This is a genomic window from Arthrobacter sp. NicSoilB11 (assembly GCF_019977375.1).
Classification (GTDB): Bacteria; Actinomycetota; Actinomycetes; order Actinomycetales; family Micrococcaceae; genus Arthrobacter.
The window spans coordinates 2,060,840-2,291,525 of sequence record NZ_AP024657.1; the positions used below are offsets into that span (position 1 = coordinate 2,060,840).

205 protein-coding genes and 1 tRNA gene (2 of these 206 cut by a window edge) are annotated in these 230,686 nt (G+C 65.9%); 117 read left to right on the forward strand and 89 right to left on the reverse strand.

Annotated elements, in window-relative coordinates; all coding sequences use genetic code 11:
• Nucleotides 1–182: the 5' portion of an alpha/beta family hydrolase gene (locus LDO14_RS09505; protein WP_018770986.1), read on the reverse strand. The gene continues 496 nt to the left of window position 1, outside the view; 182 of the gene's 678 nt are visible here — the first part of the coding sequence; the start codon lies at nt 180–182; the stop codon falls past the left edge of the window.
• A 67-nt stretch (nt 183–249) separates the two neighbouring features.
• Here LDO14_RS09505 and ligD point away from each other — a divergent pair, with 67 nt between their 5' ends.
• Nucleotides 250–1,287: a non-homologous end-joining DNA ligase gene (gene ligD, locus LDO14_RS09510; protein ID WP_223995044.1), complete on the forward strand. Its 1,038-nt coding sequence runs from the start codon at nt 250–252 to the stop codon at nt 1,285–1,287.
• A gap of 123 nt (nt 1,288–1,410) precedes the next feature.
• Here the strand turns inward: ligD and LDO14_RS09515 are convergent, their stop codons facing one another.
• A complete protein-coding gene (locus LDO14_RS09515; RefSeq protein ID WP_134165378.1) occupies nt 1,411–2,031 on the reverse strand; it encodes an L-threonylcarbamoyladenylate synthase in 621 nt (206 codons plus the stop codon).
• Between the two features lie 212 nt (nt 2,032–2,243).
• Between LDO14_RS09515 and LDO14_RS09520 the strand changes: the two genes are divergently transcribed.
• The 6 genes from LDO14_RS09520 (at nt 2,244) to LDO14_RS09545 (ending at nt 6,269) form a co-directional block, all read left to right on the forward strand.
• Complete coding sequence (locus LDO14_RS09520; RefSeq protein ID WP_134165377.1) at nt 2,244–2,675, forward strand: VOC family protein; 432 nt, start codon at nt 2,244–2,246, stop codon at nt 2,673–2,675.
• Nucleotides 2,676–2,770: 95 nt separating this feature from the next.
• On the forward strand, nt 2,771–3,475 hold the full coding sequence (locus LDO14_RS09525; RefSeq protein ID WP_223995046.1) for a hypothetical protein: 705 nt from the start codon (nt 2,771–2,773) through the stop codon (nt 3,473–3,475).
• A gap of 18 nt (nt 3,476–3,493) precedes the next feature.
• Nucleotides 3,494–4,000, forward strand: coding sequence for an HAD domain-containing protein (locus tag LDO14_RS09530; protein WP_056390203.1), 507 nt, complete (start codon nt 3,494–3,496; stop codon nt 3,998–4,000).
• A gap of 153 nt (nt 4,001–4,153) precedes the next feature.
• Nucleotides 4,154–5,401, forward strand: a complete 1,248-nt coding sequence (locus LDO14_RS09535) for an inorganic phosphate transporter (RefSeq protein ID WP_018770980.1) — start codon at nt 4,154–4,156, stop codon at nt 5,399–5,401.
• Nucleotides 5,398–5,619, forward strand: coding sequence for a hypothetical protein (locus LDO14_RS09540; RefSeq protein ID WP_018770979.1), 222 nt, complete (start codon nt 5,398–5,400; stop codon nt 5,617–5,619). The genes LDO14_RS09535 and LDO14_RS09540 overlap by 4 nt, the downstream gene beginning before the upstream one ends.
• Nucleotides 5,620–5,708: 89 nt before the next feature.
• Nucleotides 5,709–6,269, forward strand: coding sequence for a dihydrofolate reductase family protein (locus LDO14_RS09545; RefSeq protein WP_134165375.1), 561 nt, complete (start codon nt 5,709–5,711; stop codon nt 6,267–6,269).
• 10 nt (nt 6,270–6,279) lie between these two features.
• Here the strand turns inward: LDO14_RS09545 and LDO14_RS09550 are convergent, their stop codons facing one another.
• Complete coding sequence (locus LDO14_RS09550; protein WP_026266023.1) at nt 6,280–6,744, reverse strand: hotdog fold thioesterase; 465 nt, start codon at nt 6,742–6,744, stop codon at nt 6,280–6,282.
• A gap of 217 nt (nt 6,745–6,961) precedes the next feature.
• On the opposite strand from LDO14_RS09550, the gene polA reads away from it, so the two are divergent.
• The 3 genes from polA (at nt 6,962) to rpsA (ending at nt 12,706) form a co-directional block, all read left to right on the forward strand.
• Complete coding sequence (gene polA, locus LDO14_RS09555; protein ID WP_263422504.1) at nt 6,962–9,604, forward strand: DNA polymerase I; 2,643 nt, start codon at nt 6,962–6,964, stop codon at nt 9,602–9,604.
• A gap of 50 nt (nt 9,605–9,654) precedes the next feature.
• Nucleotides 9,655–10,953 carry a GNAT family N-acetyltransferase gene (locus LDO14_RS09560; RefSeq protein ID WP_223995050.1) on the forward strand — a complete coding sequence of 433 codons (1,299 nt, stop codon included), beginning with the start codon at nt 9,655–9,657 and terminating at the stop codon, nt 10,951–10,953.
• Nucleotides 10,954–11,230: 277 nt separating this feature from the next.
• Nucleotides 11,231–12,706, forward strand: coding sequence for a 30S ribosomal protein S1 (rpsA, locus tag LDO14_RS09565; RefSeq protein ID WP_018770974.1), 1,476 nt, complete (start codon nt 11,231–11,233; stop codon nt 12,704–12,706).
• A gap of 126 nt (nt 12,707–12,832) precedes the next feature.
• On the opposite strand, the gene LDO14_RS09570 is transcribed toward rpsA, so the two are convergent.
• On the reverse strand, nt 12,833–13,333 hold the full coding sequence (locus tag LDO14_RS09570) for a GNAT family N-acetyltransferase (protein WP_223995052.1): 501 nt from the start codon (nt 13,331–13,333) through the stop codon (nt 12,833–12,835).
• On the reverse strand, nt 13,317–14,006 hold the full coding sequence (locus LDO14_RS09575) for a YigZ family protein (protein WP_134165373.1): 690 nt from the start codon (nt 14,004–14,006) through the stop codon (nt 13,317–13,319). Before LDO14_RS09575 ends, LDO14_RS09570 begins: the two co-directional genes overlap by 17 nt.
• An 88-nt stretch (nt 14,007–14,094) precedes the next feature.
• Here LDO14_RS09575 and coaE point away from each other — a divergent pair, with 88 nt between their 5' ends.
• Both coaE and uvrB read left to right on the forward strand, forming a co-directional pair.
• Nucleotides 14,095–15,309 (forward strand): dephospho-CoA kinase, encoded by a 1,215-nt coding sequence (coaE, locus tag LDO14_RS09580; RefSeq protein ID WP_223995054.1) that lies wholly within the window; start codon nt 14,095–14,097, stop codon nt 15,307–15,309.
• An 80-nt stretch (nt 15,310–15,389) separates the two neighbouring features.
• The gene (uvrB, locus tag LDO14_RS09585) at nt 15,390–17,489 is read left to right on the forward strand and encodes an excinuclease ABC subunit UvrB (protein ID WP_018771997.1); all 2,100 of its coding nucleotides are present in this window, start codon (nt 15,390–15,392) and stop codon (nt 17,487–17,489) included.
• Nucleotides 17,490–17,586: 97 nt separating this feature from the next.
• On the opposite strand, the gene LDO14_RS09590 is transcribed toward uvrB, so the two are convergent.
• A complete protein-coding gene (locus tag LDO14_RS09590; RefSeq protein ID WP_223995056.1) occupies nt 17,587–18,912 on the reverse strand; it encodes an extracellular solute-binding protein in 1,326 nt (441 codons plus the stop codon).
• Between the two features lie 337 nt (nt 18,913–19,249).
• Between LDO14_RS09590 and LDO14_RS09595 the strand changes: the two genes are divergently transcribed.
• Entirely contained in the window at nt 19,250–20,278 is a 1,029-nt protein-coding gene (locus tag LDO14_RS09595) for a TerC family protein (RefSeq protein ID WP_223995059.1), read from the forward strand.
• 128 nt (nt 20,279–20,406) lie between these two features.
• Nucleotides 20,407–21,813: an MFS transporter gene (locus tag LDO14_RS09600; RefSeq protein ID WP_144599697.1), complete on the forward strand. Its 1,407-nt coding sequence runs from the start codon at nt 20,407–20,409 to the stop codon at nt 21,811–21,813.
• Here LDO14_RS09600 and LDO14_RS09605 read toward each other — a convergent pair.
• The 3 genes from LDO14_RS09605 to LDO14_RS09615 form a co-directional block, all read right to left on the reverse strand.
• The gene (locus tag LDO14_RS09605) at nt 21,799–23,094 is read right to left on the reverse strand and encodes an alpha/beta fold hydrolase (protein ID WP_223995184.1); all 1,296 of its coding nucleotides are present in this window, start codon (nt 23,092–23,094) and stop codon (nt 21,799–21,801) included. The two genes, LDO14_RS09600 and LDO14_RS09605, sit on opposite strands and share 15 nt — an antisense overlap.
• Before the next feature lie 64 nt (nt 23,095–23,158).
• Nucleotides 23,159–23,674, reverse strand: coding sequence for a GNAT family N-acetyltransferase (locus tag LDO14_RS09610; RefSeq protein WP_018771992.1), 516 nt, complete (start codon nt 23,672–23,674; stop codon nt 23,159–23,161).
• A gap of 50 nt (nt 23,675–23,724) precedes the next feature.
• On the reverse strand, nt 23,725–26,268 hold the full coding sequence (locus LDO14_RS09615) for a DEAD/DEAH box helicase (protein WP_223995061.1): 2,544 nt from the start codon (nt 26,266–26,268) through the stop codon (nt 23,725–23,727).
• A 97-nt stretch (nt 26,269–26,365) separates the two neighbouring features.
• On the opposite strand from LDO14_RS09615, the gene LDO14_RS09620 reads away from it, so the two are divergent.
• The 17 genes from LDO14_RS09620 to LDO14_RS09700 all read left to right on the forward strand — a co-directional run bounded on the left by LDO14_RS09620 (nt 26,366) and on the right by LDO14_RS09700 (nt 45,835).
• Nucleotides 26,366–27,145: a trans-aconitate 2-methyltransferase gene (locus tag LDO14_RS09620; protein WP_144599700.1), complete on the forward strand. Its 780-nt coding sequence runs from the start codon at nt 26,366–26,368 to the stop codon at nt 27,143–27,145.
• Between the two features lie 140 nt (nt 27,146–27,285).
• Complete coding sequence (locus LDO14_RS09625; RefSeq protein ID WP_223995063.1) at nt 27,286–29,106, forward strand: ABC transporter ATP-binding protein; 1,821 nt, start codon at nt 27,286–27,288, stop codon at nt 29,104–29,106.
• A complete protein-coding gene (locus tag LDO14_RS09630) occupies nt 29,103–30,914 on the forward strand; it encodes an ABC transporter ATP-binding protein (RefSeq protein ID WP_223995065.1) in 1,812 nt (603 codons plus the stop codon). The genes LDO14_RS09625 and LDO14_RS09630 overlap by 4 nt, the downstream gene beginning before the upstream one ends.
• Nucleotides 30,911–31,291 carry a GntR family transcriptional regulator gene (locus LDO14_RS09635; RefSeq protein ID WP_018771987.1) on the forward strand — a complete coding sequence of 127 codons (381 nt, stop codon included), beginning with the start codon at nt 30,911–30,913 and terminating at the stop codon, nt 31,289–31,291. The genes LDO14_RS09630 and LDO14_RS09635 overlap by 4 nt, the downstream gene beginning before the upstream one ends.
• A gap of 47 nt (nt 31,292–31,338) precedes the next feature.
• Complete coding sequence (uvrA, locus tag LDO14_RS09640; protein WP_223995067.1) at nt 31,339–34,263, forward strand: excinuclease ABC subunit UvrA; 2,925 nt, start codon at nt 31,339–31,341, stop codon at nt 34,261–34,263.
• A gap of 79 nt (nt 34,264–34,342) precedes the next feature.
• Nucleotides 34,343–35,059, forward strand: a complete 717-nt coding sequence (locus tag LDO14_RS09645) for an HAD hydrolase-like protein (protein WP_026266193.1) — start codon at nt 34,343–34,345, stop codon at nt 35,057–35,059.
• On the forward strand, nt 35,046–35,714 hold the full coding sequence (locus LDO14_RS09650; protein WP_026266192.1) for a lysophospholipid acyltransferase family protein: 669 nt from the start codon (nt 35,046–35,048) through the stop codon (nt 35,712–35,714). Before LDO14_RS09645 ends, LDO14_RS09650 begins: the two co-directional genes overlap by 14 nt.
• Nucleotides 35,715–35,800: 86 nt before the next feature.
• The gene (gene uvrC / locus LDO14_RS09655) at nt 35,801–37,801 is read left to right on the forward strand and encodes an excinuclease ABC subunit UvrC (RefSeq protein ID WP_223995069.1); all 2,001 of its coding nucleotides are present in this window, start codon (nt 35,801–35,803) and stop codon (nt 37,799–37,801) included.
• Nucleotides 37,802–37,887: 86 nt separating this feature from the next.
• Nucleotides 37,888–38,811: an RNase adapter RapZ gene (rapZ, locus tag LDO14_RS09660; RefSeq protein WP_018771982.1), complete on the forward strand. Its 924-nt coding sequence runs from the start codon at nt 37,888–37,890 to the stop codon at nt 38,809–38,811.
• Nucleotides 38,811–39,830, forward strand: coding sequence for a uridine diphosphate-N-acetylglucosamine-binding protein YvcK (gene yvcK, locus LDO14_RS09665; protein ID WP_018771981.1), 1,020 nt, complete (start codon nt 38,811–38,813; stop codon nt 39,828–39,830). Before rapZ ends, yvcK begins: the two co-directional genes overlap by 1 nt.
• A 9-nt stretch (nt 39,831–39,839) precedes the next feature.
• On the forward strand, nt 39,840–40,820 hold the full coding sequence (gene whiA, locus LDO14_RS09670) for a DNA-binding protein WhiA (protein WP_015937022.1): 981 nt from the start codon (nt 39,840–39,842) through the stop codon (nt 40,818–40,820).
• A 102-nt stretch (nt 40,821–40,922) separates the two neighbouring features.
• A complete protein-coding gene (locus LDO14_RS09675) occupies nt 40,923–41,549 on the forward strand; it encodes a superoxide dismutase (RefSeq protein ID WP_018771980.1) in 627 nt (208 codons plus the stop codon).
• A gap of 261 nt (nt 41,550–41,810) precedes the next feature.
• A complete protein-coding gene (gap, locus tag LDO14_RS09680; RefSeq protein ID WP_018771979.1) occupies nt 41,811–42,821 on the forward strand; it encodes a type I glyceraldehyde-3-phosphate dehydrogenase in 1,011 nt (336 codons plus the stop codon).
• A gap of 10 nt (nt 42,822–42,831) precedes the next feature.
• Nucleotides 42,832–44,058 carry a phosphoglycerate kinase gene (locus tag LDO14_RS09685; RefSeq protein WP_056390232.1) on the forward strand — a complete coding sequence of 409 codons (1,227 nt, stop codon included), beginning with the start codon at nt 42,832–42,834 and terminating at the stop codon, nt 44,056–44,058.
• A 123-nt stretch (nt 44,059–44,181) separates the two neighbouring features.
• Nucleotides 44,182–44,997, forward strand: a complete 816-nt coding sequence (gene tpiA / locus LDO14_RS09690; RefSeq protein ID WP_223995071.1) for a triose-phosphate isomerase — start codon at nt 44,182–44,184, stop codon at nt 44,995–44,997.
• Between the two features lie 48 nt (nt 44,998–45,045).
• Nucleotides 45,046–45,303: a preprotein translocase subunit SecG gene (secG, locus tag LDO14_RS09695; protein WP_018771976.1), complete on the forward strand. Its 258-nt coding sequence runs from the start codon at nt 45,046–45,048 to the stop codon at nt 45,301–45,303.
• A gap of 136 nt (nt 45,304–45,439) precedes the next feature.
• Entirely contained in the window at nt 45,440–45,835 is a 396-nt protein-coding gene (locus tag LDO14_RS09700) for an RNA polymerase-binding protein RbpA (protein ID WP_026266190.1), read from the forward strand.
• Here LDO14_RS09700 and pgl read toward each other — a convergent pair.
• Genes pgl through tkt form a run of 6 tightly spaced genes read right to left on the reverse strand, consistent with a single transcriptional unit; the run spans nt 45,788 to nt 54,007 of the window.
• Nucleotides 45,788–46,558, reverse strand: a complete 771-nt coding sequence (pgl, locus tag LDO14_RS09705) for a 6-phosphogluconolactonase (RefSeq protein WP_263422505.1) — start codon at nt 46,556–46,558, stop codon at nt 45,788–45,790. The genes LDO14_RS09700 and pgl overlap by 48 nt on opposite strands.
• A 37-nt stretch (nt 46,559–46,595) precedes the next feature.
• Nucleotides 46,596–47,537 carry a glucose-6-phosphate dehydrogenase assembly protein OpcA gene (locus LDO14_RS09710; RefSeq protein WP_134165361.1) on the reverse strand — a complete coding sequence of 314 codons (942 nt, stop codon included), beginning with the start codon at nt 47,535–47,537 and terminating at the stop codon, nt 46,596–46,598.
• A complete protein-coding gene (gene zwf / locus LDO14_RS09715; RefSeq protein ID WP_026266207.1) occupies nt 47,534–49,093 on the reverse strand; it encodes a glucose-6-phosphate dehydrogenase in 1,560 nt (519 codons plus the stop codon). Before zwf ends, LDO14_RS09710 begins: the two co-directional genes overlap by 4 nt.
• A 15-nt stretch (nt 49,094–49,108) precedes the next feature.
• A complete protein-coding gene (locus LDO14_RS09720) occupies nt 49,109–50,740 on the reverse strand; it encodes a glucose-6-phosphate isomerase (RefSeq protein ID WP_018772120.1) in 1,632 nt (543 codons plus the stop codon).
• Nucleotides 50,741–50,745: 5 nt separating this feature from the next.
• Nucleotides 50,746–51,861: a transaldolase gene (gene tal / locus LDO14_RS09725; RefSeq protein ID WP_018772119.1), complete on the reverse strand. Its 1,116-nt coding sequence runs from the start codon at nt 51,859–51,861 to the stop codon at nt 50,746–50,748.
• 28 nt (nt 51,862–51,889) lie between these two features.
• Entirely contained in the window at nt 51,890–54,007 is a 2,118-nt protein-coding gene (gene tkt, locus LDO14_RS09730; protein WP_026266206.1) for a transketolase, read from the reverse strand.
• Nucleotides 54,008–54,526: 519 nt separating this feature from the next.
• On the opposite strand from tkt, the gene LDO14_RS09735 reads away from it, so the two are divergent.
• Together LDO14_RS09735 and LDO14_RS09740 are read left to right on the forward strand one after the other, a co-directional pair.
• Nucleotides 54,527–55,486, forward strand: coding sequence for a heme o synthase (locus LDO14_RS09735; protein WP_018772117.1), 960 nt, complete (start codon nt 54,527–54,529; stop codon nt 55,484–55,486).
• A 222-nt stretch (nt 55,487–55,708) separates the two neighbouring features.
• Nucleotides 55,709–57,976: a bifunctional SulP family inorganic anion transporter/carbonic anhydrase gene (locus LDO14_RS09740; protein ID WP_223995073.1), complete on the forward strand. Its 2,268-nt coding sequence runs from the start codon at nt 55,709–55,711 to the stop codon at nt 57,974–57,976.
• Between the two features lie 109 nt (nt 57,977–58,085).
• Here LDO14_RS09740 and LDO14_RS09745 read toward each other — a convergent pair whose 3' ends face one another.
• The 3 genes from LDO14_RS09745 to LDO14_RS09755 are packed head-to-tail and all read right to left on the reverse strand — an operon-like array spanning nt 58,086 to nt 60,788.
• A complete protein-coding gene (locus tag LDO14_RS09745; protein ID WP_018772115.1) occupies nt 58,086–59,048 on the reverse strand; it encodes a COX15/CtaA family protein in 963 nt (320 codons plus the stop codon).
• A gap of 7 nt (nt 59,049–59,055) precedes the next feature.
• The gene (locus tag LDO14_RS09750; protein WP_223995075.1) at nt 59,056–59,823 is read right to left on the reverse strand and encodes an ABC transporter permease; all 768 of its coding nucleotides are present in this window, start codon (nt 59,821–59,823) and stop codon (nt 59,056–59,058) included.
• A complete protein-coding gene (locus LDO14_RS09755) occupies nt 59,820–60,788 on the reverse strand; it encodes an ABC transporter ATP-binding protein (RefSeq protein WP_056390246.1) in 969 nt (322 codons plus the stop codon). The genes LDO14_RS09750 and LDO14_RS09755 overlap by 4 nt, the downstream gene beginning before the upstream one ends.
• 125 nt (nt 60,789–60,913) lie before the next feature.
• On the opposite strand from LDO14_RS09755, the gene LDO14_RS09760 reads away from it, so the two are divergent.
• From LDO14_RS09760 to LDO14_RS09785, 6 genes are read left to right on the forward strand one after another with little or no spacing between them, the layout of a single operon-like run.
• The gene (locus tag LDO14_RS09760; protein WP_134165355.1) at nt 60,914–61,699 is read left to right on the forward strand and encodes a helix-turn-helix domain-containing protein; all 786 of its coding nucleotides are present in this window, start codon (nt 60,914–60,916) and stop codon (nt 61,697–61,699) included.
• Nucleotides 61,699–63,162, forward strand: a complete 1,464-nt coding sequence (gene sufB, locus LDO14_RS09765) for a Fe-S cluster assembly protein SufB (protein WP_018772111.1) — start codon at nt 61,699–61,701, stop codon at nt 63,160–63,162. The genes LDO14_RS09760 and sufB overlap by 1 nt, the downstream gene beginning before the upstream one ends.
• Entirely contained in the window at nt 63,162–64,403 is a 1,242-nt protein-coding gene (gene sufD / locus LDO14_RS09770; protein ID WP_018772110.1) for a Fe-S cluster assembly protein SufD, read from the forward strand. Before sufB ends, sufD begins: the two co-directional genes overlap by 1 nt.
• 20 nt (nt 64,404–64,423) lie before the next feature.
• Nucleotides 64,424–64,780, forward strand: coding sequence for a non-heme iron oxygenase ferredoxin subunit (locus LDO14_RS09775; RefSeq protein WP_018772109.1), 357 nt, complete (start codon nt 64,424–64,426; stop codon nt 64,778–64,780).
• Between the two features lie 42 nt (nt 64,781–64,822).
• Nucleotides 64,823–65,617 (forward strand): Fe-S cluster assembly ATPase SufC, encoded by a 795-nt coding sequence (sufC, locus tag LDO14_RS09780; protein ID WP_018772108.1) that lies wholly within the window; start codon nt 64,823–64,825, stop codon nt 65,615–65,617.
• A gap of 12 nt (nt 65,618–65,629) precedes the next feature.
• A complete protein-coding gene (locus tag LDO14_RS09785) occupies nt 65,630–65,962 on the forward strand; it encodes a metal-sulfur cluster assembly factor (protein ID WP_018761278.1) in 333 nt (110 codons plus the stop codon).
• A gap of 75 nt (nt 65,963–66,037) precedes the next feature.
• Here the strand turns inward: LDO14_RS09785 and LDO14_RS09790 are convergent, their stop codons facing one another.
• Nucleotides 66,038–66,919 (reverse strand): neutral zinc metallopeptidase, encoded by an 882-nt coding sequence (locus LDO14_RS09790; protein ID WP_056390249.1) that lies wholly within the window; start codon nt 66,917–66,919, stop codon nt 66,038–66,040.
• Nucleotides 66,920–66,977: 58 nt separating this feature from the next.
• On the opposite strand from LDO14_RS09790, the gene LDO14_RS09795 reads away from it, so the two are divergent.
• Nucleotides 66,978–68,384: an AMP-binding protein gene (locus tag LDO14_RS09795; RefSeq protein WP_223995077.1), complete on the forward strand. Its 1,407-nt coding sequence runs from the start codon at nt 66,978–66,980 to the stop codon at nt 68,382–68,384.
• Nucleotides 68,377–69,576, forward strand: a complete 1,200-nt coding sequence (locus LDO14_RS09800) for a thiolase family protein (RefSeq protein ID WP_223995079.1) — start codon at nt 68,377–68,379, stop codon at nt 69,574–69,576. Before LDO14_RS09795 ends, LDO14_RS09800 begins: the two co-directional genes overlap by 8 nt.
• Nucleotides 69,577–69,592: 16 nt before the next feature.
• On the opposite strand, the gene LDO14_RS09805 is transcribed toward LDO14_RS09800, so the two are convergent.
• The 3 genes from LDO14_RS09805 to LDO14_RS09815 are packed head-to-tail and all read right to left on the reverse strand — an operon-like array spanning nt 69,593 to nt 71,600.
• On the reverse strand, nt 69,593–70,216 hold the full coding sequence (locus LDO14_RS09805) for an energy-coupling factor transporter transmembrane protein EcfT (RefSeq protein ID WP_056390257.1): 624 nt from the start codon (nt 70,214–70,216) through the stop codon (nt 69,593–69,595).
• Nucleotides 70,213–70,944: an ABC transporter ATP-binding protein gene (locus LDO14_RS09810; protein WP_134165350.1), complete on the reverse strand. Its 732-nt coding sequence runs from the start codon at nt 70,942–70,944 to the stop codon at nt 70,213–70,215. The genes LDO14_RS09805 and LDO14_RS09810 overlap by 4 nt, the downstream gene beginning before the upstream one ends.
• Before the next feature lie 11 nt (nt 70,945–70,955).
• Nucleotides 70,956–71,600, reverse strand: coding sequence for a biotin transporter BioY (locus LDO14_RS09815; RefSeq protein ID WP_018772102.1), 645 nt, complete (start codon nt 71,598–71,600; stop codon nt 70,956–70,958).
• A 658-nt stretch (nt 71,601–72,258) separates the two neighbouring features.
• Here LDO14_RS09815 and istA point away from each other — a divergent pair.
• From istA to LDO14_RS09830, 3 genes are all read left to right on the forward strand, one after another.
• Nucleotides 72,259–73,791, forward strand: coding sequence for an IS21 family transposase (istA, locus tag LDO14_RS09820; protein ID WP_223993174.1), 1,533 nt, complete (start codon nt 72,259–72,261; stop codon nt 73,789–73,791).
• Nucleotides 73,788–74,576, forward strand: a complete 789-nt coding sequence (istB, locus tag LDO14_RS09825) for an IS21-like element helper ATPase IstB (protein WP_223917527.1) — start codon at nt 73,788–73,790, stop codon at nt 74,574–74,576. Before istA ends, istB begins: the two co-directional genes overlap by 4 nt.
• Nucleotides 74,577–74,823: 247 nt before the next feature.
• Nucleotides 74,824–76,548 (forward strand): IS30 family transposase, encoded by a 1,725-nt coding sequence (locus tag LDO14_RS09830; RefSeq protein ID WP_134166168.1) that lies wholly within the window; start codon nt 74,824–74,826, stop codon nt 76,546–76,548.
• A gap of 55 nt (nt 76,549–76,603) precedes the next feature.
• Here the strand turns inward: LDO14_RS09830 and LDO14_RS09835 are convergent, their stop codons facing one another.
• The gene (locus LDO14_RS09835; protein ID WP_134166166.1) at nt 76,604–77,020 is read right to left on the reverse strand and encodes a hypothetical protein; all 417 of its coding nucleotides are present in this window, start codon (nt 77,018–77,020) and stop codon (nt 76,604–76,606) included.
• Nucleotides 77,021–77,414: 394 nt separating this feature from the next.
• On the opposite strand from LDO14_RS09835, the gene LDO14_RS09840 reads away from it, so the two are divergent.
• Both LDO14_RS09840 and LDO14_RS09845 read left to right on the forward strand, forming a co-directional pair.
• Nucleotides 77,415–77,894: a GNAT family N-acetyltransferase gene (locus LDO14_RS09840; protein WP_018771177.1), complete on the forward strand. Its 480-nt coding sequence runs from the start codon at nt 77,415–77,417 to the stop codon at nt 77,892–77,894.
• A gap of 37 nt (nt 77,895–77,931) precedes the next feature.
• Nucleotides 77,932–78,222 (forward strand): antibiotic biosynthesis monooxygenase, encoded by a 291-nt coding sequence (locus tag LDO14_RS09845; RefSeq protein WP_134164759.1) that lies wholly within the window; start codon nt 77,932–77,934, stop codon nt 78,220–78,222.
• Between the two features lie 273 nt (nt 78,223–78,495).
• Here LDO14_RS09845 and LDO14_RS09850 read toward each other — a convergent pair whose 3' ends face one another.
• On the reverse strand, nt 78,496–79,059 hold the full coding sequence (locus LDO14_RS09850) for a dihydrofolate reductase family protein (protein ID WP_134164758.1): 564 nt from the start codon (nt 79,057–79,059) through the stop codon (nt 78,496–78,498).
• A 486-nt stretch (nt 79,060–79,545) separates the two neighbouring features.
• Between LDO14_RS09850 and LDO14_RS09855 the strand changes: the two genes are divergently transcribed.
• From LDO14_RS09855 to LDO14_RS09865, 3 genes are all read left to right on the forward strand, one after another.
• Nucleotides 79,546–81,783 carry an Ig-like domain-containing protein gene (locus LDO14_RS09855; protein WP_134164757.1) on the forward strand — a complete coding sequence of 746 codons (2,238 nt, stop codon included), beginning with the start codon at nt 79,546–79,548 and terminating at the stop codon, nt 81,781–81,783.
• Between the two features lie 65 nt (nt 81,784–81,848).
• On the forward strand, nt 81,849–82,286 hold the full coding sequence (locus LDO14_RS09860; protein ID WP_134164756.1) for a VOC family protein: 438 nt from the start codon (nt 81,849–81,851) through the stop codon (nt 82,284–82,286).
• A gap of 90 nt (nt 82,287–82,376) precedes the next feature.
• Nucleotides 82,377–83,390, forward strand: coding sequence for a DUF808 domain-containing protein (locus LDO14_RS09865; RefSeq protein WP_134164755.1), 1,014 nt, complete (start codon nt 82,377–82,379; stop codon nt 83,388–83,390).
• 28 nt (nt 83,391–83,418) lie between these two features.
• Here LDO14_RS09865 and LDO14_RS09870 read toward each other — a convergent pair whose 3' ends face one another.
• Nucleotides 83,419–84,483 (reverse strand): spore photoproduct lyase family protein, encoded by a 1,065-nt coding sequence (locus LDO14_RS09870; protein ID WP_018771171.1) that lies wholly within the window; start codon nt 84,481–84,483, stop codon nt 83,419–83,421.
• A gap of 212 nt (nt 84,484–84,695) precedes the next feature.
• Here LDO14_RS09870 and LDO14_RS09875 point away from each other — a divergent pair, with 212 nt between their 5' ends.
• A complete protein-coding gene (locus tag LDO14_RS09875) occupies nt 84,696–86,294 on the forward strand; it encodes an ABC-F family ATP-binding cassette domain-containing protein (RefSeq protein WP_056390270.1) in 1,599 nt (532 codons plus the stop codon).
• On the opposite strand, the gene LDO14_RS09880 is transcribed toward LDO14_RS09875, so the two are convergent.
• The 4 genes from LDO14_RS09880 to LDO14_RS09895 are packed head-to-tail and all read right to left on the reverse strand — an operon-like array spanning nt 86,291 to nt 88,341.
• Nucleotides 86,291–86,767: a YbaK/EbsC family protein gene (locus LDO14_RS09880; RefSeq protein WP_018771169.1), complete on the reverse strand. Its 477-nt coding sequence runs from the start codon at nt 86,765–86,767 to the stop codon at nt 86,291–86,293. The two genes, LDO14_RS09875 and LDO14_RS09880, sit on opposite strands and share 4 nt — an antisense overlap.
• 3 nt (nt 86,768–86,770) lie before the next feature.
• Nucleotides 86,771–87,649 carry an SURF1 family protein gene (locus LDO14_RS09885; RefSeq protein WP_018771168.1) on the reverse strand — a complete coding sequence of 293 codons (879 nt, stop codon included), beginning with the start codon at nt 87,647–87,649 and terminating at the stop codon, nt 86,771–86,773.
• Nucleotides 87,650–87,913, reverse strand: coding sequence for a hypothetical protein (locus LDO14_RS09890; protein WP_134164754.1), 264 nt, complete (start codon nt 87,911–87,913; stop codon nt 87,650–87,652).
• Nucleotides 87,910–88,341: a DUF3099 domain-containing protein gene (locus LDO14_RS09895; protein ID WP_018771166.1), complete on the reverse strand. Its 432-nt coding sequence runs from the start codon at nt 88,339–88,341 to the stop codon at nt 87,910–87,912. Before LDO14_RS09895 ends, LDO14_RS09890 begins: the two co-directional genes overlap by 4 nt.
• Nucleotides 88,342–88,492: 151 nt before the next feature.
• On the opposite strand from LDO14_RS09895, the gene LDO14_RS09900 reads away from it, so the two are divergent.
• Entirely contained in the window at nt 88,493–89,218 is a 726-nt protein-coding gene (locus LDO14_RS09900) for a beta-ketoacyl-ACP reductase (protein ID WP_018771165.1), read from the forward strand.
• A gap of 141 nt (nt 89,219–89,359) precedes the next feature.
• On the forward strand, nt 89,360–90,124 hold the full coding sequence (locus LDO14_RS09905; RefSeq protein ID WP_018771164.1) for an SDR family oxidoreductase: 765 nt from the start codon (nt 89,360–89,362) through the stop codon (nt 90,122–90,124).
• Between the two features lie 73 nt (nt 90,125–90,197).
• On the opposite strand, the gene serB is transcribed toward LDO14_RS09905, so the two are convergent.
• Nucleotides 90,198–91,091 (reverse strand): phosphoserine phosphatase SerB, encoded by an 894-nt coding sequence (gene serB, locus LDO14_RS09910; protein WP_134164753.1) that lies wholly within the window; start codon nt 91,089–91,091, stop codon nt 90,198–90,200.
• 136 nt (nt 91,092–91,227) lie between these two features.
• On the opposite strand from serB, the gene LDO14_RS09915 reads away from it, so the two are divergent.
• From LDO14_RS09915 to LDO14_RS09940, 6 genes are all read left to right on the forward strand, one after another.
• Complete coding sequence (locus tag LDO14_RS09915; protein ID WP_134164752.1) at nt 91,228–91,890, forward strand: hypothetical protein; 663 nt, start codon at nt 91,228–91,230, stop codon at nt 91,888–91,890.
• Nucleotides 91,891–91,981: 91 nt separating this feature from the next.
• Nucleotides 91,982–92,767, forward strand: coding sequence for an ABC transporter ATP-binding protein (locus tag LDO14_RS09920; RefSeq protein WP_018771161.1), 786 nt, complete (start codon nt 91,982–91,984; stop codon nt 92,765–92,767).
• A gap of 21 nt (nt 92,768–92,788) precedes the next feature.
• Nucleotides 92,789–93,574: a sulfite exporter TauE/SafE family protein gene (locus LDO14_RS09925; protein ID WP_056390288.1), complete on the forward strand. Its 786-nt coding sequence runs from the start codon at nt 92,789–92,791 to the stop codon at nt 93,572–93,574.
• Between the two features lie 7 nt (nt 93,575–93,581).
• A complete protein-coding gene (locus tag LDO14_RS09930; RefSeq protein ID WP_223995081.1) occupies nt 93,582–94,388 on the forward strand; it encodes an RNA methyltransferase in 807 nt (268 codons plus the stop codon).
• Between the two features lie 167 nt (nt 94,389–94,555).
• Nucleotides 94,556–94,813, forward strand: coding sequence for a type B 50S ribosomal protein L31 (locus LDO14_RS09935; RefSeq protein ID WP_018771158.1), 258 nt, complete (start codon nt 94,556–94,558; stop codon nt 94,811–94,813).
• Between the two features lie 97 nt (nt 94,814–94,910).
• A complete protein-coding gene (locus tag LDO14_RS09940; protein ID WP_018771157.1) occupies nt 94,911–96,008 on the forward strand; it encodes a biotin/lipoate A/B protein ligase family protein in 1,098 nt (365 codons plus the stop codon).
• Nucleotides 96,009–96,118: 110 nt separating this feature from the next.
• Here LDO14_RS09940 and pepN read toward each other — a convergent pair whose 3' ends face one another.
• Both pepN and LDO14_RS09950 read right to left on the reverse strand, forming a co-directional pair.
• Nucleotides 96,119–98,737: an aminopeptidase N gene (gene pepN, locus LDO14_RS09945; protein WP_223995083.1), complete on the reverse strand. Its 2,619-nt coding sequence runs from the start codon at nt 98,735–98,737 to the stop codon at nt 96,119–96,121.
• Between the two features lie 33 nt (nt 98,738–98,770).
• Complete coding sequence (locus LDO14_RS09950) at nt 98,771–99,826, reverse strand: putative sulfate exporter family transporter (protein ID WP_223995085.1); 1,056 nt, start codon at nt 99,824–99,826, stop codon at nt 98,771–98,773.
• Between the two features lie 113 nt (nt 99,827–99,939).
• Between LDO14_RS09950 and LDO14_RS09955 the strand changes: the two genes are divergently transcribed.
• From LDO14_RS09955 to LDO14_RS09965, 3 genes are read left to right on the forward strand one after another with little or no spacing between them, the layout of a single operon-like run.
• Complete coding sequence (locus LDO14_RS09955) at nt 99,940–101,496, forward strand: circularly permuted type 2 ATP-grasp protein (RefSeq protein WP_056390300.1); 1,557 nt, start codon at nt 99,940–99,942, stop codon at nt 101,494–101,496.
• A 60-nt stretch (nt 101,497–101,556) separates the two neighbouring features.
• Nucleotides 101,557–102,483 (forward strand): alpha-E domain-containing protein, encoded by a 927-nt coding sequence (locus tag LDO14_RS09960; protein WP_013600945.1) that lies wholly within the window; start codon nt 101,557–101,559, stop codon nt 102,481–102,483.
• Nucleotides 102,480–103,331 (forward strand): transglutaminase family protein, encoded by an 852-nt coding sequence (locus LDO14_RS09965; RefSeq protein ID WP_018771153.1) that lies wholly within the window; start codon nt 102,480–102,482, stop codon nt 103,329–103,331. Before LDO14_RS09960 ends, LDO14_RS09965 begins: the two co-directional genes overlap by 4 nt.
• Nucleotides 103,332–103,382: 51 nt before the next feature.
• On the opposite strand, the gene LDO14_RS09970 is transcribed toward LDO14_RS09965, so the two are convergent.
• The 3 genes from LDO14_RS09970 to glgC form a co-directional block, all read right to left on the reverse strand.
• Nucleotides 103,383–103,853, reverse strand: a complete 471-nt coding sequence (locus LDO14_RS09970) for a pyridoxamine 5'-phosphate oxidase family protein (protein ID WP_026266057.1) — start codon at nt 103,851–103,853, stop codon at nt 103,383–103,385.
• An 18-nt stretch (nt 103,854–103,871) separates the two neighbouring features.
• A complete protein-coding gene (locus tag LDO14_RS09975) occupies nt 103,872–105,323 on the reverse strand; it encodes an SDR family NAD(P)-dependent oxidoreductase (RefSeq protein ID WP_223995087.1) in 1,452 nt (483 codons plus the stop codon).
• An 86-nt stretch (nt 105,324–105,409) separates the two neighbouring features.
• Nucleotides 105,410–106,819, reverse strand: coding sequence for a glucose-1-phosphate adenylyltransferase (gene glgC / locus LDO14_RS09980; protein ID WP_018771150.1), 1,410 nt, complete (start codon nt 106,817–106,819; stop codon nt 105,410–105,412).
• A gap of 102 nt (nt 106,820–106,921) precedes the next feature.
• On the opposite strand from glgC, the gene glgA reads away from it, so the two are divergent.
• Nucleotides 106,922–108,127 carry a glycogen synthase gene (gene glgA, locus LDO14_RS09985; RefSeq protein WP_043425351.1) on the forward strand — a complete coding sequence of 402 codons (1,206 nt, stop codon included), beginning with the start codon at nt 106,922–106,924 and terminating at the stop codon, nt 108,125–108,127.
• A gap of 104 nt (nt 108,128–108,231) precedes the next feature.
• On the opposite strand, the gene LDO14_RS09990 is transcribed toward glgA, so the two are convergent.
• Nucleotides 108,232–110,346 carry an acyl-CoA dehydrogenase gene (locus LDO14_RS09990; protein WP_018771148.1) on the reverse strand — a complete coding sequence of 705 codons (2,115 nt, stop codon included), beginning with the start codon at nt 110,344–110,346 and terminating at the stop codon, nt 108,232–108,234.
• A 1-nt stretch (nt 110,347) separates the two neighbouring features.
• Nucleotides 110,348–111,076: a TetR/AcrR family transcriptional regulator gene (locus LDO14_RS09995; RefSeq protein WP_018771147.1), complete on the reverse strand. Its 729-nt coding sequence runs from the start codon at nt 111,074–111,076 to the stop codon at nt 110,348–110,350.
• Nucleotides 111,077–111,137: 61 nt separating this feature from the next.
• On the opposite strand from LDO14_RS09995, the gene LDO14_RS10000 reads away from it, so the two are divergent.
• The 3 genes from LDO14_RS10000 to LDO14_RS10010 are packed head-to-tail and all read left to right on the forward strand — an operon-like array spanning nt 111,138 to nt 114,750.
• Nucleotides 111,138–112,493: an acetyl-CoA C-acetyltransferase gene (locus LDO14_RS10000; protein ID WP_134164745.1), complete on the forward strand. Its 1,356-nt coding sequence runs from the start codon at nt 111,138–111,140 to the stop codon at nt 112,491–112,493.
• Nucleotides 112,494–112,501: 8 nt separating this feature from the next.
• Nucleotides 112,502–113,842 carry a 3-oxoacyl-ACP reductase gene (locus tag LDO14_RS10005; protein ID WP_134164744.1) on the forward strand — a complete coding sequence of 447 codons (1,341 nt, stop codon included), beginning with the start codon at nt 112,502–112,504 and terminating at the stop codon, nt 113,840–113,842.
• Nucleotides 113,839–114,750, forward strand: a complete 912-nt coding sequence (locus tag LDO14_RS10010; protein WP_018771144.1) for a MaoC/PaaZ C-terminal domain-containing protein — start codon at nt 113,839–113,841, stop codon at nt 114,748–114,750. The genes LDO14_RS10005 and LDO14_RS10010 overlap by 4 nt, the downstream gene beginning before the upstream one ends.
• 24 nt (nt 114,751–114,774) lie before the next feature.
• Here the strand turns inward: LDO14_RS10010 and LDO14_RS10015 are convergent, their stop codons facing one another.
• From LDO14_RS10015 to LDO14_RS10035, 5 genes are all read right to left on the reverse strand, one after another.
• On the reverse strand, nt 114,775–115,827 hold the full coding sequence (locus LDO14_RS10015) for an FUSC family protein (protein ID WP_018771143.1): 1,053 nt from the start codon (nt 115,825–115,827) through the stop codon (nt 114,775–114,777).
• A gap of 93 nt (nt 115,828–115,920) precedes the next feature.
• Nucleotides 115,921–117,030, reverse strand: a complete 1,110-nt coding sequence (locus LDO14_RS10020) for a serine hydrolase domain-containing protein (protein ID WP_134164743.1) — start codon at nt 117,028–117,030, stop codon at nt 115,921–115,923.
• Nucleotides 117,031–117,074: 44 nt separating this feature from the next.
• Nucleotides 117,075–118,127: a glutathione S-transferase C-terminal domain-containing protein gene (locus LDO14_RS10025; RefSeq protein WP_056390326.1), complete on the reverse strand. Its 1,053-nt coding sequence runs from the start codon at nt 118,125–118,127 to the stop codon at nt 117,075–117,077.
• A gap of 20 nt (nt 118,128–118,147) precedes the next feature.
• A complete protein-coding gene (locus LDO14_RS10030; protein ID WP_018771140.1) occupies nt 118,148–118,900 on the reverse strand; it encodes a M50 family metallopeptidase in 753 nt (250 codons plus the stop codon).
• Between the two features lie 149 nt (nt 118,901–119,049).
• Nucleotides 119,050–119,352, reverse strand: coding sequence for a DUF4193 domain-containing protein (locus LDO14_RS10035; RefSeq protein WP_018761323.1), 303 nt, complete (start codon nt 119,350–119,352; stop codon nt 119,050–119,052).
• A 204-nt stretch (nt 119,353–119,556) separates the two neighbouring features.
• Here LDO14_RS10035 and LDO14_RS10040 point away from each other — a divergent pair, with 204 nt between their 5' ends.
• The 4 genes from LDO14_RS10040 (at nt 119,557) to LDO14_RS10055 (ending at nt 122,310) form a co-directional block, all read left to right on the forward strand.
• On the forward strand, nt 119,557–120,699 hold the full coding sequence (locus LDO14_RS10040) for a glycosyltransferase family 9 protein (protein WP_134164742.1): 1,143 nt from the start codon (nt 119,557–119,559) through the stop codon (nt 120,697–120,699).
• Complete coding sequence (locus LDO14_RS10045) at nt 120,696–121,667, forward strand: glycosyltransferase family 9 protein (protein WP_134164741.1); 972 nt, start codon at nt 120,696–120,698, stop codon at nt 121,665–121,667. Before LDO14_RS10040 ends, LDO14_RS10045 begins: the two co-directional genes overlap by 4 nt.
• 74 nt (nt 121,668–121,741) lie before the next feature.
• Entirely contained in the window at nt 121,742–121,966 is a 225-nt protein-coding gene (locus LDO14_RS10050) for a hypothetical protein (protein ID WP_018771137.1), read from the forward strand.
• Between the two features lie 152 nt (nt 121,967–122,118).
• Nucleotides 122,119–122,310 (forward strand): hypothetical protein, encoded by a 192-nt coding sequence (locus LDO14_RS10055; RefSeq protein WP_018771136.1) that lies wholly within the window; start codon nt 122,119–122,121, stop codon nt 122,308–122,310.
• Between the two features lie 14 nt (nt 122,311–122,324).
• On the opposite strand, the gene LDO14_RS10060 is transcribed toward LDO14_RS10055, so the two are convergent.
• The gene (locus LDO14_RS10060) at nt 122,325–123,350 is read right to left on the reverse strand and encodes an NADPH:quinone reductase (protein ID WP_134164775.1); all 1,026 of its coding nucleotides are present in this window, start codon (nt 123,348–123,350) and stop codon (nt 122,325–122,327) included.
• A 49-nt stretch (nt 123,351–123,399) separates the two neighbouring features.
• Complete coding sequence (locus LDO14_RS10065) at nt 123,400–124,998, reverse strand: phospholipase D-like domain-containing protein (RefSeq protein WP_166673088.1); 1,599 nt, start codon at nt 124,996–124,998, stop codon at nt 123,400–123,402.
• A gap of 299 nt (nt 124,999–125,297) precedes the next feature.
• On the opposite strand from LDO14_RS10065, the gene LDO14_RS10070 reads away from it, so the two are divergent.
• Nucleotides 125,298–125,759 (forward strand): GatB/YqeY domain-containing protein, encoded by a 462-nt coding sequence (locus tag LDO14_RS10070; protein ID WP_056390337.1) that lies wholly within the window; start codon nt 125,298–125,300, stop codon nt 125,757–125,759.
• A 427-nt stretch (nt 125,760–126,186) separates the two neighbouring features.
• Here the strand turns inward: LDO14_RS10070 and LDO14_RS10075 are convergent.
• Nucleotides 126,187–126,269 (reverse strand) — tRNA-Leu (locus LDO14_RS10075).
• A gap of 169 nt (nt 126,270–126,438) precedes the next feature.
• Here LDO14_RS10075 and LDO14_RS10080 point away from each other — a divergent pair.
• Together LDO14_RS10080 and LDO14_RS10085 are read left to right on the forward strand one after the other, a co-directional pair.
• Nucleotides 126,439–127,743, forward strand: coding sequence for a M20/M25/M40 family metallo-hydrolase (locus tag LDO14_RS10080; protein WP_134164739.1), 1,305 nt, complete (start codon nt 126,439–126,441; stop codon nt 127,741–127,743).
• Between the two features lie 11 nt (nt 127,744–127,754).
• Nucleotides 127,755–128,915, forward strand: coding sequence for an acyl-CoA dehydrogenase family protein (locus tag LDO14_RS10085; RefSeq protein ID WP_134164738.1), 1,161 nt, complete (start codon nt 127,755–127,757; stop codon nt 128,913–128,915).
• Between the two features lie 52 nt (nt 128,916–128,967).
• Here LDO14_RS10085 and LDO14_RS10090 read toward each other — a convergent pair whose 3' ends face one another.
• The gene (locus LDO14_RS10090) at nt 128,968–129,201 is read right to left on the reverse strand and encodes a DUF5703 family protein (RefSeq protein WP_018771130.1); all 234 of its coding nucleotides are present in this window, start codon (nt 129,199–129,201) and stop codon (nt 128,968–128,970) included.
• 40 nt (nt 129,202–129,241) lie between these two features.
• On the opposite strand from LDO14_RS10090, the gene LDO14_RS10095 reads away from it, so the two are divergent.
• Complete coding sequence (locus LDO14_RS10095) at nt 129,242–129,508, forward strand: hypothetical protein (protein WP_018771129.1); 267 nt, start codon at nt 129,242–129,244, stop codon at nt 129,506–129,508.
• A gap of 18 nt (nt 129,509–129,526) precedes the next feature.
• Here LDO14_RS10095 and LDO14_RS10100 read toward each other — a convergent pair whose 3' ends face one another.
• A complete protein-coding gene (locus LDO14_RS10100) occupies nt 129,527–130,462 on the reverse strand; it encodes an aldo/keto reductase (protein WP_018771128.1) in 936 nt (311 codons plus the stop codon).
• Between the two features lie 51 nt (nt 130,463–130,513).
• Here LDO14_RS10100 and LDO14_RS10105 point away from each other — a divergent pair, with 51 nt between their 5' ends.
• Both LDO14_RS10105 and mshC read left to right on the forward strand, forming a co-directional pair.
• Complete coding sequence (locus tag LDO14_RS10105) at nt 130,514–131,347, forward strand: undecaprenyl-diphosphate phosphatase (protein ID WP_134164737.1); 834 nt, start codon at nt 130,514–130,516, stop codon at nt 131,345–131,347.
• Nucleotides 131,348–131,362: 15 nt separating this feature from the next.
• The gene (gene mshC, locus LDO14_RS10110; RefSeq protein ID WP_134164736.1) at nt 131,363–132,640 is read left to right on the forward strand and encodes a cysteine--1-D-myo-inosityl 2-amino-2-deoxy-alpha-D-glucopyranoside ligase; all 1,278 of its coding nucleotides are present in this window, start codon (nt 131,363–131,365) and stop codon (nt 132,638–132,640) included.
• 76 nt (nt 132,641–132,716) lie between these two features.
• Here mshC and LDO14_RS10115 read toward each other — a convergent pair whose 3' ends face one another.
• Complete coding sequence (locus tag LDO14_RS10115) at nt 132,717–133,622, reverse strand: PAC2 family protein (protein WP_018771125.1); 906 nt, start codon at nt 133,620–133,622, stop codon at nt 132,717–132,719.
• A 151-nt stretch (nt 133,623–133,773) separates the two neighbouring features.
• Here LDO14_RS10115 and LDO14_RS10120 point away from each other — a divergent pair, with 151 nt between their 5' ends.
• From LDO14_RS10120 to LDO14_RS10205, 18 genes are all read left to right on the forward strand, one after another.
• Complete coding sequence (locus LDO14_RS10120; protein WP_026266054.1) at nt 133,774–134,505, forward strand: HAD family phosphatase; 732 nt, start codon at nt 133,774–133,776, stop codon at nt 134,503–134,505.
• The gene (locus LDO14_RS10125) at nt 134,498–135,703 is read left to right on the forward strand and encodes a site-2 protease family protein (RefSeq protein WP_223995089.1); all 1,206 of its coding nucleotides are present in this window, start codon (nt 134,498–134,500) and stop codon (nt 135,701–135,703) included. Before LDO14_RS10120 ends, LDO14_RS10125 begins: the two co-directional genes overlap by 8 nt.
• Before the next feature lie 96 nt (nt 135,704–135,799).
• Entirely contained in the window at nt 135,800–136,864 is a 1,065-nt protein-coding gene (locus LDO14_RS10130; RefSeq protein WP_018771122.1) for a tRNA (adenine-N1)-methyltransferase, read from the forward strand.
• Nucleotides 136,865–136,946: 82 nt separating this feature from the next.
• Nucleotides 136,947–138,698, forward strand: coding sequence for a proteasome ATPase (gene arc / locus LDO14_RS10135; RefSeq protein WP_018771121.1), 1,752 nt, complete (start codon nt 136,947–136,949; stop codon nt 138,696–138,698).
• On the forward strand, nt 138,695–140,368 hold the full coding sequence (gene dop, locus LDO14_RS10140; protein ID WP_134164734.1) for a depupylase/deamidase Dop: 1,674 nt from the start codon (nt 138,695–138,697) through the stop codon (nt 140,366–140,368). Before arc ends, dop begins: the two co-directional genes overlap by 4 nt.
• Nucleotides 140,369–140,452: 84 nt before the next feature.
• A complete protein-coding gene (locus tag LDO14_RS10145) occupies nt 140,453–140,656 on the forward strand; it encodes a ubiquitin-like protein Pup (protein WP_018761343.1) in 204 nt (67 codons plus the stop codon).
• An 80-nt stretch (nt 140,657–140,736) separates the two neighbouring features.
• Nucleotides 140,737–141,558 carry a proteasome subunit beta gene (gene prcB, locus LDO14_RS10150; protein ID WP_018771119.1) on the forward strand — a complete coding sequence of 274 codons (822 nt, stop codon included), beginning with the start codon at nt 140,737–140,739 and terminating at the stop codon, nt 141,556–141,558.
• 1 nt (nt 141,559) lies between these two features.
• On the forward strand, nt 141,560–142,270 hold the full coding sequence (gene prcA / locus LDO14_RS10155; protein WP_018771118.1) for a proteasome subunit alpha: 711 nt from the start codon (nt 141,560–141,562) through the stop codon (nt 142,268–142,270).
• A gap of 9 nt (nt 142,271–142,279) precedes the next feature.
• Complete coding sequence (pafA, locus tag LDO14_RS10160) at nt 142,280–143,644, forward strand: Pup--protein ligase (protein WP_134164733.1); 1,365 nt, start codon at nt 142,280–142,282, stop codon at nt 143,642–143,644.
• 115 nt (nt 143,645–143,759) lie between these two features.
• Nucleotides 143,760–144,728 (forward strand): FKBP-type peptidyl-prolyl cis-trans isomerase, encoded by a 969-nt coding sequence (locus tag LDO14_RS10165; protein ID WP_223991553.1) that lies wholly within the window; start codon nt 143,760–143,762, stop codon nt 144,726–144,728.
• A 64-nt stretch (nt 144,729–144,792) separates the two neighbouring features.
• The gene (locus LDO14_RS10170) at nt 144,793–145,188 is read left to right on the forward strand and encodes an FKBP-type peptidyl-prolyl cis-trans isomerase (RefSeq protein ID WP_018771115.1); all 396 of its coding nucleotides are present in this window, start codon (nt 144,793–144,795) and stop codon (nt 145,186–145,188) included.
• A gap of 103 nt (nt 145,189–145,291) precedes the next feature.
• Nucleotides 145,292–147,277: a WYL domain-containing protein gene (locus LDO14_RS10175; RefSeq protein ID WP_134164731.1), complete on the forward strand. Its 1,986-nt coding sequence runs from the start codon at nt 145,292–145,294 to the stop codon at nt 147,275–147,277.
• A gap of 10 nt (nt 147,278–147,287) precedes the next feature.
• A complete protein-coding gene (locus LDO14_RS10180) occupies nt 147,288–147,635 on the forward strand; it encodes a hypothetical protein (protein ID WP_026266053.1) in 348 nt (115 codons plus the stop codon).
• A gap of 32 nt (nt 147,636–147,667) precedes the next feature.
• Nucleotides 147,668–147,940: a Sec-independent protein translocase subunit TatA gene (gene tatA, locus LDO14_RS10185; RefSeq protein WP_018771112.1), complete on the forward strand. Its 273-nt coding sequence runs from the start codon at nt 147,668–147,670 to the stop codon at nt 147,938–147,940.
• A 48-nt stretch (nt 147,941–147,988) separates the two neighbouring features.
• The gene (gene tatC / locus LDO14_RS10190; protein WP_018771111.1) at nt 147,989–148,783 is read left to right on the forward strand and encodes a twin-arginine translocase subunit TatC; all 795 of its coding nucleotides are present in this window, start codon (nt 147,989–147,991) and stop codon (nt 148,781–148,783) included.
• Between the two features lie 20 nt (nt 148,784–148,803).
• Nucleotides 148,804–151,728 carry a DEAD/DEAH box helicase gene (locus tag LDO14_RS10195; protein WP_134164730.1) on the forward strand — a complete coding sequence of 975 codons (2,925 nt, stop codon included), beginning with the start codon at nt 148,804–148,806 and terminating at the stop codon, nt 151,726–151,728.
• A gap of 58 nt (nt 151,729–151,786) precedes the next feature.
• Complete coding sequence (locus tag LDO14_RS10200; protein WP_223991556.1) at nt 151,787–153,454, forward strand: amidohydrolase family protein; 1,668 nt, start codon at nt 151,787–151,789, stop codon at nt 153,452–153,454.
• Between the two features lie 94 nt (nt 153,455–153,548).
• On the forward strand, nt 153,549–154,292 hold the full coding sequence (locus LDO14_RS10205; RefSeq protein ID WP_018771108.1) for a polyprenol monophosphomannose synthase: 744 nt from the start codon (nt 153,549–153,551) through the stop codon (nt 154,290–154,292).
• A 102-nt stretch (nt 154,293–154,394) separates the two neighbouring features.
• Here LDO14_RS10205 and LDO14_RS10210 read toward each other — a convergent pair whose 3' ends face one another.
• The 5 genes from LDO14_RS10210 to LDO14_RS10230 form a co-directional block, all read right to left on the reverse strand.
• Nucleotides 154,395–154,742: an RNA polymerase-binding protein RbpA gene (locus LDO14_RS10210; protein ID WP_026266052.1), complete on the reverse strand. Its 348-nt coding sequence runs from the start codon at nt 154,740–154,742 to the stop codon at nt 154,395–154,397.
• Between the two features lie 243 nt (nt 154,743–154,985).
• Nucleotides 154,986–155,927 (reverse strand): SPFH domain-containing protein, encoded by a 942-nt coding sequence (locus LDO14_RS10215; protein WP_018771106.1) that lies wholly within the window; start codon nt 155,925–155,927, stop codon nt 154,986–154,988.
• A 22-nt stretch (nt 155,928–155,949) separates the two neighbouring features.
• A complete protein-coding gene (locus tag LDO14_RS10220; RefSeq protein WP_018771105.1) occupies nt 155,950–156,423 on the reverse strand; it encodes an NfeD family protein in 474 nt (157 codons plus the stop codon).
• Between the two features lie 129 nt (nt 156,424–156,552).
• Nucleotides 156,553–157,434 carry a putative RNA methyltransferase gene (locus tag LDO14_RS10225; RefSeq protein WP_223991558.1) on the reverse strand — a complete coding sequence of 294 codons (882 nt, stop codon included), beginning with the start codon at nt 157,432–157,434 and terminating at the stop codon, nt 156,553–156,555.
• A 68-nt stretch (nt 157,435–157,502) separates the two neighbouring features.
• The gene (locus LDO14_RS10230; RefSeq protein ID WP_223991560.1) at nt 157,503–158,183 is read right to left on the reverse strand and encodes a peptide deformylase; all 681 of its coding nucleotides are present in this window, start codon (nt 158,181–158,183) and stop codon (nt 157,503–157,505) included.
• A 53-nt stretch (nt 158,184–158,236) separates the two neighbouring features.
• Here LDO14_RS10230 and LDO14_RS10235 point away from each other — a divergent pair, with 53 nt between their 5' ends.
• Nucleotides 158,237–158,650 (forward strand): nuclear transport factor 2 family protein, encoded by a 414-nt coding sequence (locus tag LDO14_RS10235; protein WP_223991562.1) that lies wholly within the window; start codon nt 158,237–158,239, stop codon nt 158,648–158,650.
• A 34-nt stretch (nt 158,651–158,684) separates the two neighbouring features.
• Here the strand turns inward: LDO14_RS10235 and LDO14_RS10240 are convergent, their stop codons facing one another.
• The 4 genes from LDO14_RS10240 to LDO14_RS10255 form a co-directional block, all read right to left on the reverse strand.
• On the reverse strand, nt 158,685–159,848 hold the full coding sequence (locus LDO14_RS10240; protein ID WP_223991564.1) for an NAD(P)/FAD-dependent oxidoreductase: 1,164 nt from the start codon (nt 159,846–159,848) through the stop codon (nt 158,685–158,687).
• 3 nt (nt 159,849–159,851) lie between these two features.
• Nucleotides 159,852–160,547, reverse strand: coding sequence for a class I SAM-dependent methyltransferase (locus LDO14_RS10245; protein WP_223991566.1), 696 nt, complete (start codon nt 160,545–160,547; stop codon nt 159,852–159,854).
• 14 nt (nt 160,548–160,561) lie between these two features.
• Nucleotides 160,562–161,794 carry a type III polyketide synthase gene (locus tag LDO14_RS10250; protein WP_223991568.1) on the reverse strand — a complete coding sequence of 411 codons (1,233 nt, stop codon included), beginning with the start codon at nt 161,792–161,794 and terminating at the stop codon, nt 160,562–160,564.
• Nucleotides 161,795–162,033: 239 nt separating this feature from the next.
• A complete protein-coding gene (locus tag LDO14_RS10255) occupies nt 162,034–164,208 on the reverse strand; it encodes a S8 family serine peptidase (protein ID WP_196804785.1) in 2,175 nt (724 codons plus the stop codon).
• A gap of 517 nt (nt 164,209–164,725) precedes the next feature.
• On the opposite strand from LDO14_RS10255, the gene LDO14_RS10260 reads away from it, so the two are divergent.
• Complete coding sequence (locus LDO14_RS10260) at nt 164,726–165,127, forward strand: DUF3054 domain-containing protein (RefSeq protein ID WP_043425344.1); 402 nt, start codon at nt 164,726–164,728, stop codon at nt 165,125–165,127.
• A 115-nt stretch (nt 165,128–165,242) separates the two neighbouring features.
• The gene (locus LDO14_RS10265) at nt 165,243–165,524 is read left to right on the forward strand and encodes an Lrp/AsnC ligand binding domain-containing protein (protein WP_043456257.1); all 282 of its coding nucleotides are present in this window, start codon (nt 165,243–165,245) and stop codon (nt 165,522–165,524) included.
• Nucleotides 165,525–165,539: 15 nt separating this feature from the next.
• On the opposite strand, the gene trpD is transcribed toward LDO14_RS10265, so the two are convergent.
• Nucleotides 165,540–166,595 (reverse strand): anthranilate phosphoribosyltransferase, encoded by a 1,056-nt coding sequence (gene trpD / locus LDO14_RS10270; protein ID WP_018771095.1) that lies wholly within the window; start codon nt 166,593–166,595, stop codon nt 165,540–165,542.
• 229 nt (nt 166,596–166,824) lie between these two features.
• Between trpD and LDO14_RS10275 the strand changes: the two genes are divergently transcribed.
• From LDO14_RS10275 to LDO14_RS10290, 4 genes are all read left to right on the forward strand, one after another.
• On the forward strand, nt 166,825–167,382 hold the full coding sequence (locus LDO14_RS10275; protein ID WP_026266048.1) for a heme-copper oxidase subunit III: 558 nt from the start codon (nt 166,825–166,827) through the stop codon (nt 167,380–167,382).
• 86 nt (nt 167,383–167,468) lie between these two features.
• A complete protein-coding gene (locus LDO14_RS10280; protein ID WP_056390383.1) occupies nt 167,469–168,257 on the forward strand; it encodes a c-type cytochrome in 789 nt (262 codons plus the stop codon).
• Between the two features lie 101 nt (nt 168,258–168,358).
• A complete protein-coding gene (locus LDO14_RS10285; RefSeq protein WP_026266047.1) occupies nt 168,359–169,429 on the forward strand; it encodes a Rieske 2Fe-2S domain-containing protein in 1,071 nt (356 codons plus the stop codon).
• Complete coding sequence (locus tag LDO14_RS10290; protein ID WP_223991573.1) at nt 169,407–171,077, forward strand: ubiquinol-cytochrome c reductase cytochrome b subunit; 1,671 nt, start codon at nt 169,407–169,409, stop codon at nt 171,075–171,077. The genes LDO14_RS10285 and LDO14_RS10290 overlap by 23 nt, the downstream gene beginning before the upstream one ends.
• A gap of 106 nt (nt 171,078–171,183) precedes the next feature.
• Here LDO14_RS10290 and LDO14_RS10295 read toward each other — a convergent pair whose 3' ends face one another.
• Nucleotides 171,184–171,954, reverse strand: coding sequence for a GntR family transcriptional regulator (locus tag LDO14_RS10295; protein ID WP_018771087.1), 771 nt, complete (start codon nt 171,952–171,954; stop codon nt 171,184–171,186).
• 161 nt (nt 171,955–172,115) lie between these two features.
• Here LDO14_RS10295 and LDO14_RS10300 point away from each other — a divergent pair, with 161 nt between their 5' ends.
• Entirely contained in the window at nt 172,116–172,409 is a 294-nt protein-coding gene (locus LDO14_RS10300; protein ID WP_082581715.1) for an HPr family phosphocarrier protein, read from the forward strand.
• A 75-nt stretch (nt 172,410–172,484) separates the two neighbouring features.
• On the opposite strand, the gene LDO14_RS10305 is transcribed toward LDO14_RS10300, so the two are convergent.
• From LDO14_RS10305 to LDO14_RS10325, 5 genes are all read right to left on the reverse strand, one after another.
• Entirely contained in the window at nt 172,485–172,886 is a 402-nt protein-coding gene (locus LDO14_RS10305) for a cytochrome c oxidase subunit 4 (RefSeq protein ID WP_056390391.1), read from the reverse strand.
• Entirely contained in the window at nt 172,883–174,610 is a 1,728-nt protein-coding gene (ctaD, locus tag LDO14_RS10310; RefSeq protein ID WP_018771084.1) for a cytochrome c oxidase subunit I, read from the reverse strand. Before ctaD ends, LDO14_RS10305 begins: the two co-directional genes overlap by 4 nt.
• Before the next feature lie 10 nt (nt 174,611–174,620).
• Nucleotides 174,621–175,493: a cytochrome c oxidase subunit II gene (coxB, locus tag LDO14_RS10315; protein WP_056390398.1), complete on the reverse strand. Its 873-nt coding sequence runs from the start codon at nt 175,491–175,493 to the stop codon at nt 174,621–174,623.
• A gap of 185 nt (nt 175,494–175,678) precedes the next feature.
• On the reverse strand, nt 175,679–176,068 hold the full coding sequence (locus LDO14_RS10320) for an iron-sulfur cluster assembly accessory protein (protein WP_018771082.1): 390 nt from the start codon (nt 176,066–176,068) through the stop codon (nt 175,679–175,681).
• A gap of 185 nt (nt 176,069–176,253) precedes the next feature.
• Nucleotides 176,254–177,708, reverse strand: coding sequence for a dipeptidase (locus LDO14_RS10325; protein ID WP_223991575.1), 1,455 nt, complete (start codon nt 177,706–177,708; stop codon nt 176,254–176,256).
• Between the two features lie 92 nt (nt 177,709–177,800).
• On the opposite strand from LDO14_RS10325, the gene LDO14_RS10330 reads away from it, so the two are divergent.
• Entirely contained in the window at nt 177,801–178,403 is a 603-nt protein-coding gene (locus tag LDO14_RS10330) for a DUF3043 domain-containing protein (protein ID WP_018771080.1), read from the forward strand.
• 97 nt (nt 178,404–178,500) lie between these two features.
• On the opposite strand, the gene LDO14_RS10335 is transcribed toward LDO14_RS10330, so the two are convergent.
• The gene (locus LDO14_RS10335) at nt 178,501–179,571 is read right to left on the reverse strand and encodes a quinone-dependent dihydroorotate dehydrogenase (RefSeq protein ID WP_018769262.1); all 1,071 of its coding nucleotides are present in this window, start codon (nt 179,569–179,571) and stop codon (nt 178,501–178,503) included.
• 149 nt (nt 179,572–179,720) lie between these two features.
• Here LDO14_RS10335 and LDO14_RS10340 point away from each other — a divergent pair, with 149 nt between their 5' ends.
• Nucleotides 179,721–180,680, forward strand: coding sequence for an alpha/beta hydrolase (locus LDO14_RS10340; RefSeq protein WP_018769263.1), 960 nt, complete (start codon nt 179,721–179,723; stop codon nt 180,678–180,680).
• A gap of 2 nt (nt 180,681–180,682) precedes the next feature.
• Here the strand turns inward: LDO14_RS10340 and LDO14_RS10345 are convergent, their stop codons facing one another.
• The 3 genes from LDO14_RS10345 to leuA form a co-directional block, all read right to left on the reverse strand.
• Nucleotides 180,683–181,528 carry an isoprenyl transferase gene (locus LDO14_RS10345; protein WP_223991577.1) on the reverse strand — a complete coding sequence of 282 codons (846 nt, stop codon included), beginning with the start codon at nt 181,526–181,528 and terminating at the stop codon, nt 180,683–180,685.
• Nucleotides 181,529–181,530: 2 nt separating this feature from the next.
• Nucleotides 181,531–182,283, reverse strand: coding sequence for a DNA repair protein RecO (gene recO, locus LDO14_RS10350; protein WP_018769265.1), 753 nt, complete (start codon nt 182,281–182,283; stop codon nt 181,531–181,533).
• Nucleotides 182,284–182,368: 85 nt separating this feature from the next.
• Entirely contained in the window at nt 182,369–184,108 is a 1,740-nt protein-coding gene (gene leuA / locus LDO14_RS10355; protein WP_018769266.1) for a 2-isopropylmalate synthase, read from the reverse strand.
• A gap of 252 nt (nt 184,109–184,360) precedes the next feature.
• On the opposite strand from leuA, the gene LDO14_RS10360 reads away from it, so the two are divergent.
• On the forward strand, nt 184,361–186,313 hold the full coding sequence (locus LDO14_RS10360; protein ID WP_056390411.1) for a M13-type metalloendopeptidase: 1,953 nt from the start codon (nt 184,361–184,363) through the stop codon (nt 186,311–186,313).
• Between the two features lie 99 nt (nt 186,314–186,412).
• On the opposite strand, the gene LDO14_RS10365 is transcribed toward LDO14_RS10360, so the two are convergent.
• From LDO14_RS10365 to LDO14_RS10385, 5 genes are all read right to left on the reverse strand, one after another.
• Complete coding sequence (locus tag LDO14_RS10365; RefSeq protein ID WP_081620200.1) at nt 186,413–187,876, reverse strand: LCP family protein; 1,464 nt, start codon at nt 187,874–187,876, stop codon at nt 186,413–186,415.
• A 220-nt stretch (nt 187,877–188,096) separates the two neighbouring features.
• A complete protein-coding gene (gene era / locus LDO14_RS10370; protein ID WP_018769269.1) occupies nt 188,097–189,056 on the reverse strand; it encodes a GTPase Era in 960 nt (319 codons plus the stop codon).
• Nucleotides 189,040–190,371: a hemolysin family protein gene (locus LDO14_RS10375; RefSeq protein ID WP_018769270.1), complete on the reverse strand. Its 1,332-nt coding sequence runs from the start codon at nt 190,369–190,371 to the stop codon at nt 189,040–189,042. The genes era and LDO14_RS10375 overlap by 17 nt, the downstream gene beginning before the upstream one ends.
• Nucleotides 190,368–190,841, reverse strand: coding sequence for an rRNA maturation RNase YbeY (gene ybeY, locus LDO14_RS10380; protein ID WP_018769271.1), 474 nt, complete (start codon nt 190,839–190,841; stop codon nt 190,368–190,370). The genes LDO14_RS10375 and ybeY overlap by 4 nt, the downstream gene beginning before the upstream one ends.
• Entirely contained in the window at nt 190,838–191,926 is a 1,089-nt protein-coding gene (locus LDO14_RS10385; protein WP_026265765.1) for a PhoH family protein, read from the reverse strand. The genes ybeY and LDO14_RS10385 overlap by 4 nt, the downstream gene beginning before the upstream one ends.
• Before the next feature lie 405 nt (nt 191,927–192,331).
• Here LDO14_RS10385 and LDO14_RS10390 point away from each other — a divergent pair, with 405 nt between their 5' ends.
• The gene (locus LDO14_RS10390; RefSeq protein WP_018769273.1) at nt 192,332–193,249 is read left to right on the forward strand and encodes a GerMN domain-containing protein; all 918 of its coding nucleotides are present in this window, start codon (nt 192,332–192,334) and stop codon (nt 193,247–193,249) included.
• Here the strand turns inward: LDO14_RS10390 and LDO14_RS10395 are convergent.
• From LDO14_RS10395 to hrcA, 3 genes are all read right to left on the reverse strand, one after another.
• Nucleotides 193,236–194,015: a 16S rRNA (uracil(1498)-N(3))-methyltransferase gene (locus tag LDO14_RS10395; protein ID WP_018769274.1), complete on the reverse strand. Its 780-nt coding sequence runs from the start codon at nt 194,013–194,015 to the stop codon at nt 193,236–193,238. The genes LDO14_RS10390 and LDO14_RS10395 overlap by 14 nt on opposite strands.
• Before the next feature lie 2 nt (nt 194,016–194,017).
• Nucleotides 194,018–195,145, reverse strand: coding sequence for a molecular chaperone DnaJ (dnaJ, locus tag LDO14_RS10400; protein ID WP_056390413.1), 1,128 nt, complete (start codon nt 195,143–195,145; stop codon nt 194,018–194,020).
• 87 nt (nt 195,146–195,232) lie between these two features.
• Nucleotides 195,233–196,246, reverse strand: coding sequence for a heat-inducible transcriptional repressor HrcA (gene hrcA / locus LDO14_RS10405; RefSeq protein ID WP_018769276.1), 1,014 nt, complete (start codon nt 196,244–196,246; stop codon nt 195,233–195,235).
• Nucleotides 196,247–196,417: 171 nt separating this feature from the next.
• On the opposite strand from hrcA, the gene LDO14_RS10410 reads away from it, so the two are divergent.
• Nucleotides 196,418–197,269, forward strand: coding sequence for a DUF3097 domain-containing protein (locus tag LDO14_RS10410; protein ID WP_056390420.1), 852 nt, complete (start codon nt 196,418–196,420; stop codon nt 197,267–197,269).
• 119 nt (nt 197,270–197,388) lie between these two features.
• Entirely contained in the window at nt 197,389–197,799 is a 411-nt protein-coding gene (locus tag LDO14_RS10415; RefSeq protein ID WP_018769278.1) for a DUF4870 domain-containing protein, read from the forward strand.
• A gap of 23 nt (nt 197,800–197,822) precedes the next feature.
• On the opposite strand, the gene hemW is transcribed toward LDO14_RS10415, so the two are convergent.
• Together hemW and lepA are read right to left on the reverse strand one after the other, a co-directional pair.
• On the reverse strand, nt 197,823–199,052 hold the full coding sequence (gene hemW, locus LDO14_RS10420) for a radical SAM family heme chaperone HemW (RefSeq protein WP_018769279.1): 1,230 nt from the start codon (nt 199,050–199,052) through the stop codon (nt 197,823–197,825).
• Nucleotides 199,053–199,077: 25 nt separating this feature from the next.
• Nucleotides 199,078–200,934 carry a translation elongation factor 4 gene (lepA, locus tag LDO14_RS10425; RefSeq protein WP_026265766.1) on the reverse strand — a complete coding sequence of 619 codons (1,857 nt, stop codon included), beginning with the start codon at nt 200,932–200,934 and terminating at the stop codon, nt 199,078–199,080.
• 176 nt (nt 200,935–201,110) lie between these two features.
• Here lepA and LDO14_RS10430 point away from each other — a divergent pair, with 176 nt between their 5' ends.
• Together LDO14_RS10430 and rpsT are read left to right on the forward strand one after the other, a co-directional pair.
• Complete coding sequence (locus tag LDO14_RS10430; protein WP_056390423.1) at nt 201,111–201,662, forward strand: type II toxin-antitoxin system PemK/MazF family toxin; 552 nt, start codon at nt 201,111–201,113, stop codon at nt 201,660–201,662.
• Between the two features lie 169 nt (nt 201,663–201,831).
• Nucleotides 201,832–202,092 (forward strand): 30S ribosomal protein S20, encoded by a 261-nt coding sequence (rpsT, locus tag LDO14_RS10435; RefSeq protein ID WP_018769282.1) that lies wholly within the window; start codon nt 201,832–201,834, stop codon nt 202,090–202,092.
• A 75-nt stretch (nt 202,093–202,167) separates the two neighbouring features.
• Here the strand turns inward: rpsT and holA are convergent, their stop codons facing one another.
• The 5 genes from holA to leuS form a co-directional block, all read right to left on the reverse strand.
• On the reverse strand, nt 202,168–203,184 hold the full coding sequence (holA, locus tag LDO14_RS10440) for a DNA polymerase III subunit delta (protein ID WP_018769283.1): 1,017 nt from the start codon (nt 203,182–203,184) through the stop codon (nt 202,168–202,170).
• Nucleotides 203,118–205,001, reverse strand: a complete 1,884-nt coding sequence (locus LDO14_RS10445; protein WP_223991579.1) for a ComEC/Rec2 family competence protein — start codon at nt 204,999–205,001, stop codon at nt 203,118–203,120. Before LDO14_RS10445 ends, holA begins: the two co-directional genes overlap by 67 nt.
• A gap of 230 nt (nt 205,002–205,231) precedes the next feature.
• On the reverse strand, nt 205,232–206,131 hold the full coding sequence (locus tag LDO14_RS10450) for a ComEA family DNA-binding protein (RefSeq protein ID WP_223991581.1): 900 nt from the start codon (nt 206,129–206,131) through the stop codon (nt 205,232–205,234).
• Between the two features lie 48 nt (nt 206,132–206,179).
• Entirely contained in the window at nt 206,180–207,199 is a 1,020-nt protein-coding gene (locus tag LDO14_RS10455) for a DegV family protein (RefSeq protein WP_026265768.1), read from the reverse strand.
• An 87-nt stretch (nt 207,200–207,286) separates the two neighbouring features.
• Nucleotides 207,287–209,812: a leucine--tRNA ligase gene (gene leuS, locus LDO14_RS10460; RefSeq protein WP_056390433.1), complete on the reverse strand. Its 2,526-nt coding sequence runs from the start codon at nt 209,810–209,812 to the stop codon at nt 207,287–207,289.
• Nucleotides 209,813–210,345: 533 nt separating this feature from the next.
• Here leuS and LDO14_RS10465 point away from each other — a divergent pair.
• The 4 genes from LDO14_RS10465 to LDO14_RS10480 are packed head-to-tail and all read left to right on the forward strand — an operon-like array spanning nt 210,346 to nt 218,042.
• Entirely contained in the window at nt 210,346–213,504 is a 3,159-nt protein-coding gene (locus LDO14_RS10465) for an efflux RND transporter permease subunit (RefSeq protein WP_056390830.1), read from the forward strand.
• Complete coding sequence (locus tag LDO14_RS10470) at nt 213,504–213,956, forward strand: hypothetical protein (protein ID WP_018769288.1); 453 nt, start codon at nt 213,504–213,506, stop codon at nt 213,954–213,956. The genes LDO14_RS10465 and LDO14_RS10470 overlap by 1 nt, the downstream gene beginning before the upstream one ends.
• Nucleotide 213,957: 1 nt before the next feature.
• Complete coding sequence (locus LDO14_RS10475; RefSeq protein ID WP_026265769.1) at nt 213,958–217,101, forward strand: efflux RND transporter permease subunit; 3,144 nt, start codon at nt 213,958–213,960, stop codon at nt 217,099–217,101.
• 41 nt (nt 217,102–217,142) lie between these two features.
• Complete coding sequence (locus tag LDO14_RS10480; protein WP_134164719.1) at nt 217,143–218,042, forward strand: hypothetical protein; 900 nt, start codon at nt 217,143–217,145, stop codon at nt 218,040–218,042.
• Nucleotides 218,043–218,163: 121 nt separating this feature from the next.
• On the opposite strand, the gene glpK is transcribed toward LDO14_RS10480, so the two are convergent.
• The 3 genes from glpK to LDO14_RS10495 all read right to left on the reverse strand — a co-directional run bounded on the left by glpK (nt 218,164) and on the right by LDO14_RS10495 (nt 222,347).
• Nucleotides 218,164–219,678, reverse strand: coding sequence for a glycerol kinase GlpK (gene glpK, locus LDO14_RS10485; RefSeq protein WP_018769291.1), 1,515 nt, complete (start codon nt 219,676–219,678; stop codon nt 218,164–218,166).
• A 41-nt stretch (nt 219,679–219,719) separates the two neighbouring features.
• On the reverse strand, nt 219,720–220,469 hold the full coding sequence (locus LDO14_RS10490) for an MIP/aquaporin family protein (protein ID WP_026265770.1): 750 nt from the start codon (nt 220,467–220,469) through the stop codon (nt 219,720–219,722).
• Between the two features lie 93 nt (nt 220,470–220,562).
• Entirely contained in the window at nt 220,563–222,347 is a 1,785-nt protein-coding gene (locus tag LDO14_RS10495) for a glycerol-3-phosphate dehydrogenase/oxidase (RefSeq protein ID WP_223991583.1), read from the reverse strand.
• 166 nt (nt 222,348–222,513) lie between these two features.
• On the opposite strand from LDO14_RS10495, the gene LDO14_RS10500 reads away from it, so the two are divergent.
• The 4 genes from LDO14_RS10500 to LDO14_RS10515 are packed head-to-tail and all read left to right on the forward strand — an operon-like array spanning nt 222,514 to nt 226,379.
• Nucleotides 222,514–223,479 carry a sugar-binding domain-containing protein gene (locus tag LDO14_RS10500; protein WP_018769294.1) on the forward strand — a complete coding sequence of 322 codons (966 nt, stop codon included), beginning with the start codon at nt 222,514–222,516 and terminating at the stop codon, nt 223,477–223,479.
• A gap of 19 nt (nt 223,480–223,498) precedes the next feature.
• The gene (locus LDO14_RS10505) at nt 223,499–224,368 is read left to right on the forward strand and encodes an aldo/keto reductase (RefSeq protein ID WP_223991586.1); all 870 of its coding nucleotides are present in this window, start codon (nt 223,499–223,501) and stop codon (nt 224,366–224,368) included.
• Nucleotides 224,369–224,376: 8 nt separating this feature from the next.
• A complete protein-coding gene (locus LDO14_RS10510; protein ID WP_018769296.1) occupies nt 224,377–225,306 on the forward strand; it encodes an alpha/beta hydrolase in 930 nt (309 codons plus the stop codon).
• Nucleotides 225,303–226,379 carry a glycosyltransferase family 1 protein gene (locus LDO14_RS10515; RefSeq protein WP_223991588.1) on the forward strand — a complete coding sequence of 359 codons (1,077 nt, stop codon included), beginning with the start codon at nt 225,303–225,305 and terminating at the stop codon, nt 226,377–226,379. The genes LDO14_RS10510 and LDO14_RS10515 overlap by 4 nt, the downstream gene beginning before the upstream one ends.
• 49 nt (nt 226,380–226,428) lie before the next feature.
• On the opposite strand, the gene LDO14_RS10520 is transcribed toward LDO14_RS10515, so the two are convergent.
• The 3 genes from LDO14_RS10520 to coaBC all read right to left on the reverse strand — a co-directional run.
• Nucleotides 226,429–228,513, reverse strand: a complete 2,085-nt coding sequence (locus LDO14_RS10520; protein ID WP_223991596.1) for a primosomal protein N' — start codon at nt 228,511–228,513, stop codon at nt 226,429–226,431.
• A gap of 90 nt (nt 228,514–228,603) precedes the next feature.
• Entirely contained in the window at nt 228,604–229,839 is a 1,236-nt protein-coding gene (gene metK, locus LDO14_RS10525; protein ID WP_223991598.1) for a methionine adenosyltransferase, read from the reverse strand.
• Nucleotides 229,840–229,949: 110 nt separating this feature from the next.
• A protein-coding gene (coaBC, locus tag LDO14_RS10530; protein WP_144599765.1) for a bifunctional phosphopantothenoylcysteine decarboxylase/phosphopantothenate--cysteine ligase CoaBC crosses the window boundary here: on the reverse strand, nt 229,950–230,686 show its 3' portion. The gene runs 499 nt beyond the window's last position; 737 of the gene's 1,236 nt are visible here — the last part of the coding sequence; its start codon lies beyond the right edge, outside the window; it ends in the stop codon at nt 229,950–229,952.

The window sequence follows — 230,686 nt, forward strand, 5'->3', positions numbered from 1 at the left end:
AGGGTGGCCAGGCCCAGCCCGTTCAGGGCGTCGCTGAAGCCGCGGAGGAACGGATGGTCCTTGCCGGCACCGGCACCATGCGCCACCACCACGGTGGCGGTGGGCTTCCCGGGACGGGCGTAGACGGCGGAAAACGAGGCGTCACCGACGGCGACCATGAGCTGCTGATCGGATGAGGGCATGGCTCCATCATGCCGGAGGCCGGCGGATATGCCGGTGTCTGCCGGCGGCCGGGTGTACGTTGTCCCCATGGCGAGCGAACAGACCACCATCACTGTCCCGGGTCCCAACGGCGAGCGCGAAATGCGCATCTCCAGCCCCAGCCGCGTCCTCTGGCCGGACCTGGGCCTGACCAAGCTGGACCTCGCCAGGTATATCTGCGACGTGGGGGAGGCATTCATCGCCGCCAACGGGGACCGGCCCGTGTCCCTCCAGCGGTACTCGGACAACATCGAAGGCGAGATGTTCTTCTCAAAGAACCCGCCAAAAGGCACGCCGGACTTCATCAGGTCCGTCAAGGTGGTGTATCCGAGCGCCAGGTCCCACCCCCAGCTGGTCCTTGACGAACCGGCAGCTGCCGTCTGGGCCGTACAGATGAACACCGTGGTCTTCCACCCCTGGCCCTCCCGGGCGGAGAACACGGACAACCCGGACCAGCTGCGGATCGACCTTGACCCGCAGCCGGGCACGGACTTCGACGACGCCGTTCCCGCCGCCTTGGTGCTGAAGGACGTCCTCGCCGAGGCAGGCCTCACCTGCTTCATCAAAACGTCCGGCAACCGCGGCCTGCACGTTTACGCACCCGTCGAACCAACACGCGAATTCCTGGACGTCCGGCACGCGGTCATCGCCGCTGCCCGGGAAGTGGAGCGCCGGATCCCGGACAAAGTAACCACGGCGTGGTGGAAGGAAGAACGCGGCCAACGGGTGTTCCTGGACTTCAACCAGGCCAACCGCGACCGCACCATCGCCGGCGCCTACAGCCCGCGGGCCCTGCCGCACGCCCCCGTGTCCTGCCCCATCACCTGGGAGGAACTGGAACACGCGGATCCAAAGAACTTCACCATCCTCACGGTTCCGGAACGGTTGAAGACGGTGGGAGACCCCTGGGCTGGCTTCAACGCCAAGCCCGGGAACATCGACACGCTGCTGGAATGGTGGGACCGCGACTGCAAAGCCGGCCTGGGGGAGATGCCCTTCCCGCCGGACTACCCCAAGATGCCGGGCGAACCGCCCCGGGTCCAGCCCAGCCGGGCGAAAAAGCAGACTGACGCCAACAACGACTGACCCGCGCCCTCCAAAACGGGGCACTTTGGCACGGACACGGCGGCCGCCGTCGGAAATTACGACGGCGGCGCCGCCAAAGTGCCCCGGGACCGCAGGTGCGGCCCGGGTTACTTCGAAGCAGGTTTATTCGAAGCGGGACGGGTCGCCCATGCCACGCCGGACCACCTCGGCCACCCCGCTGGAGAAATCAATCACGGTGGTGGGCTCTGCGCCGCAGTCCCCGGCGTCGATCACGGCATCCACCTGGTGGTCCAGCCGCTCCTTGATTTCCCACCCCACGGTCAGCGGCTCTTCCTCGTCCGGCAGCAGCAGCGTGCTGGACAGCAGCGGCTCGCCCAGTTCGGCGAGCAGCGCCTGGACCACGCGGTTGTCCGGAATCCGCACGCCCACCGTCTTCTTCTTGGGGTGGAGCAGGCGCTTGGGAACCTCCTTGGTGGCGGGCAGGATGAAGGTGTAGCTGCCCGGGGTAACGGACTTGATGCTGCGGAACACGTCGTTGCCGATGTTCACAAACTGGCCCAGCTGCGCGAAATCGCGGCAGACCAGCGTGAAGTGGTGCTTGTCGTCCAGGTGCCGGATGCTCCTGATCCGGTCCAGCGCCTCCCGGTTGCCCATCTGCGCCCCCAGCGCGTAGCAGGAATCCGTGGGGTAGGCGATCAGGCCGCCGTCGCGGATTATGTTCACTGCCTGCGCGATGGCGCGCGGCTGGGGGTCCTGGGGATGCACATCAAAGAATCGGGCCATGCCCCGAGCCTACGTTCCCGCGGCCCGCGCCGCACCCTTTCCTGCGGGATATGCCTCGACACGGAAACAGTTTCGTCCCCTGACATTCAAACCCCGGAACACGGGATGAACAGGGGAGACTTCCCCTACCGGGTGGCGGCCGGATAGGGCAGGATGTTGTCTGCCCGCGTTCCGGCCGAAGCAGTTCCGGCCCCTGTGAAGGAGAACCTGCCATGCCAACAATCCTCAATCCCTACATAAGTTTCCGGGACAATGCCCGTGAGGCACTGAACTTCTACCAGCAGGTGTTCGGCGGCGAGCTGACACTCAGCACTTTTGGTGACTTCCAGGCCAGCGAGGATCCTGCGGAAGCGGAAAAGATCATGCACGGCATGCTGACCACCACCCAGGGCCTGGTCCTCATGGGCGCTGATACCCCCAACAGCATGGAGTACCACCCGGGTTCCGCCATCTCCATCTCGCTCAGCGGCGATGATGAAGTGGAGCTTCGCGGCTACTACGAGCAGCTCAGCGGCGATGGCGGCGCGGTGACAGTCCCCATGGAAAAGTCGCCGTGGGGTGACATCTTCGGCATGTGCACCGACCGGTACGGAGTCGCCTGGCTGGTCAACGTCAACGCATCGCAGGCCACGCCGGCACCCTGAGGACCCTGAGGACGTGGAGGGGGGAGGGCCGGCCAGCCTGCATGGATCTGCCCCTGCGCCTTGAGGCCGGGCCCCCGGGCTGGGAGGATTGATGCGTGAGGCCCCTCATGGAGTTCCTGTACGACAAGTGGTGGATGGTGTTTCCACAGATGGCGGTGGCCGGCCGCTGGGCAGGCGGCTGGCGGCGTGCCGGCGACCGCCGGTACCGGCGCCGGGTCGAACTGTACAAACTCCAGAACCAGGACAAACTCCAGAACCAGGCACGCGAAGCTGACAGGGCGTCGGTGGCCGACGTGAAGTCGCTCATGGCCACCCACGATGCCACCAACCGGCGATGGCTTGACTATGAGCTCGACGTGGGAAAGCTCATTGACTTTCCCCTCATGACGGACGTCCGGGAACCCCTCACGGTCGCCTTCCTGCGCGCCAAACGGGAAGCCGACGGCCTGCGGCCACCCTCTGCCGAAGACCTGACATCAGTGGCCGGCCTTGACGCCTACCGGCAGGCCGTGAACAACTTCGTGGTGGCCTTGGATGTGGCCGAGCGCGAAGCCATACGGATCAGGGACAGCAAGTTCAGCGGCCCCGAACGCGAACGGCTTGCCGTGGCACGGAAACTGCTCATGATTGCCGAGAACCATGCGGCTACCCCGGCCGAACGGCAGTCTGCCTACAAGCGGGCCCGGCGTGAGCTGGACGGGCTCATCGTCCTGCCGGACGTCACAGTGGCGGCCCTTGAGGGCAGAATCGCACCGCCGCTGGATGCAGGTCCCAGGCCGCCGCAGTTCCACCAGGGCTGAAGCCCCTGCAGGTGCAGCGTGCGGCGGACGCTTTATTTGGATGTCGACGGCGTGGTCTGCCCGTTCGGCCCGGAGGGAACCACCGGCTGGGGGTCCGCCTGGCAGCGCGCCGACGCTGGGCTGTTGCCCGTCACCTTCGCCGCAGAACTCGTATCGGGGCTCAACTCCCTGGCCATGACGCCCGGGCTGCGTTGTGTCTGGCTTACCAGCTGGGAGGAGCTGGCGCCCCAATACCTGTGTCCCGCCGTCGGACTTGCGGGCAGCGGCTGGCCATACCTTGCCGCGGACGGGGCAGCAGGCGGGGCCGTCTGGTGGAAGCTCCGGGCCATCCAGGGCGACGTCGAGAAGACCGGACCCGACTCGGTGGCGTGGGTGGATGACCAGCTGGCGTTCGAGGCTGAAGCACAATCATGGGCACGCTTCCTGGGCAGGCGCATCCTCACGGTGTCGCCCCATCCGCGGCAGGGAATCACGCCCGCGGAACTGGACGTGCTCCGCTCTTTCCTGGCCGGGCCCGTGTTTTGACCTCCTGCCCGGTACGCGTACGATCGATAAGGTTTCCCGCCGGTTGTGCCATCGCCGCAAGTCATTCCAAAGCAAACAACTGGTGAACTATGCTGTCCAAGGCAGCCGGGTAAGAGAAACTGCTGAACGTCGACTCTGCAGATTGGGCAACAGGTGGATATCACCTTCATGGTGGCGCTGGTCATCGCACTGGCACTATTTTTCGACTTCACGAACGGCTTCCACGACACCGCGAACGCCATGGCAACGCCCATCGCAACCGGTGCCATCAAGCCCAGGACAGCCGTGGCCCTGGCAGCCGTCCTGAACCTGGTGGGCGCCTTCCTTTCCACAGAGGTGGCCAAGACAGTGTCCGGCGGCATCATCCGCGAAGGGTCCGGCGGCGTCCAGATCACGCCGGAGATCATCTTCGCCGGATTGATGGGGGCCGTCCTGTGGAACATGGTCACATGGCTGAAGGGTTTGCCCTCCAGCTCATCCCACGCACTGTTCGGCGGACTGATCGGCGCGGCCATCGTCGGCGCAGGGTTCAACTCCGTCAACCTTGAGACGCTCCTTCAGAAGGTCATTCTTCCGGCGGTCTTCGCACCGCTGATCGCAGGCCTTGCCGCCTACGTCTGCACGCGCCTTGCCTACGCCCTCACGTCACGCCACGATCCCGAGACGGGCACCAAGCTCACCCAGAAGCGCGGCGGCTTCCGCACGGGGCAGGTCTTCACGTCCAGCCTGGTGGCCCTGGCACACGGAACCAATGACGCCCAGAAGACCATGGGCATCATCACGCTGGTCCTGATCGCCGCCGGAAGCCAGGCGCCCGGGTCCGGTCCCCAGCTTTGGGTGATCGCCGCCTGCGCCCTCGCCATCGCCATCGGTACTTATGCCGGCGGCTGGCGGATCATCCGCACCATGGGTTCCGGCCTGACCGAAGTCAAGCCCGCCCAGGGCTTCGCGGCCGAGACCAGCACTGCGTCCGCCATCCTCGCCTCGTCCCACCTTGGCTTCGCCCTTTCCACCACGCAGGTAGCCTCGGGTTCCGTCATCGGCTCCGGAATGGGACGCCGCGGGACCACCGTCCGCTGGAACATGGTGGGCAAGATCGCGCTGGGATGGCTCTTCACCCTGCCTGCCGCCGGCATCGTCGGTGCCCTGACCGCCCTGCTGGTGAAGACCGGCGTCGTGGGCGTGCTCATTGCCGCGATTGCCGGCAGCGCCGCGGTGCTCTTCATGTTCTTCTACTCACGCAAGTCCTCCGTGAGCCACCAGAACGCCGTCGAGGTGGAGGAAGCCGGCCAGGCTGTCCGGTTCGCCAAGAAGAAGGCCATGGCCCGCGCCCGGGCCGAAGCCAAAGCTAAAGCCAAGGCGGACGCCAAAGCCAACAACCCCAAGGAGAATCGGCGATGAAGTGGTTGGAACTCCTGACCGTTGCCGGCGCCACGCTGGTTGCTGCCGCAACAGTGGTGACCCTTTACTCGCTCGGCGTCCGGCTGACGGCGATCGCCGCTGACGCCGAACAGACGTCCCCGGCCATGAAGCGCTCGTTCGCTTATGCTTGCTTCGGCCTGTGCGGCCTGGCTGTCCTGGTGGGGCTGTACCTGATCATTCCGTACTTCTCCAAGTAGCCATTCCCGGAAGCTGCTGCCCGGAGAGCCGCAGCCCGGGCATGGCCCGGGCCATTGGCTGGACTGGGCCGCTTGGCTAGGCTGGGGCCATGCCCCGCATCCAATACTTTGTGGCCGCGTCCCTTGATGGCTTCATCGCCACGTCCACCGACGATCTGGACTGGCTCCTGCAGTTCGACGGCTTCGAAGGCGGGGCCGACAGTTACGGCGAGTTCATGTCCGGGGTGGGCTGCATCGTCATGGGCGGGGAAACCTACGCCTGGCTGATGGAGCACGAGCCCGGCAGGTGGCCGTACACGGACACACCCAGCTACGTCTTCACGCACCACGAATACCGTGCCCCGGAGGGCGCAGACATCACGTTCGTCCGCGGGGATGTCCTGGAGTTCATGGCCGACTTCGAGCGCGCGGCCGGGGACAGGAACATCTGGGTAGTGGGCGGCGGCAACCTGGCGGCCCAGTTCGCGGATGCCGGACTGCTGGACGACATCATCCTTTCCGTCATCCCGGTGGTCCTGGGCAGCGGGAAGCGGCTGCTCCCGGTAAAAGGACCGACGCCGCCGCTTGAGCTGGCTGCGTCCCGCACCATGGGCAGGGGGATCGTGGAGCTGCGCTATCTGCTGCCCGGGCGAACGGGCCCGCGGTCCTGACGCACGTACCTCAGCCGGCGTCGTCCCGGAGCATGTTGGTGATCCGTGCCGTTGAAAGGCGCCGTCCCTGGGCATCGGTCATGACGATTTCATGGGTGGCAAGCGTGCGCCCCAAATGGATCGCCGTACAGGTGCCCGTCACCATGCCCTTCGCAATGGACCGGTGATGCGTGGCACTGACCTCGATGCCGACGGCATGCCGGCCGGGACCGGCGTGCATCCCTGCGGAGAACGAACCCAGGGTCTCGGCCAGCACCACGTGCGCGCCGCCATGGAGTATGCCTGCCACCTGGGTGTTGCCCTCCACCGGCATGGTGGCAACGGTCCGTTCCGGACTCATCTCCAGGAAATGGATTCCCATTTTGACCACCAGGGCGCCAACGCCAAACCGGCCCAGCCAGCCGTGCATGTGGTCGGGAATGCCGGCGGCCGCCAGCTCCTCCGCGAAAGCGCCCGGCGTGAAATTGTCTGTCATGGCAACTAGGCTGGCACCTGTGAGTGAAACAACCAAACCGGCCCCTTTCCCGTCTTCGGCCATCGCTGAGGAGGCTGCCGCGCAGCTTTCGTCCTCCACGCCCAGGCCTGCTGCAAAGGCCGCCACCCCCGCTGCCGGTGGGTCTGTTTCAGCCACGGAAGCGCCCGTGATTCCCATCACCGACCAGCCCCGGCTGCTGGTCCTTGACGGCCACTCCATGGCGTTCCGCGCCTTCTTCGCCCTGCCCGCGGACAAGTTCTCCACGTCCAACGGCCAGCACACCAACGCCATCCACGGCTTCACCTCCATGCTGATCAACCTCATCAAGGAGCAGCAGCCCACCCACATCGCGGTGGCGTTCGATGTCTCGGACGAATCCACCCACCGGAAGACCGAGTACAGCGACTACAAGGGCGGCCGGAACGAAACCCCCCGCGAGATGAGCGGCCAGATCGACCTCATCGCGCAGGTCATGGAAGCGTGGGGCATCAAGACCATCAAAATGCCCGGCTACGAGGCCGACGACATCCTGGCCACGCTCGCCACCATGGGTGAAAAGGCCGGATTCGAAGTCCTGCTGGTCTCCGGTGACCGGGATGCCTTCCAGCTCATCACGGACAACGTCTTCGTGCTCTACCCGCGGAAGGGCGTCAGCGACATCCCGCGGATGGACGCTGCGGCCATTGAAGCGAAATACTTCGTCAGCCCGTCCCGCTACTCGGACCTTGCAGCCCTGGTGGGGGAGACGGCCGACAACCTGCCGGGCGTGCCCGGCGTCGGGCCCAAGACCGCGGCGAAATGGATCAACCTGTACGGCGGCCTGGAAGGCGTCCTGGAGCACCTTGACTCCATCGGGGGCAAGGTGGGCGACGCCCTGCGGGAGAACGTCGACGCCGTGAAGCGCAACCGCCGGCTGAACCAGCTCCACACCGATCTTGAGCTCCCCGTCACCCTGGACGACCTCTACCAGCCGCGCCCCGACCAGGCCGCGATTGAGGACCTCTTCGACCAGCTGGAGTTCAAGGCCATCCGCGGCCGGCTGTTTGCCCTCTACGGCGACGCTGACACTCCCGCCGCCGAACGCGACAGCATCGAAACACCGCACTACACCACGCCTGCCGGTGCCGGCGAACTGGCCGCCTTCCTGGCCGCAGGCGCCGGCCAGCGGACCGCCCTCGCTGTGGACCTCGTGCCCGGCCGCATTGGCGAGGACGCCGCCGCGCTGGCCATCGTGCGCGGCGACGCCGCCGTCTACGTCGACCTCGCCGGCCAGGACGCCGAAACCGAAAATGTACTGGCCGGATGGCTGCGCGACCCCGAAGCACCCAAGGTGATGCACGGCTTCAAGGCCGCGCTCAAGGCACTCACTGCCCGCGGCCTGGAGCTGGAGGGCGTGGTGGACGACACCTCCATCTCGGGCTACCTCATCCAGCCGGACCGCCGCACCTATGAACTCGCCGAACTCGCCCAGCACCACCTCAACGTGGGAATCCCCGCCGCCACGGCCAAGGCCGGGCAGCTGGAACTGTCGTTCGACGGCGACGACACCGCAGCCGCCGACGCTCTGGTCCAGGCCGGCGCCGTCGTGCTGGCCCTGAGCCGCTACTTCGAGGACGAGCTCAAGGAGCGCAAGGCGGAGGAACTGCTGTCCACCCTGGAACTGCCGGTCAGCCGGGTCCTCGCCGACATGGAACTCGCCGGCATCGCCATCGACATGGACAAGATGGATGAACAGCTTGCCGACCTCGCGCGGGTGATCGACCAGGCGCAGGAACAGGCCTTCGCTGCCATCGGCCACGAGGTCAACCTGGGCTCGCCCAAGCAGCTGCAGACCGTCCTGTTCGACGAACTGCAGCTCCCCAAGACCAAGAAGATCAAGTCCGGCTACACCACGGACGCCGCTTCCCTGAAGAACCTCCTGGAAAAGACAGGGCACGAGTTCCTGGTGCAGCTCATGGCGCACCGCGAGGCGGCCAAGCTGCGCCAGATGCTCGAATCGTTGAAGAAGTCCGTGGCGGAGGACGGCCGGATCCACACCACCTACGCCCAGAACGTGGCCGCCACCGGCCGGATCTCGTCCAACAACCCCAACCTGCAGAACATCCCCATCCGCAGCGAGGAAGGCCGGCGCGTCCGTGGCATCTTCGTGGTCAGCGATGGCTACGAATGCCTGTTGTCCGCCGACTACTCCCAGATCGAGATGCGCATCATGGCGCATCTTTCGGGAGATGCGGGCCTGATCCAGGCTTACAGGGACGGCGAGGACCTGCACCGCTTCGTCGGCTCCAACATCTTCCACGTCCCCACGGACCAGGTCACCAGCGCCATGCGCTCCAAGGTGAAGGCCATGTCCTACGGGCTTGCCTATGGTTTGACGTCCTTCGGCCTGTCCAAGCAGCTGGAGATTTCCGTTGATGAGGCACGGACCCTGATGAAGGATTACTTCGACCGCTTCGGCGCCGTCCGCGACTACCTCCGGGGAGTGGTGGACCAGGCCCGGGTTGACGGCTACACCGCCACCATTGAGGGGCGCCGCCGCTACCTGCCGGACCTGACCAGCACCGATCGCCAGCTGCGCGAGAACGCCGAGCGCATCGCGCTCAACAGCCCCATCCAGGGTTCGGCGGCGGACATCATCAAGCGCGCCATGCTGGGTGTCCATGCCGAACTGCAGGCGCAGGGCCTGAAATCGCGGATGCTGCTCCAGGTCCATGACGAACTGGTCCTGGAAGTCGCTGCCGGGGAGCGGGCCGCCGTGGAGAAACTGGTGACCGAGCAGATGGCGGCAGCCGCGGACCTGAGCGTGCCCCTGGAAGTCCAGATCGGTGTCGGACCCAGCTGGTACGACGCCGGGCACTAACGTGTGTTGATGCTGGCCAGGCGCCGGAGGTCTTGGCTAGGCTCAGGTGCGTGGCTGATCTGAGTGGAAACTACGAAATCCGGCGCTTTGGTGCTGTATCCAGGGGCAAAGACGGTTACGCCCAGGCGGAAACCTGGAGCCGCGCCGTATCCTTCGGCTTCCACGAATCCACCCGCACCCCGGAACACGTCGCGAAGACGCTCGAAACGTATGAGGCAGACCGGCGCGTCCTCACCGGCGCCTACCAAACGGGCCCGGTAGCGCCCTCGTCGCTGCCCGCGGACGTGCCGGTGGCCACCTTCGGCACCATGCGCAATACCCTCAACGTAGGCTTCGGGCGCCTGGTGGAAGCCCACCTGGTCACCGCCGTTACCGTCCGCACCTCGCACCGGCGGCGGGGGCTGCTGCGGCGGATGATGAGCGAGGACCTGCAGCTCGCGAAGGACGACGGGGTGGCGGTGGCGGCGCTGACCGCATCAGAGGGAACCATCTATGGCCGGTTCGGCTACGGCGTGGCCAGCTTTGAACGCACTGCCAAGGTGGACACCACTGCGCGGTTCAGCCTGCGGCACCAGGCCACCGGCACCGTGGAGGTCGCCGACCCCAAGGCCCTGCTGCAGCTGGCTCCTGAAGTCTTCGACCAGGTGCACCGGCTGACTCCGGGGTCCGTAGGCCGGCAGGACTGGTATCGGCTGCTTGCGTCGGGCGCGCTCGGCCGCGACGGCAAGGAGGACCCCGCCATCAAGGTGGCGCTCCACTACGGCCCGGGCGGCGACATTGACGGCTACGTTTCCTACAAGTTCCTCGGCTGGGACACCGAGCCCTACACCGTGGAAGTAGTGGACCTGCTGGCCGGCAGCAACGATGCCTACCTGGAACTCTGGCAGTTCCTTGGTGCCATCGATCTGGTGGACCGCGTGTCCTGGACGGAAGCCCCGTTGGACGACCCCCTGGCCTGGGCCCTGGACGATCCCCGCTGCATCGACTCCTCGGACAGCCGGGACATGCTCTGGCTGCGCATCCTCGATGTCCCCAAGGCACTCTCCGGGCGGCAGTACCCAACAGCAGGCCGCCTGGCGCTGAAAGTCCTGGACCCGCTCGGCCTCACGGCTGGAACCTACGCCCTTTCGTCCGACGGCGGCCAGGCCGCCGTCGAGCGCCTGCCGGAAACCGCGGAGGCGGACCTGACCCTCGATGTGTCCGCCCTGTCGTCCATCTACGTCGGCGGGGTCAGTCCGGTTACGCTGGCGGCAGCCGGCAAAATCCGGGAGCACACGGCAGGTTCGGCGTTGACGGCCATGCAGATGTTCGCCGTCGAACGGGCGACGCACTGCCTCACCCACTTCTGAGGTCGGTTGACTGCATGGGGTCCGGTCCTGGGTGAACGCGCCACCGGCGTACTGCGCCTGCCCGCTTTGACCCGAATTGCGGGCAGCGACTAGAATAAACGGGCGTGTACCACGTGCACGCACTTGCGTCCCCTCGCGGGGCGCATTGAAAGCAATCCACAAAATCAGGATGACCCGGAGGATCCGTCGGATTCACCGCGAATCGCGCCTGCGTTCCATAACGCGGGCGCGCCGGTTTGCCTGACCGACTAACTATCCACAACGGAGCCCCTACTACATGACCATCACCTCCACCGAGAAGCCCGGTACCCCCGTAGTCGCCATTAACGACATCGGTACCGCTGAGGACTTCCTCGCAGCAGTCGACGCGACCATCAAGTACTTCAACGACGGAGACCTCGTCGAAGGTACCGTCGTCAAGGTCGACCGCGACGAAGTTCTGCTCGACATCGGTTACAAGACCGAAGGTGTCATCCCCTCCCGCGAGCTTTCCATCAAGCACGACGTTGACCCCGGAGACGTCGTCTCCGTTGGCGATCAGGTCGAAGCCCTGGTGCTCACCAAGGAAGACAAAGAAGGCCGCCTGATCCTCTCCAAGAAGCGCGCTCAGTACGAGCGTGCCTGGGGCGACATCGAGAAGGTCAAGGAAGAAGACGGTGTCGTCACCGGTACCGTCATCGAGGTTGTCAAGGGTGGTCTTATCCTCGACATCGGCCTGCGCGGCTTCCTGCCCGCATCCCTCGTCGAGATGCGCCGCGTGCGCGACCTGGCTCCGTACATCGGCCAGCAGATCGAAGCCAAGATCATCGAGCTGGACAAGAACCGCAACAACGTGGTCCTGTCCCGCCGTGCATGGCTGGAGCAGACCCAGTCCGAGGTCCGCTCCACCTTCCTCAACAAGCTGGAAAAGGGCCAGGTCCGTCCCGGCGTTGTTTCCTCCATCGTCAACTTCGGTGCCTTCGTGGACCTGGGCGGCGTAGACGGCCTGGTCCACGTTTCCGAGCTGTCCTGGAAGCACATCGACCACCCGTCCGAGGTTGTCGAGGTTGGCCAGGAAGTCACCGTCGAGGTCCTCGAGGTCGACCTGGACCGCGAGCGCGTCTCCCTGTCGCTCAAGGCTACGCAGGAAGACCCGTGGCAGACCTTCGCCCGCACCCACGCCCTGGGCCAGGTTGTCCCGGGTAAGGTCACCAAGCTGGTTCCGTTCGGTGCGTTCGTCCGCGTCGAAGACGGCATCGAAGGCCTGGTCCACATCTCCGAGCTGGCCGTGCGCCACGTGGAGCTGGCCGAGCAGGTTGTCTCCGTTGGCGACGAACTGTTCGTCAAGGTCATCGACATCGACCTGGAACGCCGCCGCATCTCGCTCTCCCTCAAGCAGGCCAACGAGGGCGTCGACGCCGACAGCACCGAATTCGATCCGGCTCTGTACGGCATGGCCGCAGAGTACGACGAAGAGGGCAACTACAAGTACCCCGAGGGCTTCGACCCCGAGTCCAACGAATGGCTCGAAGGCTACGAGACCCAGCGCGCCGCTTGGGAGCAGCAGTACGCTGACGCCCAGGCCCGTTGGGAAGCCCACAAGAAGCAGGTTGCCCAGCACGCTGCCGACGACGCTGCTGCCGCAACGTCCGGTGACGGCGATTCCGGCGCCACCAGCTACTCCTCCGAGCCTGCTGCCACCGACACCGGTGCCGGCACCCTGGCTTCGGACGAGGCACTTGCTGCCCTGCGCGAGAAGCTGACCGGCAACTAATTGCCGCCGGCCCGGATTCCGGGCTGACACAACGGGCCCCCGCGAAAGCGGGGGCCCGTTGTGCTTTAACGCGACAGCTGGCTGGCAGCTGCCAGACAACGCATGGGGCGTTGCGGTCAGCCGGGCCTACAGGTCGACGACGGCGAGGACCGTCCCTTCGCCGTCAGAGGTCAGTGCCGCCCCGGCTGCCGCGAGCAGCCGCTGGGCGCGGTGGTTCCCAGCCAGGGTACGCGCGGTGACGCGCCTCAGGCCGGCCCGGCGGGCCTCCGCCAGGACCAGGTCCAGGGCGGCGGTGCCGATCCCGCGCGAACGGAAGCTCCGGCCAAGCCAGATCCCGGTTTCCGCGGAAGGCACGTCGGCACCAGCGTTCCGTTTGAGGCGCACGGAGCCGGCAATCCGGCTGCCGCTGAAGACGGCCCAGGACTTTTCCGCTACGGGGCCTCCCAACCCGGCGGCCGCAGCGTGATGGTAGCTGTAGAACCAGGCGGTGCGCTCCAGGTTCCAGCCGGGGCCGCCCAGTGGGGGAGCCACTTCATCCGGGGAGGCGTCGCGCTTGGCCAGCTGGAGCAGCTGGTCTGCTACGGCTTCATCGACGTCCACCAGGGTCACTTCAGGTGATGGCTTCATCCACCCATTCCGTTCCACCGGGCGTGAGCGTGGCAGACCCTGCCGTCAGCTGCAGGACGCGGTCAGTTGCGGCAGCTATGGCGGCTGCGTGGTCCGGCACGGCAATCCGCAGCACCGTGTGCCGGTCCTGGTAGCTGGTCTCCGCCATGACGGCGCCGGTGGCACGCAGGTCGTTCTCCAGCCGCCCTGCGGCGGCGTGCGGTACCGCCGTGGAACAGATCCGCAGCCTGCTGCGGCGGACCAGGGGCGCCAGGTCCAGGGCTGCCGAAACCGACTCGGAGTAGGCCCGGACCAGCCCACCGGCGCCGAGCAGGACGCCGCCGAAATAACGCACGACGACGGCACTGGTGTCACTGAGGTCGGTCACCCCGGGTGCGGTCTCCCTCTTCAGCAGGGCTTCGAGCATGGGGATGCCTGCAGTCCCGGCAGGTTCGCCGTCGTCGCTGGAGCGCTGGATGGTGCGGTCCGGCCCAAGGACAAACGCCGAGCAATGGTGGCGCGCGTCGTGGAATTCCCGGCGGAGGTCCGCCACCAGGTCACGGGCCGCAGCCTCCGTGCCGGCCCTCCGCAGGACCGTGATGAACCGGGAGCGCTTGATCTCGAGTTCGTGCCGGAAGTCCCGGCCGGCCGCCAGCGTGGTGTAGGTGCCTGACCGGCTGTCTTGCTCTTGCATCCGCCCCAGTCTAGGCCCACCCGCCGGCGGCCTCACCTCCCTGCTTCCAGGCGGCGGACCTGCGGCCGGGGACTAGTAGGCTGGCGGGGTGCTGAAAATCGGGCTGACGGGCGGGATCGCTTCAGGGAAATCGGTGGTGGCCGCGCGGCTGAAGGAACGTGGCGCCGTGCTGGTGGACGCAGATGCGCTGGCACGGGAGGTGGTTGAGCCCGGCACCGAGGGCCTCGAGCGGATTGTGGGGGAGTTCGGCGCGGACATGCTCGACGGCGCCGGGCGGCTGGACCGCGCACGGCTCGGCGGGGCGGTGTTCGGCAACCAGGAGCGCCTGGCTGCGCTGAACGCCATCGTCCACCCCCTGGTACGCGCCCGCGCCGCCGCCATCACGGCAGCGGCGCCGGAAGACGCCATTGTGGTCCAGGACATCCCCCTTCTGGTGGAGACGGGGCAGGGGGCCGCCTTCCACCTGGTGCTGGTGGTGGACGCCCCGGACGAGGTGCGGATGCAACGCATGCAGGAGCAGCGCGGCATGACCGCCGAAGCGGCGCGCGCGCGGATGGCCGCCCAGGCCACCCGGGAGGCACGGCTGGCCGCTGCCGACGTCGTCCTGGACAACTCCGGCACCATCCAGCACCTGCTTGAGCAGGTAGACAGGCTCTGGGACCGGCGGCTGGTGCCGTTTGCACGCAACCTGGCGGCCGGGACCCGCGCACCGCGGAAGGGGGGACCGGTGCTGGAACCGCACCGGAAGGAATGGGCACGGCAGGCGGCCCGGATCGCGGCCCGGCTGGAAGCGGCTGCGTCCGGCCTCATCCTGGCCGTGGACCACATCGGCTCCACCTCCATTCCCGGCCTGGCCGCCAAGGACGTCATCGACCTGCAAGTGGCGGTGCCCGACCTGGAAACCGCGGACAGGATCGCACCGCTCCTGGCGGCTGCCGGCTTCCCGGCAGTACGGGGAGCCGAATCGGACACCCCGAAGCCCAACGCCCCTGATCATGCCGAATGGCAGAAGCGGTTCCACGCCAACGCGGACCCGTGCCGTGCCGTGAACGTCCATGTCCGGGCCGCCGGCTCGGCCGGGTGGCGTTACGCGCTGATGTTCCGCGACTGGCTGCGGACTGACCCCTCCGCGGTCCGGCTTTACGAAGCGCACAAGGCGGACCTGGCAGGACGCTTCGCGGACTCCGCCACCACCAGGGCCTACGCGGACGCCAAGGAGCCCTGGTTCACCGACGTTGCCTGGCCGCGCATGTCCGCCTGGGCCGAGGCAACAGGGTGGGTGCCGCCGTCGTACGCGTCCTGAGGCAGGTCCTTGGACGGGCGGCTGTTCGCCTGTAACGGACGGGACCGCCCAGTGTCGGTGCCCGGTTGTAGATTAGATCCATGAGCCTTGCGCAGGAGATCAACCGTGTTGTAGCGCCCTTTGAGGTCATCAGCGAATTCAAGCCCGCGGGCGACCAGCCGGCGGCCATCGCGGAGCTGACGGAGCGGATCAACAACGGCGAGAAGGACGTGGTGCTGCTCGGTGCCACGGGTACCGGTAAGAGCGCCACCACTGCCTGGCTCATCGAACAGGTGCAGCGCCCCACCCTGGTAATGGTGCAGAACAAGACCCTCGCCGCCCAGCTGGCCAACGAGTTCCGCGAACTCCTGCCCAATAACGCGGTGGAATACTTCGTTTCCTATTACGACTACTACCAGCCCGAAGCCTACGTCCCGCAGACGGACACGTTCATCGAAAAGGACTCCTCCATCAATGAGGAAGTCGAACGGCTGCGCCACTCCGCCACCAATGCCCTCCTGACCCGCCGTGACGTCATCGTGGTGGCCACCGTGTCCTGCATCTATGGCCTGGGAACGCCGGAGGAATACATCGCAGGGATGGTCACGCTGCGCAGGGGCCAGGAGATGAACCGGGATGCCCTGCTGCGCAAGTTCGTGTCCATGCAGTATGCCCGGAACGACATGGACTTCCACCGCGGCACGTTCCGGGTACGGGGCGACACCGTCGAGATCATCCCCATGTACGAGGAACTGGCGCTGCGGATCGAGTTCTTCGGGGATGAAGTGGAAAACATCTACACCCTCCATCCGGTGACGGGCGATGTCATCCGGGAGGAGACGGAGATGTACGTCTTCCCCGCGTCGCACTACGTGGCCGGGCCGGAGCGGATGAGCCGCGCCATCAAGACCATCGAGGCCGAGCTCGCGGAGCGGCTGGCGGTCCTGGAGGGCCAGAACAAGCTGGTGGAGGCGCAGCGCCTCCGCATGCGGACCACCTACGACCTCGAAATGATGCAGCAGATGGGCTTCTGCAACGGCATCGAGAACTACTCGCGGCACATCGACGGCCGCCCCGGCGGATCTGCGCCGCACTGCCTGCTGGACTACTTCCCGGACGACTTCCTGCTGGTGGTGGATGAATCCCACGTGACCATCCCGCAGATCGGTGCCATGTACGAAGGCGACATGTCCCGGAAGCGGACCCTGGTGGACCACGGCTTCCGGCTGCCCTCCGCCATGGACAACCGGCCCCTCAAGTGGGATGAGTTCCTGGAACGGATCGGCCAGACCGTCTACCTTTCCGCCACCCCCGGCAAGTACGAACTTGGCAAGGCCGACGGCTTCGTCCAGCAGATCATCCGCCCCACCGGGCTGATCGACCCCGAAGTGATCGTCAAACCAACCAAGGGCCAGATCGATGACCTGCTGGGCGAGATCCGCACCCGGGTGGAGAAGGATGAGCGGGTCCTGGTCACTACGCTTACCAAGCGCATGGCCGAAGACCTGACGGACTACCTCCTGGGGCACGGCATCAGGGTGGAGTACCTCCACTCCGACGTTGACACGCTGCGGCGCGTTGAACTCCTGCGGGAGCTGCGCCTCGGCAGCTTCGACGTCCTGGTGGGCATCAACCTGCTCCGTGAAGGACTGGACCTGCCGGAGGTCTCCCTGGTAAGTATCCTGGACGCAGACAAGGAAGGCTTCCTGCGCTCCTCAACGTCGCTCATCCAGACCATAGGCCGTGCCGCCCGCAACGTGTCGGGCCAGGTGCACATGTACGCGGACCGGATCACTGACTCCATGGCCAACGCCATCGACGAAACCAACCGGCGGCGCGCCATCCAGGTGGCCTACAACAAGGAACACGGCGTTGACCCGCAGCCGCTGCGCAAGAAGATCGCGGACATCACGGACCAGCTGGCCCGCGAGGACGCCGACACCCAGGAACTGCTCAACAACAACCGGCTGGCCAAGGGTGCCAAGCGCAGCAAGTCGGGCGCCAAGGGCGCAGCGCAGGTGCGTGCGGACGGGCTGGCCGCTGCACCGGCCGAGGACCTGGTGGGCCTGATCGAGCAGCTGACGGAACAGATGCACGGCGCTGCGGCTGAACTGCAGTTCGAGGTGGCGGCCCGCATCCGCGACGAAGTCAGCGACCTGAAGAAGGAGCTGCGGCAGATGCAGGCGGCCGGCCACGCCTAGGCGCTGCTTTTCCAGGCAGCCGCAGCCATGACCGGAAACGGCGGGCACCCACCCCGGGTGCCCGCCGTCGCGCTTTCTCTGCTGTGGTGCTGTTGCCTTACTTCCTGGCGGAGTCGATCATTCCCTTTGCTTCCTGCATCAGACCCTTCGCTGCATCTGAAGGGGATTTCCGGTCGAACAGGACATCAGTGCTGTACCGCTGGATAAGCGCCTGCACGCCGGAGGAACCGGTGGGAGGTACCGGCGGACCGCTCTTCAGGTCCGGCTTGATGTCCTTCAGGAACGCGGCAGCGGCCTTGTCCGCAGGGGTCAGCAGCGGGTCGATCGCCGTCTGGACCTCGGAGTTGGTGGGGAAGCCGCGTTCAGTCAGGATGGTCTTGGCCGCATCCAGGTTGTTGAGCATGTAGTTGACCACTTCTGCGGCTTCCTTGGGGTGCTTGCTGCGCGAGGAAACTGACCAGAACATGGACGGCTTGTAGGACATGCCGTTGTCCTTGGCGCTGCCGGTGGAGCTGGGTGCCCGCAGGATCTTCACCTCGGTCTTCAGTGCGGACTGGAGCGCATTCACCTGGTTGGTCCACCACCACGACATGGCCGTCTTGCCGGTGGCGAACAGGGTTTGTTCCACGGGGGCGCTGATGTCCTCGGTGGCAATGTTGGCCGGTGGGGCGGCTCCCTTGTTACGCAGGTTCAACACGTTCTGGAAGAAGGACGCTGCCGTGCCCTCGTCAAAGCCGAGGCCGCCATCCGCCGAGTACAGCGACTCGCCGTGCTGCATGGCCCAGGTGTTCAGGTCGGAGTCGGTCAGGGAGTAGGAGCTGCCGTAGTTGGTCTGGCCGGCCTTGCCCGCAGCCGCCGCGATCTGGGCGGCGGTCCGGGCGTAGTCGTCCCAGGTCCAGGTTTTGTCATCCGGGATGGGAACCCCGTAGTCCTGGAACATCTTGGTGTTGATCATCACGGCCTTGGCGTTCTGCCCGGTGCTCAGGCCGTACTGCTTGCCGCTCACCTGGCCGGACTTCAGGGCGTCCTGGTCAATCTTGGACGTGTCGACGTTGCCCTGCTTGGACAGGTCCAGCAGCGCGCCCCGGCCGCCGTACTCGGCGATGTACGCCTGGTCCATCTGGATCACGTCCGGTGAATCGTTGGCGGCCGTGGTGGTGGCCAGCTTGTCCCAGTAACTGCTCCACACCCCGGGCTCAGCCTTGACGGTGATGTTGGGATGCGAAGCCTGGAATGCATCGATCACCTGCTGCGTCTGCTTGTTCCGCAGGTCGTTGCCCCACCAGGTGAAGCGGATGGTGACGTTTCCGCCGTCGCCCGACGATGAAGCGGGGGAGGACGAACAGCCGCTGGCCAGCATGGCCAGCGCGGCGGCGGTGGCAAGGGCCTTGGCCACCACGCCAGTGCGATGAGGAGTCTTCATTGACCAACCTTGATTTTCTGGGAATGACGCCGGGACGCCGGGTCGAAGCGAGAAACCGCTTTCTCGCCTGGACGTGATTATTGCAAGCGCGCCGGCGGCCGTCAACGGTTTGGGGGAAAACGTTATCCAGCGACGTGCGCCCGCGTCCCGGGGCGCGCCGGTCAGCCCCCTGGGGTACAGTTAATGGCACGTAGGGGAGTATCCCAAGCGCTACGATCGTCAACACGCAGGGCACAGTTGCCCTGCCGGGCGTAGCGGGCCGCCGCATCAGCACCAAGTGCACAGGCAGGCCGGAGAGACTTACACCATTTTTGTGTACCCTGCGAAAGGCTTCCCTGTGCTTGATTTGCCTGTTTGGTTCGAGGTCGGCTCATTTGTCGTCCTTGGCCTGATTCTCCTGATCGATCTCCTCCTGGTGGTCCGGCGGCCGCACGAGCCGTCCATGAAGGAAGCCGGTCTGTGGGTAGCCTTCTATGTCAGCCTCGCCCTGACCTTTGCCGGTGCCATGTTCGCTTTCACGGGTGCCGAGTTCGGCAGCCAGTTCGTGGCCGGCTGGGTCACCGAATACAGCCTCAGCATCGACAACCTGTTCGTGTTCATCATCATCATGGCCAGGTTCTCCGTGCCCCGGAAGTACCAGCAGGAAGTGCTGATGGTGGGCATCATCATCGCGCTGGTCCTGCGAGGCATCTTCATCATGCTCGGCGCCATCGTCATCGAACAGTTCAGCTGGGTGTTCTACATCTTTGGCGCATTCCTGCTGTGGACGGCCTGGAAGCAGGCCCAGGACGAGGGCGAAGAGGAAGAAGACCGGGAAAACCCGCTGATTGCCAGGATCCGCAAGGTCATCCCCATGTCCGAGAAGTTCGACGGGGGCAAGCTGCGGACCACGGTGAACGGCAAGAAGGTGTTCACCCCCATGGTGATCGTCTTCATCACCATCGGCCTCACGGACCTGCTGTTCGCGGTTGACTCCATTCCCGCCATCTTCGGCCTGACCCAGAGCCCTTTCATTGTCTTCACGGCCAACCTTTTCGCCCTCATGGGACTGCGGCAGCTGTACTTCCTGCTCGGTGGCCTGATGAACCGGCTCATCTACCTGAAGCACGCACTGTCCTTCATCCTCGCGTTCATCGGCGTCAAGCTGGTCCTGCACGCCATGCACGTGAACGAGCTGCCCTTCATCAACGGTGGACACCACATCGAATGGGCGCCGGAGATTCCCACGTTCGTCTCCCTTGCCGTCATTGTGGGCACCATCATCATCGCCGTGGTCGCCAGCCTGGTCAGCTCCAAGGCGCAGGCTGCCAAGATGGATCCCCGGCTCGAGGAAGACGTCCGCAGGAGCCACAGCGACGTCGACTAGGCGCCCCCGCCCGCTCCAATCCGCCGGATCCCGGCCGCACGCGCGGCCGGGATCCGGCATTTAACCCTTCCTGAGGCAGCGGGCAAAAACCCCTGTGGCGTGCGCCGCGCCGGGACTATGCTCTGAACATGGCCCGCACACTTGTGATGGAGCAGGACGTGCGCCACGTGCAGCGGCGCACTGTTGTGCTCTTGAGCGTGGCCCAGGTATTCAGTGGACTTGGGACGGGATCAACCGTCTCCATAGGCTCAATCCTGGCCGTGGAACTCTCCGGTTCCAGCGCCTGGGCGGGTGCCGTTGCCACGGTGATGACCCTCGGGGCCGCGGCCGCGGCACTGCCGCTGGCATCGCTGGCGGAACGGCGCGGACGCCGGGCCGGGCAGGTGGCCGGTCTCTCGGCCGCTTTGGCAGGCGCCGTGCTGATGGTGCTGGCCGTTGTCTCCGGCCTCTTCGTCCTGCTGCTGCTTGGATCGGCAGGCATAGGGGTGGGCACGGCCGCGAGCCTGCAGGCAAGGTTTGCCGCCGTCGATCTCGCTCCTGCCGAACACCGCGGGCGGGCGCTGTCCACCGTGGTCTGGGCCGTGACTGTCGGCGCCGTTGCCGGACCCAACCTGATCCAGCCGGGCACAGCCGTGGGGGCAGCATTGGGCCTGCCTCCGGTTGCTGGTCCTTTTGTGATTTCCGGGGCCGGGCTCCTCATTGCCACTGTAATCCTGTTCGCAGGCCTTCGCCCCGACCCCTTGCTGCTGGCACGCCAACGTGCGGCCGCCGGCCCTGGTGGAGCCGTTCCGCCGTCGGCGGCAGCGCGAACCGGGGTCGCTGCCGCCGCCCCCTCGCAAGCCCCTCCCATGGACGCCCCACCCACTGTCTCCGCGGCCGCCGCAGCTGCCTCCCCGGGTTCGCTCAGCCGGGGGCTTCGTGCCATCCGTGGATCGCGGACAGCACTGCTGGCGGTGACGGGCGTCGTGGCAGCCCACGCGGTGATGGTCGGCGTGATGTCGATGACGCCGCTGCACCTCCAGCACCTCGTGGAGGGACCCGGTCCGCACGCCGGGCACGTTGCCGAGGGGGACGTGCTGGTCATCATAGGCTTCACCATCTCACTTCACATCGCCGGGATGTTTGCGCTCTCCCCGGTCATGGGCTGGTTGACCGACAGGGCGGGCAGGATGGAGACCATCATGATCGGCTTCACGCTGCTGATCGCGGCGGTGGCCGTTGCCGGGTTCGGCCAGTCCTCAACCGCCGCGGTGGCCACCGGGCTGGTCCTGCTGGGCATGGGCTGGTCTGCGGCCACGATTTCCGGCTCCACGCTCCTGGCGGAAAGCGTGGGGCAGGGAGCCCGGGTGGCGGTCCAGGGTGTCTCCGACATGCTGATGGGGGCCGCGGGGGCTCTGGGCGGCGCGGTGTCGGGACTTGTCCTGGGTGTTGCCGGCTACCTGGGCCTGAACCTTCTGGGCGGGACCATCGGGGCGGCCGTCCTGGCCGCAGCGGTGGCCACGCGCCTGTCACACCGCCGGTCAGCGGCCGCCTGACCGCACCATGCCCAGCAAGCGGGCAAAAATCCGCTCACCGTCGTCGGCGATTCCGTCGTGATGGAAGTCCGCCGTCTCCCAGACCTGCAGCCCGCGCACCGCAGCGGCGGTCCGCAGCGAAAGCTCCCGGTCCACGTAGATGTCGTCCGAGTAGACTGCCGCAGCCACGGGAACAGTATTGCGGGCCAGTACCCGCGCGTCGTACAGCGGCTTCCAGTCCTGTTTGCCGGCCAGCAGTTCCGCCACTTCCCGCAGGGGCCGGAGGGCAGGGTCCTGCTCGAAGTACCACGGATACACCATCTCCCCGGTGAGCAGCAGCGGGTCGGCATCCGGCCGGAACCAGGGGTTTTCGCCGAGCATCCGCCACGCTGACCAATCGGTGGCCTGGCCCTGGCCATAGATGGATTCGTGCATCAGCGCGTACAGCGGGTTGGACCGGCGGGAGATGACGCCTTGGAGCTGCTCCAGGAACGCGTCGGACAGGCGCGGTCCGGCCGCCGTGTCCACAAAGGCGTCCTCGAGCAGGTAGTGGAGGCTGTCCACGCGCGTGTTGCCGCCCAGGAACGCCCCCGCCATCTGGAACCGCTCCACGGTGAGGGGCCCGCCGTCGGGCAGGAATTCCGGCGTGGAGCGCAGGTGGCGGGCAATCCGCTCCACAACGTTCCTGTCCTCGGGATACCAGCGGAAGTACTCGTCGTTGCGGGCCGCCACCCGCTGGTACGTGGCCCGGTACACGTCGTCCGCGGAACCGGTGAGCGGGGCAAGGCCGCCGGTTACCAGCACCTCGCGCAGGCCCGCAGGTGCGAAGGACAGGTAGGTAAGCGCGCAGAAGCCCCCGTAGCTCTGGCCGTAAATCGTCCAGGGCGGTGATTCCAGGGCGTGGCGGATCAACTCCGCGTCCGCCACGATCGAGTCCGCCCTGAAGTGCTCCAGGTAGGCCGCCTGCTCCGCCGCGCTTCCGCGGCCGGGCAGGGTGTTCCGGTCAATGGGCGAGGAGAGGCCCGTGCCGCGCTGGTCAAGCATCAGGATGCGGAAGTCCTGCGCCGCGGCTTTGCTCCAGCCACCCAGGGAACCCCACCTGTTGCCGCGGCCGCCCGGGCCGCCCTGCAGGAAGAGGAGCCAGGGCAGCCGCGCGGCGGCTTCTTCGCTGTGCGCAGCAGACACGTACTCCCGGGCGAAAACCGTGATGGTTTCGCCGCGAGGCTGGCCGCCGGCCACGGCATGATCCTCCGAAGCAAAATGGTCCAGCGGGACTGTGAAGTAGTGCTCCACCGTGCGCATGCCACGGAATTCATGCCGGGCCTTGACGTCATGCCCGACGGCGGTCGCCTGGACCCGGCGCGCGTCAGCCACGGGCAGAAGCGGGAAGGGAGTCGCGGGACGTGGCCCGGCCGAACCGGTCCAGTGATTCGCCGGTCAGCCTGAAGGTGGACCAGCCGTCCATGGGGCGCGCACCCAGGCGGCGGTAAAAGTTGATGGAGGGCTCGTTCCAGTCCAACACGCTCCATTCCACCCGTGCGTAGCCATTCTCGACCGCGATCGCCGCAAGGTGCTGCAGCAGCGCCTTGCCGTGGCCTTCGCCCCGGGCTTCAGGGCTGACGTAAAGGTCCTCCAGGTAGATCCCGTGAACGCCCTCCCAGGTGGAGTAGTTCAGGAACCACAGCGCGAAGCCCTGCACCTCGCCCGCCGCGTTTTCGGCCATGGCCGCGAATACGCGGGGGTTGTCGCCGAAGAGCACCTGTTCCAGGCGCTCGGGCGTGTTCCGGACGGCGTCGGGTTCCTTCTCGTAATGGGCCAGTTCATGGATCATTCGGAGGATGGCGGGCACGTCGTGGCGGGTTGCGGGGCGGATTGCACTCATTCTCCGAGCTTACCGCCGGCGCCGGGACGGCTGCCCCGGCCAGGTCGGTGTCAGAGCCGGTTAACCTCCGTCACCTTGACCACCGCTGTCCCGGTGGCATTCGAGCCCGCAAGATCCACCTCGGCGGAGATCCCCCAGTCGTGGTTGCCCGCCGGGTCATCGAAGATCTGGCGCACCTTCCACGTTCCGGGTTCCTCGGTGATCATGAGCAGGCCCGGACCGCGGGCGTCGGGCCCGGTCCCGATGTCATCGTGTTCGTCGAAGTAGTCGTCCAGCGCGTCTTCCCAGCGTTCGGCACCCCACCCGGAACCGCCGTCGAGCTCGCCCAACGCCGTGGCGTCCTCGTCAGCGAACAGTTCCACCCGCCGGAACATCTCGTTGCGCACCATCACCCGGAAAGCGCGGATGTTGGAGGTGAGCGACGGCGGCGGGGGAGGCGGCGCGTCATGCGGCGTCGGCGCCGCCCCGGAGGCCAGCTCCTCCCATTCGTCCAGGAGGCTGGAGTCCACCTGCCGCACCAGCTCACCCAGCCAGGCGGTCAGGTCTTCCAGGTCCTCGCGAAGCATGTCCTGCGGAACAGTCTGGCGCAACGCCTTGAAGGCATCGGCAAGGTACCGCAGCACGATTCCTTCGGACCGGGCCAGGCCGTAGAACTGGACGAATTCGCCAAAGTTCATCGCCCGCTGGTACATGTCGCGCACTACCGACTTGGGTGCAAGCTCAAAGTCGCCCACCCACGGCGCGGCCTTCCGGTAGACCTCGAACGCCTCGCCCAGGATCTCCGCGAGCGGTTGGGGGTAGGTGACCTCGTCCAGCATGGCCATCCGCTGGTCGTAGTCGATGCCCTCAGCCTTCATGGCGGCCACCGCTTCGCCGCGCGCCTTCTTCTGCTGCGCCGACAGTATCTGCCGCGGTTTCTCCAGGGTCGCCTCGATCACGGACACCACGTCCAGGGCGTACGACGGCGACTCCGGGTCAAGGAGCTCCAGTGCGGCAAGCGCAAAGGGGGAGAGCGGCTGGTTCAGCGCGAAGTTCGGCTGCAGATGGACGGTCAGCCGGACGGAACGGCCATCGGGGCCTTGCTCCTCCGGCGGGATGCGTTCGATCACTTCGGCGGCCAGCAGTTCCCGGTAAATGCCCAGGGCCTTCTTCATCAGCCGCAGCTGGGAAGCGCGCGGCTCGTGGTTTTCGGTGAGCAGCCGCCGGGCCGCCGCGAACGGGTCGCCGGGCCGCTCCATCAGGTTCATCAACATGGCGTGCGTTACCGTGAAGCTGGACGTCAGCGGGTCCGGTACCGATTCCACCAACCGCTTGAACGTGGGCTCACCCCAGGAGACGAAGCCCTCGGGCGGCTTTTTCTTCACCACCTGGCGGAGCTTCTTCTGGTCATCGCCGAACTTGGCGGTGGCCTTGGCCATCGCCTTGACGTTCTCAGTCACGTGCTCGGGTGCCTGCACCACCACTGTCCCGGCGGTGTCGTAGCCCGCACGGCCCGCCCTGCCCGCAATCTGGTGGAACTCACGCGGGTTGAGCAGCCGGGTGCGGACGCCGTCGTACTTGCTCAAAGCCGTGAGCAGCACCGTCCGGATGGGGACGTTGATGCCCACGCCCAGGGTGTCCGTGCCGCAAATGACCTTCAGCAGCCCCGCCTGCGCCAGTTGCTCCACCAGCCGCCGGTACTTGGGCAGCATTCCGGCGTGGTGCACACCGATCCCATGGCGGACCAGGCGGTTAAGCGTCTTCCCAAAGCCCGCGGCAAACCGGAAGTTGGCGATCAGCTCCGCGATTTTGTCCTTTTCCTCCCGGGTGCACACGTTGATGCTCATCAGGTTCTGGGCACGGTCGATCGCTTCGAGCTGGCTGAAGTGCACCACATAGACGGGCACCTGCCGGGTGGACAACAACTCCTCCAGCGTCTCGTGGACGGGTGTCTGGTGGTAGTAGTAGTGCAGCGGAATGGGCCGTTCGGCGGAACTGACGGTGGTGGTGGCACGTCCGGTCAGCGCCGTGAGCCCCTCCTCGAACCGGGTGACATCGCCCAGGGTGGCGGACATCAGCAGGAACTGGGCCTGCGGAAGCTCCAGGAGGGGGACCTGCCAGGCCCAGCCGCGCTGCGGGTCGGAGTAGAAGTGGAACTCGTCCATGATCACCGCACCGAGTTCGGCTGCGGCGCCTTCCCGGAGCGCGATGTTGGCCAGGATCTCGGCGGTGCAGCAGATGATGGGAGCATCCTGGTTCACCCCGGAGTCGCCGGTGATCATGCCCACGTTCTCTGCTCCGAAGATGTCGCAGAGCGCGAAGAATTTCTCGGACACCAGGGCTTTGATCGGTGCCGTGTAATAGCTTCGGCGGCCCTGGGACATGGCCTGGAAGTGCGCCGCAATGGCCACCAGGGACTTCCCTGAGCCGGTGGGCGTGGCCAGGATGACGTTCGCCCCGGTTGCCAGCTCCATGATGGCCTCGTCCTGTGCCGGGTACAGCGACAGGCCCCGGCTTTCCGTCCACTCCACGAACCGGGTGTAAAGGGCGTCGGGGTCGACGGCGGCGGATGGGGCGGGGGCGGGCAGATCGATCAGCTGGTCAACGAGTTTCATTGACTTCAACCTTAGTGCCACGTTGCGGCCGGATCCGGAGTCCCTGGCGGGTTAGGCTACGCCTTGCCCGTGTGCGCGTCAGAAGCTGGAGAGATTCATGAAGTGGGACCCCGCCAAGTATGTCCAGTTCGGCGACTACCGGAACCGGCCGTTCTTCGATCTCACGGCCCGGATCCATGCCGACCGGCCCAAGCGCGTGGTTGACCTGGGCTGCGGGCCAGGGAACCTGACGGCAACCCTGGCTGACCGCTGGCCGGGCGCCCGGGTCCTGGGCCTGGATTCCTCCGCGGACATGCTGGCAAAGGCGTCGGCACTGGCGGAGGAGAAGCCCTCCCTTCGCTTTGAGCAGGCCGGCATCGAGGGCTGGATGCCCAGTCCGGAGACGGACGTTGTGGTCAGCAACGCCGCCCTGCAGTGGGTTCCGGGCCACCAGGACATGTTGCGCAAGTGGCTGGAAGTGCTCCGGCCGGGGGCCTGGTTCGCCCTGCAGGTACCCGGAAATTTCAACGCCCCCTCGCACTCCCTGATGCGGGACCTCGCGGGATCGGACCGCTGGGCTGCAAAGCTGGACGGTGTGCTGCGGGGCGGGGAGGCCGTGGGGGAGCCGGAGGAATACCTGCGGATCCTGCTCGACGCCGGCTGCGCGGCGGATGCGTGGGAAACCACCTACCTGCAGGTCCTGCCGGGGCCGGACCCCGTGCTGGAATGGGTCCGGGGCACGGCACTGCGGCCCGTGATGGCCGCCCTGGGCGAGGAGGACGCCAGGAGTTTCGAGACCGAGTACGCGGCCTCTTTGCGGGACGCCTACCCCCGCGGGGTCCACGGCACCGTTTTGCCTTTCCGCCGCATCTTCGCAGTGGGCCGCAAAGCCGGCTAACCGGTACCCGGCCAACGGGTTTTCCACGCCCGTCACAGGCTGTGACAGCAGTGAAAAGTGATCTGGCTTACAATGGCGACTGTGGTTTAGGGGTCAAGCCGCTGGCCCCCTCTTCGGCCCATGCATTTACAGGGGGTATTTTGCTGGTCGGACTCGTGAAGCGGCAGCTTGCCGGTCAATACGCGTATGTATGGGCGATCGTTTTCCTTCAGCTGATCCAGGCGGCGGCAAACCTGCTGCTGCCCACCGTGAACGCCGCCATTATCGATGACGGGATTGTCGCAGGGGAGCCGGGGGTGGTCTCGCGCCTTGGCGTGCTCATGGCCGTCATTGCCGTGGTGCAGGCAGCGTCCGCCATTGCTGCCGGCTACCTTGGGGCGGTGGTGGCCATGAGGATCGGGCACCGCCTGCGGGCCGAGGTTTTCACCCGGATCCAGTCCCTGTCCTCCCAGGACGTGGCCCTGTTCGGAACACAGAGCCTGACCATCCGCGCCACCAACGATGTCCAGCAGATCCAGGCCTTCGCGGTGCTTGTCTTCACCATGCTCTTTGCCGGGCCCGCCATGGGCGTAGGCGGCATCGTCCTGGCCGTGCAGCAGGATGTTGCGCTGTCCCTGGTGGTGATCGTCATCGTGCCCCTGCTCCTGCTGATCATGTACCTGATTGTCAGGCGGCTGATTCCGCTCTACCGTGAGGGCCAGGACCTGCTGGACCGGTCCGGCGGGATTCTTCGCGAGCAGATCATCGGGGTGGATGTCATCCGCGCCTTTGTCCGCCAGGGCCATGAGGTCCGGCGGTTTGCGGAAACCAACGCCGGCCTCACCGCCAACAACCTGCAGTCCGCGCTCCTGGTGGCGGGGATGCTGCCCATCATCATGCTGGTGGTCAATACCAGCTCGGTTGCGGTGGTGTGGTTCGGCGGGCACCGGATCCAGGCAGGCCAGATGAACCTTGGGGCGCTCACGGCGTTCATCGCCTACATCATGCAGATACTGCTGGCGATCATGATGTCCATGTACGTGCTCATGACGGCGCCGCGGGCGGCAGTCTGCGCGGAACGCATCCAGGCGGTCCTTGACACCGAGCCGTCCGTCGGCGATCCGGGCAATCACACTGCGGCCAGTGACCGAGCGGCCAGCGACAGGGCAGCCAGTGACAAGGCAGCCAGTGACAAGGCAGCCGCGCTTCCACCGCCCGGCGCCGTGCTGCCGGGGCGGCAGGCAACGCTGGCGTTCCAGGATGTCGCCTTCTCTTATCCGGGAGCAGAAGCGCCCGTGCTCGCGGACATCAGTTTCACGGCAGCTCCCGGTACCACCACAGCAATCGTGGGCTCCACCGGAAGCGGCAAGACCACGCTGCTGAACCTGATCCCGCGTTTCCTGGACCCCACCCACGGCCGCATCACCCTTGCCGGCCACGACATCCGCCACCTGCCCCTGGACCAACTCCGCGCTGCCATGGCTATCGTGCCCCAGCACTCCCACCTTTTTACGGGAACCATCGCAGACAACCTGCGGATGGCGGACCCCGACGCCACGGACCAGGAACTGTGGGCTGTCCTGGAGGCTGCCCAGACCATGCGTTTCATGCGCGACCTCCCGCTTGGACTTGCCACCCCCGTCGGCCAGGGCGGCGCCAGCCTGTCGGGCGGCCAGCGGCAAAGGCTCTGCATCGCCAGGGCCCTCCTGCGCAAAGCGCCCCTCTACCTCTTTGACGACAGCTTCTCCGCGCTGGACTATGACACCGACACCAGGCTGCGGCGCGCACTTGACCAGGCGCTCGCCGCCGCAACGGTCATCATCGTGGCCGAGCGCATTTCCGCGGTCGAAGACGCGGATCTCATCCTGGTGCTCGACGACGGCCGGCTGGTTGCGCAGGGAACGCACAGGGAGCTGCTGGAAACGTCCGCCACCTACCGGGAAATCGCAGAATCCCAGCTCGCGCTGGACGGCACGCTGTGACGGCGGTGGAGGAATCCGCGGAAACGGCGCACAGGTTCTGGCCGACCGCCCGCAGGCTCCTTGGCCTGCTGCGCCCGTTCCGGTTGCAGATGCTGGGGGCCGTGGCGGCAACGTGCGCCTTCGCAGGGGTCAACGTTGCCGCCCCCAAGTATCTGGGCGACGCCACGGACATGGTGGTGCAGGGCATCTTCCAGGGAAGCCTGGACCAGCGCCTCGGAGTCCTGCTGGCAGCCGTGGCCTTGATGTATGTTTTCGCTTCCCTCTTCAACTGGATCCAGGGCGCTCTGACGGCACGTGCGGTGCAGGGACTTATGTATGGCCTGCGAGCAGCGCTTGAGGACAAGCTGCACCGGCTCCCCTCCACGTATTTCCGGGAACGCTCCCGCGGGGATGTCCTGAGCCGGGCCACCAACGACATCGACAACATTGCCCAGGCCCTGAACCAGGTTCTGACCCAGCTCATCGTGTCCGTCCTGATGCTGTGCGGGTCGCTGGCCATGATGCTGTGGATCTCGCCGCTGCTCGCGGCCATTGCCATTGCCAGCGTCCCCGTTTCCACCTGGATCACCGTCCTGGTGGCCCGGCGGTCCCAGGAGCATTTCGCCAGGCAATGGAAGGAGACCGGCGAACTCAACGCGCACGTGGAGGAATTCATCAGCGGGCATGAAGTCATCAAGGCCTTTGGCCGGCAGGCGCAGGCCACGGAGGTCTTCAGCCGCAGCAACGGCCGCCTGGCCCGGGCGGCAGCCAAAGCCCAGTACTCAGCCGGTGTGGTCCAGCCGCTGATGGTGCTGATGTCCAACCTCAATTACATTGCTGTCGCAGTGGTGGGTGCGCTGCAGGTCATCGCAGGCGCCATGACCATCGGCGGCGTCCAGGCCTTCATCCAATTCAGCCGGCTGTTCACCCAGCCGGTGGGGCAAATCGGCGGCCTGCTCAACGTTATTCAGTCCTGCGCAGCCTCGGCGGCAAGGGTTTTCGTGCTCCTCGATGCCGGGGAAGACCTCCAGGAACCGGCCGGCGCAGCGGCCGGCGCTCCCGCCGCCGGCCGCATCGTCTTCCATGACGTCACCTTCAGCTATCCCGGTTCCGTTCCGGCGGTCAGCAACCTCACCTTCACGGTGGCACCGGGCCAGGCGGTGGCCATCGTGGGGCACACGGGCGCGGGCAAGAGCACCGTGGTGAACCTGCTGATGCGGTTCCTGGAACCTTCGTCCGGCAGGATCACCATGGGCGGAAGGGACATCGCGGAAATTCCCCGCGACCAGCTGCGGGGCAGGTTCGGCGTGGTGCTCCAGGATTCCTGGCTTTTTGCCGGGACCATCCGGGAAAACATCGCCTACGGGCTGCCAGGCGCTGCGGATGCGGCCATAGTTGCCGCCGCGGAGGCAACGCACGCGGACCGTTTCATCAGGTCCCTGCCGCGCGGCTACGACACAGTCCTGGAGAACGGCGGCGAGCAGCTCAGCCAGGGGCAGCGGCAGCTCATCACCATCGCCAGGGCGCAGCTCGCCGGGCGCAGTGTGCTGGTCCTGGATGAGGCCACAAGTTCGGTCGATTCCAGGACGGAGGTGCTCATCCGCCAGGCGATGCAGCGGCTGCGCCAGGGGCGGACCAGTTTCGTGATTGCCCACCGTTTGTCCACCATCCGGAACGCTGATCTAATTCTCGTCATGGACCATGGACAGATCGTCGAGCAGGGCACGCATGACAGCCTCCTTGCCGCCAACAGCTACTACGCCCGGCTGTACAACGCACAGTTCGCCGAACGCGACGGCCGTGCGGGCATCCTGGAGGGCGGCCTGTGAGCGCCGCAGGCGACTTCCCGGGGTCCTGGCGCCCCAACCCGGCCAGCAGCGTGGCGCTGTTCGAGCAACTCCGGCTTCAGGTCATCCATCTGGCGGACAGCGGCGCGTTGGCGCCGGGCACCAGGCTGCCTGCCGTGCGGGCCCTGGCGGAGAAGCTCGACGTCGCCCCGCACACCGTGGCCAGGGCGTACAAGGAACTGGAGGCCGCCGGGATCGTCACCACCCGTGGCCGGAACGGTACGGTGGTTGCCGCGCGTGACGAGCGCCTGGGCGGCCTGTCCGCCGCAGCCGCCGCATACGCCGCCGTCGCCAAATCCCAAGGGGCCAGCTTTGCCGAGGCCGTGAAAATCCTGGCGGCCGCCTACGATGTTCCCTGACGGCGGAACCGCGAGTGTTCGAAAAAGTTTTCGATTAGCATAATGGGGTGCCTAAAGCCGTAGCTGAAGAAACCCCTGCCCCCTCCACGTCCTTCGCGGTCCCTGCCGCCGCCGCCCCGCAGCGCCCGGACCTCTCCCGCCTCGTGGTGAAGGGCGCGCGGGAGCACAACCTGCGCAACGTGGACCTCGACCTGCCGCGCGACGCCATGATCGTCTTCACCGGCCTCTCCGGATCCGGCAAGTCCTCGCTGGCGTTCGACACAATCTTTGCCGAAGGCCAGCGCCGTTACGTCGAATCGCTGTCCGCCTACGCACGCCAGTTCCTGGGCCAGGTGGACAAGCCCGACGTCGATTTCATCGAAGGGCTCTCCCCGGCTGTATCCATCGACCAGAAATCCACCAGCAAGAACCCGCGGTCCACTGTAGGTACCATCACCGAGATCTACGACTACATGCGCCTGCTGTGGGCGCGCGTCGGCAGGCCGCACTGCCCCGTCTGTGGTGAACCCGTGTCAAAGCAGACGCCGCAGCAGATTGTGGACCAGCTCCTCGAACTCGACGAGGGAACCCGCTTCCAGGTCCTGGCGCCGGTGGTGCGTGGCCGCAAGGGCGAGTTCGTGGACCTCTTCAAGGAACTCACCGCAAAGGGCTACTCCCGGGCGCGGGTGGACGGCAACCTCGTCCAGCTCAACGATCCCCCCAAGCTGGGCAAGCAGTTCAAGCACACCATCGAAGTGGTGGTTGACCGCCTGGTGGTCAAGGAAGGCATCAGCCAGCGGCTCACCGACTCCATCGAGACCGCGCTGGGACTGGCCGAGGGCCGGGTCCTGGCGGAGTTCGTCGACGTGGACGCGGACGCCCCCGAAAGGATCCGGGCGTTCTCCGAGAACCTCGCCTGCCCCAACGAGCACCCCCTGGCCATCGACGAAATCGAGCCGCGCTCCTTCTCGTTCAACAACCCCTTCGGCGCCTGCGCCGCCTGCAGCGGCATCGGCACCCGCCTCGAGGTTGACGAGGAACTCATTGTTCCCAACCCGGAACTCTCCCTGTCGGAGGGAGCCATCGCGCCCTGGTCACTGGGTACTGCCACCACGGAGTACTGGAACCGGCTCCTCGAGGGCCTGGCCAAGGAGGTTGGCTTCTCCATGACCACGCCGTGGGAGAAGCTGGGCAAGGACGTGCGCCAGACCATCCTGCACGGCAAGGACCACAAGGTGGTGGTGCAGTACCGCAACCGCTTTGGCCGCGAACGCAAGTACAGCACCGGGTTTGAAGGCGCCATCCAGTACGTCCACCGCAAGCACGGCGAGACCGATTCCGACTGGGCCCGCGACCGCTACGAGGAGTACATGCGGCAGGTTCCCTGCCCCGCCTGCAACGGCGCGCGGCTCAACCCGGCATCCCTGTCGGTGCTGATCAACGGCAAGTCCATCGCCGAGGTTGCCGCCCTGCCCATGCGGGACTGCGCGGATTTCCTCAACAACCTGGTGCTGACCGGGCGCGAGGCGCAGATCGCCCACCAGGTCCTCAAGGAGATCCAGGCCCGCCTGACCTTCCTGCTGGACGTGGGGCTGGAATACCTCAACCTGGAGCGCCCCTCGGCCACCCTGTCCGGCGGCGAAGCGCAGCGCATCCGGCTCGCCACCCAGATCGGCTCCGGCCTGGTGGGCGTCCTCTACGTCCTGGATGAACCCTCCATTGGGCTGCACCAGCGGGACAACCGCAGGCTCATCGAAACCCTCACCCGGCTCCGCGACATGGGAAACACCCTGATCGTCGTGGAGCACGACGAGGACACCATCCACGTGGCCGACTGGATCGTGGACGTCGGACCCGGCGCGGGCGAGCATGGCGGCCAGGTGGTCCACTCGGGGACCTACAAGGAGTTGCTGGAGAACAAGGAGTCCCTGACCGGCGACTACCTGTCCGGCCGCAAGGCCATCGAGGTGCCCCGGAAGCGGCGCAAGTACGACAAGAAGCGCGAGATCAAGGTATTGGGCGCACGGGAGAACAACCTCCTGAACGTCGACGCAGCCTTCCCGCTGGGTCTTTTCACCGCGGTGACGGGCGTGAGTGGTTCGGGCAAGTCCACCCTGGTCAATGAAATCCTCTACAAGGTGCTGGCCAACAAGCTCAACGGCGCCAAGCAGGTGGCCGGACGGCACAAGACGGTCCAGGGCCTGGAGCACCTCGACAAGGTGGTCCATGTAGACCAAAGCCCCATCGGCCGCACGCCGCGGTCCAACCCGGCCACGTACACCGGTGTCTTCGACAACATCCGCAAGCTCTTCGCCGAAACCACCGAGGCCAAGGTCCGCGGCTACCTGCCCGGCCGTTTCTCGTTCAACGTCAAAGGCGGCCGCTGCGAGGCCTGCTCCGGCGACGGCACGCTGAAGATCGAGATGAACTTCCTGCCTGACGTGTACGTCCCCTGCGAGGTGTGCCACGGTGCGCGCTACAACCGGGAGACCCTGGAGGTGCACTACAAGGGCAAGACCATCGCCGACGTCCTCAACATGCCCATCGAAGAGGGCGCCGAGTTCTTCGCGGCCTTCTCGCCCATCGCACGGCACCTGAACACCCTGGTGGACGTGGGACTCGGGTATGTCCGCCTCGGACAGCCCGCCACCACCCTCTCCGGCGGTGAAGCGCAACGCGTCAAGCTCGCGGCGGAGCTGCAGAAGCGCTCCAACGGCCGCAGCATCTACGTCCTGGACGAGCCCACCACTGGCCTGCACTTCGAGGACATCCGCAAGCTGCTGATGGTCCTTCAGGGGCTGGTGGACAAGGGGAACACGGTGATCACCATCGAGCACAACCTGGACGTCATCAAGAGTGCCGACTGGCTGGTTGACCTCGGGCCCGACGGCGGTTCGGGCGGCGGCCAGATTGTCGCGGCCGGAACGCCGGAGCAGGTGGCCAAGTCCGGCACCAGCCACACCGGGAAGTTCCTGGCCGAGATACTCGGCTGACCGGAGGAAATTCCACGGAAATATTCCTCACGGGGAATGCGAGTTTCAGGCACTCCTGCTGTCATGAGAAACTAACCCGGTGACTTCAACAACAGTGCCCGTGATCTTTGACCTGGACGGCACTCTTGTCGACCCGGCAGGTGGCATAACCGAGGGGATTGCCGCGGCCCTCCGCGGACTGGGGCTCCCGGTTCCCGGCCAGGACCTGCTCAACGCGATGATCGGCCCCAAGCTGAGCGATTCCCTGCTCAACGTGGCAAAGGTACCGGCGGACCGCCTGGAAGAGGTGGTCCGCCGGTACCGCGAACACTACGTGGCCACCGGAATCGCCCAAAGCCGGCTGTACCCGGGCATCCGCGGGATCCTTGAATCCTTCGCCGCAGCGGGCCGGCCTGTGGCAGTAGCCACCCAAAAGCCACAGCGTCTGGCGCATACGGTGCTGGCGCATCATGGCATCGACGGCCTCTTCCACGGAATCCACGGCTCCGGCGATGACGAAGCGGCAGTGGACGGTGTTCCCCTGGGCAAGACCCAGATCATCGCCGCCGCCCTGCGGGATCTGGACACGCAGCACGCCATTATGGTGGGGGACCGCGCCCAGGACGTGTCCGGGGCCATCGCCAACGGACTGGACTGCATCGGCGTCGCATGGGGGTTCGCTCCGGACGGGGAACTGGAGGAAGCCGGCTCCGTGGCTGTCGTCAGCACCGATGAGGAGCTGGTCGCGGTCATCGAGCGTCTGCAGGCCGTCCACGTCGCGGCAATGAGCGGGGTGAGCAACGATGGAAATGTTTGATGCCGTCCGCTGGACCACCCGCAACCTGATCTCCGGCACCTGCCGGCCCACCGTCGTCGGGCTGGACAATGTCCCCTCCGACGGCCCGTTTATCGTGGCTCCCAACCACCTGTCCTTCTTCGACAGCGTGATCGTCCAGGCATTGATGCCGCGGCCGGTCGCCTTCTTCGCCAAAGCCGAATACTTCACCACCGGCGGCGTCAAGGGCAAGGTCATGAAGGCGTTCTTCGAATCCGTGGGCTCCATTCCGGTGGAGCGCGGCGAACAGGCCGCAAGTGTCCAGGCGCTCAAGACACTGCTGGACATCCTGGAGTCAGGCCGCGGCATCGGCATCTACCCTGAGGGAACCCGTTCCCGGGACGGCATCCTCTACCGGGGACGCACCGGGGTCGGCTGGCTGGCGCTCACTACCGGGGCGCCGGTGATTCCCGTGGGCCTGATCGGCACCGAGAAGCTGCAGCGCGCCGGCGAGAAGGGGGTCAGGCCGCAGCACTTCACCATGAAGGTGGGGGAGCCGCTGTACTTCGACAAGACCGGCCCGGACCACTCCCTGCCTGCCCGCCGCGAGGTCACGGACCGCATCATGGACGCCATCGCCGAACTCAGCGGCCAGGAACGTTCGGCCAGTTACAACCAGAGCAAGACCCCGGAATAGCCGGCAAGCCGGCCAGGGACAGCCGGAACGGACCCCGTCCTGGCCGGCTGGCAGGGAGACCCGGCGCGACTCAGTAGACTTGATAGGTGGCAAATCCAGCAAGTTACCGGCCCAAAACCGGTGAAATCCCCACCAACCCGGGCGTATACCGGTTCCGTGATCCGCACGGCCGGGTCATCTATGTGGGCAAGGCGAAAAGCCTGCGGTCCAGGCTGAACTCGTATTTCGCCAACCCGGCCGGACTGCTGCCCAAGACCTATGCCATGGTGCACGCGGCCAGCAGCGTCGAGTGGACGGTCGTTGGCAGCGAACTCGAGTCGCTGCAGCTGGAATACACCTGGATCAAGGAATTCAAGCCCCGGTTCAATGTGGTGTTCCGGGACGACAAGACCTATCCCTACCTCGCCGTGACCATGAACGAAAAGTACCCCCGGGTACAAGTCATGCGGGGGGACAAGCGGAAGGGGACCCGCTACTTCGGCCCGTACACCGCCGGGGCCATCCGCGAGACCATGGACACCCTGCTCCGCGTCTTCCAGGTCCGGAGCTGCAGCGCCGGCGTCTTCAAGCGGGCGGAGGCCAGCGGGCGGCCGTGCCTGCTGGGATACATCGACAAGTGCTCCGCGCCCTGCGTGGGCCGGATCTCGCCGGAGGACCACAAGGCACTTGCCGAGGATTTCTGCGCCTTCATGGGAGGCGAGGCCAAGCGGTTCATCAACAAGCTGGAAAAGCAGATGGCCGACGCCGTGGCGAAGCTGGACTATGAGCACGCCGCCCGGCTCCGCGACGACATCACGGCCCTGCGCAAGGTCTTCGAACGGAACGCCGTGGTGCTGTCCGAGGACACGGATGCAGACGTCTTCGCCCTGCATGAGGATGAGCTGGAAGCCGCCGTCCAGGTGTTCCACGTCCGCGGCGGCAGGATCCGCGGCCAGCGCGGCTGGGTGGTGGAAAAGGTGGAGGATTTCACCACTCCGGACCTGGTGGAGCACCTGCTCCAGCAGGTCTACGGCGAGGACGGCGACACCCATGGCCGGCTGCCGCGCGAAGTCCTGGTGCCCGTGGCGCCCAGCAACGCGGAGGACCTTGCCAAATGGCTGGGCGGCATCCGTGGCGCCAAGGTGGACATCCGGATGCCGCAGCGCGGAGACAAGGCGGCGCTAATGTCCACCGTCCGCGAGAATGCCGAGCACGCGCTGAAGCTGCACAAGACGCGGCGCGCCGGGGACCTCACCGTCAGGTCCCAGGCCCTCCAGGAACTCCAGGAGGCACTGGACCTGCCCGTGCCCCTGCTCCGGATCGAATGCTTCGACGTCTCCCATGTCCAGGGCACCAACGTGGTGGCATCCATGGTGGTGGTGGAGGACGGGCTGCCCAAGAAGTCGGACTACCGCAAGTTCTCCATTACCGGCCCCGCGGCCGCCGATGACACGGCGGCCATGCATGATGTCCTGACCCGGCGGTTCCGGCACTACCTGCAGGACAAGTCCGCGCAGGTGGACGAATCCGTCCTGGCATCCGACGGCCTGGAACCGGACGCGGACAGCGCCGTGCTGGACACCACCACTCCTGCCCCCAAGGCCAGGTTCGCCTACCCGCCCAACCTGGTGGTGGTGGACGGCGGGCAGCCACAGGTGAACGCAGCGGCCCGCGCCCTGAAGGACCTGGGCATCGACGACGTCTACGTGGTGGGCCTGGCCAAGCGGCTGGAGGAGGTGTGGCTTCCGGACAGCGACTTTCCCGTCATCCTGCCCCGGACCTCCCAGGGCCTGTACCTGCTCCAGCGGATCCGTGACGAGGCGCACCGCTTCGCCATCACCTTCCACCGGCAAAAGCGCGGCAAGGCCATGACCGTGTCCGCGCTGGACGCTGTTCCGGGCCTGGGCGCCTCCAAGCGCAAGGCCCTGCTGGCCCACTTTGGATCGGTCAAGGGCGTGAAGGCCGCAACCGTGGAAGAGCTTTCGCAGGCAAAGGGGATTGGTCCGGCACTCGCCAGCGCCATCGTGAACCACTTCGCCGCTGACGGGCCCGAGGCCGTTGCCGTGCCCGCGATCAACATGACCACCGGCGAAATCATCGAGACTTAGCGGAGTTCCCGGAAATTTAGCTAGGGTAAAGGACGGGCAGTGCCATCACGGCTGCCGGTGGACAACGAGGAAACGGGGCAGGCTTCATGGCAGACACGACGGCGGGATCCGGAGCGGATCAGGACGGGCTGGAGCCCGTCAAACCGCTCGAAGCGGAACTGCTGGTGGTCACCGGAATGTCCGGCGCCGGGCGGAGCACCGCCGCGGACGCCCTGGAGGACCATGGCTGGTATGTCGTGGAGAACCTCCCGCCCCAGATGCTGGGCACGCTGGCGGAGCTTGTTTCGCACGCCCCGCAGTCCATCCCCCGGCTGGCAGTGGTGATCGACGTCCGCAGCAAGGGCCTTTTCGCGGACATCCGCGCAGCCCTGGGCGCACTCGCCGCGAGCGGTGTCACCTTCCGCGTCCTGTTCCTCGACGCCAGCGACAACGTCCTGGTCCGGCGGTTCGAACAGGGGCGGCGGCCCCATCCGCTGCAGGGCGGCGGACGGATCCTGGACGGCATCGCTGCCGAACGTGAGCTGCTGCAGGAACTGCGCGACAGCTCCGACGTCGTCCTCGACACCTCCAACTACAACGTCCACGGGCTGGCCACCGCCATCACCGAACTGTTCAGCGAAACCGGTCCGGTGGCGCTTCGGCTGAATGTCATGAGCTTTGGCTTCAAGTACGGCCTGCCGGTGGACGCCAACTATGTGGCCGATGTCAGGTTCATCCCCAACCCGCACTGGGTACCGCAGCTGCGCCCGCTGACGGGCCTGGACAAGGACGTCAGCGACTACGTGCTCGAGGCCGAAGGCGTCAAGAACTTCGTGGACCGGTATGTCCTGGCACTCGAACCCGTCCTGGAGGGCTACCGCAGGGAGAACAAGCACTACGCCACCATCGCCGTCGGCTGTACGGGCGGCAAGCACCGCTCCGTTGCGGTCGCCGTGGAACTTTCCAAGAAACTTGCGCAGTACCCCCGGGTCACGGTGACCACCGCGCACCGGGATCTGGGCCGCGAATAATGGCACTTTTCACCGGAGCACTGCCCCTGGTGCCGCCTGCCGCCGGCAAGGGCTCGGGCCAGCAGGACAAGGGCCCCAACGTGGTGGCCCTGGGCGGCGGCCACGGCCTTGCGGCCTCGCTGTCCGCGCTCCGCCTGCTCACCTCCGAACTCACCGCTGTGGTCACAGTGGCGGACGACGGCGGGTCGTCGGGGCGTCTGCGCGAGGAGTACGGTGTCCTTCCGCCGGGAGACCTCCGCATGGCGCTGTCTGCGCTCTGCGACGACACCGACTGGGGCCGTACCTGGCGCGATGTCATGCAGCACCGGTTCCGCGCCGCAAAGGGACCCGGCGGATCGCTGGACGAGCACGCCATGGGGAACCTGCTGATCGTCACGCTCTGGGAACTGCTGGGGGACACCGTCGCAGGGCTCAAATGGGCGGGTGCCCTGCTGGGCGCCCGCGGCCAGGTCCTGCCCATGTCCACCGTGCCACTCACCATTGAAGGTGATGTGCGCGTGACCGCACCTGACGGCTCAACCGCGCTGCAAACCATCCACGGCCAGGCCCGCTGTGCCGTGGCAGGCTCACTCGAGGAGGTCCGCCTCCTGCCGAAAGCGGCGCCGGCCTGCACGGACGCCCTGACGGCCATCGAACTGGCGGACTGGGTGGTCCTGGGTCCGGGCTCCTGGTACACGTCCGTCCTGCCGCACCTGCTCCTGCCGGAGATGCGCCAGGCCCTCTGCAGCACCCCCGCCAAACGCTGCCTGACCATGAACCTTGCCACGGACACCAAGGAAACCACGGGCATGACGGCGGCGGACCATCTCCACGTCCTGCGGCGCTACGCGCCGGAGTTCAGCGTGGACGTGGTCCTGGCCGATCCCACCTCCATACCGGACCGCCGGGAGTTCGAGAAGGCCGCCGGCATGATCGGCGCAGAGGTGGTCTTGGGTAAAGTAGGGGCGTCGGGACGCCGCCCTGTCCACGAGCCGCTGCGGCTGGCGACGGCGTACCAGGACATTTTTGGGAACAGTTAGGAAGGTGCCATGGCACTGACAGCATCAGTCAAGGAAGAACTGTCCCGTCTGGACATTAAGAAGTCATCAGTGCGCAAGGCTGAGGTTTCCGCCATGCTCCGGTTTGCCGGGGGACTGCACATCATCTCCGGCCGGATCGTCATCGAGGCGGAAGTGGACCTGGCCTCTACGGCGCGCAGGCTCCGTGCCGCCATCGCAGAGGTCTACGGACACCAAAGCGAAATCATCGTCGTTTCCGCCGGCGGACTCCGGCGCGCCAGCCGCTACGTGGTCCGCGTAGTCCGTGACGGCGAGGCGCTGGCACGCCAGACCGGCCTCCTGGACGGACGCGGACGCCCCGTGCGCGGCCTGCCGTCCGCCGTCGTGAACGGTTCCGCGGCGGACGCCGAGGCCGTCTGGCGCGGGGCCTTCCTGGCCCACGGCTCCCTCACGGAACCCGGCCGGTCATCATCGCTGGAGGTCACCTGCCCGGGGCCGGAATCCGCCCTGGCCCTGGTGGGCGCGGCCCGCCGCCTGGACATCCAGGCCAAGGCCAGGGAAGTCAGGGGAGTGGACCGGGTGGTGATCCGCGACGGTGACACCATCGCCGCACTCCTGACCCGCATGGGAGCCCACGACGCCCTGATGGTCTGGGAGGAGCGCCGCATGCGCAAGGAGGTCAGGGCAACCGCCAACCGCCTCGCCAACTTCGACGACGCCAACCTGCGCCGTTCCGCACAGGCAGCGGTGGCGGCAGGGGCAAGGGTGGACCGGGCACTGGAAATCCTCGGCGACGACGTTCCGGACCACCTGAAGTACGCAGGCGAACTGCGGGTGGCGCACAAGCAGGCCAGCCTGGACGAGCTGGGCCGCCTGGCCGACCCCGTCATGACCAAGGATGCTATTGCCGGCAGGATCCGCCGGCTGCTGGCCATGGCGGACAAGCGCGCCCTTGACCTGGGCATTCCCGGAACGGACGCCAATGTGACGCCCGAAATGCTGGACGAGTAACCGCCCCATAGAATCAAAAATAATTCCGGGCACCAGCTGCCCGGATGCACAATCCGAGAGTTACCAACCGGGCCTGACGGGTCCACGATATTGGAGGATTTTGTGACCGAGTACGTATTGCCGGAACTCAGCTACGACTACGCCGCCCTCGAACCGCACATTTCCGCGCGGATCATGGAACTGCACCACAGCAAGCACCACGCCGCCTACGTGGCAGGCGCCAACAACGCCCTCGCCCAGTTGGCCGAGGCGCGCGAAAAGGGCGACTTCGCCAACATCAACCGGCTTTCCAAGGACCTCGCGTTCCACACCGGCGGCCACATCAACCACTCCGTGTTCTGGAAGAACCTCTCCCCGGACGGCGGCGACAAGCCCGAGGGCGAGCTGGCTGCCGCGATCGATGACGCCTTCGGCTCCTTCGATGCCTTCCGTGCACAGTTCTCCGCCGCTGCCCTGGGCCTCCAGGGATCGGGCTGGGGCTTCCTCGCCTACGAGCCCATCGGCGGAAACCTCGTCATCGAGCAGCTGTACGACCAGCAGGGCAACACGGCACTGGGAACCACCCCGCTGCTGATGCTGGACATGTGGGAGCACGCCTTCTACCTGGACTACGTCAACGTGAAGGCCGACTACGTCAAGGCCTTCTGGAACATCGTCAACTGGGCGGACGTTGCCAAGCGATTCGAGGCAGCACGCACCAACGCCACGGGACTCATCACCCTCCCGTAGTGGGCGGCACCATACCCTGCTGTAACAAACTTCACATTCGGACTTAAACCACCCGCAATGTGGACCGTCCGCCCCCGCACTTGCGGGGGCGGACCCAGTTAAACGTAAGATAGGTCACGGAAGGCGGTTAGCCTTCAGCAATGAGGCTGGTCGCCCTCCGTTTGTAAATCATCTCTGCCCAATGGCGTGCGGGATCTGTTAGTTGGCTTGATAGCCCGCTCAACTAGTTGTGCTTCTGAAAGCACCAAGGAGACTGAAAAAGTGACGACCCGTATTGGTATCAACGGCTTTGGCCGTATTGGCCGCAACTACTTCCGCGCAGCCCTGGCACAGGGCGCCGACCTGGAGATCGTTGCAGTCAACGACCTCACCAGCCCCGAAGCCCTGGCCCACCTGTTCAAGTACGACTCCGTGGGCGGCCGCCTGAAGGAAACCATTGAGGTCAAGGACGGCAACATCGTCGTCAACGGCAACGTCGTCAAGGTACTGGCTGAGCGCGACCCCGCCAACCTCCCCTGGGGCGAACTGGGAGTGGACATCGTCATCGAGTCCACCGGCTTCTTCACCAAGGCCGCCGATGCCCGGAAGCACATCGATGCCGGCGCCAAGAAGGTCCTGATCTCCGCTCCCGCCTCGGACGAGGACATCACCATCGTGATGGGCGTGAACCACAACCTGTACGACAACGCCACGCACCACATCATCTCCAACGCCTCCTGCACCACCAACTGCCTCGGCCCGCTGGCCAAGGTGGTCAACGACGAATTCGGCATCGAACGCGGCCTGATGACCACCGTCCACGCCTACACCGCAGACCAGAACCTGCAGGACGGCCCGCACAAGGACCTGCGCCGCGCCCGCGCTGCCGCCATCAACATGGTCCCCACTTCCACCGGCGCCGCCAAGGCCATCGGCCTGGTCCTGCCTGAGCTGAAGGGCAAGCTGGACGGCTACGCCATCCGCGTTCCCGTGCCCACCGGCTCGGCCACCGACCTCACCGTCACCGTCTCCCGCGAGACCACCGTGGAGGAAGTCAACGCAGCCCTCAAGCGCGCCGCCGAATCCGAGGAACTGCAGGGCTTCCTGACCTACACGGACGAGCCCATCGTGTCCTCCGACATCGTCGGCGACCCCGCATCCTCCATCTTCGACTCCGGCCTGACCAAGGTCATCGGCAACCAGGTCAAGGTTGTTTCCTGGTATGACAACGAATGGGGCTACTCCAACCGCCTCGTAGACCTTACGGAGCTTGTCGCATCCAAGCTGGGCTAGGGTTAGACACATGACATCTCACACCCTCAACGAACTGATCGCTGAAGGTGTCCGCGGGCGGTACATTCTGGTTCGAAGCGACCTGAATGTGCCGCTCGACGGCTCTACAGTCACTGATGATGGCCGTATCAAGGCCTCCCTGCCAGTGCTGCAAAAGCTCACGGACGCCGGTGCCCGCGTGCTGGTAACAGCCCACCTCGGACGCCCCAAGGGCGCGCCGGAAGACAAGTACTCCCTCCGCCCCGCAGTGGACCGCCTCGCCGAACTGGCAGGCTTCAAGGTCACCCTTGCAGCCGACACCGTCGGCGATGCCGCCAAGGCAGCCGCCGCGTCACTGCAGGACGGTGAAGCGCTGGTCCTCGAGAACGTCCGCTTCGACGCCCGCGAAACCAGCAAGGACGACGCTGAACGCGGAGCCTTCGCGGATGAGCTCGTGGCGCTCACCGGCGGCAACGGCGCCTACGTGGATGACGCCTTCGGCGCCGTCCACCGCAAGCATGCCAGTGTCTATGACGTCGCCACCCGGCTTCCGTCATACCAGGGCGACCTGGTGCACACCGAAGTGGAAGTCCTCCGAAAGCTGACCACCGACACCCAGCGCCCCTATGTGGTGGTGCTCGGCGGCTCCAAGGTCTCGGACAAGCTCGCGGTCATCGACAACCTGATCGGCAAGGCTGACACCATCCTGGTGGGCGGCGGCATGCTCTTCACGTTCCTGGCGGCAGCAGGCCACAAGGTTGGCTCCAGCCTCCTTGAGGAGGACCAGATCACCGTCGTCAAGGACTACCTGAAGCGCGCGGCCGATGCCGGCACGGAATTCGTTGTCCCCACGGACGTTGTGGTGGCAGAGAAGTTCGCCGCCGACGCCAGGCACGAGACCGTGGCAGCCGACGCCATTGAAGGCAGCAGCTTCGGCGCCCAGGGCATCGGCCTGGACATTGGGCCGGATACAGCGGCTGCCTTCTCCGAACGGATCAAGGGCGCGCGGACAGTCTTTTGGAACGGCCCCATGGGTGTCTTCGAATTCGAGGCATTCTCGGCCGGCACCCGTGCAATCGCCCAGGCCCTCACCGAAACCGGCGGGTTCACCGTGGTGGGCGGAGGGGACTCCGCTGCCGCTGTGCGCACGCTGGGTTTCAGTGATGACCAGTTCGGACACATTTCCACTGGCGGCGGCGCCAGCCTGGAATACCTTGAAGGCAAGGAACTCCCCGGCCTCAGCGTCCTGGACCGGTAGGGCCAGGCCGGTAGAACCACCGCTGCTTTCCCAGCAGTAAACGGACTTCGCAGTCCTCCGGCCGGCAGGTTGCCCGCGGCAGCCTGCCGGCCGCACACATATCAAGAACTTTTTGGAGATTACGTGACTACGTCAACGAACGGCGCTTTCGACCGCAAGCCCTTCATCGCGGGCAACTGGAAAATGAACATGGACCACGTCCAGGGCATCACGCTCCTGCAGAAGCTGGCCTGGACCCTCTCCGACGCCAAGCACGACTACAGCCGCGTCGAGGTGGCCGTCTTCCCGCCGTTCACGGACCTCCGCGGTGTCCAGACCCTGGTCCAGGGCGACGACCTGCAGGTCGCCTACGGCGGCCAGGACCTGTCCCAGTTCGATTCAGGAGCCTACACCGGCGACATTTCCGGGCAGTTCCTGAACAAGCTCGGCTGCAAGTACGTCCTGGTGGGCCATAGCGAACGCCGCACCATCCACAACGAAACCGATGACGTCCTCAACGCCAAGGTCAAGGCCGCCTTCAGGCACGGGGTCACCCCGGTCCTCTGCGTCGGCGAAGGCCTTGAGATCCGCCAGGCCGGAACCCACGTCGACCACACGCTGCAGCAGCTCCGTGCCGGAGTGTCCGGCCTGACGGCCGAACAGGCCGCCGAACTGGTGGTGGCCTACGAGCCCGTCTGGGCCATCGGCACCGGTGAAGTGGCAGGACCGGAGGACGCACAGGAAATGTGCGCCGCCATCCGCGCCGAGCTGGAATCGCTGTTCGGTGCCGGGACAGCCGGCAAGACCCGCCTTCTCTACGGCGGTTCGGTAAAGGCCAACAACGCGGCAGCGATCCTGCAGGAACGCGACGTGGACGGCCTGCTGGTGGGAGGCGCAAGCCTCGACCCCGCCGAGTTTGCTAATATTGTCAGGTTCGAGAGCCACCTGGTCGCGGACTAGTCCCCAGCCAGCGAAAACTCCCGCAATCCCAACTTCTGAAAGGCCGTCGTGGACGTTCTTCATGTCATTCTGCAGATCCTCCTGGGCATCACCAGCCTCCTGCTGACTCTGCTGATCCTCCTGCACAAGGGACGCGGCGGCGGGTTGTCCGACATGTTCGGCGGCGGCATGAGCTCGGGCCTCAGCTCTTCAGGCGTGGCAGAACGGAACCTCAACCGCTTCACCATCATCCTGGGCGTGACGTGGGGCGTGGTGATCATCGCCCTTGGCCTGATCATGCGGTTCAGCGGGACCGGGGATTCCTGACCCCTGCTGTACAAGGTCCTTTAGGCCCTGCCGCCCGGTAGGCCTGCCAATTAGACTGTGGCTGTCGGTTCACCCGGCGGCCACAGTCTTGTTTAAGCTGCAGGTCCCCGGCGTCCGCTTCGAGGCAGGAGTCGTAATGGTCCATCCGTCATCAGGCTTCCGGGGCACCCGCGCCGGGGTTACTGCAGGGTCCGGGTCGAGCCTGCAGTCCAACGACTCGTCCCCGCGCCCTCTTCCCCGTATCCGGGTGTCCTATTGGTGTGCCAGGGGGCATGAGACGCAGCCCGTGTTCCTGAAGATGCCCGAGGACCAGATTCCCGCGACGTGGGACTGCAGGCGTTGTGGCGGACCCGCCACCAGGGACGGACGGGCCGCGGCTGCTGACGACCCTTTCGACGACGGCTACAAGAGCCACCTGGAATACGTTAAAGAACGGCGCTCCGCCCAGGACGCCGAAGACGTCCTGGCCGGAGCGCTGGAAAAGCTACGCGCCCGCGGCGTCCTTCCGGACCAACTGCTGCGGGACACGTGAGGCTGCATTCTCGTCAATCAACCACAGGGTACGGGACGTTCCACGGGGGCCGGACGCCGGTACCTGCACAGGGTTGGCCCCGGCCAGGGCCAGCCCCACAGCTCCTGCCTTGTCCTCACCGGCCACAACCATCCAAACCTCCGCCGCCGTATTGATGGCGGGAAGGGTCAGCGAGATCCGCAGCGGCGGCGGCTTGGGGGAGTTCCTGACACCCACCACCGTGCGCTCCTTTTCGCGGATGCCGGCCTGTTCCGGAAACAGCGATGCGATGTGTGCGTCGGGCCCCACCCCGAGCAGCACCACGTCCAGCCGGGGGAGCGAGGACGGCTCCTCCGGCCGGTCGTCGGACATGTCGGCCGCGTGTTCGTCTGCTGCGGCTTCCCGCAGCTGGCGGGCGTAGTCCTCGGCGGCTTCCTCCGGAGTGCCGAACTCATCCGAAGAACCAGGGGAGTGCACCCGGTCCGGATCGACGGGGATGTGGGACAGCAGTGCGTCGAACGCCTGCCTGGTATTCCGCTCAGGATCGGCAGACCCGACGAATCGTTCGTCGCCCCACCAGAAGTTGACCTTGGACCAGTCGACGGCGGGCGCTGCCGGTGAGTCCGCAACCGCCTTCAGCGTGCCGATCCCCACGGTTCCCCCGGTGAGCACCACGGTGGCTTCGCCGTACTTGTCCTGCACATCAACGAGCTTGGTGATCAGGCGGGCCGCGATGGCGGCCATGAGGACGGACGAATCTGGATGGATGCTTACTCGTGGGTCAACGCTCACTGGGTCGGACGCTCCTTAGATTGGTACGTGGCAGTCCCATAGTAATCACTTCCCCGAAGACTTCGTCCGGGTCGAGGCGGCGGAGTTCTTCGGCGAGGCAGTCGCGGAGGCTGCGGCGTGGGAGGGAGATCCGTTGGGCGGGTTGGCCGGGTTGGGTGAGTTCGGCGACGGAAAGTCCGGGGCGGAAGAGCTGGACGTCGCCGCCGGGGCGGCTGAGGCGGACGCGGCGGATGCCGGTCCCTGCCGGGTCCGCCACGATGGTCACGGGTGCGTCCAAGGTCAGGGTGAGCCAGGCTGCCAGCAGGATGGTGGAGGGTGAGTCCGAGGCACCTTCGACCGCGACGGCCGTGACCGGTGAGGAGTCCACTTCGTCCAGGGCTGCCGCGAGCTGGATCCGCCAGTTGGTCAGCCGGGTCCAGGCGAGGTCGGTGTCGCCGGCCTTGTAGGTGCGGTGGATCCGTTCCAGTGCGGCCTGGGGGTCGGGTTCGTTCGCGGAGTCGGTGATCCTGCGGTGCGCGATCGCGCCGATGGAGGTCTCGCACGCGTTCGCGGGGGCGCCGTGCGGCCACCAGGCCACGATTGGGGCGTCCGGAAGCAGCAGCGCGGCCACCAGGGACTCGGACTCGTGGGCCAGTTGGCCGTAGCCGCGCAGCACGATCACTTCCGAGGCGCCGGCGTCCCCGCCGACCCGGATCTGCGCGTCGAGCCGGTCTTCGGCGTCCTTCCCGGCGTCGGCGAGGACGATGATCCGGCAGGGGTGTTCCCGGCTGGCGTCGTTCGCGGCCTCGATCGCTTCTTCCTCGAGTCCGGACTTGGTCACGACCACCAGGGTCAGGACCCGGCCCAGCGCGATCACGCCGCCCTGCTCGCGCAGGGCCATGAGTTTCTTGGACACCTTCGAGGTGGTGGTGTCGGGCAGGTTAACGATCATGGCCTTCTCCAGGTTCGTCCGTCACGGGCCAGCAGCTCATCGGCCGAGGCGGGGCCCCAGGAACCGGGGGCGTAGGGTTCGGGCTGCTCACTCAGGGACGCCCAGTATTCCTCGAACGGGTCAAGGATCTTCCAGGACAGCTCCACTTCCTCATGCCGCGGGAACAGCGGCGGCTCACCCAGAAGCACGTCCAGGATCAGCCGCTCGTACGCCTCCGGCGAGGACTCCGTGAACGAGTGCCCGTAGCCGAAGTCCATGGTCACGTCGCGGACTTCCATCTGCGTGCCCGGGACCTTGGAACCGAACCGGATGGTCACGCCCTCATCGGGCTGGACCCGGATCACCACGGCGTTCTGCCCGAAGTCATCCTCCCCGTGGTCACGGAACAACAGGTTCGGGGCGCGCTTGAAGACCACCGCGATTTCGGTCACGCGCCGGCCCAGGCGCTTGCCGGCCCGCAGGTAGAACGGCACTCCGGACCAGCGGCGGGTGTGGATGTCCACCCGGACAGCGGCGTAGGTTTCGGTGGTGGAATCGGCGGGGATGCCTTCTTCCTCCAGGTAGCCCTGGACCTGCTCGCCGCCCTGCCAGCCGCCGGTGAACTGCCCGCGGGCCGAGTGCGTGGACAGGTCGTCCGGGAGCTTGACCGCGGCGAGGACTTTTTCCTTCTCTGCCCGCAGGTCATCGGCGTTGAAGGAGATCGGCTCCTCCATCGCCGTCAAAGCGAGCAGCTGCAGCAGGTGGTTCTGGATCACGTCGCGGGCCGCGCCCACGCCGTCGTAATATCCTGCCCGGCCGCCGGTGCCGATGTCCTCGGCCATGGTGATCTGGACATGGTCCACGTAGTTGGCGTTCCACAACGGCTCGAACAACTGGTTCGCGAAACGCAGCGCCAGGATGTTCTGCACCGTTTCCTTGCCCAGGTAATGGTCAATCCGGAACACCGCGTCCGGCGGGAACACCGATTCGACGATGTCGTTCAACTGCCTGGCCGACTGCAGGTCGTGACCGAACGGCTTTTCGATCACCACGCGCCGCCATTTGTCCCCCTCGGCCTGCGCCAGGCCGTGCTTGGAGAGCTGCCGGCAGACCTGCTCGAATGCCTTGGGCGGGATCGACAAGTAGAACGCGTGGTTCCCCCGGGTGCCCCGGACGTCGTCGAGTTCCTTGATGGTCTCACCAAGGCGCTCAAAGGCCGCGTCGTCGTCGAACTCGCCCTGGACAAACCGGATGCCCTCGGACAACTGGTTCCACACGGCCTCATCGAACGGCGTCCGCGCATGGGCCTGCACCGAGGCCTTCACCTCGGCGGCGAAATCTTCCTTGTCCCACTCCCGGCGGGCAAAACCCACCAGCGCGAAACTCGGCGGCAACAGCCCACGGTTGGCAAGGTCATACACCGCAGGCATGAGCTTCTTCCGGGCCAAATCACCCGTGACCCCAAAGAGTACCAACGACGACGGACCGGCAATCCGGTTCAAACGGCGGTCACGCGGATCGCGCAACGGATTACGCCCGCGGCCCGCGCCCTTCCTGCCGTATTCAGTTTCTGGCATGGTTGCTTCTGCGCCTTAGCTTTCGGTAGCGGATGCGCGGGTGGACAGGGCAGCGACGATGTCCTGCAGCTGCGCCACGCCGGCGGCACGGTCGGTGAGGTGGAGGCGGAGCACGGGACGTCCGTGCCCACCCAGGACCTGGGCGTCGCCTGCTGCCTGTGCGGCGATGAGTTCGCCAAAGCTGAAGGGCCGGTCCGGGATCCCCAGATCCTCGGCGGGGGTGGCGGTGACCTGGAGGAACACGCCAATGGCGGGACCGCCCTTGTGGAACTGGCCGGTGGAGTGCAGGAAGCGCGGACCCCAGCCGAACGTCACCGGACGGCCGGTCGCGGCGGCAAGTTCGTCCCGGATACCCTCCAGCCCGGCGAACGCCAGCCGGTCGAAGTACGCCTGGACGCTCAGGTAGCTGTCCGCGGCCAGGGTGCCCAGCAGGGCCTTGACGGCGCCCTCCGCCGTGGCGGCGTTTCCGAGCCAGTCCCCGCCGCGCACCTCAATGGCGCCGTCGACGAATGCCGCAGGCGTGGGCTCCGGCTGGGCGTCCAGCAGCCCACGCGCTGCCACCTTGGCGGCCTCAACGTCGGGCTGGTCGAAGGGGTTGATCCCCAGCAGGCGCCCCGCAACGGCGGTGGCGAACTCCCACACCATCATCTGGGTGGCAAGGCCGCCGGCAATGGCCACCTGGTTGTCACCGGGTTCGACGTCGGCATCCGCGGCGACGAGCCGCACCACCAGGACGTCGGGGGCACCGGAGGTTACCTCCGGGGCCTGCGGCCCCGCGACGACCGGCAGGATCCCGGTTCCCAGCTTGCCCGTGGACTCGGCGATGAGCTGCTCAGCCCAGTCCGCGAAGCCAACGATGCCGGAGCCGTCCTCGGCGATGACGACCTTGTTCCGCAGCGGGCTGGTTCCGCCCAGCGCGGCGCCCAGTGCCAACCCGATGTTTTCAGGGGCGTCGTCGTTGAGGATCTCGGCAGCTTCCTCGGCTTCGTCCAGGAATGCCTGGATGTCCACGCCGGCCAGGCCGGAAGGAACCAGGCCGAACGCTGTCAGCGCGGAGTAGCGGCCGCCCACGTTGGGGTCGGCGTTGAAGACGGCGCGGTAGCCGGCTTCGCGGGAGGCCTTGTCCAGCGGCGAACCCGGGTCCGTCACGATGATGATCCGGCTCTTGGCGTCCACGCCGGCCTCGGTGAAGGCCTGCTCGAAAATCCGGCGCTGCGAGTCGGTCTCCAGGGTGGAGCCGGACTTGGACGAGACCACGATTGCGGTCTGGCCCAGCCGGTCCGCCAGGGCAGCCCGGACCTGGTCCGGGTCCGTGCTGTCCAGCACTGTCAGCTCGACGCCGGCGGTGCCAGCAATGACCTCAGGGGCCAGCGAGGATCCGCCCATGCCGCAGAGCACGATCCTGCTCACTCCCTCCGCGCGCAGGGCGTCGCGGAGTTCCAGGATGTCCTTGACCAAAGGCTGTGAGACTGTTGCCGCCTCCACCCACCCAAGGCGGATTGCCGACTCCGATTCGGCGTCCGGACCCCACAGGGTGTGGTCCTTGGCGAAGATCCGCGTGGCGACCCGGTCCTCCACCAGGGCGGGAAGGTGCTGTTCAAGCGCGTGCTGGGCAGCGCCGGTGGCGTCGAAGCTGAGAGTGCTCATAGGTGTTAGGAAGCCTTCCGTGCAGAGGCCAGGGCACCTTCGACGTCGGCCAGCAGTTCCTTCCAGCTGGCCACGAACTTGTCCAGGCCTTCGGTTTCAAGGAGTGCCACGACGTCGTTGTAGGAGACCCCGAGCTTTTCAAGGGCGTCGAGGGTTGCGTTTGCTTCGGCGTAGGTGCCGGTGATGGTGTCACCGGTAACCACGCCGTGGTCGAAGGTGGCATCCAGCGTCTTTTCCGGCATGGTGTTCACCACGCCGCGGGCCACGAGTTCGGTGACGTAAAGGGTGTCCGGGTAAGCAGGATCCTTCACACCGGTGGAAGCCCACAGGGGGCGCTGGGGGAGAGCCCCGGCGTCGGCCAGCAGCGCCCACCGTTCGGTGGCGAAGAGCTCTTCGTAGACCTGGTAGGCCAGGCGGGCGTTGGCCACGCCGGCCTTGCCCTTGAGGGCTTTTGCCTCGTCGGTGCCGATCTTGTCGAGGCGCTTGTCGATTTCCGTGTCCACGCGGGAGACGAAGAACGAGGCAACGGAGTGGATCTTCGAAAGGTCGTGGCCGTTCTCTTTGGCCTGTTCCAGGCCGGACTGGAATGCATTGATGACCGCGCGGTACCGCTCCAGCGAGAAGATAAGGGTCACGTTGACGCTGATGCCCTCGGCCAGTGTTGCCGTGATGGCTTCAAGGCCCTCGATGGTTGCCGGGATCTTGATCAGGACGTTGTCCTTGTTGACTCGCTGCGAGAGGTGCTTGGCCTCGGCGATGGTCCCTGCGGTGTCCCAGGCAAGGCGCGGGTCGACTTCGATGGAGACGCGGCCGTCAACGCCCTTGGTGGCAGCAGCCACGGGTGCAAACAGGTCGCAGGCATCGGCAACGTCGGTGGTGGTGATCTCGAAGATCGTGTCCTCCACGCTGGCGCCTTCTGCAGCCTTGCCGGCAATGATGTGGTCGTAGTCGGTGCCGGACGTGATGGCTGCGTGGAAGATGGACGGGTTGGTGGTCACGCCGACCACATTCTTCTCTTCAATGAGCTTGCGGAGGGTGCCGGTCTGCAGGCGTCCGCGGGAAAGGTCGTCGAGCCAGATGGAGACTCCGGCGTCGGAGAGCTGCTGGGTGGGAGTAGTCATTTCTTGTATCTCCTAAAAGATGAGGGTTTCAGGCCTGGAGGCTGGAGATGGAGTCCTTGGCTGCGGCAGCCACTGCTTCTGCCGTGATGCCGAACTCCTGGAAGAGGCGCTTGTAGTCCGCGGAAGCGCCGTAGTGCTCAAGGCTCACGGAACGGCCGGCGTCGCCGACGAATTCCCGCCAGCCCAGGGCCAGTCCTGCTTCCACCGAAACGCGTGCCTTGACGGCGGCGGGCAGGACGGATTCGCGGTAGGCGGCGTCCTGCTTCTTGAACCACTCGACGCACGGCATGGAGACAACCCGGGCTGCGATGCCTTCGGCCTGGAGGGCTTCGCGCGCCTGGACGGCCAACTGGACCTCGGAGCCGGTGCCGATCAGGATCACGTCGGCCGGAACCGTGGCGCCGTCCTTCGAGGCCTCGGCCAGGACGTAGCCGCCCTTTGCAACACCTGCGGTGGAAGCGAACGTGTCGCCGTCGGCGTCGCCCGCGCCACGTTCCCAAGTGGGGATGTTCTGGCGGGTCAGGACGATGCCGGCAGGGTTGCTGTGGTTTTCGAGCATGGTCTTCCACGCAGCTGCCACTTCGTTGGCGTCGCCGGGGCGGACCACGTCCAGGCCAACGATGGCACGCAGCGAGGCGAGCTGTTCCACCGGCTGGTGGGTGGGGCCGTCTTCGCCCAGGCCGATGGAGTCGTGGGTCCAGACGTACAGCGACGGAACACCCATGAGCGCGCCGAGCCGGATGGCGGGGCGCTGGTAGTCGCTGAAGATCAGGAAGGTGCCGGAGAAGGCGCGGGTGTTGCCCGCCAGGCTGATGCCGTTCACGATCGAGGCAGCAGCGTGCTCGCGGATGCCGAAGTGCAGCACGCGGCCGTAGGGGTTGCCGGACCAGGCACCGGTCTGCTTGGAGGCCGGCACGAAGGACGGCGAGCCCTCGATGGTGGTGTTGTTGGACTCGGCGAGGTCGGCGGAGCCGCCCCAGAGTTCGGGCAGTACCGGGCCCAGCGCGTTCAGTACCTTGCCCGATGCTGCGCGGGTGGAAACGTCCTTGCCTGCCGGGAAGACCGGAAGGGCAGCGTCCACGCCTTCGGGAAGTTCCCTGGCCTCGATGCGCTGCAGCAGAGCCGCGCCTTCAGGGTTGGCTGCCTGCCAGGCATTGAAGGACTCTTCCCATTCCTTGCGGGCGGCGGCGCCACGGTCCACTACGGAGCGGGCGTGGGCCAGGACTTCCTGGTCCACATCGAAGGACTTGGACGGGTCGAAGCCCAGGACTTCCTTCAGCGCTGCGACTTCCTCGGCGCCGAGGGCGGAGCCGTGGATCTTGCCGGTGTTCTGCTTCTTGGGCGCCGGGTAGCCGATGATGGTGCGCAGGGAGATGATGGAGGGCTTGGAGGTCTCAGCCTTCGCTGCGAGCAGGGCCGAGTACAGCTCCTGCACATCTTCCTTGTATTCGCCCGTCTTGGTCCAGTCCACCCGCTGGGTGTGCCAGCCGTAGGCTTCATAGCGCTTCAGGACATCTTCGGTGAAGGCGATGTCGGTATCGTCCTCGATGGAGATGTGGTTCTCGTCGTAGATGACCACGAGATTGCCGAGTTCCTGGTGGCCGGCGAGCGAGGAAGCCTCGGCCGTGACGCCTTCCTGGAGGTCGCCGTCGGACGCAATGACCCAGATGGTGTGGTCGAACGGCGATTCGCCGGCGGGGGCATCAGCATCGAACAGGCCGCGCTGGCGGCGCTGGGAGTAGGCGAAGCCAACCGAGGAGGCCAGGCCCTGGCCCAGCGGTCCGGTAGTGATCTCCACGCCGGCGGTGTGCTTGTACTCCGGGTGTCCCGGGGTCAGCGAACCCCACGTGCGAAGCGCCTCCAGGTCCTTCAGTTCCAGGCCGTAGCCGGAGAGGAACAGCTGGATGTAAAGGGTCAGCGAGGTGTGGCCGGGGGACAGGACGAACCGGTCGCGGCCCAGCCACTGCGGATCGCGCGGGTCATGGCGCATCAGCTTCTGGAAAAGAAGGTAAGCGGCGGGGGCCAGGCTCATGGCGGTTCCGGGGTGGCCGTTGCCCACCTTCTCTACGGCATCGGCGGCCAGGACGCGGATGGTGTCCACGGCGCGCTGGTCCAAGCTGGTCCATGACAGTTCTTGCTCTTCCAAATGTGGCACGAAAACCGGGCCCCTCTCTGTGCTGATGGCGGCTGTACACCGGTTCCGTTTAAGGGCGCACTGCGTGGCGCCTGCTGCGGTGTGTACCAGCCGTTCACCATCGAAACGTTGATCCTTGCATTCAGTCACGGACAGCAGCGGGAATGCGTTTTCCACCGCTTTCTTGCTGCGTGCTGATCTGTTGACAGCTTAGCTCTTATCCATTCTGCGGGCGGCCCAAATCTCACGTTTTGGACGCAATTTCCCCTTTTGTGAATCACCGTCACGAAGGGTTGAGTTAATCTGCTCGAATGGGCCCGTGAGCAATCATCTGCGCATATGGCGGGGCCGGGACAGCGCCCGCGGCGCGGTATGATATTCGGAGGCCAACGCCGGGCGTGCATCCCTATCGCCGTCCGGGGTTTCCCGACTGTTGCACGCACCTGAAGCATTTCCTCCCTTCTTGCCGTGCCCGGGTCCGGGCCGCACGACCGGAGCTGCACTGCCAGCCTCAACTGCCACACAGAACGGGTGACTGCCACCGTGAGCACAACAGATACGCCGCTGAACGCATCCCGGGCCTCCGGCGCCGGGTTTGCCCGTAAGGCCAAGGCGTATCTCGCCCTCACCAAGCCGCGCGTGATCGAACTGCTGCTGGTCAGCACCCTGCCCACCATGATTTACGCCCAGCGGGGCTTCCCATCCATCGGACTGATCCTCGCCACGCTGGTGGGCGGTGCCTTCGCTGCGGGCAGCGCCGGGGCCTTCAACTGTTACATCGACCGCGACATCGACAAGCTGATGCACCGCACGGAGAACAGGCCGCTGGTCACCGGTGAAGTCACCCCGCGCGAGGCGCTGGTCTTTTCCTGGCTGCTGGGTGCCGCCTCGATCGTGATCCTCTGGTTCGGAGCCAATCCGCTTTCCGCCTGGCTGGGGCTGGGTGCCATCTTCTTCTACGTGGTCATCTACACCATGATCCTCAAGCGGCGCACGGCGCAGAACATTGTCTGGGGCGGTGCAGCAGGCTGCTTCCCGGTGCTGATCGCGTGGGCTGCCGTCACCAACTCTGTTGAGTGGCCGGCGGTCGTCCTGTTCATGGTGATCTTCCTGTGGACCCCGCCACACTACTGGCCCCTGTCCATGCGTTACGGCGAGGACTACCGGAACGCCAACGTCCCCATGCTCGGTGCCATCGCCGGCGCCAAGGTGGTGTCCGTCCAGGTGGTCCTGTACGCCTGGGCCATGGTGGCCTGCTCCCTGCTAATGATTCCTGCGGGTGGGGCCGGTTGGGTCTACACCGTAACCGCAGTCCTGGCCGGCGCGTGGTTCCTCTATGAATCCCATGCCCTGTATTCGCGCGCCCACAGCGAGGACATCCCGGACAAGCGCGCCATGAAGGTCTTCCATGGCTCCATCAGCTACCTGACGCTGTTGTTCATCGCGCTGGCGGTGGACCCGTTCGTCGGGCATGCAATCATGGCCGGCTAGGCCCCGGGGCGCAGATCGCCGACGCACATCCCCGGCCCAAGCCCATCGGCGGCCCCCACCTGAGTGGTGGGGGCCGCCGTTTGCGCTAACCCGCGCAGGCTGCGCGTGCACGGAATCGAAACCGATATGACATTTTTGTCATATCGGTCACTTTAAGTGTCATCCATCATGACCAGCTGCTTACGGTGGGGTGGACCCTTCCCTCGATCAAAGGAAAAATCCATGGAAGTCCGTCCCTCCACAATTCCCGCCCCCAGCCACAGCCCGCCGGGAGGCCGGGGAAGCCGTGGCCGCTTCACCTTCCGCCGCCCGCCGTTTGCTGCCCATTTGGGCGCCGACGTACCCGCATCCCTGGTGGTGTTCCTCGTGGCCCTCCCGCTCTCGCTCGGCATCGCAGCCGCGTCGGGAGCCCCCGTCATGGCAGGCCTCATCGCTGCAGCCGTGGGCGGGATCGTGGCCGGAAGCCTGGGCGGCTCACCGCTGCAGGTGAGCGGACCCGCGGCCGGGCTGACCGTCGTCGTGGCCGGGCTGGTCCAGGAGTTCGGATGGCAGGTGACCTGCGCCATCACCGCGGCCGCGGGCGCCGTGCAGCTCCTGCTGGGCATCAGTCGCGTGGGCCGGGCCGCCCTGGCCGTCTCACCGGTGGTGGTCAAAGCCATGCTCGCCGGCATCGGTGTCACCATCATCCTGCAGCAGGTCCACGTGCTTCTCGGATCCCGGCCGGCAGGCTCGGCCCTCGAGAACCTTGCGGCACTGCCGGCAGCCATCACCAACCTGGAACTGCACGCGGCCCTGCTGGGACTGGCCGTCGTGGCAATCCTGCTGTGCTGGAAGTTCCTGCCCGCCACGGTCCGGCGTGTTCCGGGCCCCTTGGCCGCCGTCGCGGCAGGAACCGCACTGGCCGTGGCCTTTGCCCCCGGTGTTGAGCGCATCTCCCTTGATGGCTCCATTTTCGATGCCATCGCCCTGCCGCAGCTTCCGGACAGCAACTGGCGCGCGTTCGCTTTTGCCATCTTGACCATGGCCCTCATCGCCAGCATCGAGTCCCTCCTGTCGGCCGTGGCCGTGGACAAGATGCAGACCGGTCCGCGGACCAACCTGAACAGGGAGCTCATCGGGCAGGGCACCGCAAACATCGTTTCCGGGTCCCTGGGCGGCCTGCCCGTGACGGGCGTCATTGTCCGCAGCGCCACGAATGTGGAAGCGGGAGCGGCTTCCCGGACATCCGCAGTGCTGCACGGTGTCTGGGTTCTGGCTTTCTCTGCCCTCTTTGCCGGGTTGATCCAGCTGATCCCGCTGGCCGTCCTGGCCGGCCTGCTGGTGGTTATCGGCGCGCGGCTGATCAAGGTGGCGGACATCCGGACCAGCCTGCGCACGGGAGACCTCACCATTTACGCGGTTACCCTCATCTGCGTGGTGTTCCTGAACTTGTTGGAAGGAGTCATGATCGGCCTGGCCCTCGCCGCTGCCAGTGTGCTCTGGCGTGTTCTGCGGGCCCCCATCCAGGCGCACCGTCCCGCCGCACCGCCGTCGCCCTGGCGGGTGACCATCGCGGGATCATGCAGCTTCTTCGCGCTGCCAAAGCTCAACGGCGTCCTGCAGTCGGTGCCCGCCGGCGCGGACGTGGTGGTGGAGCTCAACGCCGACTATGTTGACCGTTCCTTCCGGGAAGCCCTGTTGGCCTGGCAGCTCCAGCACCAGGCCGCCGGCGGCACGGTGAACCTTGAGGAGCACGGCAACACGGTGTTCCGGGACGCCGCCCACCAGGCTCCCCGGCGCGAGGAAGCCACCGAGTTGCCCCTTCCGCCAAGGAAGGAGCCGTTGTTGCAGGGCGTCAACAAATACCACCGCCGGTTTGCGCACCAGGTCCGTCCGCTGGTGCATGACCTGACGGAAGGACAGAACCCGGACAGCCTGTTCGTGGGCTGCATCGATTCGCGCGTCAATCCGAACCTGATCACCAGCAGCGGCCCGGGGGACCTGCTCACGCTGCGGAACATCGGCAACGTGGTGTGCGGCAATGGCCAGGACGCCTCAACGGATTCTGCCCTGTCCTTTGCCGTCAACGGCCTGGGAGTGCAGTCGGTCGCCATCTGCGGGCACTCCAACTGCGGCGCCATGAAGGCGCTGCTCGCAGAGGCCGGCGGCGAAGACAACAGTTCGCTTGGTCCGGCATTCGGACAGTGGCTGGACCACGCCCGGCCCAGCTACACGGAGCTGCTGGCAGGGCATCCGGTGGGCCGGCAGGCGGCGGCGGCGGGTTACGCCCGGGTGGACCAACTGGCGATGGTCAACGTGGCCGTGCAACTGGCCAAGCTGCAGGACCACCCGGTGACGGGCCCGGCGCTGGTGGAGGGAAAGGTGCAGGCAACGGGCCTCTTCTACGACATTGCCACCGCGCAGGTCCTGCAGATCACCGCCACGGGGATCCGGAACCTTGACCCGGCCGGCGGGTCCGGGCTTCGGATCAACGCCCTCGCTGAACGGTAATTTCCCGGGACGCCTGCAAGGCGGCGAAACATACAAAGGCGGTAAAACGCAGGCGCCCCGGCCCCATCCCGGGCCGGGGCGCCTGCGCGCTGTACGGGTGGGCGGGCGCCTACTTCGCTGCCCTGGATGAGTCCACGGCACTGGAACGGGCGATGTCCCAGGCGTTGGTCGATGCCGCCATCAGCAGGGCCGCGCCGAGCATGTGGGCCGCTACCAGCAGCGCCGGAATACCGTTGTAGTACTGCGTAAACCCGATCACCGCCTGGAGCACGGTGACGCCCAGGAGGGCCAGGACGGCCGTCCGGAAGGGGCCCGTAATGCGGCGCCTGATGACCAGGACCAGGGCCACTACAGTCCCGGCAGTCACCAGGTACGCGGGCACGGCATGGATGTGGGAGAACAAATCCCAGTCCAGGTCGTTGCGGGGAGCATCGGCGTCACCGGCATGCGGGCCGGCCCCCGTGACCACCACACCGAGCATCACGGCGACGGCGGAGAAAAGCGCGACGGCGGCCGTCACCGGGCGCAGGGGTGCGGGCAGGGCGGCGGGCCGGGTGGCAAGGAAGCGGCCGGTCCGCCCGAAGGCACGGTTGACCAGCAGGGTGGCGAAGACCACCAGCGCCATGGAGACCAGGAAGTGCAGGCCCACCACCCACGGGTTGAGGTTGGTCAGCACGGTGACGCCGCCGATCACGGCCTGGGCGGGGATGCTGGCCAGCAGGCCCAGTGCCAGGAGGAAGAGGTCCTTGCGCTCCTTCCGGAGGTTCCACAGGTACACCAGCATCAGGGCGGCGACGGCGGCCAGCGCGAACGTCAGGAGCCGGTTGCCGAACTCGATGAAGCCATGGATGCCCATCTCCGGAGTGTTTACCAGGGAGTCGGAGGTGCAGCGGGGCCAGGTGGGGCAGCCAAGGCCCGATGCGGTGAGGCGGACGGCGCCGCCGGTGACCACCAGAAGCGTCTGGCCGATCAGGGAGGCGACGGCGAGGCGGCGGATGCGGACGTCCACGGTGCGTGGGAGCCGCGAGGCCAGGCGGCCGGCGAGCTGGGGGAGGCGTGAAGCCGTGGACACGGTTATCTCAATTCCACTTGAACCAACGGATGGCTGCGGCGCCGGCGATGACCGTCCAGAGCAGCAGGATGAGGGCGGCGCCGCCGTTCACGGCCCCGTCCAGGAAGGCGGCCCGCATCGATTCGCCCAGGGCGCCGGAGGGCAGGAAGTGCACGACTGCCTGCGCGGCGGCAGGCAGTCGCCCCGCGGGGATGACGATGCCGCCCATGGCGCCGAGGAGGATCCACAGCAGGTTGGTGATGGCCAGCGTGGCTTCCGGCCGGACTGTCCCGGCCACCAGCAGCCCCAGCGCGGTGAAAGCCGCCGCGCCCAGCGCGAGCAGCGCCAGCCCCGGGAGCCAGCCCGCCGCCGTCGGCTGCCATCCCAGGTCCAGGGCAACCACGCCAACCACCACCACCTGGAGGCACAGAACGGCCAGGACCGACAGGACTTTGCCGGCAATCAGGCCGCCGCGGCCCAAGGGGGTGGTGGACAGGAACCGGAGTACGCCGTAGCGGCGGTCGAAGCCGGTGGCGATGCCCTGGCCGGTGAAGGCCGTGGACATCGCACACAGGGCCAGGATTCCGGGAACGGCCACGTTGATGCGGCTGGATCCCATTCCGTCCAGGAACGGGGTGACCGTCAGGCCCACAAGTGCCAGCAGGGGCAGCACCACTGCCAGGATCAGCTGCTCGCCGTTCCGCAGCATTGTCAGTGCCTCGTACTTGCCCTGCAGCAGGACCCGGCGCAGCAGGGGCGCCGGCTGCTGGGCCTCCTGCATTGCTGCGGTGCTCATCGGATGTCCTTTCCTGAGATATCCAAAAAGACGTCTTCAAGGCTACGCGCCTGAAGGCTCATTGAGGCGGGCATGATTCCCTTCGCCTCCCACCACCGGGCCAGGGCGGAGAGGTGCCGGGGCGTCAGGGCGCCGGTGATGGTGTAGCTGCCGGCACGGGGTTCGGAAACGTCCACGTCATCCGGCAAAGCGGCTGCCAGGTCCAGCCCGGGCGGGGCTTCGAACACCAGCGTCCGGATGTGCCCGCCGTCCTGGTCCGCAACGGGGCTGCGCTGCAGCAGTTCCTGCACGGTCCCTTCGGCAACGTTGCGGCCGCCGTCGATGATGTACACGTAGTCCGCCAGGCGCTGGGCGTCGTCCATCAGGTGGGTGGTGAGGATGATCCCCATCCCACTGTCACGCAACTCGGCGATCAGGTCGAACACCAGCTGCCGGGACTGCGGGTCCAGTCCGGCGCTGGGCTCGTCCAGGAACAATACTTCGGGCCTGCCCACCAGGGCGGCGGCGAGTGCCAGGCGCTGTTTCTGGCCGCCGGACAGCCTGCGCACGCTGGTCCGGCTGAAGGAGTCGATGCCCAGCCTGCCCACCAGGTCTTCCAGCGGCCACGGGCGGGCGTACAGCCCGGCGATGTGCCGCAGCAGCGGCAGGGGCCGGGCCGACGGCGGGAGGCCGCCGTCCTGCAGCATCACGCCGACGCGGGACCGGAGGTCAGCGCCTGCCGCCGCCGGGTCCTGGCCCAGCAGCGAGATGGTGCCGCCACTGCGCTTTTGCAGGCCCTGGGCGCATTCGAGGGTGGTGGTTTTTCCGGCACCGTTGGCGCCGAGGAGGGCGGTTACCTGTCCGCGCTCGGCAACGAGTGAAACGCCGCTGACAACCCTGAGCATCTTTCCGTCCAGGCTGGAAAGGGGGCCGACGTCCTTGATGAGCCCATGGATGGACAGAACGGGGGACTGGGGGGATCGCACCACAGTATTCTACGGGATGTAGTATTTAGCACCGTCCCCCGGGCCTGTGCAGCTGCTTGGCATAGGTCAGCCTGCCCTTACTGGAGTGCGGGACTAAATTACGACATGATTGTGTTGTGTATTCCATGACCAACGCTACTGCCGTGCCTGCGCCCGGGCCTGTGGCTGATGCCGACGAGCGCACCCGGGACCGGGTCCTCGCTGCCGTCCTGGAGCACGGGCCCGTCAGCGCGGCCGAACTGGGCGACATGCTGGGATTCACCCCGGCCGCCGTCCGGCGCCACCTGGACCACCTGTCGCGTGCGGGCGTCATCGAGGTCAAGCGGGTGGCCAAGCCCGGCGCGGGTGCCGGCCGTCCGGCCCGCCGCTACGTCCTCAGTTCACAGGGCCAGTCCAGCCTGGGCAACGACTACCTGGACATCGCCGCCCTTGCGCTCCAGCAGCTGCAAAAGATGGCAGGCCCGGACGCGGTGCGCGCCTTCGCCGAGGAGCGCTTTGCGGACATGGAGCGGCGCTACGCACCCGAAATCGAGCAGGCCGGCCCGGACATCCGGGACCGCGCCACCGCACTCGCAGCGGCGCTGACCCGCGACAACTTCGTGGCCTCCGCTGCGTCCATCGAGGCAAAGGCACCGCTGCCCGCGGCGCTTTCCAGCGTGCAGCTCTGCCAGGGCCACTGCCCCATCCAGCAGCTCGCCGCCCGCTTCCCGGTGTTCTGCGACGTCGAGACCGAAGTCTTTTCAAGGCTGGTGGGCGTTGACGTCCGCCGCCTCTCCACGCTGGCCCGCGGCGGCCACGTCTGCACCACACATATTCCTACAGGCAGGCTGCCTGCCAAACCGGCCACGGTGCCGGCGGCAGCCCCCGCCAGCCTGGACGAAGTAATCAACCATCAGCAAGAAAGGCCGTGATGACGGACCAACTATCAGAGAAAGCAGTCGCCGAAAACACTGTGATCTCGGAGATTCTGGAAAAGAATCCCGAGCTCCACGGCATCGGCAACTACGAGTACGGCTGGGCTGACAAGAACGATGTCGGCGCCAATGCCCGCCGTGGGCTCAACGAAGAGGTAGTCCGGGACATTTCGGCGAAGAAGAGCGAGCCGGAATGGATGCTCGACCTGCGCCTGAAGGGCCTGAAGTATTTCGACCGCAAGCCCATGCCCACCTGGGGCGCGGACCTCTCCGGCATCGACTTCGACAACATCAAGTACTTCGTGCGCTCCACCGAGAAGCAGGCTGCCACCTGGGAAGACCTGCCCGAGGACATCAAGAACACGTACGACAAGCTGGGCATACCCGAGGCCGAAAAGCAGCGCCTTGTTTCGGGTGTTGCCGCCCAGTACGAGTCTGAGGTTGTTTACCACCAGCTGCGGGAGGACCTTGAGCGGCAGGGTGTCATCTTCCTGGACACCGACACCGCGCTCAAGGAACACCCGGAGATCTTCCAGGAGTACTTCGGCACCGTCATCCCGGTAGGCGACAACAAGTTCGCCTCGCTGAACACCTCCGTCTGGTCCGGCGGCTCGTTCGTGTACGTCCCCAAGGGCGTCCACGTGGAGATCCCCCTGCAGGCCTACTTCCGCATCAACACGGAAAACATGGGCCAGTTCGAACGCACGCTGATCATCGCCGACGAGGACTCCTACGTCCACTACATCGAAGGCTGCACAGCGCCGATCTACACCTCGGACTCGCTGCACTCCGCCGTCGTGGAGATCATCGTCAAGAAGGGCGCCCGCGTCCGGTACACCACCATCCAGAACTGGTCGAACAACGTCTACAACCTGGTGACCAAACGTGCCATCTGCGAAGCAGGCGCCACCATGGAATGGATCGATGGAAACATCGGCTCCAAGGTCACCATGAAGTACCCGGCCGTGTACCTCGTAGGCGAAGGGGCCAAGGGCGAGACCCTGTCCATCGCCTTCGCCGGCGAAGGCCAGCACCAGGACACCGGCTCCAAGATGGTGCACATTGCGCCGAACACCAAGAGCTCGATCATCTCCAAGTCCGTTGCCCGTGGTGGCGGCCGCGCCGCCTACCGCGGCCTGGTCCAGATCCGGGAAGGAGCCAAGCACTCGGCCAACACCGTGCGCTGCGACGCCCTCCTGGTGGACACCATTTCCCGGTCTGACACCTACCCGTACATCGACATCCGCGAGGACGATGTCCAGCTGGGACACGAGGCCACCGTTTCCCGCGTCAGCGAGGAACAGCTGTTCTACCTCATGTCCCGCGGCATGCCCGAGGACGAGGCCATGGCCATGATCGTGCGCGGCTTCATTGAGCCGATCGCCCGCGAACTGCCCATGGAATACGCCCTCGAGCTGAACCGCCTCATCGAACTCCAGATGGAAGGATCCGTCGGTTAATGACTGCCGAAGCAACTACCGAAAAGGCGCGCGTCGGCGCACCGTCGATCGCCGGTTTCACCGAGGAGGGCGAGCACCTCGTCGCCTCCAAGGTGGACCGCCACCACAGCCACGGCACACAGGTCATGGCCTCCCGCGCCGAGCGGCTCACCAGCCATGACGTGGCCGATTTCGCCCTGCCCAACGGCCGGGAAGAGGAATGGCGCTTCACCCCGGTGCGTGAACTGGCCAACCTGCTGTCCGATACCCCGTCGGAGGCCGGCGCCCTTGGCGTTACGGTCGAGGCACCTGCAGCCGTGGTCCAGCGGACCCTCCGCGCAGGTGAGGCCCCCCGTGGCGCCACCCTCGTCCCCGCCGACCGTGCCGCCGTCGTGGCTTCCGCGAACGCCGGCGACGCCCAGCTCATCTCCATCCCGGCGAACGCCGAGTTGGACGAGCCGGTGCGCCTGGTCCTGACCGGCAACGGCGCAGGCCGCCGGACCAACTCCCACGTGGTGATCGAAGCCGGAGTCAACAGCCGCTCCGTCGTGATCATCGAGCACGACGGCACCTCAGACCACAACGGCAACGTTGAGGTCCTGGTTCGCGAAGGCGCCCACCTCACGGTGGTTTCCCTGCAGCTCTGGGGGGACGACGCCAAGCACCTGGCACAGCATGACGCCGAGGTTGCCAAGGACGCCGTGTACAAGCACATTGCCGTAACTCTTGGCGGCAAGATCGTGCGCCTGAACTCCAACGTCCGCTTCGCCGGGGAAGGCGCCGAGACACAGCTCCTGGGCCTTTACTACGCCGATGCAGGCCAGCACCTGGAGCACCGTTCCTTCGTGGACCACAACGTGGCCAACTGCAAGTCCAACGTCCTCTACAAGGGCGCGCTGCAGGGCAAGGGTGCGCACACGGTCTGGGTTGGCGACGTGCTGATCCAGAAGCAGGCCGAGGGCACCGACTCCTACGAGAAGAACCAGAACCTGGTCCTGACTGACGGCTGCCGCGCGGACTCCGTGCCCAACCTCGAGATCGAGACCGGCCTGATCGAGGGTGCCGGCCACGCCAGCGCCACCGGCCGGTTCGACGACGAGCACCTGTTCTACCTGATGGCCCGCGGCATCCCCGAGGATGTTGCCCGCCGCCTGGTGGTCCGCGGCTTCCTGAACGAGATCATCCAGCAGATCAAGGTCCCGGCCCTCGAAGAGCGCCTGACCGATGCCGTGGAACGCGAACTCGCGGCAATCGACTACTAGAGACAGGCAGGCAGGAACGTATGAGCGGCAAACCCAAGGGTGAGCTGGTGTGCAGCGCCAATGACATCCAGGTCAAGCAGGCGCTGCGCATCCTGGTGGACGGCTACCCCGTAGCCGTGGTCCGGGACTCGATGGGGGACATCCACGCCATCGGTGACACCTGCTCGCACGCGGACATTTCCCTGTCCGAAGGCGACGTGGAAGGCTGCGCCATCGAGTGCTGGGGGCATGGTTCCCAGTTCGACCTGCGCAGCGGCCAGCCGCTCCAGCTCCCCGCCTACGATCCCGTGCCGGTCTTCGCCGTCGAACTCGACGGGGACGACGTCTACGTGGACGTCACCAACGTTTTGAACGGCGCAGCAGTAGACAACTACTGAGCGCCCGCAGCACCAGACTTACGAGCGAAAAGAAAGAAGAGCATGTCAACTCTTGAGATCAAGGACCTGCACGTCAGCATTGAGACGGAACAGGGCACCAAGGAGATCCTGAAGGGCGTCAGCCTGACCATCAGGACCGGCGAGACGCACGCCATCATGGGCCCCAACGGCTCGGGCAAGTCCACCCTCGCGTCCACCATTGCAGGGCACCCCCGTTACACCGTCACCCGTGGCACCATCACGCTGGACGGCGAAGACGTGCTGGCCATGAGTGTTGACGAGCGCGCCCGCGCCGGCGTCTTCCTGGCCATGCAGTACCCGGTGGAGGTTCCGGGCGTCACCATGACCAACTTCCTGCGCACCGCCAAGACCGCCATCGACGGCCAGGCGCCTGCTCTGCGCACCTGGACCAAGGACGTCAAGGCCGCCATGGAGAAGCTGCGCATCGACGCCGACTTCGCCCAGCGCAACGTCAACGAAGGCTTCTCCGGCGGCGAAAAGAAGCGCGTGGAAATCCTGCAGCTGGAGCTCTTCAAGCCCAAGTTCGCCGTCCTGGACGAGACCGACTCCGGCCTGGACGTGGACGCGCTCAAGATTGTGTCCGAGGGCGTCAACCGTGCGCACTCCGAGGGAAACATGGGCACGCTGCTCATCACGCACTACACCCGCATCCTGCGCTACATCAAGCCTGACTTCGTGCACGTGTTCGTGGACGGACAGGTTGTCGAGGAGGGCGGCCCCGAGCTGGCCGACCGCCTCGAGGAAGAAGGCTACGACCGTTACGCCAAGGGCGCCGGCGCAGCCACCATCGCGGCTGCCGCCGCAGCACAGGCCTAGTAAGGACTTGTCATGACCGAAATCAAGCCGGGCCGCACGGCCCTGGAGGACGTCGAAGAGGCGCTCAAGGACGTCATCGACCCTGAGCTTGGCGTCAACGTGGTGGACCTGGGCCTCCTGTACGGCCTGAAGTACTCCGATGACGACGGTGCGCTCCTGATCGACATGACGCTCACCACCGCAGCCTGCCCGCTCACCGACGTGCTCGAGGAGCAGGTGGGCCAGGCCCTGGACGGCGTCGTTGACGACTGGCGCCTCAACTGGGTCTGGATGCCGCCTTGGGGTCCCGAGCGGATCACCGATGACGGCAAGGACCAGATGAGGGCCCTCGGCTTCAACATCTAGAAAAAAGTACGACGACGGCCGGTCACCTTTCCCGCGAAAGGTGACCGGCCGTCGTCGTACCCCGTTCCATTGAGGTTAGAGGGTGGCGGCGCTGAAGGTGTCGCACTGCTTGATGTCGCCGGTCTGGTAGCCCCGGCTGAACCACCGCTGGCGTTCCTCACTGGAGCCGTGTGTCCAGCCTTCGGGGGAGACACGTCCGGTGGCTGCCTTCTGGATCCGGTCATCGCCCACTGATGCGGCCGCCGACAACGCGTCGTTGACGTCCTGCTGGGTGAGCGGTTCCAGGTAGGGCTGGCCGGTGGACGGGTCCGGCGTGGTGGATGCGTACTTGGCCCACAGGCCTGCATAGCAATCCGCCTGCAGTTCCGTACGGACGGAACCGGACTCCGGTCCCTGCGGGTCCTGCTGCGCCCGCTGCAGATCGCCCAGCAGGTTCTGGATGTGGTGGCCGAACTCGTGCGCCACTACGTATTCCTGGGCCAGAGGTCCGCCTGAGGAACCGAACCGGTCCACGAGTTCCTGGAAGAAACCGGGATCAAAGTAGGCGGTAGTGTCCGTGGGGCAGTAGAAGGGCCCTACTTCGGAGGTTGCGGCCCCGCACCCGGTGTTGGTGCCGCCGCTGAAGATCACGGCCTCCGGGCGGGGGTACTGCACGTTGTACTGCTTCAGGTAGCCGGGCCAGAACGCATTGAGGCTGTTCACCGTGCCGGTGATCCGGCAGTCCAGGCGGGCATCGGCGTCCGCTCCGGTGGTGCAGGCCGGTGCCGTGCCCTGGGACTGTCCGCCGGCACCGTTGTCAACCAGCCCGCCGAGCATGTTCGGGTTGATTCCCAGCAGGAGCGCAACGAGCAGCACCAGGCCGCCGCCGATTCCGCCGCCGATTTTCACGCCGGTGCCCATGCCCCTACGGTCCTGGACCTGGGAAGGATCAAGCTGCACGTTGTCATTGAAACTCATATCGTCACAATACCCGCGGGCCGGGAGCTCAACCCGTGGCGGCCGGTAAAGTTGGTCCGTGCCTTTCCTCGACAAGATCCAGCTCTGGGCTGGGCAACGGCCGCACGACACTGCCGTGGTGATCGCGGGCCGGAGACTGGACTGGGCGGAGCTGCTGGATGCCGCCGCGGGTCTGGTGCCGGAGATGAAGTCCGTCAGTACCCTGTGCGAGTCCAATTCGGTGGACTTTGCCGTGAAGTTCGCAGCCGCCGTGGCCGGCGGCCGCCAGTGCGCGGTCCTGGACCCTTCGTGGCCCGCACCGCTGCAGGAGGATATTGTCCGGCGGGTGGAGGCATGCGCCGTTCCGGCCCAGGTCTCCCCGGACGACGTGCTGGCCGACGGCCCGCCTGGCTCCAGCTTCCTCATCGGCCTCACTTCCGGCACTACGTCTGTACCCAAGGCGTTTACCCGCTCCCGGCGGTCATGGCAGCAGTCCTTCGACGCTTCCATCGAGTTTTTCGGGCTTCGCCAGGACGACGTCACCCTTGCGCCCGGGCCGCTGGCTGCCAGCCTGAACCTCTATGCCCTGGCCGAATGCCTCTACGCCGGATCCGAGTTCCAAACACTGGAGACGTTCGACGTCGGCGACGTCCACGCTGCCATCACCCACGACCGGGTCACCCGGCTGGTCCTGGTGCCCACCATGCTGCGGATGCTCAGCGAACGGGGGATGACAGGGTGCGTGGACGCCTCCGGAATCCGCACCATCATCTGTGCAGGCTCCAAACTCGATGCCCGCACCCTGGAAGCGGCACGGCGCTGGGCGCCGAACGCCACCATTTATGAGTACTACGGGGCCTCCGAGCTGAGCTTCGTCTCCGGCCTGGGCCTGGCCGCGGGACAGGTTCCGGCGGCGGGCGGTACGGGAATCGGGCGGCCCTTTCCCGGCGTGGACGTCCGGATCCTGGATGACGACGGCGGAGAGGTTCCGGATGGCGGCTACGGCAACATCTGCGTCCGCAGCGGCATGGTGAGCAACGGCTACCTGTGGGGCGACGACGGCGAGGCGCTGCGGTCCTTCGGCGACTGGTACACGGTGGGGGACCAGGGCTACCTTCTGGACGGCGAGCTGCACATCCTTGGCCGGCGCGCGGACATGATCCTTACCGCCGGAAGGAACGTCTACCCGCACGAGGTGGAACTGGCCCTGGCGGCAGTCCCGGGTGTGGCGGCAGCGGTGGCCGCCGGCGTGGCTGACGATCTGCGCGGCCAGCGCGTGGTGGCGGGGGTGGTTGCATCCCATGGCGGGCTGACGGCCACGCAGCTGCGCGCCGGCCTGGAGGACATCCTGTCCCGGCACAAGCGGCCGCTGCAGTACTACCTCCTGCCGGAACTTCCCACCACGGACCGCGGCAAGGTCAGCCGGAACCTGCTGCTGGAGTGGATCAACACCCGGGATCCCAGGGTACGGCCCCTTGGTGGCTGACGCGGTGCACGCTGAGCTCCTGCCGCCGGACCGCCAGCCGGTGATCATCGCCGCCCGCCGCACCCCGGTGTGCCCGGTCAACGGAGCCCTGCGCACCCTGCGGGCACATGAACTCCTGGCCCCGGTGCTGCGCGCGCTCGTCTCCGAACTGTCCTTGGATCCGGACTCCGTTGCCGACGTCGTGATCGGCAACGCGGTGGGCGGCGGCGGAAACGTGGCCCGGTTGGCCTTGCTGGAGGCGGGTCTGCCCGTCACCGTACCCGGGATCACCGTGGACCGGCAGTGTGGCTCAGGACTGGACGCCATCGTCCTCGCCGCCCGGCTCGTGGCGGCAGGAGGCAGTCCCGTTTACCTGGCTGGGGGAGTGGAGAGCACCAGCACCGCGCCCCTGCGCGCCAACCGGAGGGACGACGGCAGCCCGGAGTTTTACGCCCGCGCCCACTTTGTGCCGGCCAGCTACGGCGATCCGGACATGGGTACCGCCGCGGAAACGGTGGCCGCGGAATACGGAGTCGGCAGGGACCGCCAGGATGCCTTCGCCCTTGCCAGCCACCGGAAGGCCCTCACGGCGACCCGGGACCGGCGTTTCGCAGGCGAACTCGTGCCACTGGCCACCGCTGCCGGGACCGTCTCCGTCGATGGCGGGCCGCGGGCCGGCCTGACCCCCGCCATCATGGCAAGGTTCCCGGCCGCCTTCGTGCCGGGAGGAACCGTTACCGCCGGAAACTCCTGCTTCGACGCGGACGCCGCCGCCGCCGTCGTCATCACCTCCCTGGAGCGTGCACGCCGGCTGGGGGCACGCGACGGCCTGGTGGTGCGCGGCACCGGCACAGCCGGCGTGGCCCCCCAGGTACTGGGGATCGGTGCTGCCCCTGCCGCGCGGGAGGTGCTGGCCCGTGCCGGGGTGTCAGCCGGCGAGGTGGACCTGGTGGAATTCAATGAGGCGTTCGCGTCGCAGGCACTTGCCTGCCTGGACCAGCTTGGCATCGATCCCGAGCGGGCAAACCTCGACGGCGGTGCGTTGGCTCTGGGGCATGCCTACGGTGCGTCCGGGGCCGTCCTGGTGACGCGGCTGCTGGCCCAGGCGAGGGGCGCCGGCACGCCGGGAACCCTGGGGCTGGCGATGATCAGCATGGCGGGCGGCATGGGGACCGCGGCACTGCTGGAGTACCGGCAGCTGGCGCCAGCCTGATCTTCAGGGGGCTGTGTCAGTCCTCGGCCTCGCCGAGGCCGCGGGCGGCGAGCGCTTCGCCGGTTTGGCGGGCGTAGGCCACGGAGGTGATGAACACGGGCAGGATCAATGCGCGCGGGTTGCGCTCCAGGCCCCGTGCCCGGGCGGAATCGCGGACGTCGGCGAACGTGCCGGCAATGAACGGGATGCTGCGGAGCATGATGCCAATAGTCAGGGCGAAGCGTTCAGGATCAGCGCCGAGCCTCCTGAACGGACGCGCCAGCCGGACAACGCCATCCAGGAGCTGTTGAATGGGTGTGGTGGCGGTGAGCAGGGACGCCGCCACCACGCAGACCAGGATGTTCAGGACGATCCGCGCCGCAGTGGGGCCGCCGAGCTGCCACCACTGGAAGAACCCGATGGCCAACAGCACTGGAGCCAGCGGCCGGACGGCTCCCCAGATCCGTCTCGCGCCGGCGCCTGCCAACAGGAACAGTCCGGTGAGCATGGCCAGCACAGCAGCGGAGATGCGCCAATCCACGATGACGAAGGACGCCAGGCCGCAGGCAAACACAAGCCCGAACTTCAGCGCCAGCGGTGCGCGGTGAAGAAGGGAGTTGCCTGGCACGTAATTGGCCAGGAGGAATCCGTGGCCCCTCACGGAGCGTCCCTGCCTGCCGGATTCAGCCCCTGCAGGCACCACGAACGGTAGGCTGCCACGGCTTCGCCAGGGGCGCCGTCAAATGCCACGCGGCCTGCTTCGATGACCAGGACGCGGTCCATTTCCAGTGCCAGGTCCAGGTCATGGGTGGACATGATGATCTGCTGGTCCAGGTTGGCCAGCGTCCGGCGGAGCAGCTCACGGTTGCGCAGGTCAAGGAGGGTGGAGGGTTCATCCAGGACCAGGACCGCAGGGTTCACTGCGAGCACGGCGGCGAGCGCCATGAGCTGGCGCTCACCGCCGGACAGCTCGTAGATGCTCTGGTCGGCCAGGTGCAGGAGCCCCAGCCGTTCGAGCGCCTGGCTGGCCTGGCGGCGCCGCTCGGGGCCGTTTTTCACGGAACGGCGCAGGGACAGCTCCACATCCTCCCTGCCGGTGGGCATCACCAGCTGGGAGAGGGGATCGGTGAAGACGAAGCCGACGTTCCGCCTGACTTTCCGCACGGCACGCACTGTATCGTCGCCGTCGACCGTCACCGTGCCGGTGGTGGGCTGGATGAGCCCGTTGACCAGGCGCAGCAGCGTGGACTTGCCCGAGCCGTTGGCGCCGATGACGCCCACGCGTGCCTCCTCCAGCCGGAGGGTTACCGCGTCAAGGAGGACTTTGGGCTGTGCGGAGTTCTCCGTTTCGACGGCGACGGACGCCTGGTCAAAGGTCACTGCGGGCATGGCGGGAGGTCCTAGGCGCTTTCGGACGCGGCGGTACGCCGGCGCACGCGGCGGACCAGGACGTCGGGGAAGGCGCGGTGAAGGGCGACGGCGATCGCGGCGGCGAGGACATTCTTGATGATGTCGCCCGGGTAGAAGACCAGGTCGCCCAGGAAGGCCTGCTCCAGGGTGGCCTTGGAGTTCAGCGCGATGCCCAGGATGCCCAGCGAGTGCACAACCACGATGCTCGTGGCCGTGGCAGCCACGAAGAACCAGAGGGCGCGGGCCTTGGTGGTGCGTTTGATCACCACGGTGGCCAGCCATCCCACGACGCCTGCGGCGATGGGGAAGGCGATGATGTAGCCGGCCGAGGGTCCGGCGAGGATGCCCAGGCCGCTGCGGCCCTGGCTGAAGATGGGCAGGCCGGCCAGGCCAAGGAGCGTGTAAAGCCCGACCGCGGCGAACCCGCGGGCCGGGCCCAGCACCAGTCCGGTGAGCATGACGGCCAGGGTCTGGAAGGTGATGGGGACGCCGAAGCCGTTCAGGGCCAGTCCGGGCACCAGGGCTGCGCCGGCCACGAGGGCGGCAAAAACGGCGATCAGCCCAAGGTCAGTGCCGTTCCAGCGGCGGCGCTCCGTCCGCGGGCTGTTCTTGGGGGTGGTCTCGGTATTGCTCATGGTGGTCCTGTCGGGGTTGTACAAGCGGAATCTAATGTACAGCCGACGCTACCGGGGTGGAACACCGCCCATTTTGTAGGGGATCTACTAAACCGGGCCGCGCCTGCCTCGGGCTGGGCACAAAGAGCCCTCGGTCACGGGTCTTGTCGTTTCTTCCGGCGTGTGAGGCCCCCACTGTTGATCGTACCGACGAGGCTCCTATCCACCGGTGGCTGCACCTCTTCCACCGAACGGTTGTCAGACTTTGTTGCGGGAGTCTCCCGTCCTCTGGGTCTTTGGGGAGAAACCCAGGACCAGGTGACGACACCGGCGGCGCCAGGGCGTGGCCCCCGTCCTACCGGCCTCACGTCGAATCGTGTAGGCGCCGCAGGCGCATCTGGCCGGCGCGTATCCCACTGCCATGCCGGCGTACCTTGGTCCTCATGCCCCCATCTGCTCCGATGTCTCGAAACCCTCCGTCTGTAAGCGGCCATGAAAAACTGCCCATAGGCGGCCACGAAATTGCCCACTGACGGCCAGTAGAACTGCCCACTGGTGGCCATGAGATCTGCCCACTTCCTCAACTGTTCCTGCCGCGTCTTCAGCGGCGGGGGCCTCTCCCCGGGATTTGATGACGGTGTCTAGTCGCACCAAATGTCGTCCCAGGAAGAGGCCCTGTATGAAGCATGACGGAGAAATCATGGAAATTCTTGCTGCCTATGATCTGACCGGATCGTTGCGCGCCACCGCGGAGCTCACGGGCTGCTCGCACCACACTGTAGCCAGGCACGTCGCCGCGCGGGACGCCGGCCGGCCAATTGCAGAACCGGCGCCCCGGCCCAGGGTCACGGACGCTTACCTGCCTAAGATCGAGGAATGGGTAGAGGCGTCCAAGGGCCGGATCCGCGCCGACAAGGCCCACGAAAAGCTGCTCGCCCTAGGCTATGAGGGGTCCGAGCGGTCTACGCGCCGGGCGATCGCGCAGGTCAAGGCCGCGTGGCGGCTCGGACACACCCGTGTGCACCGGCCGTGGATCACCGAGCCTGGGATGTGGCTGCAGTACGACTTCGGCGACGGGCCACGGATCGGCGGCGTAAAAACCATTCTGTTCGTTGCCTGGCTGGCGTTCTCAAGGTTCCGGATCGTGATCCCGTTGCGGGACCGGACCGCGCCGAGCGTGTTCGCAGCCCTCGACCGGTGCTTCCGGATCCTGGGCGGGGCACCAACGTATGTCCTGACCGATAACGAGAAAACCGTGACAACGGCCCATGTCGCAGGGGTTCCGGTGCGGAACCAGCAGACCCTGGACTTCGCCCGGCACTACGGGGTCACCGTGCTGACCTGCCAGCCCGCGGACCCTGCAACGAAAGGCGGAGTCGAAGCGTCGGTGAAACTGGCCAAAGCCGACCTCGTGCCCACCGACACGAACCTGAGGCCCGGTTACGCTTCCTTTGCCGAGCTGGAGGCCGCCTGCGAGGCGTTCATGGACGAGGTCAACAACCGCGAACACCGGGCCACCCGACGTAAACCCGCAATGGTTTTGGCGGAGGAAGCGGCCCGGCTGCACCGGATCCCGGAGACCGCGCACACGGTCGCGTTCGGGCTGGCCCGTATAGTCCCGGAGAACACCCCGATGGTCTCCTTCGAGAACGCCCAGTACTCGGTGCCGTCGCATTTGCTCGGCGCGAAGGTGTTCGTCCGCTCCCACGGCACCGGCCCTGACGAACAGGTCATCATCGTCCACCACGGCCCGACCGGCCCGGTCGAAGTCGCCCGCCACGGCCGGGCAAGGCCCGGCAGTCCCGCGGTCATCGAGGAGCACTTCCCAGGGACCAGTACCAGAACCCCGGGCGACTACGCCGTGAAGGCACGCACCGCCGGTGAAGCCGAGTTCCTGGCCATCGGCGCCGGCGCCAAGACCTGGCTCGTGGAAGCCGCGGCTGCAGGAACAGGCCGGATGAACATGAAAATGGCCGAGGCCGTGACCCTGGCCAAGATCGCCGGGACCGAGTCCGTGGACCGTGCCCTGGGAGACGCCGCGCTGCACGGCCGGTTCGCCCACGGCGACCTGCCCTCCATCCTGAACGCGAACATCCGCCGCACCACCACCCACGCCGCTAACGAAACCAGGTCCCTCACCCAAGGCACCAGCGCCTGGGCAGGCCTCGGCGCCGAGCCGTCCAGCGCCCCCGCAAAGGAGCAGAGCCGATGAGCCCGGTCACCACCACGAACACCACCGCCCCGGCCCTGCCGGCCGAACTGGAAGCGCTGATGCGGCAACTGAAGATGCCCCACGCCCGGGCACTGGCACCGGAGCTGATCGCGACCGCCCGCGCCCAGCGCTGGGAACCAACCGAGATCATCAAGGCACTGTTCACCGAAGAAGCCGCAGGCCGGGCCCGGTCCATGCTCGCCACCCGGCGCAAAGCAGCAGGCTTCCCGACCGGGAAGACCTTCGACGTCTGGGACCCCGCCGTCTCCTCCATCCCGGCGCCCACCCAGCAAGCCCTGCGCACCCTGGAATGGATCACCCGACGCGAGAACCTGGTCGTCTGCGGGCCCTCCGGCACCGGGAAAACGTTCTTCCTCGAAGCCCTCGGCCAGCAAGCCGTCGAAGCCGGGATGCGCGTTGCCTGGTTCAGACTCGAAGACCTCGGCGCCCTCATCCGCGCACACCGCACCGACGACAGCGTCACCAGGGCCGTGGCTAGAATCCTCCGCGCGGAACTCGTCGTGATCGATGACATCGGCCTTCTCCCGGTGGCCACCGACGCCGCCGAAGGACTCTACCGGGTCGTGGACGCCGCCTACGAGAAACGCTCCGTCGCGATCAGCTCGAACCTGCACCCCGCCGGCTTCGATGAACTGATGCCCAAAACCCTCGCCACGGCAACCGTGGACCGGCTCCTGCACCACGCCCACGTCTGCCAAACCAGCGGCGACTCCATCCGACTCACTCAAGCCCTCGCCGGGAAAGGAGTCACCGAACTGAACTAACAAACCCTCGACGATGGCCAATCCCACCGAAAACCCTCAGTGGGCAGATCTGTTGGCCATCACCGGGCAGATTTACTGGCCACCAGCGGGCCGATTAACTGGCCGCCCGTGGGCAGAAACCAAAGGCCATTGACATCCGTCCAGAAACCACCGGTTTTGAGACGATTTGAGACGATTTGATGTGTAGCGGTTAGGGCACCCCTGATTCTGTTGATCGAAGCAACACCCAATCCAGGGAGTTCCTTCGATGTATCAACAGTTCGATTCGCCCACCGGTGTCAGGTTTCTTGCTCTCATAAAGGAGGGCAAGAGTTTCAGAGAATCAGTACGGGTGACCGGAGTCGGTAAGGAGACGGGTTACCGGTGGCTGCGTGATGAGTACCTCCGATTCCGCAGCAAAGGCCTCGACCACGTAGCTGCCCAGGTCGAACTGGGATTCACGTCACGCAATGCCGAGAAATGGAACGAACGCTTCCTGAGAAGCTCCGGGCGCCATCACTTCCAAGTCGACCCAGCTGTTGAGGAAGCGTTCTGGTCCTCATACTCCACCGGCATGAGCGTATTGGCTGCTGCAACATCAGCAGGCGTAAAGCACACGACAGGGTACCGGTGGGTCTACCGGCGTTTCATCGCTCTGCGAAGTGGACTTCCGCTGGCAGAGGTTGTCGATGCGTTACGACTGTCCCCGGGGACAACCGTTAGATGGGAAGCCCAACGGAGAAAAGAACTGGAAGCCGAAAAAGCACGTCTGCTGAAAGCCGAGCGGGAAGCGATTCGGACCGCGAGGATCGTTGCCGAGAGGGTTGCAGCTCCTTTGTCTCCAGCACAAAAGCGACGCGCGTTACGGGAGACACGATATTGGGAGTTGGTGGGCTCCGGTGCTTCCAATGCTGCCGCCTGCAGGATGTTGGGCGTGAGCAGGGTTATCGGGACAAGGCTTCGGAACCAGAGGGCGCAACAGCCACGGGCCAGCCTCAAACCACCATCGGGCAGGTACTTGTGCCTGCGCGAGAGGCTTCAAATGGCGGACCTGCTCCGCTTGGGATGTTCTCTGCGGCAAATTGGCAGGGAGCTGGGGAGGCATGCCTCGACCATCAAACGGGAGCTTGACCGGCACCGTGATCCCCGGGGGCGCTACTTGCCCCATATCGCCGATCACGAAGCGCGCAGCCAGCGACGTCGGCCGAGGGATCGGAAATTGCACGCTAATCCACGCCTGCACGCACTGGTGCAAACAAAGCTAACCAGTCACTGGTCGCCGGAGCAGATCTGCGGGTGGTTGGCGCTGGAATTTCCCGCTGAACCAGCGCTGCGGCTCTGTCCGGAGACAATCTACCAAGCACTATTGTTCGGCGATCATGGCGGGCTAAGAACGGCTGGCAAGCCACGCCTGCGCACAGGGCGAAAGATTCGTAAGCACCGCTGGCGGACAGGATCAGGTCATGGTTCCGTCGTGAAGAACATGACGATGATTCACGAAAGACCGCCAGAGGTTGATGCCAAAGAAGAGGCCGGCCACTGGGAAGGTGACCTCATCGTGGGGGTTGGTTCCGCATCCGCTATGGTCACCTTACGGGAACGAAAGACCCACTACGGAATCATCATCAACCTTCCGCACGGACACACCGCAGCGCAGACCAACCAAGCGATCATCGCTGCCTTCTCAGGCTTGCCGGCTCACCTGAAGCAGACACTGACTTGGGACCAAGGCGTGGAAATGGCCCGTCATCAGGAATTAGCGGCCGCTACCGGACTGCGGATCTACTTCGCGGAGCGGTCCAGCCCCTGGCAACGCGGCGCGAATGAGAACTTTAATGGCCTCGCGCGCCAATACTTCCCAAAGGGTACGGATCTCTCCGTCCATTCAGAGGTCCACGTCAAACAGGTCTGCGTCGAGCTGAACAGCAGGCCACGCAAAAGCCTCGGCTACCTCACTCCGGCAGCAATCTTTCAATTCTCGACGGACGGATAGGCTCCCACGCCAAGAGCCTCCAGCTGCCGACTGGCGACGCCTCTCCCGCGTCCCGTCAGTCTGCCCCTATCCTCCGGTTCACAACGTGGCCTGCAGTGGCAGCACTCTTCAGTAGATCTTCAAGGCGATTCCTAAAAGACTGTTCTGCGCCGAAAAAAGTTCGGTCCGTCAAACGCCACCCGAAAGTGTCAAAAGCGCGTGCCTGAAGCTTGCACCCGTCATCGATTGCTGTCGCCGTAACCTCCAGGGCAACTGGAAGAACTTTCTCGCCTGAAAGGAGGTTTCCGAGGATCCTATAAAACCAATTAGAGCCAGCACGGATACGTACCGCTCCGCCGTCGATTTCAACCTTCGCGCGTGACTTAGCGAACGATCCCGCAATGGCTTCGATGGCGGCGCTGGCACCTAAGGGCGATCGCCAGTGCTCAGTTATCTCCACGATTGGTTTTCCCTTGTAACCATCAAGGCCCACGACAACGCCCCCTTCATTGCGGAAGGACGTGTTCTTTGGACGTCCCGGTACCGAATCTACAGGCGATCTTTCTAATGAGGGATAACCTCTTTGCGCAGCCTATCCAGGGGGCCGTTCTATAGCTCCCCTTCGTACTCTCGTAGACTTCAACCACAGGGCGACAGAGCCCGAAAGTAGCCCGTTGTTGCGTCGACCACTTGAATCCGCCGCACCTTCACCGTGCAATCATCGTGCGGGGTAAACGTGCATAGGGAGGCCAGCAACGGTGCCGAGGGAAGAATCTTGCCTGGCCGCGCGCTCGGCCACCGGCTTACGGGCGGTACATCGTCACTTCCCCAGGCTGAGCCAATGCGCACTGAGATATCCCTGCTCGTCGTCGTGACAGGATCGACGGATGAACCTAACACCACTTCCAGACGTTCGTGCGGAGCAGGGAAGCGCGTCCGCACGGGACGCGGCCGGAATCTGGGCTCGCGCTACCGCTCTGCGGGATCAACTCCCCGTAATTCCAGCGGTCGACGACAAACTGCCGGGTATTGAATCAGCGCTTGCCCTTGACGGGGCGCTGCTACTAATGGCCCGTACTGGTGATCGCGCGATGGCGTTCTCGATCGTCGTTCCTCGACTGGATGTTTTGGAAGTGCTCTATCTAGCAGTTGACCCGGAAGCCTGGGGCAACGGTCTTGCGCGCCAACTCCTTGATCATGTCCGACGCCACTCGCTGGACGTGCAGATTTCTATGGAGCTTTGGGTTATCGCTGACAACACGAGAGCCATCGCCTCCTACGAAAGTGCCGGCTGGATTCCAACGTCCGACGTTAAGGTTCGCAACTCGCCGGGCCGGCCGGAACGCCGCTACATCCTGTCCCCGTAAGGGGTCGTCAACCGGACGGCTGTGAGAAGCTGAGCGAATGATTCTGGAGCACGCGATCCTCCCCGTCCGTACCGGCAGCGAGTCGGATTTCGAAGAGGCATTCCGGGTGGCGCGACCTCTGATCAGCAGGCAGCCGGGGTTCCGCAGTCTTTCGATTTCGCGGTCGATCGAGTCCCCAAACCTGTACCTTCTCCTCGTTGAGTGGGATTCGATGGAAGCTCACACCGACGGCTTCCGTGGGTCCGCCGACTACGAGCAATGGAAGGGCCTGCTGCACCATTTCTACGACCCGTTCCCGGTCGTTGAGCACTTCACAACGATGCGGTAGCCGATCCCCTTGCGGACAGCCAAACTCGTCTCCTGGTCCGTCTGGATCTGTCTCATGACTCGGGTAAGTAAGAGTCCCGATGTTTCGAGGTGCAGAGGCCTTCGAAGCACCGAATGGGCCCGATTGAATGGGCCGCTGCCCCTCAGTCGGATCCATACCCGGACGGTCGCCTTTGGTGAAGAACACGATCCTGCACGAACGTCCATCGCCTCATAACAGAGTGCAGCGAGATCCTTGGTTGGCCCGGGGCCATGCTGACCCGACGTCGAATATTCAGCGCCTGGTCTCGTACCTGGCCAGCAGCACGCCGTCGGGAAACGGCCGGGTCTCCACCAGGCTCAGGTTTACCCAGTTGTCCAGGGCGGTGAAGAACGGCGTGCCGCCGCCCACCAGGACCGGATGGGTGACGAGCACGTAGTCGTCGATCAGCCCGGCCCGCATGGCCGCCCCGGCGAGTGTGGCACCGCTGATGTCCATGGCGCCGCCGTCGCCGGCCTTGAGCCGGGTGATTTCGGTGACCGCGTCGCCGGTGACCAGGCGGGTGTTCCAGCCGACCGTGCTGATAGTCGAGGAGAACACTGCCTTCGGCATCTCCCGCCAGCGGTGGGCGAACTCGATCTGCGCCGGTGTGGCGCCAGGCTGCTGGTCGGCAGTCGGCCAGTGGGAGCTCATGGTCTCCCACAGTTTGCGCCCGTACAGCGCCAGCCCGGTCACCGCAACCCGGTCCGACCACCATTGGAACAGCTCGTCGCTCGGTACGCCCCAGCCGAGGTTGTCCCCGGGCGCGGCAATGTAGCCATCCACGCTCATGTTCATGGCGAAGGTGAGGTTGCGCATGGCGATAGTCTCCCGTCGTTCGGTATTCGCTGTACAGACCGGCGGTTGACGGAGGTGGACCCGTGTGCGCTCCGCAGGCGATAGGAAGTGCCGGAACGGATCACCAGCGGTAGTCCATACACCGCTGCAAACATCCAGCAGAACTGTCAATTCAGACGTAAATGGCTTCGTGCTGAAAATGCTTTTTAGCAGGCCTCCACAAAATCGAAGTCTATGCAATAACAATGTGGAACTGCTGTGGAAACCCGAAGAATACGTTCCTTTTGCCGTGTAGGGGCAGGGATTAGGGGGAGCCCGGGATTGTTTCGGATGCCCCCAGCAATGACACTGAACGAACTGATAATTGGCGGTGGCATTGGACTCCGGGGAGCTAAATTGATTTATAGTCCGTTTTTCCACAGGGGCGAGCGTGGCAGTAGTTCAAGGAGGGCCGCGCTTTTCCAATTGCTAGGACTTGATCGCTTGGCTTGCGGCCTCCTGACAGCGATGTTGGTTGTGCTGGCTGCTCTGGCAGTGCCGGTCCCGGCGTCGGCTGCCACCGGTGATGTTGGCGTTGAAGGTCCATCGCATACAGGAACGGACAGTCCCACGGGCACCAAGCGGGCCACCAGTTCGCTGTGGTTCACCGACGGCTCCTGGTGGGGCAACCTGTGGAGTTCGGCCACGTCGGATTTCCACATCTTCAGGTTCAATGCCGCGACGGGTTCCTGGGTGGATACGGGTGTGGCAACTGATCCCCGCCCAAGCACCCACCACGACGTGTTGTGGGACGGGAAGACGCTGTATGTGGCCAGCTACCGGTTCGTTAACGACGAGCTGCCGGCTGAGCCCAACTACCCCACAACATTGCGCCGCTACAGCTATGACTCGAGCACCAAAAAGTACAGCCTGCTGAGTTCCACCCAGATCAACAACTCCAAAGTTGAGGTCCTGACCATCGATAAGGACACCACTGGCAGGGTCTGGGCCACGTGGCAGCAGGGAAACAGGATCTACCTCAACGTGACCGCCACGGACGGCAAAACGTGGGGAACCCCCTTCCAGCATCCGGCATCGATGAGCAACGTCTCCGTGGATGACACGTCGGCCGTCATCGCGTTCGACGGGAACATGGGCGTCATGTGGAGCCGGCAGGTCGGCGACTCCACCGATGGCATGTACTGGAGCTACCACGTCGACGGCGCCTCGACCACGTCCTGGAGCACCCCCGTTGCGGCAGTTTCGGGCCAGAGCAGCAGCGATGACCATATGAATCTGAAGTGGCTGGACTCCTCGGGTGGCAGGGTTTTCGCCGCTATCAAGACGTCCTACACGTCAGCATCCCAGCCCCTGATACAGCTCCTGGCACTCAGTGGAACCACGTGGTCGGCGCACACGATCGCAACCGTGGCGGAGTGTCCCAACCGCGTGATCGTGATGATTGACGAGAGCACCCAGCGGCTGCGTACCTTCGCCACCTATCCGAAACCTAGCGGCACGACGGATGCCGGTGTCTGCACCAGTACGGGAGGCGCGATCTACGAGAAGTCCACGCCGCTGGACAAGATCAGCTTCACCACCACCAAGACAGCCCGCATCGTGGACGCCGACCAATATGTGCACAACGTGACCTCGACCAAACAAAACCTCAACAGTGCCGACCGTGGCACGGCGAACAGCGGCCTGCTGGTGCTTGCGGATGCGAATGCGACCAGCCGGTACTGGCACTACTACGATCCGACCGGCGGCGGCAGCACTGATACGGCAGCCCCCACCGTGACGGCGACGTCTCCCACTGCCGGTGCCACCGGTGTGGCGGTGGCGGCGAACGTGACCGGGACGTTCTCGGAGGCCATGACTGCCTCGACGATTACAGCGAACACGTTCACCTTGAAGACGGGGACGACGACGGTGCCGGCCGCCGTGTCGTACAACAGCACAGACAAAGTGGCCACATTGAACCCCAGTGCCGACCTGGCGGCCGGTTCGACGTACACAGCAACCATCACGGGCGGCGTGGCCGGGGTAAAGGATGCAGCAGGCAATCCCCTGGCCTCGGACAGGACGTGGACCTTCACCACGGCTGCGCCCGCACCCGCGCAGACTCCCATTGCGGTGAAGGCGGCGTCACTCAACGGTGGGCTGGGAGCAGCCACCACCCCGGAGATCTACGGCCTGAAGGACAACGGCGGATACCAGTGTTTTGAACGCGGATGCATCCTCTACTCGCCGGCAACAGGGGCCCACATCTCGGTGGGGGCGATCCGCAGTCTTTGGGCGGCCACGGGGTTTGAAAACGGCGGGCTGGGATACCCGGTCACCGACGAAGTGGGCGGGCTCAGGGACGGCGGGGTGTACCAGAACTACCAGGGCGGCGCCATCATCTGGTCGCCGGCAACAGGGGCCCACATCTCGGTGGGGGCGATCCGCAGTCTTTGGGCGGCCACGGGGTTTGAAAACGGCGGGCTGGGATACCCGGTCACCGACGAAGTGGGCGGGCTCAGGGACGGCGGGGTGTACCAGAACTACCAGGGCGGCGCCATCATCTGGTCGCCGGCAACAGGGGCCCACATCTCCGTTGGCGGCATCCGTTCAATCTGGGCCTCCACAGGGTTTGAATCAGGCCGCCTCGGATACCCCACCAGTAACGAATACGCGACGGGCAATGACGGAAGCGTGGCCCAGAACTACCAGGGCGGCGTTATTCACTGGAGCCCGACCCGGTCCTACATCTCATGGTTCTAGCGACTGGACCGGTACATTGTCCGGTTGTTGTCCTGAAACCCCCTGCGACTTGGTAATGTCTGGCCATGCCCATCAAGCTGGAAAACGTCGGCATAGCCGTCCGCGACCTTGACGCGGCCATCGCGTTCTTTACCGATCTCGGACTCACCGTTCTGGGTCGGCAGACGGTCAGTGGAGAGTGGGCGGACACCGCCGTGGGCCTTGACGGGAACCACGCCAAAATCGCCATGCTCCAAACCCCGGACGGCCACGGCCGCCTTGAGCTCTTCGAGTACATCCACCCCGCGGCGATCGAGACTCCACCCACGTTGCCCAACGAGATCGGCATGCACCGCGTCGCATTCTCAGTGGAGGACATCGACGCAGCACTTGAAATCGCGGCGAAGCACGGCTGCCACCCCCTGCGCGGTGTGGCCACCTACGAAGACGTCTACAAGCTGACCTACGTCCGGGGGCCCAGCGGCATCATCGTAATGCTCGCCGAGGAACTGAAGAAGGGCTGAGCGCCCGCTGCAATATACTCCCAACATGCCCTTCTCGCACCCAGCCCTCAATACCCATCGGTCCGTTACCGTGCTGCGCGGAGGCCAGCTGTGAGCGGCGGCCTGGTTGCCCTGCTCGATGACGTTGCGGCCCTGGCCCGGATTGCGGCCGCCTCGGTGGACGACGTCGCGGCCGGCGCCGCCAAGGCTGGGGCCAAGGCCGCGGGCGTCGTGATCGACGACGCCGCCGTCACCCCGCAGTATGTGTCGGGCTCGGACCCGTCCCGTGAACTGCCGATGATCAAGAAGATCTTTTGGGGCTCCATCCGGAACAAGCTCCTGATCATCCTCCCGGCCCTGCTGCTCATCAGCGCGTTCGTCCCGGGAATCATCCCGTTCATCCTCATGCTGGGCGGCACCTACCTCTGCTACGAGGGCGCAGAAAAGGTCTGGCACAAACTCCGCGGCGGCCACGAAGAGGACGGGGGTACCCCGGCGGTGGACCGCGGGCACGATGCAGAGGCCAAGGTGGTCAAGGGCGCCATCACCACGGACTTCATCCTGTCCTGCGAAATCATGGTCATCTCCATGAACGAGGTTGCCGCCGAGTCCATCTGGGTCCGCGCGTTCATCCTGGTCATGGTCGCGTTCGCTATCACGGTGCTTGTCTATGGCGCGGTGGCACTCATCGTCAAGATGGACGACATCGGGGTCCATCTGGCTGCCAAGGACTCTCCCCGCGCCAAGCGCCTTGGGCATCTGCTGGTGAGGGGCATGCCCGCCGTGCTGACCACCATTACCTTGGTGGGAACAATCGCGATGCTGTGGGTGGGCGGGCACATCATGGTGCAGGGGGCACACGACCTCGGCTGGCATGCACCCTATGACCTGATCCATGCACTCGAGCACCCGGTGGCCGGGGTTGCGGTTGTGGGCGGCTTCCTGGCTTGGCTGGTCGACACCCTGTGCTCGGCAGTTATCGGTCTCGCCTGGGGCCTGGTAATCCTGGCAGTCGTAGGACCGCTGCTGAAAGTATTGCCGTTCGGCAAGGCCAAGGGCGGCCACGACGAGCACGCGGAAACGATCCGGGCCGAGGCCCCTGGCCCGGAGAAGCATGACGCCTGACGGACAGCGCGTACCTCGGGAGCGAACCCTAGAACGCGTAGCGGATGCGGCAGTAGGGAGTTAACTTCCCCATCAGTGTGGTGAGCTGCCGGACGTACCCCGCCTTCGCCCGCGCCCGGTACCGGACGTTGCTGAAACCGTTCGACGAGACCTTGGCTTCCTGGAGGTCGGGACGCCACAGGACGTCTTCAGCCTGCGGATGCCAGCCCAGGTTGACCTGGTGCAGCTGGTCATTGTGCGTCAGGAAAATGACTTCCGCAGCCAGCTGCTCCTTGGCCGCCGGCGTCAGGGTCGAATCGAGTTGGCGCAGCAGCTGCTCCCAGTCCGAGAGCCAGGTGTCGGTGATGATGACGGGGGAGAAGTTCACATGCACCTGGTAGCCGGCCTCAACAAAGTCGTTGATGGCGGCCATCCGCTCCGCCACCGGCGACGTCCGGACGTCAATGGACTTCGCCAGGTCCGCGGGCATCAGCGAAAAGCGGATCCGGGTGTGCCCGCCGTGCTCCCAGTCCAGCATTGCCGGGTTGACGAACTTGGTGGCAAAGGACAGCTTCGCATTGGGCAGTTCGCGGAAAAGCGTGACAAGCTCCTCCACGTTGTCGCTGATCAGTGCATCGACCGAGCAGTCACTGTTTTCGCCGATGTCGTAGACCCAGAGTTCCGGGTCGCACTGGTTGGGCTCCAGCTTGATCCCCTGGCGGACGGCGTGCCGCTCAATGGCTCCGGCGATCTGGCCAATGTTGGCGAAGACCGTGACCGGATTGCTGTAGCCCTTGTGGCGCGGCACGTAGCAGTAGGCGCAGGCCATGGCGCAGCCGTTGGCTGTGGAGGGTGCGATGAAGTCTGCTGACCGCCCATTGGGCTTGACGGCCAGCGACTTCTTGACGCCAAGGACCAGCGCTTCTGTCTTGATCCGGGACCAGCGCGGGACGTTGGTTTCGTCACCATGCACGTCCGGAATGTTCCAATGGTTTTCGACCAGTACGACGTCGGCATCCGGCCAGCGTGCCACGATCTCCTGTCCCCGGGGCAGCTCCAACGCGGCAGGCTGGGCGTAGATGCGCCGGATCTGGAGCAGCCGATCGAATTCCATGACCTCATTCTCTCCGACACTCCGGGGCCGCAGGACGCGGTTACGCCCACGGCATCAGCAGCAATTGCCCGCAGCAGGTTCCCGCGGAAAGTGCACTGCTCCGGCGGACGGTAGACTGGACTGTGCCGTTCTCCGGCCACTCTGCCCCAGCGTCCCTTACGTAGTACGTGCGCGGACCAGGGCGTTCCCTGTTGTGAAAGGCCTTACCTGCTGTGATTACTGTCCAGGATCTTGAACTGCGTGCCGGTGCCCGGCTCCTGATGGACCAGGTGAGCTTCCGCATCGATAAAGGGGACAAGATCGGCCTGGTGGGCCGGAACGGTGCCGGCAAGACCACGCTGACGCGTGTCCTTGCGGGCGAAGGCCTTCCCGCGGCCGGCAAGGTGACCCGCAGCGGTGAAATTGGCTACCTGCCCCAGGACCCGCGCACCCCTGACATGGAGCAGCTGGCACGGGACCGGATCCTCTCCGCCCGCGGCCTGGACATCGTGGTTGGGAAACTCCGCAAGGCGCATGACGAAATGGCAAGCGACGACGCCGACGTCCAGCGCAAGGCCATGAACCGGTACGACCGGCTGGAGTCCGAATTCCTCGCGGCCGGCGGTTATGCCGCCGAGGCCGAAGCTGCCTCCATCTGTTCCAACCTGGCACTCCCTGACCGCCTGCTGAACCAGCCGCTCAAAACACTTTCCGGTGGCCAGCGGCGCCGCGTGGAGCTCGCACGCATCCTCTATTCCGATGCCGAAACCATGCTCCTTGACGAACCCACGAACCACCTGGACGCCGATTCCATCGCCTGGCTGCGTGACTTCCTGAAAAACCACCAGGGCGGCCTGATCGTCATCAGCCACGACACCGACCTGCTGGAAGCAACCGTCAACAAAGTGTTCCTGCTGGACGCCAACCGTGCCCAGATCGATTTCTACAACATGGACTGGAAGCGGTACCTGCTGCAGCGGGAGACGGACGAGCGTGCCCGGAAGCGTGAACGGGCCAACGCAGAGAAGAAGGCACAGGTCCTCATGGACCAGGCCAACAAGATGCGTGCGAAGGCCACCAAGGCCGTGGCCGCACAGAACATGGCCAAGCGCGCCGAACGGCTGCTCAGCGGACTGGAAGCCGTCCGCGAGCAGGACCGCGTGGCAGCCCTCCGGTTCCCGGACCCGTCACCCTGCGGCAAGACCCCGCTTACCGCCGACGGTCTCAGCAAGTCCTACGGCTCGCTGGAGATCTTCACCGACGTGGACCTGGCCATCGACCGAGGTTCCAAGGTGGTCATCCTGGGCCTCAACGGCGCCGGCAAGACCACGCTGCTGCGCATGCTCGCGGGGGTGGACACCCCTGATACCGGCGAAGTCATCCCGGGCCACGGGCTGAAGGTGGGCTACTACGCGCAGGAACACGAAACCCTGGACCACGACCGCACGGTGCTTGAGAACATGCGTTCCGCTGCGCCGGACATGAAGGACGCCGAGGTGCGCGGCATCCTCGGTTCCTTCCTCTTCTCCGGCGACGACGTCGACAAGCCGGCAGGCGTGCTCTCCGGCGGCGAGAAGACGCGCCTGGCCCTGGCCACCATCGTGGCCTCCAGCGCCAACGTCCTCCTCCTCGACGAACCCACCAACAACCTGGACCCCGCCAGCCGCGCCGAAATCCTGGGCGCCCTGCGCAACTACACCGGCGCCGTCGTCCTGGTCAGCCACGACGAAGGCGCTGTTGAAGCCCTGAACCCCGAACGCGTGGTCATGCTTCCCGATGGCGTCGAAGACCTCTGGAACGAGGACTACCTGGACCTGATCACCCTGGCCTAGCGCACCTTCAGCTCCAGGGCGCCGGTGATCCTCCGGAGCTGGGCGTAGGTGATGCTGAACATTGACTTGTGGTCCCCTGCTCCGGCCCAGAGGGTTTCGTGCTCCTGGAGGCTCAAGTCCAGCAGGGTCCTGATTCGCCGTGGATGGCCGACCGGGGCTACCCCGCCTACTTCCTGGCCGGTATGTTCCAGGACGAAGGCAGGGGAGGCGCGCCGGATCCGGCCCTGGGCCAACTGCCCGGCCACGAGCTTTGTATCGACGCGCGCGGCACCGCTTGCGAGGATCAGCAGCGGCTCACCGTTGAGGTCGAAGACCAGGCTGTTGGTGATGGCCGCCAGATCGCACTCCAGAGCTTTTGCAGCCGCCGCCGCCGTCGGCACCCCGGCTTCAAAGGTCCGCACCGTGTCGCCGACTCCGGCACCCACCAAGGCCGCCCGCACCAAGGCGACAGGGCCGCCGTCGTCCGTGGTCATGCCTCAGTACCCCTGCGCGTCCAGGAGGGCGTCTTCTTCCTCCTCCGCCGTGGCCCTCTTGCGCTTGCGCGGCGGGGCCGGCCGGCGGCGGGAGGCGGGGACGGCTGAATGCACGGCGCCGTCCGGCAGCGCCTCTTCCTCCTCCTCGGCGTCGATCGCTGCATTGCGGGCCTGCTGCCGGGCCGCGTAGCCGAAGCCGACGAACATGAGCACGCCGAAGGCGAACCACTGCAGTGAATAGGACAAGTGTGTGCCCTCGTCCGTGGACGGCTTGGGGAACGCGACGGGCATGTCGGCGGACGGCGGCGTCTCCGACGCAAGCTGGCCGTAGGCCCCCGTGAGCAGGGGATAGCCCAGCTGCGCGGCGTACGTGGGCAGGTCAATCGATGCGAGCTGGCCTTCGGGCGCCCCGCGCTGAAGTTCCGGCTCGCCGTGCTTCAGGCGGACGACGGCGGTGACCTCACCGGAAGGGGGTGCCGGCACCGAATCCGGGCTGCCCGGGTTCTTGTTTCCGATGGGCAGCCAGCCGCGGTCAATAACGACGGTTTCGCCGGTGGCCAGGCGGAAGGGGACCACCACCTCGTACCCCGGCTGCCCGTTGAGCGGGCGGTTGCGGACAATCCGCTGGCCGGCGGCATCGTAGGAGCCCTTCAGCTCAACCTGGGTCCACTCCTTGGCCGGGTCCAGCTGGTTGAACTGGTCCCGTGCCTGCGTGAAGGGGATGGGTGTGGCCGAGTAGTTGCTGACCACGCGGTTGATCTCGGCCAGCGTCTCGGCGCGGCGGTCCATCTGCCAGCGGCCCAGGAAGACGCATGCGGTGGCAAAGATCGCGGCCAGCAGGAGATAGCCCAGCCATTTGCTGGAAAAGAGGAAGCGGTACATTCAGATGTCCTGCTCGGGTGAACCGTCGTCGCCTGGGCGCAGGGGAAGCGTTTCCTTCCAGAGCCCCCGCGTCTGCAGGTAGTCCTCCAGCCAGTCCCGGTGGTCGGCGCAGGCCAGCCAAATCTTGCGGCGTTCAGGCGCATGAATCCTGGGATTGTTCCAGAGGAGCTGCCAGGACGCCTGGGCCCTGCAAGCCTTCCGTGAGCAGATGGCGGCCGTTTCGGATGCCAGGTCCGATCCTGCTGCAAAATCGAAAATGCTCATGATGCCTGCCGCTCCTCCCCGGGCCCGGGCTCCTCATCCTTCACCAGTTCGCCCTGGAGCACAGCGCTTCCCGGCTGGTCTTCCGTATCCGGGAGAACCGGGCTTTCAATCTCGGCCAGGGGAGCGGAATCCAGCAGCAAATCGCTGTGGGCCTCAGCCTTGTCGCTCCCGTTGGCGATGACCACCGCAATCCAGGGCAGGAACACCGCGCCCGCCACGGCAATGATCTTGAACCAGCCGTCCACCACGAAGATCAGGATCAGGCACACCATGCGGATCCCCATCGCCAGGGCGTACTTGATCATCCGCTGGCGCATGTCCTCAGAGTGCGCGCCGGCAGCGTCGGTAATGCTGTGGACCTCGGTGTCGCCGGAGAACCGGCCCGGTTCTTCGGGCGCGGAATGTCCCGCATGGTTTTCAAGGGTCACGGTGAATGATCACGCTCCAAAGGCTTCCCTCAATTCTCGCACCATCGGCAGTGCTGCCCAAACCCGCAGCGGGCCTGCCGCTAAGATCGGAGGCAGCCCAAACCACACCCGCTACCGCGGCGCAGCCTGCCGCAGAATCCGGAGCCCCTCTATGACTGAAACAGCTTCCGCGCCCCGCAGCGTCCTGATCACAGGCGGCAACCGCGGCATCGGCTTGGCCATCGCCCAGGCGTTCCTGGCCAACGGTGACAAGGTGGCGGTGACCTACCGCAGCGAAACCCAGCTGCCTGACGGCATCCTCGGGGTCAAGGCGGACGTCACCGATGAGGCTTCCGTTGACGCAGCGTTCAAAGAAGTGGAGGCTGCCCACGGCCCGGTGGAAGTGCTGGTGGCCAACGCCGGGATCACCAAGGACACCCTGCTCCTGCGCATGAGCGAGGACGACTTCACCTCCGTCATCGACACCAACCTGACCGGCGCCTTCCGTGTCATCAAGCGTGCCTCCAAGGGCATGATCCGGCTTCGCAAGGGCCGCGTGGTCCTGATCTCGTCCGTCTCCGGTCTCTACGGCGCCCCGGGCCAGATCAACTACTCCGCCTCCAAAGCCGGCCTGGTGGGCATCGCCCGGTCCCTCACCCGCGAACTCGGCTCCCGCGGCATCACGGCCAACGTGGTCGCTCCCGGCTTCATCAACACCGACATGACCGCCGAGCTCCCCGAAGCCACCCAGAAGGACTACCTGGCCAGCATCCCCGCCGGGCGCTTTGCCGAAGCGTCCGAGGTGGCCAACGTGGTCCGGTGGATCGCCAGCGACGAGGCCGCCTACATCTCCGGCGCGGTCATCCCCGTGGACGGCGGCCTGGGCATGGGCCACTGACTCGTCCGGACCTTGCCCCTGCAGGAAACTAGCCGGGCGGCGCTTATTTGTCGGAGCCGCACAAGGGATATCGGCAACAGCCGCTGGCATGATGGACTGCAGACCACAACGATTTAGATGTTTTGAACAAAGGAAGCTCGAATGGGACTGCTGGACAACAAGACGGCCATCGTCACGGGATCATCGCGGGGCATCGGCGCCGACGTAGCAAAGATCCTCGCCTCGGAGGGGGCCGCCGTCGTGGTCAACTACCGCCAGAAGGCGCCCCGCGCCAACAAGGTGGTGCAGGGAATTGAAGCCGCCGGCGGACGCGCTGTCGCCGTCGGCGCCGACCTCACCACGCAGGAGGGCGTGCAGGCCCTCGCCAGTGCCGCCATGGAGAACTTCGGATCGCTGGACATCCTGGTGCTGAACGCCTCCGGCGGCATGGAAACCGGCATGGGGGAGGACTACGCCCTGAAGCTCAACCGCGACGCCCAGGTGAACATGCTCAACGCCGCAGTGCCCCTGATGAAGGAAGGTTCCCGCGTGGTGTTCGTCACCAGCCACCAGGCCCACTTCATCAACACCGTCCCCACCATGCCGGCCTATGAGCCCGTGGCCCGCAGCAAGCGCGCCGGCGAGGATGCCCTGCGCGGCCTGATCCCCAACCTGGCGGAGAAGGGCATCTCCCTGGTGGTGGTGTCCGGCGACATGATCGAAGGCACCGTCACCGCCACGCTCCTGGACCGCTCCACCCCGGGCGCCATTGAGGCCCGCCGCGCGGAAGCCGGGAAACTGTATTCCGTGGAGGAGTTCGCCCAGGTGGTGGCCGGCATGGCAACGGCCGACGTCGAATCCGGCCACACCGAGTACGCCGGCGGAGCCGACTACTTCGGCAAGGGCGCCCAGCAGCCTTCCAGCTAGGTACCAGGAACGTGGCTCCCGCTGCCGGGCAATCCGGCGGCGGGAGCCACAGCCATTTAGGGCGCCAGCAGGGTCAGACGCCGGCCACGTGGCGGACGGCGTCCAGGTACGGCATGTTCAGGGCTGCGTCGGCCACGGCGCGCACGGCAGGCTTGGCGTTGAACGCCACCCCGATCCCCGCAGCGCCGAGCATGTCCAGGTCGTTGGCGCCGTCGCCTACAGCCACGGTGTGCTCCAGGGCGATGTCCTCCGCCGCGGCCCACTCCCGTAGGTACTTCTCCTTGGCGGCCCTGTCCACCACCGCGCCCAGCACCCTGCCGGTCAGCACGCCGTCAACGATTTCAAGTTCATTGGCCTGCCAGTAGTCCAGGCCCAGGTCGGCGGCAATTGGCTCAAGGATCTGGTTGAACCCGCCGGAGACCACGGCCACAACGTGGCCGGCCGCCTTGAACGCCGCCACCAACTCCCCGGCGCCTTCGCTGAGCTTCACTTCGTGGCGCACGGAATGGACGACGTCGGCCGGCAGCCCCGCGAGCACCGCCACCCGGGCGTGCAGGCTCTGGGCGAAGTCCAGTTCGCCGCGCATGGCAGCTTCCGTGACAGCCGCGACTTCCTCGCGTTTGCCGGCGTAGGCGGCCAGGAGTTCGATGACCTCCTGCTGGATCAGGGTGGAATCCACATCCATGATCAGCAGCTTCCGGGCAGCGGCCCGAAGACCGGCTGGAACAAGCGCCGTGTCGAAATCTCCGGTCGCGGCGTCCGCCACGGACCGGCGCAGGGCGGCGAGCGCCGCCGCGGTCACGTCCGGAAGGGCCAGTTCGAGGATGCGGACCTGGTACCGGTCGTCCGCCGGAGACGATTCGGACAGCACCTGGGCGCCGTGCGATGCAAGGACGGAACGCAGCTGCTCCAGCCCGGTGGAGGTCACATTGCGGCCATAGCTGACCGCAGTCACGTTCGAAGTCATGCCTGCAATCTTAGCCAGCGCCGACCGGACGACCGGAATTCGTTGCGGACAGGCGGATAGCGCCGGCACTGCTGCCGGGCCTACCATAATCGTGGCTGGGTTTCCGACGGACGCGTCCTGACACCAGGAGACACAGATGGACCAGCCAACCACGATTCCCGGCGACAGGACCGCAGCAGTGTGCGCCTACGCCGCGGCAGCCGCCGGGGCCCTGGGCGCGGTGACCCTGGGGGCTATGTACGCCGTCGAGGTCCCCCGGGGCGGCCCTTACGTATTCGGCACCATCAACGACGCCACCGGCGCTGCGTTCAACGTGCTGGCCATTCCGGTCATCCTTCAAGTCCACCGAAGGGCGCCCCGTGCGGTGTGGACGGAGCCAATGACCTGGCTCACGGTTTCAGCCTGCGCTGCAGGTGCTGCCAGTTCCGCACTGCTTGTCCTGAGATTGCTTGATTTCAACACTTCCACCGCTGTTTCCGTCGCGTCCATCACCCTGCAGGGCGCGTGGTTCCTGGCCATCCACGCCCGGCTGCGCAGGGTGGAGGACTATCCGCGCAGCCTGTCCGGATTGGGGCGCGCCATCGGCGGTGGAATGCTGTTTGGATTTGCCTTGGCTGCAGCAGGCTTCTCCGTGGAGCGGCCGGCGTGGCTGCGGAAGGCACTGATGGCGGCCGGGGCAGCGGCGGCGGGCGCAGCGTGGCTGGCCTGGCCCTACTGGTATTACAGGGCAGGGCAGTACTTGGGCGGCAGGCTGCGTTCCGGAACTGTGCCGGCGGCCGGAGCCCAGGACGGCGGTTGAGGGCAAAGCCGGCGCCAGCCGGAGACTGCCACTTAGGGGGCCTTCACACCGGTTATCAGTCATCTTGTTTTTTGTCCTAGTGTCTACTCCTATGAGTGATGTTCTGGAACTGGACTCCGTCAGCGTTGTCCGAGGTAAGAAAACCCTGCTGGACAAGGTTGACTGGCAGGTCAATGAAGGCGAACGGTGGGTCATCCTGGGCCCCAACGGCGCCGGCAAAACCACCCTCCTCCAGATCGCGGCGGCCCGGCTCCACCCGAGCAGCGGCACCGCAGGCATCCTCGACGAAGTCCTGGGCCGCGTCGACGTCTTCGAACTCCGCCCGCGCATCGGCCTCTCGTCCGCAGCCCTCGCCACCCAGATCCCCGAACAGGAGAACGTCCTGAACGTGGTGGTCACCGCGGCCTACGGCGTCACCGGCCGCTGGCGCGAAGGCTACGAGCGCGACGACGAACGCCGCGCGTTCCGTCTGCTGAACGACTGGGGCATGGGGCCGCTCCTCAACAGGACTTTCGCCACCCTGTCCGAAGGCGAGCGCAAGCGCGTCCAGATCGCCCGGGCCCTCATGACGGACCCCGAACTGCTCCTCCTGGACGAGCCGGGCGCCGGCCTGGATCTGGGCGGCCGCGAAGAGCTGGTCCACAAGCTGGGCGAACTCGCCAGCGACGAGGCCGCGCCGGCCATGGTCCTGGTCACGCACCACCTCGAGGAAGTCCCTCCGGGTTTCACGCACGCCATGCTGCTGCGTGACGGCGGCGTGGTGGCCGCCGGTCCCATCACCGAGGTGCTGACCGAAGAGCACCTGAGCACCACTTTCGGCCTGCCGCTGTCGGTGACCGAAAACGCCGGGCGCTACACCGCCACAGCCCGCCGCTAGAGCAGGCCTGCGCCAACTACCTTGGAACTCTTCAGCAGCATCATTGTGTTCATCGCCGGCCTGTGGGCGGGCACCATCAACGCGGTGGTCGGGTCCGGCACCCTGGTCACCTTCCCGGTGCTCATCGCCCTGGGCGTGGCCCCGGTGGTGGCCTCCATGAGCAATGCCATGGGCCTGGTGGCGGGGACCGCTGCCGGCGCCTTCGGGTACCGGCGCGAGCTGGCCGGCCGGGGACGGCAGGTGCTGCGCCTGCTGCCGGCATCGGTCCTGGGCGGCGTCTCCGGCGCCTGGCTGCTGCTGCACCTGCCGGAGAAGGTGTTCCACTACGTTGCGCCGGTCCTCCTGGTCCTGGCGCTGCTGATGGTGGTGTTCCAGCCGCGGCTCCAGGACTGGGTGCGCAACCGCGAGGCCAACCCGGAGCACGCCGTCCGGGACAAGCGCCACGGGATCCTCCTCATAGTGCTGGTGTACCTTGCCGGCGTGTACGGCGGCTACTTCGTGGCTGCCCAGGGAATCCTGCTGGTCGGAATCCTTGGTGTCTTCCTCACCGGCACCATCCAGAACGCCAACGCCATGAAGAACATCCTGGTGCTCGGCGTCAACATGGTGGCGGCCATCTCCTACCTGCTGTTCGCCTTCGACCGGATCAACTGGCTGGTGGTGCTGCTCATTGCGGTCAGCTCCACCATCGGCGGCCTGCTGGGCTCGAAGGTAGGCCGGAAGCTTTCGCCGCGCGTCCTCCGCGCGGTGATCTTCAGCCTGGGCATCGTGGCGCTGGCCGTCATGACCGCCAACCTGCTGAAATAATCACCCGGTGACCTTCCACTACCTCGACTCTGCCGATGACCCGCGGGTCAGCGACTACACCACCCTGACGGACGTACACCTCCGCAAGCTCCGCGAACCCGCCGAGGGAATGTACATCGCCGAGTCGTCGAGGGTCCTTCGCAGGGCGCTGGCTGCGGGCCACCAGCCGCGCTCGTTCTTCCTGGCGGAGAAGTGGATGGCGGACCTCGGCGACGTCTTCCAGGCATATCCCGACGTCCCGGCCTTCATTGGCTCGGCAGCCCTGCTGGAGGAAATCACGGGTTTCCACCTGCACCGCGGCGCCATGGCGGCCATGCAGCGCCCTGCGCCGGTGCCGCTGCCGGATCTCCTGGCCGGAGCGCGGCGCGTGGCCGTGCTGGAGGACATCGTGGACCACACCAATGTGGGCGCCATCTTCCGTTCTGCCGCGGCGCTGGACATCGACGCCGTCCTGGTCTCACCCCGGTGCGGGGACCCGCTGTACCGGCGCAGCGTCAGGGTCAGCATGGGCACGGTGTTCCAGGTTCCCTGGGCGCGCCTGCAGGACTGGCCGGGCGACCTCCAGGTGCTCAAGGACCACGGCTTCACGGTTGCCGCACTGGAGCTGACGCCGGACGCGGAGGACGTCGACGCCGTCGCCTCGCGCAACGTGGACAGGCTCGCCCTGGTGCTTGGCACCGAAGGCGCCGGCATGAGCCCCCAGACCCTCGCCGCCGTCGACCTCGCCGTCAAAATCCCCATGCGCAACGGTGTGGATTCCCTCAATGTTGCTGCCGCCTCGGCCGTGGCGTTCTGGGAGCTCCGGGCGCGGTAGGGGTAGGCGAAGCCGCAGGTGAACCGGTTCGTCAGCCCCTCCCGCATCCGCTATGATGGATAGCTGGTTGTCCTGCTTTTTCAGCTTCGGCTGATGCAACAGATCCCAGCCATCCCATTCATACCTGGCAGCTGGCAAAATCCAGCTGCGCGAACAAAGGTCCCATTATGAAGTCTGATACACACCCGAAGTATGAAGCTGTTGTCTTCAACGACCTGGCCTCCGGCACCAAGTTCCTGACCCGCTCCACCGTGTCTTCCAACAAGACCATCGAGTGGGAAGACGGCAACACCTACCCGGTCATCGACGTCGAAATCTCTTCCGAGTCCCACCCGTTCTACACGGGCAAGCAGCGCATCATGGACTCTGCAGGCCGCGTAGAGCGCTTCAACGCTCGCTTCAAGGGCTTCGGCGGCAAGAAGTAAACTTCTTCCCCAAGGTCTGATGGAATGCCCGCACCGGCAACGGCGCGGGCATTCCGCTTTTAACCGTGCACCCGTTTTCTGGGGCAGGATGGAAAGCATGACCGAGCCGCATATTCCTGCCCATGATGCCGCCAGCAACCAGCGCCTGCACGGCGAGTACAAGGTTCCGGGCGGCAAGCTCGTGGTGGTTGACCTGGCCGTGGTGGACGGTGCCTTGTCCGGCGTCTCCGTCAGCGGGGACTTTTTCCTGGAGCCGGACGAGGCACTGGAGGACATTAACCGCGCACTGACCGGCCTGCCGGACACCACGCCCGCCAAGGACCTCGCAGCCGCCGTCACGGCCGCACTGCCGGCCGGAGCCGTGCTGTTCGGCTTCTCCGCGGACGCCGTTGCCGTCACCGTCCGCCGTGCCCTGGCCAAGGCAACCTCCTGGGGAGACCACGAGTGGAACGTCATTGCGCCTACCGTGCTTCCCACCGAAATCAACGTTGCCCTGGACGAGGTGCTCACCGAGGCCGTCGGCGCGGGGGCTCGCACGCCCACGCTGCGGTTCTGGGACTGGCAGGAGCCGTCCGTGGTCATCGGCAGTTTCCAGTCCGTGCAGAACGAGGTGGACCCCGACGGCGTCGCCAGGCATGGCATCAACGTGGTCCGCCGGATCAGCGGCGGGGGAGCGATGTTCATGGAGGCCGGCAACTGCATCACGTATTCGCTCTACCTGCCGCAGACCCTGGTGGACGGGCTCAGCTTCGCCGACTCCTACCCCTTCCTGGACGCGTGGGTCATGGCCGCACTGGAACGGCTTGGCATCAACGCCTTCTACATCCCGCTTAATGACATTGCCACGGACCAGGGAAAAATCGGCGGCGCCGCACAGAAGCGCCTGGCCAATGGCGGCATGCTCCACCATGTCACCATGAGCTATGACATCGACGCCGACAAAATGGTGGAGGTCCTGCGGATCGGCAAGGAGAAGCTCTCCGACAAGGGCACCCGCAGCGCCAAGAAGCGGGTGGACCCGCTGCGGCGCCAGACGGGCCTGGCACGCACGGCGATCATCGAGGCGATGATGGCGGTCTTCAGCGAGCGTTACGGGGCAACGCCGTCAGAGCTGGCGGGACACGAACTGGCGGCCGCCGAGGAACGGGTGGCCGCCAAGTTCGGCACCAGGGAATGGCTCCATAGGGTCCCGTAACCGGGCAGCGCCCTGGCCTTAGGGTTCGATGCGCAGGGACCGCCCGTGCGCACCGGCCCCGGCCTTCACTGCGCAAGACGGGTCCATTGGCACCGCGGTTAGCGCTCAGATTACCCGGCGGCCTGCGCGGTGAGTCCCCGCAGCAGGTGGCTGCGCTGCTCGATGATGATCCTGCGCAGGGCGTGCGGTGCGTCGGGGTTGGCGGCCAGCCAGTCGTCCGTCCGGCGGACCACCGGGTGGTCTTCGGGGCGTGTGCCCGCCGCCAGGTCCTGCGCTGCGGGATAGAGTCCGCGGACAATCCGGCTGGCGATTTCGATGCTGCGCTCATCCCAGACAGTGCGCAGGCAGTCGAAGTACGGCTCCACGTACGGCTCCAACAAGGCCGGCGGCGCGGTGGTGAAGCCGGTGATGGTGGCGGTGAGGAGCTGGTTGGAGAGCTCATTCCCCTGGACCGCGGCCTGCCAGGCTGCTGCCTTGACCTCCGGGTCGGGGCGGGATGCCATGGCAGTTGCGTGTCCGGCCCGGCCTGAGGCCGTGGTGTCCCGCGCCAGCTCGGCGTCGAGCCCGGCCGCGCTGGCCTGCCCGTTGGCGGCCAGCGCATGCCAGAGCTGCCAGCGCAGCTCGGCGTCCACCGCCAGGCCCTCCACGGGGAACGTGCCGTCCAGCAGGCCGCGGAGCCGGGGGAGCGCTGCTGCATCGTGCCGGCTGAGGGTGGCAAGGGTGCGCGCCCAGGCAAGCTGCGCGTCGGAGCCCGGGACCGCCCGGTCCAGCTCCGCTATGGCTGCCGCCAGGAAGGAAGCACGAACACTGTCACGGGCGTCCGCCGGGGTGAAGCGTTCGACGGCGGTAGTTGCATTGTCCAGGATGTTCAGCAGCACCCCGATGCCCGTCTCAGCCGGACCGAAGGCGGCCACGGCTTCAACATATTGGCTCGCCGGGCTTTCGCCGTCGCGGGCGGAATTCCACAGTGCAGTCCAGCAGAGGGCGCGGGCCATGGGGTCCTTGATCCGGTCCAGGGATGCACGGACCGTGGCTTCCGACACCGGATCAAGCCGCACCTTGGCGTACGTCAGGTCCTCGTCATTGACCAGCAGGAGTGCCGGCCGCGGCCGCCCGGCGAGCTGGGGGAGCCCGGTCCGCGCGCCGGCCACGTCCGTTTCGATGCTTCCGGTCCGCACCAGTGCGCCGTCGGGGTCAAAATCGTAGGAGCCCACCCGGAGGCGGTGGGGGCGCAGCTCCTCACGTCCCGTCACCGGGTCCACTGCTTCCTGGACGATGGCCACCCGGCCCGGCACGCCGTCGTCGTCCTTCCCGCCGGCGGATCCGAGGTCCAGGGACAAGCGGGAAATTCCGGAGGTCTGCAGCCACTGCCGGGCCCATTCGGACAGGTCCCGCCCCGAGGCGGCAGCCAGGGCCGCGAGGAGGTCGGCCAGGGATGTGTTGCCGTAGGCGTGCTTCCGGAAGTACTCCCGCGACCCGGCGATGAAGGCGTCGAAGCCGACGTAGGCCACCAGCTGCTTGAGGACCGAGGCGCCCTTGGCGTAGGTGATCCCGTCGAAGTTCTGTTTGGCAGCCTCAAGGTCCGGGATGTCCGCCACGATGGGATGGGTGGTGGGGAGCTGGTCCTGCACGTAGGCCCATGCCTTGCGTTTGTTGGCGAAGTTGACCCAGGCCGTGTCCCAGTCCGTGGCCCGGTCAACACCGAGCGTTCCCATGTAGTCGGCAAAGGATTCCTTCAGCCACAGGTCATCCCACCACTGCATGGTCACCAGGTCGCCGAACCACATGTGCGCCATCTCGTGCATGAGCGTGTTAGCCCGCGCCTGGTACTGGGCGTCCGTGGCCCGCGACGTGAACACGTAGCTCTCCGTGAAGGTGACGAGCCCCGGGTTCTCCATGGCGCCGAGGTTGTATTCGGGGACGAACGCCTGGTCGTACTTGCCCCAGGGGTAGGGAAAGTCGAAGAGGCGGTTGAAGAAGTCGAGGCCCTTCTTGGTCAGGCTGAAGAGCTGCGCGGTGTCGAAGGAGTCCGCCATGGACGCGCGGCAGTAGAGGGCGAGCGGGACGTCCAGGCTGGTGCCGTCGTCGAGCGTGGCCTGCCAGCGGTCCTCGGCCTTGAAATACGGACCGGCCAGGACCGTGGTGATGTACGTGGACATGGGCAGGGTGGTGGCGAAGTCCCAGCACGCGGTGGCCGGATCGCTGGTCAGCAGGGTGCGGTTGGCCTCGGCGCCGTTGGAGGCAACGTGCCACCCGGCAGGGGCCATCACATGGAAGATGAAGGTTGCCTTCAGGTCGGGCTGTTCGAAGTTCGCGAAGACCCGGCGGGCATCGGCGGGCTCGTACTGCGTGTACAGGTAGCACTGGCCGTCCGCGGGGTCCACGAACCGGTGCATGCCTTCGCCGGAGCGGCTGTACAGCGCTGTTCCGGTGACCGTGACCTGGTTTTCGGCCCGCAGGTTGTCCAGCCGGATCCGTGCGCCGTCCACCACGTCGTCCACCCGCAACCCCTTGCCGTTGAGGAACACGCTGTGCACGTCGCTGCCGATGAAATCCAGGAACGTGGTGGCACCGGGATTTGCGGTGAAGGTGATGACGCTGCGGCTGGTGTACCCGGGGACCGCCGGATCCGCTGCCTGCCGCACATCCAGGGAGATGTCGTAACTGGTGGTGCTGACAAGAGCTGAACGTTCAGCGGCTTCACGGCGCTGCAGATTCTCATGTGACACCCGGCTATCTAATCACGGTGCTGATTCATTGGCTCAGCCGGCGATCAGGAAGGCGGCACCCAGGCCCAACACGGCGATCAGGAGCCAGGACGCGAGGGCCGCCAGGAGTGCCTGCCCGCCCGTGTGGAGCAGGGTGCGGATCCGCACCGCAGAGCCAAGGCCAAACAGGGCCGCACCCAACAGGATGTCCTGCAGCGTGGCCCCGAGGTCCAGCCAGCCGCCGGACAGCCAGCCCGTGGAGCGCAGGCCCACCATGGCAACAAAGCCCACCACGAACAGCGGCACCAGCGGAGGCATTTCCGCTGTCACGCCCTCGGCGCCCAAGGCCCGCACGCCGTTGCGGTGATGCGCACCCGCCAGGGCGGCGACGGGCGCCAGCAGCAGCACGCGGGTGAGCTTAACGACGACGGCGACCGCCAGGGCAGCGGTACCTGCGGTTTGCGCCGTGGCCACCACCTGGCCCACGTCGTGGACCGACGCGCCGGTCCACGCCCCGAAGACTGTGGCCGTGAGTCCCAGGGGCTGGGCGAGGAGGGGCAGGACGCCGATGGCCAGCGTCCCGCAAAGGGTGACCAGGGCCACGGGCAGGACGGTTTCCACATGCCGGATGCGCCGGACCGCGGCTATGGCGCCAATGGCGGAGGCACCGCAGATGGAGAATCCGGTGGCCACCAGCAGTGACGTCACGGGCGGGAGGCGGAACAGGCGCGAGATCGCGTACGTCCCGCCGAAACTGGCGGCCACGACGCCCACGATCAGGACCAGTGCCAGCCACCCCAGGCCCAGGACGTCCATGACACTGACCTTCAGTCCAAGGAGTACGATTCCACCGCGCATCAGGTGCTTGCCGGCGAAGTCCAGTCCCGGGCGGGCCCGGCCCGCCGTCCAGCCGCCGGCACCGGGCAGGTTGGCGGCGAGCACGCCGAGGACCACGGCCAGGGTCATGGCAGGAAGGGCCGGCAGCAGCCCATGCACCAGGAACGCCGCCGCGACGGCGGCAGCGGCGGTCAGCAGACCCGGAACCAGCCGGGCAATCCCGGGTCCGGAACCGCCGTGGCCCGGCGCTGGAAGGCTTCTGCTGACTGGCACTCACCTACTGTGCCCGACAGTGCCCGTAAAGTACGAACCGGGCCATTGGCGCCAACACGCCAGAATGGATGGCAGTAATGAATTCGAAACAAAAAGATGGTTGGCTATTGGACATGTCAGACCTATTCCAGGATTATTCCGAGGCCGCAGGCCGCACCGGAGCCTACGACGAGATGTTCGCCCCGGGGCAGCAGGCCAGGGACTCGTACGGGCAGGTGGCGGACGCGCTCCGGAAGCTCTCCCTGGCGGACGTCAGCGCACGCGCCGACTCCATGGCCCGCACCTTCCTGGACCGCGGGGTGACGTTCGACTACGCGGGCGAGGAGCGGCCCTTTCCGCTGGACATCGTTCCCCGGGTCATCCCGGCGGCCGAATGGGACGTGCTGGAAAAGGGCGTTGCCCAGCGCGTCCGCGCCCTGGAAGCTTTCCTGAACGACGTCTACGACAAGATGACCGTGGTGTCCGATGGCGTGATCCCGCGCCAGCTGGTGACCACCAGCGCCCACTTCCACCGGCAGGTCCACGGCTTCGAGCCGGCAGGCGGGGTCCGGGTCCACATCTCCGGCATCGACGTGGTCCGCGATGCCGCGGGCACTTTCCGGGTCCTGGAGGACAATGTCCGCGTCCCTTCCGGCGTCAGCTACGTGCTGGAGAACCGGCGTGCCATGGCCAAGGGCCTGCCCGAGGCCTTCGGCCAGCAGCTCATCCGGCCCGTCGAGGAATACCCGCGCCGCCTGCTCTCCGCCCTGCGCAAGACCGCACCCGCGGGCGTGGACGATCCCACCGTCGTCGTCCTGACGCCCGGGGTGTTCAACAGCGCCTACTTCGAACACACCCTCCTGGCCGGCCTGATGGGCGTTGAGCTGGTGGAGGGCCGCGACCTGATCTGCCGCGGAAACCGCGTCTACATGCGCACCACGGCCGGTGAACAGCGCGTGGATGTCATCTACAAGCGGATCGACGACGACTTCCTTGACCCGCTCCAGTTCCGCTCCGATTCCATGCTCGGCTGCCCCGGACTGGTGAATGCCGCCCGCGCCGGCGGCGTTACCATCGCCAACGCGGTGGGCAATGGCGTGGCCGACGACAAACTGGTTTACAGTTACGTGCCTGACCTGATCCGCTACTACCTCAGCGAGGAACCCATCATCGCCAACGTGGACACCTTCCGCCTGGAGGAAAAGGAGGCCAGGGAGTACACCCTGGACAACCTCGCGGAGCTGGTGGTCAAGCCCGTTGACGGTTCCGGCGGCAAGGGCCTGGTCATCGGTCCGGATGCCTCCAAGGACGAACTGGACGCCCTCCGGCAGCGGATCATCGCGGACCCCCGCGGCTGGATTGCCCAGCCGGTACTGCAGCTCTCCACCGTTCCCACCCTGGGCGGGGACAAATTCGGCCCGCGGCACGTGGACCTGCGGCCCTTTGCCGTGAACGACGGCGACAACGTCTGGGTGCTCCCGGGCGGCCTGACCCGCGTGGCACTGAAGGAAGGGTCCCTGATCGTCAACTCCAGCCAGGGCGGCGGATCCAAGGACACCTGGGTCCTGGCCGATTCACCCCAGATGCCGGTGGAAACCGTGCCCCGGCAGTCCGTCACGGTCCGTGAACGGGTCTCCGTGTGGCCGGTGGAAAGCAACTGGCGCGACCGCCAGTCGGAGCAGCAGCAGTGAGCCGCGCCGCCGCCGGGCATTTCCCTTTCACTGTTCCGGGCACGCTGGAGGTAGCCGCGAATGCTTAGCCGTATTGCCGAGTCCCTGTTTTGGATCGGCCGCTATGTCGAACGGGCGGACGGAACCGCCCGCATCCTTGACGTTCACCTGGAACGCCTGAACCACCTCCCCATGGAGGAGCGCAAGAGCGTGGCCCAGGAACTGCTGGCGGTCATGGGTGCCCGGCCGCAGAGCGAGGACTTCGGCCTGCCGGAACTGCTCCATGCCCTGGCCTACGACAAGACCAGCGCCACGTCCATCGCCGGCTCCCTGGGTGCTGCCCGTGAGAATGCCCGCCGTGCCCGCGAAACCGTGTCCTCGGGCCTCTGGGAGAGCCTGAACACCACCTATTACGGCTTGAGCCAGCACCGCAAGGACGTGGTGGGCACCTACCGCTTCTGCAACTGGACCCTGGAGCGCACCGCCATGGTCAGCGGCCTTGCCGACACCACAGTGAGCCATGACGAAAGCTGGCTCTTCCTGGTCCTGGGCCGTTCGCTGGAACGCGCGGACATGACGGCCAGGATGCTGTCCACCCGCGACGTGCTCTCCGCCGGCATGTCCTGGGTCAACATGCTGCGCTGCGCCGGTGCCTATGAATCCTTCCTGCGCACCCGCCGGGCGGCATTCGGGGACCAGCACGCCGCGGAGTTCCTGCTGCTGGACCGGCTGTTCCCCCGCTCCATCGTCTACGCGCTGCGGGACGCCGACGAGTGCCTGGCCAAGCTGGACCCGTCCGCGCAGCGGGTGGGCTTCATCAACGACGCCCGCCGCATCGTGGGGCAGGCCCGGACCTTCCTTGAGTTCCACCGGACGGATGACCTCATGTCCGAACTGCCCGAGCACATGGAGCGTGTACAGAAGGCAGTGTCCCAGGCCTCGGATGCCATTTCCCGTAAGTACTTCAATCAGGCGGACGAACTTGCCTGGGTGGGAGAAGTGTCATGACCCGGTTGAGCATCGTCCACAGGACGGCCTACAAGTACAACAAACGGGTGACCCTGTCCTACAACGAGGCCCGGATGACGCCGCTGACGGATTCGCAGCAGGTGGTCCTGGAGTCCGTGGTGAAGGTGTCCCCGTCCCAGGCTGCGGTGAGCACGTACCGCGACTACTGGGGGACCAGGGTGACCGCGTTCGACATGCAGATGCCGCACGAGAACCTCGAGGTGGTCTCCAACATCACGGTGGAAGTCCACCGTGCCGAGAAGATCCCGGCTGAAGCGGACATCGTGGGCTGGGACGTCCTTGCCTCCCCGGAGACGCTGGACGCGTTCAGCGACTGGCTGCCGCAGTCCCGGCTGAGCGGGCCGGGCGACGAAGTGCTGGGCATCATCCCGGACGTCGTGGCCGGGAAAAACCCGCACGAGGCCGCCATGGCCGTCTTTGCCTGGATGCGGGGGGAGATGACGTACATGTCCGGCTCCACCGCCGTCACCACCAATGCGGAGGAAGCCTGGGGCCAGCGCCAGGGCGTGTGCCAGGACCTGGCGCACCTGGCCATCGGTGCCCTGCGAAGCTGCGGCATTCCGGCCCGCTATGTGTCCGGCTACCTGCACCCGCGGTCCAGCGCCGGCATCGGCGAGACCGTGGCCGGGCAGTCGCACGCGTGGCTGGAATGGTGGGACGGTGACTGGCGCAGCTGGGATCCCACCAACCACAAACCCGCCGGCGACTTCCACGTCACGGTGGCCCGCGGACGGGATTACCGGGACGTGCCACCGCTCAAGGGCATCCTGTCCGGAGGCGGCGGGTCCGCCTTGAAAGTCAGCGTGGAGATCACGCAGCTCGCCTGAGCCACGTCAGGTTCCCCGGCTTCCATCGCCGGGGAACCCGGGCCGCCGGCTCTATTCCGGCGCCGTCCTGGCGGTGCTGCTGATCTGGGTCCACCATGTCATCGGATCAGTGACCTTGAAGCGGCGGCCCGTGACCGAGTCCGGGGTGATGCGCACGAATGCGTCCTTCCGCCCCGACTGCCACGGGAAGAGGTACAGGCGGGAGGTCTCCAGCACCTCCTCGGTGCTCTTGACCAGGGCGGCGGTGCCCTTGATCACCACGCTCCATGCCAGGCCCGTGTCGGCGTCCACACCGTCCGCCTCCACGGCTACTGCGGCATCGTCGCCGGTCGCCGCCGAGAGTTTGGTTCCCTGGCCGGTCCGGAAGACCAGCGTGCCGCCGTCCACCGTGTAGTTCACCGGGAAGATGTCCGGGCGTCCCTCAACCAGTACTGCCAGCCTGCCCACGGACACGGTACGCAACAGGGCCCAGCATTCATGGTGTTCGAGGTTCTGCACTTGGGTAGATGACTCGTTGCTCATGCGGTGAGCATACGCCCTTCACCAAGGGCTGGGCTTGTAATCCTTCAGGAAGACACCGTACTGGTCCTCGCCCTTTTCGCCCATGACGATTGGATCGTAAACGCGGGCCGCGCCGTCTACCAGGTCCAGGGGTGCGTGGAAGCCTTCCTCCATGAGCCGGACCTTGGTGAAGTGGGGACGTTCGTCCGTGATCCAGCCGGTGTCCACCGCGGTCATCAGGATGCCGTCGGTGTCCAGCATCTCCCGGGCGCTGGTGCGGGTCATCATGTTCAGCGCGGCTTTGGCCATGTTGGTGTGCGGATGTCCCGGGCCCTTGTAGGCGCGGGAGAACTGGCCCTCCATGGCTGAGACGTTCACGATGTACTTCCGCCGTGCGGAGGAGCGCTTCATGGCCCCGCGCAGGCGGCTGACCAACAGGAACGGCGCGGTGACGTTGCAGAGCTGCACCTCGAGCATCTCGAGGGGATCCACTTCGTCCACCACCTGGGTCCAGCTGTTGATGGTGGCAAGGTCCGGGACCAGGCCGCCGGCGTCGATGGCGGTCCCCGAAGCGATCCGCTCCAGCGACGCGGATCCGGTGGACAATGCCAGTGATGTGATGGCGTCGCCGGCCAGGACCGGATGTTCGGTGACGCTGCCTGCAAGCGCCAGCGGGTGCTTGTCATGGGCATGGCCGAAGGTCAGCAGTTCGGGGCCGCCGTTGGCCGCTTCAAGCGCCGCGGGCAGCGGCTCGTCCTCGGCGTCCACCAGCGGCTTGTAGGCGTTGCCGGAGCGGCGCACGGTCTGGGCGGCGTTGTTGATGATGATGTCCAGTGGACCGGCCTCGTTGAGGGAGTCGGTCAGTGCCATGACCTGGGCAGGATCGCGCAGGTCGATGCCCACGATCCGGAGCCGGTGCAGCCATTCGCCGCTGTCTTCCATGGCGGCGAAGCGCCGGGCCGCATCCTTGGGGAAGCGGGTGGTGATGGTGGTGTGCGCCCCGTCGCGCAGCAGCCGGAGGGCGATGTACATCCCGATCTTGGCGCGGCCCCCGGTCAGCAGGGCGCGGCGGCCGGTCAGGTCGGTCCGGGCGTCGCGCTTGCTGTGGCTGAAGGCAGCGCATTCGGGGCAGAGCTGGTGGTAGAAGGCGTCCACCTGCGTGTAGTGCTGCTTGCAGATGTAGCAGGGGCGGGACCGGATGAGGTGGCCCGCAATCTTGCCGGTGGCTGAGGGCGCCAGCTTGTTGCCGCGGGTCTCGTCATCGATCCGGTCCGGTGCGGCGGTGGCCGTCTGGGCAATGACGGCCCGGTCGGCGTCGGCGATCGAGTCGCGCTTGGTGACCCTGCGGTGGCGCTTGACGGCCTTGAACATCTTTCCGGTAGCGCGGCGTACCGAGATGTAGTCCGGGTGCTCCTCGTCATAGGCGTGGATGGTGTTCAGGACCTTGAGGCAGGCCTGGATGTCCTCAGGGGTCAGATCGGGGGAGCTCATTGGGGAAATTTTACAGCGTACGCCGCAGGCCGGGACACCATCAGCGGTGTCCCGGCCTGCAGGATGCCTTTGGGGAGGGCCCGGGGTCAGGAAACCCTGGCGCCGGGCGCGGCTTCCGCGGCCGCGGCGGCGTGCGTGTCAGCCACCTTGTCCGCGGCCTCGCGCATGTTCGGGTACTGGTCCGTGGCGGCCTTCACGGCGTTGGGCAGCTGGCTGAGGTGCCGTGCAGCGAGCCGGCGTTCCTCTTCGCCCGGCTCAGGGACTTCCTGGCCCTTGGCAAGGACAGTGATGCCGGAATCGGTGACTTTGAAGCCGCGGGCGCGGTCAAGGTCCGGATCCAGTCCGATGGCGGCACCAGCTGGCACCTTGACGTTCTTGTCCAGGATGGCCCGGTTGATCACTGCCCCTTCGCCCACCTGGACCTTGTCCATCAGTACCGAGTCGATGACCCTGCCGCTGGTGGCCACGTATACGTCGTTGGACAGCACGGAGCCTTCCACCACGCCGCCGGAGATCACCACGCCGCTGGAGACGATCGAATCCAGCGCCGTGCCCACGGTGTTGTTCTTGCCGCGGACGAACTTGGCCGGCGGGGAAATGCTTTGCCGCGTGTAGATGGGCCATTCGGAGTTGTAGAGATTGAACACCGGCAGCGGGGAGATGAGGTCCATGTGGGCGTCGTAGAAGGAGTCGATGGTGCCAACGTCGCGCCAGTAGGTGCGGTCGCGTTCGGTGGAGCCGGGGATGTCGTTGAGCGTGAAGTCGTAAACGCCGGCCTCGCCGCGGTTGACGAAGTAGGGAATGATGTCCCCGCCCATGTCGTGCTTGGTGTCCAGGCGCTCAGCGTCCACGTGCAGCGCAGCCACCAGGGCATCGGCGTCGAACACGTAGTTGCCCATGGAGGCCAGGAACTGTGAAGGATCGGCAGCCAGGCCGGGCGTGGAGGACGGCTTCTCAACGAAGGCGGCGATCTTCTGGGGATCGTTCTGGTCCACTTCGATGACGCCGAACTGGTCGGCCATGTGCAGCGGCTGCCGCACTGCCGCCACCGTTGCCTTGGCACCGCTGTTCACGTGCTGTGCCACCATCTGGGCGAAGTCCATGCGGTACACGTGGTCGGCGCCCACCACCACAACAATGTCCGGGTTGGCGTCGTGGATGAGGTTCAGGGACTGGTAGATGGCGTTGGCGCTGCCCAGGAACCAGCTCTTGCCTACGCGCTGCTGGGCGGGAACCGAAGCGATGTAGTTGCCCAGCTGGGTGGACATCCGCCACGTCTCGGAGATGTGCCGGTCGAGGCTGTGCGACTTGTACTGCGTCAGCACCACGATCTGGAGGTAGCGGGAATTGACCAAGTTGGACAGCGCGAAGTCGATGAGGCGGTAGCTGCCGGCGAAGGGCACGGCGGGCTTTGCCCGGTCTGCCGTCAATGGCATCAGCCTGTTTCCCTCGCCACCTGCGAGGACAATGGCCAGGACTTTTTTCGTTAACGGCATGATGGTCGCTCCTGTACGCCTTCGTAACTCCCCAAGACAGTCCGGTAGGCCCGGACTCCTTCACACTAGAACAGTTATGCGTGAAGGACTACCTTGGGTCTTGTGCGAATAGACATTGTGACTAAAGAGTTCCCGCCGGAGATCTACGGTGGCGCCGGGGTGCATGTAGCCGAATTGAGCAGGGTGCTTAGCAAGCACGTTGACCTGCAGGTTCGTGCTTTTGGGGCTCCCCGCGACGCCGACTACCATGGCGCGACCGTGACGTCCTACCAGGTCCCGGAGGACCTGGGCGGGGCGAACGCAGCGGTGCAGACCCTGGGCGTGGACCTGCGAATCGTGCCCGACGTCCAAGGCGCGGACCTGGTCCATTCGCACACCTGGTACGCCAACATGGCCGGGCACCTGGCCTCCCTGCTGCACGGTATCCCGCACGTTCTCAGCGCGCACAGCCTTGAGCCGCTGCGGCCCTGGAAGGCTGAGCAGCTCGGCGGCGGCTACGCCCTGTCCTCCTGGGTGGAAAAGACGGCCTATGAAGCGGCTGCGGCGATCATCGCCGTCTCCGAGGGCATGCGCCAGGACATCCTGCGCAGCTACCCCAACGTGGATCCCACAAAGGTCCGCGTGGTCCACAACGGCATCGACGTGGAGCTTTGGCAGCGTGATGAAAACGACGACGCCGTCCGCGCCCTGGGCATCGACCCCGCCAAGCCAAGCGTCGTCTTTGTGGGAAGAAACACACGGCAGAAGGGCGTCCCCTACCTCCTGCGGGCGGCGGCGAAGCTTCCCGCCGATGTTCAGTTGGTCCTGTGCCTCGGCGCCGCCGACACCCCCGAACTGGCAGCCGAAACCGCAGCGCTCATCGAAGAGCTGCAGAAGCAGCGCACAGGCGTTGTCCTGATCGAACGGATGCTGCCGCGCCATGAGCTGATCCAGGTGCTCAGCCATGCCACCGCCTTCGCGTGCCCGTCCATCTATGAACCGCTGGGCATCGTCAACCTCGAAGCCATGGCCTGCGGGGCAGCCGTGGTGGCCAGCGCCACGGGCGGTATCCCCGAGGTGGTTGAGCACGGCCGGACCGGACTCCTGGTGGACCTGGAGCAGGTGACCGACGGCACCGGCACGCCCCTGGATCCTGAAAAGTTCGTCAAGGAGTTCGCTGAGGCCCTCACCGAGGTGGTATCCGATCCCGCACGGGCCCGCGCAATGGGAGAGGCAGGCCGGGAGCGCGCCGAAAAGCACTTCTCCTGGGAGTCCATCACGGAGACCACCCTTGAGGTCTACCGCTCGGTGCTGCCTGCGGCCCGCTGAGCGTACCGCCACGGACGCTTAAGGACGGCAACAACGACGGCGCCGCTCCCCAGCCAGGGGGAGCGGCGCCGTCGTGCTTTCCGGGCCTGCGCGCCGGCGGCTGATCAGGCCTTCCGGGCCGCTGCCGTCCTGGCAATCAGGACTTTCTCGTCCACGGGCGACTGCCCGCTTGCCCTTTCATTACGGAAGTAGGCCCGGGCCTCGTCCTGCCGGGTTTTCTCGGCGCCCGTTGCGATGGCCGCCCGCACGTGATCCCCGCCGTACCCGAAGGCGTCCACCAGGTCCAGGGCATGGGGCCGGATCCTCTCCAGCAGCCGGTTGATGTACCCGCCCACGGTGCGTGCCCGCTGCATGGAGAGCCGGCCGTTCATGAGGTACCAGGCCAGGTTCTTCTCGATCAGGGACAGGCCGAATAGGTCCCGCAGCCAGGTCAGCACCTTCCTGGTTCCGGGGTCGTCCACCTGCTGCAGGGCGTCCGTGAACGCCTCCCACTGCAGCAGTTCGGCGTGCGCCTGGGCGGCATCAATAAGTTCGTTCTGGTGCCGGTTGAACAAGGCGGCGCCCTGGTCCTGCGGCAGCCGTTTGCTGCCCTTCAAGGCAGCCGCGGCCTCGGCCACCATGGTCTGCACCCTGTCGGTAAGGAGGGCGCGCTGGCCTTCCTCGTCCCGCAGCGCGATCGCAGCCTTTTGGACCGAACCGGTGTCGGCCACGAACTGGGCCACCTGGCGCAGTCCGGTGCGGTGGACAGCTGCGCCGGCAGCCTGGTTCACCACGTACCGGGCCAGCACGCCGAAGTCCACGCTGCGGAATTCCTTGGCGTAGTCGGCCAGCAGGCGCTTGGCCACCAGTTGGAGCAACACCGTGTTGTCGCCCTCGAAGGTGGCATACACATCCAGGTCGGCCCGCAGTGATGCGAACCGGTTCTCAATCAGGAAGCCGGCGCCGCCGCAGGCTTCCCGGCATTCCTGCAAGGTGTCCAGGGCGTGCCAGGTGCTCAGCGGCTTCAGCGCTGCGGCCAGGGTTTCCAGGTCCTGTCGGTCCGCGTCGGTATCGTGGGCACCGGAGAAGACATCGTCGAACTTCTGCAGGAGCTGCTCGTGGGCAAAGCCGGCCGCGTAAGTGGTGGCAAGCCGGGTGAAGAGGCGCCGCTGGTGCCGCTGGTAGTCGAGCAGGACCTCTTCCTCCGTGTGCGACGAGGCGTTGAACTGGCGGCGTTCGGTGGCGTACTGGATGGCTGCTTTCAGGGCCACTTTGGACGCTGCGACGGCGGCACCGTCCAGTGACACCCGGCCCTGCACCAGCGTTCCCAGCATGGTGAAGAAGCGCCGGCCGGGGCTGGCGATGGGCGACGTGTAGGTCCCGTCGGCATCGACGTTGCCGTACCGGTTCAGGAGGTTCGTCCGCGGGATGCGGACGTTGGTGAAGTGCAGCCGGCCGTTGTCGATTCCGTTCAGGCCGCCCTTGATGCCGTCGTCCTCCCCGCCGATCCCGGGCAGGAATTCCCTGGTGGCGGGGTCCCTCAGGTCAACGTAGAAGGCATGCACCCCGTGGTTAACACCGCGGGTAACCAGCTGGGCGAACACCACGGCGCCCAGGCCATCGATGGCGGCGTTGCCGATGTAGTCCTTCCAAGCGGCGCGGAAGGGGGTGTGGATGATGAATTCCCCGGCGGCGGGGTCATAGGTTGCGGTGGTGGCAATGCTGGCCACGTCCGAACCATGGCCCGTCTCTGTCATGGCGAAGCAGCCGGGGATTTCGAGGTTCATGATTCCCGGCAGCCATTTGGCGTGGTGGTCTGCGGTGCCCAGGTGCATCACCGCGGATCCAAAGAGTCCCCACTGGACGCCGGCTTTGATCTGCAGTGACGGGTCAGCCACCACCAGCTCCTCGAACCCGGCGATGTTTCCGCCGTGGTCGTCGGAACCGCCCAGTGCCGCCGGGAAGGCGCGGTGCACGGCTTCATTGTCCACAAGGTATTTGAGCTGGTCGAACACGCGGGCGCGGTGTTCGGTGTGCGTCAGGCCCTCGGTCTTGTGCAGTTCCGGCCTGGCGGCCAGGTCCCTTGCCTGGAGCCGCACGTCGGCCCACTTGCCCAGGAGCTGCCGGCCCAGTGCCTCGACGTCGACGGCGGGGGCAGGGCTGCTGCCTGCGGGTTTGGCTGCAGGGGTCGCCGCGGGGCGAAGCCCCTTGCGGGCGGGGCGGTCCACTACGTCAGTCATGTCACAGTCCTTCTTTGGCGGATAACTTGGTGGTCGGTGGGGCGGGAGTGAGTTCGGGGGCTATGCCCACGCACAGCCAGGCGGTGATCTGGCGCGCCATGGTCTCCTGGCTTGGTTTGGAGGGGGAGTCCGGAGTGCTGAGCCATTGTTCGCCGGCGTTCCGCACCAGGCCGATTGCCGCCTTGGGCCAGTAGCCGATGACGGTTTCCCTGTCGTCGCCCAGGTGCGACCGCATGGGGGTGGCGATCATGTCCGCAATTGCGTCAAAGAAGTGGCCCAGCGGGCCGCCTGCCGCCGACGGGTGCGGCGGGTTGGCGGGGTCGCCGGGGGCATAGCTCGTGACGAACGTGTACACGTTGGGACTGGTGTCCGCCATTTGCAGGTATGCCGAGACCATGGCCAGTAAACCTTCCCGGGGGGTCACAGCGCTTTGCGCTGCTTCCTGGATGCGGTGCTGCATCTGGCTGAGGACCACTTCGCCCACGGCCTGCTGCAGTCCGGCCTTGTCCCCGAAATACCGGTAAAAGACCGACTTCGAGGTTCCTGCCGCCGTTGCAATGTCCTCCATGGAGGCGTCGCTGCCCAGTGCGTGCACAGCGCGGCGGGCCTGCTTGATGAGTTCGCGGCGCCGTTCCTCCCGGTGGCTCTGCCAGCGCGCCGAACGGCCGTCAGAGCTGGCGGAAGACGGCAGCTCAACCGTCGCTGGAAAGCGCGTGTCCTGAAAGTTCACGATACCCAGCGTATCAGGTACGCTGGGTATCGGTAACCACATGTGACCAGAGGAGCCATCCATGTCCACAGACGGACAGTCCACCCCCACACCCGACGGATCAATCGCGGCCGGGGTCCCGGCAACCAGGAGGGCAGTGATCGTAGGGGCCAACCGGATCCCGTTCGCCCGTGCCGGCGGCGCTTATGCAAAATCCTCCAACCAGGACATGCTTACAGCTGCCCTGGACGGACTGATCGCACGCTTTGGGCTCCAGGACGAACGGATGGGCCAGGTGGCCGCCGGCGCCGTGCTCAAGCACTCCAGGGATTTCAACCTCACCCGGGAGGCCGTGCTGGGCTCGGCACTTTCCGCCGAGACCCCGGTCTACGATCTCCAGCAGGCCTGCGCCACGGGACTTGAAACGGTGGTGGGCCTGGCGAACAAGATCAAGCTCGGGCAGATCGACTCGGCCATTGCCGGTGGCGTGGACTCAGCCTCCGACGCGCCGGTGGTAGTCAGCGAAGGGCTGCGCGAGGTCATCCTGGACCTTCACCGCGCCAAGACACTTCCCCAGCGCCTGCAGATCCTGAGCCGCCTCCGGCCCAAGGACCTGGCACCGCTGGCCCCGGGCACGGCAGAACCCCGCACCGGCCTGAGCATGGGTGAACACCAGGCCCTCACAACGGCACAATGGAAGATCTCCCGCGAAGCCCAGGACGAACTGGCGCTGAACAGCCACCACAATCTGGCTGCCGCCTACGAGTCCGGCTTCTTCGATGACCTCATGACCCCCTACCGCGGACTGACGCGGGACGCCAACCTGCGGGCCGATACATCGCTGGAAAAGCTTGCGTCCCTGAAGCCGGTGTTTGGCCGGAACCTCGGGGCAGATGCAACCATGACGGCAGGAAACTCGACCCCACTGACCGATGGTGCCTCCACAGTGCTGCTGGCGTCCGACGAGTGGGCAGATGCCCGCGACCTGCCGAAGCTGGCAGCAGTGGTGGACGCTGAAGCTGCGGCCGTGGACTTTGTCCACGGCAAGGACGGGCTGCTGATGGCCCCCGTGTTCGCTGTGCCCAGGCTCCTTGCCCGCCAAGGCCTTACGCTGGCGGACTTCGACTACTTCGAAATCCACGAAGCATTCGCCGCCACTGTCCTCAGCACCCTGGCCGCGTGGGAGGACGAGGAATTCGGCCGTACCCGCCTCGGCCTGGACGGTGCTCTTGGCAGCATCGACCGCTCGCGCCTGAACGTCAACGGGTCCTCGCTGGCAGCGGGCCACCCGTTTGCGGCGACCGGCGGCCGCATTGTCGGCACGCTTGCCAAGATGCTCCACGCCAAGTCGGCGTCCACAGGTCGTCCTTCGCGCGGCCTGGTGTCCGTCTGCGCAGCCGGCGGCCAGGGCGTCGTCGCGATCCTGGAATCTCTGTAGGGGACGGCATGGCTGACACATACGCACAACTGGTCAACAGCGGCGTAGGCCGCAACCTCGCAAAGAAACTCGGCCTTCCGCAGCCCGCTGTCCTGCGCCGCTACGAGCCGGGGCAGCCCCTGGTGACCGGGCCTGTCGTTGTCCTGGGCGACACCCCCGGCGCGGACAAACTTGCCGCCGAGCTGCTGTCCTGGGACCTCGATGTCAGGCGGCACGCCGTTCCGGCCGAAAAACTGGGTGCCATCATTCTGGTCCTCGATGAGCTCGGGCACCCGGCGGACCTGGAAAAGCCTGTGTTGGATGCCGCGGGTTCCCTCCGCGACCTGCGGGCCGGGGGCCGGATCATCACCTTGTCCCGCCCGGCGGCGGAAGCTGCCACTCCCGACGCTGCAGCAGCACGCCAGGGGGTGGATGGCTTCCTGCGATCCCTTGCCAAGGAACTGCGTGCCGGAGCAACCGGAAATGGCGTGCTCCTCGCTGATGGCACCACTTCCACCAGCCCCAGCACGCTCGGTGCCATCACGTTCTTCCTCTCCGGCCGTTCAGCGTTCGTGGACGGACAGTTCCTCACGGTTTCAACGGAGGACGGCGCGCTGCCCGCCGACCCGGAAAAGCCACTTGCAGGAAAAGTGGCAGTAGTTACCGGCGCAGCCCGCGGCATCGGCGCGCAGATTGCCCGGACGCTGCACCGCGATGGTGCCACGCTGGTCCTGGTGGACATTCCGGCAGCGGGAGACCAGCTGGCGGCCGTAGCCAATGAGGTACGCGCGACGGCATTTCAGCTCGACATCACCGCAGCGGACGCGGGCCGGCGGATCATCGACCACGCCATACAGCGGTACGGACGTCTGGACATCGTGGTGCACAATGCCGGGGTTACGCGGGACAAGCTGCTGGCCAACATGGACCAGGCGCGGTGGAACCAGGTCATCAACATCAACATCGCCGCCCAACTCCGGATCAACGAGGCCCTGCTGGCCTCAGAACACTTCCGGTCTTCGCCGCGTATCGTTTCTGTTGCCTCCACCAGCGGCATCGCCGGGAACCGGGGACAAACCAACTACGCCGCATCCAAGGGGGGAGTTATGGGAATGGTCCGTGCCAGCGCCCCGCTGCTCGCGTCCCGGAGCGGCACCATCAATGCGGTGGCACCCGGATTCATCGAAACCGACATGACCGCGCGCATCCCCTTCGCCGTCCGTGAAGTGGCACGACGGTTGAACTCACTCCAGCAGGGCGGCCTGCCCTCCGACGTCGCCGAGACCATAGCGTTCCTCGCCAGCGACGCCGCAGGCGGAATCAACGGGGAGGTGCTGCGGGTGTGCGGGCAAAACCTGGTGGGGGCATGACGCTCGCACAGCCGGTGATCCTGGCCGAGATGCCGTCCTTGTCCAAGCTCTACGTCAACGCCGCCGCCCAGGCGGCACGGCGCAGGCTCCTGGGCACACATGACTCTGCCGTCCTCCCGGCCGAGAGCCATGAAGTCAGGGGGGTGGTGGTGGGGGTGGAAAACCTCACGGCCTACCAGCACCTGATCGGTGAGACGGCAAGCGATGTCCTGCCTGCCGGTTTCATCCACGCGATCGCATTCCCGCTGGCCATGAGCGTCCTTAACCGCGACGACTTCCCGCTGCCCCTGCTGGGCATGATCCACCTGCACAACAGCGTCGAACAAAGGTCCCCATTGGTCTTCACGGACGTTCTGGACATGACCGCTTGGGTGCAAAACCTCCGTGGGCACCGTTCCGGCACGCAGGTGGACGTGGTAGCGGAAGTGCGCCCTGCCGGCTCGCCGGATGTGCATTGGCGGGGCGTCTCCACTTACCTGGCCAAGGGCGTGTTCCTGCCCGGAATCGACAAACCTACTGCGCTGCCACCGAAGGCCGATTTCACGCCGCCGGACCCGACGGCCCTGTGGCACCTGGGCGTTGACACGGGGCGGGCCTACGCCGCGGTATCCGGGGATTTCAACCCGATCCACCTGAGCGTGCTGTCGGCAAAAGCGCTGGGCATGCGGCGTTCGATAGCACACGGGATGTACTTGGCCTCGCGTGCGCTCGCAGATGTCGGCCCTGCCCGCGGTGACTCCTTCACGTGGGATGTGGAGTTCGAGGCTCCGGTGTTCCTGCCCTCCCGGGTTGCCCTGGAAATCGCCACCGAACAAAGCGGATCAGGGGCATGGAAACACTCGCGCTTTGTCGCCTGGAGCCCCCGCTCCGGGCGACGCCATTTCAGCGGGACGGTTGCCGCGCTCTAGCCAGCCCGGTTCCCGGCGCCAGGACTAGTCCTGCGGGCGGACAGCCCGCAGGATCCGGTGGAGGCTGAGGAGGACCGATTCGGAGGCAGGGACGGTGCCTTGGGTTGCCTCCCTGCCTGCAGCGGCCGCCATGCAGGCGTCCACCGCCTCTTTCGCGGCGGCGAAGCGGTGTTTCTGGGTCTGTTCGTCAGCTTCGCTGTAGGACGCCAGCAGCTCTCCGGTGGCCGTGATGGCGGCAGCAAGCGGTTCACTGTCCTGCAGGGGGATATCGTAGGGGGCGTCGCTTTCCCAGATGACGTCCGAGAGCACGTCCGTCATGTCCTGGATGTGGAAAGTGACCCGCTCCAGTTCCCGCAGGTCGCGGTAGTCCCTGTCCACGTCCCTGGGGTGCAGCTTCCGCCTGGGATTGGCGCGGCGGCTGGCATCGGCTTCCTTGACCAGATGCCGCACCGATCGAGCTGCTTCGGCCAGTTCGTCCGACCGGCGCGCCCAGTCTTCGTGCTCCGGCGGCCACTTTTCGGTAATCGCCGCCCCCATGTCCGTAAGTTGCCGCCCAAGGGCGAGGCGAAGATCATCGAGGCTTGAAGCCGCTGCATCAAAGTGCAGCGGCGGGAAGATCAGAAAATTGACTGCGATCCCCACACCCACGCCCGCACCCATCTGGACCAGGTAGCCAAAGGAGAAATCGTCCGCGTTGCTTCCGCCCACCAGCAGGACCAGCAGGGCCGCCGTCGGAATCCAGTCACGGCCCGAACCGATACCCGGCAAGCCGCCCAGGAGCACGCCGACTCCCATGAACAGGGCCACCGTCAACGGGGAGGGTTGGGCAAGGCTGACCAGAATGAAAGCAAGGCCGATTCCCATTGCCAGCCCCGCGAGGGCCTGCGCCCCCTGCTTCACTGAGCCCGCGACGTTGTGGTACATGGCCACCAGGGCCCCCAGCGGCGCATAGTACGCATAGTGCGAGGCCGCGCCTGGCATCAGCGGAGCGATGGCGAACGCCAGGCCCGCGGCAAGCGCGGCTTTGGCAGCCAACTGCAGGCGCTGCGCCGCAAAGGCAGCGGAGAGCCCCGCCACCGATTGTTTGAGAAGTTGGGTCCCCCGAGCCCACCGTGCATCCGGTCGTGCTTGAGTGTTGCCCATCCGGACCACAGTAGGGCCGGGCGCCTGTCAGGACAAGCCCGCTGCGGAACGCCGCACTTCGGCGGCCAGGCGATGCGCCCTTCCCGGCGTCCGGCCCTCCTCCTGGCGGCGTGGAATGTAGCCAAAGCCAAGCCCGTAGGCCGGATCCGCAAAACCGAGCGCCGCGTTGGCACCCTCGTGTCCAAAGGCCCGGTGGCTGCCAAAGTTCCGGGAAGGGTGGGGCTTCATGAAGACGACCGCAAACGCGTTGTCCAGGCCTGAAGAGCGGTCCAGGCCCCACACCTGTTCCCGGGTCATGGCCTCCACCGTCCGGGCCGCCAGGAACGGTTTGTCCCCGTCGACGCCTGTGGTTGCAGCGGCGTACAACCGCGCCAGGCCCTCAGCGGAGCCCACACCGCCGGCGGCGGACATTCCGGCCGCCCGGACGGCGCGGATGTTCGGCAGTTCCATGACGGTGCTGACCGGCGCATTGCTGTTCATGCCTTCGAGGCTGAGTGGATCAAACCAGCCCTGGCCGGGATCTTCTTCATAGAGGACGTCCCTGTACCGTGGCTCCAGCTCCTCCGGGAGCCCCAGGAAGAAATCCACGTCCTGCGGCTGCCGGATCCTGCGGTCGTACATGGCCTGCAGCGACTCGCCCGCGACGCGGCGGCACAACTCCTCCATAAGGATTCCGATGGTCAGGGCGTGGTAGCCGAACTGCCGCCCGGGCTCCCAGGCGGGAGCGGCAGCGGCAAGGCGCGCCGCGGCCGCGGACGTGGTGAATTCATCCAGGCGGAATCCGCCCTCAACGCCCATCAGTCCTGCCTGATGCGACAGCGCTTCCCGGACCAGCAGCCTGTCCTTTCCGTGGCCACCGAATTCCGGCCAGTAATGGACCATTGCCTTATCCAGGTCAAGGACGCCATCCTGGACCATCAGGGCGATGACCATGGCGGCAACGCCCTTGGAGCAGGAATAGGCCCCGGTCACGGTTTCCGAAGCCATGTCGGGGCCGCCCGTCAGGCGCACCACCGGCATCCCGTTGTGGTAGCAGGCGAGTTGTGCGCTGTACCGGGAGTCCTCAGCGAGGAACGACTCAAACAGGGCCAGGACGTTTTCGTACCCTGGCGCCACGGAACCAAGAGATGTCTGCATGCCCTCAGTGTAGGCAGGAAAGCGATTTCCTGCCCGAGGTTTGTTTAGCGCAACGCGCCGTGTCCCGGCGCAACCTCTTCGCCTGGCCGGACCGGCCCGGGCGGCGTGCCGTCTCCAAACGGCCGGCCCCCCAGCGATTCCCTGCCGTGGTCCTGCAGCCAACCGCCCAGGTCCGGACCGGCCGGAACAATGCCCGTGGGATTAATGTCCTCGTGCACGATGTAGTAGTGCTGCTTGATTTGCACGAAGTCGATAGTGTCCCCGAAACCCGGCGTCTGGAACAGGTCCCGTGCATAGCCCCACAGATGCGGCATCTCACTGAGTTTCTGCCGGTTGCACTTGAAGTGGCCGTGGTACACGGGGTCGAACCTGGCAAGCGTGGTGAACAGGCGCACATCCGCCTCGGTGATGGTGTCGCCCACCAGATAGCGCTGCCGGGACAGGCGGTCTTCAAGCCAGTCCAGCGCAGTCCACAGCCGGTCGTAAGCTGAGTCATAGGCTTCCTGGGAACCCGCGAAACCGCAGCGGTAGACGCCGTTGTTGACCTCCGTGAAGACGCGCTTGTTTACCTGGTCGATTTCGTCGCGGAGGTGTCCAGGGTAGAGCAGCGGCGCTCCTGCCCGGTGGAACTCCGTCCACTCGGTCGAGAAGTCGAGGGTGATCTGGGGGAAGTTGTTGGTCACGACTTCACCGCTGCGTACATCCACGATGGCAGGTACGGTAATTCCCCGCGGATAGCCGGGGAACCGTTTGAAGTAGGCCTCCTGGAGGCGCTCTATGCCGAGGACGGGGTCCACTCCGCCGGGATCCAGGTCGAACGTCCAGGAGCGAGCGTCGTGGGTAGGGCCGGGCTGGCCCAGGGAAATCGCTTCTTCCAGGCCCAGCAGCCTGCGGACAATGACGGTGCGGTTTGCCCACGGGCAGGCACGGGCGGCGATGAGGCGGTAGCGCCCGGCTTCCACCGGCCACCCCGGCTCGCCCTTGCTGCCGGGGGAGGCATCCCTGGTGATCCGGTCCTCGATGTAATTGGTGTCCCGGGTGAACTCCGTGCCGCCGGTCACATAGGCTCCACGGGTGCTGTGCGTTTCCTGGCTCATGCCACAAGCCTATGTGCCGGCTAACCGATCCAGGCACCTTCCGCCAGGATCGCCGAGACGGGCTGCCAGGCAACCAGCCACGCTCCGGCAACCAGGAGGGTGAACAAAGCAATCCAGACTCCGGAGGGGACGGAGGTGGCGCGGTACAGAAGGTAGGCGTCGGAGCTGCCAAGGCTTCCGCGACGCCGGATGTGGACGTTCGTGAGTTTGAGCAGGTCACGGACAGCAGCCACCAGGAGTGCAAGACCGAAGATGACGGCCACATGCCCCACGACTGGCGCCGGTGCAAGGAAGGTAAGGGCAGCCGCGCCGGCGATGGCGGCGGCAGTGATGATGAAACCGGCAAGGTTGCGGAGGAAGATCAGCGACGCGGCCAGGACCAACAGGCTCACGGCCATGGCAGCCGGGCCCCACCCGCCAAGGCCGCAGCAGACGAAAGCGGCACCGACCATAGCCGGTACCGGATATCCCCAGAAGCAGGACCATGCTGCTGCAAGCCGGCTCCTGCTGTAAGTGGTGGTGGTTCCGGAATGGTCAAGCCTGAGGCGGATTCCCGACAGCCGCTGACCGGACGTCAAGGCCGCGAACGCGTGACCCAGCTCATGGGTGGTGGTAGCGAGGAGCCCGAAGTAGCGCCAGCTGCGGCGGGGTATGGACAGACCGATGGCTGCCGCCACGGACAACAGCATCTCGATCCAGGTGACGTTGGGTACATTTGCCTGCGCGAACGCCGCACTGAAGGTGTTCCACAAGCTCGCGGAGCTGTCCAACATTGCCTCCTGGCTGCCGGTTGGCGTCGTAAATGTCCTACTCCAACGCTACGCACCCCAGCTGGGCGAAGGCTTAAAGTCGAAAGGCACGCCCGTTGCGGCGTGCCTTCGGCGTTGGTGGGACGTGCGAATCGCTGCCCGAAGGTTCCCGACTAGCCTTCGCACTCAGTGCAGTAGCTGTGGCCGTCTTTTTGACGGGCGATCTGGGACCGGTGGCGGACCAGGAAGCAGGAATAGCAGGTGAACTCATCCTCAGCCTGCGGGATGACCTGGACTACGAGCTCCTCAGCGACGAATTCGCCGCCAGGGACGCCGGCGCCGTCCAGTCCGTCAGCCTCGTCCAACTCCTGCACAACACTGCGGGCGTCGGGAGCATTTGCTGACTGGAGCTGCTCGAGTGAGTTGTCCTGCGATTCCTTGACGTCGGAACGCAGTTCATCGTAATCGGTTGCCACTTTAGGTGCTTCTCTTTTCTTTGATTGGCTGTCGGGTATGAAACGTACAGCATCGGGAGGGTATTCCCCAACAGTGAGCGTGAATCCGCCGCCTATTGGGTAAAGGTCCTAAGGAGCAGCCGCACGTTCCAGGAGCGCATTGCGGCCGCGTGGGCAGTGGGGGGACAGGGTACTGGGCCCCCTGCATGACGGAAGGGGCAGTGTGTGGAACAACTCACCGCAGAGTTCGGCGGTGCAGGACAAATCGGCGTGGGCGTCGGTCCTGTGCTGGAGAAGTTCACCGACGTGTCCAGGATTGTCATCCTGCGCGGCGGAGGATTGGGCGACCTAATTTTCGCCATCCCGGCCATGGCAGCACTGAAGGTGGCTTATCCGGGATCAACCATCACGCTGCTGGGAACACCAATCCACAAGGCGCTGCTGGAGGCGGTGAAAAGCCCCGTGGATGAGGTGGTGGTCCTGCCTTTCGCCGAAGGAGTCAGGCCTGGGCAGGAAGAGGCAGCTGAACTGGACCGTTTCTTTGCCGACATGCGGGGCCGCACCTTCGACCTGGCTGTCCAGCTTCATGGCGGCGGCCGCTATTCAAACCCCTTCCTGCTAAGGCTCGGCGCCCGTCATACCGTCGGGACCCGGACTGCCGATGCAGCCAGCCTCGAGCGCACCGTCCCCTACCTTTACTACCAGCACGAACCGCTCAGGGCTTTGGAAGTGGCCGGGTTCGCTGGTGCCTTCCCGGTCGATCTCGAAGCCCGGCTGGCGCCCGCCGGCGGGGGAGCCGCACACGAGGCCCTAGACGGCGCCGCCGGCCAGCCGCTGGTGGTGATCCATCCCGGCGCCACCGACCCCCGCCGTCGTTGGCCTGCTGACAAGTTCGCCGAACTTGCCGCTGCCTGCGCAGCGGACGGCTCGCGGGTGGTCATTATCGGTGACAGCAGCGAGCAGGACCTCGCGGAGGCGATCGCGGCACGGGCCGGATCGGCGGCCGTCGATTCCGCAGCCGGCGCACTGGACATGGCAGGGCTTGTGGCCCTGCTGGCGGAAGCCGGCGTTGTGGTGGCAAACGACAGCGGTCCACGGCACCTTGCCCAGGCCCTGGGCGTTCCCACGGTCGGCATCTTTTGGGCCGGGAACGTGATCAACGCCGGAGCGCTGGGCAGGAGCCTGCACCGCGTGCATGCCTCCTGGGTGACGGCATGCCCCACGTGCGGGATAGACGTGACCCAGGTTGGCTGGACGGCACCCCGCTGCGCCCATGACGATTCTGCGGTAGCGGGCATCGGGGTGCCGGAGGTGTACGAGGATGTCCGCAGCCTCACCGCCACGGCCTACGCAAAGCAGGACGCATGAGCGGCACCGGGACGGCGGGCGTTGCCACCGATCCGCTTCCCGCTGACGGCAAACCGGAACTACTGGTCCTGCGCGCCCTGAAGCTTGGCGACCTGCTGGTGGCCGTACCTGCCCTGAAGGGTATCCGGCGGGCGTTTCCCGAACACCGGCTGCGCTATGCGGCGCAGGGATGGCTGGCAGAAGCTCTGGGGCTGGTGGGCGGTTATGAGCTGTTCCCTACGCATGGGCTGGACGAGCCGCTGGCGATGGAACCCGGCGTAGTGGACGTTGCCGTCAACCTGCACGGCAGCGGCCCGGAGAGCCAGGGAAGGATTGAGGCGCTGAAAGCCAGGCATACGGTTGGCCACCGAAGCGCCCACCGGGACGGCCCGCCGTGGCGGCCGGAACTGCACGAACGCGAACGCTGGGTAAAGCTCCTGGAGTGGCATGGCATCGACGCGGATCCACTGGACGTAAAGCTGAATACGCCGCACGTCCCCAGCCCCGTCCCCGGTGCGACCGTCCTGCATGTCGGGGCCGCCTATGGCAGCAGGCTGTGGCCGGCGGACCGCTTCGCGGCGGTGGCAGCGGCCCTCGCGGAAGCCGGCCACCAGGTGGTTTTCACCGGCGGCGCAGGGGAGAGGGAACGCGCTGACGAAGTGTGCCGCCTTGCGGGGCTCCCGGGGACCACCGTCTTGGCCGGCGTCCTGGGCCTCGGAGAGTTCGCGGCCACCATCGCCGCCGCACGCCTGGTGGTTTCCGCCGACACGGGCGCCGCCCACCTGGCATCCGCTTACGGCACTCCTTCCGTGGTGCTTTTTGGTCCGGCCCCACCCGAAATCTGGGGTCCGCCCCCTGGGCCCCATGTGGTCCTGACCCGCACGGAGCTGCGGCGCGGGGACACGTTCGCGGCGCAGCCGGACCCCGCGCTGCTGGCAATCCAGGTGCCCGACGTCATGGCTGCGGTCAGGGGGCTGGGCCTGCTGTAAGCGCTGCGGATTTGCGCCCCATAGTGTGGGTCTGCAGGGGTCGGCTTGGGTCCCGGGGGCCTAAAATTGTGTGCATGAGCACTGAGCTGGAAATTGCCTTGGTGTTGGGGACGGCGTTGTTGTGGGTCATCGTGGCGCTGACCATCCTGTCTGCCATTGACCGGCCCGAAAGGAAGGCGCGCCGGCAGGAACGGCGCGACCTCCGGACGGAGAAGCGGCGGATCGAGTATCGCCCCGTCGCAGCGGGTTCCCATCCCCAAGGGCGGGACCGGCACTCGCGTAGGCTGCACCCGCATTGACGACGGCGGGACGTGCCCGGGTGCATCGGCGTGGAGCACCCGGCCGGCATACCGCCCCCGGCCTGACGCCCGCCGTCGTCCGTTGACGGTGTTGCGCTGCTGCCTGCCAGTCAAGTCTTGACGGGCTTCTTCGGAACCCTGACACTTTCCCGATGGGAGTAAGCGAAGAGTTGCGGGCACTGACTGACGTGGTGGACCGGCTTGCGGCAAGGTTTCCCGCACTGCCCCGCGAACGCATCGAGGATGTGGTGCAGCAGGAGCACAGCCTGCTGGATGCAGGCAGGGTCCGCGCGTTCGTACCGGTCCTGGTTGAACATGCTGCCAGGGACCGCCTGGCCAGGTGAGGCCCAGGGGCTTTTCAGGGTGGCGGCGTGACGTCGATAAGCACTTTTCCGATGGTTCCCTGTTCCACGGCATCGTGGGCCGCCGCAGTGTCCTCAAGGGTGAACCGGGTAAGAGGCAGACCATGTTCCTCGCCCACCCGAAGGGCACCTGCCGCGAGTGCCGCGGCAACGCCGGCTACCGCGTTCTCTTTCTGCCCGTCCGTGACCGTGTAGGTGAGGATGAATTGGTAGCGGACGTTCTTGGTCATGCTTTCGCGGATCGGAACCGTGAGCGATTCTCCGGGGTTGGCCGCGTAAATCGAGATGGTCCCGCCAGTCTTGAGAACGTGCAGGTCGGCATCGATGTTCGCCGGCGCGTTGACGTCCACGATGATGTCCACCCCACCGGGCGCTGCCTCCTGAACGGCGCGGACGACGTCGTCCTTCCGATAGTTGATGACCGTCCCGGCGCCTGCGCGGCGGGCGAGTTCGGCTTTCCGTTCTCCGCTGACGGTTGTGATGACGGTGGCACCGGCCCACCGCGCCAGCTGGATGGCAGCATGGCCCACGGCGCCTGCACCGCCGGTGACCAGCACGGTTCGACCCGCCAGGGCGCCGGGCGAGAGCGTGGCCGGACCGTCCTCATTCGATGTCAGGGCACGGTGGGCCGTGAGGGCCGGAATCCCGAGCGAGGCGCCGGTGTCAAAGGATTCGGCGTCGGGAAGTGCCACAACTTTGTGGGCCGGCACCACGACGTACTCCTGCGCCGTACCTTCGTTGCTGCCCCACGCCACGTCCCAGAGCCAGACACGGTCGCCCTGGCTGAAACCCGCCACCTCTGCGCCCACTTGGTCGATAACGCCGGCTCCGTCCTGGTTGGGAACCTTGGTGACGTCCAGTTTCCTGCCACCCGTTCCGGCACGAGACTTCCAGTCCGTGGGGTTCACGCCGGACACCACCAGCCGGACCCGGACCTCACCGGGACCTGGCTCCGTCAATGGCCTGTCCTGGAGCTGCAGCACCGAGGAGGGACCCGTTGCCTGGTACACGATTGCCTTCACGTCTTCTCCCATGTCCGGATGCTCATCCCTTACCGCTCCAACCTAACCGCTAGAAGCGGTCCGTGCCGCGGAGACCCCGGGGGCGGCCGTCCGGATCGACGATGAAGCGGTAGACCGGATCCGCCCAGAGGCGATGGAGTGGCCGGACGGGTTGCGTGGCATGGTGGCGCACCTGCCCTGGCGGTCGGGGCGTACTGCGGCCGGCCCGGTGCCACTGGTCCAGGGCATCGGCGGTGCTGTTCCACAGCTCCAGTCCTGCGGTGGTGGCCTGGAGCTGTGGGTCGTCCAGCTCCAGGCCCAGGTGTTCGGCCCAGAGCTGGAGCCTCAGCTCCGTGGCGAGTGGCCGGGTGGGCAGGGTGCCGGAGCCTGCAGGCAGCATGCCGTCGGCGGATGTGTCCATCACGGCGCAGGTGAGCTCACTGTCAGTGGTCCAGGAGCGCCGGTTGAAGTTGTCTGATCCGCAGGTGAACCAGGTGTCGTCGATGATGCAGATCTTGGCGTGGACGTAGATCGGGGTTCCCTGGCTGTTTTCCAGGTCGAATATGCCCACCCTGTCCGGCGCGGCCCGGCGGAGCATGCCGATGGCGCGCAGTTGCCCCAAGCGCTTGGGCGGTCCACTGAGAAAGCCATCAGTGTCGGGGTACCTGGGAACCACGATGATCACGTTCAGCCCGGGGTTGTGTCGCAGGGCGGCTGCGATCCCCGCTGCCACCTCTGTTGACCACAGATACTGGTCCTCGATGTAGATGAGCGAACGGGCCTGGGCGAACGCCTTTGCATAAGCCTTCGCTATGGTCCGTTCTCCGTGTGGGGCGAAGGGGAATGGCGGATGCTTCAGGCCGTAAGTGCGCAGCAGCTGCACGGCGTGCGGACCTGCCGGAGGTGGGGGAGGAGCGGACTCGGGGAGCGGCTTGGGGTGCCTGGGCATCCGGGCCAGGCGCTGCAACAGCATCCGGTACGGGGTCCGCCGGTCCAGCGGGTGGGGATCGTTCCACCGTTCAGCGAATACCGCCAGCACATCTGCAACGACCGGGCCGCGCAGCTCAAGGGCGGCGTCGTGCCATGGGGGCCTCTGCCCGTAACGGGAATCCATCTCCACTGCCTGGGGGTCTCCCGCATGGCCGGCGTCATCACGGCGGCTGTGTGAGAGGTCCAGTCCCCCCACGAACGCCACATCGAGGGAGGGATCGGTACGCCGGCGGATGACCACCAGTTTCTGATGGTGCGAGCCGAAGAGGCGGACGCGCTGATCCAACAGTGCCTCCCCGCCGGAGTCGTTGATCTTCCGGCTGAGAAGTTCGTTGGAGCGGCCACTGATAGGGGCCGACACGCGCTCACCATGGGATCTCCAGACGAGGCCCCGTACCTCCACGCCGGACCGGGCCAGCCCGGCGAGCTTCGCGCCAATGGTCGTACCGTTCGCCTCCAACTGCTCATCGGCATCGCCACGCCAGTCGGTGAACCATACCTGGTCTCCCGCCTGCAGCGCAGACAGCTCCTCATGCAGCCTGGAGAAGTATGTTGCTCCATGAATCAGGGGACGTACCAGGTTTCCTTCAGACCAGGGGCCGGATTCCGTACCAGCCCCTTGGACGTCGGAGGCAGGGTTTCCCCGCTCAGCCTGATTCAGAAACCACTTGCCAACCATGCTGTCCACGTGGCGCTCCTTCCGGGGCCCGGGGGCAGGCCACTGCGTTTCCAAACTAACCTACGCCCGTGCGTCTACCTCCGCCCCGTGCAGACGGCTCCAGACAGATTGAAACCAGCAACGCTCCACTGCCACGTCGGGAATAGGCTTGGGCAAGATCCTCCCTGCTGCAGTCCACTCGGCGGCGGCAAGCACCGGCGCCATGCGCAGGGCGGGATAAGGCCGCTCCAAGAGCCACGCCGTACCTACAGCTCAATCACCAACCAGCTCCATAACCAACGAAGGAATGAGTCAGGTCCATGTCACTGAAGGAAAAACTGAAGGGCGATGTCATCGTCCACATGAAGGCCGGCAACAAGCTGGGCCTGACCACTGTGCGCAACGTCCTGGGCGAAATCGAAACGCGGGAGAAGTCCGGCAAGACGCCGGTCGAGCTCGACGACCTGCAGGTCACGGCGCTGCTGCAAAAGGAAGCGGCCAAGCGCCGGGACACCGCCGCCACGTATTCGGCGGCCGGTCACGATGACCGGGCGCAGGCAGAGATCGCCGAGGCTGAGGTCATTGAGGCCTACCTGCCCAAAGCGCTGACCCGCCAGGAAGCCGAAGCCATAGTGGACGAGGTTATCGCCGGCCTGAAGGCGGACGGAACCGAACTGACGATGCGTTCCATGGGCACAGTGATGAAATCAGTAACCCCCAAAATCGGCGGCCGCTTCGACGGCAAGGCCATCAGCGAGATCGTGAAGGCCCGTTTGGCGTGATGGCATTCCCCTGGGCGTTTCCCCGAACGGCCTGCCGTCCCTGGAAAGTCATCGGGCGCCGCGTTGGGTTACAGCGCGCGCCTGACGACCTGCAGGGGGTATGGGCCGGCGGCGGTTGGGGGGCGGCATCCGGTCTCAGAGATGCCATGGCCGCCGGCCCTGTCCCCATGTATAAGACCCTGCCCCAGCGGCAGGATCTTGTCCTTAACGGTAAAACCCGTTCCTAAATGACAGCCCACGTTGGCCGCAAGTTTCGCTCAAGACTGGCACGCAGTAGCCGCCGCGGTTATAACTTCCGGAACGCCCCTGCGCGCTCAGTGCGGCAAACGCCTTCGGCCCGAAGCTCCGGCCCGGGATCAGCACAAAGAAAAACACCCCGGTCCGAAGACCAGGGTGTTTACGGTGGTGACTCTACTCACCACTCTTGTGCGCGGAGGGGGACTTGAACCCCCACCCCCTTTCGAGGACTAGCACCTCAAGCTAGCGCGTCTGCCATTCCGCCACCCGCGCAGGTGGTATTCCGGGAAGCGTGTGCGCTTTTCAGCGTTTCGCGCCTCTCCGAAGCAGCGAGAAAAACTCTAACATGACTTTCCGGGAACAACGAATCGAGCCAAGTAGGTAGGCTGAGGGCAGCGATTCAGCTCGTGCCAACCAGTCATTCCCTACCAAGGAGCCACCAATGCCTGACGTCCTGCCCGAGGATGAAGTTGTCCGGATCTGCCAGGAACTCATCCGGATCGACACCTCCAACTACGGCGACGGGTCAGGACCTGGGGAGCGGGCGGCAGCAGAGTATGCGGCAGGCCTTATCGAGGAAGTGGGCCTGGAGGCGGAGATCTTCGAATCCGCCCCTGGCCGCGCCAACGTCGTGACCAGGATGGCAGGGGAGGACCCTTCCGCCAGCGCCCTGGTGGTCCACGGCCACCTGGACGTGGTCCCCGCCCTGCGTGACCAGTGGTCTGTGGACCCGTTCGGCGCGGAACTGAAGGATGGCCTGATCTGGGGCCGCGGCGCCGTCGACATGAAGGACATGGACGCCATGATTCTTTCTGTGCTGCGGGGTTTTGCCCGGGAGGGCAGGAAACCCAAACGGGACATCATCTTCGCGTTCTTCGCTGACGAGGAAGCCGGCGGCGTCTATGGCGCACGTTATGCCGTGGACAACCGCCCGGAACTTTTCGAGGGCGCCACGGAGGCCATTTCGGAGGTGGGTGGCTTCTCGGCAACAATCGGCGGCCAGCGGACCTACTTGCTGCAGACGGCGGAGAAGGGCATCTCGTGGCTGCGGCTGGTGGCCCACGGCCGGGCCGGCCACGGCTCCCAGATCAACACGGACAACGCTGTCACGCGCCTCGCCGCCGCCGTAACCCGCATCGGCGAATACAAGTGGCCCATTGAACTCACGCCCACCACCCGCCAGTTCCTTGATGGAGTGACCGAACTCACCGGCGTGGAGTTCGACGCCGACAACCCGGAGCTTTTGCTCAACCAGCTTGGCACCGTGGCCCGGTTCGTCGGCGCCACCTTGCAGAACACCACCAACCCCACGCTCCTCAAGGGTGGTTACAAGCACAACGTCATCCCCGAGTCTGCCGAGGCCCTGGTTGACTGCCGTACGCTGCCGGGCCAGGAGCAGCAGGTCCTTGAGATCGTGCGCGAGCTTGCCGGCAGTGGAGTGGACGTCAGCTACGTCCACAACGACGTCTCGCTGGAGGTCCCGTTCGCCGGCAACCTGGTGGACTCGATGATTGATGCCCTCCACAAGGAGGACCCCGGTGCAAAAGTGCTGCCCTACACACTGTCCGGCGGCACGGACAACAAGTCGCTCAGCCGGCTGGGCATTACCGGCTACGGCTTCGCTCCCCTGATGCTCCCCGAGGAGCTGGACTTCACCGGCATGTTCCATGGCGTGGACGAACGTGTGCCGGCGGACTCCCTCAAGTTCGGTGCCCGGGTGCTGAACACCCTGCTCGCCAACTACTGAGGGGACCTGCCGTGACTCCAGCGGACCTGCTGCCGGACGGGCTCCTGGAACGCATCCGCGGCCGCGCCGCAGGATACGACCGGGACAACGCCTTCTTCCACGAGGACCTGCGGGAGCTTGCGGCTGCAGGGTACCTGAAGCTTTTCGTTCCAGTACCCGACGGCGGCGCGGGGCTTGGGCTCGAGGCGGCAGCGCAGTGCCAGCGCAGGCTGGCAACGGCGGCCCCTGCCACCGCGCTTGCCGTCAATATGCACCTGGTGTGGACCGGCGTCGCGCACGTCCTCGCAGCCCGCGGCGACCACTCCCTGGCCTTCGTGCTCGAGGAAGCGGCGCAGGGCGAGGTCTTCGCGTTCGGCAATTCGGAGGCCGGCAACGACTCAGTCCTCTTCGACTCACGGACCGCGGCCACACCTTATCCGGACGGAAGCTACTCGTTCACCGGGACCAAGATCTTCACCAGCCTCTCGCCGGCGTGGACCCGGCTGGGGATTTTCGGAAAGGACGCCGCAGCCCGGGACGGTGCCGGGGAACTCGTCCACGGGTTCATCAACCGTGAAGCGGCCGGCTACCGGATCATGGACGACTGGGACACCCTGGGCATGCGCGCAAGCCAGTCCGCCACCACTGTCCTTGATGGTGCGACCGTTCCGCTGGACCGGATCTTCCGCAAGCTGCCTGTGGGTCCCAACGCCGACCCCCTGGTGTTCGCGATTTTCGCGTGCTTCGAAAGCCTCCTGGCCGCCGTCTACACCGGATTGGGCGAACGGGCGCTGCACGTGGGTGTAGAAACTGTAAAGCGCCGCACGTCTTTCAAGAACGGCGGACGCAGCTACGCGCAGGACCCTGACATCCGCTGGAAAGTTGCTGAGGCAGCCATGGCCATGGACAACCTCTACCCACAGCTCAGGGCTGTCACCGCCGACGTCGATGCCCTGGCCGACCACGGGAACCAGTGGTTCCCCAAACTGGTGGGTCTGAAAGTGAATGCCACCGAAACGGCGCGGCGCGTTGTGGACCTGGCCATCCGCGTCAGCGGGGGATCGAGCTACTTCAGGGGTTCGGAACTGGAACGGCTCTACCGCGACGTGCTTGCCGGCATGTTCCACCCCTCCGACGACGAGTCTGCCCACAACACGGTGGCCAACGCCTGGCTGGGCCCGCTGGAGGACTAAACGGTCCGCTGGACCACACGATTTCTAAACGGTCCGCTGGATCACACGACTCCTAAACGGTCCGCTGGACCTGCATCACCCGGCGCCGCAGCCAAAAGCGCCTGCCGCCGCCCACGTACAGCTTGCTGCGTTCCAGTTCCCACTTGCCGTATTCGGAGTGTTCCACCAGGCGGCGGCGTGCCTCCGGCAGGGAATCATCAGGGCTGACGGTCAGCACGAGGTACTCGTACTGCCGCAAATAATCCCGTTCCCGCTGGACCGAGCTGGTGAGAAATTGTTCCTTCATTTGCTCTCCATTTTCGTCCTTTTCCGGCTAACGTGAAGTCATGAGCATCGATCCGCGTGTCGCGCTTTCGTCCCTGACCACCGCTTTGGAAGAACACCTTATAGCAGCATCGAACCGCCGCGGGGACGGTGACCCCTCCGTTGAGGCAGCTTTTTTCGCAGTGGCCGATGCCTTCGAAGTTTACGAGGACGCGCTGTACGAGGCCTACAACGAGGTCACCCCGTTGCAGGTCTTTGACGACGAGGACGAAGAGGACGAGGAAGCCGACGTGGACGAGGACGAGGACCTGGAAATCGTCGAGGAATAGCCGCGCCGGGGCAGGAACTCAGAAGGCGGCGGAGACATCCTCCAAAGCCCGGGCAATCTGCGGTGGCAGCGGTGCGGGCTGGACGTCCAGGAGTTCCTTCAACTGCACCGGCGTGCGGGCGCCGACAATGGCGGTGGCAACTCCCTGCTGTGACAGCAGCCATGACAGTGAGACGTCCTGGGGAGTCCGGCCCAGGCCGTTGGCCGCCATGCATACCGCATCCACGATGCGCGACGGCTTCTCCTCCAGGTAAGGCTCCACGTAGGCCGATTCGCTGGCGGACGCCCCGCGTGACCCGGCGGGGATGCCGCCGCGATACTTCCCGGTGAGGACGCCGCGGCCCAGCGGAGCCCACGCCATCAGCCCAAGCCCGGCATCCTCGGCGGCAGGGATCAGTTCCGCCTCCGCCGTCCGCTGAAGGAATGAATATTCCGCTTGGACGGCAACCAGGGGCACACTGCTGGTGGCTGCGGCCTTCGCAGCCTGCCAGCCCCTGAAGTTCGAAATTCCGGCGTACCGCGCCCGGCCGGTGCGTACCGCAAATTCCAGCGCAGCCAGCGTTTCATCGAGGGGAACGTTGCCGTCCCAGGCCTCAGCAAACCAGAGGTCCACATATTCCGTGCCCAACCTGGCCAGGCTCGCATCAAGTCCGGTGAGCATCGCATTGCGTGACGTGTCCACCGCGCGGCGCCCGTCCGGCGTCGTCATCCCTGCCTTGGTGGAGATGGAAATTTCGGTGCGGGACACCACATCACCCAGGAGTGAGCCAAGGATGGCCTCCGAGCCCCCGCCCGCATACGACGCCGATGTGTCCACGTGCCGGCCGCCCGCATCAAGGAAGGTACGCAGCAACTCGGACGCGTCCTGTTCGTCAGTTTCCCCACCCCAGGACCGGGTGCCCAGGGAGAGGGCGGAAACTCGCAATCCACTGTTGCCGACGTAACGCTGCTGCATAGCAGCAAGCTTACGGGCAGATGCACCACCGCCATGCCGTAGGGTCTTAGCGTGAACTGGTTTGAAGCGGCCCTGCTGGGCCTTGTGCAGGGACTGACCGAATTTCTACCTATTTCATCGAGCGCACACCTGCGGATCGTGGGGGAGTTCCTTCCCAACGCGGAGGACCCGGGGGCGGCCTTTACGGCCATCACCCAGCTCGGCACGGAGACCGCCGTGCTGATCTTCTTCTGGCGCGACATCGTCCGGATCGTCAAAGCCTGGGGCGGGTCCCTCACCGGCAAGGTGCCGCGGCAGGATCCCGACGTCCGCATGGGCTGGCTGGTGATCCTGGGCAGCCTGCCCATCATCGTGCTGGGCCTGCTCTTCCAGGACCAGATCGAATCGGTGCTGCGCAGCATGTGGATCGTGGCCACCATGCTGATCGTCTTCGGGCTCTTCCTCGCCGTGGCCGACGCCGTGGGGGCCCAGAAACGGGACCTGGCGCACCTGACCTACAAGCACGGCATCCTCTATGGGCTGGCCCAGGCCCTGGCACTGATTCCCGGCGTCTCCCGCTCCGGAGGCACCATTACCGCGGGCCTGCTGATGGGCTACACGCGCGAAGCCGCCGCACGGTACTCCTTCCTGCTCGCCATCCCCGCGGTCTTCGGCAGCGGGTTGTACCAGCTCTACAAGGTGGTGACCAAGGAAGGCATCTCCGGCCCGTTCGGCCTGCCGGAAACTGCCCTTGCCACCGTGATCGCCCTGGTGGTGGGCTATGTCATCATCGGCTGGTTCCTGAAGTTCGTATCCACGCGCAGCTACCGGCTCTTTGTCTGGTACCGGATCTTCCTGGGGCTGGCCCTGTACCTCCTGCTCGGTTTCGGCGTCATCAGCGCCTAGGACTAGGCTTGGCTTGTGAAATCCTGGACTTCCCGCCCCGTTCCTGCCCTGCCCGGAAACATGCCCGCCATCCGGCTGTTCGATACCGCGGCAGGCCGCGAAGTGGCGCTGGAACCGGAAGCACGGCCGTCCATGTACGTCTGCGGCATCACTCCCTACGACGCAACCCACATGGGCCACGCCGCCAGTTATGTGGCCTTTGACCTGCTGAACCGCGCGTGGCGGGACGCCGGCAGCGAGGTCTCCTACGTGCAGAACGTCACGGACGTGGATGATCCCCTGCTGGAACGCGCCACTGCCACCGGAGTCGACTGGCAGGACCTCGCGGCGGAGCAGGTTGAACTTTTCCAGACGGACATGGAGGCGCTGAATGTCCTGGCGCCGGACCATTACGTTGGGGCCGTGGAGTCGATTGGCCTCATCGTCCCCGAGGTGGAGCGGCTGGTCAGCCTGGGGCTGGCCTACCAGGTTCCCGGCAGCAACGGGGAACCCGACGGGGATGTCTATTACGACGTCGAAGCGGCCGGCAAGCAGTCAACGGCACCTGATGCCTGGTCCCTGGGATGCATCTCCCACCTCGGCGAAAGCACCATGCTGGAGCTTTTTGCCGAACGCGGCGGAGACCCGGGCCGCGCCGGGAAGCGGCAGGCCCTTGATCCGCTGCTGTGGCGGGTGGAACGGCCCGGCGAGCCAAGCTGGCCCGGTGGAAGCCTGGGCGCGGGCAGGCCCGGCTGGCACATCGAATGTACAGTGATCGCCCAAAAATACCTGCCCTCGCCCTTCACGGTGCAGGGAGGCGGTTCGGACCTCATCTTCCCGCACCATGAGATGGGTGCCGGCCATGCATACTCGTTGGCCGGGGTACCGCTTGCCCGGCACTACGCACACGCCGGCATGGTGGGGCTCGACGGGGAGAAGATGAGCAAGTCCAAGGGCAACCTGGTGCTGGTCTCCAGGCTTCGCGCCGCCGGTGAAGACCCGGCAGCAATCCGCCTTGCCATCCTGGCCCACCACTACCGTTCCGACTGGTCCTGGACGGATGAAGGCTTCACCGCTGCCAAGGCAGACCTTGCAGCGTGGCGGAAGGCCCTCGACCACGCCCCGGAAGGTTCGGGCCGCGAACTGCTGGCCGACATGCGGGCGGCGCTGGCAGCGGACCTCAACGCGCCCGCCGCAGTCGCCGCAGTCTCGCGCTGGGCACGTTCAGCGAACGACGGCGGTGCTGCCGCCAGCCCCGCCGACAGCAGCCTGGTCAGGGACGCGGTGGACGCCCTTCTTGGCATCCGGCTCTAGGCTTCGGCTCCACGTCAGCAAACAGACAGGGGCCGGGCCGGGATTCCTCCCGGCCCGGCCCCTGTCCCTTTTAATGTCAGGGCCGGTCCTGGCCCCGCCGCTTCAGGTACCGCTCAAATTCGCGGGCAATGGACTCGCCGCTGGCCTCAGGAAGGTCGGCGGTGTCCTTGGCTTCCTCCAGCTGCCGGACGTAGGCAGCAATTTCCGGGTCCTCGGTGGCCAGCTCGTCGACGCCGCGCTCCCAGGCGTCCGCCTCCTCCGCCAGCTCGTGGGTGTCCAGCGGCACCTGCAGCAGTTCCTCGATGCGGTGCAGCAGGGCAAGCTGGGCTTTGGGGGAGGGGGCCTGTGCCACGTAGTGCGGCACCGCGGCCCACAACGATACGGTGGGGAGCCCGGCCAGCAGTGCCACCTCGGACAGGACCCCCACGATCCCCACCGGGCCTTCGTACTGCGAGGCTTCCAGGTTCATGCGTTCCCGCAGCTGGGCGTCATCGGACGACGTGCTGACCGGAATCGGGCGGCTGTGCGGAACATCCGCCAGCAGTGCACCCACCAGCACCACGTAGTCCACTTTCAAAGCCTCTGCATGGACCAGCAACTCCGCGGTGTAAGCGCGCCATTTATAGGACGGCTCGGTTCCCTGCACAAAGATGACGTCCACGTTGGAGTTGGGCGCCGAGGCTTTGTAGATCCTGGTGGAAGGCCATTTGATCTTGCGTTCACCGGCAGAGTTCCTGCGGACCGTGGGGCGCGTGAACTGGAAGTCGTAGTACTCGTCCGCATCAATGGATGCGACTTTCTTGCCACCCCACAACTTGTTCAGGTACCGCAGCGAATCGCTGGCCGCTTCTCCGGCGTCGTTCCACCCTTCAAAGGCGGCAAGCATTACGGTTACGCGCTGTCCGTCAGCCACCGGCTGCAGGAACCGTTCCCGCTCGGGTCCGGCACCTTGTTCGGCGGTGTCTCCCTCGAAGCTATTCATTTCTTCACCCTACGTCCAAGGTGCGCACTCGTGCATGGAATGAAGCGCCGCAAATCGCCGCTAACCGGCGCAAAGGGCACCCCGCCTGCGTCATATTCGCCAAGGGCGTAGCCCACAGCCTCCGCCCAGCCACGCCCCGTAGACTGGCGTCATGCGATTTCCTGCCACCGGTTCCCCGCTCAAAGCTGTCCTATGGGACATGGACGGAACCATCGTGGACACCGAGCCATACTGGATTGCCGCGGAGCGTGCCCTGGTGGAGGCCCATGGCGGCACCTGGAGCCACGACCAGGCCATGCAACTGGTGGGCCAGTCACTGACGTTCTCCGCCGGCCTGCTCCAGCAGGCAGGCGTCGAGCTGGAAATCCGCGAGATCATCGACGCCCTGACCGCCCAGGTCATCAGCAGCGTCCAGCAGCAGGTGCCATGGCGCCCAGGCGCCCGGGAACTCCTCGAAGAACTGCACCTGGCAGGCGTGCGCTGCGCCCTGGTCACCATGTCCGAGGGGCCGCTGGCCCGCCAAGTGGTGGCCAGCCTTCCCCGCCCCTACTTTGAAGTCCTGGTCACGGGTGACACCGTGACCCAGGGCAAGCCGCACCCCGAGGCCTACCTGACCGCCGTCGAACTGCTTCAGGAAAGCGATCCGGATCTCGGAATCCACCACTGCGTTGCCCTCGAGGATTCCGTACCGGGCGTGGCCGCGGCCGTAGCCTCCGGCGTCGCCACGGTGGCTGTCCCGCACATCGTTCCACTGCCCGACGACGGCAGCTACGCACTCTGGGACTCCCTGGCCGGCCGCGGCCTGGTGGAGCTTGAAGCCCTGCTCCCCGGGGCTCAGGCAACGGTGCCGGCCGCCACCGCCGCTGGTGACTCCCGTGGCTGATCCAGGGACTGAGCGGGACACCGAACCGGGTACCCCGCCGGGCACCACGGGACGACGCCGTGACGGCATCCCGCTGGGACGCATTGCCGGCGTTCCTGTCGTGCTTGCTTACTCCTGGTTTGTGATCGCGGCCTTCACCGTCATCGCGTACGGGCCCGTGTTGGCGCGGAACAACCCCATGCTGGGCATGAGCGCCTATCTCGTGGCCTTCGCCTACGCCGTCCTGCTCCTGCTGTCGGTGCTGGTCCATGAACTCGCGCACGCCCTCACGGCGAAAATCCACGGATGGCCCACCCAGAAGATCGTCCTCAACCTCTGGGGCGGGCACACCCAGTTCGAGAGCTTCACGTCTTCCCCCGGCCGGTCCGTCCTGGTGGCGTTGGCCGGACCGGCGGCCAATTTTGTCCTCGCCGGCGGAGCCTGGCTGGTCCTGGGCACCAACAGCCTGGGAAGTGTCGCCGAGATCCTGACGAACATCTTCATGTGGGCCAACTTCCTCATCGCCGTCTTCAATGTCCTGCCGGGCCTGCCGCTGGACGGTGGGCGCATTGTCGAATCCATCGTGTGGAAGGCCACCGGGAGCCAGGCGAAAGGAACCGTGGCAGCCGGCTGGGGTGGGCGCATCATCGTCCTGGCGATCGCTTACTGGTTCCTCCTTCGCCCCTACCTCGCCGGCGACCAGCCGGACTTCAGCCTCCTGATGATCACCATCCTGGTGGGCGGATTCCTGTGGATGGGTGCCTCGGCTTCCATCCAGCAGGGCACGCTGCGGGCACGGCTGCCGCTGGTCAGCGCAGCGGGATTGTCGACGCCGGCCGTTGGGGTGCCTGCCTCGGGCACTGTCCGTGACGCCCTCCGCCTGGCGGCAGAAGGAACGAAGTCCGTGGTGGTGTGCGGAGCGGACGGACGGCCGCAGGGTGTGGTGGACCCCGGCGCATTGGCCTCGGTGCCCGACTCCGCAGCGGATTCGACGCCAGTCACCGCCATTTCGTTTCCCTTGGCTGCGGGAGCCTATGTTCCCGAGTGGTCCAAGGGGCAGGAGCTGATCCAGTTTCTTTCGCAGCTTGAGGGACGGCACTACGCAGTGGTGGACCACAATGGCAAAGTCACCGGGCTGCTCACCCAGGACGTTGTCCTCGCGGCCATCACAGGGAGGCGCCAGCGCACCGATAGGCACCCGCAGGGCCAGAACCGGTAGAGTTACCTGCCGGTCGTGCATTGCCGCCGCCAGGGGCCACAATATCCGTGGGCACTTTGGCCGCGGCACAAAAGGTTTACAGGAGCGAGGAACATCATGAGCAGCGAAACTGCCGTCAACGACGCCACCGGAGCAGCGCAAGCCGGTGCTGCCGCCAGCGGCTCGCAGCCGGTGGGAGCCGCCCGTCGCCGCGGCCCCTTCAGGGAAGGCGAGCGTGTCCAGCTCACCGACGAACGTGGCCGCATGAATACCATCACGCTTGAACGCGGTGGCGCCTTCCATACGCACCGGGGCTTCCTGAACCACGATGAGATCATCGGCAAGGTGGACGGCTCCGTTGTGGTGAACAACGTCGGCCAGCAGTACCAGACCCTGCGCCCGCTGCTGTCCGACTTCGTGCTGTCCATGCCGCGCGGCGCCGCCGTGGTCTATCCCAAGGACGCCGGCCAGATCGTGACCATGGCGGATATCTTCCCCGGGGCCCGTGTGGTGGAGGCCGGCGTCGGTTCCGGTGCCTTGTCCATCTCCCTGCTCCGCGCCGTGGGGGACAACGGCTACCTGCACTCCTTCGAGCGGCGTGAAGAGTTTGCGGACATCGCCCGGGGAAACGTGGAGACCATCTTCGGCGGACCGCATCCTGCATGGCAGATCTCGCTCGGCGACTTCCAGGAGGAAGTGGTCAAGGCTGAAGAGCCCGGCTCCGTGGACCGCGTGGTCCTGGACATGCTGGCGCCCTGGGAATGCCTCGACGCCGTCGCCACCGTGCTTGCGCCCGGCGGCGTCTGGATCAACTACGTAGCCACGGTCACCCAGCTCTCCCGTACGGCCGAGGCGATCCGCGCCGACGGCCGCTTCACTGAACCTGACGCCTGGGAATCGCTGGTCCGCGGCTGGCACCTTGAGGGTCTCGCGGTCCGGCCGGACCACCGGATGGTGGCCCACACCGGGTTCCTGCTGGTCACCCGCCGGCTCGCCGACGGTGTGACGGGCATCTCGGTCAAGCGGCGGCCGTCCAAGACCGAATTCAACGAAGAGGATGTCAATGCCTGGACTCCCGGTGCTGTTGGGGAGCGGGCGGTGTCAGACAAGAAGCTGCGGCGGGCAGCCCGGGACGCCATCGCCGGAACGAATGTGGTGGACACGCCCGAGGTTACGAACTAGTCCACATTTCGGGAGTCTCCATCCCTACCCGGCATCTTGGGACTAATGTCTTAAGAGAAGCGCAGGAAGGGGCTGATACATCATGGAGACACCAAACCAGGACTCCGGACGTACACCGGCAGAGCAGTCTGCCGCCAACGACCTCTCGGTTGCTGACCGCCAGGTCAACATACTTCGGGACAAGCTCAGGCACATCGACCGCCAGTTGGCAGCGGCAACGCAGAACAACACCAAGCTGGTCAGCATGCTTGAGACGGCCAAGGCGGAGATCCTCCGGCTGAAAAACGCCCTTGACCAGGAAGGACAGCCGCCGTACAGCTTCGGCACCATCCTCCAGATCAACCCAAAGCGGCAGCCTTCCCCCGGCAACAGCGGACAGGCCGCCACGGAGGAATCGGTGGACATCTTCAACGCCGGCCGGAAGATGCGGGTGGGCATCAGCCCCCTGGTAAACATCAACCAGCTGGCGGTAGGCCAGGAGGTGCTGCTCAACGAAGCCCTCCTGATCGTTGCAGGGCTCGGCTATGAGCGCGCCGGCGAGCTGGCCACCCTGAAGGAGATGCTGGGACGGGACCGGGCCCTGGTGGTGGGCCGGGCCGATGAAGAACGCGTGGTCCGGCTCTCCGGCGCGCTGCAGGCCGAGAAGCTCAGGGTGGGCGACGCCCTCTCCGTGGATTCGCGGACCGGCTACGCACTCGAGAAGGTGCCGCGCTCCGAGGTGGAGAACCTGGTCCTGGAAGAAGTTCCGGACATCACCTACGAGGACATCGGCGGCCTTGGCCCCCAGATCGAGCAGATCAGGGACGCGGTGGAACTGCCGTTCCTGCACCCCGACCTCTACCGGGAGCACGGCCTGAAGGCGCCCAAGGGCATCCTGCTGTACGGGCCTCCGGGCTGCGGCAAGACCCTCATCGCCAAGGCTGTCGCCAACTCCCTCGCTGCCCGCGCCGCCGAGCGGTCCGGGAACGTGGACCTGAAGAGCTACTTCCTGAACATCAAGGGCCCTGAACTCCTCGACAAGTACGTGGGCGAAACGGAGCGGCACATCCGGCTGATCTTCTCCCGCGCCCGGGAAAAGGCATCGGACGGCAGCCCCGTAGTGGTCTTCTTCGACGAAATGGATTCCTTGTTCCGCACCCGCGGCACCGGAATCTCGTCCGACGTCGAAACCACCATCGTGCCCCAGCTCCTCAGTGAGATCGACGGCGTGGAACGCCTCGACAACGTCATCGTCATCGGCGCATCCAACCGTGAGGACATGATCGACCCCGCCATCCTCCGGCCCGGACGGCTGGACGTCAAAGTTAAGATCCAGCGTCCCGATGCCGAAGCCGCGGCGGACATCTTCAACAAATACATCACGCCGGACCTGCCGTTCCACGAATCGGACCTCGCAGAGCACAACGGCGACGTCCAGGCCACGGTTGACGCCATGGTCCAGCGCACGGTCGAAGCCATGTACTCCACTGACAAGTCCAACGAGTTCCTGGAGGTCACCTATGCCAACGGTGACACCGAGATGCTCTACTTCAAGGATTTCAACTCGGGCGCCGTGGTGCAGAACGTGGTGGACCGGGCCAAGAAGTACGCCATCAAGGACCTGCTGACCACGCACCAGAAGGGCCTCCGGATCGAGCACCTGCTGCGCGCCGTGGTGGACGAGTTCCGCGAACACGAGGACATGCCCAACACCACCAACCCCGACGACTGGGCACGCATCTCCGGCAAGAAGGGCGAACGGATCACCTACATCCGCACCATCGTCCAGGGCAAGGCCGGCCAGGAACCGGGCAAGTCCATCGAGACGATGCCGACCACGGGACAGTATCTATGACGGGTGCAAAGGGACCCGTCGCCGGGGAAGCGCTCCCCGTCGGCGGGGCCATGCGGGTCATGGGGGCGGAAACTGAATACGGCATCCACGCCCCCTCCGCACCCTCGGCCAACGCCACCATGATGAGCGCGCGGGTGGTGCAGGCCTATGCCCAGGTCACCAGGCAGCGGGCGGCCGGCGGGGCCGAGACCCGCTGGGACTATACCGACGAAGAGCCGCTGCACGATGCCCGGGGTTGGACCGTGGACCGGGGAGCTGCACACCCCACCCAGCTGACCGACCAGCCACCAGTGCTTGACGCGGAGGCGGTGGCCCTGGCCTACGGGCGCGAGGAACTCGAACTGGACGGCCAGGACGAGTCGGGGACGCTGCTCATGAACATGGTCCTGGGCAATGGCGCCCGGCTGTACGTTGACCACGCCCATCCGGAGTATTCAAGCCCCGAGGTCACCAACCCACGGGACGCTGTGGCCTGGGACGCTGCCGGCGACCTTGTGGGGCTGTCGGCCGTGCGCCGGCTGGCGGCGGACCCGGCGCTCCCGCCGGTCAACCTTTACAAGAACAACACGGACAACAAGTCCGTGTCCTACGGTTCGCACGAGAACTACCTCATGCCCCGTTCGGTCCCTTTTGGCGACATTGTCCGCGGGCTCACGCCATTCTTCATCAGCCGGCAGGTGGTCTGCGGGGCCGGGCGGCTCGGGATAGGACAGGACAGTTCAACCCCGGGCTTCCAGGTCAGCCAGCGGGCCGACTTCTTCGAAGCCGAGGTCGGCCTGGAAACCACCATCCGCCGGCCCATCATCAACACCCGCGACGAGCCCCATTCCACCGCCGACAAGTACCGGCGCCTGCACGTCATCATCGGTGACGCCAATCTCAGCCAGGTGTCCAACTACCTGAAGTTCGGCACCACGGCCATGGTCCTGAGCCTCATTGAGGCAGGGCTCGCCCCCAAAATCGAAGTCTACGAGCCGGTGGCAGCGCTCAAAACGGTGAGTCACGATACCTCGCTGACAGCAAAGCTGCGCCTGTTGGACGGACGGCGGGTCACGGCGCTGGACCTTCAGTGGATGTACCACGAAGCCGCAGCCAAACTCGCCCAGGACACCGGCGTCGGTGACGCCGTGGACGGTGACGGGCACACACACGAGGTCCTGGAACGGTGGGCTGCCGTTCTCACCCAACTGGACAGTGACAGGGCCGCGGCTGCCAGTTCCGTGGAGTGGCTGGCGAAACTTACCCTGCTTGATGGGTACCGCCAGCGTGATGGACTGGAGTGGAGCGATGCCCGGCTTGGCCTGGTGGATCTCCAGTGGTCCGATATCAGGCCGGAGAAAGGCCTCTACTACCGCCTGTTGTCCAGGAACCGGATGCAGCGCGTGGTGGACGATGCTGCCATCTCCGCTGCCGTGGCCGAGCCCCCCGCCGACACCCGGGCCTTCTTCCGCGGAAAGTGCATCAGCAGCTTCGGCAAGGATGTGGTGGGGGCAAGCTGGGACTCGGTCATCTTCGACGTGCCCGGTTACGGACGACTTCAGCGGGTGCCTACCAGGGAACCACTGAGGGGAACCAAAGCCCTGACCGGAGCGTTGTTTGAGCGCTACCGGGAAGCGGGACCGTTCCTCGGCGAACTGCTGGGACACAACAGTACTCCGCCTGCGGCGTGAACCGCGCCGGAACGCCCGTCCCGTGGCAGGATGGGCATATCGGAGGATCCGCCGGATCCACCGGAGGAAAAAGGAGGGAATCCAATGGCAGGCCAGGAGCAGCAGCAGCCGCAGTCACGCGACAGCCAGGTCGAAGACGACATCCCCGAGGCACCCCCGGCACCGCCCGAGGCGCAGGCTTCGGCGTCGACCGAAGGCGTGGACGACCTGCTCGACGAAATCGACGGCGTCCTGGAATCCAACGCCGAAGAGTTCGTCCGGGCATTCGTGCAAAAGGGCGGCCAGTAACCCGGACCCGGAAGGTGGCGGAAGCCGCGGACGGCCGGAATCTGTACCGACGTTGAAGTACCACGTTCAAGGAGTGATGAGTGCAGGAATCAACCGCCAACCAGGTAGCCGCCAACGCCACCTCGTCCTTTACGGAGCACCTGCAACGGGACCGGCCCGAGCTACTGCCCTTTAGCCGGTCCCTCCAGGGCGGCGTGTCCGGGGCTGCGCCGTTGCAGGTTCCGCACGCCACCACGATCGTGGCCATGAGTTACGGCGGCGGTGTCCTGATGGCGGGCGACCGGCGCGCCACCATGGGAAACATCATTGCCAGCAGGCACATCGAGAAGGTCTTCCCGGCAGACCACTTCTCTGTCCTTGGCATAGCCGGCACAGCCGGAATAGCGATTGACCTGACGCGGCTCTTCCAGGTTGAACTTGAGCACTACGAAAAGATTGAAGGAACCCAGCTCAGCCTCGAAGGCAAGGCGAACCGGTTGGGGGCCATGATCCGGGGCAACCTTCCCATGGCCCTGCAGGGCCTTGCCGTGGTGCCCCTGTTTGCAGGGTTCGACACCAGCGCCGGTGTCGGACGGCTGTTTTCCTATGACGTCACCGGGGGCAGGTACGAGGAACACGAACACCATACCGTGGGTTCCGGTTCCGTCTTCGCCCGCGGAGCCCTGAAGAAACTCTGGCGGCCCAACCTCACCCCGGCTGAGGCGCTGTCCGTCGCCGTGGAGTCCCTGTACGACGCCGCCGACGACGATTCCGCCACGGGCGGCCCGGATACCGTCCGGCAGTTGTGGCCCGTGGTTTATACAGTGGACAGGACGGGAGCCCGCCGGGTGCCCGAGGCCGAACTCGCGGCTGCTTCGCGCAGTGTGATCGAAGCGCGCACCATCGCCGGACGGGAGGCCTGAGATGACCCAGCAGTTTTATGTCTCGCCCGAACAGCTGATGAAGGACCGCGCGGATTTCGCGCGGAAGGGCATCGCCCGCGGCCGGTCGGTGGTTGTCATCAGCTGCGCCGACGGCATCGCACTCGTCGCCGAGAACCCATCGCCGTCCCTGCACAAGATCGGTGAAATCTACGACAAGATCGCGTTCGCCGCCGTGGGCAAGTACAACGAATTCGAAAGCCTGCGCCAGGCCGGCGTCCGCTATGCCGACGTCCGCGGGTACTCGTATGACCGCGAGGACGTCACCGCCCGCGGCCTGGCGAGCGTATACGCCCAAAGCCTGGGTGCCGTCTTCACCGCAGAGCAAAAGCCGTTTGAAGTGGAACTGGCAGTAGCCGAAGTGGGCTCCACGCAGGCCGAAGACCACCTGTACCGGCTGACCTTCGACGGTTCCATCGCCGATGAGCACAGCTTTGTGGTCATGGGCGGCCAGGCAGACAAGGTGTCGTCAACCATCGAGGCAGGATGGCAGGCGTCCCTGGGCTTCGCCGACGCTGTCCGGCTGGCTTTGAAGGGTCTCACGCCTGCCCAGGAGGGTGACCAGCCGGCAGCACCGCTGCCGCCCGGCGCCCTCGAGGTGGCAGTTCTGGACAGGCTTTCCGAAAGCTCCCGCGGCTCCCGGCGTGCTTTCCGCAGGCTGAACGACGCGGACATCACAGCACTGCTGGCCTAGGAGGACGACATGGACAAGAGAATCTTCGGCATCGAAACCGAGTTCGGGATCTCTTACTCGAGCCCCGACTCGAGGCCGCTGGCCCCGGAAGAGGTGGCCCGGTACCTCTTCCGAAAGGTGGTCAGCTGGGGGCGCTCGTCCAACGTGTTCCTCACCAACGGTTCGCGGCTGTACCTCGACGTAGGATCCCACCCGGAATACGCCACCGCCGAATGCGACGACCTCGCCCAGCTGATCGCCCATGACCGTGCGGGTGAGCTCATCCTGGATGACCTGGTTGATGAGGCCCAGGCCCGGCTGGCGGCCGAGGGCTTCAACGGCACCGTATACCTTTTCAAGAACAACACCGACTCCGCGGGCAACTCGTACGGCAGCCACGAGAACTACCTCATTCCCCGCCGTGGGGAATTCTCCCGCCTGGCCGAAATCCTGATCCCGTTCCTGGTCACCCGCCAGCTCATCGCCGGCGCCGGAAAGATCCTGAAGACGCCGCATGGCGCCACCTATGCGTTCTCCCAGCGGGCCGACCACATCTGGGAGGGAGTGTCCTCAGCCACCACACGGTCGCGGCCCATCATCAACACCCGTGACGAGCCGCACGCGGACGCGGAGTTTTATCGGCGGCTGCACGTCATTGTGGGCGACTCGAACATGTCAGAGGCGACCGCCCTGATGAAAGTCGGAACCGTTGACCTGGTCCTTCGGATGATCGAAGCGGGCGTGATCATGCGCGACATGCGGATGGAAAACCCCATCCGCAGCATCCGCGAGATCTCCCACGACCTCAGTGGCCGGGCGTTGGTCCGCCTGGCCAATGGACGCCAGCTCACCGCCCTTGAAATCCAGCAGGAATACCTCACCAAGGTCACGGCCTTCGTCAATGAACACGGCGCCCACAACCCGCATGTACCGCTGATCCTGGATCTGTGGGAGCGGACGCTGCGTGCCATTGAATCCGGTGACACCAAGGGCATTGACACCGAAATCGACTGGGCCATCAAGAAGAAGCTGATGGATAACTACCGCGAACGCCACGGCCTTGGCCTGGACGCGCCCCGCATTGCCCAGCTTGATCTGACGTACCACGACATTTCCCGCAGCCGGGGACTTTACTACCTGCTGCAATCCCGTGGAGCGGTCCGCCGCATCGTGGACGACACTGTCATCAAGGGGGCGGTGGACGCGCCGCCGCAAACCACCAGGGCCAAGCTGCGCGGCGACTTTGTCCGCCGCGCGCAGGAGTTGGGACGCGACTACACGGTGGACTGGGTGCACCTGAAACTGAACGACCGCGCCCACCAGACGATCTTGTGCAAGGATCCGTTCCGCAGCGTCGATGAGCGCGTCGATGCGCTTCTGGACTCTATGGGCTGACGTCCAGCTTCAGGGTCTATTCTGGATAAGGTCCTTTTAACGGGACCTCTTCACGGCATGCTCCGCCGCCATGCGGAGTGTCGTATCCACCCTGCCCCGACGAAAGTTTTCCTACGTGCGCCGACTACTAGCAATCCTCCTTCCCGGCCTGCTGCTCCTGACCGCCTGCGGAGGCACCGCCTCCCAGCCAGAGCCCAGCAGCCAGTCCGCCGGGGAGACTGCAAAGTTCGACTCCCTCAAGCTGACCGACAACGGGGACAAGAAGGCCCCTGGCGTGGACTTTGACAAGCCACTGGCCGTGACCCAGCCAACCATCAAAGTGGTTTCCGAGGGCAAGGGCGACGCCGTAAAGGCCAACCAGGTTGCCAAGATTTCCATCCTCGCCCTGAACGGCACGGACGGCTCCCAGCTCGAGGATACGTTCCCCAACGAGCCGGAAAGCCTGGAGCTGAATGACGAGCTCAAGACCAGCAGCGCAGTCATCTACAACGCTTTCGTGGGCGCCAAGGTTGGATCCAGCCTTGCACTGGCCGTTCCCGGCCAGCAGAGCGCGGCATCGGCCAGCCCCAGCCCTTCCGACGGCGCCAGCCCCAGCCCAAGTCCGGAAGCCGGGCCCACCCAGCTGCTGATCATCAAGGTGCTCTCCGGATCCGATCCCACCCCGGTCCTGGACAAGCCCCAGGGCGAAACCGTGACGCCGCCGGCCGGGCTGCCGACCATTACTGAAAAAGACGGCGTTCCCGAAATCAACGTTGCCGGTGCGGCTGCCCCCACATCCCTCGTGTCCCAGGACCTGATCAAGGGCTCCGGGGCCACCGTCAAGGAGTCCGACACGCTGACCGTGAATTACGTCGGCGTCAACCTGGCAGACGGCACCAAGTTCGATTCCAGCTTCGACCGCGGCCAGCCGGCCACCTTCCCGCTGACCGGGGTCATCAAGGGCTGGACCCAGGGCCTCGCCGGCAAGACCGTTGGGTCCCGCGTCCTGCTGGTCATCCCCAAGGACCTGGCCTACGGCGACGCCGGCCAGGGGCAGGCAAAGGGCGACCTGGTCTTCGTAGTGGACATCCTCGGGGTCAAGTAGCAAGACTTACATGGACGCCGCGTCCCTCGCGGCACCCCACCAGCACTTACGGATAGGAGCAAGCATGTCTTTTGGACAGCGGGAATTTGACCGCCAGAAGCCCGAAATCGATTTTCCGGAGGGCGACGTCCCCACGGAACTCGTCATCACAGACCTGATCGAGGGTGACGGCCGGGAAGCCAAGGCAGGGGACACCGTCTCCACCCACTACGTCGGCGTTGCCTGGTCCACCGGCGAGGAATTCGACGCCTCCTGGGGCCGCGGTGCACCGCTGGACTTCCGCGTCGGCGTCGGCCAGGTCATCCAGGGCTGGGACCAGGGCCTGCTGGGCATGAAGGTCGGTGGCCGCCGCCGCCTGGAGATCCCCTCCGAGCTGGCCTATGGCTCGCGCGGTGCCGGTGGCGCGATTGCTCCCAACGAGGCACTGATCTTCGTCGTGGACCTCGTGGCAGTGCGCTGACCCAGGCGCCAACACAGCCGGGAGCGCGGCAGTACTGGAGGAAGTTCCTCCGGTACTGCCGCGCTTTCTGCTTTCATCGGGGGAGTTTAGTAACGTAACGAGCGTGTCCCTATCCCGCACCGAACGACTCCTCAACCTGCTGATTGCGCTGCTCAACACCCGCTACGGGCTGCACCGCAGCGAACTGCGCGAAAAGGTCTACCACGACACCTCCGGCAATGACGTTGCGTTCGGACGGATGTTCGAGCGGGACAAGAATGACCTGCGGGCAATGGGCTTCGACGTGGAGACACTGACGGACATGGGCTGGAGCGAGGACGACCCCGCCACCACCAGGTACCGGATCGGCAAGGAGTCCAACCGGCTCCCGGACGTCCAGCTGGGGCCCGACGAGTGGACCGTCCTGCTGCTGGCCTCCCAATTATGGGAACGCGCGGCACTGGGCACCGCCGCCCAAAGCGCGCTCCGCAAACTCCAGGCCGCCGGCAGGATGGCGGACGTGGAACTGCCGGCCGGGGTCCAGCCCCGGATCAAACCCGCCGGCCAGGCCTTTGATGACATCGTGGCCGCCATGCACGCCCGGCATCCGGTCACTTTCACGTATCTCGCCGGCACCACCGGCAAAGAGAAGGAACGCACCGTCGAGCCCTGGGGCCTGGGCAGCCGCTTCGGCCAGTGGTACCTCATGGGCTACGACCGGGCACGCGAGGCACCCCGGCATTTCCGCCTGTCGCGCTTCACCAGTGCCGTGACCACATTGGCGAAGGAGCAGTACACGCCGCCGGTGGACTTCAGTATCCGCGCAGAGCTGGACCTGTTGCCGGAACTGCCGCTGCGCACCGCCGTCGTGGACGTCAAGGAGGGGCACCTGCTGGCCCTCCGCCGTCGTGCTGTTCAAGCCACCCAGGACCAGGCCACAGGCCGGCCAGGTGCGGGCTACGACAGGCTCTTCATCGAGTACCGGGACCCGGAGGTGCTTGCCGAAGAGCTGGCCTCCTACGGACCCGATGCCCTGGCAGTGGAACCGGCTGAACTTGCTGCCGCCGTGAGGCGCAGGCTCCAGGCGGCGGCCGCGTTCAGCGACGCACCTGTCCCCGACTACACGTTCGCCGATGCCCGTGCCCGGACCGCCCGGAAGGGAACGTCTGAGGACCAGCTCAAGCGCATGCTGCAGTTGGTCCCCTTCCTGGTCCACAACCAGGGGCTGCACATCCAGGACGTCGCAAAGCACTTCGGCGTCACCCGTGAAGAGCTCGAGGCAGACCTCCGGATCCTCATCTGTTCCGGGCTGCCGGAGGGTTATCCGGACGACCTGCTCGATATCCAATGGGAAGACGACCACGTCTTCATTACCCAGGACCTTGACCTGAAGAAACCTGTCCGGTTTACCGTGGCGGAGGCATGCGCTTTGCTGACAGGTCTTGAAACGCTCAACGGCCTGCCGGACCTTCCCGGCGGCGGCGCGCTGGTGTCGGTTACCTTGAAGCTCCTGGCGGCCGCAGGCGAGGAAGGGCTGCAAGCTGCCTCCATAGCCGGGCCGGAGGTTGCACCTGCCGACGCCGCAACCCATGCCACGGTCCGCCAGGCCATCGAGACCCGCTCCCAGCTCCACCTGACCTACCTTTCACCCCAGCGTGACGCCGTCACCGAGCGCGACGTTGACCCGCTGCGGCTGTATTCCCTGGACAACACCTGGTACTTCGAAGCCTGGTGCCACCTGGTGGACGGGCTGCGGAACTTCCGCCTGGACCGGGTACAGGACGTTCACCCCAACGGAGCACCCGCCGCCCCGCACGGGATACCGGAGGGCGGGGTCCCGGCCAAGCTTTTCACCGCGAACGACGACGACACCACCGTCACCGTCCAGCTCACCCGGCAGGGGAGGGGGCTGGCGGAGGACTACTACGCGGAGCGTACCGCGGAGTTGCCCGACGGCGGCCTGGTGGCAGAGATCCGGTTCGGCAACACGGCGTGGCTGCCGATGTTCGTGGCCCAGCATGGCGGTTCAGCCCGGATTCTGGCCCCTGCGGAGCTGGCTTCCGCCGCGCGGGACTGGCTTGCGGCCTCGCTGGCCGGCTACGACCGATAGACTTCTCACCATGCCTTGGTGGTCTTGGATTCTCATATGGGTGGCGCTTGTCGCCGTTGCCCTGCTGTTCTATGTCCTGCTGGGCATCCGTCTCTTCCGACAGTTCATGGCCACGGTGAAGGACCTCGCTGCAGCGGGCGAAAAGCTGGGACACCTGAGCCCGGTCGAGGTGGCGGGTGAACCCGCGGATCCGTCCGGGCCCCTGCCGGGTTCTGCCGTTTTTGCCTCGCCCGCCGTCATGCGACATGATTACGAGGCATCCAAATGGGCCCGGCGCGAGGAACGCCGCCGTCGGCGAGTGCAGCGTAAAAAGGACCGGGGCCAGCCGCAGGCGCTCGGAGATCTCGACTTCACATAGAAGTAGGATGTACTTAGAGGAAAGGATTTCCCGTGGGAAGACTCTTTGACGGCCCCTGGCCGATCGTAATCATCATCGTTGTAGCTTTGCTTCTCTTCGCCGCACCCAAGCTTCCGGCCATGGCCCGCAGCCTGGGACAGTCCATGCGGATCATCAAGTCCGAGGTGAAGGAAATGAAGAACGACGGCAAGGCCGACACCACCGACGCAAACGGTCCGGTGGAAGGCACCATCGTGAACCACCCCAAGGCGAAGCCCGGTGAGCCGACAGACGGCACTGACGTTCCGCCGTCGACCCGCGCCTGACCTCCCGTGGCACTGTCGCGGGCCCGTAAAGCCAATCCCGAGGGGCGGATGTCACTTTGGGAGCACCTCAAGGAGCTGAAGAACCGGCTGATCAAGTCGGCCATCGGCGTCGTCATTGGCGGCATTGGGGGCTGGATACTTTACGATCCGCTGCTGAAGGCTTTGGCCGAACCGGTTAACCGCATTTCCGATGAGACCGGCGGCCTTGCCGCCATCAACTTCGGGACCATCGCATCACCGTTCGACTTCAAGCTCCAGATGTCGCTCCTCATTGGCGCCGTCATCTCCAGCCCCATCTGGATCTACCAGCTCTGGGCCTTCATCACCCCGGGGCTGACGTCGAAGGAACGGCGCTACACCCTGGGCTACATGGCTGCTGCCATCCCGCTCTTCCTGGCCGGAATCTGGGTGGGGTGGCTCGTGGTGCCGCAGGTGGTCCACGCGCTGACCCAGTTCACCCCGGCAGGCTCCTCCAGCGTCATCGATGCCCGGACCTACATCGAGTTCGTCACCCGGATGGTGCTCATGCTGGGCCTGGCCTTCCTGGTGCCCGTAGTGCTGGTGGGCGTCAACATGGCCGGGCTCGTGTCCGGCCACACCATCCTCAAGGCCTGGCGCATTACAGTCTTCCTGGTCTTCGTCCTGGCCGCCATTGCCGCGCCGGGCGCGGATGCGATTTCGATGTTCATGCTTGCCGGACCGCTGCTGGCGCTGTTCTTCGCGGCAATCGGCATCTGCATCATGAACGACAAGCGCCGCGACCGCCGCCAGGCCCGGCAGGTCGAGGAAACCGAGGCCACAGCGGACGTCGCAACCCCCAGCAGTGAACTGAAGAAGCTCTAGCCTGCCGTTAGGCTTGGGGTATGTCCTCCACCACCGGACCCTTCTCCGCCGGGCCCATCGATCCTGAAGAAATGTCGCCGGCCGAGAGGTACCGTGCCAGCGCCGAACGCCGGGCCGAGGCCGCCACCTACCTCGGGGCGTTCATCCGGACCCTGGACTTCGAGCTTGACGACTTTCAACGGCAGGCCTGTCTTTCCCTGCAGCAAGGCAAGGGAGTCCTGGTGGCTGCCCCTACCGGTGCCGGGAAGACCATCGTGGGGGAGTTCGCCATCTACCTCGCGCTGCAGCGGGGACTGAAAGCCTTTTACACCACACCCATCAAGGCGCTCAGCAACCAGAAGTTCAGTGAACTCACCGCTAAATATGGTGCGGACAATGTGGGCCTCCTGACCGGCGACACCAGCATCAACGGGGATGCCCAGGTGGTGGTCATGACCACCGAAGTCCTGCGGAACATGCTCTACGCTGATTCGGCCACTCTGGGCGACCTCGGCTACGTGGTCATGGATGAGGTGCACTACCTCGCCGACCGGTTCCGCGGGGCTGTCTGGGAGGAAGTCATCATCCACCTGCCCAGCGAGGTCCAGGTCGCCTCACTGAGTGCAACCGTTTCAAATGCCGAGGAATTCGGGGCCTGGCTGGACACCGTCCGCGGCGACACAGACATCATCGTCTCCGAGCACCGCCCGGTGCCGCTGTGGCAGCACGTCATGGTGGGCCGCCGGATCATGGACCTGTTTGCCGGAGAAACCACCTTCGACGAGATCGCTCCGCCCGTGGAAGAAGACGACCTGCGGCCGGCCGCGTCCGGCACGTCCCACGATGCCGGCAAGGGACGTGGTTTCGACGTCAACCCGGACCTGCTGGCAGTGGCCCAGAGCGAGATGCGGCAGAGCTTCCGCAGCAGGCCCGGCCCCGGCGGAAGGGGCCAGCGCGGCCGGCGCGGAAACGACCGCCCCGCCCGTGGCGGCGAGAACACGGGAGTGCGCCCCGCCAGCCGCCCCCAGGTCATCGCCAGCCTGGACCGGATGGACCTGCTGCCTGCCATCACCTTCATCTTTTCCCGCGCAGGCTGTGAGGCTGCCGTGGCCCAGTGTGTCTCGTCCGGCCTCTGGCTCACCACCGAAACAGAGCAGCGAATCATCGCCCAGCGTGTTGACGAGGCGGGGCAGGACATCCCGGCCGACGACCTTGACGTCCTGGGCTTTTGGACCTGGCGCGACGGATTGCTCCGGGGGTTCGCGGCCCACCATGCCGGAATGCTGCCGACCTTCAAGGAGGTGGTCGAGAAACTCTTTGCCGATGGCCTGGTCAAAGCTGTCTTCGCCACGGAAACCCTCGCGCTGGGCGTCAACATGCCTGCCCGGTCCGTGGTGCTGGAAAAGCTGGACAAGTTCAACGGCGAAGCGCATGTGGACATCACCGCAGGGGAGTACACCCAGCTCACCGGCCGTGCGGGCCGGCGAGGCATCGATGTTGAGGGCCACGCCGTGGTGCTGTGGCAGCCCGGTACAGACCCGACGGCGGTCGCGGGACTGGCATCGCGGCGCACCTACCCGCTGAATTCCAGTTTCCGGCCCACCTACAACATGAGCATCAACCTGCTGGCGCAGTTTGGCCGGGCCAGGGCCCGCGAGATCCTGGAGTCCTCCTTCGCCCAGTTCCAGGCGGACCGCTCCGTGGTGGGCCTGGCCCGCCAGGTGCGCAGCCGCGAGGAATCCCTGGCCGGTTACGCAAAATCGATGACCTGCCACCTGGGTGACTTCACCGAGTATGCGCGGCTGCGCAGGGAACTTTCCGACGCCGAGAACGCCACGTCCCGGACCAAGTCCCGCGTCCGGAAGTCCCTTTGCGACGATTCACTGGCGCGGCTCCTGCCTGGGGACGTGGTCAACGTTCCCGGTGGCCGTGCCCCGGGGCCCGCCGTCGTCCTTAGTTCGGACCACGCCAGCCGCGAGCCGCGCCCGGCCGTGCTGACGCTGGACAACCAGCTGCGCAGGATTGGCGCTGACGACCTCGAGGGTCCCATCGCGCCGGTTACCCGGGTCCGCATCCCCAAGTCCTTCAACGCGAAGGTGCCCAAGTCCCGCAGGGACCTGGCGTCCTCTGTCCGGAACGCGCTTCGAGAGAACCGTCCGCCCGCCCCGGGCCAGAACCGCAACCATGACTTCGGCCGGGCCGCTGCCTTGCCCAACCAGGAAAGGCGCATTGCGGATCTTCGCCGGGCCCTGAAGGCACACCCGTGCCATGGGTGCAGCGAACGCGAAGACCATGCCCGGTGGTCGGAGCGCTGGTGGAAGCTAAGGCGCGAAACGGACGGCCTGGTCCGCCAGATCCAGGGCCGCACCAACACCATTGCCAAAACCTTCGACCGGGTCTGCGACGTCCTGTCCGTCTACGGTTACCTGGAAGACGCGGGAGACGGCCGGCTGAATATCAGCGCGGACGGCCAGCGGCTGCGCAGGATCTACGGCGAGAAGGACCTGTTGATCTCGCAGTCCCTGCGGCTGGGCGCATTCAATGACCTCGACGCCGCCGAAGTTGCCGCGCTGGCCAGCGTACTGGTCTACCAGGCCAAACGCGAGGACCGGGGCCTGAGGCCGCGCATGCCCAGCGTCTCCCTGGAGACCGCCGTCGACACAGTGGTGAAGGAATGGTCCGTCCTTGAGGATGTGGAAGAGGAACACAAGCTCCCCCTGACCGGTGAGCCTGAACTGGGACTTGTCTGGCCGCTGTATAAGTGGGCCCGTGGCCGCCATCTGCAGGATGTCCTCAGCGGCACCGATCTTGCCGCGGGCGACTTTGTCCGCTGGGTGAAGCAGGTGGTGGACCTTCTGGACCAGCTTGCCAAGATCCCCGGACTGGACCCGCGGCTGGCACGGCTCTGCGCCGAAGCGATCAACCTCATCCGCCGCGGCGTCGTGGCATATTCTTCCGTCCTTTAGCCCCGATGACACCCGGCCGGCCCACGCCGGCACCCCCACACCCCAGGAGTCTGCCCCCATGCCGCGCCCCGATGCCACTTCCCACTCTGATGCCGCCTCCCGGCCCGCCCCGGTCCTGTACCGCAATGGGTCCGTTTACACCGCGGCGGATCCATTCGCAACGGCCATGCTGGTGGACGGCGGCACCGTTGCCTGGGTTGGATCTGAGCAGGCCGCATCCTCCATCGCAGACAGTTCCATGGAGATCATCGACCTCCGTGGCGCCCTGGTTGCACCCGGCTTCGTCGACTCGCACATCCACCTGACGGAAACCGGGATCGCCCTGGAATCGCTGCAACTGGGCACGGCCACGTCGGCACGCGCGCTGCTGGACGCCGTCGCCGCGGCTGGAGGGGAAGGGCCGGTGCTCGGCCACGGCTGGGACGAAACCAGGTGGGCGGACTCCGCCCTGCCCAGTGCCGAGGAACTGGAGCGGGCGTCAGGGGGCCGCCCGGTCTACCTTTCCCGGGTTGATGTGCACTCGGCCCTGGTTTCGACGTCCCTTGTACAGTCCGCGGACCTTCGCGGCAAGGACGGGTACGACGGCGGCGCCCGGGTCACGCGGGCAGCCCACGACGCAGCGCGGCTGGCAACCCGGCAGCTGCCCCAGGACGTGCTGAAGCGGCACCAGGCCCGTGCCCTGGCGGAGGCTGCGGCGAACGGGTACGTTGCGCTGGCCGAAATGGGCGCACCGCACATCGGCGGGCCTGAGGACCTGAGGCTGGCCGCCGGATGGAACGACGCCGACAAGGACGCGGCGCGCTTTCCTGAGGTGCTGCCGTACTGGGGGGAGCTGGTTTCGTCCGAGGCGCAGGCCCGGACCCTTGTGGAGCAGCTTGGTTGCGGCGTCCGCGGACTGGCGGGGGATTTGAACATCGACGGGTCGCTGGGTTCCAGGACCGCCGCCCTGCGCGCCGGCTACAGCGATGCCGGGCAGGAACGCGGCAGCCTGTACCTCAGCGTCGAGCAGGCGGCTGCCCACCTTGCCGCCTGCTCCCTTGCCGGGATCCAGGGCGGTTTCCATGTGATTGGCGACGCCGGGCTGGACGCCGCGCTGGAGGCGCTGGACGTGGCGGCCAAGGAAGTCGGGGAGCAGCGGGTGCGGGCGGCGGGCCACCGCTTCGAGCACGTGGAGATGGCTGATGCCGCGGCCGTGGCAAGGCTGGCGCACTACTCGGTGACCGTCAGCGCCCAACCGTCCTTCGACGCAGCGTGGGGCGGAGCCGGGGGCCTCTATGAGCAGAGGCTGGGGGAGCGGAGCCGGTCGATGAACCCTTTCGCTGCCTTCTATTCAGCCGGGGTTCCTGTCTGTTTCGGCAGCGACAGCCCGGTCACGCCCCTCCGGCCCTGGTCCAGCGTGCGTGCCTGTGTGGAACACCACAACGTGGACCAGCGCATTTCCGCGCGCGCAGCGTTCCTGGGGCACACCCGTGCGGGCTGGAGGGCCGCACGGCACGCCAACCCCATGGCCGGGCAACTGGTTCCCGGCGCACCGGCCAGTTTCGCCGTCTGGGAGGTGGAGGAGCTGATGGTCCAGGTGGCTGACGGCAGGGTGCAGTCATGGAGCACCGATCCGCGGGCCAGGACCCCATTGCTGCCCGCACTGGACACAGGCTCCGACCCGGTATGCCTGCAGACCGTGAAAGACGGCGCCGAACTCTACGCCAGCCCGGCCCTGCGTTCCTGACCCATAATCCTCCGCCCTATAATGGGGAGTTGCGCCCGCCGCCGGCCAGCCCGGCATCAGGTGCTCCGACCACTTCCACCAGGAAAGGCCCTTCGTGCGCGTCCTTACGATCATTCCCACCTACAACGAACTGGAATCGCTGCCCAAGACGCTCCAGCGCCTTCGGAAGGCCGTTCCGGCGTCGGACGTGCTGGTGGTTGATGACAACAGCCCTGACGGCACCGGCCAGCTTGCCGACGGCTTCGCCGCCGAGGACTCCCAGGTCCACGTCCTGCACCGCAAGGGCAAGGAAGGCCTGGGCGCCGCCTACATCGCCGGTTTTCGGTGGGGCCTGGACGCCGGATACGACGTCCTGGTGGAAATGGACGCCGACGGCTCACATCAGCCCGAACAGCTTCCCCAGCTGTTGGAAGCCGTGGACCAGGGCGCGGACCTGGCCATGGGCTCGCGCTGGGTTCCCGGCGGCAGCGTGGTCAACTGGCCGCTGTACCGCCAGGCGATCTCCCGGGTGGGCAGCACCTACGCCCGGCTGATGCTGGGCCTGCGGATCAAGGACGTCACCGGCGGCTACCGCGCCTTCCGCAGGACCACCCTGGAAAAGCTCAACCTGGACCAGGTGGATTCCGTGGGCTACGGCTTCCAGGTGGACCTGGCGTGGCGCGTGGCCAAACTGGGCCTGCGCATCGAGGAGCGCCCCATCACCTTCGTTGAGCGCGAACTGGGCGCCTCCAAGATGAGCGGCAACATCGTCGTCGAAGCGATGGTCAACGTCACCCGGTGGGGACTGGCCGCCCGCTGGAACACCTTGACCGGCAGGCTGAAGAACAAGCAGCCGTAGTTTTTCCCTGGGCCGCCCCTCCGCGGCCTTCTGCGGACACAGGAAAAAGGGGGGCGGCCCCGCACCAAAGTGCGGGGCCGCCCCCCTTTTTTGAGGCTGGCCTTATGCCGAGCGGCGCTCTCCGCGGCGCTCCCGCAGGATGGTCAGGCGGTCCTCGAGGATCTGTTCAAGTTCAGGAAGCGAGCGGCGTTCCAGCAGCATGTCCCAGTGCGTGCGGACTGCCTTGTCATTGCTGGTGTCCGGCTTTTCGCCGTCAACCAGGAGCGCTTCCTTGCCGGTCTTGGAGACCCACACCGGAGGAATTTCCGCCTCGGAGGAGAACGTGACGAAAACCTGCTCGCCATCTGCGCAACGGTATTCGACCCGCTGGCGCGGAGCCGGCTCAACTCCGGACTCGGTCTCCATGCTCTGCGCACCAAGGCGCATGCCCCGCAGGCTGCGATCGCTCATGATTTCTCCCTCTGGTCGGTTCGCGGATGAAATCTCCGCGTTAGCCGGTGGCGACGTTGCGCCGCCGGACTAGTGTGTGCACTGTGCTGCATCATAAGATTCAACGCATTGCGAAGCTTGGTTGTTCCAGCTGGTCTTCTCCTGCCGGACAAATACCCAATTATACGGGCTTTAACACGTCTGCACCAAAACAGGGAGCGTTCGGCGGCTAGCCACCGAACCCTCCCTGTCTTGGTCAAGAGCCTAGGGCTGCGTGCGCTCGATGGGCGCCTCGTCGAAAAGTCCGCCGGCAGGCTCCGCGCTGGTGCCGCCAAGGGCGTTGCCGATTCCCTTCAGGGCTTCCCCAACTTCACTCGGGATGATCCAGAGCTTGTTGGCCGAGCCCTCAGCCAACTTGGGCAGCGTCTGGAGGTACTGGTAGGCCAGCAGTTTCTGGTCCGGGTTTCCCTTGTGGATGGCGTCGAAGACCTTCTGGATGGCCTGCGCCTCCCCGTCCGCACGGAGGATGGCGGCTTTGGCTTCGCCTTCCGCGGCGAGGATGGACGCCTGCCGCTGGCCCTCCGCGGTGAGGATGGCTGACTGCTTGGTCCCCTCCGCGGTGAGGATGGCAGCGCGCCGGTCGCGTTCGGCCCGCATCTGCTTCTCCATGGAGTCCTGGATGGAGTGGGGCGGATCGATGGCCTTCAGTTCCACCCGCGAGACGCGGATTCCCCAGCGGCCCGTGGCCTCATCGAGGACTCCCCGAAGCTGTCCGTTGATCTGGTCGCGGGAGGTCAGGGCCTCCTCCAGGTTCAGTCCACCCACCACATTGCGGAGGGTGGTGGTGGTGAGCTGCTCCACGGCCTGGATGTAGTTGGCGATTTCATACGTGGCTGCGCGGGGATCGGTGACCTGGAAGTAGACCACCGTATCGATGGAGACCACCAGGTTGTCTTCGGTGATGACCGGCTGCGGCGGAAAGGACACCACCTGTTCCCGCAGGTCCAGCAGCGGCAGCAGCCGGTCCACGAACGGGATGAGGATCGTCAGCCCGGGGTTAAGCGTGCGCTGGTACTTCCCGAGCCGTTCAACGACGCCGGCACGGGCCTGCGGAATAATCCGGACGGACCGGACCAAAACTATGATGACAAAGACGATCAGAACCACCAGCACAATGGCCAGTGCGGTTCCGCCTGCGTTTTCCATACAACTCCTTGTTCCCCAATTGTCAGGCTGTATCCGGACCGGCAGCCGCCGGCGGCGGTGCCGAAACTACTGCTGTGGCGCCGTCGATGGCCGCCACCACCACTTTCTGGCCAGCGGGAAGGATTCCCGCCGCGGAGCGCGCACTCCAAATATCGCCGCCGATTTTCACCAGTCCGCCGTCGGCGGTCACGGCCTCCATCACGACGGCCGGTTCACCGATCAGCCGGTCCACGTTGGTCCGCTGTTCGGCCGGCCCCTTCTTGAGATGCGAAAGGGCTACCGGCCGGACGAAGGCAACCATGAGCAGGGACACCACGCAGAAGACCACCACCTGGAGCCAGGGCTCTGCACCGGCGAAATCGGCAACCAGTGCGGCAAGGGATCCGCCGCCGAGCATGATGAAAAACAGGTCAAGGGTGATCATCTCGATCACCGCAAACGCCAGGAAAGCCGTGAGCCACAATGCCCACCAGTTTTCGCCAAGCCACTCGAACATCCCTGTTTCCCCCTTCGCCACGGGGGAGCCGCACGCGCGGACCCGCCAGTAACTGTCTTTTCATCGTAGTCCGCGGACTTACCGTGTGGGCCGGTTCATACCGGCCGCAGGGGGATAGTGGCCAAGTCGTTACGGGGCGCCGTGGGTCCTGGGCCTGAACACCAGGAGCCTGAACTTTGCGTCGGCTGTCACCGGCTCCGGGGAGTGTTCAAGCCGCGCAGCGATCTGCCCCAGGTCCAGGTGGTGGCCGGCCGGGCCCATGAACGCCAGGTCCGCGGCGGCGGCCCGGCCCAGCGCCAGCGGGATGTCGACGTCGACGCTGCTCGCCGGCTCGAAATGCCCCGCCATCGCCCCGGCCAGGCGCTCATCCTTGCCCTCCTCAATGCCAAGCATCCCGGTGAGGGCGGCGATGTCCCCAAGGTGCCCGCTCCGTGGCGTCACCACCACCAGCACGCCGGTGGGACGAAGGACCCGGGCAAACTCAGCCGGGTTCCGCGGAGCGAAGACCACGGTGACCGCATCCACCGAGTTTGCTGCTACCGGCAGCGGCTGCCAGATGTCCCAGACCAGGTTCACGGCCTCGGGATTGAGCCGGGCAGCGCGGCGAAGGGCAAATTTGGAAATGTCCAGGCCGACGGCGGACGCGTGCCGCCCGCCGGCCGCCGCCGTGTCGAGGATCTCCCGCAGATAGTGCCCGGTCCCTGTCCCCGAGTCCAGAACCACGGCACCTTCCTGCGGCAGGTTGGGCACGACGGCGGAGGCCACCGCCCGCGCCAGCGGCAGGTAGTGGCCGTTCCCCAGGAAGTTGAAGCGCGACGCCACCATGGCGGCACTGTCCGGTTCGAAAGGCGTGCCCTTGCCCACCAGGAGGTTGAAGTAGCCCTGCCGGGCGGCGTCGAAGCTGTGGCCGTTCGGGCACACCAGGCGGGGATGGCGCGCGGCAGTTGCCTCCAGGTGTTCCAACGGATGTGAGCAGACGGGGCACAGGAGGTGGAGATCCGCGGCAGGCATGGGAACCATCTTAGGACGGGCCGCCCTGCGCCCCTGCCGTTCGTCACTGCCCCGGGTGACGGCGAAGGTCAGCCGAGCGATATGCCTGCCGGCCCGTCGTCGAAACCCAGCCCTTCCCGCGCCTTGCTGATGCCGGGTTCAGCCCAGTGCGCCGCATACTCGGCGTTGCTGCTCAGGGACCGGAGTTGGGCACGGTCTATGTACAGGATGCCGTTGAGGTGGTCCGTCTCATGCTGGACGATGCGCGCCTGCCACCCGGAAAATGTCCGCCGCTCCGCCGCGCCGTCGGGCGTCTGGTACTCCAGGACCACGGTGTCGGGCCGCGCCACCACCGCCTGGAGCCCGTTGAGGGAAAGGCACCCCTCATAGAACGACGCCAGTCCCGTCCCCGCCGCCGTGTACCGGGGGTTGAGGATGGCCAGGAACTCCAGCGGGCTCCGGTGCCGCAGCGCCGCGGCGTCGGGATCGACGTCGAACTGGTCCTCCAGGACGGCGAGCTGCAGGGGGATGCCCAGCTGAGGGGCAGCGAGGCCCACCCCCGGGGCCTCGTGCATGACCTCGCGCATGACCCCGATAAGGCGGGCCAACTGGCCGGCGGAGAGCTGGCCGTCGAAGGCGGCGGCACGCTGGCGCAGGGCGGGGTGGCCGGCCTCGACGATGGGCGGGAGGGAACCGGCGGACAGGATCCGCTCAACAATCTCACGGATGTCGTCGGCGCCGGCGGTTGTTGGGGGAACAGTCTGGGTCATGGGGACAGCCTACTGGCGGAGCGGCGCAGGACCCTTGGACTAGGGTCTACTGCATGGCTGATGATTCTTTCCCGCAGGCATCCCCGCTGGAGCACGTCCTGGAATTCATCCGGGTCCTTGAAGCCGGCGGCGGTGCGGAGGATATCCGGCCGTTCCTGTCGGACTCGTTCGTGTTGACGGAGGCTCCGCACCTTTTGGCCCCGGAAGGGTCCACCCGCCCGCTGGCGGGAGTGCTTGCCGGTGCGGACCAAAGCCTCGAGGTGGTGAAGGACCAGCAGTTCACGGTCCGGCGGACCACCTGTGAGGGAAGCCGGGTGGTGGTGGAAGCCGACTGGTCGGCCACCGTGCTGATGGATCTGCCCTACTGGGACCGTGGCGAGACGATCCGGGCCAGGACATCGTCGGTGTTTGAGGTGCGCAACGGCGTCATCGTCAGCCAGGACAGTTACGACTGCTATTTCCGGTAGCCCTGCAGCCGCTGGTTCCTGCCGGTTCACCTGGTTACTGCATGGTGAAGCGCCGGGCGGCCCACTGGTTCACGGCAGGCACGGCGGCGGCCGCGCCAATGGCGGCAGTGCGGACACGAAGGAGCGGCCCGGGCAGCGGCCTTCCAAGCATCATGTTGATTTCGGCTTGCCGCTGGGCCACGGCCGCAGCCCGGCGCCGGCTTGCCTCAAATTCGCGAAGCCGCCTTCCCGTTGGTTCGCCACCCAGTGCGGCGCAGATCACGGGCACCAGCGCCATGGCATCCAGCCAGCCCAGGTTCATGCCCTGCCCGCCGATGGGGCTGATCTGGTGGGCCGCGTCCCCCACCAGGACGGAGCGGCCGGCCACCATGCGCCGGGCAATCGTGGATTGGACGCTGAACGCGCTCAGCATGGAGTTGGTGTCCGGCTCAGGGCGGAACCCGGTCCGGCGTTGCACCAGTTCCGCCAGCTCATCCGGTCCCGTGCCCGGTTCGGCGGGTCGTCCAAGCCGCACCACCCAGCGGCGCACCCGGCCGGGCAGCGGAAAGGACTCGACGATTCCTTCCGGCTCAAGGAACAGGACGGCTTTCTCCCCGTACCCGCTGCCGTCGTCGAAATCCCCCATGAGGTAGTGGTCGGGATAGGACTTCCGGTCCACAGGGACGCCCAGCGCGCCCCTGATCCGGGACCGGGCCCCGTCTGCCGCGACCAGCAAGGCGGCGGTGGCGCTGCCGTTGTGGTTGCCGCGCCGGTTCGCGGCATCCGGGCTGGACTGGACCGCGATGGTGACCTTGCCGCCGTCGTTCCTGGCTTCGGTGACGTTGGCACCCCGGACCAGCGCCGCGGGGTCCAGGGTGCGTACGCGGTCCTCCAGGAGTTCCTCTGTCCTGAACTGTGGCAGTGCCAGGACGAAGGGGTAGTTTTCCGAGACGGCGCCGAACGCCATGGTTCCCACTGTCTTCCCGCCGCTGACCGCCATGCCGGCCCTGATCCGGATGCCGTCCTGGACCATGCTGGACGCAACGTGGATCCCGGCGAGTGCCTCCAGGGCCGGAGGGTGGATGCCGATGGCGCGGGTATGCCGGTTGCGTGACTGCCGCTGCTCAAAAACCCTTACCGATACGCCTTCCTGCAGCAACGCGGCAGCCAGGTACAGGCCAACAGGACCGCCGCCGGCGATCAGGACATCGGCGTCCAATTGTCAGCCCCGCCGGTAGGCGAGGAGCTGGTGGAAGGCTGATGAGCGCTCCACGGACCAGCCCGGGGGAGCGGAGGCCGCCAACTCGACCGGCCTGTAGCTCCGGCGGATGGAGGTGAGGCCGTCTTCCCGGATGAAGGACTGCCGGAACGGCAGGGCGGCCACGCTGAAAAGGGCAAAGGCGGCAGGACTGCGGATCAGGTCGTTGTGCAACGCCTTTCCGGCGGCCAGGATCTCCGAATCCGCCAGCAGTTGCCGGAGTTCCTCCGGGCCAAGATGGTGCAGGACGTGGTTGGAGATGACGACGTCGAACCGGGCACCCTCGCTGACCAGCTCGCCGCTGTGCGCCTTGCGGAATTCCACGCCGGCCATGGACGGGCGTTGCTGGGCGAACCGGGCCGCACGGGGATCAGGATCGATGCCCGTGATATGCACCGCTTTGCCGTCTTTGGCCGCCCAGCGGGCCAGCATCACGGCCAGGTCGCCGCCGCCGGAGCCGATGTCCAGCACCGTCAGCGGGCGCTGGTCGGGAGGGGCCATGGTCCTGAGTTCCCTGGCATACAGTTTCCGCCAGCCGGACAGCACCCGGTTGATGACGGCGAACTGCCGGTACGTGTTGTCCAGGAGACGGGCATCGCAGTCCGGCCTGTCCATCTGCTCCACGTCCGTGATGGCTCGTCGGCGCAGGAGGATCCCCATACCGCGGACCGCTCTCAGGCCACGGGCGCTTCGGCCGGCGTCCGGCTTTGGAGCTGGCCCAAGGCATCCTCCGCCGCGCTGCCCTCCCACCCCGGAGCGCCGCCTGTTGCCTGCCGAATCTTGGTGAACAGGCCGGTTTCCACGGTCAGACCCGGGCCAAACGCCATGGAACAGATCCGCTCTTCCGCGGCGGGCCCTTCCCGGAGTGGTTGTTCAAGGATGTGCTTGAGGACGAAGAGCACCGTGGCGCTGCTCATGTTGCCGTAGTTGCGCAAGGTTTCCCGTGCGGGGATCAGCTGGGTGTCGCTGAGGCCGAGCCTGGACTGCACCTTGTCCAGGATGCTCCGGCCGCCGGGGTGGATGGCCCAGTGGGGGATTGCCGTGTAGGGGAGTGGCACCAGTTCCGGCTCCCTGGCCAGAAGGGGCTGCAGCGCGCCGACTATGTGGTCATCGATGATGTGGGGCACGTAGTTGCCCAGGACCATTTCAAAACCGTTGTCACCGATGTTCCAGGCCATGGAATCCTCACCCACCGGTGTCAGGACCGTCTCGAAGTGGTCCAGCTTCATCAGTGCGGTGTCCGCCATGCCTGGGCGCGCGGTCACGACGGCGGCGGCGGCACCATCGGCGAACAGGGCCGAGCCCATGATGGTGTCCGGGTCGTTGGAGGTGCGTACGTGGAGCGAGCACAGTTCAGCGCAGACAACCAGGACCACCGCATTCGGGTCCGCCTCGCAAAACAGTTTCGCGGCACGCAGGGCAGGAAAGGCGGCGTAGCAGCCCATGAAGCCGAGGTGGTAACGCTGGACTGCGGGATTAAGGCCGAGTTCACGGACCACCTTGTAGTCGGGGCCCGGATTGAAGAAGCCGGTGCAGGAGACCGTCACGAGATGAGTTATGTCAAGTAAATCGACTTCCGGGGCGGCCTGCAGGGCAGCCCGCGAGGCCTCCACAAACAGCTTGGTGGCCTCGCGGGCGAAGATATCGTTGCGGACTTTGGTGCTGGGGTTCAGCAGGAGCCCGGTTTCCTGGTCGTAGAACTGCGGTTCTTCGGCGCGGGACGTGTTGGTGAGTTCCTGGACGGCGGTAAACCTCGTCTCGATGGCAGCACCGTCAAAACAGGTGTTCACCAGCCGCGAGCCTAATCGCGACAGGCCAGGCTGCGCGGCAAATACGTCACGGGCCTCGGACTGGATGAGCTTTGTCTCCGGAACTGCAGTTTCAAGTGAACGTACGTAGACCGTCATTGGTTCATTCTTGACGGGCGCCGGAATAAAGACAATGGGACCGCCGGTTTGACCAGCGCTTTTACGCTGGTGTTCGTGCTGGCTGGTTGGCTTGGTGCGCCCCGCTCCGGAGCAGTCCCAAAGCGCCGATAATCTACATTATGTCAACTAGCTCTTTGGGAGCGCTGCCCTGCTCGCCGATGCCTTCGCAACGGACCAGGCCGCATTCGCCGGGACAGTACAGCATGCGGCCGGCTGGGTCAGGAGATGTAGGAACCGCCTGGGCTCCAATGGATGACGCCGCCCTGGTAGTTTTGCGCGACGCCACCGTCGTTGCCCGTGGAGTACTCGTCACTTGTCGGGTAGCCGAGGCGCCCTGATTCGTACCCTGTTGAGGCCCAGATGGAGCGAATGCCGCCTACGGACATATGCGCTCCGGTGGCTGGGGACCAGACGATGGCACCGCCCTGGTAGTTCTGGTAGACACCCCCGTCGCGCAGCCCGCCCACTTCGTTTGATACCGGGTAGCCGAGCTTGCCGCCCTCAAATCCCGACACCGCCCATTCGCGACGGATGGCGCCAACAGAGATATGCGCTCCGGTGGCTGGGGACCAGACGATGGCGCCGCCCTGGTAGTTCTGGTAGGCACCTCCGTCCCGGAGCCCGCCAACTTCATCGGTCACCGGGTAGCCGAGGCCACCATTCTCAAATCCTGTCTCCGCCCACAGGCCGCGGATCGCCCCCACGGAAATGTGGGCCCCCGTCGCCGGTGACCAGACGATGGCGCCGCCCTGGTAGTTCTGGTAGGCACCTCCATCCCGGAGCCCGCCAACTTCATCGGTCACCGGGTAGCCGAGGCCACCAGCCTCAAATCCTGTCTCCGCCCACAGGCCTCGAATCGCGCCGGTGGAGACGTGAGCCCCGGACGCCGGCGAATAAAGGATGCAACCGTGCTCGAAACACTGGTACCCGCCGTTATCCCTGAGCCCATAGATCTCTCCCGTAGTGGCAGCTCCTAGGGCCCCGTTCAGGGACGCTGCCTTTACGGCAATCGGAGTCTGCGGGGCCGGAAACGCGACGGCCGCCAAGGCATCAATCAAGCCGGCGCCGCAGCCTCCTGGGCAGGTTCCCGGAAGGGGCCTGGCCGTTGCCTTCAGCTTCGCCTCGATCCGGGCTGGCGTCAGGGAGGGATCAGCGGCTTTCATCAGTGCGCCGACGGAGGCCGCCATCGGCGTCGCCATCGACGTTCCCATCAGGTAGCCGTACGCTTCTGCGCCTGGAGTGGTTGTTCCGGCGTTGTAGGTGGACAGGATGCCGGCACCTGTGTCGCCTCCCGGGGCCATGACGTCGACGGCGGCACCGAAGTTCGAGTACGAGGCTTTGGATCCGGACTGGTTGGTGGCACCGACCGTAATGACGTTGCTGCAGTTTGCCGGCGCATTGTTTTCGGCGAGCTGGCTTTCGTTGCCGGCAGCCACGAATACGGATGAGCCGCGGCTGACCGCCCCGTCAATGGCGGCCTGCAGGGTGGAAGGGCAGGCAGCCGCTCCCCCGACGCTCAGATTGATGGTTTTCGCCGGGTTAGCATTGGCGGGCACGCCGGAGACTGCTCCTCCGGAAGCCCACGTAATGCTGTCCGACACGTCCGAGAGGTAGCCGCTGCCGCAGTCACCAAGCGCGCGGACCGGCTCGATCTTCACGCCCGGAGCGGCGCCGCTGACTCCTTCACTGTTATTGGCGACAGCGGCGATAATCCCGGCGACATGGGTTCCGTGCCAGGAAGAATGGGCGGATGAGGTGGAACCGCAAGTTCCGGAGGTCCGGTAGTCCCCCGGGTCGGAGGCGTCCGGATCCCTGCCGTCGCCGTCACTTGAAACGGTTGGGTCGGCGATCATGTCGTAGCCTGCCATGACGTTCGCGTTGAGATCGCTGTGGGCGGTTATGCCGGTGTCGATCACCGCGACGATCTGGCCCGTACCCGTGGTTTTGTCCCAGACAGACGGAACCCTGATGCCGACGCCAGGGTCAGACAGAGCCCACTGCAAGGAGTAGTAGGTGTCGTTGGGGGTGTACGACGGATGCATGAGAATGTCAGGCTCCACGGATTCGACTTTGTCGTCCGCAGCGATGCTCTCCAGCACGCGCCTGGACTCCCCGGCATTGAGCCTGTGGCTTGTCTTGACCACCTTGGCGTCGCTGGCCGTGGTCTTGATCTCCCGCACGCCGATGGAGGCATGCCCGGCAGCCCTGGAATAGGTCTCGTCCCGCTCCGCGGCGCTGCCGGCCGCTGAGGGTTTGAACTTTACGATGAACTGGTCGGTGGGAGCTGGGGCATCCGGCAATTTCTCTGCGGCTGAAGGCCCGGGCAAGACGGGTTTGTCTGCGGCGTTTGCGGCTGGTGCGGTGGCTACGCCGGCGATCGTGGCTACCAACACCACCCCCATAGTCCGTAAGTACGTGTTTCCCTTCGCCACACCAGTCTTCATGCTCAGATTCACTCCCCTTGGCCTACGGTTCCACGGTGAGCTTACTAAGGCTTGGTGAACTCAGGGACCCCACCATCATCCAGCCCCAGGGGAGGCTGACCGGTGGGCTGCTGACGCCGGGACAGCTGCCGGTGATCCGGACGGGGTCAAGGCAACCGCAAGGTCCTGCCTTGCCGGCATGCTAACGGCGGCGCTGCATTGAGGCCCCAACGACCGCGCCGATTCCCAACCCAAGCGCACAGCCCCAAAAAGGAGTATGGAACACCGCCAAACCCACACTGATCCCGACGGCGGCACCAACCAGGCTGCAAATCCACAAAGCTTTATTCACACATGTCTCCAGTACAGCGGGACTGACCTCTGCTCCTGCTGAGACCATACTGCATGCCGATTCCGCCTCCGCTCCCCCGCTCCATGTGAGGTCCTGGGTCAAGCTCGAGGAGGCGTGACGGCTAAGCTCGAAACCATGAGTTCCTTGAAAACGAAGGCGGCAGCTACAACGTCCGGAAAAACGGTGCTGGCAGCGGCGGCTGCCGATGTCGTGCTGATCCTTGCGTTCGCCGCCATCGGCCGCGACGCGCACCACCGCGAGGAGCCCATCCTGGGTGTGCTGCTGACTGCATGGCCCTTCCTTGCCGGCGCGGCAGCGGGATGGGTCGTTTCCCGCGCCTGGCGCAGCCCTTTGTCTGCCCTCCGGGCGGGTGTTCCGGTCTGGCTCGGCAGCCTCATCGGCGGCATGCTTTTGCGCGCGCTGACCGCACAGACGGTTGTCCTCCCCTTCGTCATCGTTGCCACGCTGGCCCTCGCAACGTTCCTCGTGGGCTACCGGCTCCTGGCTGCCGGTGCCGCGCGTCTCCGCCGCCGATAGGGGCTCTCCGCCCGAAGGGCGGGCTGCCGGGAAAAGGACGCCCGTGTAATAGGCTGGCAGTAGAGAGAAACCTGCCGTGACTTGCTGCGGCGGAACTGATCGAAGGGGTACAAACGTGGTCACCGCATTTGTTCTGATCAAGACTGACGCCGCCCGCATTCCCGAGACTGCGGAGGAAATCTCAGCCATCGAAGGCATCAGTGAGGTGTACTCCGTCACTGGAGAATGGGATCTGATTGCGGTGGCGCGCGTCCACCGGCACGAGGACCTGGCTGATGTTATCGCCGACCGGCTCTCCAAGGTTCCTGCAGTGGTCCACACCACCACGCACATCGCATTCCGGGCGTACTCACAGCACGATCTCGACGCTGCCTTTTCCCTGGGCTTCGAGCAGTAACCCGCCAAGCCGTCCTCAGGCGCGGGACAGGGACACCCAACGGTCCAGGACGGCTGCAGCGGCGCCGGAATCTATCGATTGCGCAGCCCGCGCGTAGGCCTTCTGCATCCTCGCCAGGAACGGGCCTTCCGCTTCACGGTCGAAGGCAACCAGGCCTGCCGCCGCATTCACCAGGACCGCGTCCCGGGCAGGACCCTCCTTGCCGGCAAGCACGTCACGGACAACTCCTGCGTTTGCCACTGCATCACCGCCGCGAAGCTGCTCAACGGTGGCCAGGCTGATGCCAAGGTCCTCCGGGGAGAAGAACAGTTCAGTGACGCCCCCGCCGCGGATCTCCCACACGGTGGACGGGCCGGTGGTGGTGAGTTCGTCCAGGCCGTCGTTGCCCCGGAACACCAGCCCCCTGCTCCCCCGCCGGGCCAGGACGCCTGCAACGAGCGGCGCCATCCGCGCATTGGCCACGCCGACGGCCGACGCCTGCACCTTGGCAGGGTTGGTCAGCGGTCCCAGGAAGTTGAATGCGGTAGGTATTGCCAATTCGCGCCGGGGTACCGCGGTATGGCGGAATGACGGGTGGAACACCTGCGCGAAACAGAATGTGATACCCGCCTCTTCGGCGTTCCGGGCCACCTGCGCAATGGACAGGTCGAGCCGGACGCCGAGCGCTTCGAGCACGTCAGCGGATCCCGACGACGACGACGCGGCCCGGTTGCCGTGCTTCACCACCTTTGCGCCGGCCCCGGCGGCCACAAGCGCGGCCATGGTGGAGATGTTGACGGTGTTAAGTTGGTCACCACCGGTGCCGACGATATCCAGCTTCTCGCCGGAAATTTCCACCGGGTTGGCATGCGCCAGCATCGCCTCAACCAGGCCGGAAAGCTCATCCACGGTTTCGCCCTTGGCGCTGAGGGCCACCAGGAATCCGGCGATCTGGGCCGGCGTGGCTTCGCCGGACATGATGGTGTCCATGGCCCAGGACGTGTTCTCCGCCGTAAGGTCATTGCCCTTGATCAGTGCCGAGATCAGCCGGGGCCAGGTGTTGCCGGACGCTGCAGATGCCTGTGAAGTCACCTGCTGATGCTATCGAGCGATGGCAGGCACTGACCAATGTGAACGGTGCCGGGAACTTTTCCGGGCAATTTCGCGTCTTTGTAGAAAAAGTCCTCCCAAAAGGCGGTTTGCGTTGGGCAGCACGGACTTTTACAGACATAATGTCTATGTGACATCTGCGACCCATGCCCCCAGTACCCCGGCGCACCCAACGCTGAACCGCCCCAACATGGTTTCTGTCGGAACCGTTGTGTGGCTGTCCAGCGAGTTGATGTTCTTCGCCGGTCTTTTCGCCATGTACTTCACCCTCCGCTCCACGAGCGGTGAAATGTGGGCTGAAGAGACAGCCAAGCTCAACTTCCCCTTTGCGCTCGTCAACACGATTGTCCTTGTGGCCAGTTCCTTTACTTGCCAGATGGGCGTCTTCGCCGCAGAGCGGCTGCAGCCCCGGCGTACCGGAGGTGCCCTTCAGTTCGCCCGTTGGGGAATGAACGAATGGTTCACCCTGACGTTCCTCATGGGTGCGTTCTTCGTTGCCGGCCAGACCACCGAATACGCGATGCTGGTTTCCGAGCACGTCTCGCTTTCGTCCAACGCCTACGGCTCTGCCTTCTACATGACCACCGGCTTCCACGGCCTGCACGTCATCGGCGGGCTTATCGCCTTCCTGCTCATCATGGGCCGGTCCTTTGCCGCGAAGAAGTTCGGACACTTTGAAGCTACGTCCGCGATCGTCACCTCGTACTACTGGCACTTCGTTGACGTCGTGTGGATCGGCCTCTTCCTGGTCATCTACGTACTCAAGTAGCCAGCTTTGATTCTTTTTCTACAAGAGGCAGAATTTCAGGTAGCGGCTCCCGGAGCCGGCGCAGGATCGAATAAAGGAACCACCACGTGAAGGCACTCTCACAAAAGCGGCGTCACCCACTGGCAGCAATAGCGCTGCTTCTGATGGGGCTCCTCATCACGGGTGGGCTGTACGCCGTGGCAACCTCCATGAATGAGGCCAAGGCGAGCACCACCACCGCAAGCGCAAGCGACGTCGAAGAGGGCGGCAAGCTGTTTGCCGCCAACTGCGCCACCTGCCACGGCATGGGCGCCAGTGGTTCCAAGGATGGCCCCTCCCTGGTTGGCGTCGGCGCTGCCGCTGTTGACTTCCAGGTGGGCACCGGGCGCATGCCGATGCAGATGAACGGTCCCCAGGCAATGAAAAAGCCGGTCCAGTTCAACGAACAGCAGACCTCACAGCTTGCAGCGTACGTCGCTTCGCTGGGAGCCGGCCCGGCAATTCCTGCAGAAGACCTGACAAACGGCGGCGGCGACGCCGCAGCCGGCGGGGAGCTCTTCCGCACCAACTGCGCCATGTGCCACAACGCCGCCGCAGCCGGCGGCGCGCTGACCCAGGGCAAGTTCGCGCCCGCCCTGGCCGACGTCAGCGGCAAGCACATCTACGAGGCCATGGCCACGGGCCCGCAGAACATGCCCGTCTTCAACGATGCCAACATCACCCCCGAAGGCAAGAAGGACATCATCACCTTCCTGAAGCAGATCGAGACCACCGGTTCGCCGGGCGGTGCCGACCTGGGTTCGCTTGGCCCCGTCGCTGAAGGCCTGTTCGTATGGGTTGCCGGCTTGGGCGTCATTATCGCCTTCACCATCTGGCTGACTTCCAGGACGTCCTGACTTTCCGCGGGAAGCACACAACTTCTGCTGCCCAGTCAGCAGCTTGAAATTAGAAACTAACCCGGCACAACCGCCGGGACGAGAGAAGGATGAGGCGAATTATGGGCAACCATAGTGACGGCAGTCCGAACCACTCGGGCACCGTAGCTACGGCTGGTCAGAATGAGGTGGAGAAGTTCCAGGATCCTGGAATTCCCCCGCATCGTTTGCGCCTGGCTGACACGGACCCGAAGGCCGCAAAGCGGGCAGAACGGCAGGTCGCCTTACTATTTGGCATCTCTGTTGTTGGAACCCTGATCTTCCTGGTGGCGTACTTCGCCATTGATTTGGGTGATGACTCCAGCATCGCCACCATCCGGCTCCAGAACGCCCTGCTCGGTGTAGGTACTGCCTTCGCCATGCTGGGTATCGGTACCGGCATCGTGCACTGGGCCAAGGCCCTGATGCCCGACCACGAAGTCTCCGAAGAACGCCACGCCATCCGCTACGAGGAGGACCGCCAGGCGGCTGTCCGCATCGTCGACGACATCGTGGAAGAGACCGGCATCAAGCGCCGTCCGCTGATCCGCAACACCCTGCTCGGTGCTGTGGCGCTCGCCCCGCTTCCCGCCGTCGCCATCTTCGGTGACCTCGGACCCCGTCCGGACGACAAGCTCGCACACACCATGTGGGCCCCCCAGGACGGAAAGCGCAAGCGCCTGACCCGTGACCCTGACGGAACTCCCATCAAGGCTTCGGATGTCACCATCGGCTCGGCCTTCCACGTCATCCCGGAAGGCCTGAACGAACTCGAGGAAGGCAAGCTCAACGAGAAGGCAAAGTCCGTTGTGCTGCTCATGCGCCTTGATCCCGCATCGCTCAACCCGTCCAAGGGCCGCGAAGAGTGGGGCTACAACGGCATCGTTGCCTACTCGAAGATCTGCACCCACGTTGGCTGCCCCGTTGCTCTGTACGAGCAGCAGACGCACCACCTGCTGTGCCCGTGCCACCAGTCCACCTTTGACCTCACGCAGGAGTGCAAGGTGATCTTCGGCCCCGCCAGCCGTCCTCTCCCCCAGCTGCCCATCGCAGTTGATGACGAGGGCTACCTGGTCGCTACCAGCGACTTCCATGAACCCGTAGGACCAAGTTACTGGGAGCGTGATTCGCATGAGCGCAGCATCAACAGCTGAGCCGGCTTTCGTCGCCAAAACCAAGACAGGTCGGATCACCGACTTCGTCGACTCACGAGTCGGCGGTTCGGGGATCCTCCGCGAGTTCGGCCGCAAAGTCTTCCCGGACCACTGGTCGTTCATGTTTGGTGAAGTGGCGCTGTACTCATTCGTCATCCTGCTGCTGTCGGGTACCTTCCTGACGTTCTTCTTCGACCCGTCAATGGCGGAGACGCACTACGACGGCGGCTACGTTCCGCTGAAGGGCGTGGAGATGTCGGTGGCGTACAGCTCATCGCTGAACATCTCCTTCGATGTCCGTGGCGGCCTGTTCATGCGCCAGGTGCACCACTGGGCAGCACTGCTGTTCGTTGCGTCGGTGGCAGTACACATGCTGAGGGTCTTCTTCACCGGTGCGTTCCGCCGGCCGCGTGAAATGAACTGGGTTGTGGGCTGTGTCCTGCTCATCCTGGCGATGGCTGCAGGCTTTACCGGCTACTCGCTCCCCGATGACCTGCTGTCCGGCAACGGCCTGCGCATCATCGACGGTGTCATCAAGTCCATTCCGGTCATCGGAACGTACATCTCGTTCTTCCTGTTTGGCGGGGAATTCCCGGGAACGGCCATCATCAGCCGCCTGTACATGCTGCACATCCTGCTGGTACCGGCCCTGATCCTGCTGATGATCGTGGCCCACCTGTTCATGGTGGTGGTGCACAAGCACACGCAGTACCCGGGTCCGGGACGCAACGACAACAACGTCGTCGGCTACCCCCTCGGTCCGGTGTACGCAGCGAAGGCCGGTGGATTCTTCTTCATCGTCTTCGGCGTCATTGCCCTGATGGCCGCGTTCTTCACCATCAACCCGATCTGGAACTACGGCCCGTACGACCCCTCCCCTGTGTCGGCCGGTACGCAGCCTGACTGGTACATCGGTTTCGTCGACGGCGCACTCCGGTTGATGCCGGGCACCTTCGGCAACTGGCACGTGGAGCAGATCTTCTTCGGACACGTCTTCACATTCAACGTCCTGCTGCCGGCCCTCGTGCCGGCCGGGATCCTGTTCACCGTGATGTTCACGTACCCGTGGATCGAGCGCTGGGTGACCAAGGACGACCGTGAACACCACGTCCTGGACCGCCCCAGGAACGCGCCCACCCGTACCGCCATCGGCATGGCAGGTTTCGTCTGGTACTGCGTCATGTGGGCCGCTGCTGGTTCGGACCTCATCGCCACGCACTTCCACGTTTCCCTGAACGACGTCACGTACTGGCTGCGGGCCCTGTTCTTCATCGGTCCGGTGATCGCATTCGTGGTTACCAAGCGCGTTGCCCTGGCGCTTCAGCGCAAGGACCGCGAGATCGCCCTCCACGGCCGTGAAACCGGACGCATCGTCCGTCTTCCCCACGGTGAGTTCATCGAGGTGCACGCGCCCCTGGATGAGTACAAGCGGTACAAGCTGGTGGGCTTTGAGTCACCTCAGGTCCTTCCTGCGGTCCCCAACGAGCATGGCGTGGTCACCCCCAAGGAAAAGCGCCGCGCATTCCTCTCCCGCTGGTTCTTCGAGGACCGCGTAGCCCCGGCCACGCCCGCTGAGCTGGAGGCCGCACACGGCCACGGACACGAGGCTGTTGAAGCGGCAGAAGGAAGCAAGAGCCTGACCCACTAGGCTTCTGTTCCAACAGGAAAGGCCCGATCCATCCGGATCGGGCCTTTCCTGTTTTCCTGGGGTGTGCTGCCCACGCCCCCCGCAGGGGAACGGATGGTTGGGGCGGCTAGTGGTTGCGGGCCCTCCTGGCTCCGGGCCGCTGCAGGGGCACCCACAGCTTGTACCGGTCCGCACGGTAGTAGGAGACCGAGTAGTCAACCATTGCCCGGGCCACAAAGGCATGCCGCTGGATCTTCAGCAATGGTGCCCCCACCTCGACGTTGAGGAGGCGCGCCGTGGACGGTGACGCCGCCGTCGCCTCGATCATGTCCTCCCCCCATTCCATAACAAGCCCGTACTGCTCGCTGAGGACGTTGTAGAGCGACGTGGGCGGCTCGCCGTCCAGCAGTCCCGGGACCCGATGAGCCGGTATGAAGTTTTCGTCCACGCTCATGGGCTCCCCATCCGCAAGAAGCAGCCGGCGGAAGCGGACCAGCGGGGTGCCCTCGTCCAGCTGCAATTCACGGGCCAGGAACGCACTGGCACCGATCTGTTCGAAGCTGAGCACCTTGGCGGCAGGCACCATGCCGCGCCGCTGCATTTCTTCGCTGTAGGACGTGAGCTTCACCTGCAGGTCGACTTTCGGCCGCCGGACGAAGGTTCCCAGGCCCACCACCCGCTCGATGACCTCCTCCCCCACCAGTGCATCGATGGCCTGCCGCACCGTCATCCTTGCAAGCCCAAACCGTTCGGCGAGGTCCCGTTCCGAGGGCAGGGCTGAACCCGGCGGGCATGACTCCGCGATGTACGCGCGAAGGATTTCCCGGAGTTGGACGTAGATGGCCGTTCCGCTGCTGCGGTCTATTTCCCCCGTGATTGCGGCGGCGCCAGCTGCCATGATCGTTCTCCTGCCGTTGGGTGTCCCCTCAATTTTAGAACGGTCTAGACCAGCCACGGACCGCGGCAATCTTTCGCGCCGCATCCGTGCAGGCAGCTATATTTGGTCTGGAAATTTTGCCACGAGACGGAAGGGGGCCGTCTTTCACAGAAGGAGTCCCTTTGCCAACAGAAAAGGCCGTGGTGGCAGCGCCCGCGGGCCTGCATGCACGTTCCGCCGCGGTGTTTGTCCGAGCCGTCACCGACACGGGCCTGCCGGTGACCATCAGCAAGGCAGGCGCAGACAAGGCCGATGCCCGTTCCCTGCTTCAGGTGATGACGGCTGACTTCCCACAAGGCTGTGAGGTGGAGCTGTCCATTAGCGACAGTGCGCTGGAAGGCGGCCTGGGGCGCGAGCAGGCCGAGAACGCGCTGCGGGAGCTTCGAGGACTTTTAGAGTCGCAGGGAGCCATCTAGGGGCTTCCAAAAGCGTAATAACGACGTCGGGCCCCACCGGAAGGTGGGGCCCGACGTCGTTATTCGTTTGCTTGCTTAGTGCGCGTGGTCACCGCGGCTGTACTCGTACACCCAGCCCACGAGGGCCACGATGGCGAGGCCACCTGCGATGAAGATGACCCAGGCGCCTACGGCCAGGCCCAGGAAGCCGGTGGCGCAGGCGATGCCCAGCACCAGGGGCCACCAGCTCCAGGGGCTGAAGTGCCCCTGCTCGCCGGCGCCTTCGTGGATTTCAGCGTCGCTGCGGTCCTCGGGACGAAGACCGACGCGCCTTCCGGTGAAGCCGAGGTAGGCCCCGATCATGCCGGCGAGGCCACCCACAAGCAGGATGCCCAGGATGCCGACCCACTCACCCCAGCTGGTCAGGAATCCGTAGACCAGAGCGACGGGAACGAAGAAGAAGACTCCAGAACCAAAGATCCAGGATTCGATTTTCACTGTGCGGTGTCCTTCTGGTCGGCGTTGCCGAGGACCGCTGCTGCGGGTGCCGGCGACTCAACGGTGTGGACCTGGCGAAGTTCCGGGTGGTGCAGGTCCAGGGCGGGACGCTCCGAACGGATCCGGGGCAGGGACGTGAAGTTGTGGCGCGGCGGCGGGCAGGACGTGGCCCACTCCAGCGAAGCACCGAAGCCCCACGGATCATCAACCTGGACCTTTTCGGCGCTGCGCCAGGTGATGTAGACGTTCCAGAAGAACGGGATCAGTGACGCACCCAGCACGAACGATGCCACGGTGGAGAACTGGTTCATCCAGGTGAAGTTGTCCTCCACGAGGTAGTCGGCGTAGCGGCGGGGCATGCCCTCGACGCCGAGCCAGTGCTGGATCAGGAAGGTGCCGTGGAAGCCCAGGAACAGCAGCCAGAAGTGGATCTTGCCCAGGCGCTCGTTGAGCATCTTGCCGGTCCACTTGGGCCACCAGAAATAGAACCCGGCGAACATGGCGAACACCACGGTGCCGAACACCACGTAGTGGAAGTGCGCCACCACGAAGTAGGAGTCCGAAACGTGGAAGTCCAGCGGCGGGGAGGCCAGGATGATGCCGGTGAGGCCGCCGAAGAGGAAGGTGATCATGAAGCCGATGCTCCAGAGCATCGGCGTTTCGAAGGTCAACGAGCCGCGCCACATGGTGCCGATCCAGTTGAAGAACTTTACGCCGGTGGGCACCGCGATGAGCATGGTCATGAAGGAGAAGAACGGCAGCAGGACGGCGCCGGTGACGTACATGTGGTGGGCCCACACCGTCACGGACAGGGCTGCAATGGCGATAGTGGCGTAGACCAGGCCCTTGTAGCCAAAGATCGGCTTGCGGCTGAAGACCGGGAAGATCTCCGACACGATGCCGAAGAACGGCAGCGCAATGATGTACACCTCCGGGTGGCCGAAGAACCAGAACAGGTGCTGCCAAAGAACAGCGCCGCCGTTCTCGGGATCGAAGATGTGGGCGCCGAACTTGCGGTCCGCGCCGAGCGCGAACAGGGCGGCGGCCAGCGGCGGGAATGCCATGAGCACCAGGATGGCGGTGATCAGGGTGTTCCAGGTGAAGATGGGCATCCGCCACATGGTCATGCCCGGGGCGCGCATGCAGATGATGGTGGTGATGAAGTTGACCGCACCAAGGATGGTGCCGAAGCCGGACAGCGCCAGGCCGAAGACCCACAGGTCACCGCCGATGCCCGGGGTGAACGTCGTGTTCGACAGCGGCGCATAGGCGAACCAGCCAAAGGACGCTGCGCCCTGCGGGGTGATGAAGCCGGACACCGCGATGGTGGAACCGAACAGGAAGAACCAGAAGGCCAACGCATTCAGGCGCGGGAACGCCACGTCAGGAGCGCCGATCTGCAGCGGCATGATCACGTTGGCGAACCCGGCAAACAGCGGGGTGGCGAACATCAGCAGCATCACCGTGCCGTGCATGGTGAACAGCTGGTTGTACTGCTCCTTGGTCTGCAGGATCTGCATGCCGGGCTCGAACAGCTCGGCGCGGATGAGCAGCGCCATGACACCGCCCAGGCAGAAGAACACGAAGGACGCAATCAGGTACATGTACCCGATGGTCTTGTGGTCGGTGGAGGTGATCCAGTTGACGACGATGCGCCCCTTGGATTTAGGTACCACGGGAGCCGACAGGACTCCCGCAGGTGCGGATTGGGTGTACGTAGCCACGTCGCTCCCCTTACTTGGTTTCGTTCAGGTTCGGGTTGCGGTCGTACTCGGCACCGAGCAGGCCGGTGTTGCCTTCGGCCTTGAGCTGGTCCATGTGAGCCTGGAATTCGGATTCCGACACCACCTTGACGCGGAACAGCATTTCGGAGTGGTACTCGCCGCAGAGTTCGGCACATTTGCCGTCGTAAGTGCCCTCTTTAGTGGGGGTGAACCGGATGTAGTTGGGCTTGCCGGGGATCATGTCGCGCTTCTGCAGGAAGGCGGGAACCCAGAAGGAGTGGATGACATCGCGGGCGTTGAGTTCGAGGTCAACAGACTTGTTCACCGGCAGGTACAGGGTGGGGAGCTGTTCCTTGTCGATGGTGTTGCCGGTGAGGTGGGCCTGGACACCGGCTTCGTGCAGGTCTTCCTGGATGACGTCGCCGGACTTGTAGTTGAAGTCCCAGGCCCACTGCTTGCCGCGGACGTCCACAACGACGTCGGCCGGCTGTGAACGGTCATCGATCGCCTGCTGGTCGCGGTCCGTGAAGTAGAAGAACACCAGGACCATGAAGATGGGGATGGTCAGGTAGAAAACTTCCAGCGGAAGGTTGAAGCTGGTCTGCCGCGGGAAGCCAACGGTTCCCTTGCGGCGGCGGTAAGCGACCAGGCACCAGATGATCAGGCCCCACGTAATGGTGCCCACCACGAGCGCAGCAATCCATGAGTTGACCCAGAGGTCCATGATGCGGTCAGTGTTGCTGGTGGTGCCACGTTCAGTGGGCATCCACCCTTTCTCTACCTCTGGCGAACATCCGGTCAAAACCAACGCGCCGGCAATTGCCAAGCTTGAGATCGTGGTGATCGTTTTGCGTCGGCTGCCGGTTCGGTTCTGCGAACTCACAGACGGCCCTTCCTACTTGTTGCTGTTGTCCGGGCAGCCATCGGCGCTCCGGGCACAAAAAAGTTTTACTACTCGGTGTAGAGCTTACCGCTCCGCCGGGCGTTTCGCCCACATGTCGGCGCCGAGCCCCCATGCCGTTTTGGACGGCAGGAAACCCGGCGCGGACATCAGGCGAAATAACCGGCTTAGTGGAATGAATCGCCGCAGGCGCAGGAGCCGCCGGCGTTCGGATTGTCGATGGTGAAGCCCTGCTTGGAGATGGTGTCTTCGAAGTCGATGCTGGCGCCGCTCAGGTACGGCACGCTCATCTTGTCCACGACGACTTCGACGCCGTCGAAGTCGCGCACGGCATCACCATCAAGGAGCCGTTCGTCGAAGTAGAGCTGGTAGATCAGCCCCGAGCATCCGCCAGGCTGCACGGCCACGCGCAGGCGCAGGTCGGTGCGGCCTTCCTGTTCCAGGAGGCTGCGGACCTTGCCTGCAGCGACATCGGTCAGGTTGACCTCGTGAACGGGCAGTTCGTCGCTGGCCACGCTGGTGGCGGCGGTGCTGTTTTCGTTGGTTGCGGTGCTCATTGGCCTACCTTCTTAGGACGGTCTGGCGGCGTCGCCGTAACGGCGCCTGCCCCTACAAATACGGTATGGGCTATAGCTACATGCTACGCGCGGCAGTCCTGTAGCTCTAACTCCTGGCGTAACCGTCAAAGCACGCCGGTTGTTCCCTGACAGCCGCCTGCCCGGCGTTCACGACGGAAGGCCCATTACTTGCCGGTTGAAAGGCCTTCACTGTTCAGCCGCGCGAGCATGAGGGCCTCGGCCAGTATGGCGTTGCGGAAGTCACCGATGTGCAGGGACTCGTTGGCACTGTGTGCCCGTGAATCCGGGTCTTCCACGCCCGTCACCAGGATTTGCGCTTCGGGGTACAGGTCCGTCAGGTCGGCAATGAACGGGATGGAACCGCCGATTCCGGTTTCGACGGCGGGAACTCCCCAGGCCTCGCCCAGGGCCCACATCGCAACCGTTGCCGCAGCAGAGGAAGTGTCCGTCCGAAACGGATTGCCTGCCTCCCCCGGAGTGAAGACGACCCTCGCACCAAATGGGGCGTTGGCCTCCACGTGGCGGCGGACCGCCTCCATGGCCTCCGCGGGAACCTGGCCCGGCGCCAGCCGCAGGCTGAACTTTGCCCGTGCGCGCGGAAGGAGGGTGTTGGAGGCAACGTCCACGGCGGGTGCGTCGAAGCCGATGATTGACAATGCCGGCTTGGACCACAGCCGCGAGGCGATGCTTCCCGTTCCAGCCAGCCGGACGCCGTCGAGCACGGAGGCATCGGCGCGGTAATCCGCCTCCGGCATGTCGACCCCGGCCGTGTCGCTGGACACCAGGCCCTCAATGGCCACGTTCCCATCCGTGTCGTGAAGGGTGGCGATCAGGCGGGACAGCAGGGTGGGGGCATCCAGCACCGGGCCGCCGTACATGCCGGAATGCACCGCATGGTCAAGGACCTGCACCTCAATCGTGCCATCCACGAGCCCACGCAGGCTGGTGGTCAGGGCAGGTACGCCGACCTTCCAGTTGCTGGAGTCGGCCACCACAATGACGTCTGCGCGGAGCAGCTCGCGGTTCGCCTCCAGGAATGTCCGGAACGTGGGCGATCCTGCTTCCTCCTCCCCCTCGATGAAGAAGGTGACGCCCAGCCCCAGGGAATCGGCGAGGACTTCCGAAACGGCTGCGTAAGCAGCAATGTGTGCCATGATGCCGGCTTTGTCGTCAGCGGCGCCGCGGCCGTAGAGGCGGCCGTCCTTCTCGACGGCGGTAAACGGCGTTGTTTCCCACAGGGACTCGTCCCCCACCGGCTGGACGTCATGGTGGGCGTAAAGCAGGATGGTCGGTTTTCCTTTTGCGGCAGGCCGGCGGGCGACGACGGCCGGCCCGCCTGGCGTGCCGTCGGCCTTGTTGACGGACAGGACCTGGACCCCGCCGATCCCCACACCCCGGAGGAGTTCGGCGACGGCCTCCGCGCTGCGCTCCAGTGGCATGCGGTCGAAGCTTGGCCAGGCGATGCCCGGGATGGCCACGAGGTCCTTGAGACGTGCCAAAGTTTGATCGAAGGAACGGTCCACCGCAGCACGGAGATCTTCCGTCCTGCCGATGGCCTCAGGGCCTGGTCCTGATGTTCCGGTGGTGCTGTGCGGGGTGGCCGCGGGTGATGAAGTCATGGCCAAAACATTACCCCCGTCACATTCCGCGGCCTGCCGCCGCAGACGCGGGGGCAGGCAGCGGGCGGGCTGCTGCAAGGTATTCTGTTCTGGTGTTCGGACGTAGAAAAGAAGCGCCCTCGGCGCAGGAAACCATAGACCAGCAGGCAGCGGAGACGGCGGCGCGGCAGAACAGTGCCGCGGGCAAGGGTGCCCCTACCCCCACCCGGAAGGCCCAGGAAGCTGCCCGCAAGCGCCCGCTCGTGCCTGAGGACCGCAAGGCGTCCAAGGCTGCCGAACGCCAGGCCATCCAGGACCAGCGCCTCAAGATGCGGCGGGCCATGGACACCGGCGACGAGAAGTTCCTGCCGCTGCGCGACAAGGGTCCGCAGAAACGGTTTGCCCGCGACTTTGTGGATGCGCGGTTCAACCTTGGCGAATACCTGATGTTCGGCGCCCTGGTCTTCGTGCTGGTTTCCCTGGTGGTCCCGGCCTCCAGCGACATGATGATTTACGTCCTGGGCGCTTTCTGGGTCATGTTCCTGGCAGTCTTCGTGGACGTCTTCATTCTGTCGCGCAAGCTCCGCAAGCGGCTGGCGGAAAAGTTCGGCGAGGTGGAGCGCGGTACTGTCTGGTACGGCTCCATGCGGTCCCTGCAGTTCCGGAAACTGCGGCTGCCCAAGCCCCAGGTCCAGCGCGGACAGTACCCTGCCTGACCCTGCATCCACTTAAGAACGAAAAGCCCGGCGGTGTTCCGCCGGGCTTTTCGTTCTTATCGGGATCCGCTTTCCCGCAGCAACCTGCCTGCAGCGCCTAGGAGCGGCGGTTCTTTGCCAACTGCTTGTTGATCCGTGCCGCCCAGAACGGTCCTTCGTAAAGGAACGCGGTGTAGCCCTGCACCAGGGTTGCACCGGCGTCCAGCCTTTCCTGGACGTCCCGGGCCGACTCCACGCCGCCAACGGACACCAAGGTCAGGGCGTCGCCCGTAGCGTTCCTGAGCCGCTTCAGCACCTCCAGCGAACGCTGCTTCAATGGTGCACCGGAGAGGCCGCCGGCTCCGCACTTCGCCACCTCTTCTGCCGGCGAGGACAGTCCTGAACGGCCAATGGTGGTGTTGGTGGCGATGATGCCGTCCAGCTTCAGGTCGAGGGCAAGGCGCGCGACGTCGTCGATGTCCTCATCGCTGAGGTCCGGGGCAATCTTGACCAGCAGGGGCACATGCCGGCCCGCGGCCCGGTCCGCTTCCTGCCCCACGGCTGTCAGGAGCGGCCGGAGCGTCTCCACGTCCTGGAGCAACCGCAGGCCCGGGGTGTTGGGGGAACTGACGTTTACCACCAAATAGTCGGCGGCAGGCGCCAGGCTGCGGGCGCTCACCAGGTAGTCGTCCACGGCATCGGCCAGTTCCACCACCTTGGTTTTGCCGATATTGACGCCGATGACCGGACGAACCTCCGGGTACCGCCGCTGGAGCGCGGCGCGTGCTGCCCTGAGCCGGGGTGCAACGGCGGAGGCGCCGTCGTTGTTGAATCCCATCCGGTTGATGACGGCCCGGTCCTGGACCAGGCGGAACAAGCGCGGCTTTTCGTTGCCGGGCTGCGCCTGGCCGGTGATGGTGCCCACTTCAATGTGTCCGAATCCAAGCTCCGTGAGGGCCTCGATGCCGTGCCCTTCCTTGTCGAAGCCGGCAGCCAGCCCGAACGGTGACGGAAAGGTGACGCCAAAGGCTGTGGTCTGGAGCGACGGCGCCGGAGCAGTCAGTTTCCGCAGGACTCTCCCCGCACCGGAAGAATGTGCGAGCCGTATCCCCTTGAATCCGATCTTGTGGGCGCGCTCGGCGTCCATCCATGAAAAGGCCAGCCTGAAGAAAGTGGGATAAACGCGCATGCCTCCAGTTTCCCGTCTCCGGGGGCGCCGCACCAAAACGGAGACGCCGAAGTTCGAACAGCACAGTTCGGACAGCACAGTTCGGACAGCACAGTTCGGAAAGCGCAGTTCGGACAGCGCGGTCCGGTGTGCCGGTTTAGCATGAGGGCATGCAGTGGCAGCAGGACATCCTGGGCGGTGACTTCGAGTCACACTCCTTCGCGGCCACCGGACGTGACGGGGTTGAACGGAGGGCAACGCTGGTGCGCGTCCGGCCATCTCCCGACAGGGACCCTGCCGGCGGCAGCCGCCGGGCCGTGCTCTTCCTGCACGGTTGGAGCGATTATTTCTTCAACGTGGACCTGGCACGGTTCTGGGCTGCGGCCGGCTACGACTTCTATGCCCTGGACATGCACAACCACGGACGAAGCCTTCGTCCGGAAGCACCGGGCGGGTACGTGGCCGACCTCGCCGCCTACGACGCTGAAATCGAAGAGGCAATCCGCATCATCCGGGATGCAGGCGCACCGGGTCCCCTGGCCCTGATGGGCCACTCCACGGGCGGCCTGGTGGCAGCCCTGTGGACCACCCGCCATCCGGAAGCTGTTTCGCTGCTGATCCTCAACAGTCCATGGCTGGAAATGCACGGCAGTCCGCTGGTGCGGCGCGCTGCATCCAGCATGGTGCGCCCCTTGGCCCGCTTCCGCCCTGAGATGGTCCTCCGGCTGCCGGAACGCGGCCACTACTGGCGGACCATCAGCAGCTCTGCCGACGGCGAGTGGCCGCTTGACGAGCGGTACCGCCCCCGCATGGCCTTTCCGGTGCGCGCCGGCTGGCTTAGGGCGGTGCTCGCCGGGCAGGCGAAGGTGGCCCGCGGCCTGGGGATCCAGGCGCCGATCCTGGTACTGCTTTCCAAGGGCAGCGCGAACGGGCTCCTCTGGTCCGAGGAAATGCGCCGCACCGACGCGGTCCTGGACGTCAACACCATCAGCGCCAGGGCCCTCACCCTGGGCCGCACCGTAACCGTGGAGCGGATCGACGGCGCGCTGCACGACGTCTTCCTGTCACCCGAACCGGTCCGGGCCGATGCCTACAGGCGGCTGGCCCGCTGGTTGCGGGCGTATGGATGAAGCTATTCCGCCGGGGCAGCGGGCGCCGAGGGAGCAGCGGCGGCGTCCACGGCGCCACCGTACCGGCGGTCGCGCCTGGCATACTCCTCGACGGCGGCCCAGAGCGTGCGCCTGTCCACGTCCGGCCACAGCGTGTCCATGAACACGAATTCCGCGTAGGCCGACTGCCAGAGCATGAAGTTGGACAGCCGCTGCTCCCCCGAGCTGCGCAGGAACAGGTCCACGTCAGGCAGGTCGGGCTCGTCCAGGTACTTCTGGATGGTCCGCTCGGTAATGGCGCCAGGCTTCAACTTGCCTGCCGCCACATCGGCGGCAATCGCTGAGACCGCGTCAGTGATCTCGGCCCTGCCGCCGTAATTAACACACATGGTCAAGTTACAGGTGGTGTTGGCCGCCGTGAACTCCTCGGCTTCCTCCAGCTCACGGATGACCGAACCCCACAGCCGCGGCCGGCGCCCCGCCCAGCGGACCCGCACGCCCCAGTCGTCCAACTGGTTCCGCTGCCTTCGCAGCACATCCTTGTTAAATCCCATCAGGAAGCGGACTTCCTCAGGCGACCTGCGCCAGTTTTCCGTGGAGAACGCGTACACGCTGACGTACTCGATGCCCAGTTCGATGGCCCCTGCCATGACATCGAGCAGCGCCGGCTCCCCTGCCTTGTGCCCCTCGATCCGCGGCAATCCCCGCTGGTTGGCCCAGCGGCCGTTGCCGTCCATGACGATGGCCACGTGCCGGGGAATGAATTCAGCCGGAATAGTGGGTGCCACCGCGCCGGACGGGTGCGGGTACGGCGCCACGACGGGATGCGTGCGCCGGCGCGGTGCGTTGTTCCTTTTTCCCAGGGCCACTGTCAGCTACGCTCCACATGTTTGAGGGATTTCAGTACTCGTTCCAGATGCCACTGCAGGTACGCGGCCACCAGGCCCGCTGCTTCCTTGCGATGCTGCGGCAGGGAAGCATCCGCCGTCGTCCAGTCCCCGGTCAGCAGCGCTGCCAGCAGCGTCACGGTCTCTGCAGCGGGGGCGGGGGAACCGGGCGGCCGGCACTGTGCACAAACCATGCCGCCAAGGGGCGCGGAGAAGGCCGTGTGCGGGCCCGGCATGCCGCAGCGGGAGCAGTCCGTGAAACTGGGCGCCCACCCGCCGGTGGCAAGGGCGCGCAGAAGGTAGGAGTCCAGGATGAGGCCAGCCGCATGTTCGTTGCGGCTCAGCGCAGCGAGGGCGCCCACCAGCAGGTTGTATTGTGCGGTACCGGCCTCGCCGTCGACGTCCGTCAGTTTCTCAGCCGTCTCCGTCATGGCGGCGGCCACCGTATACCTGCCGTAGTCCGCGGCGATGCTTCCGCCGTATGCACCCTTTGCCACGGCCTGCGTGACGATGTCCAGCGTCCGCCCTGACACCAACTGGAGATCGGCAACCATGAAGGGCTCAAGCCGGGCACCGAAACGGCTGCTGGTGCGGCGCACTCCCTTGGCGACGGCACGGACCTGCCCGTGGTGCTTCGTCAGGAGCGTGATGATCCGGTCCGCCTCGCCCAGCTTATGGGTACGGAGCACCACGGCGTCGTCCCGGTACGCCCGGGAGGCAAAAGAGTGTTGGACCACGCTCTATCTTCCCATCCTGCCCGGCAGCTCGCTGCCAGGCCACGGTGGTGCCACCGGTGGAAACCGGCGGCACCACCGGCAGGTATCAGGCCTGGGCGTCCCGGATGGCGCGGTTGACCGCGGAAATCACGGCCTTGAGGGAGGACATGCTGGTGTTGGCATCGATGCCTACACCCCACAGCACCCGCTCCCCCACCGCGCATTCGACGTAGGCCGCGGCCATGGCGTTGCCGCCTTCGGACAACGCGTGTTCGCTGTAGTCCAGCACGCGGACATCCACGCCGTCCTCATGCAGGATGTTCAGCAGGGCCGCAATGGGGCCGTTGCCGGTGCCGGTGCGGCTGACCTGGGCACCATCGATGGTGAGCGACGCGTGCAGCGTCATGCCGCCGTCGGCGTCTGTTTCCGTCTTGACGGCCCCCAGCGAGTAACGGCCCCACTGCCCGTCGGCCCGGCCGGACGGCAGGTATTCGTCCTGGAAAATCTGCCACAGCTGCGCGCCGCTGACTTCCCCGCCCACGGTGTCGGTGCGGCGCTGGATGACGCCGGAGAATTCGATCTGCGCGCGGCGCGGCAGGTCCAGGCTGTGCTCGTTCTTCAGCAGGTAGGCCACGCCGCCCTTGCCGGACTGGGAGTTCACCCGGATGACGGCCTCGTAGCTGCGGCCCAGGTCCTTGGGATCCACAGGGAGGTACGGAACCTGCCAGGTGAAGTCGTCCACGGGCTTGCCGGCTGCTGCAGCATCGCGCTCCAGCGCTTCGAAGCCCTTCTTGATGGCGTCCTGGTGGGAGCCGGAGAAGGCGGTGAACACCAGGTCGCCGCCGTACGGCGAACGTTCCGGGACGGGCAGCTGGTTGCAGTACTCCACGGTGCGCCGGACGTCGTCGATGTTGGAGAAGTCGATCATGGGGTCGATGCCCTGGACGAACAGGTTCAGGCCCAGCGTCACCAGGTCCACGTTTCCTGTGCGTTCGCCGTTCCCGAAGAGGCAGCCCTCGATGCGGTCGGCGCCTGCCATGTAGCCCAGCTCGGCGGCGGCGACGCCGGTTCCGCGGTCGTTGTGCGGGTGCAGGGACAGGATGATGCCGTCCCGAGGGTGCAGGTGCCGGCTCATCCACTCGATGGAATCGGCGTAGACGTTGGGCGTGGCCATTTCCACCGTGGCGGGCAGGTTGATGATCACCTGCCGGTCGGCGGACGCTTCAAAGACATCCGCGACGGCGTTGCACACCCGGACGGCGTACTCGAGCTCCGTACCCGTGAAGGACTCCGGGGAGTACTCGTAGGTCACGTGCGTGTCCACGAGTGTTTCCTCGTACTTCTTGCACAGGCGGGCACCCTGCAGTGCGATGTCCAGGATGCCGTCCTCGTCCTGGTTGAAGACCACGCGCCGCTGCAGCACGGACGTGGAGTTGTAGAGGTGGACGATGGCCTGCTTGGCACCCACCAGGGACTCGTAGGTCCGTTCGATGAGGTGTTCCCGCGCCTGCGTCAGGACCTGGATGGTGACGTCGTCCGGGATGTGGTTGCCCTCGATGAGCTGGCGGACAAAGTCGAAGTCCGTCTGGGAAGCGGACGGGAAACCGACCTCGATTTCCTTGTAGCCCATGCGGACCAGCAGGTCGAACATCTTCATCTTGCGCGCCGGGCTCATGGGATCGATCAGGGCCTGGTTTCCGTCGCGCAGGTCCACCGCGCACCACCGCGGGGCCTTGGTGATGATCTTGTCCGGCCAGGTGCGGTCCGGCAGTTCAACCTTGATCAGGTCCTGGAAGGGCGTGTACCGGTGGGCGGGCATTCCGGAGGGCTTTTGTGCGTTACGCATGATGTTCGTGGCCTTTTCTATCGATCTTCAGTGAAAGGGTGGCCGGGCAACACAAACTCCGCAGCGAGGGTGGGCCGTGCGCTAGATAGCGTCTGTGGCCTCGCCGCGGCAGCTAAGGAGAAGGAACTCTGCACGCACTCTTTGAGCGTAACACGGGTGCGTAAGATGAAAGGGCACTACCGTCCGTAAAGTCCAGCATGCAGACGCCTCCGGTGGTCAGCCGGACGCAGGCGTTCGAGCAAAGGAGTTGCAGTGCCCATTTCGGGGATCGATCTGTCCACCATTGATCACACAGTCCGGCCTCAGGACGACCTTTACCAACATGTCAACGGCGCCTGGTTGAAAGCCACCGAAATTCCGGACGACCGGCCCCTGGAGGGAACCTTCACCGCTCTTCGCGACGGGTCCGAAATCGCTGTCCGGGACATCATCGAGGAGGCGGCGGCCAAGGGCGCGGACGCCAGCGGGATCGAACGGAAGATCGGCGGCCTCTACAACAGCTTCATGGACGAAGCGACAGTGGAAGGCAAGGGCATGGAGCCGATCCGCGGGCGGCTCGGCGACGTGTTCGCCACGGGCTCGGTAGCTGACCTCATCGCACTGGCGGGCCGGTTGTTCCGTGCGGACGTGGGCGGGCTTTTCTACATCTACCCGGCCCCCGATGCGGGGAACCCTGACCGGGTCCTGTTGTACACCGGGCAGGGTGGCCTGGGCCTTCCCGACGAGTCGTACTACCGGGAAGAGAAGTTCGCACCCATCGTGGCGGCCTACACCGCGCACGTGCAGAAAATGTTTGAACTGGCCGGGGTGGCCGATCCCCATGGTGCGGCCGGGCGGGTTGTCGAACTGGAGACGAAGCTCGCGTCCCACCACTGGGACAATGTCACCCTCCGGGATCCGCAAAAGACCTACAACCTGAAGACGGCGGAGGAAGCCAATGCGCTGTTCCCCCTCCTGGCCACGTGGTTCGACGCCGCGGGAATCGACGCAGACAAGCGTACGGAAATCGTGGTGAGCACCCCTGACTTCTTCACCGGTGCCGCCGGCCTCCTGGACGAAGTTCCGGTGGCAACGTGGCAGGAGTGGCTGGCCATGCGCGTCGTCGGCGCCGCTGCACCTTATCTGTCGGCAGCCTTTGTGGACGCCAATTTCGCGTTTTACGGCACCACGATCAGCGGCACGCCCCGCAACAAGGACCGGTGGAAGCGCGGCGTTGGCGTCGTCGAAGCCGCCCTTGGTGAAGCTGTGGGCCAGATCTACGTGGCCCGCCATTTCCCCGAATCGCACAAGGCACGGATGCAGACCCTGGTGGCCAACCTTATCGAGGCCTACCGCCGCAGCATTAATGACGTTGCATGGATGGGCGGGGACACCAAGGCCGAGGCCCTCCGGAAGCTGGAGGCCTTCCGGGCCAAGATCGGCTACCCGGACGAGTGGATTGACTACTCAGCCGTGGAGATCGACCCCGCGGACCTCCTGGGGAACGTCGAACGCGCCCACAATGCCGACGTCGACAGGCACCTGGATGAGGTGGGCAAGCCGGTGGACCGGAACAAGTGGCTGATGACGCCGCAGACGGTTAACGCCTACTACCACCCGATGATGAACGAAATCGTGTTCCCGGCAGCGATCCTGCAGCCGCCCTTCTTCACCGCCGACGCGGACGACGCCGTGAACTACGGCGGCATTGGCGCCGTCATCGGCCACGAGATCGGGCATGGCTTTGATGACCAGGGCTCACAGTTCGACGGCGGCGGAGCGCTCCGCAACTGGTGGACGGACCAGGACCGCCAGGCTTTCGAGGCGCTGACGGCGCGGCTTGTGGCCCAGTTCGATGCGCTCTCCCCCGCTGCAGCGCCCGGACACCACGTCAACGGACGCCTGACATTGGGCGAAAATATTGGTGACCTGGCAGGCCTGACCATCGCCTACAAGGCCTACCAGATCAGCCTGGACGGGAAGGAACCGGAGGTCCTGGACGGGCTGACCGGTGAACAGCGCTTCTTCGCTTCCTGGGCAGCAGGCTGGCGCCAGGTCATCCGGCAGGAGGAGGCCATCCGGCGCCTTGCCACCGATCCCCACTCCCCCAACGAGTTCCGGACCAACGCGATCGCCAGGAACCTGGACCCGTTCCACGAAGCGTTCGACGTCACCGAGGAGGACGGCATGTGGATGCCGCCCGCCGAGCGGGTCAGCATCTGGTAGCCGCATAACAGAAATGGGCCCCGCCGTTGCCGGCGGGGCCCATTTTGTTGCCTGCCGGAGGTACTGCTGCCTGCAGCTGTACCAAGGCATGGAACGTCGCTACCGGCGCACGATCAGTTCGGGATTCGCCTGCTGGCAGACCTTGTCCCCGGCGGTCTGGTTGACGATGTCCTGGGGCAATGCTGCGGCAGGACTGCCGGCCTCATAGGCGGTGCCGGTGGTGAAGTCGCTGCCGAGGTAAACCTGTACGCCGGTCACGCCGGGAGCCGGAATCATCAGGGTGGCAGGAATCCCCAGCATGGCAGCGACATCTGCTGCCACGTCATCGAAGCCGTTGCCGTAATACACTGCCGTCTTGGCCACGGGCTGGGCCAGGAACTGGCCCGTCTGGGCGAAGCCGCCCGACACCAATGCCTGGACGATTTCCTGGGCGCGGCCTGCGACGCCGCTTCCGTTGGCGACGGTTACGGGCTGGATGGCCTTGTTGTAGGGCGGCACCGGCGGGGCTGTCTCAGTAGGGGCCGCGGACGGGGTTGCCGATTCAGTGGGTGACGGCGTGGTGGGCGCGGTGGGGTCGGTGAGGTCCACGTTCTTCCGCATTGCCGAGAAGAGCTGTGCGCCCGCTGGTTCGGCGATGACCAGCCGGTTGGGATCGATGGGTGCCGGCGTGGTGGGCACCGCGACAAACGCGACCTTGCCGATGTCGATGTTCTTGAGCCGGTTGCCGATCGTCAGCAGGGTGGGGACAGAGGCAAGGCCGTCATCCACTGTCAGGTTCTGGGTTACGACGTCCGCGATCTTCAGCATCTTCGCGGGATCGGACAGGGTTCCATCGTCCTTGATCTTGCGGGTCAGCGCCGAGAGGAAGCCCTGTTGCGCCTTGATGCGGCCAAGGTCGCCGCCGTCGGCAAAGGCGTGGCGGGTGCGGAGGAAGGCAAGCGCCATCTCGCCCTGCACGGTCGAGGTTCCGGCCGGCAGCCGCAGCCGGGAATCAGGATCGTAGACGGCGTCGCTGATGCAGACTTCCACACCACCCACGGCGTTGGAAAGTTCCTTCACGGCGTTGAAGTCGGCCATCATGAAGTGGTCCACCTGCATGCCGGTGAGCTTGTTGACGGTATCCACGGCGCAGCCGATGCCGGCCTCGCTCATGGCCTCATTGATCATGACGCCGGTGCGGGCAGGATAGTCCTTGCCGGTCTTCTTGTCCTTGCAGTCAGGAATGTCCACCAGCAGGTCGCGCGGAAAGCTGATGACGTTGACGCGCTTGTTGTCCTCGGAGATGTCCATCAGCATCATCACGTCCGACTTGCCATAGCCCGTGGAATCGTCGGCTGTGCCATATTGCGAGTTTTTTCCGTCGCGGGTGTCCGAGCCGAGGATCAGGATCTGCAGCCGGCCCGTGGCATCGTTCCCGGGGGATTCGGTGCTTTCGCCGCCGGCATTCAGCGGCGCCTTGGAGATGTTGTTCTGCAGCCGGAGGAACCAAAAACCGGCAAAGGCGATCCCGGCCACGAGGACCAGCGCCATGACACCCGTGACGGCTTTGAGCCAGATGGGCATCCCGCGCAGCGTACCGAGGTGCCGGGCGGCACCTACGGCGCCGCCGTTCGCGTGGCGGGATACCGGTCCCGGTCCGGCTGACAGGTCAGCCCCGTTGTCGCGTTTGTCGCGGCCTCGACCCACGTCGTGAACCTTCCTCTAAATACAGAATCCGGTCCATTTTAGTGGTCCAGCCTGGAAAACTTGCCTGCCGCACTCCTGCGAACGTTCTTTTCGTGGATCAGAAACCCAGCTTGACCAGCTGTTTCGGGTCGCGCTGCCAGTCCTTGGCCACCTTGACGTGGAGGTCCAGGTAGATGCGCGTGCCCAGGAGGGCTTCGATGCCTTTGCGGGCGTTGGTCCCGACTTCACGCAACCGGCTGCCGCCCTTGCCGATGATGATGGCCTTCTGGGACGGCCGCTCGACATAGAGGTTGACGCGCACATCAAGCAGGGGGCTGTCGTCAGGCCGGTCCTCCCGGGGAACGATTTCCTCCACCACCACGGCCAGGGAATGGGGAAGCTCGTCCCGGACACCCTCAAGGGCAGCTTCGCGGATCAGTTCCGCCACCATGACTGCCTCGGGCTCATCCGTCAGTTCGCCGTCCGGGTACAACGGGGGCGACGGCGGCATGTGGCTGATCAGCACGTCGGCGACTGTTTCCACCTGGAAGCCGTCAGTGGCGGATACCGGAACGATGTCCTTCCAGCCGTCCTCCCCCATTACTTCGCGGCCCAGGGCCGCCACCGCAAGGAGCTGTTCGGTGAGCGCCTGCTTGTCCACGAGGTCAGTTTTGGTGACGATGGCGATCACCGGTTTGCGGCCGACGGCGGCAAGCTGGGCGGCGATGAACCTGTCGCCGGGGCCGATTTTCTCGTTGGCCGGCAGACAGAATCCGATGGCGTCCACCTCGGCGAGGGTATCCGCGACGAGGTCGTTCAGGCGCTTGCCGAGCAGGGTGCGGGGACGGTGCAGGCCCGGAGTATCCACCAGGATCAGCTGGGCGTCCTCGCGGTGCACGATGCCCCGGATGGTGTGCCGCGTGGTCTGCGGTTTGGCGGACGTGATGGCCACCTTCTTGCCCACCAGCGCGTTGGTCAGGGTGGACTTGCCCGCATTGGGCCTGCCGACGAGCACCGAAAATCCGGCGCGGAATCCGCCGAAGTCGTCCGTGGCCGCAGCCTTATTTTTCTTGCTCACGTGGAACTCCCTGCTGGGTTGCTTCGGCCTCTTCCAGGAGGCCTTCAAGGTCAGTCTCTACTCTTGGTACCGGCGCCGCAATGATGTGGCTGACCCGGTTCCGCCGGCCTTCAAGCCGGTCCGCACGCAGCGATACGCCCTGCACTTCCACGCTGCTGCCCACGATCGGGACGCGGCCAAGTGCCTTGGCGAGGAGGCCGCCCACGGTGTCCACCTCGTCGTCGTCGATTTCCAGGTCGAAGAGCTCGCCGAGATCGTCGATGCCCATCCGGGCACTGACCCGGTAGGAACCGTCCCCCAGCGCGACGGCTTCCGCGCTCTCGGTGTCATATTCGTCGACGATCTCGCCGACGATCTCCTCGATCAGGTCCTCGAGGGTTACCAGTCCGGCGGTGCCGCCGTATTCGTCGATCACGATCGCAACGTGCGTGGACTCCTTCTGCAGTTCACGCAGGAGGTCGCTCACAGGCTTGGACTCCGGCACGTAGCGCACCTCGCGGGCCAGCGACTCGACCAGCGGCGGCTCCTGGTCCGCACGGAGCTGGTGGATCACTGCAGCAACGTCCTTGAGGTACACGATGCCAAGGATGTGGTCAGTGTTCTCGTTGATGACCGGGATCCGCGAGTATCCGGACCGCAGGAACAGGGACATCGCCTGGTGCAGGCTGGACCCGGCGTCAATGCTGACGATGTCCGTCCTGGGAACCATGACGGCGCGCACCAGGGTGTCGCCGAAGTCGAAGACCGACTGGATCATCTCCGCTTCGGTGTCCTCGATCATGTCGGACTCGCTGGCACGGTCCACCAGTTCCCGGAACTCCTGTTCGCTGAAGAACGCATCGTCGCCGCCCGGCGCCCCGGGGGCCGCCGAACTTCCCAACGCCACCAACCAGCCGGGAATCGGTCCCAGCACGCTGGTGAGGAACCGGACCATCGGGGCAGTGAAGCGGACAACGGCAGTGGAGTGCAGCCTGCCCAGCTGGCGGGGCGAAACGCCCACGATCACGAACCCAAGAAGGGCCATGATGCCGGTGGCCACCAGGCCGGCAAGCCACACGTTGTCCAGCAGGCTGGAGATCAGGACGGCGACGGCCACCGCGGAGGCCATCTCGAACCACACCCGCCAGAAGCGCAGCGCCCGGGTGTGGGCCACGGGCTCGGCAAGGATGCGCCGCATGGCGGTGCCGCGGCTCCTGTGCAGAGCATCTTCGGCGTCGTGCCGGGGAAGGAAACTGAAGGCGGCCTCGGCCGCTGTCAGCAGGGCCGCGACGGCAAGGAAAACCAATGCCACCGCGACCAGGAGCAGTTGCGTCACTGGGTCGTCTCTGCAGGTGCTTCTTTGCCCGTGAAGCCGGACAGGAGTTCCCGCTGGAGCCCGAACATCTCTGCCTTCTCCTCCGGTTCGGCATGGTCATAGCCCAGCAGGTGAAGGATGCCGTGTGTGGCCAGCAGCAGCATCTCGTCCTGCAGCGAGTGGCCGGCGTTCCGGGCCTGCACCTTTGCAACCTGCGGGCAGATGGCAATGTCACCCAGCATGCCCTGCGGGGTGGGCCGGTCGGGCGTCCCCGGGGTCAATTCGTCCATGGGAACCGAGAGCACGTCGGTGGCACCCGGTTCGTCCATCAGTTCAATGTGCAGCTTCTCCATGGCCGGCTCATCCACGAGGAGGATGGACAGTTCGGCCTGCGGATGAATGTAGAGCTGCTCAAAAATGTACCGCGACAGTGCCACGAGCTCCGACTCCTCCACCTGGACGCCGGACTCGTTGTTCACCTCGATGCTCACGCGTGTTCCCCCCGTTTTTCCCGGCCGGCTGAATGCTTGAGCCGGCTCCGCTGGGTTTCATCCCAGATGCTGTACGCGTTGACGATGTCCCCGACCAGCCGGTGCCGCACCACGTCGGCGGCATCCAGGACCGAGAAGCTCACGCCGTCGATTCCCTGCAGGATTTCCTCAACGATCCGCAGCCCGGAACGCGTCCCAAACGGCAGGTCCACCTGGGTGACGTCTCCGGTGACCACCATCTTGGATCCGAAACCGAGCCGGGTGAGGAACATCTTCATCTGTTCCGGCGTGGTGTTCTGCGCCTCGTCAAGGATGATGAAGGCGTCGTTAAGCGTCCGGCCGCGCATGTAGGCCAGGGGTGCCACTTCAATGGTGCCGGCCGCCATCAGGCGCGGAATGGATTCGGGGTCCATCATGTCGTGCAGGGCGTCGTAGAGCGGCCGGAGGTAGGGGTCGATCTTGTCGCTGAGCGTGCCGGGGAGGAAACCAAGCCGCTCCCCCGCTTCCACCGCGGGGCGGGTCAGGATGATCCGGCTGACCTCTTTTTGCTGCAGCGCCTGGACGGCTTTTGCCATGGCCAGGTACGTCTTGCCGGTGCCGGCCGGACCAATGCCGAAGATCACGGTGTTGGCGTCGATGGCGTCAACATAGTTCTTCTGGTTCAGCGTCTTGGGCCGGATGGTCCTGCCGCGGCTGGAGAGGATGTCGTGGGTGAGCACATCCACGGGATTCTGCAGTGACTGCGTGCGCAGGAGGGACACCAGTTGCTGCAGCACAGCAGGAGTGATGACCGTGCCGCGGGCCACCAGGCCACGGACTTCCTGCAGGAGCCGCATGATCCGGGGAACATCACCGGCGGGTCCGTTGATGGACAGTTCATTACCCCGGGCATGGAAGTTGACGGCGGGGAACTGCTCTTCGATGAACCGCAACGCCTCGTCATGGCTGCCGAGTGATTGAACCATCTGGTCGGAGTTCTCAAAGAGGACTACTTCAGTCCGGGTGCCGGGCAGGGAGTGCGGGAATTCACCCGGACTGCCTTCGCCCGTATTGAGCCGGCGCTTACCATTTGCTGATTCAGTCATGGTGCTGGCCCGCAGGCCCGTGGTCCCCTCGAAGATCGACATCAATGTTTGCGTTCGCTGATGCCGGCGCCCGTTGGACGGTGCTCCTGGCCCCAGCGATCCCTTTATCTTACGCCAGCGCGGGGCCGGGCCGGATACCAGGCCGCCATGGAGCAGCGGCTGCAACCCGTCCGGAGGGTGCCGGGACGTCCTTAGGTATCAACTTCATATCGGCCTCATATCGTTCCCGTTGCAGTTGTGCCCGCGGAGGCAAAGAGCGGCTGGGCGGCCGCGCCGCTGTGCAATGCTGGAAATCCAGCATCTGCTGGAACACCAGGCCGCCAGGGGGATCGGCCCGCCACGCCAGGAAAGGACAAGGGCAGGACAGTGCCGGAAACCTCTGCGCCCGAAAGGGCAGGACGACCGATGGGCCGTCTGCGCCCCGCCGTCCTTGCAGGAATCCTGGTCCTGGTTCCGGTCCTTGCGGGCTGCACGGCCGAGGGCGGCCCCTCACCCACCGGCACCATCGCCTCGGTGCCGGCAACGGGCGGCACCATGCCGGACACGCTGTCCACCAGCGCCCCGCTGGAAACCGCACAGTCCTCCAACAAGGCGCCGGTCTACTGGATCGGCCGCAGCGGCGGGAACATCTTTCTTTACCGGGAATTCCGCGACGTCCCTGAACAGGAGAACCCGGTCACCCGCGCCCTGCGGGCCATGATGTCCGAGAAGCCGCTGGACCCTGACTTCTTCACGCCCTGGCAGAACCCGGACAAACTTGCCACCTCAATCTCCGGCAAGGACGTCATCACCGTCGACGTCTCCTCGGACGCTTTCAACAGCAACCTCGATGCCGACATGGCTGCCCGGGCCATCCAGCAGCTGATCTACACGGCAACCGCTGCCGCCGCCAGTTCGGGCCTGATCGACACCGGCCAGCAGATCCGGGTCCGGATCCTCGTGGACGGCCACACGGACTACGTGGCCTTCGGCAAAGTGCAGCTCGGGGCCCTGATGACCCGCGCCGCGGGCCTGGTGGCGCCCGTCTGGATCATTGATCCCCAGGAGAACGCCGAAGTGCCCGGCGGGAGCGTGAAGATCACCGGCCGCAGCACATCGCCCGGGGCGAAGCTCCGCTGGCAGATCCTGCAGTCTACGGACGGCGGCAGCAAAGCACCGTTCCTGGCGGGTGAAACCACGGCTGCGTCCGAACAGGGGCAGGCCGGCGTCTTCACCCTGGCCCTGAACCTTCCGCCGGGCGATTACATGCTGCGTGTGGCCCAGGCCGGCTCCGGCGGGGAACCGGACCGGAACGAGGACACGAGGTCCTTTAAGGTCCGGTAGCCGTCCACCGGCCAAGGACGTCGCTGGCAAGCACGACGGCGGCCGGGCCGGCCGTGGAGGACCGCAGGACATGGTGCCCCAGGAGGGCGGTCACGGCGCCCTTATCGCAGAGTTTCGTTACCTCCCGCTGGCTGATGCCGCCCTCCGGACCGACGATGAGCAGGATTTCCCGGGGTCCGGAGCCTGCTTTCCCTTGCCATGTTTCAAGGACGGTGCGCAGCGGCCGAACGGCGTCCTCATGCAGGATGACAGCGAGGTCGGCAGCTTCCACGGCAGCGGAAAGCCCGGCAGTGTCGACGGCGGACCGCACTTCGGGGATCCAGGCGCGCCGTGCCTGCTTGGCGGCCGCGGCCACGGAGGATTCCCATTTGGCATGGGCCCGGGCTGCGCGGTCGCCCTTCCAGCGGACGATTGACCGTTCGGACTGCCAGGGTATGACGGCGTCGATGCCCAGTTCCGTGGCCGTCTCGATGGCCAGCTCGTCGCGGTCCCCCTTGGCGAGGGCCTGGACCAGCACCAGCCGGACGTCCGGCCTGTCTTCGACGGTCAGCGTCCCGCATTCCACCTCGAGTGCGGAGGGAGCGGCGGACACCACCTTCCCGGTCATCCGGGTGCCGGCGCCGTCGACGATGTCCACCGCTTCGCCGGGAGACAGCCGTTTGACGGTGACGGCATGCCGCGCCTCCGCCCCGTCGAGGACAAAGAGTTTGCCGGCCGCCATCCCGGCCAGCGAACCGGGGGGCGTGAAGAAGACGGGGTTGCTCACCGCTACAGGTTACCGAGCCGGTCCCGGAGCTTGGCGAACATGCCGCCGCTGGCAGCGAGCTTGCCCTCGGTGATCTGTTCACCACGGAGCTTGGCCAGTTGGCGCAGGAGGTCCTCCTGCGCGGGGTCGAGCTTGGCCGGGGTGTCCACCTGGAGGTGGACCTTCAGGTCGCCGCGGCCGTAGCCCCTCAGGTGGGTGACGCCGAGGCCGCGCAGGGTGATGATCTCCCCCGACTGGGTACCGGGCTTGACGTCGATCTCCTGCGTGCCGTCGAAGGTTTCCAGGCTGACATCCGTGCCCAGGGCGGCTGCCGTCATGGGGATGTGCAGGGTGGCGTGCAGGTCGTCGCCCTCCCGCACGTAGGTGGCGTCATTGTTGACGCGGATCTCCACGTACAGGTCGCCGGCCGGACCGCCCGCGGGGCCGGCCTCGCCCTGGCCGGAGAGCTGGATCCGGGTTCCGGTGGCCACACCGGCAGGGACCTTGATGGTCAGCGACCGGCGGCTGCGGATACGGCCCTGGCCGCTGCACTCGTTGCAGGGATCCTTGATGACGGTGCCGAAACCTTCGCAGGTGCCGCAGGGGGCGGCCGTCATGACCTGGCCGAGGATGGAGCGGACGGCCCGCTGGACCTGTCCGCTGCCGCCGCAGATGTCGCAGCGTTCCGGATGGGTGCCGGGGCGGCAACAGGATCCGTCACAGGTGGGGCAGACCACGGCGGTGTCCACTTCGAGTTTCTTGTTCACGCCGAATACGGCGTCGCGGAGGTCGATCCGTACGCTGATCAGGGCATCCTGGCCGCGGCGGACACGGGAAGCGGGACCGGACGTGCCGCCGGCGCCGAAGAAGGTGTCGAAAATGTCCTGGAACGCGAAGCCCTGGCCCGCGTAGCCTGCGCCGCCGAAACCGTTGTCGGTGCCGTTCTCATTGCCGGTGGTGTCGTAGATCCGGCGCTTCTGGGGGTCCGAAAGCACCTCGTAGGCGTGAGTTACTGCCTTGAACCGTTCCGATGCGTCCGCACCGGGGTTTACGTCCGGGTGTAGGGTGCGGGCCAGCTTGCGGTAGGCCTTTTTGATTTCTTCACCCGTCGCTTCGGGTGAGACTCCAAGGACGTCATAGTGGCTGCTCAAAGTTCGTATCTCTTCCTTGTTGTACTGCGTTCAGTTGGGCGGCCCAGCTCTTGCTTTCCGGCCGAAGCGCGCTCCGGCGGCCAAGAGTCAGGGCCCCAAAATCCTGGAAAGGTAGCGCGCCACTGCCCTGACGGCGGCCATGGTGGTGGGGTAATCCATCCGGGTGGGCCCGAGGATGCCTACTTTCGCCGAGCTGTCCGGACCGTAGGCAGTGGCCACCACGGAGGCCTCGGCAAGGCCGTCGTACGGGTTCTCCCGTCCGATGCTGACAGCGACGCCGCGGTGGTCCTGGGCCATTTCGCTCAACAGCCGCAGCATCACCACCTGTTCCTCCAGCGCCTCGAGCACCGGGCCGATGCTGAGGGGGAAGTCGACGTTGGACCTGGCCAGGTTGGCGGTGCCGGCCATGACCATCCGGTCCTCCCGGCTGTTTTGCGCCAGGCCCTCCAGCCCGAGCGCCAATGCGTGTGCCGCCTGCCGCTGCGGGTGCGGGGTGGCGGCGACGACGGCGGGCAGCGCCTGGGCCAGTTGGCGCAGCGGTGTTCCGCCCAGTGCACCGAGGAACCGGGTGCGCAGTTCAGCCAGTGCGTCGTCGCCAAGGTCCTGCCCGACGTCGATCACCCGCTGCTCCACCTTGCCGCTGTTGGCGATCAGGACGACGAGGACCTTGCGCGGGGCGAGCAGGACGAATTCGATGTGCCGGACCAGTGCCCTGCTCAGGTGCGGATACTGCACCACGGCAACCTGGTTGGTCAGCTGCGACAGCAGCCGGACGGTCCTCTCCAGCACGTCGTCGAGGTCGTCCGCGCCTTCGAGCAGGGACTGGATGGCGCGGCGTTCGGCGGCCGAGAGCGGCTTGACAGCCGAGATTTGGTCCACAAAGAGCCGGTAGCCCTTGTCCGTGGGAATCCGGCCGGCACTGGTGTGCGGGGCGGTGATCAGCCCCTCGTCCTCCAGTGCGGCCATGTCATTGCGGATGGTGGCGCTGGAAACACCAAGATGATGCCGCTCCACCAGGGCCTTGGACCCAACCGGCTCGCGGGAGTGGACGTAGTCCTCCACGATGGCCCGCAGTACTTCCAGCTTGCGTGGCTCGCTCACTCTCCACCTCCATCCATGGTTCGGGGCGCATGCCCCTCCCGATGCAACCCAGGGTTAGCACTCGACATGCCTAAGTGCTAACAGTCTATTATGCCTCGGCCCGTTGTTAGCATTGGTACCGCTCCGGGCGAAATTGCGGAGTTGAACACTAGCGCTAGGCGGATCAAATCCATGGATTACCGGAACTGGGGCCCACGCGGCATATCCGCTCCCGCACGGACGGAACTGCCTGAGGTCCCCGTGGAGCGCGGCATGGTGCTCGAGGAAGTGCAGTCGGGCTGGGTGGGTGCCGTGACCCGGGTGGAGAAATCCGGCGGCATGCATGTGGTGGCGCTGGAGGACCGCAGGGGAAAATCGCGTTCCTTCCGCCTTGGGTTCGGCTTCCTCCTGGAGGGCCGGCCGATCCGGCTGATGCCACCCGCCCCCCGGCCGGCCGCTGCCGGTCCCGCGGCGGGCAGGACGGCCTCGGGGTCCGTTCGGGTCGCCGGACAACGCGCCCAGGTGGCCAAGGCCAGCCGGATCTGGGTGGAAGGCAAGCACGACGCCGAACTGGTGGAAAAGGTCTGGGGAGACGACCTCCGGGTGGAGGGCATCGTCGTCGAGCCCCTGCACGGCATTGACGACCTTGCCGCAGCCGTCGCGGACTTCAGGCCGGGGCCTGGCCGCCGTCTTGGCGTCCTGGTGGACCACCTGGTTCCTGACTCCAAGGAGTCCCGCATCGCGGATGCCGTCATGGCCTCCCCGGGCGCCGCAGGCAACGTCCTGATCGTCGGTCACCCCTACGTGGACGTCTGGCAGGCGATCCGGCCCGCTGTCCTTGGCATCGACAAATGGCCGGCCGTGCCCCGCGGGCAGGACTGGAAGACGGGGATCCTGAAAGCCTTCGGCTGGCCCCACGCCACCAAGGAAGATGTCGGCCTGGGATGGCAGAAGCTGCTGGGCGCCGTGCGCACGTACGCGGACCTCGAAGCGTCGCTGCTGGGCAGGGTCGAGGAAGTCATCGATTTCCTGACCGTGCCGTGAAGGGCGGACGGCGTCCCGGGAACCAGTATTCTTGGTAGTGCGGTTCCTTGTTTCCTGAGGCACTGCGCACCGCGCCGGAATTGTAGTCAGCACCACTTGCACCTTCGAAGGAACAGACTGTGGCAGAAAACGCACGTGATCACAGGGACGGCCAGGGCCGTTCCGAGTACCATGGCGTCCCCGCCAACGCCCTGCCGCTTACGGCCAGCGAAGACCGCCAGTGGGCGACGCTGGCGCACTTCGGCGGGATCCTGGGGTGCGTCCCCTCGCTGCTGATCTACTTGATCTTCCGTGACCGCGGGCCATTTACCGCCCAGGAATCCAAGGAAGCGCTGAACTTCAGCCTGCCGCCCACCATCGCCGCGGTGCTGGCCAACATCCTGGTGTTCGTCCCCTACGTCGGGAACATCTTCGCGGTCATTGCCACGCTGATCTGGGTGGCGCTCACGTGCTTCTCCGTCGCGGCAGGGATCCACGTCAACCGGGGCCAGCCGCACCGCTACCAGTACAACCTGCGCTGGATCAAGTAAGGGCAACTGCCCGCGGGCCGGCTCTAGTCCGGCAGGATGCGGCGGACTACTGCGTCTGCCAAGAGCCTGCCCTTGAGGGTCAGGACCAGGCGTCCGCGGAATGCGGCAGCAGGATCAACCAGGCCGGCTGCGATCAGTCCAGCCACCTCGTGGCGTCCCCCGGCACTCAGCGTTGAGACATCCAGTCCCGACTGGAGGCGGGCCTCCAGCATGACCCGCTCCAGGTTCCTTGTTTCCGCGTCCAGGGTTTCCCTGCCGGCGGCGGGCGAAAGCCCCTGCGACAGCCGGTTCGCGTAAGCGGACGGGTGCTTGACGTTCCACCAGCGGACCCCGCCCATGTGTGAGTGCGCGCCCGGGCCGATGCCCCACCAGTCGTCACCCCGCCAGTATGCGAGGTTGTGGCGGCAGGCCTGCTCCGGAGTCCGCGCCCAGTTGCTGACCTCGTACCAGCCAAGTCCGGCTTCGGTGATCAGCTGGTCGGCGAGCTCGTACTTGTCGGCGTGGTCGTCGTCGTCGATTCCCGGGACTTCGCCGCGGCGCATCTGCGCGGCCAGCTTGGTGCCCTCCTCAACGATCAGCGCGTAGGCGCTGATGTGGTCCGGCCCGTAGGAAAGCGCCGTTTCGAGGGAGTGCCGCCAGTCGGCCAGCGACTCCCCCGGCGTCCCGTAAATCAGGTCCAGGCTGACAGCCAGTCCTGCCTCGCGCGCCCACTGCACCACCTGCGGCACCCGGCTGGGCGTATGGGTCCGGTCCAGCACCTTGAGCACGTGCGGAACCGCGGACTGCATCCCAAAGGACACCCTGGTGAACCCGGCGTCCTTGAGGACGGCAAGGGACTCCGGCGTGACGGAATCGGGGTTGGCTTCGGTGGTGACCTCGGCGCCGTCGTCAATGCCCCATTGGTCGATGGCGGCCCGGAGGATCAGGGCGAGGTCATCGGCCGGCAGCAGCGTGGGCGTGCCGCCGCCAAAGAAGACGGTGCTGAGCTTCCGGTCCGGCAGCCCTGAACGTGACAGCACAGCAGCCGCCAGCGACACCTCGGACACGGCGGTCTGGGCGTATGCGTCCTGGGACGCTCCGCCGCCAAGTTCCGTGGCGGTGTAGGTGTTGAAGTCGCAGTAGCCGCAGCGCACAGCGCAGAACGGGATGTGGACGTACAACCCGAAAGCCCGGGCCGCCGCACCGTCCGCTGCCTGGGCAGGCAGCAGACCGTCCGACGGCGCCGGGTCGCCGAGGGGAAGAACGCTGGGCATCAGCGGGTCCCCCGCTGTGCGGTGGTCACTTCTTCTTGGCCTTGTCCTTCGATTCGTCGGTGGTCAGGGCGGCGATGAACGCTTCCTGCGGCACCTCCACTGTGCCCACCATCTTCATGCGCTTCTTGCCTTCTTTTTGCTTCTCCAGCAGCTTGCGCTTCCGCGAGATGTCACCGCCGTAGCACTTGGCCAGCACGTCCTTGCGGATGGCGCGGATGCTTTCGCGGGCGATGATCCTGGAACCGATCGCGGCCTGGATGGGCACTTCGAACTGCTGGCGGGGAATCAGTTCGCGCAGCTTGCCGGTCATCATCACGCCGTAGGCGTACGCCTTGTCCCGGTGCGTGATGGCGCTGAACGCGTCCACCTGTTCGCCCTGGAGCATGATGTCCACCTTCACCAGGTCGGCGGCCTGCTCGCCGTCGGCCTTCCAGTCCAGCGAGCCGTAGCCCCGGGTCTTGGATTTCAGGATGTCGAAGAAGTCGAAGACGATTTCCGCCAACGGCAGGCGGTAGCGGATTTCCACCCGGTCCTCGGAAAGGTAGTCCATGCCGCCCATGACGCCGCGGCGGGACTGGCACAGTTCCATGATGGCGCCGACAAATTCGTTGGGGGCCAGGATGGTGGCGGAGACCATGGGCTCGCGTACCTCGGCGATCTTCCCGGTGGGGTACTCGCTGGGGTTGGTCACCCGGACCACCTTCTTGTCCTCCAGGGTCACCTCGTATTCCACGTTCGGTGCGGTGGAGATGAGGTCGAGGTTGTATTCGCGCTCCAGGCGTTCGCGGGTGATCTCGAGGTGCAGGAGACCCAGGAAGCCCACGCGGAACCCGAAGCCGAGGGCAGCCGAGGTTTCCGGTTCGTAAACCAGCGCGGCGTCGTTGAGCATGAGCTTTTCGAGGGCGTCGCGGAGTACCGGATAGTCGGCGCCGTCCAGCGGATACAGGCCGGAGAACACCATGGGCTTGGCATCGGCGTAGCCGGGGAGGGACTCCGCCGCCGGCTTGGCCAGGTTGGTGACGGTATCGCCCACCTTCGACTGCCGGACGTCCTTCACGCCTGTGATCAGGTAGCCCACTTCACCGACGCCGAGCCCCTTGGACGGTGTGGGTTCCGGGGAGCTGACACCGATTTCCAGAAGCTCGTGCGAGGCCCTGGTGGACATCATCTGGATGCGCTCACGCGGATGGAGCATGCCATCCATCACACGCACGTAGGTGACCACGCCGCGGTAGGTGTCGTAGACCGAGTCGAAGATCATGGCACGGGCCGGGGCATCGGGGTTGCCCTTCGGCGCCGGCAGGTCGCGGACGATCTTGTCCAGGAGGGCCTCGACGCCGACGCCGGTCTTGCCGGATACGCGCAGGACGTCCTCGGGATCGCCGCCGATGAGGCTGGCCAGCTCGGCGGCGTACTTTTCAGGCTGCGCCGCCGGAAGGTCGATCTTGTTCAGCACCGGGATGATGGTGAGGTTGTTCTCCATGGCCAGGTACAGGTTGGCCAGCGTCTGGGCCTCAATGCCCTGCGCCGCGTCCACCAGCAGGATGGCGCCTTCGCAGGCCGCGAGTGACCGGGATACCTCGTAGGTGAAGTCCACGTGGCCGGGCGTGTCGATCATGTTCAGCGCGTAGCTGACGCCGTCCACCTCCCAGGGCATGCGGACGGCCTGGGACTTGATGGTGATGCCACGTTCCCGCTCGATGTCCATCCGGTCCAGGTACTGGGCCTTCATGTCACGCGCCTGGACCACACCGGTGGACTGCAGCATGCGGTCAGCCAGCGTGGACTTGCCGTGGTCGATATGCGCGATGATGCAAAAGTTCCGAATGATTGCCGGATCTGTCGCGGCGGGCACCGGTGCGGTGCGGGCCATGGGAGACACGCAGGGTCCTTACTGTTGGCTTTTCAGCAGCCACCCGCCGGGCAACGCCATAGGCGCCTGCGGAACAGCTGCACGTCTTGAACATCCAGTGTCCCACGTCCGGGACGCACGGACCGCATCCGGGCAGGGCGCCGCCCGGCAGTTCCATGCCGAACCACCGCCGATAGGCTTTTCGCATGGTCATTGATCTCCGCTCCCTGGGAAACGCCGTCCGCCGCGGCCTGCGCATGCTGCAGAAACGGCGGCCCGCCCCGCCGGCCCCGGGCCCCGGCCGGGACCGCCGGGCGGGGGCCATGCCTCAGGCTCCCGGCGGAGGTCCTGCCGGGTCCGGGTATCCCGGTGATTACCGCGGGCGGTCCGCCGTCCGGTATGCACCGCAGCCGGACGGCGACCCGGATCCGGGCGAGGTGGTGTGGGCCTGGGTCCCTTACGAGGAGGACCACGGCAAGGGGAAGGACCGGCCGGTGCTGCTGGTGGGGCATAACGGCCCGTTCCTCCTGGGACTGATGCTGACCAGCAGGGACAGGGTGCCTGCCGGTTCAACGTCCGGCGACTACGTGGACCTCGGTTCCGGGGACTGGGACAAGCAGGGCAGGCCCAGTGAAGTGCGCCTGGACCGTATCCTGCAGATCCGCCCTGACAGCATCCGGCGGGAGGGCGCCGTGCTGGACGCGGCGCGGTTTGAGAAAGTTGCGGCCGGGCTGCGCCGGCGACACGGCTGGACCTGACCAACCCAAATGGCCAGTGCCGCCGCTGACCTGCTATTCTTTATTGCTGTGTGTCCGTGCAGGTCGACGGTCACTGATGGCTGGCCGCCATAGGTATCCCCACGCCGCTCAGTCAAGGCCAGCCTGAAAGCCCTCTAGACCATTTCCGCATTACAAAGAGAGTTCACACGTGGCGAATATCAAGTCCCAGAAGAAGCGCATCCTGACCAACGAGAAGGCACGCCTGCGCAACAACGCAGTCAAGTCTGAGCTGAAGACGGCCATCCGCGCCGTCAACACCGCCGTTGAGTCCTCTGACAAGGAAGCTGCTACTACTGCGCTCGTTACTGCCAGCCGTAAGCTGGACAAGGCTGTCAGCAAGGGTGTTCTGCACAAGAACAACGCAGCGAACCGCAAGTCGGCGATCTCCAAGAAGGTCAACGCACTCTAAGGTTTCCAGTTCCCACGAACTGATGGTGTGGCCGGTACCGCAAGGTACCGGCCACACGCTTTTAATCGTTGCGGCCTACCTGCCCTGGACGGACATGGCAATCACCGTCACAGCGTGTTCGACGGCGTAGACGGGGTCCCGGGACAAGCCCTTGACCTGCGCATCAGCCTCCGCCGTGGCCTGGATGGACCGGACCAGGCCTTCCGGGGTCCAGCGCCGGACGTCCCGCTGTGCCTGCTCCACGAGCCAGGGCTGCATCCCGAGTTCCGCCGCGATCTGCGCGGGCGATCCGGAGGCGCCGGCCACCCGTGCGACAGTTCTTAGCTTCGAGGCGAGGGCTGCCACCAGCGGAACCGGGTCAGCACCGGTGGCAAGGGCGTGGCGCAGCGTCGACAGCGCCACGGGGGCGTTTCCTGCCATTGCGGCGTCGGCGACCTTGAACGCGGTGGCCTCGATCCGTCCGCCGTAGTACTTGTCCACGGTCTCAGTAGTGACGGTGCTCCCTGCGTCGGCAATCAGTTGCGAGCACGCCGCGGCGAGTTCCGAAAGGTCGGCCCCCACGGCATTCACCAGCGCCTGGACGGCGTCCTGGTTGATCCGCCGCCCGGCCGCCTTGAACTCCGCCATGACGAACGAGACCTTGTCCGCATCCTTCTTCAGTGGCTGGCAGTCAACGACCGGCCAGCCACCCTTCTTAACGGCGTCGAGGAGCTTTTTGCCGCGTGCTCCCCCGGCGTGCCGGAGCACGACGACGGCGTCCTGTTCCGGGTGCTGCAGGTAGGCAAGGGCATCCGCCAGGAAGGCGTCGTTCATCCCTTCCACGGCCTCCACTTCAATGAGCTTGCTCTCACCGAACAGTGAAGGGCTCACCTGCATGGTCAGGGTGCCGGCGTCATAGCCGGCGGCGTTGATGCGGCTCAATTCGACGTCCGGCGCGGCCGCCCTGACCTGTGAGCGGATCCTGTCCATGGCCCTGATGCCCAGGTACTCTTCCGGGCCGCTTACCAGCACGATCGAGGCCGGGGCTACGTCCCGCCAGGAGGCTGTGTTCGACGCCGGGGAGCGTGTTGCCCGCTTTTGCGCGACGGCCATCCAAGGTCCCTTCCGGAGGTTTTATTGCAGTATCCCAGCCTGCCACGTCTGCGCCCGCGGTCCAAGCTGCCCTTGCGGCGGATGTGCTGCAGCCGCAGCTCCATCAGCCCGATCAGTGCCACCGTGACGGCGTGCGCTTTCCGGACCTGGCAGGCGAACCGCAGGGGCCGGACCACTGCCCACACGGCCGCCAGGGTAACGGTGGACAACAGCACCATCGACAGCAGCCCGGGCACTCCCTCAGGCCAGGGCAGGGCGGAGCCGGGCAGCTGCGCCGTGAACCTGGCGGTGGCGGCGACGCCGGCGCTGAACGTTCCAGCCACAGCGATCAGAAACGTGGCGGCCCACGGAAGCAGGACCACCAGCGGCACCGCTGCCGTTCCCAGCAGGGTCACCGGCGCCACCAGGGGTGACACCACGACATTGGCCAGCAGCGAATAGGTGGCGAACCGGGGCTGCAGGAGGACGATGACGGGCCCGCACAACAGCTGTGCGGACAGCGGAACCGCAACGGCGGCGGCGATCCACCGGGGCACCGCTGCGGGAATCCAGGCGACGATCCGCCGCCCCAGGAGAATGATCCCCAGCGTGGCAAGGACGGACAGCAGGAATCCGAAACTGGTGCCAAGGGCAGGCTCGGCCAGTAGAAGGCCGATGACGGCGAGGCACAGGAAGCTCAGTCCGCGCCCTGGGCGTCCGCCCGCGAGGGCGGCCACCCCGATGGCACCCATGAGAGCGGCCCGCAGGACGCTGGCGTCCGGTCCCACCAGGACTATGAAGAGGGCCAGGCCGCAAAGTGCTCCAGCCGCAGCGGGAGCACGCGGCAGCCGGCACCGGCGGCACAGGAGCAGCAAGGCCCCCAGCACCAGGCTGCAGTTTGCCCCGCTGACCGCCGTTAGGTGGGTCATGCCCACAGCCTTCATGGCGTTGTCCAGTCCCTCGTCCAGTGCGCTGGTGTCTCCGGTGACCATTCCCGGAAGGAGTCCGCGGGCATCGGGTGACAGGAAAACCGCGGCGGAAACGAAGCGCGCCCGAAGCTCCTTCGCTGCCCCCTCCAGCAGCGAGCCTCCCATGGCCTTGCCGGGGGCGGTGGAGGCGGCCAGGGTTCCCGCGTCCTGGTCCCCCGGCTCCGCCGGCCGCAGCTTTCCTGCTGCGCGCAGGGTCTGCCCCGGAACCACCCCGCCCCAGCCTTGCCCGCCCATGATGGTGAGCCGCGCCCGTGTCCGCACCAGCATGCCGCCGGTGGTCACTTCCTGCGTCCACACCGGAACTGCCCAGCGTCCCGCCGACCCGCCCGGTCCTGCCATGGCCCTTGGGTTTCCGGCCACCTCCACAATGGCGACGACGGACTTGCCGGCAGTGACCGCGTCGGCGAGGGGACCCTCGAACCGTTGGCTTGACGACGTTGCAGCGTGGGCTGCGGCGGCAGCGGCCAGCATCAGGGAGACGCCCAGGGCGGCGGGAAAGCTGCGTCCGGTGGCGCGGGGCGGCCCGGCCCGTTCCTGGTGGCCGACGGCGGGACGCGCAGTTCGTGCCGTGCGATGCCTGGCCGCGCGGGCCAGGAGGAGGCCGCCAAGTGCCGCCAGTGCGGAGCACAGTGCTGCAAGCTCCGCAGGCGGCAGCCAGAGCCCGGCCACTGAGGCGGTCCATACCAATAATGCCGGAAGGGCAAGGCGGAGGTCCGTGCGGCGTCGTGGTTCCGCGGGACTGGTATCAGCGTTTTCCTGGGCCTTGCCGCCATCGGCCACCCGCTGGCGCACGTGGTGCACGGCGCGCGTCCAGTGCCCCTGCAGCGGCCGGTGCCCGGTGGCCGGCAAGCAGGGGGTCCGTGGGTGGGCCGGTGTCGAAGGCGGAGAAGGGGTCCCGGAGGCTTCCGTTGCGCCTGGAGGCGTCGGAGCCTGTGGTTCCAGGCCGGGGCCATTCACCGCGGATTCGATGAAGCGGTGCCAGGGACTGCGCCGTTGCTTTCCGCCGCCGGGATCGGGCGCATTCCATCCCTGACCCTTGTCCCGGCCTCCCCTTCCTGAATTCGCTCCCACGGCCGTCCCTAGACCGTCACCAGCGGGAGCAAGGCCTCAAGCATCTTTGGTCCCACGCCGTCGACGGCGTCCAGTTCTTCCGCGCTCTTGAAGGGGCCGTGTTCCTTCCGCCAGTCCACGATCCGCTGGGCCAGGACCGGCCCGACTTTTGGCAGCGTGTCCAGCGTGGCAGCGTCCGCGGTGTTGAGGTTGACCTTTCCGCCGGTCTGGCCGGGTACCGTCCCCTGCTGCGCAGTGCCTGAACCAGCACCCATTGACCCAGTGCCGTCCGGACCTGCGGCACCGGCCGCGGAGGCCTGGGGTTCCCCTTGCCGCGGAACGTGGATTTTCTGGCCGTCCTCCACCACGAGGGCAAGGTTGAGCCGGTTGACGTCGGCGTCCGGAGTCGCACCGCCCGCCGCAGCGATGGCGTCGTCAACGCGGCTGCTGTGCGGCAGCCGGATAACACCGGGTCTGGCCACGGCGCCAACAACGTGCACCACCACCGTCCCCGCTGACGCGGAGCCGCCCTGCCCGCTGCCGGAATCCGGTGGGGCTGGGGCCCCGCCCTGGACGGAACCACTGTCACCGGCCGCTGCTGATGCGCCGCCGGAACCGGTGCCGCCCAACGGCAGGACCTGGGGCGCGGCCGCCCCGGCCTGCCACCAAAACCAGGCTCCCGCGGCCACGGCCAGAACAGCCAGCAGCACGGCGACGCGCAGCCCCACCCGCCACCGGAGCGAAGGCGCCACACCGGAGCCACTGCCGGGTTTGTCTCCGCCCGCGTCACCGGAACCCCGGTACTCAAAACCGTCGGGGCCGGCCCCGTCCTGCAGGAGCCCGGAAGGTCCCTCCCCCAGGGTGGCATGGAGCCTCGCCCTCACATGGCGCGCCTGCTGACCTGCTGCTCCAGCATCCCGGCGTGACATAGCTCCACCCTAGGAACACGGTCCGCCGACCGGCAGCCGGCAAAGAGGCTATGTGGAAAGGTGCGCTTCGGCGCCCGGTCCGCCGTCCGTCCCCCCATCGGCGGCCGTCCTGCCCACGATGACCGCAAGGACGCCGAGGCCCGCATGGGCAGCGAGGACTGCCGGGAGGGAACTGATCTGGGCGGGCGGGCATTCGGGAAGTGCCGCTTCCAGCCGCGCGGCCAGGCTCTCCGCCTCTTCGGAGTTCCCGAAATGATGGACGGCCAGGCGCACGGCCTCTCCCGGACGCGCCGCCGCTTCGGCCACCACGATTTCCTCAAGGCGCGCCACGGCCCTGGCACCTGACCGCACCTTCTCCAGCGGGACGATCCTGCCGCCGTCGACCGCAAGGATAGGTTTGATGGCAAACATGGTGCCCAGCAGCGAGGCCGCGGCGCCGATCCGTCCGCCCCGCCGCAGTTGTTCCAGGCTGGGGACGTAGAAGAAGACCTTGGTGCGGGCTGCCTGGGCCGCTGCCGCGGCAGCAACCCCGGCATGGTCGGCGCCGGCGGCGGCTGCCTCCACGGCAGCCTGCACGGCCATCCCCTGTGCCATGCCCACGGTTCGGGTATCCACCACCTCCACGGGGATCCCCACCTTTGCCGCAGCAAGCCGGGCCGCGTCGGCAGTGCCGGAAAGTTCCCCGGAGATATGGACGGAAACGACCGCCTGGAATCCCCGGAGTTCGGCCGCGCGGTACGCCTGCTCAAATTGGCCCGGTGACGGCCTGGATGTTTTGACCTGCGTTCCGGAGGCCAGCGCCACGGCGATGGTCTCGAGGATGTCGTCTTCACCCTCGCCGTAGATTTCCCGGCCCACCATGACGGGCATGGGTGTCACGGTCAGGATGCCGTCCCGCGGCAGCCTGCCTGCATAGTCCGCAGGCAGGGCGGCAGCGGAATCAGTGACGACGGCTGTGCGCACCTCAGCGCTCCCGGCCGCCCGCCGCGTCCCCGGACGCGCCCCGGGACGGAGGCCTGACAGCCGTGCACGGACCCATGGCCAGGCAGCGGCATTACTGTCGGGCAAGGGGCCTCCTGGAGACGGTGTCCGGATCAGTCAGCACCGGCCGCCGGAAAACTTCCGGCGGCCGGTGCGTGCTGCAGGGTGCAGCGCTTATGCCGGGACGATGTTGACCAGCTTAGGCGCACGGACGATGACTGTCCTGATGCCGCGGCCGTCAAGGGCGCGCTGGACGTTGTCGGACGCCAGGGCCAGCTCGCGGAGCTGATCCTCGGAGACGTCCGGGGACACCTCAAGCCGGTCACGGACCTTGCCCTGCACCTGGACAACGGCGGTGACCGTGTCCTGGACCAGGAGCGCGGGATCGTGGGCGGGCCAGCCTGCGTTGGCCACCGACGCCGGGTGGCCCAGCAGGTTCCACATGTCCTCGGCGGTGTATGGCGCGAAGAGGCTGAGGATCACGGCGACGGCTTCAGCGGCTTCGCGGACCGCCGGATCCGCCGCCCCTGCGCCGGAGTCAATGGCCTTGCGGGTGGCGTTGACCAGCTCCATCAGCTTGGCCACCACCACGTTGAACTTGTTGGCGTCCAGCAGTTCAGCGGCGTCCGCGATGGTGCGGTGCGTTACCGACCGCAGCGCGCGGTCGCCGGTGGTGGCGTCCACGCCGGGCCCGCTGGCCACGTCCTGCGCCAGGCGCCAGGCGCGGGCCAGGAATTTCGCCGAGCCCGACGGCGAAACATCGGCCCAGTCGACGTCGTCCTCCGGCGGGGAGGCGAAGATCATGGTCAGCCGGACCGCGTCCACGCCGTACTTGTCGAGCTGCTCGCCGAGGTCCACGCCGTTGCCCAGCGACTTGCTCATGGCTTTGCCGCCGTTGAGTACCTGGCCCTGGTTCAGCAGGGCGCTGAAGGGTTCGTCGGCGTCGATCATGCCCAGGTCGTGGATGACCTTGGTGAAGAAGCGGGCGTACAGCAGGTGGAGGATGGCGTGCTCCACACCGCCGACGTACTGGCCCACGGGCATCCAGTCGTTGATCTTCTCCGGATCGAAGGGGCCCCCGGTGTAGTGCGGGGAGACGAAGCGCAGGAAGTACCAGGAGGAGTCGACGAACGTGTCCATGGTGTCGGTGTCCCGCTTGGCAGGGCCGTGGCAGGTGGGGCATTCGACGTTGACCCAGGACTCGGCCGCGGCCAGCGGCGAGGTGCCCTTCGGGGCCAGGTCCTCGCCGCGGAGGTCCGAGGGAAGGGTCACGGGCAGCTGCTCATCGGGAACGGGGACTTCGCCGCAGGACGGGCAGTGGATGATGGGGATGGGGGTGCCCCAGAACCGCTGCCGGCTCAGGAGCCAGTCGCGGAGCCGGAAGTTCACGAACTTCTCGCCGGTGCCCTGCCGCTCCAGGATGGTGATGGCCGCCGGGATGGCCTCGGCCTTGGGCAGTCCGTCGAGCTCGCCGGAGTTGATCAGGGTGCCCTCCCCCGAGGTGGCGGTGCCCGAGACGGCGGGATCCTCTTCGCCGGTGTCCAGGACGGCGCGGACCGGCAGGTTGAACGCGCGGGCGAAGTCGAGGTCCCGCTGGTCATGCGCGGGCACGGCCATGATGGCGCCCGTGCCGTAGTCGGCCAGGACGTAGTCGGCAGCCCAGACCGGCAGTTTTTCGCCGTTCAGCGGGTTGATGGCGTAGCGGCCGGTGAAGACACCGGTCTTTTCGCGCTCGGTGGACTGGCGTTCGATCTCGGAGAGCGCCTTGACCCGTTCACGGTATTCGTCCAGGGCAGCTGCGTGGTCGTCCGTGACAAGTTCGACGGCGAGCGGCGCGTCGGCAGCCACCACGAAGAAGGTTGCCCCGTACAGGGTGTCCGGGCGGGTGGTGAAGACCGTGACCTCCTTGGCGGGCTTGCCGCCGTCGGCCTCGATCACGAAGTTGACGTGGGCACCCTCGGACCGGCCGATCCAGTTCTTCTGCATGGCCAGGACGCGCTCGGGCCAGTGGCCGCGCAGCTCGTCCATGTCATCCAGCAGGCGGTCCGCGTAGTCGGTGATCTTGAAGTACCACTGGTTGAGCGACTTCTTGGTCACGGTGGTGCCGCAGCGCTCGCAGGCGCCGTTGACCACCTGCTCGTTGGCCAGGACGGTCTGGTCCTTGGGGCACCAGTTGACCGGGGAGTTCTTCCGGTAGGCCAGCCCGCGCTCGTAGAAGCGCTTGAACAGCCACTGGGTCCAGCGGTAGTACTCGGGGTCGGAGGTGTGGAGGCGGCGCGACCAGTCGGCGGAGATGGCGTACCGCTTGAAGGACGCTGCCTGGGTGTCGATGTTGGCGTAGGTCCACTCGCTGGGGTGGGCGTTGCGCTTGATGGCAGCGTTCTCCGCGGGCAGGCCGAAGGAGTCCCAGCCGATGGGGTGCAGGACGTCGTACCCCTTCTGGCGCAGGTAGCGGGCCACGACGTCACCCATGGCGAACGCTTCGGCGTGGCCCATGTGCAGGTCACCGGACGGGTACGGGAACATGTCAAGCACGTAGCGGCGCTCCCGGGACCCGTCATCCACCGGGGTGAAGACCTTGAGGTCCTCCCACACCTGGGGCCATTTGGCCTCCATGGCGGTGAAACTGTAGGTGCCCTCCTCAGGCTCCGCCGATACTGTTGTTGCTGTTCCGGTCTCTGTCTCCGGCTGAACGCCCACTGCTGCCCTCTTCTGTTCTGTTACGGCATCGGTGCTGCCATAACGGCCTGATCCTCCTGCTGCCGGCCCGGCGCCATACCCCGGACACACAAAAGCCCCTCGCCAAGGGAGGGGCTGCCGCTCAGCTATCCGATATCCGGAGCCGGCGGCTAACTAAGCAGAAGGATCGCACGCATGGCTCTACTTTAGCGCACCCCCAGTGTAAACAAGTGCCGGATTACCGCCCAGCCGATGAGGGCACACGCCGGAGCCCGCATCCCCCTAAAGCCACCACCCCCCGAATTGGGTGCTCCCCCTACTGCCGGAGCCGCAAAGTTGAGGGGCTAAGTACTCTTGCCAAGTTATGCTCTGCGGTCCACAGTGATGGCAAGTCTGCGGGGTACTGAACGGTCTCAGGTCGAGGAGCCCGAAATGTGTTCTTGGCGTAGATTTCCCGCACGACAACTGGCGGACAGCAGCTTCGCCCCCGCAAAAGTAAAGGTCCGCACCGAAGCTCCCGGGTTGTGGGCCAGGCAATCACCGTGGTACTGGTCATGACCGCCATAATTCGCTGGGCTGTCCAGTTCCGGTTGTTGGTCCTGGCATTGGCTGCGGGAATTCTCGCTTTTGGGTTATCAAGTTTGCCGGGCATGTCCGTTGATGCCTATCCGGAATTCGCCCCGCCGCAGGTGGAGATCCAGACGGAGGCCCTGGGGCTCTCGGCCGCCGAGGTGGAACAGCTCGTCACCTCCCCGATGGAGGCCGACCTGCTGAACGGCGTTGCCTGGGTGGAGGCGATCCGATCCAAGTCCCTCCCCGGGCTGTCCTCGATCCAGATGGTCTTCAAGCCGGGGACTGACCTTTTCCGGGCACGCCAGCTGGTCTCTGAGCGCCTTACCCAGGCCCGCGCACTGCCGAACGTGTCAGCAGCGCCGGTCCTCATGCAGCCGCTCTCATCCACCAGCCGGGTGATGATGATCAAGCTCACGTCAAAGGACATGTCGGCCATCGACATGTCTGTCCTGGCCCGCTGGACGATGAAGCCAGGCCTCCTGGCGGTGCCTGGTGTCGCCAACGTGGCCATCTGGGGCCAACGGGATCAGCAACTGCAGGTCCTGGTGGATCCGGGTCAGCTTGCAGCCAAAGGCGTCACGCTGGACGATGTCATCAAGACCACCGGCAACTCAGTATGGGTATCACCGCTGAGCTACCTGGAGGCCTCCACCCCGGGAACGGGCGGCTTCTTCGAGACCGGACACCAGCGGATCGGCGTCCAGCACGTCCTGCCAATCACCACTCCCCAGGACCTGGGTCAGGTTCCATTGGACAGTCCGGCGGGGAACCTCCTCCTGAAGGACGTCGCCACGGTTCAAACGGACCACCAGCCACTGATCGGCGATGCCCTCCTGAGCAAGGAAACCGAGCTCCTCCTGGTGATCGAGAAATTCCCCGAGACCAACACCATGGACGTGACGCGGGGCGTGGACGAGGCACTGCGCGCACTCCAGCCGGGCCTGCCCGGGGTACAGGTGGACACCACCGTTTACCGACAGGCGTCCTTCATCGAGGAGGAAGTCGGCGTAATCGGCGTCGGCCTGCTCATCACATTGCTGGTCATCGTCGCGATGTTCTGGGCGTTCTTCCGGTCATGGCGTGCCGCTGTCATCAGCCTGGTCACCATCCCGGTGGCACTCACCGCGGCGGCCCTTGTCCTGTACTGGCGCGGGGTCGGGATGAACTCCATGGTGTTCGCGGGCATGGTGCTCGCCCTCGCGGTTATCGTGGGCGACGTCGCCGAGGACCTCAGTGGGGTGGTGGCGGCGAACCTTTCCGCCAGGAAACGCGGGGACGCGCTGCACGATACCCAGCGGGGCTCGGGCCTGATTCCGGAGGCCCTTCGCTCGGTTCGTACTCCGATTCTCTACTCGCTGTTGATCATGGCGCTGGCCACGATGCCGGCATTCTTCTTCACAGGTGAGAATGGAGCCCTTTTCGGTCCACTTGTCCTGGCCTACCTGCTTGCCCTGGCAGTTTCGATGATCGTGGCGCTGGCCGTCACAGCCGCGCTGGTGTTCGTCCTCCCCGGAGCGTTGAACGCGCCGCGGGAACGCCGGTCGCTGAAGCGGCTCGAGGTGGGCTACGGCCGGCTCCTGGTCCGCCTGAGGGGAGGGGCTAAATGGATGTTCGCTGCTTCCGCCGTTGTGGCGCTGGCGGGGCTGGCCTTGATGCCCCAGCTGGCAGCCGGCCACCCCGTGGTGCCGGTAATGGCGGACAAGACCCTGGTGGTGCACTGGAGCGCGATCGCTGGTACCTCGGACCAGGAAATGAGCCGGATCACGGAGGCGGCGGCGGGCGAGCTGCGCGGCGTGCCCGGCGTGGCCAATGTGGGAGGCCACGTTGGCCGGGCCATCACCTCCGACCAGGTCGGTGACGTAAGTTCGGGTGAACTTTGGGTCAGCGTGGCACACGATGCGTCCTTCAGGGATACTGCTGCCGCCGTCAAGCAGGTCATTGCCGGCTACCCCGGGCTGACCAGCAAGGTATCGACCTATCCCCAGGAGCGCCTCGACGCGATCCGGGACGCCGCGGACAGCGGATTCGCCGTCCGGGTCTACGGCCTGGACCCCGCGATCCTGCGGCAGAAGGCGTCGGAGGTGCAGCAGATTCTGGAACACACCGCCGGCATTGCGAACGCCCATGTTGACGTTCCCCCCGAGCAGCCCATTGCCGAGGTCACGGTTGACCTTGCCAAGGCGCAGAAGGCCGGCGTCGCCCCCGGGGATGTTCGACGCGCTGCGGCCGCCTTGGTGCAAGGTATCGAAGTGGGCAACCTCTACGAACAGCAGAAGGTCTTCTCGGTCATCGTCAAGGGGGTCCCGTCCACGCGGAACAGCCTGGACAGCGTTCGTGACCTGATCATCGACACCCCCAGCGGCGGGCATGCCCGCCTGGGCGACGTCGCCCAGGTCAATATGGTCGGAAACGAGTCCGTCATACTTCACGATGACACCTATCGCCGCCTTGACGTGAAAGCCGACATCCAGGGCCGGCCCCTGAGCGACATCCAAAACGACATTAATGCGGGCCTCCAAAAGATGCAGTTCCCGATGTCGTACCACGCCGAAATCCTCACGCAGTATGCCCAGCAGCAAAGCAACATCCAGTGGCTCTGGTTGCTCGCAGCGATTGCCGCGGCGGGCATCCTGGTTCTTCTGCAGACTGCTGCCGGAAGCTGGCGGCTCGCCGTCCCGCTCGCCCTGTGCCTGGTCCTTTCGCTCTCCGGAGGCGTGCTTGCCGCCCTGGTTACCGGGGCGGTAAATTCCCTGGTCGCACTGGTGGCGTTCGCCGTCGTGCTGGGGATCGCGGCCCGGGGCACCCTGCTGATGGCGGAACGCGTCCGGACACTACAGGCCCGGGGCGGTGAAATGCCGATGCCTGGCCTGGTGGTCCATGCGGCGAGGGACAGGCTGGGTCCGACGTTGATGTCGGCCGGGATGACGGCACTTGCACTTGTGCCCCTCGTCCTGTTCGGCGGTGTGGCAGGAACGGAAATCATTCAACCGCTTGCCGTGATCATCTGGGGCGGCCTGCTGACCTCCACCCTGTCCACCCTGTTTGTGGTACCCGCCGTACTGCTCGCCTTCGCGCCGAAGGCACCAGCACACAGCGCCGGCCACGCCATCTATGAACCTACTGAAAACCAGGTTGTGTGATGAAATCAATTCCAGCAGGGCCTGCCAGGAAGCACGCAGCCCTCATTATCGCGGCGTTCCTGTCACTCCTGGTTGCAGGGTGCGCACAAGTGTCCGAAGCGGCGTCAGCCAACGACCCGGCGGCTATTGCCACGGTGCCGGGAACGGACCTTCACCGCATCACGCTCACCGATCACGCTGTCCAACGCCTCGGGCTTACCACCGTCCAGGTGGCGACGGACCCCCAGACCGGGAAGCTCACCGTCTCCTATGCGGCCATTCTGTATGACAGCACCGGCAAGACCTGGGTGTACACCAACCCCGAGCCCCTGGTTTACGTCCGCGCGCCAATCACCGTCGAACGCATCAACGCCGATGTTGCGCAGTTGGGCGACGGGCCGCCTCCCGGCACAACGGTGGTGACCACGGGCGCTGAGGAGCTTTTTGGCGCGGAATTCGACACGGCCCAGTGACATGCGCTGGATAATCGGGGTCAGCCTCAGGTTTAGGACGATCGTCGTCGCCATCGCGTGTGCGGTCATGCTGCTCGGATCCCTGCAGCTGGGTGCCGCGTCCGTGGACGTCTTTCCCGAATTCGCCCCACCCCGGGTCGAAATCCAGACCGCGTGCCTTGGCCTGACTGCCCAGGAAGTCGAAGAGCTGGTCAGCGTTCCCATCGAGGCAGCGGTAGGCGGCATGCCGGGACTGGACGAGCTGCGGTCCAAATCCGTTGCGCAGCTGTCTTCGATCGTGTTGCTCTTCCATCCGGGCACCGACCTGCTCAACGCCCGCCAGCAGGTCTCGGAACGCATGGCGTCCGTGACGGCGGCGCTGCCGACCTGGGCGGCCCCGCCGGTCATGCTGCAGCCGCTGTCCGCCACGAGCCGCGTGATGAAGATAGGAATGACGTCATCTGAGCACTCGCTCATTGAGATGTCCATGCTGTCCTACTGGACCATCCGGGCCCGCCTCCTGCGGGTTCCCGGTGTGGCCAACGTGGCAATTTGGGGGGAACGGCTCCAGATGCTGCAGGTGCAGGTGGAACCCGACAAGCTCAAAGCCCAGGACGTTTCCCTCAACCAGGTCATGGAAGTTACCGCCGGCGCCCTCGACGCAGGCCTGCTTAGGTACTCGCCCGGAAGGTTCATCGGCACCGGGGGCTTTATTGACAGCCCCAACCAGAGAATGGGGGTTCGGCACGTCCAGCCGATAAAGACTCCCGCCGACCTGGCCCAGGTGACGATCCGTGAAAAGGACGGCGTGCCCCTCCACCTTGGCGACGTAGCCCAAGTAGTGGAAGACCACCAGCCACTCATCGGTGACGCCGTCATCAATAGCGGCCATGGGCTCATGCTCATTGTCGAGAAACTGCCCTGGGGCAACACCCTGGACGTGACCAAGGGCGTTGAGGAGGCCCTGCATGAGTTGCAGCCCGGCTTGAGTGGAATCAGCTTCGACACCACCATCTTCCGCCCGGCAAGCTTTGTGGAGGAATCCATCTCCAACCTCAGCCTGGCCCTGCTGCTCGGCTGCCTGCTCGTCGTCCTGATCCTGGGCGCTTTCCTCTTCCAATGGCGGACAGCCCTCATCAGCCTCATCGCGATTCCGCTGTCCTTGCTCACAGCTGCCCTGGTCCTGTATTTCACCGCCAGTTCGATCAACACGATGGTCCTTGCGGGGCTGGTCATTGCGGTCGGTGTCGTGGTCGATGACGCCATCATCGACGTCGAAAACATCATGCGGCGGCTGCGGCAGCACCGCGCCCGGGGCAGCGGCGAATCCACGTCCTCGGTGGTGTTGAAAGCCTCGCTCGAAATGCGGAGCCCCATCGTCTATGCCACCCTGATCATTGTGGTGGCGGCAGTACCCATCTTCTTCCTGGATGGACTGACGGGCGTCTTCTTCCGGCCGCTGGCAATCACCTACACGCTGGCAGTACTCGCCTCAATGCTGGTGGCGCTGACGGTCACTCCGGCCCTGGCACTGATCCTCCTCGGTAACGCCAAACTGGAGGAGCGTGACGCTCCCCTCGTCCGCGTGCTCAAGCGCGGCTACCACGCGGTCCTTTCAGGCATGATGAAGCGGCCCCGCTACGGCTACGCGGGATTTGGAGTCGTCGCCCTGGCAGGTTTGGCGATAGCACCCCTCCTGGGCTCATCCCTGTTCCCCACTTTCAAGGAACGGGACTTCCTGATGCACTGGGTCTCACAGCCGGGAACGTCAGCCGCGGAGGAATATCGGATCTCCCAGCGCGGCTGCGAGGAGTTCCTCAAAGTGCCCGGCGTCCTGAATTGCGGTACACACATTGGTCAGGCCTTCACCGCCGACGAGATTGTTGGCGTCAACGCGGGCGAGCACTGGATCAGCATTGACCGTCACGCCAACTACGACGAGACGCTCGCCGCCGTGCAGGACGTTGTCAACGGGTATCCCGGCCTGCACCGGGACGTCCAGACCTACCTGAAGGAACGGATCGAAGAGGTCCTCACGGGAGCCAGTGAGCCGATCCTCGTCCGCGTTTACGGGGATGACCTCAACGTGCTGCGTGAACAGGCCCAACGGGTCAAAGACATCCTGGACGGCATCCACGGCACCCAGGACGCCCATGTCTCCCTTGAGGTTGAGGTTCCGCAGATCTCTGTCACGGTCAACCTGGCCCAGGCACAGAAATACGGACTGAAACCTGGCGATGTGAGACGTGCGGCAGCCACGCTCGTGGCTGGCGAGGAGGTAGGCGACGTCTTCCGCGACGGACGTGCCTACGACGTCCACGTCTGGAGCACTCCCGCCACCCGGTCCAGCGTTACCAGCATCGAAGACCTGCCGATCGACACGCCCACCGGCCAGCGGGTCCGCCTCGCTGATCTGGCCACCGTGGCCCTTCAGCCGGTGCCGAACCAGATTGACCGTACCAACGGATCGCGCCGCGTTGAAGTTGGATCGTTCCTGGCATCGGGCGCAGACCTCGGCAACGTCGCCCGCGAGCTGCAGCAACGCCTTGACACCCTGGACCTGCCGGCCGGTTACAGCGTGCAGCTGCTAGGCGAATACACCGAACGTGAGGCGGCCACGAACCGCCTGATGATTTTCGCCGCCGCTGCCCTCGTCCTGATCCTCCTGCTCCTCCAAACATCATTCCGGAGCTGGCGGCTCGCCGTACTGTCCCTTCTGACCCTGCCGATCGCCTTGGTGGGCGGGGTTTTCGCCGCTTTCATGTCCGGCGGGATCCTTTCCCTGGGCTCGGTTGTGGGCTTCCTGACGGTGATGGGTATCGCTGCGCGCAACGGCATTTTGCTCATCAGCCACTGCCAGCATCTGGAAAGGGACGAGGGTGAGACCTTTGGCCGTGACCTGGTGCTGCGCGGGGCAGCCGAGCGGCTGTCCCCGATCCTCATGACCACCCTGGCAACCGGATTGGCCCTGGTGCCCCTGGTGGTCATGGGGAATGTCCCGGGCCACGAAATCGAACACCCCATGGCAGTGGTCATCCTGGGCGGCCTCGTCACGTCCACCCTGCTGAACCTCTTCATTGTGCCGTCGCTGTACCTCCGCTTCGCCAAGCGGCGCCCGGCCCGCGGCACTCGCCGCCCCAACCCGGAACCAGCCCCCGCTGGATAGCGGCCGGGTGCACAAAACCCACTCACAACGAAAGGCCGGCCATGTTCCATCGACAAAAGCGATTCACCGCATACGGCTCCACGCTCATGCTTGTCCTGGCGACGCTCACCGTGACGTCCGCCGCCACCGCGGCCGCGGCACAACAACCACCGGAGCTCTGCGGTCCCGGCTCTGCGATCAACTTCGACCCTTCTGATTTCCAGACAAAACCGCATATCGACAACAAATGGTTCCCGCTCAAGCCGGGCATGCAATTCACAACCACTGGGGAGGTGTCCTCTTCGGACGGCGTCCACGCGCACAGCGTGGTCAGCACCGTGACAGGGCTGACGAAAGTGATTGACGGCATCACCACGCAGGTGGTCTGGGACCGCGATTATGACAACGGCGAACTGGTCGAATCCGAGCTGGCGTTCTTCGCGCAGAGCACCAGCGGCGCCGTCTGGCTGTTCGGCGAATACCCCGAGGAATACGAAAACGGCAAGTTGGCCGGCGCACCAAGCACCTTCATCAGCGGCATCGCGAAGGCGCAGGCCGGTATCGCAATGAAGGCCACGCCCCGGACAGATACTCCTCCGTATGTGCAGGCGTACGCACCGAAGGTGGATTTCCTTGACTGCGGGCAAGTCTTCAAGCAGGACCAGCACGTTTGTGTTCCTACGGGCTGCTACAACGACGTGCTGGTGATCGATGAATTCAACCCCCTGGAACCACCTGACGCCGGGCATCAGCGAAAGTTCTATTCAGCCGGAACCGGACTGGTGAAGGTCACTGCAGTGGGCGGTTCCGACCAGGAATTCATGGATCTGGTGAAAGTGCGGCAGCTGGACGCCCGGCACTTCGCCCGCGTCAATGAGGAGGCCCTGGAGCAGGACACGAGGGGCTACGAGGTCAGCAGGAGCGTTTACGCGAAGACACCGCGGGCCCAACTCTGCGATTGAGCCTCGGAACCGGACATCTCCTGACCGGAGCCCGTGAACAGGGAGGGCGGCACCAATGCCGCCCTCCCTGTTCACTGCTGCCCGGATTGTCCAATGCCGCCCGGGCCGCAGAGAGTGCTGCCTAGCGCACGTCCTCGTCGACCCAGTCCATGGACTTGGTGACAGCCTTCTTCCAGAGGCGCATCTGGCGGTCCTGTTCGGCCTTGTCCATCTGCGGTTCCCAGCGCTTGTCCTCAGACCAGTTGGCTGAGCACTCGCCCAGGTCCTTCCAGAAGCCAACAGCCAGGCCAGCCGCGTAGGCTGCCCCCAGCGCCGTGGTCTCGATGACCTTGGGCCGGATCACCGGGACACCGAGGATGTCCGCCTGGAACTGCATCAATGCGTCGTTGGCGACCATGCCGCCGTCGACCTTCAGTTCCGTCAGCGGAACGCCGGAGTCCGCGTTGACGGCGTCCAGTACCTCGCGGGTCTGGAATGCCGTGGCCTCCAGGGCTGCCCGGGCGATGTGGTTCTTGTTGACGAACCGGGTCAGGCCCACGATGGCCCCCCGCGCGTCGGAGCGCCAGTACGGGGCGAAGAGGCCGGAGAACGCGGGGACGATGTAGACGCCGCCGTTGTCCTTGACGGATGCGGCCAGGGTTTCCACCTCGGGGGCGCTGCTGATCATGCCCAGGTTGTCGCGCAGCCACTGGATCAGCGAGCCGGTGACGGCGATTGAACCTTCCAGGGCGTAGTGCGGCTTGGCATCGCCCAGCTTGTAGCCCACGGTGGTCAGCAGCCCGTTCTTCGAGTGGACAATCTCCTCGCCCGTGTTGAAGATCAGGAAGCAGCCGGTGCCGTAGGTGTTCTTGGCTTCTCCTGCTTCAAAGGCGGCCTGGCCGAATGTGGCGGCCTGCTGGTCGCCCAGGATGCCCGCCACCGGCGTTTCCCGCAGCAGCTGCGAGCTGTGGACGGTGCCGTAAACCTCTGAGGAGGACTTGATCTCCGGCATCATGCTTCGCGGCACGCCAAAGATCCCGAGGATTTCGTCGTCCCACTGCAGGGTTTCGAGGTCCATGAACAGGGTCCGGGAGGCGTTGGTGACATCGGTGACGTGGACACCGCCGTCCACGCCGCCCGTGAGGTTCCAGAGGACCCAGGCGTCGGTGTTGCCGAACACCAGGTCCCCGGCCTCTGCTTTTTCGCGGGCGCCGTCAACGTTGTCCAGGATCCATTTGATCTTGGTGCCGGAGAAGTAGGTGGCCAGCGGCAGGCCCACCTTTTGTTTGAAACGGTCCGCGCCGCCGTCCCTGCCCAGTTCGTCGACGATGTCCTGGGTGCGGGTGTCCTGCCACACGATGGCGTTGTACACCGGCTTGCCTGTGGTCTTGTCCCACACGACGGCTGTCTCACGCTGGTTGGTGATGCCGACGGCGGCAATGTCGTGCCGCGTCAGGTTCGCCTTGGAGAGGGCCGAGCCGATGACCTCACGGGTGTTGTTCCAGATTTCCGCGGCGTCGTGTTCCACCCATCCTGCCTGCGGGAAGATCTGCTCATGTTCCATCTGGCCGGAGGAGACTATGGCGCCGCTGTGGTCGAAGATGATGGCGCGGGTGCTGGTGGTGCCCTGGTCAATGGCGATTACGTACTGGTTCATGATGACGTCCTTGTCTTGTTAATGGCTGTGATGAGTACGGGTCAGGAAGCGGCCGTGATGATGATCGGGACAATCCGGGCGACGAGTCCACCCAGGGCGCCGCCTACAAGCGGGCCAACCACAGGAATCCACGAATAGCTCCAGTCGCTGGAGCCCTTGCCCTTGATGGGAAGCACAGCGTGGGCGATGCGCGGTCCCAGGTCACGGGCAGGGTTGATGGCGTAGCCGGTGGGGCCGCCGAGGGAAACACCGATACCGACCACGAGCAGCGCCACTGCCAGCGGGCCGAGCCCTGAGGGGGTACCGCCGAGGGTGAGGATGACGAAGACCAGCACAAAAGTGCCGATGATTTCGGTGATCAGGTTCCATGGGGTGGACCGGATGGCAGGGCCGGTGGAAAAGGTCCCAAGCTTGCTGGCAGGCTCGGGTTCGTCGTCGAAGTGCTGCTTGTAGGCCAGCCAGCAGACCACGGCACCAAGGAATGCACCCACCATCTCGCCACCGAAGTAGGTGAGGGTGGAAGCGAAGTCTACGGTGACTCCCGGCGCATATTCAGCCTTGCCATTGAGCAGCAGGCCGAGCGTGACGGCAGGGTTCAGGTGCGCGCCCGACTTGGCGGCGACGAAGACACCACAGAAGACGGCAATGCCCCATCCCCAAGTGACCATCAGGAAGCCGCCACTGTTGCCTTTTGTCCCCCGCAAAGCCACGTTGGCAACGACGCCGCAACCCAACAGGGTCAGCATGCCCGTGCCAAAGACTTCGGAAAGGAAGACTATTCCTAGAGACATCTTTGACTCCATTTCTTTGTTTAGTTGTCGGTCCTCCGCTGGTGAAGGACCGTGTGGCCGGGACGCTGTAACGCCCCGGCCGGAAACCTGGCCTTAGGCGACCAGGCTGTGCGTTTCCACGCGGTGGAAACGCTGCAGCACGTCCTGTGCGTGCTTGATCTCGGCGGCGCGCGCCGCCGCGTCCCACTGGAGCGGGGCGGACAGGACTTCCGCCACTTCGTTGAGGAGTTCACCGGTAACCAGTCCGCGGAAGGCCAGGGAGGTACGCCGGATGAGGACGTCCACCAGGTGCCCCACCTGCTCATTGGCCACCATGAATTCCAGTTCACGGACGCTCAGTTCACGGGTGGACCGCAGCGCGTGGTCGGGCTCGGCATCGAGGTAGGCGATGACCTCTTCGGCCCGGGTCCCGTAGCGGGTCAGCAGTCCGGCCGTGCGGTCTGCATCCCGGCCGCCGGCTATGTGGGCCTTGATCCATTTCTGCACGCCAGCTTCGTCGGCAGGGAAACCGGCGCCGCCGCCGATGGGGAGCTGCGCCGTGGACACCTTGCGCTGCACGCCGAGTTCATTGAGGACCTCGTTGGTCAGGTGCTCGGCAAGGGCACGGAAGGTGGTCCATTTGCCGCCCACCAGGCTCAGCACGACGGCGCCGCTCCCCTCAGGTGCGGACGCGCGGCGTTCGATGCGGTAATCACGTGAGACGAAGCCGGGCTGGGTGGCGTCATGGCTGGGCAGGGGGCGGACACCCGAGAACGTGTACACGATGTCCTCTGGTGTGACGTCGACCGAGGGGAAGACGTGGTTGATCAGGTCAAAGAAGTACTGGATCTCCTCGTCGGTGCAGACGGCGTCCTCCGACATGTCCGCATCAACGTCCGTGGTGCCCACGAGAACCCGGTCGCCCATGGGGTAGATGAGGACGATCCGGCCGTCGGTGTGCTCAAAGAAGATTTCCCGGCCGCGGCAGGCGGCGAGGAGGCCCGGGTGGTCCAGCACGATGTGGGACCCCTTGGTGCCTCCCATAAACGAGGATGCCGCACCCATTGCCTGGTTGGTGTGGTCCACCCAGGCCCCGGTGGTGTTGACGATGATGTCCGCAGTGAAGTCGAATTCCTCACCGGTCAGTTCGTCGCGAAGGCGGACAGTGCTTCCCCTGCCGGTTCCCGGATTGGGGGTTGCAGACATGGATTGGAGTGACAGGTAATTGCTGGCGCGGGCCGTGTCACCCTGTGCGCTGGTGCCCCTCGCGTTACCGGCGCGTCCGGCCTTTTCGCCGTCCTGCAGGACGTCCAGGGTCAGCCGCTCCGGGTTGTGGACGGACGCGTCGAAGTAGGTGGCCGTGTATTTGACGTCGGGCCGCAGGGCGGGCAGTTCCCCGAGGGCTGCCTTGTGGGTCCTGAACTGGTGCCGCGGTACCGTCCCGCCGTTCCTGGAGAACGAATCGTAGAGACTAAGCCCCACCTTGATGAGGAACGCTCCACGCTCCTTGGGCTTTCCCTGCTGCTTGTGGGTCAGGAAGCGCAGCGGTGCCGAGAGGATGCCGGAGAAGGTGCTGAAGATGGGGATGGTTGTCTGCAGCGGCTTGACATAGTGCGGCGCAATCCTGAGCAGGCGGTTGCGTTCCACCACGGACTCCCGGACCAGGCGGAACTCGCCGTTCTCGAGGTAGCGGATTCCGCCATGGATCATGTGCGAGGACGCACCGCTGGCACCCTGGCAGTAATCTCCGCGTTCCACGAGCGCGACATCGACGCCCTGGAGTGCCAGATCACGGAAGGTGCCCACTCCGTTGATGCCACCGCCAACAACCAGCACCTTCGCGTGCGGACGTTGCCGCAAACTGTGGACGGACGCGCGCCCGGCCCCCGGCCGGGGCACTGAAACAGAGGAGGGTTGAACAGTTGAATCCTTGGGTCCCAAAACGACTCCCTTGGGGCTTTGTGTGATGCGGACGCACTGGATAGCGCCGCCGTTCTGCTCTATTGTTCGGAGAAATGGAAAATGGAGTCAAGGACTATGCACGAACGTGCAGAATGGAAGTGAGATGGCACTTTCACGGGACGCAGATGCCCTCCGAGCTGCACAAATGTACTACTTGCAGGACCTCACCATGGACGCGATCGCGCGTGAACTGCGCACGTCACGGTCCACGGTTTCCCGCCTTTTGTCGTCCGCACGGGATTCGGGCCTGGTGCAGATCCAAATCCGCAACCCTTTGGACACCGGACCCGAACTGGAAGGGATCATCCGCCGCCGGTACAACCTTGATGTCCACGTGGTTCCCATCCTTGGCACGCTCAACGAAGCCGAAACCCTCGACCGCGTGGCCATGCAGGCGGCGCGCACCATCGGGCCCCTGGTGGATTCCAACGCCATTATCGGCGTGGCCTGGGGATCAACGCTCAGTGCAGTCAGCCGGCACCTCACCAGGAAAATCACGCATGACAGCGTGATCGTCCAGCTCAACGGCGCCGGCAACATGCACACCACGGGCATTACCTATGCCAGCGACATCATGCGCAGGTTCGGCAGTGCGTACGGAGCCCGGGTGGAGCAGTTCCCGGTTCCGGCCTTCTTCGACCACGCCGCCACCAAGACGGCAATGTGGAATGAACGCAGCGTGCAGCGCGTGCTGGAGCTGCAGGCAAAGATGAGCATCGCCATCTTCGGTGTGGGTTCCGTGCACGCCGACTATCCCAGCCACGTCTACGCGGGCGGGTACCTCGATGAGGACGACCTGAACGCCCTTGCCAACTCGGACGTGGTGGGTGACGTCGCCACGGTCTTCTTCCGCGCCGACGGGTCCTCCGACGGGATCGTCCTGAACGAAAGGTCCACCGGTCCGGCGCTTGCCCAGCTGCGGCAGGTGCGCCGCAGGATCTGCGTGGTGTCGGGGGTTTCCAAGATCAACGGCCTGCGCGGCGCCCTGGCAGCGAGGCTGGCCACCGACCTGATCCTGGACGAAGCCACCGCACGCCGCCTGGTCGATTACGAGGGACTGACCAGCTGAAGTGGGTAGAGTCGTTGCCATGAGAACCTCACCCCGGCTCAGCCTGAACAACGGCGTGCTGATAGACCAGCTCGGCTTTGGGCTGTACAAAGTGCCGGCAGCAGATGCGGAAGGGCTCGTGGCCACCGCGCTCGCCGCCGGCTACCGCCACTTCGATACCGCCGCCATGTACGGGAACGAAACCGGCGTGGCCCGCGGCATCAGTTCCCAGTTGGGCGACGGGACAGGCAGCGGCGGCTCCGGGGAACTGTCGCCGTCCCTGAGCCGGGAGGACATCTTCATCACCACGAAAGTGTGGAACGACCACCACGGCTACGACGCCACGCTGCGGGCTTTCGACGACTCCATGGTCAACCTGGGACTGGACTACGTGGACATGTACCTCATCCATTGGCCCTGCCCACGCCGTGGCTTGTTCCCGGAAACCTACCGGGCCCTGGAAACGCTGTACCGCGAAGGCAGGGTCCGTGCCATTGGCGTCAGCAACTTCCAGCCGGCACACCTTGACCGCCTGCTCCAAAGTGCCGAGGTGGTTCCCGCCGTCAACCAGATCGAACTGCACCCGTGGCTGCAGCAGGAGGAACTGCGCAGCAAGCACGCCGGCCTGGGCATCCGGACAGAAGCGTGGAGCCCGCTGGGCCGCGGCCAGGTCCTGGCCGATCCGGTGATCCAGGCCTGCGCCGCCGAGCACGGCCGGACGCCTGCGCAGGTGATCCTTCGCTGGCACATGCAGCTGGGGAACATCGCCATTCCCAAGGCCAGTTCCGAAGTGCGGATCCGGGAGAACCTTAACGTCTTCAATTTCGAACTCTCCGAACGCGACCTGGCGGCCATCAACGCGCTGGACCGCGGGCAGCGGACGGGCTCGCACCCGGACAACGTCAACTAGGCCCGCGCATGGACACCGTAAATCCGGGGACCTCCCCTGCGCCTGCGTACCTGAGCGCGGGGCTTTCCGCCCGCACCTCAGCCTCCACCGTGACCATCGACGGCGGCACGGTGGCCTTCTGGACCTATGCGCCCCTGCAGGAAACGCCGGAGACCCGCACCATCCTGGTGGTCCATGGGTTCCGCGGCGACCACCACGGGCTCCTGCGCGTCGCGGACAAACTGCCGGAGATGCGCATCATCATGCCGGACCTGCCCGGCTTCGGCAGCTCCGATGCCTTTGCCCGGGACCCGCACTCGGTGGAGCGCTACGGGCAGTTCATCAGTGACTTTATGGCGTCCCAGGGACTGGGGCCGGAAACCGTGCTGCTGGGACATTCATTCGGCTCCATCCTTGCTGCGTACTTCGTGGCCAACAACCCGGAGGCCGTGCGTCCCCTGATCCTCATCAACCCCATCGCTGCTCCGGCGCTGGAAGGACCCAAGGGCGTGATGACGCGGCTGGCAGTCCTGTATTACCGGCTGGCGGCACGGCTCCCCCGCGGGCCGGGCCTGGCCCTGCTGCGCAACCGGCTGATTGTGCGGGTCATGAGCGAGGCCATGGCCAAGACCCGCGACCGGGAGCTGAGGGCTTTCATCCACGGCCAGCACCACGCCTACTTCAGTTCCTTCGCGGACCGGGACAGCCTGCTGGAGTCGTTCACGGCCTCCGTCAGCAACCACGTGGCGGAGGTGGCCGGACAACTGGAACTTCCCGTGCTGCTCATCGCGGGCGAAAAGGATGAAATCGCCACCCTTCCCAGCCAGCACCGCCTCCTGTCACTGCTTCCGGACGGGGAACTGAAGGTGATTCCCGGCGTCGGACACCTGATCCACTACGAAACGCCGGAGCCGGCCGCCCGACACATCCGCAGCTTCCTGAAGGACCACCCCGCGTGAAGATCGTCATTGATGCACGTTTCACCCGTACCGACCATCACGACGGCATCAGCCGCTACGGAGCCAGCCTGATCGCTGCCACGGCAAAAATCGCGGATGTCTCCATGCTGGTTTCCGACGTCCGGCAGCTGGCCCTCCTGCCGGACGTGCCGTACACGCTCATCAGCAGTCCGCTGTCGCCGCTGGAGCTGTTCGTTGCCCGGAAGGTCAATGCCACCGGGGCTGACGTGGTGGTGTGCCCCATGCAGACCATGGGTACCTGGGGCCGGAAGTACGGGCTGATCCTCACGCTGCACGACCTCATCTACTATGAGCACCCCGCTCCCCCGGGCTTCCTGCCGGCCCCCGTCCGGCTGCTCTGGCGCCTCTACCACAAAGCGTTCTGGCCGCAGCGGCTGCTCCTCAACCGGGCCGACACCGTGGCCACCATCAGCAGGACCACGGAGGCGCTGATGGCCAAGTACCGGCTGACGCGCCGGCCCGTCCGCATCATCGCCAACGCTCCCCAACCGGCGCAGGAACCTCGCCAGCCTGGCGACGGCTCGGACAAGACCATCATTTACATGGGTTCGTTCATGCCCTACAAGAACGTGGAAACCATGGTGGCCGGCATGGCCGGACTGCCCAAATACACGCTGCACCTGCTGAGCCGGATCACGCCGGAGCGGCGGGCGGAACTGGAAAGCCTCATCCCGCCGGGCGCCTCCGTGGTGTTCCACAACGGCGTGACGGACGCAGAGTATGACGGCCTGCTGCGCCGGGCGACGGCGCTGGTGAGCCTGTCCCGGGCCGAGGGATACGGCCTTCCCCTGGTCGAGGCCATGGCCGTGGGTACCCCGGTGATCGCCAGCGACATTCCCATCTTCCGGGAAGTCGGCGCGGACGCCGCCACCTACGTGGCCCCGGAGTCACCCGGGCAGTTCGCGGACGCGGTTGCGCAGCTGCAGGACGACGCGCACTGGCAGGACATGTCGCGCCGCTCCCTGGCCCGGGCGCGGGAGTTCAGCTGGGATGAATCGGCCCGCCAACTGGTGGAAGCGGCACACGAGGTCGTGGCGAAAAGGCGCCGCTGAGGACGTCCCCAAGGCACCATTGCCCTGGCCGTCACAGGACGTCCCCAGCCTAGAGGACGTCAACACCGTCCAGGCGCAGCTGCACAGGGTCCGTGGCCCGTTTGGCGGCCACGGCTGCGCGGGTCACCCGCAGGACACGGACGACGGCGGCGGCCTGGCCATAGGGGAAGAACAGCAGGGTCCGGACGTCCTCGGCCGAGCGCCGGCCGGAAGGCGGTGCGGTGAGCACCAGCGGCGCCGGACCGGCGGTGCGGATAGTTATCCCCGCGCCGGCGAGGTCCGCTTCCACGGCACCTGTGTAGTGTTCGACGGCGGCGCGCGGCCCGGTGACCGAGGCGATGCGCACCGCTGGGGGAAGCTGCAGTTCCACGCGCAGGGACAGTTCCCGCTGGGCATAGCCGGCCGGATCCCAGCGCAGCAGCGCGCCGGTGGCTGCTGTGTCCGTGGCGGTGACCACCACCAGCCCGCCGTCCGGGGCGGGACGGACGAGGGCAGCGGCGTTGAACCAGCGGCGTACCGTGTCTTCGCCCGCCCGGAGAGTCTCCCGGCGCAGCAGGGAATCGCCGTCCAGCAGCAGGGCGGCGGCATACCCGGCCTCCGCCACCGGTTCGGCCCCCACGGTCGCCACCACCAGCGACTTTCCCGCCCCCACCGTGGCTTTCACTTGGTCGCCGGACGACGTGATGACCGTTGTGCCGGGAAAGGCCCGGCCAAGCTCCTCGGCTGTACGGAGGACTCCGGTGGAACCTTTCCGCAGCCGCCGGGCGCCGCAGTGGGAGCACTTCCAGTCCGGCGCCGGCGTGGAACACCAGCGGCATTGGGGAAGCGCGGAGGTGCCGGCCAGCGCAAGGGGCCCCTGGCAGTTCCCGCAGCGGGCCGGCTCCCGGCAGGTTTCACACACCAGTGACGGCGCGTACCCTGCCCTGGCAACCTGGACCAGGACAGGGCCACGCTCAAGACCTTCCTTGGCGGCCTGCCAGGCAGCGTGCGGCAGGCGCGCGATGGTGGCCAGTGGGTCCCGCCCCTGCTCGAAGCTGTCTGCCGTGCTGACCACGCGGGGAACCGTCCTGCGGACGGTGGCACGCTCAGTGTCAACCGGGACGGCCCAGCCGGCTTCCACCAGACGCTGGACCTCGGTGCTGCGCGCGTGCCCGGCAAGGAGGCAGGCCGTACCCTCCTGCTCGGCGCGAAGGAGCAGGACCTCCCGTGCGTGGGCGTACGGTGCGCGCTGCTCGATATGGAGGTCGTCGCCGTCGTCCCAGCACGCCACGAGCCCCAGGTCCTGCACCGGGGCGAAGGCGGCCGAGCGTGTACCGATGGCGATGGTGGCCTTGCCCGCGAGCAGGCGCAGGAAGTTCCGGTACCGGGGCGTGGGCCCGTCGTCGGCGGTCAGCCTGGCTACGGCAGCGTCCGGCACCAGGTCATTGAGTGCCTGCTCCAGGCGGTCCAGGTCCCGGTAGTCAGGCACCACCAGCAGGGCGCCCCTTCCGGAGGAATACGCTGCAGCGGCGGCCTGGGCAAGCATGGCCGGCCAACCGGCAGTCCCGTAGCCCTGCAGCGGATTGACGGCGGCCCGCGGAGATCCACCGGCGGCCAGGTGCCGCAGGAAAGCGGCACCTGTGCGGAGTGTGCCCCAGGCTGAAGATCCGGGGCTGCCCTGGACGTCCTGCACGGCTTCGGCGTCGGGGATGTCCAACGAGTCCGGAAAGTCCTTTTCCAGCCTGGCAACCCGGGGTGGAACGGCTAGGCGCAGGACATCGCTGACCGTCCCCGCATACCGTGCAGCGACCGCCGTGGCAAGGTCCCGGACGGCCGGCGTAAGGACCTGGACCGGGGACACAACTTTTGCCAGGGGTACAAGGGTGTGTCCGGCGTCGGACTGTGCCACGCGTTCCAGGACGAATCCACTGAGGTCCTGGCCGTTGAACTTGACCTTGACCCGGACCCCAGGCTGGGCTGCCTGGTCAAGCGCGGCCGGGACGGCATAGTCGAATGGGCGGTCCAGGTGAGGCAGCGAGGACTCAATGAGCACCCGCGCCACCGGAAGCTGCTCCGCCACGGTGACGCCGCCTTGCACGGGACGTGCAGGGAAGCCCTGGAGCAGGGACGGCTGGACGGAACTGCCAGCAACCATGGCGGTCACCTCCGTTCAGCTGACGGGTTGGACAGGATCAGCCAAGCACCGGGCACTGACATTGGACGTCCGGCAGCCGGCGGAAGCCGGCTAGGCGTTGAAGAATGCCTTCAGGTCGTCCACCCGGTCCAGGCGCTCCCAGGTGAAGTCGGGCTCATCCCGGCCGAAGTGCCCGTGGGCGGCGGTCTTGGCGTAGATGGGGCGCTTCAGATCCAGGGCATCGATGATGGCGCGCGGACGGAGGTCGAAGATTTCCGCGATTGCTGCGCTGATCCGGGCCGGATCCACCGTCTCGGTGCCGAACGTCTCCACGTAGGTTCCCACCGGCCGGGCCTGGCCGATGGCGTACGCGATCTGGATCTCCGCGCGCTTGGCCAGTCCAGCGGCCACCACGTTCTTGGCAACCCAGCGCATGGCGTACGCGGCGGAGCGGTCCACCTTGGACGGGTCCTTCCCCGAGAAGGCGCCGCCGCCGTGGCGGGCCATACCGCCGTAGGTGTCCACAATGATCTTGCGGCCGGTGAGGCCGGCGTCGCCCACCGGGCCGCCGATGACGAACTCGCCGGCAGGATTGAGGATATTTGCCGTCCGTGAGATGTCCAGGTTGGCGCCCGCGAGGACGGGTTCAATGACGATGGCGGCAAGGTCGGCGCGCAACTGCTCCAGGCTTGCCCCCTCCGCGTGCTGGCTCGAAATCACCACGGTTTCCACGGAAACGGGCACGTCTTTGTCGTAGCCGACCGTCACCTGGGTCTTGCCGTCGGGGCGAAGATACGGCAGCCCGCCGGTCTTGCGGACTTCGGTGAGCCGCTCGGACAGCCGGTGGGCCAGCCAGATGGGCGTAGGCATGTAGGAAGGGGTTTCATCGCTGGCGTAGCCGAACATCAGGCCCTGGTCGCCGGCACCCTGGAGGTCATAGTCGTCCTCCTGGCGGCCTTCGCGTGCCTCGAGGGAGTTGAACACGCCGCCGGCGATGTCGTTGGACTGCTGGCCGATGGAGACGGACACGCCGCAGCGGGCGCCGTCGAAGCCGTTGGCTGAGGAGTCGTAGCCGATGCCCAGGATGGTCTCGCGGACGATCTGCGGGATTTCGACGTACGCGTCGGTGGTGACTTCGCCTGCCACGTGCACCAGGCCCGTGGTGGCCATCGTTTCCACAGCCACGCGGGATTCGGGGTCCGCGGCCAGCAGCGCGTCCAGGATGGCGTCACTGATCTGGTCGCAGATCTTGTCCGGATGGCCTTCGGTGACCGATTCGGACGTGAAAAGCCGGAGCGCGGAGGGCGTGGCCCCATGGGTGTGGGGAAGGTGCAGCGGTAAAGTCACTCAACTACCTTACTGGTTGGTGGTGGCACTCCCGTCAGGGAGAAGTCGGTAGATGTCCCCGTGCTAAGCAAAGGTGGCCGGAAACACTTCAGGCGAGGGGCGAAACAGGTTCAAGTGGACGAAACACGGTTCAGTTCAAAGCTGATGCGGCGGACGATGGCTTCCGAAACCTCTGTCTTGGTTCCCGAAGCTTCCTGTGGTTCGGAGCCGGAGCGCGACAGGATGACCACCGAGTTGGAGTCGTGGCCAAAGACCTTGTCCGCTCCTACGTGGTTCACCACCAGCAGGTCGCAGCCTTTCCGCTGGAGCTTTGCTTCCGCATATGCCAGGACGTCGCCCTGGCTGTCCCCGGTTTCGGCGGCGAATCCGACGATGAGCTGCCCGGCCTCGCCGGCACCCGCGTTGCGCTGCTCCACGAGCTCCTGCAGGATGTCCGGGTTGCGGACCAGGGTGATGACGGGATCGGCGGTGTCGTCCCGTTTCTTGATCTTGGTGTCCGAGACTTCCGCCGGGCGGAAATCGGCCACGGCCGCGGACATGATGACGACGTCGGACACGGCGGCGGCTTCCAGTGCGGCTTCCCGAAGTTGCAGGGCGGTCTCCACGCGGACCACCTCCACGCCGGCGGGCGGCGGAACGTCCATGTGGGCTGCCAGCAGGCGCACGGTAGCCCCGGCGTTCCGCGCTGCGACCGCAAGGGCCACTCCCTGCTTGCCGGATGACCGGTTGCCAAGGAAGCGCACGGGGTCCAGCGGTTCGCGGGTGCCGCCGGCGCTGATGGTGACGGTGCGGCCGGCAAGGGGCAACTGGTAATCACTGCGTCCCTGGACCAGGGCCATGGCTGCGT

Bases quoted from the DNA above. Each gene is read 5' to 3' on its own strand.
- ligD (WP_223995044.1), top strand. From the start codon at position 250: ATGGCGAGCGAACAGACCACCATCACTGTCCCGGGTCCCAACGGCGAG.
- LDO14_RS09515 (WP_134165378.1), bottom strand. From the start codon at position 2,031: ATGGCCCGATTCTTTGATGTGCATCCCCAGGACCCCCAGCCGCGCGCC.
- LDO14_RS09520 (WP_134165377.1), top strand. From the start codon at position 2,244: ATGCCAACAATCCTCAATCCCTACATAAGTTTCCGGGACAATGCCCGT.
- LDO14_RS09540 (WP_018770979.1), top strand. From the start codon at position 5,398: ATGAAGTGGTTGGAACTCCTGACCGTTGCCGGCGCCACGCTGGTTGCT.
- LDO14_RS09545 (WP_134165375.1), top strand. From the start codon at position 5,709: ATGCCCCGCATCCAATACTTTGTGGCCGCGTCCCTTGATGGCTTCATC.
- LDO14_RS09550 (WP_026266023.1), bottom strand. From the start codon at position 6,744: ATGACAGACAATTTCACGCCGGGCGCTTTCGCGGAGGAGCTGGCGGCC.
- polA (WP_263422504.1), top strand. From the start codon at position 6,962: ATGGCGTTCCGCGCCTTCTTCGCCCTGCCCGCGGACAAGTTCTCCACG.
- rpsA (WP_018770974.1), top strand. From the start codon at position 11,231: ATGACCATCACCTCCACCGAGAAGCCCGGTACCCCCGTAGTCGCCATT.
- LDO14_RS09570 (WP_223995052.1), bottom strand. From the start codon at position 13,333: ATGAAGCCATCACCTGAAGTGACCCTGGTGGACGTCGATGAAGCCGTA.
- LDO14_RS09575 (WP_134165373.1), bottom strand. From the start codon at position 14,006: ATGCAAGAGCAAGACAGCCGGTCAGGCACCTACACCACGCTGGCGGCC.
- uvrB (WP_018771997.1), top strand. From the start codon at position 15,390: ATGAGCCTTGCGCAGGAGATCAACCGTGTTGTAGCGCCCTTTGAGGTC.
- LDO14_RS09590 (WP_223995056.1), bottom strand. From the start codon at position 18,912: ATGAAGACTCCTCATCGCACTGGCGTGGTGGCCAAGGCCCTTGCCACC.
- LDO14_RS09600 (WP_144599697.1), top strand. From the start codon at position 20,407: ATGGCCCGCACACTTGTGATGGAGCAGGACGTGCGCCACGTGCAGCGG.
- LDO14_RS09605 (WP_223995184.1), bottom strand. From the start codon at position 23,094: ATGCGCACGGTGGAGCACTACTTCACAGTCCCGCTGGACCATTTTGCT.
- LDO14_RS09610 (WP_018771992.1), bottom strand. From the start codon at position 23,674: ATGAGTGCAATCCGCCCCGCAACCCGCCACGACGTGCCCGCCATCCTC.
- LDO14_RS09615 (WP_223995061.1), bottom strand. From the start codon at position 26,268: ATGAAACTCGTTGACCAGCTGATCGATCTGCCCGCCCCCGCCCCATCC.
- LDO14_RS09620 (WP_144599700.1), top strand. From the start codon at position 26,366: ATGAAGTGGGACCCCGCCAAGTATGTCCAGTTCGGCGACTACCGGAAC.
- LDO14_RS09650 (WP_026266192.1), top strand. From the start codon at position 35,046: ATGGAAATGTTTGATGCCGTCCGCTGGACCACCCGCAACCTGATCTCC.
- rapZ (WP_018771982.1), top strand. From the start codon at position 37,888: ATGGCAGACACGACGGCGGGATCCGGAGCGGATCAGGACGGGCTGGAG.
- yvcK (WP_018771981.1), top strand. From the start codon at position 38,811: ATGGCACTTTTCACCGGAGCACTGCCCCTGGTGCCGCCTGCCGCCGGC.
- whiA (WP_015937022.1), top strand. From the start codon at position 39,840: ATGGCACTGACAGCATCAGTCAAGGAAGAACTGTCCCGTCTGGACATT.
- LDO14_RS09685 (WP_056390232.1), top strand. From the start codon at position 42,832: ATGACATCTCACACCCTCAACGAACTGATCGCTGAAGGTGTCCGCGGG.
- LDO14_RS09700 (WP_026266190.1), top strand. From the start codon at position 45,440: ATGGTCCATCCGTCATCAGGCTTCCGGGGCACCCGCGCCGGGGTTACT.
- pgl (WP_263422505.1), bottom strand. From the start codon at position 46,558: ATGGCCGCCATCGCGGCCCGCCTGATCACCAAGCTCGTTGATGTGCAG.
- LDO14_RS09710 (WP_134165361.1), bottom strand. From the start codon at position 47,537: ATGATCGTTAACCTGCCCGACACCACCACCTCGAAGGTGTCCAAGAAA.
- zwf (WP_026266207.1), bottom strand. From the start codon at position 49,093: ATGCCAGAAACTGAATACGGCAGGAAGGGCGCGGGCCGCGGGCGTAAT.
- LDO14_RS09720 (WP_018772120.1), bottom strand. From the start codon at position 50,740: ATGAGCACTCTCAGCTTCGACGCCACCGGCGCTGCCCAGCACGCGCTT.
- tal (WP_018772119.1), bottom strand. From the start codon at position 51,861: ATGACTACTCCCACCCAGCAGCTCTCCGACGCCGGAGTCTCCATCTGG.
- LDO14_RS09740 (WP_223995073.1), top strand. From the start codon at position 55,709: ATGGAAGTCCGTCCCTCCACAATTCCCGCCCCCAGCCACAGCCCGCCG.
- LDO14_RS09750 (WP_223995075.1), bottom strand. From the start codon at position 59,823: ATGAGCACCGCAGCAATGCAGGAGGCCCAGCAGCCGGCGCCCCTGCTG.
- LDO14_RS09760 (WP_134165355.1), top strand. From the start codon at position 60,914: ATGACCAACGCTACTGCCGTGCCTGCGCCCGGGCCTGTGGCTGATGCC.
- sufB (WP_018772111.1), top strand. From the start codon at position 61,699: ATGACGGACCAACTATCAGAGAAAGCAGTCGCCGAAAACACTGTGATC.
- sufD (WP_018772110.1), top strand. From the start codon at position 63,162: ATGACTGCCGAAGCAACTACCGAAAAGGCGCGCGTCGGCGCACCGTCG.
- LDO14_RS09775 (WP_018772109.1), top strand. From the start codon at position 64,424: ATGAGCGGCAAACCCAAGGGTGAGCTGGTGTGCAGCGCCAATGACATC.
- sufC (WP_018772108.1), top strand. From the start codon at position 64,823: ATGTCAACTCTTGAGATCAAGGACCTGCACGTCAGCATTGAGACGGAA.
- LDO14_RS09785 (WP_018761278.1), top strand. From the start codon at position 65,630: ATGACCGAAATCAAGCCGGGCCGCACGGCCCTGGAGGACGTCGAAGAG.
- LDO14_RS09790 (WP_056390249.1), bottom strand. From the start codon at position 66,919: ATGAGTTTCAATGACAACGTGCAGCTTGATCCTTCCCAGGTCCAGGAC.
- LDO14_RS09810 (WP_134165350.1), bottom strand. From the start codon at position 70,944: ATGCCCGCAGTGACCTTTGACCAGGCGTCCGTCGCCGTCGAAACGGAG.
- LDO14_RS09815 (WP_018772102.1), bottom strand. From the start codon at position 71,600: ATGAGCAATACCGAGACCACCCCCAAGAACAGCCCGCGGACGGAGCGC.
- istA (WP_223993174.1), top strand. From the start codon at position 72,259: ATGAAGCATGACGGAGAAATCATGGAAATTCTTGCTGCCTATGATCTG.
- istB (WP_223917527.1), top strand. From the start codon at position 73,788: ATGAGCCCGGTCACCACCACGAACACCACCGCCCCGGCCCTGCCGGCC.
- LDO14_RS09830 (WP_134166168.1), top strand. From the start codon at position 74,824: ATGTATCAACAGTTCGATTCGCCCACCGGTGTCAGGTTTCTTGCTCTC.
- LDO14_RS09840 (WP_018771177.1), top strand. From the start codon at position 77,415: ATGAACCTAACACCACTTCCAGACGTTCGTGCGGAGCAGGGAAGCGCG.
- LDO14_RS09845 (WP_134164759.1), top strand. From the start codon at position 77,932: ATGATTCTGGAGCACGCGATCCTCCCCGTCCGTACCGGCAGCGAGTCG.
- LDO14_RS09850 (WP_134164758.1), bottom strand. From the start codon at position 79,059: ATGCGCAACCTCACCTTCGCCATGAACATGAGCGTGGATGGCTACATT.
- LDO14_RS09855 (WP_134164757.1), top strand. From the start codon at position 79,546: ATGTTGGTTGTGCTGGCTGCTCTGGCAGTGCCGGTCCCGGCGTCGGCT.
- LDO14_RS09860 (WP_134164756.1), top strand. From the start codon at position 81,849: ATGCCCATCAAGCTGGAAAACGTCGGCATAGCCGTCCGCGACCTTGAC.
- LDO14_RS09870 (WP_018771171.1), bottom strand. From the start codon at position 84,483: ATGGAATTCGATCGGCTGCTCCAGATCCGGCGCATCTACGCCCAGCCT.
- LDO14_RS09880 (WP_018771169.1), bottom strand. From the start codon at position 86,767: ATGACCACGGACGACGGCGGCCCTGTCGCCTTGGTGCGGGCGGCCTTG.
- LDO14_RS09885 (WP_018771168.1), bottom strand. From the start codon at position 87,649: ATGTACCGCTTCCTCTTTTCCAGCAAATGGCTGGGCTATCTCCTGCTG.
- LDO14_RS09890 (WP_134164754.1), bottom strand. From the start codon at position 87,913: ATGAGCATTTTCGATTTTGCAGCAGGATCGGACCTGGCATCCGAAACG.
- LDO14_RS09900 (WP_018771165.1), top strand. From the start codon at position 88,493: ATGACTGAAACAGCTTCCGCGCCCCGCAGCGTCCTGATCACAGGCGGC.
- LDO14_RS09905 (WP_018771164.1), top strand. From the start codon at position 89,360: ATGGGACTGCTGGACAACAAGACGGCCATCGTCACGGGATCATCGCGG.
- serB (WP_134164753.1), bottom strand. From the start codon at position 91,091: ATGACTTCGAACGTGACTGCGGTCAGCTATGGCCGCAATGTGACCTCC.
- LDO14_RS09915 (WP_134164752.1), top strand. From the start codon at position 91,228: ATGGACCAGCCAACCACGATTCCCGGCGACAGGACCGCAGCAGTGTGC.
- LDO14_RS09920 (WP_018771161.1), top strand. From the start codon at position 91,982: ATGAGTGATGTTCTGGAACTGGACTCCGTCAGCGTTGTCCGAGGTAAG.
- LDO14_RS09935 (WP_018771158.1), top strand. From the start codon at position 94,556: ATGAAGTCTGATACACACCCGAAGTATGAAGCTGTTGTCTTCAACGAC.
- LDO14_RS09940 (WP_018771157.1), top strand. From the start codon at position 94,911: ATGACCGAGCCGCATATTCCTGCCCATGATGCCGCCAGCAACCAGCGC.
- LDO14_RS09955 (WP_056390300.1), top strand. From the start codon at position 99,940: ATGTCAGACCTATTCCAGGATTATTCCGAGGCCGCAGGCCGCACCGGA.
- LDO14_RS09960 (WP_013600945.1), top strand. From the start codon at position 101,557: ATGCTTAGCCGTATTGCCGAGTCCCTGTTTTGGATCGGCCGCTATGTC.
- LDO14_RS09965 (WP_018771153.1), top strand. From the start codon at position 102,480: ATGACCCGGTTGAGCATCGTCCACAGGACGGCCTACAAGTACAACAAA.
- LDO14_RS09970 (WP_026266057.1), bottom strand. From the start codon at position 103,853: ATGAGCAACGAGTCATCTACCCAAGTGCAGAACCTCGAACACCATGAA.
- LDO14_RS09975 (WP_223995087.1), bottom strand. From the start codon at position 105,323: ATGAGCTCCCCCGATCTGACCCCTGAGGACATCCAGGCCTGCCTCAAG.
- glgC (WP_018771150.1), bottom strand. From the start codon at position 106,819: ATGCCGTTAACGAAAAAAGTCCTGGCCATTGTCCTCGCAGGTGGCGAG.
- LDO14_RS09990 (WP_018771148.1), bottom strand. From the start codon at position 110,346: ATGACTGACGTAGTGGACCGCCCCGCCCGCAAGGGGCTTCGCCCCGCG.
- LDO14_RS10000 (WP_134164745.1), top strand. From the start codon at position 111,138: ATGTCCACAGACGGACAGTCCACCCCCACACCCGACGGATCAATCGCG.
- LDO14_RS10005 (WP_134164744.1), top strand. From the start codon at position 112,502: ATGGCTGACACATACGCACAACTGGTCAACAGCGGCGTAGGCCGCAAC.
- LDO14_RS10010 (WP_018771144.1), top strand. From the start codon at position 113,839: ATGACGCTCGCACAGCCGGTGATCCTGGCCGAGATGCCGTCCTTGTCC.
- LDO14_RS10020 (WP_134164743.1), bottom strand. From the start codon at position 117,030: ATGCAGACATCTCTTGGTTCCGTGGCGCCAGGGTACGAAAACGTCCTG.
- LDO14_RS10025 (WP_056390326.1), bottom strand. From the start codon at position 118,127: ATGAGCCAGGAAACGCACAGCACCCGTGGAGCCTATGTGACCGGCGGC.
- LDO14_RS10030 (WP_018771140.1), bottom strand. From the start codon at position 118,900: ATGTTGGACAGCTCCGCGAGCTTGTGGAACACCTTCAGTGCGGCGTTC.
- LDO14_RS10045 (WP_134164741.1), top strand. From the start codon at position 120,696: ATGAGCGGCACCGGGACGGCGGGCGTTGCCACCGATCCGCTTCCCGCT.
- LDO14_RS10050 (WP_018771137.1), top strand. From the start codon at position 121,742: ATGAGCACTGAGCTGGAAATTGCCTTGGTGTTGGGGACGGCGTTGTTG.
- LDO14_RS10055 (WP_018771136.1), top strand. From the start codon at position 122,119: ATGGGAGTAAGCGAAGAGTTGCGGGCACTGACTGACGTGGTGGACCGG.
- LDO14_RS10065 (WP_166673088.1), bottom strand. From the start codon at position 124,998: ATGGTTGGCAAGTGGTTTCTGAATCAGGCTGAGCGGGGAAACCCTGCC.
- LDO14_RS10070 (WP_056390337.1), top strand. From the start codon at position 125,298: ATGTCACTGAAGGAAAAACTGAAGGGCGATGTCATCGTCCACATGAAG.
- LDO14_RS10080 (WP_134164739.1), top strand. From the start codon at position 126,439: ATGCCTGACGTCCTGCCCGAGGATGAAGTTGTCCGGATCTGCCAGGAA.
- LDO14_RS10090 (WP_018771130.1), bottom strand. From the start codon at position 129,201: ATGAAGGAACAATTTCTCACCAGCTCGGTCCAGCGGGAACGGGATTAT.
- LDO14_RS10095 (WP_018771129.1), top strand. From the start codon at position 129,242: ATGAGCATCGATCCGCGTGTCGCGCTTTCGTCCCTGACCACCGCTTTG.
- LDO14_RS10100 (WP_018771128.1), bottom strand. From the start codon at position 130,462: ATGCAGCAGCGTTACGTCGGCAACAGTGGATTGCGAGTTTCCGCCCTC.
- LDO14_RS10115 (WP_018771125.1), bottom strand. From the start codon at position 133,622: ATGAATAGCTTCGAGGGAGACACCGCCGAACAAGGTGCCGGACCCGAG.
- LDO14_RS10120 (WP_026266054.1), top strand. From the start codon at position 133,774: ATGCGATTTCCTGCCACCGGTTCCCCGCTCAAAGCTGTCCTATGGGAC.
- LDO14_RS10130 (WP_018771122.1), top strand. From the start codon at position 135,800: ATGAGCAGCGAAACTGCCGTCAACGACGCCACCGGAGCAGCGCAAGCC.
- arc (WP_018771121.1), top strand. From the start codon at position 136,947: ATGGAGACACCAAACCAGGACTCCGGACGTACACCGGCAGAGCAGTCT.
- dop (WP_134164734.1), top strand. From the start codon at position 138,695: ATGACGGGTGCAAAGGGACCCGTCGCCGGGGAAGCGCTCCCCGTCGGC.
- LDO14_RS10145 (WP_018761343.1), top strand. From the start codon at position 140,453: ATGGCAGGCCAGGAGCAGCAGCAGCCGCAGTCACGCGACAGCCAGGTC.
- prcA (WP_018771118.1), top strand. From the start codon at position 141,560: ATGACCCAGCAGTTTTATGTCTCGCCCGAACAGCTGATGAAGGACCGC.
- pafA (WP_134164733.1), top strand. From the start codon at position 142,280: ATGGACAAGAGAATCTTCGGCATCGAAACCGAGTTCGGGATCTCTTAC.
- LDO14_RS10170 (WP_018771115.1), top strand. From the start codon at position 144,793: ATGTCTTTTGGACAGCGGGAATTTGACCGCCAGAAGCCCGAAATCGAT.
- LDO14_RS10180 (WP_026266053.1), top strand. From the start codon at position 147,288: ATGCCTTGGTGGTCTTGGATTCTCATATGGGTGGCGCTTGTCGCCGTT.
- tatC (WP_018771111.1), top strand. From the start codon at position 147,989: ATGTCACTTTGGGAGCACCTCAAGGAGCTGAAGAACCGGCTGATCAAG.
- LDO14_RS10195 (WP_134164730.1), top strand. From the start codon at position 148,804: ATGTCCTCCACCACCGGACCCTTCTCCGCCGGGCCCATCGATCCTGAA.
- LDO14_RS10200 (WP_223991556.1), top strand. From the start codon at position 151,787: ATGCCGCGCCCCGATGCCACTTCCCACTCTGATGCCGCCTCCCGGCCC.
- LDO14_RS10210 (WP_026266052.1), bottom strand. From the start codon at position 154,742: ATGAGCGATCGCAGCCTGCGGGGCATGCGCCTTGGTGCGCAGAGCATG.
- LDO14_RS10215 (WP_018771106.1), bottom strand. From the start codon at position 155,927: ATGGAAAACGCAGGCGGAACCGCACTGGCCATTGTGCTGGTGGTTCTG.
- LDO14_RS10220 (WP_018771105.1), bottom strand. From the start codon at position 156,423: ATGTTCGAGTGGCTTGGCGAAAACTGGTGGGCATTGTGGCTCACGGCT.
- LDO14_RS10225 (WP_223991558.1), bottom strand. From the start codon at position 157,434: ATGCCTGCCGCGGATCTCCACCTCCTGTGCCCCGTCTGCTCACATCCG.
- LDO14_RS10230 (WP_223991560.1), bottom strand. From the start codon at position 158,183: ATGACCCAGACTGTTCCCCCAACAACCGCCGGCGCCGACGACATCCGT.
- LDO14_RS10235 (WP_223991562.1), top strand. From the start codon at position 158,237: ATGGCTGATGATTCTTTCCCGCAGGCATCCCCGCTGGAGCACGTCCTG.
- LDO14_RS10245 (WP_223991566.1), bottom strand. From the start codon at position 160,547: ATGGGGATCCTCCTGCGCCGACGAGCCATCACGGACGTGGAGCAGATG.
- LDO14_RS10250 (WP_223991568.1), bottom strand. From the start codon at position 161,794: ATGACGGTCTACGTACGTTCACTTGAAACTGCAGTTCCGGAGACAAAG.
- LDO14_RS10260 (WP_043425344.1), top strand. From the start codon at position 164,726: ATGAGTTCCTTGAAAACGAAGGCGGCAGCTACAACGTCCGGAAAAACG.
- LDO14_RS10285 (WP_026266047.1), top strand. From the start codon at position 168,359: ATGGGCAACCATAGTGACGGCAGTCCGAACCACTCGGGCACCGTAGCT.
- LDO14_RS10290 (WP_223991573.1), top strand. From the start codon at position 169,407: ATGAGCGCAGCATCAACAGCTGAGCCGGCTTTCGTCGCCAAAACCAAG.
- LDO14_RS10295 (WP_018771087.1), bottom strand. From the start codon at position 171,954: ATGGCAGCTGGCGCCGCCGCAATCACGGGGGAAATAGACCGCAGCAGC.
- LDO14_RS10320 (WP_018771082.1), bottom strand. From the start codon at position 176,068: ATGAGCACCGCAACCAACGAAAACAGCACCGCCGCCACCAGCGTGGCC.
- LDO14_RS10325 (WP_223991575.1), bottom strand. From the start codon at position 177,708: ATGACTTCATCACCCGCGGCCACCCCGCACAGCACCACCGGAACATCA.
- LDO14_RS10335 (WP_018769262.1), bottom strand. From the start codon at position 179,571: ATGCGCGTTTATCCCACTTTCTTCAGGCTGGCCTTTTCATGGATGGAC.
- LDO14_RS10340 (WP_018769263.1), top strand. From the start codon at position 179,721: ATGCAGTGGCAGCAGGACATCCTGGGCGGTGACTTCGAGTCACACTCC.
- leuA (WP_018769266.1), bottom strand. From the start codon at position 184,108: ATGCGTAACGCACAAAAGCCCTCCGGAATGCCCGCCCACCGGTACACG.
- LDO14_RS10365 (WP_081620200.1), bottom strand. From the start codon at position 187,876: ATGCCCATCTGGCTCAAAGCCGTCACGGGTGTCATGGCGCTGGTCCTC.
- LDO14_RS10385 (WP_026265765.1), bottom strand. From the start codon at position 191,926: ATGACTGAATCAGCAAATGGTAAGCGCCGGCTCAATACGGGCGAAGGC.
- LDO14_RS10390 (WP_018769273.1), top strand. From the start codon at position 192,332: ATGGGCCGTCTGCGCCCCGCCGTCCTTGCAGGAATCCTGGTCCTGGTT.
- LDO14_RS10410 (WP_056390420.1), top strand. From the start codon at position 196,418: ATGGATTACCGGAACTGGGGCCCACGCGGCATATCCGCTCCCGCACGG.
- hemW (WP_018769279.1), bottom strand. From the start codon at position 199,052: ATGCCCAGCGTTCTTCCCCTCGGCGACCCGGCGCCGTCGGACGGTCTG.
- LDO14_RS10430 (WP_056390423.1), top strand. From the start codon at position 201,111: ATGGTCATTGATCTCCGCTCCCTGGGAAACGCCGTCCGCCGCGGCCTG.
- holA (WP_018769283.1), bottom strand. From the start codon at position 203,184: ATGGCCGTCGCGCAAAAGCGGGCAACACGCTCCCCGGCGTCGAACACA.
- LDO14_RS10450 (WP_223991581.1), bottom strand. From the start codon at position 206,131: ATGTCACGCCGGGATGCTGGAGCAGCAGGTCAGCAGGCGCGCCATGTG.
- LDO14_RS10465 (WP_056390830.1), top strand. From the start codon at position 210,346: ATGACCGCCATAATTCGCTGGGCTGTCCAGTTCCGGTTGTTGGTCCTG.
- LDO14_RS10470 (WP_018769288.1), top strand. From the start codon at position 213,504: ATGAAATCAATTCCAGCAGGGCCTGCCAGGAAGCACGCAGCCCTCATT.
- LDO14_RS10475 (WP_026265769.1), top strand. From the start codon at position 213,958: ATGCGCTGGATAATCGGGGTCAGCCTCAGGTTTAGGACGATCGTCGTC.
- LDO14_RS10480 (WP_134164719.1), top strand. From the start codon at position 217,143: ATGTTCCATCGACAAAAGCGATTCACCGCATACGGCTCCACGCTCATG.
- glpK (WP_018769291.1), bottom strand. From the start codon at position 219,678: ATGAACCAGTACGTAATCGCCATTGACCAGGGCACCACCAGCACCCGC.
- LDO14_RS10490 (WP_026265770.1), bottom strand. From the start codon at position 220,469: ATGTCTCTAGGAATAGTCTTCCTTTCCGAAGTCTTTGGCACGGGCATG.
- LDO14_RS10500 (WP_018769294.1), top strand. From the start codon at position 222,514: ATGGCACTTTCACGGGACGCAGATGCCCTCCGAGCTGCACAAATGTAC.
- LDO14_RS10505 (WP_223991586.1), top strand. From the start codon at position 223,499: ATGAGAACCTCACCCCGGCTCAGCCTGAACAACGGCGTGCTGATAGAC.
- LDO14_RS10510 (WP_018769296.1), top strand. From the start codon at position 224,377: ATGGACACCGTAAATCCGGGGACCTCCCCTGCGCCTGCGTACCTGAGC.
- LDO14_RS10520 (WP_223991596.1), bottom strand. From the start codon at position 228,513: ATGGTTGCTGGCAGTTCCGTCCAGCCGTCCCTGCTCCAGGGCTTCCCT.